Source organism: Glycomyces algeriensis (assembly GCF_027622855.1).
In the GTDB taxonomy this organism is placed as follows: Bacteria; Actinomycetota; Actinomycetes; order Mycobacteriales; family Micromonosporaceae; genus Glycomyces; species Glycomyces algeriensis.
Map to the genome: position 1 here is coordinate 66,021 of NZ_JAPZVR010000004.1, position 225,908 is coordinate 291,928.

Here is a 225,908-nt window from a genome sequence, read left to right on the forward strand (position 1 = left end):
CCCCCCCCCCGCCCCCCCCCCCCCACCCCCCCGCCCCCCCCCCCCCCCGGGGCCCGCCCCCCCCCCCCCCCCCCCCCCCCGCTCGGAACACCGCACACGCATCGCTCAGCGTCATTGCCGATGCAGCACACCAAGGAGCGATTCGGCGATACGCGTAGAACGACGGGGCCCGGACACCTGACGGCGTCCGGGCCCCTCTCGCTCGGTGGTGCTTACTGCTTCGTCACCGCTGCCTTGACGGTCGCCTCTCCGGCTTCGCCGCTGGTGGCGGTGTCGGGGAGCTCGCTGAAGGTCAGTTCGAGGGCGAGGGTCTCGGCCTGGACGAACTCGCGGTGCGTCTCGATCGCCGCCTGCACTTCGGCGGGGGCGTCGAGGACGGCCGCGATGCGGTCGCTGACGTTCAGGTCGGCGTCCTTGCGGGCCTGCTGGATGACCCGGACGACGTCGCGGGCGAGGCCCTCGGCGGCGAGTTCCGGGGTGACCTCGGTGTCGAGGACGATGACGCCGGCGTCGTTCGGCAGGGCCTCGGTGTGGTCGGCGTCGACCGCGACCATGGTCAGCTCGAACTCGCCGTCCTCCAGGACCACGCCGCCCGCGGTGACCGTGCCGTCCTCGACGGTCCAGTCGCCGGACTTGACGGCCTTGATGACCCGCTGCACGTCCTTGCCGAGCCGGGGCCCGAGCACGCGCGGGACCAGCTTCAGGTCGGACTTCGAGTAGGCGCTCACGTCGGAGTCGAACTCGACGGCCTTGACGTTCAGCTCGTCCTTGAGCAGGTCCGCGAACGGCGCGAGCCGCTCGGCGTGCCCGGTCGCGACGGTGAGCTTCGCCAGCGGCAGGCGCACGCGGAGCTTGCGGGCCTTGCGCATGAACAGGCCGACCGAGGCGATCTCGCGCACGGCGTCCATCGCCTCGACCAGGGCGTGGTCGGCGGGCAGGTCCTCGGCGGAGGGCCAGTCGGCCAGGTGCACCGAGCGGCCGCCGGTCAGGCCCCGCCAGATGTCCTCGCCGATGAGCGGCAGCAGCGGCGCCGCCACCTCGCACGCGGTCTTCAACGCCGTTGCGAGCGTGGCGAACCCGTCCTCGTCGCCCTCCCAGAACCGGTCGCGCGAGCGGCGCACGTACCAGTTGGTGAGGCTCTCCAGATAGGAGCGGAACGCGGCGGTCGCGCCCGCGAGGTCGTAGGCGTCCATCATCGCGGTCATGGACTCCACGAGCTCCCGCGTCTTCGCCAGCAGGTACCGGTCGAGCCGGTGCTCGCTCGCCAGCGCGGTCGCCCGCGCCTGCTCGGGCGTCGCCTCGTAGCCGGCCGCGCCCGCGTAGAGCGTGTAGAAGTACCACACGTTCCACAAGGGGAGGACGACCTGGCGGACGGCGTCGCGGAACCCGTTCTCGGTGACGGGCATGTCGCCGCCGCGCAGCACGGGCGAGGACATGAGGAACCAGCGCACCGCGTCGGAGCCGTAGCTTTCGAAGGACTCGCGCACATCCGGGTAGTTGTTGAGCGACTTGGACATCTTCTGCCCGTCCTCGCCCAGCAGGGTGCCGTGGACGACGGCGGTGCGGAACGCGGGCCGGTCGAACAGGGCGGTGGCGAGGACGTGGAGCGTGTAGAACCAGCCGCGGGTCTGGGCGGTGTACTCGACGATGAAGTCGCCCGGGTAGTGGTGCTCGAACCAGTCGGCGTTCTCGAACGGGTAGTGGACCTGGGCGAACGGCATGGACCCGGATTCGAACCAGCAGTCGAGGACCTCGGGGACGCGGCGCATCACGGACTTCCCGGTGGGGTCGTCCGGGTTGGGGCGCACGAGGTTGTCGATGCCGGGCCGGTGCAGGTCGGTGACGGGCACGCCGAAGTCGCGTTCGAGGTCGGCCAGGGAGCCGTAGACGTCGACGCGCGGGTAGGCGGGGTCGTCGGAGACCCATACGGGGATGGGGGCGCCCCAGTACCGGTTGCGGCTGATGTTCCAGTCGCGGGCGTTGGCGAGCCATTTGCCGAACTGGCCGTCCTGGATGTGGCCGGGGGTCCAGTCGATCTGCTGGTTGAGCTCGACCATGCGGTCGCGGAAGGTGGTGACGGCGACGAACCACGCGGAGAGGGCGCGCTGGATCAGCGGGGAGCCGCAGCGCCAGCAGTGCGGGTAGTTGTGGTTGTAGGTGTCGTGGCGCAGGAGGCGCTGGGTGTCCTTGAGGTCCTTGATGATGAGCTTGTTGGCCTCGAAGACGTGGACGCCCGCGTAGGGGGGCACTTCGTCGGTGAACTTGCCGGAGTCGTCGACGGGGACGACCGGTTCGATGCCGGCGGCGTCGGTGACGAGCTTGTCCTCTTCACCGAAGGCGGGGGCGATGTGGACGACGCCGGTGCCGTCTTCGGTGGTCACGTAGTCGGCGGTGAGCACCTGGTGGGCGTTCTCGCGGCCGGTGAAGAAGTCGAAGGGCGGGTTGTAGCGCAGGCCGACGAGGTCGGCGCCCTTGTAGCGGGCGAGGACTTCGGGGTGCTCGCCGAGTTCGCGGGCGTAGGCGGCGAGGCGGGCCTCGGCGAGGAGGTAGCGCGAGCCTTCGGATTCGACGACGGCGTAGTCGACGTCGGGGTGGACGGCGGCGGCGAGGTTGGACGGGAGGGTCCAGGGCGTGGTGGTCCAGACGAGGAGCTTCACGCCGTCGAGCGGGCCCTCGGTGGTGACGTCGAGGCCGACGGTGACGGCCGGGTCCTGGCGGTCCCGGTAGGTGTCGTCCATCTTCGTCTCGGTGGCGGCCAGGGGCGTCTCGCAGCGCCAGCAGTACCAGAGGACGCGGTAGCCCTCGTAGATGAGGCCCTTGTCGTGGAGGGTCTTGAAGGCCCACATGACGCTCTCCATGTAGGAGAGGTCGAGGGTCTTGTAGTCGTTCTCGAAGTCGACCCAGCGGGCCTGGCGGGTGACGTAGTCGACCCATTCGCCGGTGTACTGGAGCACGGAGGCCTTGGCGGCGGCGTTGAAGCGGTCGACGCCGTACGCCTCGATGTCGGCCTTCGACTTGAGGCCGAGCTCCTTCTCGGTGGTGACCTCGGCGGGCATGCCGTGGGTGTCCCAGCCGAAGCGGCGTTCGACGCGCTTGCCGCGCATGGTCTGGTAGCGGGGGACGATGTCCTTGACGTAGCCGGTGAGGAGGTGCCCGTAGTGGGGCAGGCCGTTGGCGAAGGGGGGGCCGTCGTAGAAGACGAACTCGTTCGCGCCGTTCTCGCCCGCTTCGCGGGTCTCGATGGAGGCGGCGAAGGTGTCGTCCTTGGTCCAGAAGTCGAGGACGCGGCGCTCGACCTCCGGGAGGTTCGGGCTCGCGGGTACGCCCCGTGCGGGGTCGTCGAGTGGATAGGCCATGGGACCGGTGTCTCCTCACACACACGCCTTGCGGACTTACGGTGTGCGAGGACGAGTCGGGGCTGTTGAGGGCCTGACCCGCGGTACCACCTCGCTTGGCGCCCCTGCTCCTGGTGAAGCCGGTGCGCCCGCTTGATTCGGCGGCGGTGACGGGCCGCGTCCGTCCGGTTCTACTGGGGCTCCACGGGTGCGGCTGGGTTCTTCGCTGCCGCGGTGGGGCCGGTTCTTCCGGAAGCTCGCCGGTGATGGCCGGGTCGACGCTGTTGTCGCCAAGTGTAGCGCCGCCCCCGGGGCGGTCCGCGAGTGATTTGCGGCGCGGCTCGGGCACGTCTCTGCAGCGCACCGACGGCGGTCCCACTCAGTGGGCATGTAGTATTCGGCCTGTGAGAATCCACGCCCGCAACTGGTGGTGGCGTCGCTAAGGCGGCGTCCCTGCTCTTGCGTGCAAGCAGTAAGCGACCGTCTCGAAGGCGGTCGCTTCGTCGTATCCGGGGTCGGCCGCCTCGAGTCGGGACCTGAGACCCATTGAGAGGGCCGATGACCAAGTTTCTGACACCCGCCGGCGTGACGGTCGAACGCCACGTCAGCGAGCTCGACGACCCGGACTTGACGCCGATCGTCGCGCAGGTGGAGACCCGCCGCGGCGGGGTCCTGTCGAGCGGCATGGAGTATCCGGGCCGGTACTCGCGCTACCACCTAGCCTATGTCGACCCGTCCCTCGAGGTCGTGGCGCGCGGGCGCGAGGTGACCGTGCGGCAGCTGAACGCCCGCGGGTTCCTGCTCGTCGACGTGCTCGCGGACGCGCTCACGGAGGCCGGGGTCGGCGAGGTCACCAGGTGCGACCGCGAGGTCCACGTCCAGGTGCCGATGCCGACCGAGCGGGTCCCCGAGGAGCTGCGCTCGAAGCTGCCGACGGCGTTCTCCGCGCTGCGGGTGATCCTCGAGGCGCTGCGCTGCGACGACCCGTACCTGGGGCTGTGGGGCGCGTTCGGGTACGACCTGGCCTACCAGTTCGAGCCGATCCCGTTCGCGAAGGAGCGGCCCGACGACGCCCGCGACCTGGTGCTGCACCTGGCCGACGAGATCTACGTGGTCGACCGCAAGCGCGAGACCGCGCAGGTGCGCCGCTACGACTTCTCGTTCGGCGGGCGCTCCACGAAGGGCCTCTCGCGCGAGACCGAGTCGCTGGACTACGTGCAGGCCGAGTCGGTCCCCGAGGGGCCGGTGCCCGGCGTGTACGCCGACACGGTGCGCCGCGCGCGGCAGGAGTTCAAGGCGGGCAACCTGTTCGAGGTCGTGCCGGGCCACGAGATGTACGCGGCGTGCGACTCGCCGACCGCGTTCTACGAGCGGCTGCGGACCGCGAACCCGGCGCCGTACGAGTTCCTGTTCAACCTCGGCGACCGCGAGTACCTGGTGGGGGCCTCGCCGGAGATGTTCGTGCGGGTCACGGGCGACCGGGTGGAGACGTGCCCGATCTCGGGGACGATCGCGCGCGGGGACGACCCGATGCACGACGCCTCGCAGATCGCCCTGCTCATCGGCTCCTCGAAGGAGGAGTCGGAGCTGACTATGTGCACCGACGTGGACCGCAACGACAAGGCCCGCGTGTGCGTGCCGGGTTCGGTGAAGGTGCTGGGGCGCAGGCAGATCGAGATGTACTCGCGGCTGATCCACACCGTGGACCACATCGAGGGGCGGCTGCGGCCGGAGATGGACGCGCTGGACGCGTTCCTGACCCACATGTGGGCGGTGACGGTGACGGGCGCGCCGAAGACCTGGGCGATGCGGTTCATCGAGGAGCAGGAGACGACGCCGCGGCGCTGGTACGGCGGTGCGGTCGGGTTCGTCGGGTTCGACGGTTCGATGAACACGGGCCTGACGCTGCGCACGGCGCAGATCCGCGACGGCGTCGCGTGCGTGCGCGCGGGCGCGACCCTCCTGTACGACTCCGACCCGGACGCCGAAGAGGCCGAGACGCACTTGAAGGCGCGGGCACTCCTGGAGACCGCTGCGGGCGGGATCGGCGCGGCCGCGGTGGTGCCCGAGCCGATCGAGGTCGCGGGCGGGCCGGCGGGCAACGGCCGCAAGGTGCTGCTGGTGGACCACGAGGACTCGTTCGTGAACACCCTCGGCGACTACTTCCGCCAGCACGGCTGCGAGGTCACGACGCTGCGGTTCGGGTTCGACGCCGCGGAGGTGCTGGCCGAGACCGCCCCTGACCTGGTGGTGCTCTCGCCCGGGCCGGGCCGGCCGCAGGACTTCGGCACGGCCGGGCTGCTCGACGAGCTCGAGGAGCGGGGCGTGCCGGTGTTCGGGGTCTGCCTGGGGCTGCAGGCGATGGTCGAGCACGCGGGCGGTTCGCTGTCGCTGCTGGACCAGCCGAGCCACGGCAAGCCCGGCAACGTGAAGGTGACCGGCGGGGGCCTGTTCGACGGCCTGCCGGCCGAGGTCGTCGCGGCGCGCTACCACTCGCTGTACGCCACTCCCGACCAGGTGAAGGGCGATTTCGCGGCGACCGCGGCGATCGACGAGGTCGTCATGGCGATCGAGGCGCCCGGGAAGCGCTGGTTCGGCGTGCAGTTCCACCCCGAGTCGATCCTGACTGCGGCTGGGGCGCACGGGCACCGGATCATCGGGAACGTGCTGCGGCTGACCGCTTGAGCCTGCCGAGATGACGTTGAAGGGCCGGGGGGCGCGGAGGCGCTTCCCGGCCCTTTGCGGTGCGGGCGTTCGGTTCTCGTTACGAGGTGTACTCCCAGTCTTGGACGCAGGACCAGGCGCTGTAGCCCCAGGCGCCGTTCCAGAAGACCTCCATCCAGTAGTCGCTGGTGAGGCCGCAGGCGCTGTACTGGCCGCCGGAGCCGCGTTCGCAGGAGACCGGTACCCAGGTGTCGGCCGGGATGACCTCGAGGATCGCCGAGCCGACCTCGGCGAGACGGCGGTGGTTGACGCCCTCGGTGAAGCGGGCCCGGCAGGTCCGCTGCTCCGTGGCGGTGGCCGGAACTACGGCCGTGCTCTCGATCCGCGATTTCACGGGCGTCGGCATGTCGACGGGTACGCGCGGAGCCGCGGTGGCCGATGACATGGCAGAGAACGACAGCGCGAGCGCGGCCGCAATGACGCCGATGGCAGTGAAGAACTTCTTCATTACCAGGATCACCCCTTTGGTGAACTTGTTCATGCTTACGCCTTATGACGTGATCTCAACCTAATTACGATGAAGAGCGCGTTACTGCACAAAACGGGTAATGTCAGGAAGCCGACAAAAAGTTCGCCCGCATGGTGCAGCCCTGCGGAGGCCCCGCGGGGCGGTCGTTTCGGCGACGTCTCAGGGCGGGCGCGGTCGAGCCGATCGGGCAGCGGCCGTGGTGATGCGACTTCCCGGCGTCCCGGTTCCGGCCGCGTCCGGTAGGCGGAGCGGCAGCGCGCGTGCCATGGGAGCCAACGGATTTCGGGCTGAGCGGACTGTTCGAACGGGTTCGTCGGCGCGTGTCGGTGGGACGTGATTTGCTGGCGGGATGGCGAAAACCGTGTACAACACAGCGACCAGCATCGACGGCTACCTCGCGGACCCCGAGAACTCGCTCGAGTGGCTCTTCACCGTGCCGGGAGGCCATCCCGAGGAGGCGGGCGAGGACGCGGAGACCCCGCTCGACGAGTTCGGCGAGTTCCTCGCCGGGGTCGGCGCGATCTGCATGGGGTCCACCACGTACGAGTGGATCCTCGAGCACGAGAACCTCCTCGAGAACCCGGACAAGTGGGAGTACGAGGCGCCTATGTGGGTGTTCACGAGCCGGGACCTGCCGGCGGTGCCGGGCAAGGACATCCGGTTCGTGTCCGGCGACGTCGCGGCGATCCACGCCGAGATGGTCGCGGCGGCAGGCGATAAGGACCGGTGGATCGTCGGCGGCGGCGACCTCGTCGGCCAGTTCTTCGACGCCGGCCTCCTCGACGAGGTCCGCGCCTCGCTCGCGCCGGTCTTCCTCGGCGACGGCGCACCGATCCTGCCGCGCCGGATCCTCTCCCACCACCTCGAACTGACCGAGGCCAAGAGCGTGGGCCAGTTCGCCTGCCTCACTTACAAGGTGAAGTAACGCGAGAGACCCTCGGTTCGGTTGCGAATGCGAAAGGGGGGAGGGCCCCTCCCCTCCCCCCACCCCACCCGCCCTGATGTGTCGGGCCGGAGCCGAACGGCCGGCATACGCTCAGGTCCGGTCGGTCCGGCCCGTTCTGGTCTGTGGACCCGCGGTGCGGGTCAGGCGACGGTGTTCGGCCGCGCTAGCCATCGGGGGTCGATGACGCGGTTGCGGCCGTCGCGCCGCTCTGGTGGCCGCCCGGCCCTTGCGGGCCGGGCGGGGCTCGTACTAGTCGTTGTCGTTGTCGTCCCGGTCGTCGTCGCGGTCGTCGGCGTCGTTGTCGTCGCCGTCGTCATCGGTGCCGTCGTCGTCACCGTCATCGTCGTTCGCGTCGTCGTCGGCGAACACATCGGTGACCGTGCCGTCGAGGGCGTTGACAGCTACGTCCCAGTCGGCGCCGCCGGCGTCCGTCACCTCGACCACCCAGACCGGAGCCTCGGCGGTGCCTTCGAGGTCGACGTCGTAGACCTCCCCCGGGACCTCCGCGAGCGCGGCCTCGACGGCCGCGTCCTCGCCGATGGCCTCGTCCGGCAGCACGAAGTCGTCGTCATCGGCGCCGTCGCGGTCGTCGTCGTAGCGGTCGTCCGACCCGTTCGCGTCGTCGGCCGCCTGCTCGGCGCGGTCGTCACGGTCGTCGATCTCGTCCGCCGCGAACGCGGCGGCGGTGCCGCCGCCGAGGAGCAGGACGCCTGCGGCGCCGGCGATCACGAGGGTGCGCTGGCGGCCGCGGAAGCGGCGGCGCCCGGTCGCCTCGGGCTGGTCGGGGGTCGAGGCCTGCTGGGTGTCGGTCGGAGCGTTCATGTCGTTTCCTCTCGTTGCTGTGCGGATCTGATGTCGGCAACGATGCGCGCCCGAACCTGAAGCCAAGCTGAAGTCGCCTGAAGCCGTCTTCAGGAAACTCGGGTGGAGCGGTTCGACGGGCGGTTGGTTCGGGTGTTCTGCCTGGCAGCGGCCCGTTCTGCGTGTCCGCGAGCTTCTTCAGGCTGGCTTCAGGTTCGCTGTGTCAAGCTTCGGGACATGCGATTGCTGATGGTGGAAGACGAGCAGCGGCTGGCCAAGATGGTCGCCGCCGGGCTGGCGGCCGAGGGGTACGCCGTCGACCTCGCCCATGACGGCCGGACCGGCCTGTCGATGGCCCGCATCGGCGACTACGACGCGATCATCCTCGACATCATGCTGCCGGTCATGAACGGCTACCAGGTCTGCGCGGCCCTCCGCCAGGAAGGCGTCGCCACACCGATCCTCATGCTCACCGCCAAAGACGGCGAATACGACGAGGCCGAAGGCCTCGACACCGGCGCGGACGACTACCTCACCAAACCGTTCTCCTTCGTGGTCCTCCAGGCGCGCATCCGCGCCATGATGCGCCGCGGCCGGTCCGCGTCCGCCGCTCCGACCGTGTGGCGCTTCGGCGACCTCACCGTCGACCCGGCCACCCGCACCTGCCGGCGCGGCGGCGAGCCCGTCGAACTCACCTCCAAGGAGTTCTCGGTCCTGGAGTACCTCGCGAGCCGCGCGGGCGAAGTCGTGTCCAAATCCGAGATCCTCCACCACGTGTGGGACTTCGCCTACGACGGCGACGTGAACATCGTCGAGGTGTACGTCTCCAACCTGCGCCGCAAGATCGACGCCCCCTACCGGCGCACCTCGATCGCGACCGTCCGCGGCGCTGGCTACCGACTGGCGGCCGACGGTGGATAGGCCCGAGGTGAGCAAGGCGCAGCGGGCCGAGATCCGGCGGGCCATGAAACGCGCCGAAGGCAAGAAGCCGTTCTGGCGGCCCGATTCGGTGCGGGCGCGCGCCACCGTGGGCGCGACCCTCGTCGTCGCGGTGGCCCTCGTCGCCGCCGGGCTCCTGGTCGTGACCCTGCTGCGCGACAACCTGTACGGCCGCGCGGAACTCACCGCGGAGGTCAGCGCGCGGTCCGTCGCCGGCCAGCTCGCCTCGGGCACGGCGCCTTCGGCGATCGAGCTGCCCGACGACGACGAGCTCGTGCAGATCGTGGACGCGAACGGGACCGTGGTCGCGGCCAGCGAGGACCTCGCGGGCGCGGAAGCGGTGGGCGCCTTCGCCCCCGAGCCCGATCCGACTCGGACCGAGCCGACCGAGACCGCGCAGGCGGAGACCCAGACCGACGATGACGACGATGACGGCGACGACCAGGATGACGACGCGGATGACGACGACTCCGCGACCCCTTCGAGCGACGCCCCGAGCACCACGGCCGCAGGCGGCGCCGTCGGCTCGCGGATCAACTACGAGACGGTGAACCTGCCCGGCGACGAGCCCTCCTACCGGTTCGCGGCTATCACCGCCAGGGCCCCGGACGGCACCGTGTACGCCGTGTACTCCGGTGCCTCCCTTGAGACCCAAGAAGAGGCGGTCGCCAGTGTCGGGGCCACCATGGCGTGGGCGCTGCTGCCGCTGCTGCTCGTGGTCGCCGTGGTGACCTGGCTGGTGGTCCGGCGTGCGCTGCGGCCGGTGCGGGCGATCCAGAAGGAGCTCATCGAGATCACCGGCGGCGACCTGAGCCGGCGGGTGCCCGTGCCGGCGAGCCGCGACGAGATCCACAGCCTCGCCAGAACGACGAATATGACCCTCGAAGCGCTCGACACGGCCGTCGACCAGCAGCGCCGGTTCGTCGCCGACGCATCGCACGAGCTGCGGAGCCCGCTCGCGATCCTGCGCACGCAGTTGGAGATCGCCAAGGAGCACCCGGAACTGCTCGACCTGGACGCCACGCTGGGCGATGTGACGCGGCTGCAGGACCTCGCGACCGACCTGCTGCTGCTCGCGCGCCTCGACGCCGGGGAGCGGCCGCCGCACGTGGCGGTGCCGTTCACCGAGCTGGTGCGCGAGGAGGTGGCCCGCCGGGCCGCCACCGACCGGGTGCCGGTGCGGCTGGAGGTCGAGGAGGACCTGTCGGTGTGGGGCGTGCGCGGGCATCTGGCGCGGGCGGTCGGGAACCTGCTCGCGAACGCGCAGCGCCACGCCGCCGGGCAGGTCTCGGTGCGGCTGGCCGCCGAGGACGACGACTGGCTGCGACTCGACGTCGCGGACGACGGCAACGGCGTGCCCAAAGGCCAGCGGCGGCGGATCTTCGACCGGTTCGTGCGGCTCGACGAGTCCCGCAGCCGCGACGAGGGCGGCGCGGGCTTGGGACTGGCGATCGTGCAGGACGTGGCACTGGAGCACCACGGCATGGTCTACGTGCTCGACGCGCCCGAAGGGGGCGCGTTGTTCCGTCTGGCGTTGCGCCGCACGGAGAGAGGGTTCTGAACAGCACGGAAATGGTGAGCGGCGCTGGGTCCGGCCGCAGTCCACTTCAGCCGTCAACGGGTAGGGACCTCGCGGGCAGCATGTCGATGCGGGCGGGGTTGCTCCGGCCCTGTTGGCGTATGTGTTTGGGGCGCATACGGCGCTTTGGGTCGGCCGCCGTTGTGACGGGTTCTCGGCTTCGGGTCGGCCCTGTCCGTTCGCGGCGGGCGGTCCTTACGATGGCCGCATGAAGGCTTGGATCCCCCACGAGGCCGGACTCGACCAGCTCGGTCCGGTTCCTGACGGCGTGTCCGTCGAGGTGTACGACGGCGGCGACTACCCCTCGGACCCCGGTGGCGTCGAGTTCCTGGTGCCGCCCGCGGCTCCCAAGGCGACGCTGCCGGGCATGTCGTACTCGACACCGCCGGTGCTGGCGGACATGCCGAACCTGAAGGTCGTGCAGCTGCTCAGTGCGGGTGTCGAGAACTGGGTGCCGTATGTGCCTGACGGCGTGCTGCTGTGCAACAACCGCGGGGCGCACACAGAGGTGACGGCCGAGTGGGTGATGGCCGCGACGCTCGCGTCGGTGCGTCGGCTCGACGTGTTCGCCCGCAACCAGTCCGAAGGCAAGTGGAAGCTCGCCTGGGGCACGACCCTCTCGGGGAAGCGCGCGGTGATCATCGGCGCCGGTTCGATCGGCGAGGCGGTGGCGCGCCGGTTCGAGGCCTCCGGGCTCGACGTGCGGATGGTGGCGCGGACGGCGCGGCCGGGGGTCGGGACGCTCGCGGACCTGCCCGGGCTGCTGCCCGAGGCCGATGTCGTGGTGGTCATGGTGCCGTTGACGCCGGAGACCGAGGGTCTGGTGGATGCGACGTTCCTGGCGCGGATGCGCGACGGCGCGCTGCTGGTGAACGCGGCCCGCGGGAAGATCGTCGACACTGCGGCGCTGACCGCGGAGATCGCGTCCGGGCGGCTGCGATGCGCGCTCGATGTGACGGAGCCGGAGCCGCTGCCCGCCGACCACGAGCTGTGGGGCCTGGAGGGCGCGATCGTGACGCCGCACGTGGGAGGCGCGGTCCTCGGGTTCATCGAGCGGGTGTACCCGCGGGTGGGCGAGCAGATCCGGCGCTTCGCAGCGGGTGAGCCGCTCCAGAACGTGGTGGAGAACGGCTATTAGCGGTGCGGGTCGCCGCATGCTGGAGCTTTGATGGTTCGATGGTGCGGTGATGACGCGATTCGAGGAACTGGGCTGGCGTAATTCGCCGATGGGCGAGATCAGTCTGCGGCGGCGGTACGACCCTGAGGTGCGGGCCGAGGTCTACGAGGTGAAGCTGGACGAGGACTTCCTCATGTCGAGCCTGTTCACCGTGGCCGAACGGGAGCTCTCGCACCTGGGCCTGGCCCGCGTGGCGAGCGGCGGGGACCTCGAGGTGATCGTCGGCGGTCTCGGCTTGGGGTACACGGCCCTTGCGGCCCTTGAGGATCCGCGGGTGCGGGACTTGACGGTGATCGAGTACTCGGAGGCGGTCATCGACTGGCATGAGCGGGACCTGCTGCCCGACACGGTCGGTCTCGCGGCGGACGAGCGGGTGCACTTGGCGTGCGCGGACTTCTTCGCCGCGGCGATGAGCGACGAGGGGTTCGACCCCGAGCGGCACGGCCGGGCGTTCGATGCGATCCTGCTCGACATCGACCACTCCCCCAGCCGGGTCCTGCACTCGCCGCACGCGGAGTTCTACACCGCGGCGGGCATGCGGGCCATGGCCGCGCACTTGAAGCCCGAAGGGGTGTTCGCGATCTGGTCGGACGACCCGCCGGAGCCGGAGTTCATGACCGTCCTGATGGAGGTCTTCACCGGTGTGCAGGCCAAGCGGGTCTGGTTCGACAACCCGTACACCCAGGGGCGCTCCTCGAACACCGTGTACACGGCGATCCGGGCCTAGCGTCAGGAGACGCGAGCGCCGAGCGGGACGTCCGCGTCGGGGGCCAGGAGGACCACTTCGTCGGTGCTTTCACCATCAGTGCCCTCGACGGGGACGCCGAGGACCAGCACCTCGGATTTGAAGCCGGCGATGCGGCGCGGCGGGAAGTTGGTCACGGCGACCACCATGCGCCCCACCAGTTCTTCGGCGCTGTAGCAGGCGGTGATCTGGGCGCTCGACTGCTTGACGCCGTGCTCGCCGAAGTCGATCCACAGCTTGTACGCGGGGACGTGGGCTTTGGCGTTGACCTCGGTCTTGACGACGCGTCCGGCGCGGATCTCAGTGCGGAAGAAGTCTTCGGCGGAGCTGTGCTCGGGGTTCTGGGCGGGTTCGGTCATGGCCGCAGAATAGCGCTAGGGGGCGTCGAAGCGCCGCCGCATTTCGGCGAGGGCGTCGTCGGTGAGGCGGCCGTAGAGGCGGAGCCGGGCCATGCCGCCGTCCGGATAGATGTGCAGCCGCACCGAGGTGGCGGGCCTGTCGTTGTCGAGGACGAAGCGGTGCGGGGTGTCCGGCTGGAGTTTCGTGCGCGGCAGGAGCGTGAACGCGGTTTCGCCGTCGTGCGCTTCGAGCGAGGCCCAGCCGGGGGCGTTGTGCTTGAGGTGGGTGGTGTCGAGCTCGGCGACGCGGACGGTGCCGCGGCCGGCGAGGCGCACGTCGAGCCATTCGTGGCCGGGTTCGCGACGGCGGGCGGTCTCCCAGCCGTCGGCCTGGCTGGCGGGCAGGCCGGGTGTGATCGCGCCGACCGGGTTGGAGTAGAAGGCGTTCGAGGCGCCCGTGACCGTGGCGCCGTTGGCGAGCGCGGCGAGGTCGAGGGGCAGGTCGGCGAAGCCGGACGGGTCGGGCACGGGCGTGCCGTGGACGCGAAGGCGCGCGATGCCGCCGTCCGGGTGCATGTTGAGGCGCACATGGGTGCAGCGGCCCGTGTCGCGGACCGCGTACTCGTTCACGCTGTCGCCCTTGGCTTCGGCGACAGGGACGAGAGGCCGCCAGTCGGCTTCCAGGATCTCGGTGAGGTCGGGGTGGCCGTCGAGGCGGCAGGCGTCGACGGAGATCCGGGGCGGGAAGTTGCCGGTGAAGTAGGCGGTGTCGACGACGACGCCGCTCACGGTGCCGGGGATGCCGAGGCGCACGATCGCCCAGTCGTGGCCGCTCTCGCGGCGGCGGCGGGTCTCCCAGCCGTCGTAGAGCTGTCCTTTGTGGCCGAAGGTGTGCGGCTGGTGGACGACCGGGTAGGGCCGGATCAGGCTCTCCTTCTCGGCGAAGGACTCGTCGTTGGCGGCGAGCACGGCCCCGCCGAGGGCGCGGGCGGCGAGGTCGGGCAGGGTCCGCCAGTGGCCGGGGTCCACCAGGTGGTCGCCGGGTTCGAGCGTCTGGGTCATCGGGGGCTCCTTCGCAGTTGGCGGCCGCGCGGGGCGGCGTCGGTGTCGACGGGCGTGCCGCGCAGCCAGGTCGTGGCGACCCTGCCCGTCAGTGTCTCGCGGTCGTAGGGGGTCACGGGGTGGCGGTGCAGGAGGTCTTCGGCGCGCACGGTCCATTCCCGTTCCGGGTCGAACGCGACGAGGTCGGCGTCGGCTCCGGTCGCGATGCGGCCCTTGCGGTCGAGGCCCACGAGGTCGGCGGGGCCGGTGCTCATCCACCGGGCCAGGTCGGACAGGGCGAGACCGCGGCGGCGCGCTTCCGTCCACATGACGGGGAGCCCGAGTTGCAGTGAGGCGATGCCGCCCCAGGAGGTGGCGAAGTCGCCGGTCTTCAGGCCGGGCGGGCTGGGCGAGTGGTCGGAGACGACGATGTCGATGCGGCCTTCGGCGAGCCCGTCCCAGAGCGCTTCGCGGTTGGCTTCGCCGCGGATCGGCGGGCAGCACTTGAAGGCGGTGGCGCCGTCGGGGATGCGCTCGGCCGCGAGGTGGAGGTAGTGGGGGCAGGTCTCGACGGTGATGCGGACGCCGTCCCGCCGGGCGGCGTCGAGGTCGGCGAGGGCTTCGGCTGCGGCGAGGTGGAGGAGGTGGACGCGGGCGCCGGTGGCGCGCGCGGCGGCGATGATCTCGCGGACAGCGCTGGTCTCGGCCTCGGGCGGCCGGGTGGCGAGGAATCGGTCGAAGTCGGGGGCGGAGTCGGCGTCGTGGAGGTGGGCGGGGTCTTCGGCGTGGACGAGGAGGAGCGCGTCGAGGGCGGCGACGGTGGTGCACGCGCGGTGGAGCCCGGCGGTGTCGAGCGGGGGGAACTCGTCGACTCCCGAAGGGGCCGTGAAGCATTTGAAGCCGAACACGCCGGCGTCGTGGAGGCCCTTGAGTTCGGTGTCGTTGCCGGGGATCGCGCCGCCCCAGAAACCGGTGTCGACCCAGGTCTTTCCGCGGGCGGCGGCGCGCTTGGCGGCCAGCGCGGCGGTGTCGACGGTGGGCGGGAGGCTGTTGAGCGGCATGTCGATGATCGTGGTGACGCCTCCCGCGGCGGCGGCGCGGGTGGCGGTGGCGAACCCTTCCCATTCGGTGCGGCCGGGTTCGTTGACGTGTACGTGGGTGTCGACGAGGCCGGGTAGGAGGGCGAGGTCGCGGAGGTCTTCGGTGCGGTGGGCGGGGATGGGCTCGTCGTAGTCGCCGATGACGGCGATGCGCTCGCCCGCGATGGCGACGGCGGCGGGCCGTTCGCCGTCGGGGAGGACGGTTCGGCGGGAGCGGAGCACCAGGTCGTAGATGACGGGAGCGGAAATGTCGTAGGGGTCGGTCATCATGGTGACTCCAGGTGCTCGCTTGGTTACGAGAAGGCTCGTGTTGCGGCGGGGCCGTTGACGACGACGGTGGAGGTGCGATGGACAGGCGCGACGGTTCGGGCGATCTGGTCGGGAACGCGGCCGAGGATGCTGCTGCGGCCTGGGCCGCGGCCAAGGCTGGTGCCGGTTCCGGTGCCGCAATTGGGACCGGAGCCGCGAGCGGAGCCGGGGATGGAACCACTGCGGTCACGGCGGCCGCCAGGGACGGGCCGATCGGTGCCGATGTTGCGCAGGCGCTTAGACGGCCCGCCGGCGTTCGGCTCCCAGGCCATCGCAGAGCGGCGAACGAGACCGGGACCGACGCGAAGGCCGAGCCGCGGTCGAAGTCGCAGCCAGGACCGGGACGGCCGTGGGAGCCGAGACCCGGTTCGCGACCGAGGCCGAGGCTGGTACCGCCGCGGTCACGGCCGCCACCCCGGGCAGTCCGACCGGTGCCATTGCGGCGCAGGTGCTTCGACGGTCTCGACGGTGCTTGTCCCTGTGCAGCGGCGATCGGGTCCGGTTTCTCGGAACGGAGGTGCCGCTGAAGGCTCATGGGGCCTCGGCTTTCGTGGCGCGGTAGGCGCGCCAGGAGCCGTGGGCGGTGATGTCGATGAGTTCGGGCAGGTCGGCGCAGTTGTCGCGCAGGCGCATGCCGAGCGCTTCGGAGCCGTCTGCCATGCCGACGACGCCGAGTTCGAGGTCGGCCGGTTCGGCCGGCAGGAGGGAGGTGCGCAAGACGGTGAGGTCGATGTCGTAGAGCTCGCCGTCGATGGCCGCGCCCTGCCCTTCGGGTGCGAGTTGGAGGGCCGGATGGTCGTCGCCCACGGAGTGCAGCCGGTAGATCGGCAGCGTCGTGGCAGGGCCGACGAACGGCGCGCCGCCGATGAGGTGGTGGAGGTTTCCACCTTTCATGCCGCCTCCGTTGAGGAACATGTGGACCATCCTCGGCTCCTTCGGTTCTCGGTGTTCGGTTGCTGGGCTTGCGGTTCAGTGGTAAGGCTTGGTGGTGGCTGGTGGCTGGTGGCTGGTGGCTGGTGGCTGGTGGCTGGTGGCTGGTGGCTGGTGGCTGGTGGCTGGTGGCTGGTGGCTGGTGGCTGGTGGCTGGTGGCTGGTGGCTGGTGGCTGGTGGCTGGTGGCCGGTGGCCGGTGGCTGGTGGCTGGTGGCTGGTGGCTGGTGGCCGGTGGCCGGTGGCCGGTGGCCGGTGGCCGGTGGCCGGTGGCCGGTGGCCGGTGCCGAACCTTGGTCCTTGGTCTCGCCGTTTGATGCCCTAGCCCGGCTCGAGTTCTGGGTCGGGACCGGTCGGATCGGCTGCGGCTGCGGCTGCGGCTGCGGCTGCGGCTGCGGCTGCGGCTGCGGCAGGATGTCCACATACTGCCGCTCAATGGTGGATCGGGCCCTCGGCCCCCGTGAGGAACCCTGCGCGCGCATCGTTTCTGACCGCGACGATCTCAGCGACTATCGACAGAGCGGTCTCATCCGCGGTGCGTCCGTTGAGGTCGAGGCCGATGGGTGAGCGGAGGCGGGCGAGCGCCTCCTCGCTCAGTCCGGCCTCGCGGAGCCGTTCGAGCCGGTCGCGGTGGGTGGCGCGGGATCCCAGCGCGCCGACGTACCCGGCCTCGGAGACGAGGGCGAGTTCGAGGAGCGGGAGGTCGAACTTCTCGTCGTGGGTGAGGACGACGACGGCCGTGGTCGCATCGACCTCGGCCGCGGCGAAGTGGCGGTGCGGCCAGTCCACGACGATCGCATCGGCGTCAGGGAAGCGGATCTCAGTGGCGAACACGGGCCTCGCGTCGCACACGGTCACCTTGAATCCGACGGTTCTGGCGATCCGCACGATCGGCGCGGCGAAGTCGACGGCGCCATACACGTAGAGCTCCGGCGGCGGCGAGTAGTCCTCGACGGCGAACCGGCCAACCCGGCCCGAGGCGGACGGCAGGTCGATCGCGCCGAGCTCGAGGCGGCCCGCGAACCCGTTGGCGCTGATGGCGACCGACGCACCGAGATCCGGGCCCTCGACGACGCGCACCAGCGAGGCGGACTCGCCCGCGAGCACCGCGTCAAGGGTGGCGTTGATGGCCGGATCGTCGGGCTCGACCCGCACGACCAGGACGTCCATCGTGCCGTCGCAGGTGATGCCGAGGAAGAACCGCTCCTCCTCGGTCGCGCCGTACGTGTCGACCGCGGCCGTACCGGTCTCGAGGACCTCCTGGCAGCGCCCGTACACGGCGGCCTCCACGCACCCGCCCGAGACGCCGCCCACGGCGATGCCGTCCTCGTCCACGGCGAGTGCGGTGCCGAGCGGGCGCGGCGAGGCGCCCACGATGTCGACCACGGAGGCCAGCGCGAAGGGTTTCCCCTCGTCCATCCAGGCGCGGAGTGTCGCGGCGATGTCCCTCATGGCTGCCTCCCGAAGTGGGCGGTCAGGTGTTCGGGCCTGACCGGGATCTGAGTGAGTGCGAGGCCCGTCGCGTCGCGGATGGCGGCGACGATCGCGGGTGTGGAGGAGAGCGTGGGCGGTTCGCCCGCGCCGCGGAGTCCGTAGGGCGCTTCGGGGTCGGCGTTCTCGACGATGCGCAGCCGCATCGGCGGCATGTCGAGGATGGTGGGGATGAGGTAGTCCGTGAAGGAGGCGTTCTTGACCCGCCCCTGGGCGGTGATCATCTCCTCCATGACGGCGAGGCCGAGGCCCTGCGCGGAGCCGCCGTGGATCTGGCCTTCGAGGGCGACCGGGTTCATGATCTTGCCGACGTCTTGGACGCAGGTCAGGTCGACGACCTTGACGAGTCCCAGTTCCACGTCGACGTCGACTGTGGCGCGGTGGACGCAGAGGGCGAGTTGGACGTGCGACTCGCCTTGGCCGGTGACGGGGTCCATGGGCTTGGTGGCGCGGTGGCGGAAGACCCGCGTGGCCTCGATCGGGCCGTCGGCGAGGTCGTGGCCGCGCATGAGTTCCCGGACGGCCTCGCAGGCGGCCTTGACGGCGCCGCCGGTCATGTACGACTGGCGGGAGGCGGAGGAGGATCCGGCGGAGCCGGCCTTGGTGTCGTTGGGGAGGAGTTCGACGCGGTCGGCGCCGAGCTCGGTGCGGACGATCTGCGCCTGCAGGCTCCAATGCCCTTGGCCCACTTCGGCGGCAGCGGTGCGGACGTAGGCGACGGTCTGCCCGTCGACGAGTTCGAGGCGGATCCCCGCGGTCGAGTAGTCGTCGAACCCTTCGGAGTAGCAGACGTTCTTGAGGCCGACGCCGTAGCCGACGCCGCGGCGCACGCCTTCGCCGTGGGTGGTGTTGCCGGTGCCGCCGGGCAGTTCGACGATGTCGCGGCCGGTGGGCACGGCCGGGACCGGCATGTCCTTGAAGCGGCCGAGCATGTCCGCGAGCGGTGAGAACGGCGTGCCGCCGTCCGCGCGGGCCGGATCGTAGGCGTCGACGATCTGGCCGGTGATGAGCTTGGAGCCCTGGGCGACCGCGTTGCGGCGCCGGAACTCGAGGGGGTCGAGGCCGAGCACTTCCGCGAGCGCGTCCATTTGGGACTCGTAGGCGAAGCAGGTCTGGACGCCGCCGAAGCCGCGCATCGCCCCGCACGGCGGGTTGTTGGTGCGCGCGCCCCACGCGTCGATGCTCACGTGCTCGACCTCGTAGGGCCCCACGGCCAGTGAGGCGGCGTTGCCGACCACGGCCTCGGTCGTGGAGGCGTACGCGCCGCCGTCGAGGACGATGCGGGCCTTGACGTACAGGAGCTTCCCGTCGGCGTCCGCGGCGTGCTCGTACCGCATCCGGGCCGGGTGCCGGTGCACATGACCGACGAACGATTCGGCCCGGTCGTACATCATCTTCACCGGGCGGCCGGTCGCGAGTGCGAGCATCGCCATGTGGACCTGCACGGACAGGTCCTCGCGGGCGCCGAACGCGCCGCCGATCCCGGCGATCGCCATGTGGATGCGGTCCGGTTCGAGGCCGAGGCAGGGCGCGATCTGCTCGAGGTCCGAGTGGACCCATTGAGTCGCGACGTAGAGCTCGATGCCGCCGTCGCCGGTGGGGAGGGCCGCGCCGGATTCGGGGCCGAGCGGCGCCTGGTCCTGCATGCCGACCACGTAGTCGCGGGTGACGACGGCCGCCGGGGTCTGCGCGTCGGGGTCGCCAAGGCGTACGGGCTGGCACCGGAACCAGTTGCCGGCCGCGACGGCTTCCTCTGGGTCGCAGGCGGGTTCGAGGATGTCGTAGTCGACGTCGATGAGTTCGGCGGCGCGGCGGGCGAGGTCGAGGGTCTCGGCGGCGATGATCGCGACGGGTTCGCCCTCGTAGTTGACCTGGTCGAGGGCGAGTACAGGCTGGTCGGCCTCGATGAGTCCGTAGTGGAGCTTTCCGGGGACGTCGGCGGCAGTGAGGACGGCGGCGACGCCGGGCATCGCGCGTGCGGTGGTCGTGTCGATCGCGCGGAGGCGGGCGCTGGGGTGGGGGCTGCGGAGGGTGTGGCCCCACAGCATGCCAGGGAAGTCGAGGTCGGAGGCGTAGTCGAAGGTGCCGTTGACCTTCGCTTCGGCGTCGGGACGGGTGGGGCTGGACCCGACGCCGCCGGGGAGGTGTGGGGTTCCGACCCCGCCGGCTGCCCTTGTCGGCGGGGTCGGAAACTCTGGGGCCGCATGGGATGCGGCGGGCGCGGCGGGTACCGGCCCGGCGGGCACAGCGGTTTCGAGTCCGGCGGAGGCCGCGGGCGCTACGGGTACCGGTCCGGTCGGCGCAGGCGAGGGCGACGTGCGCTCGTCGGGCGTGCGCTCGCCCGGCGTGCTCGCGGTGGTCGCGGCGCGGCCGGTCGGCTCGTTCAGTGCGTCAGGCATCGCGGGCCTCCCTGAGGTTCGCGCTGGCGGTGGCGAGGTCGCGGGCGAGCGTCGCGGTGTCGGCGGTGCGCAGTTCGCCGTCTGCGACGACCGGGTTCCCGGCGACGGTGAGGAGCCGCAGCGGCGCGGGCGGGCCGAGTACCAGGGCCGCAACGGGATCGGCGATGCCGGCGTGGCCGAGGCCGGTGAGGTCCCACAGGGCGATGTCGGCCTGCTTGCCGGGTTCGAGGGAGCCGATCTCGGTGTCACGCCCGAGGACGCGGGCGCCGCCGATCGTGCCGAGGCGCAGGGCGGTGCGCACGTCCATCGCTTGTGGACCCTTCAGTTGCCTTGCGGTGTAGAGGGCCTGGCGCAGTTCCTCGCCGAGGTGCCCGGCCTCCTGGCTGGCGGCGCCGTCGACGCCGAGGCCGACCGGGATGCCGGCGTCGAGCATGGCCGGGACGTCGGCGAGGCCGGTTCCCAAGCGGGCGTTGGAGGACGGGCAGTGGGCGACCCCGGTGCCGGCCGCGCCGAGGCGGCGCTGCGCGTTCGCGTCGAGGTGGACGGCGTGGGCGAGCCAGGCGTCGTCGTCGATCCAGCCGACCTTGTCCATGTACTCGACCGGGTCGCAGCCGTGGACGCTCTGGCAGAACTCGGCTTCGTCCAGCGTCTCGCACAGGTGGGTGTGGAGGCGGACGCGCTTGTCGCGGGCGAGCGCGGCGGACTCGCGCAGCAGCTCGGTGGAGACCGAGAACGGGGAGCAGGGCGCGACGGCGATGCGCAGCATCGAACCGGGGGCCGGGTCGTGGTGGCGGTCGATCGCGTCGGCCGTCGCGGCGAGCGCGGCGTCGATGTCCTCGACGATGTGGTCGGGCGGGAGGCCGCCGTCGCTCACGCCGCGGTCCATGGAGCCGCGGGCGAGGTGCAGGCGGACGCCGATCTTCGCGGCGGCGGCGATCTGGACGTCGACGAGGTCGGCGGCGTGGCCGTCCGGGTAGACGTAGTGGTGGTCGGCCGCGGTGGTGCAGCCGGAGAGGGCGAGCCAGGCCAGGCCGGCGGTGTTGGCGGCGGCGACGTGCGCGGGCCCGATGCGGGCCCAGACCGGGTAGAGGTCCACGAGCCACTCGAAGAGGGTGTGGTCGGTCGCGTATCCCCGTGTGGCCCACTGGTACAGGTGGTGGTGGGTGTTCACCAGGCCCGGGGTGGCGAGGCACCCGGTGCCGTCGATGTACTGCGCGCCTTCGTGGCGCGGGGCCGGACCCTCGCCGACTGCGGTGATGACGCCGTGCTCGGCGATGATGTGGCCGCGCCGGTGCTCGGTCCCGGCGGGGTCCACCACCGCGATCGCGGCGTGCTCGATCACCAGTGCGGTCATGGCGCGGCCTCCGTCGCATCGTTTGCGGCACTAGGCACCACGGGGGTCGTGATCCAGTGGGCGCGGGTGGGGGCGGGCGTCCCGTCCGACATCAGTTCGGCCGCCGCGTGCACGGCGTCGATGATCTTCTCGTACCCGGTGCACCGGCACAGGTTGCCCGCCAGCGCCTCGCGGATCTGGACGTCGTTCGGGTCGCCGTCGCGGGCCAGGAGGTCGGCCACCGAGACGAGGAGGCCGGGGGTGCAGAACCCGCATTGCACGGCGCCGCACGCGATGAACGCGTCGCGCACCGGCCGGGGCACCGCCCCCACCACCGTCTTCACTTCGCGCCCTTCGCATTGCGCGGTGGCGACGAGGCACGCGCACACCGGGTCGCCGTCCAGGAGCACGGTGCAGGACCCGCATTCGCCCTGTTCGCAGGCGTTCTTGGTGCCGTAGCGGCCGAGCCGGTCACGCAGGGTCGTGAGGAGGCTCTCCCCCGGCCGGTCGATCTCGGCGGCCGCGGGCTCGCCGTCGACGCGCATCTCCACTCTCATCGGGTGCTCTCCGTTCCGTGGGCGGCGGTCCAGACCCGCCGCAGCGCCCGCGCGGCGCACACCGCCAGTGCGTGGCGCCGGTACGCGGCGGTGCCGCGCACGTCGTCGATGGGGCGCGCGGCGGCGGCGACGCGGCGGCCGAACTCCGCCGCGAGGGCGTCGTTGAACAGGTCCGGGCGGTTCCAGGGCAGTTCGATCAGGTCCGCGTCGGGCGCGGTGAGCGGGGTTGGCCCGGCGGAGCCGATGCCGGTGCCGAGGCGGCGCGCGTCGCGGTCGAGGGCGACGGCGAGCGAGCAGACGGCGATGACCATGGCGTTGCGCGTGCCCACTTTCAGGAACTGCTGCGGTCCGGCGGCTTTCGGCACGGTGACGGCGGTGATGAGCTCGCCGGGGGCGAGGACGCTGCGTTTGGGGCCGGTGAAGAAGGCCGTGACCGGGACGGTGCGGGTGCCCGCCGTGGAGGCGATCTCGATGTCGGCGCCCGTGGCCAGGAGCGGCGGGTGGCCGTCGCCGGCCGGGGAGGCCGTGGCGAGGTTGCCGCCGAGGGTGCCGCGGTTGCGGATCTGGGGTGAGCCGACGGTGCGGGCGGCGGCGGCGAGGCCGGGCAGGACCGTGGCGAGTTCGGCGATGATCCGCGTGTAGGGGACGCCGGAGCCGATGCGGATCGCATCGCCTTCGTCGGACCATTCGCGCAGTTCGGCGAGGCGGGTGAGGTCGAGCATCGCGGCGGGCCGGGTGTGGCGGTAGTTGACGGCGACCATGAGGTCGGTGCCGCCCGCGACGGGGACGGCCTCGGGGTGCGCGGCGAGGAGCCGCAGCGCCTCGTCGAGCTCCGCGGGGCGGTGGAAGAGCGCTGCTCGGAGGGGTGCTGTCATGCCTCCTCCCTTCGGACCGTGCCCTCGATCAGCCCGTACGGCAGGTCGCCGGCCTGGAAGACCGTGCCGGGGTTGTCGAGGCCGAACCGGCCGAGGTCGAACAGGTAGTGGTGCCGGTTCGGCATCGTCAGGCGCACCTCGGCGACCTCGGGGACCGCCTTCAGTATGCGCTCGCCGACGGCGTGGAGGGTCTGTTGCAGCGAGAGCGAGTACGTGTCCGCGAACGCGGCGAGGAGCGCCCCGCGCGCCGCGGAGAAGGCCAGGTCGTAATCGGGTGCGGTCGCATAGGCCCAGGTCGCGGTCACGGCGGTCGCGAGGATGCGGTCGTCGGTCTCGGGGAGGGTCGTGTACTCGTCCGCGAGGAAGCCGTTGAACTCGGAGTCGGTGGTGTTGAGGAGCAGGAGGTCGCGGACCCCGGAGGCGGTGCGGACGGCGGTGCCGTCGTAGGCGACCTCGGTGGTGCGCAGTTCGCCGCCTTCGCCGCGGGTGAAGGAGTGGTCGCCGATGCGCGTCCACGCGTGCTCCTCGATCTGGACGCGGGCGCCGGTGATCGCGGGGGTCGCGTCGACGAAGTGGCGGGCGAGCCGCTCGGCGAAGGCCTCGACGGGGCCGATGCCGTCCCGCGCGAACGCGTACACGGTGTTCTTCTGCGTGTCGGTGGGCAGGACGCCGGTGTTGTCGCCGGTGTAGTGCGTGGCGTCGAGGTCGCCGGAGAGCGCGGTGTGGACCGTGAGGTCGCGGAGCACGTGGCGCGGCGTGTCGCGGCCGACGCGGACCAGGCGGATCCCGGACTTGCCGTAGTTGTTGGGGCCCATCGTGAACGGCATGGCTAGCTCCCCCGGTACGTGGAGTAGGCGAACGGGCTGAGCAGGAGCGGCACGTGGCTGTGGCCCGCGCCGGCGGTGAAGGCGATCTCTACCTCCGGGTAGAAGGTGGGGGTGTCGCGGAGCGCGAACCAGGCGCCGGTCTCGAAGCGGAGCCGGTGCGGGCCGGGCGCGGTGCGCCAGCCGGTGACGCGGCCGTCCGCGTCGGTGGGGGCCGAGGCGAGCGCGGTGTACCCGTCCCGGTCCTGCCTGAGGAGGGTGATGAGGAGGCCCGCGGCGGGGCGGCCCGTGACGGCGTCGAGGACGTGGGAGGACACGGTGCAGGTCTCGTTCACGGCCGCACCGCCTTCTCCAGGCGCAGGGCCACGATCTTGCGCAGTTCGGCGACCGCCTCCCGGTGCTCGGTCGCGTCGTCGTTCCCCAGCCGGCGCCGGGCTTCGGCGAGGATCTCCTCGCCGGTGAGGCCCGTGGCGCAGATGAGGAAGACCCGCCCGAAACGGCGCTCGTAAGCGGCGTTCGCCGCCGCGAGCTCGTCATGGACCGTGGCGCCCGCGGCGAGGGCACGGGACTGCTCGCCCCGCGACCACTGGTCCTCACCTGCGGGTTTCGGCTTCCCGATGGGGGCGTGCGCGGCGTGCGCCACGGCGAGTTCGGACTCTGGGAGCTCGTCGAACCCGGCCAGCGCGGCGGCCCGCAAGGCGGCCACGGTCCGGTACGGGCGGCCGGAGGCGACCTTCTCGGCCCAGGCCCGGGACGCGCAGCAGGTCGTGAGCACCGCGACCGCGTCCTCGGGATCGGCGGTGTCGAACGCTCCGAGAGTCCACATCGGCGCCTCCTGGTCCACTCTTGATAGACGGCTCGATGCCCTCACCGTCCCACGAACTCGCCGTGTGGGATAAGTGAAGCCGAAACCCGAGGCCGGGGGCACTGTGTTCGGCTATGAAACCTTGGTTTCCCCGCCGTTAAATGCTGGAGGATCGTCTAAAGACCCCAGTTCCGCGGCGCTATGGTGGAGTTGCCTACCGCGTCCCGACGCGCCTGTGAAAGGCCGGACCCCTGGGGGCCACACCATGCGACTCCGTTCTCTGCTGCAGATGCCCGAGCTGGGCTTGACCCTGGTCTCGGGCCGCCACCATCTCGACCGCGAGATCCGCTGGGTCGTGCCGACCGACATGCACGACCCGCGCCGGTACCTCTCGGGCGGCGAACTGGTCCTCACCGGGCTGATGTGGCGCCGGGCCGAGGACGACTCGGACGCGTACGTGCGCAACCTGATCGCGGCGGGTGTGACGGCCCTCGGCGCGGGCGACCACCCCGAGTTCCACTCGGTCCCGGTCGACCTGGTCGACGCGTGCGCCCGCCACGACCTGCCCCTGTTCGCCGTGGACGCGGCGGTCGCGTTCGCCGAGATCACCGAGCGGATCGTGCAGCGGCTCTCCGTGGGCCGCTCCGGGGACCTCGCCTCCCTGCTGGACCGGCACCGGCGGCTCATCGCCGCCGACGGGATCGGGCAGATCCTCGAACTCATCCGCGCCGAACTCGGCATGGAGTGCCAGGTGCTCTCCCCCACCGGGCGGGCGCTGCGCGGCGGCCTGGAGCTCGGCGAGACCGACCGGGCCGCGGTCGTGGCCCGCGCGCACGCCTCGGAGCGCCTGCCGCAGAAGGTGACCCTCGACCGGCACCGCGCCTACTCGGTGTTCGGCATCGGCTCGACCCTCCACACCGGCCGGTTCCTCGTCATCGACGACGACCACACGCACTGGGCGCCCGAGCGGCGGCTCGTCGCCGAGCAGCTCGCGGCCCTCCTCATGCTCGAACTCGACGACCCCGCCGTGCGGCCCGCCCCGCACGTCGAACTGGTCGCCGCGCTGCGGGAGGGCCGGATCGACGAGCACCTGATGCGCTCGGCGGGCCTGCCGGTCGGCGGCACGGTCACGGTCATCGCCGCCGTCGGCGAACCGGCCGCCCTGCGGGAGGTCGCGGTCGCGGAAGCGGTCGCCGGCCAGGCGGGCGATCCGCTGGAGCCGCCCGTCGCCGCCTGGGCCACGATCGGGGACGAGACGGTCGCGGTGCTCGCGGGCCCCGCCGGCTCGGCCGAAGAGCGGCCCAAGCTGTTGGACTGGTCCCGGCAGTGCGCGAAGGTCCTCTCGGGCCTGGGCGGGAACGGGGCCGTGAGCATCGGCCTCGCCGACCCCGTGCGCTCGCCCGCGGGCCTGTGCGGCGCCCTCGAGCAGGCCCGGCACACGGCCGCGCTCGCGCAGCCGCGCCCCGGCGGCGTCGACATCGCCGAACCCGACCACCTCGTCTCGCACCGGATGCTGCTGGCCGCCGTCCCGGCCGACGTCAGCAAGGCGTTCCGCACCCGCGTCCTCGACCCGCTGCTCGAATACGACGCCCGCCACCGCTCCGACCTGCTGCCGACCCTCCGGCGGTTCCTCGAATGCGACGGCTCCTGGCGCCAGTGCGCCGCGAGCCTCCACCTGCACGTCAACACCGTCCGGTACCGCATGCGGCGCGTCGAAGAGCTGACCGGCCGCGACCTGCGCAACCCCCTCGACCGGATGGACCTCGCCCTCGCGGTGAGCCTGGAGTGAACGCGGCCCCGCCCGGGGCCGCGCAAAAGGGGGGAACACATGAAGAACACCGCGGGCCTGGTGCTCGCCGCCGGCGCCGGACGGCGCTTCGGCGGACCGAAGGCCCTGGCCGAGTTCGACGGCCGCAGCCTGCTCGACCGGGCCGTCGCCACCCTGCACAACGGGGGGTGCCGCCAGGTGCTGGCCGTGCTCGGCGCGGGAGCCGAGCAGGCGCTCGCCGCCGCCACGGAGGCGTTCACTCCCGTCATGAACCGGCGCTGGGGGCAGGGGCTCTCGACCTCGCTCAAAGCGGGGCTCGCGGCCGTCCCGCAGCGCTACGACGGGGTCGTCGTGACCCTGGTCGACCAGCCGCGGATCGTCCCCGAAGCGGTCAGGCGCGTCATCGGCGCCGCCGAGGAGGGCGCCGCGGTCGCGGTCGCCGTCTACGCGGGCCGGCGCGGCCACCCGATGTACTTCGCGCGCGAGCACCTCGACGCGATCGCCGCCGGCGCCGTGGGCGACCGGGGCGCGCGGGACTTCCTCGCCGCCAACCCGCACCTGGTGCGGGAGGTCGAGTGCCCCGGCGACCCGCTCGACATCGACACGCAGGCCGACCTGGAGGCGCTGACGCGGCCCGCCGGCGGGCCCCACCTCATACCGAGCTAGACCGCCTCAAGAGCCCCGTGCCGCTGCCAGCGTCGTCAGTGGTGCGGTCACCAGGTGCTAAGCGGCGAACCAGAGGTCGATCTCGCGCTTCGCGGACTCCTCCGAGTCCGAGGCGTGGATGAGGTTCTGCTGGTTCGACACCGAGAAGTCGCCGCGGATCGTGCCCGGCTCGGCCTTGCGGCCGTCCGTCGCCCCGGCCAGCTTGCGCACCACCGGGATCGCCTCGTCGCCCGAGACCACCAGGCTCACCAGGGGCCCCGACGTCATGAACGTCTTCAGCCCGTCGTAGTACTCGCGGCCCACGTGCTCGGCGTAATGCGCGTCCGAGAGCGCCCCGTCCATCGTCCGCAGGCGCATCTGCTCGACGCGCAGCCCCTTGCGCTCCAAGCGGGACAGGACCTCGCCGATGAGCCCGCGCCGGACCGCGTCGGGTTTGATCAGGACGAGCGTGCGCTGTTCGGCCACGGGAGGACTCCTCGAAAGTGTCAGTCGGATTCTGGCTGCCATCGTAAGGGATGTTGTGTCCGTTGCCTCACCCACGTACGATTCACGTGCAACCCGGTTCTCCCAGTTGTGGATGAGGTGTCCCCGATGGCACGTGGCAGTCAACCGCCGAGGCCGGCCCCACGGCCTTCCAAGGCGCCCAGCAGGGGCGGCGCGAAAAGCGGGGCCGCACGCGGAGGCGCGAAAGGCGGCGCGAAGGGCGGCGCCCCGAAGAAGGCGCAGCCCGGCGTCCGCAAGGCCGCGCCCGGCAAGCCGATGCCCCGCACCGCACGCCAGGCGGCGGGCCGGGGCGCGACCGCCGAGCAGCTGCGCCAGCAGCGGCTCATGCTCGACCAGCAGCGCCGCTCGCGCGAAGCCCGCTGGTGGGCGATCAACCAGCACGCCCTGAAGGACCTGCACTCGCGGCAGCACCACTCGGCGGGCGGCGAGGCGATCGGCACGACCCTCAACGGCGACAGGCGGATGCGGTGGCGCACCTCCCACGCGGTCGGCGCCATCACTTTACTGATCCTCTCCTTCTTCCTGGCCTCCATGGCGGTCGGCGCGCAGAGCGTCGGCATCGCCATCACCGCGTTCGCCTGCTTCGCCGGGTGCATCGCGTTCGTCACCGTCGAGCACTCCGCGCGCCGCTTCCCGCAGCCCGTCCCGGCCCCGCCGCTCATCGGGCAGCACCGGCTCGAGGACCTCATCGTCGAGGACGACCCGCCGCGCCCCGCCGCGGTGCGGGAACCCGCCGCGAGCTCGCTCGACGACCTGTTCGAGCCGCCCGCGCGCCCTGAGCCCGCCAAGGCCGAGGCCCCGGCCGCAGCGGCGGCGGCGCCCGCGCCGGTGTACGCCACCGCGCCCGCCGTCGTGATCGTCGAACCCGCTGCGGCCGAACCGGAAGCGGTCGCGACCGCCGTCGTGCCCCCGCCGGGGCGCACGCTCATCACCGAGCCGATCGACGCCGAACTCATCGACGACGAGGACGACGAGCCCGCACCGCCGGCGCCCGTCGCCGAGTCCGCGCCCCTGCCGAACGACCCGCCGCCCGACCGCGTGCCGCCCGGGGCGTTCACGCTCCCGACCGACCAGGTCGGCGGCGACGCGCCCGGCACGCACGGGAGCGCCGCCGAGACGGCCGCACCCGCGCCGCCGGCGGACCCGCCAGGTTCGCAAGGGGCGCCGACGAAAGGGCCGATCGCCGAGGCCGTGACCAAGCTCAAGGCCCCGTCGCCGCCCCGGCAGCGGACCTCCGCCGAAGGCAGCAGCCTCGCCGACGACCTCGCCGAACTGCTCCTCTCCGAGCAGCGCCTCAACGCCACCGACGTCACGGACGTGGCCGCCACCCTCATCGTCGCGGACCTCCAGCGCTCGGTCGAGTTCTACACCGACGCACTGGGACTCCACATCGCCGACCGCACCGACGAGGCCGCGATCCTCGACGCCGGGTTCGGCAAGATCCTCCTCTGGGAGCGCCCGGACGCGCCGCCCGGCGAGACCGGCGTCATGCACCTGACCTTCGAGGTCGGCGACATCGACGCCACCTTCGCGGAGATGAACCAGGCCGGCGTCGAGTTCCTGCACCTGCCGCGCACCGCGCTGCTCGGCCAGAACTACGAGATGCGGGCCGCGGCCTTCCGCGACCCCGACGGCCACGGCCTGGCCATCACCGAGCACCGGGAGCGCGACTAGCCGAAGCCTTCCCGCCCGAGCGAACAGGAGCGAGCGCCATGCTCATCGTCGGCGAGATCCACACCGCGCTGCTGCCGCACTCGCGCCCCCTCACCCCCGAGGAGGCCCGCGCGGCGCTCTCGCTCGCGGTCGGCGAGGCGGTGGTCCAGTGGGCGCGCCCGGTCCCGCACACGGCCTCGCCCGTGCTCCTGCACGGCGTCGACTGCCGACTCCCCTTGGGGCCCAAGCCCGACAGCCACCACACCGACGAGGACGACCGCAACGGGTCCCTCCGGGCCGTCGGCTCCGTCTCCTCCCGCGCGGTCCTCACCGGCGGGCAGCTCCTCCAGGGATCCGCGTGGGCCGCGATATCCGACTCCGAGCATCCGCGGCGCCGGCCGTGGTCGCACTACCTCGCCAGGCCCGGCACCCTCGAGGCCATCGGCAGGTTCGAACCCCACCGCCTCGCCGAGGGCTACCTCATCGCCGAACGCCGCGCCGACCGCGCGAAACTCCTCGACACCGCCGCAGTCGCCCGCCACTCCATCCACGACGTCCTCGCCCGACCCATGTTCGACCAGCGCCCGCCCATCAAGACCGGCTCCACGCGGCTGCGCTGGGTCGCGATCACCGACCCCGGCAGGCCCGCCTCGGTCGCATTCCGCCTGGCGGGCAACGACAGGCGCCGCCTGCACATGGTCACCGGACCCGTCGACCCCGAGCAGGTGGCCGCCGCCGCCGAGGACCTCGCGGTCCACGACTGGCTGCTCACCGCCGTCGCCGCCCGCGTCGCGCTCGCGAAGATCGGCGAGGACTCGCGGCACACGCTGCGCACCCTCCGGCCCGTCGTCGACCACCTCCTGCACCTGTGGTCGGCCGGCGCCCGCACCGCAGCCGACCTCGAGTTCATGTGGGACGCACTGGAACGGCGACCCGGCCTGACCCGGCAGTGGACGACGATGACCGAGCGCGTGCGGTCCCAGATCGACTACGGCGCGGCCGATCTCGCCGCGCAGATCCTCGACCTGATGGAGCAGCGCCAGCGCCAGGCCGGCGGGCCCGGCGGCGTGTTCCACCGTTAGAGCGGGCCCTGGAAGATGTAGCTGAGGCGGTCCACGAGCTCGTCGGGGAGGACCAGGCCCTCCCGCTCGGCGGACTTGCGGATGATCTCGACCGCGCTCGCCTCGGGCCGCACGGACCCGCAGATGACCCGCACCGCGTGCTCGACCTCCAGGTAGTTCACCGAGAGGATCGAGACCGTGCGGTAGGCGGGGAACGGGAACGCCTCGGGCTCCAGCTGCAGGATCGGCGGCATGGCCTCCCACGTCTCGGGGAAGCGGGCGCGCGCCGGGCGGCCCGGGTCGTGGCCGTGCTCATCCGGGACGACCTCGGCCACCGATTCGGGCACGCCGATGCGCCGGCCCTGGTTGCGCAGCACGCCGAGTCGCAGCAGCTGCCAGACGGCGGCGAGCATCGGGCAGGACCAGCGCCGGCCCTGGTCGGTGTCGCTCCAGAGCTCGACGTCGAGGAACACCGAGTGGTCGCGTTTGGCGTTCTGGCTGGGCGGGCGCCACTGGTCTGGCGCGCCCATCGCGATGCCCTTGGGCCTGGGGCTGGGCACGCCGTTGCACAACCAGCCGGAGCGCGACACCGTGGGGCGGGAGCCGTTCGCGCCCGGCGGCGGCTCGAACACGATCCGGTCGGCCACGAGCCCGGCGAGCTGCAAGGGCCCCATGCGGGCGCACGCGGATTCGCGGGCGAGGTAGTCGATGCGCAGCCCGGCGTCGGCCGCGGCCTCGCTGATGACGCTGATGAGCTCCTCGGGGGCCGGCATGCCCTGCTGGCTGTAGTCGTCGACGAGGTAGCAGGTGCTCACGCGCGGGCGGCGCCCGCCGAGGCGCTTGGAGAGGGCCTCAGTGGTGCCGTGGACCCAGGCCGCGGCCGAGGCCATCTCGGCCTTGAGGGTGTCGGGCCGGGCGAGGTCGTCGGCGTAGAGGTGGCCGACCTCGATCGACAGGTGCGACATGCCGAAGCGTTCGGTCCGCTGCTTCGCGCTGGTCTCTTCGTACGTCATGGGCGTGGTCCACTCAATCGATGCCGCGGGCGATGGCCTCGAGGCCGGGCGCGAACAGCTCCTCGGCGGAGCGCACGGCCAGCTCGGAGAAGGCCTTGACGGTCTCCTGGTTGGCGATGTCGAGCGTGATGGTGTCGGCGTCGGTGATGATCTGCTCGCGCCACTGCAGGACCGGGTCGAGCGGGACCGACCCGAGGAGGTTCATGCGGCCCAGTTTGAGGCGGGCGGCCATCTGGTGGAGGTCGGCGTCGATCTTGCGCAGCCAGCGCACCTGGGTGGGTTTGAGGCCGGAGAGGTCGGCGCCGTCGGGGTCGACGACGGCCGTGCGCACGTAGCGGATGGAGGCGAGGAGCTTGCGCTGGTAGTCATCGCCGAGGCCCTTGCTGGTCTCGATGAGGCCGCGTTCGCCGTAGACGAGGGAGTGGGCGGCGATGACGTGCTGCTTGGTCCAGCGGTGGTAGACGATCCACCGCCAGGGGAGGTTGGCGAGTTCGGGGCGGGCGGTGGCGGCCATGACCATCTCGGTGGCGTGGGAGCGGCCCGCGGAGAGGTCGACGATGACGAGGTCGAATTCGCGCGAGAGCTCCTGGAGGAGCTTCACACAGCGGTCCACTGTGGTGTCGTCGCCGGGGAACTCGGAGCCGTCGGCGTCGCCGGGGCAGAGCACGAGTTCGCCCGCGCCGTCGGGCCTGGCCTGGAGTTCGGCCCGGTCGGTCGCCGACCACACGGAGTGGCGCTCGGGTTCGGAGGCGAGGTCCTGGAGGTACTCGTGGACGCCGTTGCCGGTGGTGCCGTGGTCGAGGTCGTCGATGGCGAAGATCGCGCCGGCCGTGGGCGATCCGAAGTCGAAGTCCACATAGCACACGTTGGCGCCCTGGAGGGCGCGCCGGTAGGCCAGGTTGGACGAGGACACGGAGCGTCCCGTGCCGCCCTTGTCCGAGGTCGCGAACAGCAGCATCGTCACACTCCGGTCGCGGCGTCGCGCCCGGCGGCGATGAGCCGGTCGAGGTCGATGAGCGCCTTGACGCCCAGGGCGAACGCGGTGCCGGGGCGCTCGTCGACGACCTCCTTGGCGTGGCGGATCGTCAGGCCGACCGAGCGGATCTCCTGCGCGAGCGCGGGTCCGGCGTGGCCGGAGCCGCGCAGCAGCTCCTGGTCGAAGACGTGCTCGGCCTCGACGAGGAGTTCGTGCGCCAGGTCCTCGAGGCTGCGGGAGCGGGCCGGTTCGGAGCTCGCGAACTGGGCGGCGAGCACCATGGCCTCGACTACGCGGATCGTGAAGTGCCAGGAGGGGTCCTCGAACCAGTGGCCGAGTTCGCCGTAGACCTGCTTGGGCTGGTCCCACAGGCGCGAGGCCGCGCCTTCGCGGATGCGCCTGCGCGCCAGGTGGTCCCACACGAGGTCGGCCACTTCGAGCAGTTCGGCGCGGGCCTCGATGGTCACGAGCAGGCCCGCGGCGTGGTAGAGGCGCTTGAGCAGCAGCGGCGCGAAGTCGACCATGTTCCAGACCATGGACGGGCCGTCGAGCTTCTCGATGCCGGCGAGTTCGGCCTTCACGCCGGGGAAGTGGGTCTCGACGGCGCGGTCCCCCGCGAGGGCGCGGCGGGTGATGCGGCCCCGGTTGGCGAGTTCGACGAGGACGTCGCCGAGGCGGATGAGGTCGTCGTCGCCGCCGCGGGAGGCGCCGAAGGTGTCGGTCGCGACCGCGCACACCAGGAGCGAGTAGTAGTCGTACTCCAGGCCGTCGGTGGTGCGCCAGGGGACGTCCTCGAGCGGCCACTTCGAGCCGCCGCCGAAGGACGCGACCATGGCCCAGTAGCGGCGGGTGACGTCCATGCGCAGCTGCAGGGACTGGGCGAGGCGCTGCTCCTCCTCGGAGAGGAGGTTGCGGCGCATCACCGTGGGCGAGAACAGGGCCTGGATCGCCTCGAGGGCCACCACGGTGAAGTACAGGTACGGGGCGTCCTCGGCGCGGCCGGGGCGCTGCGTCGACGTGTCCGAGAGGTCCGGGATGTCCGGGGCCTTCTCCACGACCGACCAGGACCAGCCGATCTCGAAGAGCTTCGTGGGGGCCTCGACGCCCGCCGTGCCGCCCGAGCCCACGGTGATGGTGCGCAGGGTGGCGATGATGTCGTCCGCGTTCTCCCGGAAGCGCCGCACGATCTTGCGGTCCGCCTGGCCGTCGACGTTGATGAGGGCGATGAGCTGGCGGCCGAAGTCGTCGTCGGCGTCGAACGTGGACACCGCGAACGAGCGCAGCAGGCCCGTGATCGCGCCGAGGAGGCGCCGGTGGATGGCCGTCTGCACCTGGTCGACCTCGCGGCCGAGGTCGGCGCGGCCCATGCGGTCGACCGTGGGCTGGAAGTCCTGCAGGAACGCCAGGGAGGTGAGGCACAGCGGGATCGCGAGCGCGAAGCCCTCCGTGACGTCGATGGCGCGCTGCTCGGGCTGGGCCTGCTGGGTGCGGTCCTTGCGGTGCATGTTGGAGCCGCCGGAGTAGACGGGCACGCCCTCGTCGTCGACGTGCCGCTCCATGTAGTCCCTGACCAGCCGCATGATGCGGATCGGGATCTCGACCGCGTCGCCGAGCCCCGAGAACGCCTCGAGGACGGCGTCGCTCGTGGCGTCGGGGTCGGCGTAGTTGAGCTCGGGCAGTTCCTGCGCGGGGTACAGCAGGCACAGCAGCTGCTGGGCGTCGCCCACCGCGTCGGACTGGTTGCGGCCGCCCCAGTGCCAGGCCTTCCGCTTGCCGCCCGCTTCAGGAGCGCGCCAGCTGTAGGCCACCTGGGCCCGCCAGATGTCGAGGAGCTGCTGCCGAGGCTGCATCTTCACAGGGGATCACCGCCGAGCGCTCACCGGGTCGAATCGGACAGGTCCACTATCGCACGCGCATGTGACACGAACGGACGCACAGAATGCTTTGAGTCGCTTACCCGACAGAACGGAGGCGTCCGCGACGGGGCCTGCGAGCGTCCTATGAGTAGGGTCGGCAAACCGGGCGTACCGGTACCCTTCAGGCGCAAGGAGTCGAGATGGTCGAACTGATCCTCGCGGGCGTGATCATCAGCGCCGTCTGCGCCGCGGCCGTCGTCACCGGCGTCCGCGACCGGCGGCGCACCGCCGTCCGGCCCGACGCCGACCGCGAGCCCGGCGGCGAACCGATCCCGAGCGGCTGGACCGCGCACGGCGGCGGGCAGGGCGGCGACCGCACGGACCCCGCCGCTGGCGCGGCGACAGTACGCTGAGTCTCCGAACCTCTACTCCGCAGGAGTCCCGATGGGCGCCATCGTCATCATCCTCGTCGTCATCCTCGGCACCGCCGCGGTCGTCGCCCTCCTCTCAGCGGTCTTCAGATCCGTGACGCGCGCGCACCGCGACCACGGCGGCTACGGCGGCGGCAGCTACAGCGGCGGCACACACCACTACGGGTGGACCGGCGGCTCCGACAGCGGCGGTGCCACCGGCGGCAACGACTGCGGCCCCAGCTACAGCGACAACTCGAGCGGCGGCGGCTTCTTCGGCGGCGACTCCGGCGGGGGCTTCAGCGGCGGGGGCGACTCCGGCGGAGGCGGTGGCGACGGAGGAGGCTCGAGCTGCTAAAGCCCCGCTCTGCGCTCGTAGACGCTGCAAGGGACCTCGTAGCCGGGGATCAAGGTCACGCGTTCCAACCGCATCCCCAGCTTCTCCGCCACGCGGATCGAAGCCGTGTTCTCGCTGTGGATGCACGAGACGACGCGGTCGAGGCCGAGCTCACCGAACGCGAACCCCATCGCCGCACGGGCGGCCTCGGGCGCATAGCCACGGCCCCAGCGGTCACTGCGCATCCGCCAGCCGAGCTCGGTGACCGGCAGGATCTCCGGCAGGAACGACGGGGTCGCCAGCGCCGCCCAACCCACCAGCGTGCCGGTGTCGCGTTCGACGGCGGCGAAGACGCCCCAACCGTGCGCGTCCCAGTGCGCCGCCGCTTTCGCGGTGCGGGCCTCGGTCTCCTCCAGGGAGAGCGGAACGCCGCGGCCGATGTACCGCATGACCTCTGGGTCGGCATTCATGACCTGCATCGCCGCGGCGTCGTCGGCCTGCATCGGCCGCAGCACGAGCCGCTCGGTCTTCAGTTCCAGGGTCATCGCTTCGGCGGCCTTCCCAGCGAGATCTTCACATACCAGCAGTAGGCCCATACGAGGGCGAACACGATCCCGGCCACGCCGAGCGCCCAGTGGATCGGCCAGCACGCGATCAGCGCGAGCTGCACCACCGCGCCCGCCTGCCAGACCCAGGGGCGCTTCGCCATGCCCGCCAGCACGATGCACACCACGGTGAGAATGAGGACCACGGTGATCGCGAGCGTCGGGTCGTCCAGGATCATCCGCATCGGCACGATCGCCAGCAGCAGCGCCAGCGCCTCGAAGCTCATCGCCATGGCGGCGAGGCTGCGCGCGGCCCGGGCCGGGTCGCGCAGGCCCGAGCGGCCCTCGTCGGGCTCGCTCCAGGGCTCCTCCGCCTGTTCGGGGGTCACCTGCTCGTCGTGCTCAGCCACGACGACCGACCAGGAGCTGGCGGGCGTCCGCAACGGTGAACACCGAACCGGTGACGAGGACGCCGCCGCCCGACTCGTAGATGTCGTCGGCCTCTTCGGCCAGCTCGATCCCGCGCGCGATCGCGTCCGCCATGTGCGGGAGCACCGTGACGCGCTCCTCGCCGAAGACCTCTTTGGCGATCTTCGCCAGCGTCGCCGCCGGCATCGCCCGGTCCGAAGAGGACTTCGTGATCACGATCTCGTCGAGCAGCGGCTCCAGGAGCTCGAGCATGTGGTCGGTCTCCTTGTCCCCCAGCATGCCCACGACGCCGACCAGCTTGCGGAAGTTGAACTCCTCCTCCACGGCCTGCACCATGGCCTCCATGCCCGCCGGGTTGTGCGCGGCGTCGAGGATCACCGTCGGCGCCGTCCGCACCACCTCCAGGCGGCCCGGCGAGGAGAACTCCGCGAACGCCTCGCCCACGACCTCCGCGTCGAGCGCCTTCGGCTCGCCCGCGCCGAGCAGGACCTCGACGGCCGCCAGCGCCAGCGCCGCATTGTGGGCCTGGTACTCGCCGTGGAGCGGCAGGAACAGGTCCTGGTAGCGGGCGGCCCGGGTCTCGATCGTGATGAGCTGCCCGCCCACGGCCACTTCGCGCGCGGTGACCTCGAAGCCGCGGCCCTCGGGCACGAGCTTCGCGCCCACGGCGTCGGCGCGGCGCAGCAGCGGCTCCATCGCGGAGCGCTCCTGCGTCGCGGTGACGAGCGTCGAGCCCTCGTGGACGATCCCGGCCTTCATCGTCGCGATCTCGGCGAGGGTCTCGCCGAGCCACTTGGTGTGGTCGATCCCGATGGGGGTGATGACCGCGACCTCGGCGTTCAGGACGTTCGTCGAGTCGGTCTCACCGCCCAGGCCCACCTCGATGACGCCGACGTCGATCGGGGTGTCGGCGAACGCGCCCATGGCGAGCGCCACGGTCATCTCGAAGTAGGTGAGCGCTTCGGAGGCCTCGCGGTCGACGAGCTCGGCGAGCGGCGCGATCTCGTAGTACTGGGCGGCGAGCTTGTCGGGGCTGATCGGCTCGCCGTCGATCGCGATGCGCTCGTTGACGCTGTTGAGGTGCGGCGACGTGAACATGCCGGTGCGCAGGCCGTGGCCGCGCAGGAGCCGCTCGATCATGCGCGAGGTCGAGGTCTTGCCGTTGGTGCCGGTGATGTGGATCGAACGGAAGGCCCGCTGCGGGTCGCCCATCATGTCGAGCAGCTGCTTGATGCGGTCGAGCGTGAAGTCCCAGCGGGAGAAACCGCGGGCTTCCAGGAGCGCCTCGACTTGCGCCAGTTCGGCGTTCAATGTAATTGTCCCCCACTCATGGCGACGCTTGCGAGCCATAAATTCGTGTTGTGAAGGCCGCGGGGGCCCCGGGGGGGGGCCCCGGGCCCCCGGGCGCCCGGCGGTTGCGGGGGGCCCGGGGTGGGGGGGAGGGGGCGCGGCCGCCCGCCCCCCCCCCCCCCCGGCCCCGGTTACGCCAGTCGTTCGAGCTGCGCCGTGATGCGCGCGATGTCGGCCTCGGCGGTCGCCTTGCGCGCCTTGATCTTGTCGACCACGGCATCGGGCGCCTTCGACAGGAACGCCTCGTTGCCGAGCTTGCCCAAGGTGCCCGCCAGCTCCTTCTCCGCGGCCTTCAGCGCCTTGTCGAGACGGGCCCGCTCGGCGGCGACGTCAATCGTCCCCGACGTGTCGAGCGCGACGGTGACCTGGTCGGACACCGCGAGTTCGGCGGTCGGCGCGAAGCCCTCGGACTCGGCGTCGAGCTTCACGAACGAGCGGATGAGCCACTCCTGGTCGGCCAGGCCGGCCGCGTCCAGGCCGGTGATGCGCGCGGCCACCCGCTGGCTGGGCTTCACGCCCTGGTCCGAGCGGAAGCGGCGCACCTCCACGACCACGTGCTGCATGGCCGCCACGAGCCGCTCAGCCTCCTCGTCCACACCGGACGGGACCGGCCACGCGGCCACGGTCAGCGAGTCGCCCTGCTCCTCGGTGCCGGTGAGTGTCAGCCACAGCTCCTCGGTGACGAACGGGATCACCGGGTGCAGCAGGCGCAGCAGCTGGTCGAAGACGTGCCCGAGCACCCGGCGCGTGTCGTCGGCGGCCCGGCCGCCCGCGCCCAGCACCGGCTTGGTGAGCTCGAGGTACACGTCGAACACGTCGTCCCACGCGAAGTGGTAGAGCGCGTCCATGGCCTTCGCGAACTCGTACTGCTCGAGGTGGCCGTCGACGCTCTCCACGGTCTTCGAGAGCCGCGACAGGACCCACCGGTCGATCAGCGACAGGTCCGCGGGGAGGTCGCCCTCCACCGTGGCGCCGCTCATGAGCGCGAACCGGGTGCCGTTCCACAGCTTGTTGCAGAAGTTCCGCGCGACCTCGGCGAGCTCGATCGACGCGATCGAGTCGGCGCCCGGGTTCGCGTCCCGCGCGAGCATGAACCGCAGCGCGTCCGCGCCGTACTGGTCCACCACCTCGAGCGGGTCGATGCCGTTCCCGGAGGACTTGGACATCTTCTTGCCGTCCTTGTCGCGGATGAGCCCGTGCAGGTACACCTCTTTGAAGGGCGCCTCGCCCATCGCGTAGGTGCCGAACATCATCATCCGCACCACCCAGAAGAAGATGATGTCCCAGCCGGTCACGAGCGCGGCCGTCGGATAGAACTTCGCCAGCGCGGGCGTCTCCTCCGGCCAGCCGAGCGTGGAGAACGGCCACAACCCCGAGGAGAACCACGTGTCGAGCACGTCGGAGTCCTGCACGTACCCCTCGGGCGCGGTCTCGCCCGGGCCCACGCACACCTCTTCCCCATTGGGGCCGTACCAGATCGGGATCCGGTGGCCCCACCACAGCTGACGCGAGATGCACCAGTCGAGCAGGTTGTCCACCCACGCGAAGTAGCGCTTCTCCATCTCCGGCGGGTGGATCTTCGTCTCACCGGTGCGCACCGCGTCACCGGCCATCTTCGCGAGGCGCTCCACCTTCACGAACCACTGGAGCGACAGGCGCGGCTCCACCGTGGTGTCGCAGCGCTCGCAGTGGCCGACCGCGTGCACGTACGGGCGCTTCTCGGCGATGATGCGGCCTTCGGCGCGCAGCGCCGAGGCGATCGCCGAGCGGGCCTCGAACCGGTCGAGCCCCTGGAACGGGCCGTGCGCGGTGATCACGCCGCGCTCGTCCATGATGAGGATCGAGTCCAGGTCGTGGCGCTGGCCGATCGCGAAGTCGTTCGGGTCGTGCGCCGGGGTCACCTTGACCGCGCCGGTCCCGAACTCGGGGTCGACGTGCGCGTCGGCCACGATCGGGATGCGCCGGCCCGTGAACGGGACCTCGACGGTGGTGCCGAGCAGGTGCCGGTAGCGCTCGTCGTCGGGGTGGACGGCCACGGCGGTGTCGCCGAGCATCGTCTCCAGGCGGGTCGTGGCGACCACGATCGAGTCCTCGCCGTCGCCGTAGCGCATGGACACGAGCTCGCCCGCGTCGTCCTGGTGCTCCACTTCGGCGTCGGAGAGCGCGGTCATGCAGCGCGGGCACCAGTTGATGATGCGCTCGGCGCGGTAGATCATGCCGTCGTCGTACATGCGCTTGAACATCGTCTGCACGGCGCTGGAGAGCCCGTCGTCGAGCGTGAACCGCTCGCGGTCCCAGTCGACGCCGTCGCCGATCTTCTTCATCTGCGAGGTGATGCGCTCGTGGTAGACGTCCTTCCACTCCCACACGCGCTCGATGAACCCCTCGCGGCCGAGGTCGTGGCGGGACAGGCCCTCCTTGTCGGCGAGCTGGCGCTCCACCACGTTCTGCGTCGAGATCCCGGCGTGGTCGGTGCCCGGCAGGAACAGGGCCTCCTTGCCGCGCATGCGCTCGCGGCGCACGAGGGTGTCGATGATGGTGTGGTCGAGCGCGTGCCCGAGGTGCAGCTGGCCGGTCACGTTCGGCGGCGGGATCACGATGGCGTAGGGCTCGCGGTCCGAGGCGTCGTCAGCCTTGAAGCGACCGTCGGCTACCCACTTCGCGTAGCGTCGCGCCTCTACCTCTACGGGCGCGTACGTCTTCGGGAGCTGGGTTTCCATGTCCGGTGTCTTCTTCGCTGCGTCTGTCACCAGTCAAGTGTAAGGAGCACGCATGCAGGGATGCGAAGCGGTTTACGCGGTGTCGCCCAGAACCCTTCCCACCGCCGTCGCCACGTCCGTCTCGCCGTTCGCGACCTGTTCGGCCAGCGCCTCGGGGACGGTGTAGCGGCGGCGGAGCTCGGCGTCGACGCGGGCGCGGATCTCGGCTTCGGCGCGGCGGCGGCGCTTGTCGGCGAGGTGGTCCCCGCCGGCGAGCCAGTCGCGGTGCTTGGTGATGGCCGCGACCAGGTCGTCGATGCCCTTGGCCTCGGAGGCGACGGTGGAGCAGATCGGCTGGCGCCACTCGCCGGGTTCGCGGCGGACGAGGCTCATGAGGGCCCGGAGGTCGCGCACGGTCCCGTCGGCGCCGGGCCGGTCGGCCTTGTTGACGACGTAGACGTCCGCGATCTCCACGACCCCGGCCTTGACGGCCTGGATGCCGTCGCCCATGCCGGGCGCGAGGAGGAGCAGTGTCGTGTCGGCGAGGGCCGCGATCTCGACCTCGGCCTGGCCGACGCCCACGGTCTCGACGATGACGACGTCGAAGCCGACGCCTTCGAGGAGCCGCACGGCCGCGCCGGTGGTGGCGGCGAGGCCGCCGAGGTGGCCGCGGGTGGCGACGGAGCGGATGTAGACCCCGTCGTCGAGGGCGTGGTCGGCCATGCGGACGCGGTCGCCGAGGATCGCCCCGCCGCTGAAGGGGCTGGAGGGGTCGACGGCGAGGACGCCGACGCGCAGGCCCGTCTCGCGCCAGGCGGTGATGAGCGCCGAGACGAGCGTGGACTTGCCGACGCCGGGCGAGCCGGTGACGCCGATGATGAGCGCGTCGCCGCCGGTGGCGAGGCGCGCGACGTCAGGGGCGTCGGCAGTGCTGTTCTCTACGGCGGTGATGAGACGGGCGGTGGCCCGGCGGTCTCCCGCGCGGGCCGCCGCCACCAGGTCGCTGACCTGCATCAGGCTCCCTTGAGGACGATCGCGTCGCCCTGGCCGCCGCCGCCGCACAGGCCTGCCGCACCGAGCCGGCCGGGGCCGAGCTGGCGGGCGAGGGTCTGGGCGAGGCGCGCCCCGGAGGCCCCGATCGGGTGGCCGAGCGCGATCGCGCCGCCCTCGGGGTTCACGCGTTCGAGGTCGACGCCGAGGGTCTCGGCCGAGGCCAGGACGACGGCGGCGAAGGCCTCGTTCATCTCGACCACGTCGAGGTCCGCGGCCGCGACGCCGGCCATCGCCAGGGCTTTGGCGATCGCATTGGCGGGCTGGTCGAGCAGCGAGTTGTCGGGCCCGGCCACGGTGGCGTACGCGAGGATCTCGGCGGTCCAGGTCCAGCCGTTCGCGACGGCGGTGGACTTCCTGGCCAGGACGAGCGCGGAGGCGCCGTCGGAGATCTGCGAGGCCGTGGCGGCGGTGATGGTGCCGTTCTCCATGAACGCCGGGCGCAGCTGGGCGAGGCCTTCCGCGGTGGAGTCGGGCCGGACGCCCTCGTCGGCGTCCACGAGCCCCTTGCGGGTCTCGACGGCGGTGATCTCCTCGGCGAGGTGCTCGGCGGCCTTGGCGGCGCGCTGGTGCGAGTAGGCGGCGAAGGCGTCCTGGTCCTCGCGGGTGATCGAGCGGCCCTTGAGGTGGCGCTCGGTGGACTCGCCCATGGAGATGCCGTCGTAGGCGTCGGTGAGGCCGTCGTGCGCGAGGTGGTCCAGGAGCACGGCCTCGCCGTACTTGAAGCCGCGGCGCGAGCCGGGCAGCAGGTGCGGGGCGCGGCTCATCGACTCCATGCCCCCGGCGACGATGACGTCGGCGGCGCCGCCGCGCAGGAGCTGGTCGGCCAGGCCGACGGCGGTGAGCCCCGAGAGGCAGACCTTGTTGACGGACAGGGACGGGATGCTCATGGGCAGCCCGGCCGCGACGGCGGCCTGGCGGGCGGGGTTCTGACCGCATCCGGCGGGCAGCACCTGCCCGAGGATGACCTGGTCGACGCGTTCGGGGGCGACCCCGGCGCGCTCGAGTGCGGCTCTGATCGCGGTCCCGGCCAGATCGGTGGCGGGGATGTCGCTGAGCGCGCCGTTGAAGCGCCCGATGGGTGTCCGGGCACTGGCGAGGATGACGGCGTTGTCGTCGTTCATGGAGACCTCCGTTGGTCGATACCCTCGATCGTATGACGTTCACAGAGGGAATCGGACTGCGGCGCATCGATCACGTCGGGATCGCGGTCCCGGACCTGGATGCGGCCCTGGAGTGGTATGCGGGCGCGCTCGGCGGGACCGAGGTGCACCGGGAGGTCAACGAGGCGCAGGGGGTGGTCGAGGCGATGGTCGCGTGGCCTGAGGGCGGCGCGCAGGTGCAGCTGCTCGCGCCGCTCGGTGACGCCTCGCCGATCGCGAAGTTCATCGGGTCGAAGGGGCCGGGACTGCAGCAGCTGGCGTTCACCGTCGCGGACGTCGAGGCGGCGGCGGCCGCACTGCGGGCGCGCGGGTGCCGGCTCCTTTATGAGGAGGCCCGCCAGGGCACCGCGGGCTCCAAGATCAACTTCGTGCACCCGCGGGACGCCGGGGGCGTCCTGGTCGAACTGGTCGAACCGGCATAGGGCCCTTGCAGGTCCGCTGTCGGAGGGCGACCGTAGTGCCACGCGCACTGTCGGATAGATGACGTCGTTCGGGTGACACCCGCCGGACACCGAAACTTCACTGCCGTCGACTTCCGTGTCGTTTCAAGGATTTCGACCGTTTTGCGGCTAGTGTTGCGGGTGGTTCGCCCTCCACAAACCCCTGACCTTGCTGTCGACATTCGCATTCGCGTCTGCAAGTATTGGTCCATGTCGCAGCAGCCCTCCAGCAGTACCTTTTTCGACAACGACCAATCGGTGCCGGAATTCCCCGTGCAGTTGCGGGGTTACGACCGGCACCAGGTGGATGAGTTCATCCAGAAGAACCTCGGCAAGCTGAAGCAGACCGAGTCGCAGCGGACCGAGGCCGAGCAGCGGATGACGGACGCCCAGCGTCGTCTGCGCCAGGCCGAGCAGCGCATCCAGGGTCTCGAGCAGCGCCTCGCCGAGCAGCAGAAGCAGCTCGAGGAGAACACCCGCCCGACGCTCTCCGGGCTCGGCACCCGGGTCGAGCAGATCCTGCGGCTGGCCGAGGAGCAGGCGAACGAGCACCGCGCCGAGGCCAAGCGCGAGACCGAGGGCATCCTCTCGGCCGCCCGCCTCGAGTCCCGCGAGATCACCGACGCCGCCCGCGGCGAGGCCGGCTCCCTGAAGCAGAACGCCGAGCGCGAGGCCAACACCCTCCGCACGCAGGTGGAGCGCGAGGTCGCGGAGCTGCGGACCAACGCCCGCCGCGAGTGCGAGACCCTCCGCGCCGACGCCGAGCGCGAGACCAAGCAGCTGCGCACCGCCACCGGACACGAAGTGGCCGAGCTCAAGGCCTCCGTCGAGCGCGAGGTCGCGACCCTCCGTGCCACGGCGGACCGCGAGATCACCCAGCTGCGCGCCAAGGCCGCCCGCGAGGCCGAGGAGAAGCGCGCCGAGGCCGCGAAGCTCTTCGCCGAGGCGAAGGAGAAGCGCGACAAGGACCTCCAGGCCCTCGACCTCGAACTGGCCGAGCGCAAGGAGAAGGCCGAGCGCGAGGAGTCCGACCGCCACACCCGCGCGGTCGCCGAGACCCAGAAGCTCGTGTCCGACGCCGAGAACCGCGCCCGCGACGCCGAAGAGCGCGCCAAGGCCGCGGAGACCCGCGGCGAGGAGAAGCGCTCCGAGGCCGACAACTACGCCAGCGAGACCACCGGCAAGGCCAAGAAGGACGCCCAGAAGCTCGTCGCCGACGCGAAGTCCGAGGCCGAGCGGCTGCTGGCGGACGCCAAGTCGGACGCCGAACGCGTCACGACGGACGCCGAGACCAAGGTGGCCGAGCTCACCGCGAAGCGGGACCAGGTGCAGGAGACCCTGCGCAACCTCAGCGGTCTGGTCAGCGGCGCCCTTGGTGGCGCCCTTGGGCAGCAGGGCGACGACAAGTAGAAAAACAGGACGACAAGTAAACCTGGCGAATCCGCGTTACCGTCGAAGTCTGCGACAGTGAAGAATGATCGCAGGCGTAGGTCGACGGTGGAGGAACCACAGCTTCGGCCGCGTCCCGTCACATCCGGTCCCTTGCCGGACGTGGCGGGACGCGGCTTACGTGAGGATGAGGGTATGGCGCGTGAAGACAGACTGGACGACTCGGAACTGCTGACCGGATTCAACGAGGGTGGACCCGTCGAGTACGAGTTCGAGACCGCCTTGCGCGGATACGACAAGGGACAGGTCAAGCGGTTCCTGCAGCAGATGCAGCTCCAGATGGACACCCTCGCCGGTGAACGGGCGGAAGCGGTCGCGCAGATCGACCGGCTGGTCATCCAGATCCAGCAGCTCCAGGCCCAGATCCAGGAGCTCAGGCGCCGCAGTGCCGCGGGCGACAAGGCCTCGTACCGGCACCTGGGCGTGCGGATCGAGCACATGCTCACCCTCGCGGAGGAGCAGGCCGAGGAGATCAAGGCCAACGCCCACGCGCAGACCCAGCATCTGCACCACCACGCGGACAATCGCCTCCGCGAGGCCGAGGCGCAGATCGAGCAGGCCCGCAAGGACTTCGAGACCACGCTGAAGGCGCGCCGGGCCGCCGCCGAGAAGGCCGAGGCCGACCGGCGCGCGATCATCGACGCCGAGATCAACAAGCGCGCCCGCGAAGCGCAGGCCATGGTGGACCAGGCCAAGGAGCGCGCCGCGGCACTGGTGGCCGAGGCCGAGCAGGACGCCGAGAACAAGCGCGCCGCGGCTGACGAGCAGACCCGGCAGCTGGTCGCTCACGTCGAGCGCCTCCGCGCCGAGGCCCAGCAGCTCAAGGACGACGCCGCCCTCGCGTCCGAGCAGGCCATCACCGAGGCCCGCGAGAAGGCCGACCGGATCTCCGCCGAAGCGGAGGCCGAGGCCGAGCGCAAGCGCGCCGAGCACGAGGCCGAGCTGCGGGACCTGCGCACCGAGGCCGTCGAGAACCTCGAGAAGTTCAAGCAGGAGACCGAGACGTTCGCGCAGGCCGTCCGCACCGAAGCCGAGAACGAGGCCATGCGCGTACGGGCCGAGGCCGCCGACAACGCGACCCTGAGCCGCACCGAGGCCGCCGACGAGGCCAAGCGGCTCCGCCTCGACGCCCAGCGTCGCCTGGAGGAGGCCGAGGCCGAAGCGCTGCGGCTCAACACCGAGACCGAGGAGAAGGTCGCCAAGCTCACCGCCGAGGCCGCAGAGGCCGCCCGCATGGAGCGCGAGGCCGCCGAGGCGAGCGCGCTGCGGCTGGCCGAGGAGACCGAGCGCGAGACCCAGCGCCTGCGCGAGGAGGCGGCCGACGCGTCCCGCAAGGAGCGCAAAGCCGCCGAGGTCGCGGCCCGCAAGCTCAACGAGGAGACCGCGGCCGAGACGGCCCGCCTGCGCGAGCAGGCCGCCGCCGAGGCCGAGCGGGTCACCGCCGAAGCCGCCGCGGAGGCCGCGAAGCTGCGCGAGAACGCCGACCGGGCGAGGATCGCGGCAGAGTCCGAAGTGGAGCGCGCCCGCACCCAGCTGGCCGAGATCGAGGCCGAGCGCGAGCGGCTGCTCGCCGAGGCCAGGGCTGAGGCCGAGCTCATCCTCGAAGCGGCCGGCCGGGAGGCCGAGCAGATCCGCTCCGAGCGCGACCACTACGTGACCGAGGCCGAGAAGAAGGCCGAGAACGCGAAGCGCCGCGCCGAGGAGCTCTCCAAGAGCGCCAAGCAGACCGCGCGGCGCGACTCCGAGGCGATCCTGGCCACGGCCCGCGCGCAGGCGAGGAAGCTCATCGAAGAGGCCCGCGCGGCCCGCTCCGAGGAGCCCCCGAAGGCGGCCGAGCCGGTCGTGCCGGAGGCGCCCGTCGCGGAGACCGCAGTGAACAAGCCGACCAACGGCCGCAAGCGGCCCCAGGGCGGCGGCAAGCAGACCAGCGAAGCGGCCGAGAGGGTCTCGTCCTCCTAAGCCGCTGAAGCGAACGAAAGGGCCCGGTGCGGACATCCGCACCGGGCCCTTTCGTTTACCGTCGGCTCCCGGCTCCCGGCTCCCGGCTCCCGGCTCCCGGCTCCCGGCTCCCGGCTCCCGGCTCCCGGCTCCCGGCTCCCGGCTCCCGGCTCCCGGCTCCCGGCTCCCGGCTCCCGGCTCCCGGCTCCCGGCAACGAGTATCGCTCACGTCTTGTTCGACAGCGGCATCTTGTCGGACCCGTATGGGAGGGTGTCCTTTTCACTGGTAGTGGTGAAGGTGGGACTGGGCGGGTACCCGGGGCCACCCGTACGCCCGCCGGCGGCCGAACGCGAAGGGGCCCGCGGCGCATACGCGCTGCGGGCCCCTCAGTGTCGCCTTGGAGCGGCTACGAGATGTCCTTGTCACTCGTGGTCGCGTCGAGCGTGCCGGCCTTGGTGGGCTCCTTGTCGGTGCCCTCCTTGGCCCTGCGCTTCGCGTCGCCCGAACCGCCCGCGGTGGTGCCGACGATCGGCGGCATCAGGCCGCCGCCGGTGGCGCGCTTCTTGTTCCAGACGTCGAACAGGACCGCCGCGAGGACGACCAGGCCCAGGATGATCTGGACCGTGTCGGTCGCGATGCCGAGGACCTGCATGCCCTGGCGCAGGACGCCCATCACGAGACCACCGATGACCGCACCGATGATGGTGCCGACGCCGCCGGTGACCGAGGCGCCGCCGATGAACGAGGCCGCGATGGCGTCGAGCTCGAACGCGTTGCCCGCGCCCGGCGTCGCCGCGTGCAGGCGGGCGGTCACGATGACGCCCGCGAGGCCCGCCAGCGCGCCCATGATCACGAAGACGAAGAACGTCGTCTGCTTGGTCTTGACGCCCGAGAGCATCGCGGCCTTCTCGTTCCCGCCGCCCGCGTAGACGTGGCGGCCGAACACGGTGCGGTTCGCGATGAACGTGAACAGCAGGACCAGGCCCAGCAGGATCCAGCCGATGATCGGCAGGCCCTTGTACGAGTAGAACGTGTACGCGGCGGCGAGCATGACGGCGGCGATCGCCGCGGTCTTGATCACCCAGGTCGTCGAGGAGGAGGCGGCGATGCCGGCCTTCACCTGGCGGCTGCGGCTGCGCACCGAGAAGTACACGAACAGAGCCGCGCCCACGACGCCCACCACGAGGGTCGGCACCCGGAGGTCGACGCCCATGAACTGGTAGCCGGAGGCGAGCTCGTTGAAGGTGCCGGTGGTGCCCTTGGTCTCCGCGTCCAGGGCCTTGAGGGTCAGGCCGCGGAAGATGAGCATGCCCGCGAGGGTCACGATGAACGCGGGGATGCGCACGTACGCGATCCAGAACGCCTGCCAGACGCCGATCGCGGCGCCGAGGGCCACGGCGAAGAGCACCGCGACGTACCAGGGCCAGCCCCAGTCGGAGAGCGCGATCGCCGACATGGCGCCGCAGAACGCCAGCACGGAGCCGACCGACAGGTCGATGTGGCCGTTGACGATGACCAGCATCATCCCGATCGCGAGGATCAGGATGTACGAGTTCTGCAGGATCACGTTCGTGATGTTCAGCGGCGTGATGAAGTTTTCGTTCTGCAGGGTCACGTTGAGGACCTGGAACAGGATCATGATCAGCACCAGGGCGATGATCATGCCGTAGGCGCGCAGGTTGATGTTGCGCACTGCCGAGAGGAAGCTCGGCCGGGTCTTGGTCGGGACGGTGGTCATTGGCGTTGCTCTTCTCCCCCGCTGGCGGTCTCAAGGGTCATGAGACGCATCAGCTCTTCCTGTGTGGCGTTGGCCCGGTCGACCTGACCGGTGATGTGGCCGGCGCTCATCGCATAGATGCGGTCGCACATGCCGAGCAGCTCTGGCAGTTCGGAGGAGATCATGAGAACTCCCTTGCCCTGGTCGACCAGCTTGTGGATCAGCTCGTAGATCTCGTACTTGGCGCCGACGTCGATGCCTCGCGTCGGCTCGTCGAGGATGAGCAGCTCGGGTTCGGTGAAGACCCACTTCCCGAGCACGACCTTCTGCTGGTTGCCGCCGGACAGGTTGCCGGCGAGCGAGTAGACCGACGGCGCTTTGACGCCGAACTCGACGCGCAGGCGTTCGGAGACCGCGTTGACCTTGTCCTGGTCGACGACGCCGCGCGTGGAGAGCCGGTCGAGCCCGGGGAGGGTGAAGTTCTCCCGCAGGTCGTAGTCGAGGTGCAGGCCGTAGTGCTTGCGGTCCTCGGTGGCGTAGGCCAGGCCGGCCTCGATGGCCTCGGGGACGTTGCGGGCGTGGAGCCGCTTGCCGTCCATCGTGGCCTCGCCGGTGATGTTCGAGCCCCAGCTGCGGCCGAAGACGCTCATCGCGAACTCGGTGCGGCCGGCGCCCATGAGCCCTGCCAGGCCGACGATCTCGCCGCGGGCGACGTTGAGCGACGCCTTGTTGACGATCACCCTGTCGCGCTGCTCCGGGTGGTACACCGTCCAGTCGTTGACCTCGAAGAAGACCTTGCCGATCTTCGGTTCGTGCGGCGGGTACAGGTGCTCGAGGTCGCGGCCGACCATGGACTTGATGAGCCGGTCCTCGGTGACGGCGCCGGCGTCGGTCTCCATGGTCTCGATCGACTGGCCGTCGCGCAGCACGGTGATCCGGTCGGCGACCGACAAGACCTCTCCCAGCTTGTGGGAGATGATGATGCTGGTGACGCCCTCCTCGCGGAGCTGGCGGAGCAGCTCCAGGAGGTTCTCGGAGTCGGAGTCGTTGAGCGCGGCGGTCGGCTCGTCCAGGATCAGGAGCTTGACGTCCTTGGACAGGGCCTTGGCGATCTCGACGAGCTGCTGCTTGCCCACGCCGATCTTCTCGACCAGCGTGGCCGGGTTGTCGTGGAGGCCGACCTTCTGCATGAGGCGGGCGGCCTCGGTGTTGGTGCGGTCCCAGGAGATGACGCCGCCGCGCTTGCGCTCGTTGCCGAGGAAGATGTTCTCGGCGATGGAGAGCTCCCCGACGAGGGCGAGCTCCTGGTGGATGATGACGACGCCGGCGGCTTCGGAGTCGCGGATGTTCTTGAACTGGGCGGGCTCGCCGTCGAACTCGATCTCGCCGTCGAAGTCCCCGTAGGCGTATACGCCCGACAGGATCTTCATCAGCGTCGACTTGCCGGCGCCGTTCTCGCCGACGAGTGCGTGGATCGTGGCCCGCTTGACCCCCAATGCGACCCCGGACAGTGCGAGCACGCCCGGGAACCGCTTGGTGATCCCCCGCATTCGGAGGATGTCTTCAGACATTGCTTCGTCCCATTTTGAAAGATTGGACTGCTCTGGGGAGAGGTTCAGGGACGCCCATGGCGGGCAGGGCGTCCCTGAGAGAAAGGTCTGGCGGTGACCGTTAGGCCAGCTCTTCGGCCTCGATGTAGCCGGAGTCGACGACGATCTCCTGGTAGTTGTTCACGTCCACGCTGACCGGCTCCAGCAGGTAGGCCGGGACGACCTTGTTGCCGTTGTCGTAGGTGTCGGTGTCGTTGACCTCGGGGTCCTTGCCGTCGAGGACCGCGACGACCATGTCGACCGTGGTGGCCGCGAGCTCGCGGGTGTCCTTGTAGACGGTCATCGACTGCAGGCCGTCGATGATGTACTTCACGGACTCGACCTCGGCGTCCTGGCCGGTGATGACGGGCATCGTGGTGTAGCCGTTGCCCTGGAGCGAGGCGATGATGCCGCGGCTGATGCCGTCGTAGGGCGAGAGCACCGCGTCGACCTGGGAGCCGTCGTTGTAGAAGTTGGACAGGATGTTGTCCATGCGCTCCTGCGCGACGGCGCCGTCCCAGTTCTCGGTGGCGATCTGCTCGAGCGTGGTCTGGCCGGACTTCACCACGAGCTGGCCGCCGGTGACGTAGGGCTCGAGGACCTCCCAGGCGCCGCCGAAGAAGTACTTGGTGTTGTTATCGGTCAACGCCCCAGCGAAGAGCTCGATGTTGAACGGGCCGGGCTGGTTGGCGAGGTCGAGGGCCTCGACGATGTAGGTGCCCTGCAGCGTGCCGACCTTGGTGTTGTCGAACGACGCGTAGTAGTCGACGTCCGGCGTGTCAAGGATGAGGCGGTCGTAAGCGATGACCGTGATGTCCTGGCCCTTGGCCTGGGCGAGGACGCCGCTGAGCGACTTGTTGTCGATCGCGGCGATGACGAGGACGTCCACGTTCTGGCCGACCATGGTCTCGATGGCGCTGACCTGGTCGGCGGCGACGTCGTTCGAGTACTGGAGGGTGACTTCGTAGCCCTCGTCCTCGAATGCGGCCTTCAGGTTGTCACCGTCAAGGATCCAGCGCTCGGAGGTCTTGGTCGGCATCGCGATGCCGACCTTCTTGCCGCCCGAGCCGTCGCCGCCGCCGTCTTCAGAGGCGCAGGCGGAAGCGACCATGGCGACTGCGGCCGCGCCGATGGTTCCGGTCATCAGGTGTCGTCGGTTGACGTTCATCTGCTTAGTACTCCTTCGTACCGGGCGGTGCCGGTGCACGACCGACGACGCCCTGGGGTCAAGACGGATTCGATAGTTCAACGTTTTTCCACAACCGTCAACAGCGGATGCGTCTCGTGTCCGAATCGTTGCTTTCCAGTTTCGACGAATTCCGACACTCGGCTCCCTCGCGGCACATCGAACCCGTGACGCCTCAATGAAAATGACTGTGGGTATCCTCTTGCTCACCCGATCGTCCCACATCCCTACGGCCGACTACCACTCGACCGATCGGATGGGTTAGCCTCACATTTAGTGCCAAATCACGACACCGAACAGCTGACCCCCCGGAGGAGGTGAGGATGTCGACCACCCAGACCATCGGACCCGCCGCCGTACACCGTTTACTGCACCGGGACGCGGTGTGCAGCGTCTTCAGCGGCACCGTCGCGACAGGCCCCACCGATCTGCTGTGCGTCACCGTCGCCCATGAGCGCGTCGACGGCTCCCGGCGCGAGGTGTTCCTCGAATGGGCCGCGAAACTCACCGGCCTCCCTGCCCACCCCCACCTGTCCCCCTGCACCGCCGTCGGGCTCACCGAGAACGGCCGCCCCTACCTCGCGGTCGGCACCGCCCGGCGCAGCCTCGCCGACCTCCTCGCCGAGCAGGGGCCCATGCCCGCCGGGCAGGTCCGCGCCCTCGGCGTGGCCCTGAGCGACGCCGTCGCCGTCTACCACCGCGCCGGGCTCATCCACGGTGCCATCCAGCCGTCCCACATCCTCGTCGGGACCGCCCGCCACCTCCAGCTCACCGCCTACGACGTCACCGCCCCCGTCCTGGCCGCCCCCCTCCCCCCCACCCCCTACACCGCCCCAGAGCACCTCGACGCCGCGGTCGCGGGAGAGGTGGCAGCCAGCCCCTCCGGAGACGTGTACGCCCTCGCCACGGCCCTCTACGCCGCCCTCGGCGGTCGGCTCCCGTGGGTGCGGCACGCCCGCGAGGACGCCGCCGACCCGCTGCTGCGCGCCGCCCCCGTGCCGCACATCCCCGGCGTGGACGCCGAACTCACCGACATGATCGGCGCGGCCCTCAGCCCCGACCCGCGCCGCCGCCCGACCGCCGACTCCTTCCGCGAGCAGCTCACCCGCCTTCAGCTCTCCGGGCCCAAGGCCCAGGGCCCCCGGCCCGACACCGTCGCCAACGGCCTCCTCCCCCGCCGCGGCCTGCGCCCCGTCACCGTCGCGGTCTCGACCGAACTCGCGCCCTACCGGCCCGGCCGGGAACGCGTCGGCCTGCGCCCGCGGCTGCGCTCCATCGCCACGGCCACCGCCGGCGTCGCCCTCACGGGAGCGCTCCTCGGCGGCGCCGCACTGGCCACCTACGCGGCCACCAACCCCGAGAGCACCGAGACGTTCTGCTCAGACCCGAGCCTCTTGGGCGGGCGCATCGACGAGCAGTTGGAGGACGGCCGGATCGTCGACAGCTGGTGCGCCGAGGAAGGCGACTACGTGGCCGCCACCGTGGACTACCCGGGCGGCTCCGGGGGCGACGGCGAAGGCGCGACCGAGCGCAGGGTGTGGCGCATCGAGGGCGAGAACCTCGTGGCCGTCACCGACTGCGCCGACGCGGCGCTGCCCACCGCCATCGCCGACTTCCTCGAGTGCGCCTGACCGCACGGCACCCCGGGAACCGCAGCCGGTGCGATACCGACCGGGTCGCGGTGTCCGGGCGTCGCCGCCGTCGCAGGCCTCAGGACCCGTCCGCCCATGGTTCGCGCCACCGCTTGCTTCGTCGTCATGCTGACTCCTCGTCCGAGCCGATCTGCGCCGCCTCTGCGGCTCCGGTCTGCCGTGCCGGTGCCGGTGTGCTGCGCCGGTCCTTCCGGCGTGACTCCATGATGAGAGGTCGAACCTGAAGCCACGCTGAAGCCGCCTGAAGGCGGCTTCAGGTACGAGCCTGCCGGTCAGGTCGTGCTCGGTGCGTTCGGATTGGGGCCGGTCGAGTTCGGCGCGGTCGTGTCGGCTCAGTCGCGTTCGGGCTTCGGAAGGAAGCCTCCGAAGCCGGCTTCAGGAAACCGGATGCAGACGCGGCCGAGCGGCGGGTCCTGCCCGAAGCTCAGTCGCGCTCCGGCTTCGGCAGGAATCCGCCGAAAGCGGCCACACTCTTGTTCGCGTAGGCGGAGGTGTCGCCGCGCTCCATGGGTCCCTCCCAAGTGGTCGGCAGCGGCGCGTGCTCGGGGAGGATGCGGCCCACGATGCGGTCCAGGGCCTCCTCGGCCTTGCCGACCCATAGGTGGCCGCCGCCGGCGATCTCCACGACCTCCGCCTGCGGCACGGCCGCGAAGCGCTGCTTCGCCTCCGGGTACTGGAGGTAGTCGTCCTGCTCGGGGATGAGCGCCAGCAGCGGGCGGCCGTCCTCGGCCCACCGCGCCAGATCGTCCTCTTTGGAGTACCGGAGCGGCGGCGAGAGCAGCACGGCCCCTTCGACCCCCGGCTCCAGGCCGTACTTGAGGGTGAGGTCGGTGCCGAAGGACCAGCCGACGAGCCACACCCGCGGCAGCTCGTGGAATTCCGCGTACTCGACCGCGGCGGCGACGTCGAAGCGCTCGCCCACGCCGTGGTCGAACGCGCCCTGGCTCGTGCCCTGCTGGGACTCGGTGCCGCGGGTGTTGAACCGCAGCACCGCCATGTTCGCCAGCGCGGGGAGCCGCCAGGCGGCCTTGCGGTAGATGTGCGAATCCATCATGCCGCCATGGGTGGGCAGCGGGTGGACGCAGATGATGGTCGCCTCGGGCGCGCGGTCGGCGGGCAGGGCGAGTTCGCCGACGAGTTCGAGCCCGTCGGCGGTTTGGAGCGTGAGCGCCTCGCGGTGGGCGGGGAGCATGCTCGCGGATCTGATGACAGCCACGCCGGAATTATCCCCGCTGGAAGGGGATCGGCACCACCGCGTGTGGCGCACCTGGCATGGGCGGCTCGAGCGGCGGGTGCCGGAGGCGCAGCGCGGGCAAGAGGTAGCCGTTGCCATCCCTAGCCCCCACCCGCCCGGGGACCGTACGGCCAGCTTCCCGCCCGGGTACGACAAGAACCGGGGCCCGCGGCGATCGTGTCACCCGAACGTGTCGCAAGCGTGCCGACCCGGACGTGCCGAAGGGCGGGGCCTGCGGCCCCGCCCTTCGTTGCGTTCAGTTCTGGTTCAGCGCCAGCGTCCGGGCCGGCGGCGGCTCCTGGCGTTCCAGCAGCCGGTGTGCCAGTGGCGGCGGTCGCCGCCGTCGCCGTCGTCGGCCCAGGCGACGACGTGGGGCGTGCCCGGCTGGATCTCGAGGTCGCAGCCGGGGCACCGGTAGGTCTTCTCGGCCCCGGCGCCGGGGATGCGGCGGACCCGGACGGGTCCGTCCGGGCCGTCGATCAGGCTCGGGTCCTGGGCGCCCGATGTCGGCCGCCGGGCTTCGCTCTGGCGGCGGTTCTTGCGCGGCATGGTGCGCCCTTATGCGTGCGCGGGGTCGTCTCGCCCGGCGTCGGTCGCCGAGGCGGCCTCCGCCTCGGCGGCTTCGCGCGCGACCCGCTCGTTCAGCCGGCGGACGTGCTTGTTCATCCCCCGGATGAGGAGGATCGTCACGACGACGAGGAACACGGTCACGAACAGCCCGAGCGGCCCGGCCATCGCCTGGTCGCGCTCCGGCCCGAACTCTTGCTGCGCCAGGATCTCGATCACGGGTCAACCGTATCCCGCGGGCCTCAGGACTCCTGCAGCGCCGGAAGCCGCCAGTCGACCGGCTCACCGCCCTGCTCGACGAGGAGGGCGTTGGCGCGGCTGAACGGCTTGGAGCCGAAGAAGCCGCGGCGGGCGCTCAGCGGCGACGGGTGGGCCGATTCGATGGCCGGGACCGAGCCGAGGAGGTCCTTGAGCTTGCGCGCGTCGTTGCCCCAGAGGATGGCGACGGAGGCGCCGCCGCGTTCGGCGAGGGCGCGGATGGCCTGCTCGGTGACCGATTCCCAGCCTTTGCCTCGGTGCGAGGCGGGCGTGCCGGGGGCGACGCTGAGCGAGCGGTTGAGCAGCAGGACGCCCTGCTCGGCCCAGGGGGTGAGGTCGCCGTTGGCGGGGAGGGGGAAGCCGAGGTCGTCGCGGTACTCGTTGAAGATGTTGACCAGGCTCTTGGGGATCGGGCGCACGTCGGGGGCGACGGCGAAGGAGAGGCCGATGGCGTGGCCCGGGGTGGGGTAGGGGTCCTGGCCGACGATGATGACCTTGACGTCGTCGAACGGCTGCTGGAAGGCGCGCAGGATGTGCTCGGCGGCGGGCAGGTAGCGGCGTCCGGCGGCGACTTCGGCGCGCAGGAACTCGCCCATCTTGGCGACGTCGTCGGCCACGGGGGCGAGGGCCTTGGCCCAGCCGGGCTCCATCAGTTCTTCAAGCGTTTTGTTCATGACTCAGATGCTAGGACCCTCCACCGACACGAAATACCCCGCGTCGCGCAGGGCCGCAACGATTTCAGTCGCGTGTTCGGAACCGCGGGTCTCGATCGAGAGGTCCACGGCGACTTCCCCGACGGACAGGCGCGGGTCGCTGCGCTGGTGGTAGACGTCGACGATGTTGCCGCCGTAGGCGCCCACGAGCTGCAGGATCGAGGCGAGCGCGCCGGGCCGGTCGGGGCAGCGCAGGTTGGCGCGCATGAACCGCCCGGAGGCGCCGAGACCGTGTTCGATGAGGCGCATGAGCAGGAGCGGGTCGATGTTGCCGCCGGAGATGACGGCGACGGTGGGGGCGTCGTAATCGACCGAGTAGTTGAGGAGCGCGGCGTAGGCGGTAGCGCCGGCGGGCTCGACGACGAGCTTGTTGCGTTCGAGGAGTGAGAGGAGCGCGCGGCTGATGTCCTCTTCGGTGACGGTGACTATCTCGTCCACAAGGGAGGCTACGTGGGCGAAGGGGACGTCGCCGGGGCGGCCGACTTTGATGCCGTCCGCAATGGTGTGCATCTTCTCGAGCCGCACGGGCCTGCCGACGGCGAGGGAGTGCGGGTACGCGGCGGCGCCTTCGGCCTGGACGCCGATGATGCGGATGCCGGGCTTGAGCTCCTTCGCGGCGGCCGCGATGCCGGCGATGAGCCCGCCGCCGCCGACCGAGGTGACGATGGTGCCGGTCTCGGGCAGCTGCTCGAGGATCTCGAGGGCGATGGTGCCCTGCCCGGCGACGATGTCGCGGTGGTCGAAGGGGTGGATGAGGGTGGCGCCCGTTTCGGCGGCGAACTTGTGGGCCGATTCGAGGGCGTCGTCGACGGTCAGGCCGCCGAGGATCACCTCGGCGCCGTAGCCCTTGGTGGCGGCCACTTTCGGGAGCGGGGCCGATTCGGGCATGAACACGGTGGAGCGGATACCCAGCGTGGAGGCGGCGAGGGCGACCCCTTGGGCGTGGTTGCCCGCGGAGGCCGCGACGACGCCGAGGGCGCGTTCGGCCGGGTCGAGGCGAGAGACCCGCATGTACGCGCCGCGGATCTTGAAGGATCCGGCGCGCTGCAGGTTCTCGCATTTGAGGTGGACCCCGTCGAGGACGGGGTCGCGGGAGGGTTCGAGGGGGGTGCGTCGCACGATCCCGGCGAGTTCGGCCGCCGCGGCGCGGACGTCGTTGAGTGTCACGAGTTGCGTCACGCCTCGATCGTAGTGCGCCGCCCCGGGAGACCCCGGGAACCCGCCTGAGAGCGGTTCCCGGCGAAGCCCCCCACAAGCGAGAAAGCGGTTACTGTATACCGATATGCGGACCTTGGACCCGCATGGGCGATGCATCGACCAATTGAAACCGCAGGTCGCACCTAGTGTGAACCGGTGTTCACCTCCTGCGATCGCGGGTGACCGCCGTTACCCATCGGATAAGGAAGGCTTAAGCTACTAAGCGTCAATCTTTAACCGGGAAGAAGCCTCCGAGTCACGCTTCGCCGAGCGCCCGCCCGACCGAGCGACTCACCAGGCAGATTCTCGGCTCGAAGACTTCACCGAGGCACGCGGATCACCGGCACGCGGGCTTCGCCGAGATTGGCGACAAGTCCATCCCCTTTAGAACCCCTGGAGTCAACGGTGACTGCTGTCACGCTGAAGAACGTCTCGAAGGTGTTCCCCGGCGATACCCTGGCCGTGGACTCCCTGAGCATGGAAGTCAACCACGGCGAATTCCTCGTGCTGCTCGGCCCGTCCGGTTGCGGGAAGTCCACTGTGCTCCGCATGGTCGCCGGCCTCGAGACGCCCTCGGACGGCGAGATCCTCCTCGACGGCGAGTACGCCAACGAGCTGCCGCCGCGGGACCGCAACGCGGCCATGATCTTCCAGACGTTCGCGCTCTACCCGCACATGTCGGTCGCCGACAACATCGGCTTCCCCCTCAAGCTCGGCAAGCAGAACAACGCCCAGTCCGTGCCCGACGCCGTGGGCGACATGGCCAGCGCCCTCGGCATCTCGGACCTCAAGGACCGCAAGCCGAACCAGCTGTCCGGCGGCCAGCAGCAGCGCGTCGCCATGGGCCGCGCGCTCGTGCGCCGCCCCAAGCTCTTCCTCATGGACGAGCCGCTCTCGAACCTCGACGTGGGCCTGCGCGCCGAGCTGCGCACCGAGATCTCCTCGCTGGTGCGCCGCCATGACGCGACGACGCTCTACGTCACGCACGACCAGACCGAGGCGCTCACGATGGCCGACCGGGTCGCGGTGATGCGCAAGGGGGTCCTGCAGGACGTGGGCACCCCGGACGAGGTGTACGAGCGCCCGGCGACGATGTACGTTGCCGCGTTCCTGGGCACGCCGCGCATGAACCTCCTCGAGGCGCGCGTCAATGTGTACCTCGACCGTTATGTGGCCCTTGACTTCGGCGAGCAGGAGCTGCGGCTGCCGTGGCACGACCTGCGCGGGCGGGCCGTGGCCCGCTACCACGGGGAGAACATCGTGGTCGGGATGCGGGCCGAGGCGCTGGCGCCGGTCGCCGACGGCCACCCGGGCCAGTCGATCGCGGGCCGCGTGCGCTTCTACGAGCACCACGGCCACGAGACGCTCGTGTTCCTCGACATCGGCGCGACCGCGGTGGTGCCCGACGGCATCGGCGACAAGCCGGACCTGGCGCGGGACGGCTCGAAGCCGCGCCGGCGCCTCAGCGGCCTGTTCTCCGGGTTCGGGCAGGCCCCGGTGGAGCGGCGCGAGACCGACACGGGTCCGATCCGCAAGCCCGCGGACCTGGTGTTCCGGCTCCCTCCGCACATCCCGGTCTCGGCCGGGCAGCCGATCACGGTGGCGGTGCACATGGACGCGCTGCACTACTTCGACAAGTACGGCAAGCGGATCGACGTCGGCTGGTCGGCGCGGGCTTAGGCGCGCAACACTTCCGGACAAGACGACGCCGCGGGTCCCCGTTCGGGGGCCCGCGGCGTTCGTGTCAGTGCGCTCGGCGCGCTTTAGCCGAGGAACTTCTCGGCGTCGATGATCTTCACCGAGATCTCAGTGTCCCTGGGGGTCTTGTAGGAGACGGTGTCGCCGACCTTGTGGCCGAGGATGGCCGCACCCAATGCGGAGTCGGGGCTGTACACCGTGAGGTCGGTGGTGGCCGCGATCTCGCGGGAGCCCAGGAGGAACTTCTCGGTGTCGTCGGGGTCGCCGTCGAAGGCGATGGTCACGACGGTGCCGATCTGGATCTCGTCGCTGTCCTTCGCCTCGCCCACCTTCGCGTTGCGCAGCAGGTCCTGGAGCTGGCGGATGCGGCCCTCCTGCTTGCCCTGCTCGTCGCGGGCCGCGTGGTAGCCGCCGTTCTCCTTGAGGTCGCCTTCTTCGCGGCGGGCGTTGATCTCGGCGGCCATGGCGGGACGGTTCGCGATGAGCTCGTCCAGTTCGCCCTGAAGGCGGTCGAAGGCCTCTTGTGTGAGCCAAGTGCCCTGGTTAGCGTCGGTAGCCATGTGATCCATATCCTCCGAATAGTGCGATCCGTACTGCGAGGTCCTGCCTCTGCCTGAACGTCCTCGCCACCCGGGGTGAACCCCGGATAGCGAAAGGCCCGCCGACCGAAACGCGGTGCGACGGGCCGAAAGTCAATAGTCAGTCCGTCTGCCAACACCTCAGGACCTCGCCTGTGTTGGGCACGCCCTCCACTGCGAGGGGGTACGACATCACCACATGGGTGGCATCGTCCGCCGGGATGTCGACCTCGGCGTAGCCGATCTCGGCGCCCGCGAGGTCGCGGGACCTGACGGCGCACGTGGCGCCCTCGCCGGCCGGCTTGTAAACCTCGAACTCGACGGTGACCTGTCCGGGGACGGAGTCGTCGAAGCCGCGCAGGCGCTCGGAGACCTCGTTCTGGCCGTAGACCTCCGAGAGGCGCCAGGCGGCGAAGAGGCCGGCCAGGACGACGCCCACGGTGAGGGCCGCGGTCACCGCGGGGCGGCGGCGCTTGGATTCGCGGCGGCGACCGTAGCGACCCTCGGGAAAGGTCACGTGAGCCGTTTCCGGCACGCGCCCATCCGTGGTCTGCATCTCAGTCATTGCGTCGCTTTCCTTCGCGATCAGCGGTTTCACCGCCGGAGCCGCGGTTCCTGGCAGAACCGGGAAGTAATGATTATCGAGTATCGTTGCACAGAATGCCAGAGCCGACAACCACCGCAGTGCGCGAGTCGGTTCCGTGCGCCGAGCCTTACCACTAGAAGCACCCGCCAGTGAGGTTGACCGACGTGACGAACCAGAGCAAGCTGCGCCTCATGTGCGTGCACGCCCACCCCGACGACGAGTCGAGCAAGGGCGCCGGCATGATGGCCCGCTACGTGCGCGAGGGCATCGAAGTCCTCGTCGTGACGTGCACGGGCGGTGAACGCGGCGATGTGCTCAACCCGAAGATGGACCGCCCCGAAGTGCAGGAGAACCTGCCGCGCATCCGCAACGAGGAGATGGCCCGCGCCCGCGAGATCCTCGGCGTCGAGCAGCACTGGCTGGGCTTCATCGACTCCGGGCTCCCGGAGGGCTGGCTTCCCAACTCCGGCACCGAGCTGCCCGAGGACGCCTTCTACCTGGTGCCCACCGAGGAGGCCGCCGCGCCGCTCGTGGAGATCATGCGCTCGTTCAAGCCGCACGTGGTCACCACTTACGACGAAGAGGGCGGCTACCCGCACCCCGACCATGTGAAGACCCACGAGGTCTCCGTCGCGGCTTTCGCCGCCGCGGGCGACCCCGAGCGGTACCCGGGCCTGGGCGAGCCGTGGCAGCCGCTCAAGCTCTACTACAACCACTCGTTCGGCAAGGCGCGCATCGAGGCCCTGCACTACGCGATGCTCGACGCCGGTCTCGAGTCGCCGTACAAGGACTGGATGGACGCGGGCGACTGGACGCGCGACAAGAGCGAGCGGGTCACCACGCGGGTCGAGTGCGCCGAGTACTTCGACATCCGCGACGAGGCCCTGAAGGCCCACGCGACCCAGGTCGACCCGGACGGGTTCTGGTTCGCGGTGCCGCGCGAGCTCCAGCAGAAGGCGTGGCCCACCGAGGACTACGAACTCGTCGAGTCGCGCATCGAGTCGCGGCTGCCGGAGGACGACCTCTTCTCCGGACTCCGTTAGCACCGGTTCTGCACCACTGCTTCACAACGGCCCCAGGGAACTCCCCGGGGCCGTTTTCTCCACTTTCGACTACTGCGCCACCTTCCGTTACGACCTGGACCCCGGATCGTCGGGTCCTGTGCACCCTCAGTGAGGAAACAACTGTCGGGCTCCCGACACCACGGTGTAATTCCTCGGAAAGTGCGAGAACCTTGCTGCAAGCGCGCCCCCGCGGGATACCGTGCCGGGAGACCGGGGCGAACCCGAGTCTGGGACGTATTCGCGGAGGCGGGCGCAGAACGGAGGTGGCCCCATGGTCAGTCGCGAAACAACACCGGCGCGCACCAAGTCGTTCGTCGGCAGTCTCCTCGTCGCCACACCCACGCTGCAGGACCCCAACTTCGACCGCACGGTCGTCATCGGCGTCGGGCACGAGTCCGACGGGGTGCTGGGAGTGGTGCTCAACCGGGCCACCGAGCGGAAGGTCGTCCACTACCTCGACCAGTGGGCGGACCTGGCCGGGCACCCCGCCGTCCTCTTCGAAGGCGGTCCGGTGCAGCCGGACGCGGCGATCGGGCTGGGCTGGCGGAAGGCCGACGCGCCCTTCAACGACGCGTTCCGGCCCGTGCTCGGACGGCTGGGCACGCTCGACCTGGCGCGGGACCCCGACGAGGTCGCACCGCTCCTGGAAGGCATGCGGGTCTTCACCGGCTACGCCGGCTGGGCGCCGGGGCAGCTCGAGGACGAGATCGACGCTGGCGCCTGGATGGTCTTCGACGCCCTGCCCGCAGACCCGTTCTCCACCAACCCCGAAGAGCTGTGGGCCATGGTGTGGAAGCGCCAGGGCGGCATGCTCTCCGCGGTGGCGCAGTTCCCCGCCGACCCCGTCATGAACTGACCCCCGACCGAGAAGCGCGGTTCGCAGGGTTCACTGAGATCGCCGAAGAACAAGCACCAGGCCGCACTCACGGCGAACGCTTGCGGAGCCGTGAACCAAGCTCCGGGCCGCACTCACGGCGAACGCTTGCGGAGCGGTGAATCAAGCCCCGGGCCGCCAGGCCATGAGGATCACGACCACGCTGTAGAAGACGATGTTCAGCCCCGAGAGCGCCAGCAGCCGCCCCCGATGCTGTTCCAGCAGTTCCCCGTCCATGGTGCCGTGCGCGTCCTGGAGGTCCTTGCCGATGCGCGCGAGCACGCCCGGGATCACGGCCGAGCCGTTGACCACCGCCACCGCGTAGAGCGTCGAGGCGATGATGACCCACGGGTCGGCGAACGAGTACCGCTCGCTCGTCGTCATCGTCAGGACGCCCAGCAGTGCGGCCACCAGTGTGAGCGCATTGAAGGCCATGCAGCGCCGCCCCGCGCGGTGCACCCGGTCGCCGTCCCGCTCCCGCAACGCCCGCTCCCCCAGCCACGGCGTCAGCATGGCCGGGCCGACGAACGCGACGGCCAGCAGCACGTGCAGAACCGACAACAGAGTGTGCATATTGTGATCTTACGGACAAATCACCCAACAAGACCGCCGGACCCGAGGGCGTTCGAAGCCGGGCGCGAAAAAGGGCCGGGCCCGGACGCCTTCGCGTCCGGGCCCGGCCCGTATGGCCGTGGAGCTGCAGGGAATCGAACCCTGGTCCTCCGCTGCATCTGTGAGACTTCTCCGGGTGCAGTCCGCTGTGCCTTTTATCGAGCCCCACCGATCACGCGGACGAGACGGTGTGGCGGGCTCTAATCGCCGATAATCTCGGCCTTCCGTCCCAGCGATCAAGACGTCGGCCCAGCATCCTTAAATGATGCCGCGAACCCAGAGCGGATGCGCCCCTGGAGCGGCAACTTCACAGTCGCTTAAGCAGCGAGAGCGAAGTCAGTGCGTTTTGCGTTGGCACTTATTGGTTTCCAACGTTGGTTTACGAGACAGCGTTGGCTTCCTCGACCCGCTTCCCTCACCTCAACATACGGAGTCGAAACCGATCAGCCCCGAGACTTGGTGAGTGAGTACTTCACCCTGTTCAGTTGTAGATCTTTCAGACGTGCTGTGGAATTCTAACCCAGTCCAACGGCGGACGTCGAACCGATATTCCCCGGCTCACTTCCCGCCGCGCTTGGCGGCGCGGCCCATGGCCTTCTCGATCTCCCGGTCCGACTCGCGCTTGGCGATGGCCTGGCGCTTGTCGTAGTTCTTCCGGCCCCGGGCGAGCCCGAGCTCCATTTTGGCGTAGCCGTTCAGGAAGTACACCGAGAGCGGCACGAGCGTCAGGCCCGGCTCGTCGAGCTTGTGCGCCAGCTTGGCGATCTCGCCGCGGTGCAGCAGGAGCTTGCGGATGCGCCGGGGCGGGTGGTTCGTCCACGTCCCGAAGTCGTACTCCGGGATGTGGAGGTTGTGGACGCGCGCCTCGCCGTTGTAGATCTCGGCGTACGCGTCGACGATGTTCCCCTTGCCCTGGCGCAGGGCCTTGACCTCGGTCCCCGAGAGGACCATGCCGGCCTCGTAGGTGTCCAGGATCTCGTAGTCGTGCCGGGCCTTGCGGTTGGTCGTCACGACCGAGCGCTCGGGACCCGAGTGCTTGACCTTCTCCTGCGTTTGCTTCTTGGACACGCAGCAAGCTTAACGATCGAACAGGTGTCTGTCGAAAGCTATTCGCTACCGGCATAGACAGCTGGGCAGGTAGCCCACCGGGTTGACGCGGTCGCCGTGCACGCGGACCTCGAAGTGCAGGTGCGGGCCGGTGCTGTCGCCGGTGCTGCCGACGGCGCCGATCCGCTCGTCGCGGTCGACGTACTCGCCGTCGTTCACCCAGATCTCGGACTGGTGCGCGTAGCAGGTCGACACGCCGCCGCCGTGGCTGATGCAGGTCAGCTGGCCGTAGCCGGAACTCCAGCCCGCGTAGACGACCTTCCCGGAGTCCGCGGCGTGGATGGTCGCGCCCGTGCCGGCGGCGAAGTCGGTGCCGCCGTGCAGGCGGGTGGTGCCGTAGATCGGGTGGCGCCGCCAGCCGTAATCGGAGGACTTCCAGCCGTCGACCGGCACGACGAAGCCGCCGCCGCCGCCGCCACCGGAGGATCCGCCGCCGGAGTTCCCGCGGTCGTCGTCGTCGTCCTCGTCGGCCTGGCGCAGCTGGTCGGCCAGCCGCTCGGACTCGGCCTCGAGCTCGTCGTACTCGGACTGGGCGTCGTCCCTGGCGTCCTCGGCGACCGTGAGGGCCGCCTCGTGCGCCCCGACGAGCGCCTCCACGGCGAGCCGGGCGGACTCGGCCTCGTTGAAGCGGGTCTCGGCGGCGGCGAGCGCATCGGCCGCGACCGCCTCGGCGGCCTCCGCCTCGGTCTCGGCGAGGGACGCGGCGTTCTCGGCGTTGGCGGCCTCGCGACGGGCGAGGGTGACCTCCTCGACCGCGCGGTTCTTGCCGTCCATCATGAACTCGAGGTAGGTGAGGCCGTCGACGGCGGCCTGGGGCTCGCCGGAGGCGAGCACGGCGTCCAAGGCGAGCAGTTCGGAACCGCGGGCCGTGGCGGCGAACAGGGAGGCGCGGGCCTCGCGGGCGGCCTCGACGGCCTCGCGGGCGGCCTCGTACTCGGCCTCGGCGGCCTCGAGCGCCTCGCGCGCGGCGTCGGCCTCGCGCTGCGCTTGGGCCGCTTCGGCTTCGGCGGCGGCGACGCGGCCGTGCGCGACGGCGACGGCGTGCTCGGCGACGGGCAGCTCGGCCTCGGTCTCGGCGAGCACCTGGCCGGCCTGGCGGACCTCGTCCGAGGCGTCCTCGAGCTGCGCGGCCATCTCGGCCTTCTCGCGCTCGACCCGGTCCAGCTCGGACTGCGAGACCCCGAACGCGGGACTGCTCGCGGACCCTGCCAGGAGCAGGGCCGCGAGCAGCCAGCCGATTCGCCTCATAGGGCCCGAATTTAGTCCATCTGCGACGGACATTCAGGGTATTCGGAACACTACCCTCTGTATTGGATCAGACCTTGATGTTGAAGCGCAAGGTGATCCACGCCGTGATCGCGCTGATCACCGCCGAGACGCCGACCAGGATCGGCAGCAGGACGAGGATCGCCTGCATCTTGATCTGCGGCATCAGCTTGAACAGGTCCTCGAACTGGCCGTCGATCACCAGGAACTTCGCGGCGACGAGCGTGCCGAAGGCGAAGACCGAGCCGATCACCGCGGCGAAGACCGCCTCGAGGACGAACGGCGCCTGGACGAACCAGTTCGGCGCGCCCACGAGCTTCATGATCGCGACCTCGCGGCGACGCGAGTACGCGGCCACCTGGATCGTGTTGGCCACCAGCATGAGCGCGGCCACACCCTGCACGAGCGCGATGACCAGGGTGAGGCGCTGGGCCCCGCCGAGGATGTCGAACACCTGCTGGAGGATCTCGCGCTGGTTGGTGACCTGGTAGACGCCCTCGCGCTCCTCGAACTGCTTGATGAGCTCGGGGGCGTCGGCGATGTCCTTCATCTTGACGCGGAACGCCGAGGGCAGGACGTCGGCGTCGACCGACTTCACGAGGTCCGGGGAGTCCTCGAAGGTCTCCTGGAAGCGCTCGAGCGCCTTCTCCTTGGACTCGTACACGACCTCGGCGACGAGGTCGTTGTCCTTGAGCTCGGCGTTGATCTGGTCGGTCATCGCCTGGTCGATGTCGCGCTCGAGGTAGACGACCACTTCGAGGTTCGTCTGGTAGTACTCCTCGATCACGTCGACCTGGTTGTACAGCAGCAGGCCCGCGCCGAGCATCGACAACGAGACGGCCATGGTGATGATCATGGCGACGGTCATGGAGATGTTGCGCCACAGTCCGAGGAAGACCTCGGACATCACGTACTTCGCGCGCATGTGCTCTGAATCTGCCTTCCGCTTAGCCGTAGACGCCGCGAGCCTGGTCGCGGACGATCTGGCCGTTCTCGATCTCGATGACGCGACGGCGCATCTGGTTCACGATGTTGGAGTCGTGGGTGACCATCAGGATGGTGGTGCCGGTGCGGCTGATCCGGTCGAGGAGCCGCATGATCTCGATCGAGGTGTCCGGGTCGAGGTTACCGGTGGGCTCGTCGGCCAGCAGCAGGAGCGGCCGGTTGACGAAGGCGCGGGCGACCGCGACGCGCTGCTGCTCGCCGCCGGAGAGCTCGTGCGGGTAGCGGTGCTCCTTGCCGCCGAGGCCCACCAGTTCGAGGACCTCGGGGACGACCCGGCGGGCGACCGAACGCGGCTTGCCGATGACCTCCAGCGCGAACGCCACGTTCTCGGCGGCCGTGCGGTTCGGCAGCAGCCGGAAGTCCTGGAACACGCAGCCGATGCTGCGCCGGTAGGCGGGGACCTTCCACCGGCGGAGCTTCGTCACGTCGGTGTCCCCGACGGAGATCTTGCCCTTGTCCGGAACTTCTTCGCGCAGCAGGAGCTTGATCATCGTGGACTTACCCGCACCGGTCGGACCGATGAAGAAGACGAACTCTCCCTTGTCGATGAAGACGTTCACGTCCTCGACCGAAGGGCGGTTCGACCGGGGGTAGTGCTTGGTTACACCCTCAAGCTGAATCACGAGGCGGAGTCTAACCGCCGAACCGCAGGGCCGGTCGGGCGGCTCCAGTACAAGCGTGGCATATTCCGCAGTTTCAGCCCCATATGTCACGGCCGTGCAAGGGTTACGACGCGATTTCATCCGAACGGTGGAAGCCCGCATGGTCAGGCGGCCCATGGAGGCCCGCCGGAGCGTCACCGGGCGGCCACGAAGGGCCGCGGACCGATCGTAGATCCTATTTCCTATAGGATCTACGATCGCGTGCGGCGCTACTCGGCGGCGGTCTTCTCGCCGCTCTTGCGCCAGCGGATGCCGGCCTCCAGGAAGCCGTCGATGGCGCCGTCGTAGACGCCCTTGACGTCGGCCGTCTCGAAGCCGGTGCGCAGGTCCTTGACCATCTGGTACGGGTGCTCCACGTAGGAGCGCATCTGGTCGCCCCACGAGGCCGTGGCCGAGCCGCGCAGCTCGTCGACCTTCGCCCGCTCCTCGTCGCGCTTGCGCTGGAGGAGCTTGGCCTTGAGGACGCCCATGGCGGTGGCCTTGTTCTGCAGCTGCGAGCGCTCGTTCTGGCAGGAGACGACGATGCCCGTCGGCAGGTGGGTCAGGCGCACCGCCGAGTCGGTGGTGTTGACGCCCTGGCCGCCGGGGCCCGAGGAGCGGTAGACGTCCACGCGGATCTCGTCCTCGGGGATGTCCTCGATCTCGTCGGTCTGCTCCAGGGCCGGCACGACCTCGACGGCCGCGAAGCCGGTCTGGCGGCGCCCCTGGTTGTCGTACTTGCTGATGCGCACCACGCGGTGCGTGCCCTGCTCGACCGAGAGGTGCCCATACGAGTACGGGCCCTTGACGGCGAACGTGGCGGAGCGGATGCCTGCCTCTTCGGCGTAGGAGATGTCGTAGACCTCCGTGCCGAAGTGGTGGGCCTCGGACCACCGCAGGTACATGCGCATGAGCTGCTCGGCGAAGTCGCAGGCGTCGGCGCCGCCCGCGCCGGAGCGCACGGTCACGACGGAGTCGCGCTCGTCGTACTCGCCGGAGAGGAGGGTGCGCACCTCGAGTTCGTCGACGGCCTTGCGGATCGAGTCGAGCTCGGTGGCCGCCTCGGCGGCGGCGCCCGGGTCGGACTCGTCGTCGGCCAGCTCGAACATGATGGCGACGTCGTCCATGCGCTCGTGCAGGCTCGCGAGCTTCTTGAGCTCGGCCTGCACGTAGGAGAGGCGTGAAGTGATCTTCTGGGCCTGCGTGGTGTCGTCCCACAACCCGGGGTCGGCGGCCGCGGCCTCGAGTTCGGCCAGCTCGCGCCGGAGCGCGGGGAGGTCGAGGACGGCCTCGACGCTGCTGAGCGTCGCCTTCAGTTCACGGAGATCGGCGGAAACATCGACACTGGTCACAACAGATCAGACTACGCCTGTATTCGGGCTCATACGAAACGGGACGCGAGCCCCCGGTGGGGCCGCGTCCCGTTCGTGCTTGATCGTCGTACCCCGGGTCGCTACCCGGGCGTGCTTCCTATCGCTATCGCTTCTTCAGCCAGCTGAGCGCCGAACGGTGGTAGCCGATCGCGAACTCCATCGCGATGGCCGCGTTCGGGTCCTCGTCCGAGTAGTCCTTCGCAGCGGCGCGGGCCTCTGCCAAGGCCTCCTGGTGCTGCTCGGTCGCGTCGGCGAACATCTCCTCGGCGGTGTCCTTGGAGAGGTAGTCGAGGAAGGCCGTGCGCAGCGCGACGGGGTCGCGCAGCTGGCCGATCCGGGCCGGCTCATTGAGCCAGCGGGTGAACGCCCGCTTGCCGTTGGCGCTGATCGTGTAGGGCACCGAGGCTCGGGGCCCGGGCTTCCCGACGCGGACGAGTCCGCCTTCGGCCAGCGCCGGGAGTTCGCGGTAGACCTGCGAACGCGTCATGGTCCAGTACGGACCGAGGCGACGGGTCGCCTCCGCCATGAGTTGTCCGCCGGTCATCGGTCCTTCGTGAAGCAAGCCCAGCAATGCTGCTGAGGTTGCGTTGAGTTCTTTTCCTGCCATGCCCGACAGGATGCCATGTGGATGGCGTCATGACAAGTGGACAGCTCCAATGTGTCGATAGACCGTTACCGATACTTGATTGGATGGGTTCACGGATTACGCTGCAAGCCTTGTGAAACGGTCGGAGTGGTCCGCTGGATTGCAACGCCTGTTTCGAGAATTCCAATCATGTGATCCCGATCGCCCCCTTGGGTTGCGATGACTCGGCGTTGCTCGGCGGTCACGGATCATTATCGACTGTCGTGATCGCTTTCAGTTGCGGGGCATCGGTGATCCGATGAGATCCGATCCGGGCGAGTCGTCGTCGGAACCGCCCTCTGTGGAATCATTGCCGCCGCCTTCTGATTCGGACATTTCATCCGAATTCTGGTCAGGTGACACGCTCTCGACGTCCGGCCCTTGAGGAGTGGTCGTTTCCTCACTGGGCGTGGCGCTCGCCTCGGGGCTCGGTTCCGTTGACCCGGCGGAGGAGTCGTCCTCGACGGACGCGGACTCGCTCGTGCTTTCGGACGGATCGGCCACATCGTCCTCATCCGGCAGATCCGGGCGGGTAACCACCAGAAAGGCCCAGATCACGGCGATCACGACGAAGCATCCGGCCGCCGCGAGCCCGATGAGCCAGCCGCGGCCGAGCTTCTCGGAGTCCTTGCCGTACACGGCACCCCGGCCGTCCCCGTCGGACCGGCCCCCTTCGGGCGCGGTGAGCATCGCGCCGAGCGCGCCCGCCTCGATCTCGGACGCGTGGGGCGTCACGGGCTCGTACTTGAACGTGGCGGTCGCGTCCCGCTCCTTGAGCTTCGGCGCGATCGGCGCGGTCGGCTGGTTCGACAGGCGCGGGGCGAGCCGGCGCAGGTCGGCGGCGACCGCGTCGAGGTCGCCTCGGGCGCGCGGGTCGAGCGCCAGGAGCATCTCGACGATCCGCCACAGGTCGGCGTCCACGGCGGCGGGCTTCACCGGGATCTGCGTCAGGTGGCGCTCGACCACATCGGTGATCGAGCCGCCGCGGTAGGCGCTGTGCGCGGTGAGCGCCTCGTAGAGGACCAGGCCGAGCGCGTAGTTGTCCACGCCGGGGCTGGCGGAGTCGCCCGAGGCGACCTCGGGCGCGATGTACTCGGGCGTGCCGTGGGAGGGCGCGGTCTTCGACGCGGCGGCGCGCGCGATCCCGAAGTCGATGAACTTCAGGCCCTCGGTGCCGGCCAGCATCAGGTTGCCGGGCTTGACGTCCCCGTGCCGGTACCCGGTCCGGTGGATCGACGCCAGGGTCTCGGCGGCGCCCGCGCAGCGGCGCGCGGCCTCAGCGGCCGAGAGCGGCCCGTGGAGGCGCAGGTGCTCGCGGAGGTCGAGCCCCTCGATGAACTCGAGCACGACCGCGCACACCGCGTCGGTGACGATGAAGTCCTTCACGGACACCACGCCCGGGTGGTCGAGGGTGCGCAGGATGCCGGCCTCGGCGCGGAAGCTCTCGAAGATCTCCTCCTCGCCCCGCAGCTCCGGGCGGAGGATCTTCACGGCCACGAGGTCGCCGGTGACCTGGTCCAGGCCGCGCCACACGACGCCGACCGAACCGCGCGCGATCTCGCGCTCCAGGACGTACCGGTCGGCCAGAACCGTCTGCATGGGTGCTCCTCGAGGGCTGGCAAGGCGGGCTGAATCCACTGTAAAGGTGGCGTCCTCGCAGCTCAGCACCGGAGTCGCAGGGTGGCACGAACGGGGGATACACCGCAGCGCGGGCAAGTGCGGGCGCACTGGGATCAACGGTCGCATGCAGTGAGTGGCGGGACACTACACTTGCGGCCATGTCCCTCGAACGGCCAAGCTTTGAACAGACAGCCGAATCCCGGTGCGGAATCAGTGGTGATCGCCTGTGACCGAATTGCGTTGGCGCTACGGCGCCGCGACCGACGTGGGCAAAGTCCGCGACCTGAATGAGGACTCCCACCTCGCCTCGCGCCGGCTCCTGGCGGTCGCCGACGGCGTGGGCGGCGCGGCCGCCGGCGAGGTCGCCAGCGGCGTGACCATCGCCGAGGTGACACGGCTCGCCCGCCGCTCCCCCGTCGAGGCCACCGCCGAGCTGGGCGCCGTCGTCGAGGCCGCCCGCGACCGCATCCGCGCGGCCGTCGCCGAGAACCCCGAGTCCGAGGGCATGGCGACGACCCTCACCGGGTTGTGGCTGGGCGACAGCGCGGTCGACATCGTCCATATCGGAGACTCCCGGGCCTACCAGGTGCGCGGCGAGGACTTCGTGCAGGTGACGGTGGACGACTCGTACGTCCAGCACCTCGTCGACGAAGGCGCCATCACGCCCGCCGAAGCCCAGGACCACCCGTACAAGTCGGTCGTCACCCGCGTGCTCCAGGCCAACCCCGCGCCCGCGCACTTCGAGACCCGCCCGGCGCTCGTCGGCGACCGGTACATGCTGTGCTCCGACGGGCTCAGCGACGTGGTCGGCGACGCCGTCATCGAGAACGTCCTCCGCGACTTCACCGACCCCCAGGCCGCCGCGGACGAACTCGTGCGCCTCGCCCTCGAGGGCGGCGGGCCCGACAACGTCACCGTGGTCGTCGGCGACGTCGCCGAGCACAAGCCGCCGCGACGCTGGCCGTGGGCGGTCGCCGCGATCGGCGTGGTGCTGGTGATCGCGGCGATCGTCGTGGCGCTGGCCCTGCGGGGCTAGCACCTCACGCGCGGGTGTGCGCGTACGTGCCGCCCTCGCCCGGGTATTCGAGCGTCAGCGTGTCCGCTTCGGCGTCGTACTCGAGCCCGACGGTGATCGCCTCCTCCGTCTCGGGCTCGGTGCCCGTGAAGACGTGCGGGTCTCCGTCGCTGAGGGTGACCGCGCCTTCGTAGTCCCCGTGCTGGTTCGCGAAGGACGAGAGCGTCGCGGTGCCGTCCTCCTCGATCTGGAGCGTGGAGCCGTGCGGCCCGGTCTCATCGGTGTCGGCCTCCCAGGTATCGACGAGGACCTCCAGGCGCGGGTCGATGCCGGTCGGGGTCTCCGCCGGGGCCTCTTCCTCAGGGGCGCTTGCGGTCGCGGTGGCAGTGGCGGTCGCTTCAGTCGGGTCGGCGCCCGCCTGGTTCCCGGCGTCGCACGCGGCGAGCCCCGCGAGGACGATGACGGCGGCGGCGGTGAGCAGTGAGATGCGCATGATGGCGATCCCTTCGTCTTGTAGGTGTACTTGCCTACGTAGACGAGCGGCGCGGCCGGGGTCCGTATCCCCGGATCGTGCCAGTGGTCTCAGCGGAACGGCAGGCCGATGTACGCGCCTTCGGTGCGGGCGGTGTGGTCGAAGAACAGAGAGTCGTCGGCGGTGACGTTCGCGAGGTGGCCGTGCAGCTCGTAGCCGATGATGCCGACGAGCCGGTTCCAGCAGAAGACGAGCCGCGCGACCTCGTCCGCGGAGAACCGCTCGCCCTCCAAGAGCAGCGTCATGTCCGGGTTGATCGCCTCGGGCGGGCAGACCGGACCCGTTGCGGGCGTGAGGTTCCCGTCCTTCCGGGTGTCGGCGACGATCCGCGCGAGGGTGAGCGGCATGCGGCCGGCGACCTCGATGGTGATGTGCGGGGCGATGTAGCCGGGGACGGGCGTGCCGAAGATGAGCGCGTACTCGTGGCGGTTGGCCAGGGCCCACTCCCGCACCGCGCGCCAGACGGCGAGCCAGCGCTCCTGCGGCGCGGCGCCGGGGAGGTCCGCGTTCTCGGCGGCTTCGCCGATCTCGGTGTAGGACTGCACTATCAGGGCGGTCAGGAGCTCGTCGCGGCTGGCGAAGTAGCGGTAGACGGCCGAGGAGGCCATGCCGAGCTCCCGGGCGATGGAGCGCAGGGAGAGCATCGCGGAGCCTTCCTCGGCGAGCTGACGCCTTGCCGCGGCGAGGATCTCGGCGGTCAGTTCGGCGCGGGCGCGCTCTCTGGCGGTTCTCGGCGCGTTCATCGGACCATTGTACCGACACAAGAGCACTGCTCTTGCATTGTCGACGGGCGTGTGCAATCATTGCTCTTAACAGAGAGCGGTGCTCTCTATTATGAGCACTGAACCCCCAAGGAGCAGCCATGCCCAAGCCCCCGACCGATCCCCGAGCCCGCATGGGCGCCTTGGCGTTCGCGCTCGCCGGCGTCCTCTTCCTCATCTACGAGGCCGCCGCCCCGCGCGCCGACCAGACCACCCTCGAAGGCGCCGAGTCCTGGACCAGCGCCGGCTGGTCGATCGCGCACATCGCCGCGATCGTGGGCCTCATCCTCTTCCCGCTCGGGTACGGCGCGCTGCGCGCCCACCTCGGCGGCACCCGGAACGAGCAGACCGCCATGAAGGCCGCGACGATCGGCTACATCGGCTCGGCCCTGACGATCTCGTACTACGGCGCCGAGGTCTACGGCCTCAAGGCGATCGGCCAGCGGGCCGTCGAGGACGGCGACGCGAGCATGACCGAGGTCGGCGACGCGTTCCGGTACGACCCGACCGCTATGAGCGTCTTCGCGATCGGCCTCGTACTGATCGCGGTCGCCGCGGTGCTGGCGGCGGTGGCGGTGTGGCGCTCGGGCACCCTGAACAAGTGGAGCGCGGTGCCGCTCGCGGCCCTGCTGGTCACGATGCTCCCGCAGTACTTCCTGCCGCACGCCGGCCGGATCGCCTGGGGCGCACTGGTCCTGGTGGCGGCCCTGTGGCTCGCGGCCGAGATGTGGCGGGCCCCGGCGAAGGCCCCGGAGCGGGAACTCCAGGATGCCTAAAAGCTAATATTTCCGGCCCTAGCCTTCAAATCGGACACCCTGGGTGCCCCCAAATCAATGCTCCTCCAAGGGTCCGACAACACCCGAAGGCGAGCGCGCATCACAAATCAAAGGCGGCCCCGCAGTTGCGGGGCCGCCTTCGCGTCCGGTGGCGAGGTGGCGGTGGTGAACACGCGCCGGTGTACTCGGCGAGGAGCTCGTCGCGGGTACCGTTCGCGCTCGGCCGCGATTCGGTCGCGGGTCTCGTTTCGCCTACGCCGACAGGGCGATGCCGTCGAGGATGTCGTGCTCGCTGATGAGCACCGATTCGATGCCGCTGCGCTCCATGATCGTGCGGAGCACGAGCGCGCCGCCGACGATGACGTCGGCGCGGCCCGGGTGCATCACCGGGATCGCCAGGCGCGCTTCGTGGTCCGCGGCGGCCAGGTCGGCGGTCACCTGTGCGACCTGCTCGTAGGAGAGTCGCGTCCCGTCGATCGCATCGGCGTCGTAGGCCTTGAGCCCCAAGGCGATCGCGGCGATCGTGGTCGCGGTCCCGGCCACGGCGACGAGCTCGGTCGCCTCGCGGTTCGCGTCGGCGACGGCCAGCGCGCCGTCGGCGGTGCCGGTGATGTCGGTGACGGCGCCGTCGATCTCGTCTTCGCGCGGCGGGTCGGACCGCAGGTGCCGCTCGGTCATGCGCACGCAGCCGACGTTCACGGAGATCGCCGCGGCCACAACGGATCCGGTGCCGCGTACGAACTCGGTCGAGCCGCCGCCGATGTCGATGAGGAGGCGCTGTCCTTCATGGACCGGGAGGGTCGCGACCGCACCGGTGAAGGAGAGGCGGGCCTCCTCGTCCCCAGTGATGACCTCGGGGTCCTGGCCGAGTTCGGCCGCGACCATGGCCTTGAAGTCGGCGGCGTTCGCGGCGTCGCGGCTCGCGGAGGTCGCGACCATGCGGACCGCCTCGACCCCGTGCTCGCGGATCTGGGCGGTGTAGTCGGCCAGTGCGACGCGGGTGCGTTCGAGCGCGGCGTCGGAGAGGCGGCCGGTGCGGTCGACGCCTTCGCCGAGGCGCACGACCTCCATGCGGCGCACCACGTCGTGGAGGCGCCCGGCGTCGTCGACGTCGGCGATGAGGAGTCGGATCGAGTTGGTGCCGCAGTCGATGCCGGCCACGCGGCGGGTCATTGGTCGTCCTCCTGGGTGCCGGTGGCGCAGCTGTGGTGCAGCCACCATTCGGGGAGCATCTCGAGGGCCTGGTCGCCCATGGGGCTGACGCCGGGTCCGGCGGCGAGCGCGTGGCCGACGAGGGCGTGCAGGCACTTGACGCGGTCGGGCAGCCCGCCGGCGGAGATGCCGGCGATCTCGGGCACGTCGCCGAGCCGGGCGCGTCGGGCGAGGTAGTCCTCGTGCGCGCGGCGGTGCTGGGCGGCGAGCTCGGGGTCGTCGCCCAGGGCGGCGTTCATGTCCTTCATGACCCCGCCGCCTTCGAGCCGGCCGATGGCCGAGGCGGCCTTCGGGCAGGTCAGGTAGTACGTGGTCGGGAAGGGCGTGCCGTCGGGCAGGCGCGGTTCGGTCTCGACGACGGCGGGCTGGCCGCACGGGCAGCGCCAGGCGACGGCGTGGGCGCCGCGGATCGGGCGGCCGAGCTGCTTGCGGACGGCGGCGGCGTCGGCCTCGGAGACGGGTTCGGGCTGCTGGGGCCAGTCGGCGGGCTTCACGGCGTCCCGCCGTTCGGTGCCGTCGTCACTGCGGCGTCCTTCGGTTGCACAGCCTTCACTCTGCTGGTTCCTCTGTTTCATCTGGTTCGAGCCGGTCGGCGTCTGCAAAGGTATCGGCCAGCTCGTCGTACCAGGGCTGCTCCTCGGCCGCTTCGTCGTCTGCGCCACCGGTGTGCTTCGGGTCGTCCTCGTCGATGACGATGACGAGGTCCTCACCGGGCGGGACGAGGAGGAGGCTGGAGCGGATCTGGGCCTTGACGTACTCGGGGTCGTCCCACTTGACGCGTTCGGCGGCGAGCTCCTCGATGCGCTCGGACTGGGCCGACTGCTCGGCTTCGAGCCGGTTGATCTCGATGCGCTGCTCGACGTAGGTCCGCAGGGGGTAGGCGTAGGCGAGGGCCAGCGCGGAGAGGACGAGGGCGACGATCGCGGCGCGGCGGGAGACCTTGCGGCCGGGCCGGTAGCGGACCCGCTTGACCTCGGCGCGGCCGGTCCCGGGGGCGGGGCGGCGGGCGGCACGGGTGCGGCCGGGTCCGGTGGATCGTCCTCCCGGATGGCTGGGTCGGCGGCTCGCGTTCACGGGCCCAGCCTAGTCGATCGGGGAAGCCCGAAGGCCCCCGCGCCAGCTTCGCCGTCGCTTCGTGACGCGTCGGTTCGACTGCTTCGCCGACGCTGGTGAAGCGTCGGCCCGGCGGTCTCGCCGACGCCCGCGAGGCGTCAGTTCGGTTGGGCGCGAGGGCCTTTCGGTTCGCTGCGGTGCTGTGTTACTTCCCGAACTTGGGGAAGGCGGAGGCGCCGGCGTAGCGGGCGGCGTCGCCGAGGTCCTCCTCGATGCGCAGCAGCTGGTTGTACTTGGCGACGCGGTCCGAGCGGGCCGGGGCGCCGGTCTTGATCTGGCCGCAGGACATCGCGACGGCGAGGTCGGCGATCGTGGTGTCCTCGGTCTCACCGGAGCGGTGGCTCATCATGCAGCCGAAGCCCGCGCGGTGGGCCATCTCGACGGCGTCGGTGGTCTCGGTGAGCGTGCCGATCTGGTTGACCTTGACGAGGAGGCCGTTGGCGGCCTTCTCGTCGATGCCGCGGCGGATGCGCTCGGGGTTGGTGACGAACAGGTCGTCGCCGACGATCTGCAGGCGGTCGCCGACCTTGGCGGTGAGCGCGGACCAGCCGGCCCAGTCGTCCTCGGAGAGCGGGTCCTCGATGGACACGAACGGGTAGGCGCCGATGAGCTCCTCGTAGTAGGCGCTCATCTCCTCGCCGGTCTTCTTCTGGCCCTCGAAGAGGTAGGCGCCGTCGGTGAAGAACTCGGTGGCGGCGACGTCCATCGCGAAGGCGATGTCGGTGCCCAGCTTGTAGCCGGCCTTCTCGACGGCGACCGCGATCAGGTCGAGCGCGGCGCGGTTCGAGTCGAGGTTCGGGGCGAAGCCGCCCTCGTCGCCGAGGCCGGTGGAGAGGCCGCGCTCCTTGAGGACCGACTTGAGCGCGTGGTAGGTCTCCGCGCCCCAGCGCAGGGCCTCCTTGAAGGTGGGGGCGCCGATCGGGGCGATCATGAACTCCTGCACGTCGACGTTGGAGTCCGCGTGGGATCCGCCGTTGAGGATGTTCATCATCGGCACCGGGAGCAGGTGCGCGTTCGGGCCGCCCAGGTAGCGGTAGAGCGGGAGCTCGGCGGAGTCGGCGGCGGCCTTGGCCGCGGCGAGCGAGGCGCCGAGGATGGCGTTCGCGCCGAGGTTGGACTTGTCCGGGGTGCCGTCGGCGTCGAGGAGGGCCTGGTCGACCAGGCGCTGCTCGGAGGCTTCGATGTCGATCAGGGCCTCGCGGATCGGGCCGTTGACGTTGTCGACGGCCTTCTCGACGCCCTTGCCGAGGTAGCGGCCCTTGTCGCCGTCGCGCAGCTCGATGGCTTCGAAGGCGCCGGTGGAGGCGCCGGACGGGACGGCCGCCCGCTGCAGCGTGTCGTCGTCGAGCAGGATCTCCACTTCGACGGTGGGGTTGCCGCGGGAGTCGAGGATCTCCCTTGCCCGGATGTCTTCAATTGCAGCCACTGTCACTCCTGAAATAGCCGAATCTGACGATCGGCCCCATTACCGGGCCGTGTCCGAAGGATTTCGGCCGACCCGACACTGCGTCGGCCACAGCTCCCGAGGATACGCCCTAGGCTGCTCGGCGATGCCTCCGAGCCGCTAAAAGGGCGCGTCCTGCGGCTTCCGCGCGCCGGGAATAAGTGTTGCCCGCGACGCGGGCGCTCGTGTTACATGGGGCCTGGACGCGCCGCTATATGGTGGAGTCCTACCTCAGATCGGACACCTGTGCCGGGCGTGCCCCCCGGATGTCGCCGCGCTTCGGCAATCCCCCTCGCCCCGCGCAATGGAAGTGGAGCCCCATGATCCTGCAGAAGCCCCTGCGGCGCTGCGCTGTCCTGAGCGCGGCGGCGCTCCTCGCCCTCGCCGGCTGCTCGGACAAGGCCGAAGGCGGTGAGGCGGCCACGGAGGACCAGGCCGCTCTCACCGAGCTGAGCGGCCGCCTCGTCGAGGGCGACCAGCCCGCCTACACCGCCGAGTACCTCATCGAGGGCTCGGAGGAGTCGGTCCTGGTCGCGGTGGACCCGGAGGCCGGGACCGCGGCCGTCATCGTCGGCGACAGGCCCCGCCTGTGGGCCGGCGAGGACGCGGCCGACCTCGCCGTATGGCTGGGCCAGGAGCTCGACGGCATCCTGCCCGACGAGGAGACCGTGGCCGCCTGGCTCTCCGAGACCGCCGCCGACCCGTCGGCCTCGACCGTGTTCTCCAACACCACGCTCGCCGGCGAGCTGGCCGACTGCGTCGAGGTGCAGGGCGCGGCGGATTCGCCCGTGGGCGCGTACGAGGTCTGCGTGACCACCGTGGGCGTCATCGCCAGCGTCTCCGCGAAGGTCGGCGACACCGCGTACACCGCGAAGCTCGTGAACTACCACGACGGCGTCGACGCCGCCTGGATCGACGAGATCACGGGCCAGGCCGAGACCGCCAACCAGTAGGATCGGCCGCCGCGCGGCGGCGGATCGCGTTACAGTCGCCCGGCGGGCCGGGGCCCGGCGCAACGGGGGTTCACCTGAAAAGGTGTCGGCGCCGGCCCGGCCCGCGCTCTTCGATGAAGGGCCGGGGAGGTAGGCCGCATCACATGCGGCATCCCGCTTGCGGACCCCCCGGGCATTCCATGTATAGTTGTCGTCGTTGCCGCGGCAAGCCGCGAAAACACAGGCCAAGCTCCCGTCGTCTAGGGGCCTAGGACGCTGCCCTCTCAAGGCGGAAACGGCGGTTCGAATCCGCTCGGGAGTACCAGTAGTAAATGCAGGGATCGACTTCGGTCGGTCCCTGTTTTTGCGTCCACTGGCGGACCGCCGCGTGGTTCGGGCGGTTCATCGTTTTTCTGGCACAATGGAATGTTGCCGAGTACGGTGCCGGTTTTGCCCATAGGCTGCCAGCATGTACGCCAGGCAAGTGTCCACAAGGGTTCTCGTTCTCCTGCTCGCGGTGATGCTTGCGCTGGTCTCGGGCGGTCTCGTCCTCGAGCGGCCCGCGCAGGCGCAGGCGAGCGGAGCGTGGGGCTCGTGGGGGGCCTTCGAGGGCTCCTCGGGCGACTACCACACCGGCATGTCGTTCGCGACCGGTCCAGCGCTCAGTGCCGAGGTGGAGTCGAACTCGCGCGGCGGCGGGGTCGGGGTCATGAGCGGCCAGTCGAACTGGCTGTCCGCCGGGACGCCGATCGGCGCGAAGTACGGGACGTCGAAGGACCAGCCGTACCTCAACCTGCGGCCGCAGGCGGACCGGCCCGACTCGCCCTCGTACACCGACTACGCCTTCGACGAGCCCGTGCCGCCCGGCGGCTGGGCCTTCGCGCTGGGCGACATCGACGCCGACCAGGTCAAGGTGATCGCCAAGGGGCCGGACGGATCGACCCTGACGGCCGCCGAGCTCGGGTTCCAGGGCGGATTCAACTACTGCAGCGACACCTCCCCCGGCGGCCCGGCCTGCCCCGGCGAGGACACCGACCAGCCGACCTGGGACGCCGCGACGCAGACGCTGACCGGCAACGACACGGCCGCCGACACCGACGGTGCGAGCGGCTGGTTCGAGCCGACCGCACCGGTCGCATCGCTCACCTTCGTCTTCACCCGCCGCGCCGGATTCCCGGTCTACCAGGCCTGGTTCGCCTCCCTGGGCTGCGACATCGCAGGGACGGTCACCGACTCCGGCCAGCCGTCCGCCGGGGTCGCGGTCAACGTCGTCGACGCCGACGGCCACGTGGTCGACTCGACCGAGACCGGCGACGACGGCACGTACTCGTTCCCGGACTACATGGTCGGGCCGGAGTACACCGTGGAGGTCATCGCACCCGCCGGGAAGATCGCGGACGGCGCCAACCGGCAGCAGGTCGACCTGAGCGCCTGCCCCGCGGCGCCGGCCGACTTCCAGCTGCGGGACATCGTGCCGACCTCGGTGAGCGGCACCGTCTCCACCACCGAAGGCGAGCACCTCGGCGGCGTCACGGTGACCGTGACCTTAGAGGACGGCACCACCAGGACCACCGTCACCGACTCGAACGGCGACTACCTGTTCGACGAGGTCCCCGCCGGCGACCACACCGTCACCATCGACAAACCCGAGCGGTACGACTACGACGGCGCCGATCGGCGCGACATCACGGTGTCGCCCGGACAGACCACGCCCATCACCGACCAGGACTTCATGCTGACGGCGCTGCCGAAGCTCACCGGCGCGGCCGCCGCATGCGGCGAGCCCGTCTCCGGCGTGACCGTGACGCTCACCGGACCCGGCGGCTCGACCCGGTCCACGGTGACCGACGCCGAGGGCGCCTACGCGTTCGCGGGCCTCGCCGCCGGCGACTACACCGTCGAGGTCGACGTCCCCGAAGGCCACACCGCGGCCGGCCCGACGACGCGGGACACCAGGGTGGCGGGCACCGATGTGGACGGGATCGACTTCACGTACGCCAGGCCCGCAGCGGTCGTGGGGACGGTGAGCGGGCCCGGCGGCGCACCGGTGGCCGGCGTCGAGCTCACCGTCACGCCCGAGGGCGGGGCGCCCCAGCAGGCGACCACCGGCGACGACGGCACATACAGCGTCGGCGACCTGCCGTCCGGGACCCACACGGTGACGATCACCGCCCCGGCCGGGTACGAGGTCGACGGCGACGACGAGCAGTCCGTCGCCAACACCGGCGCCTGCGGCGACGCGGTCGCCGACTTCGCGCTGGTCGAATCGGCGGTGCCCGGTCCCGGCAAGCCCGGGCCCGGCGATCCCGGTTCTGGCGATGCAGGGGACGGCGACACAGGGGACGTCCCGAGCGAGGTGCCCGGCGGGAGCCCGGACGACGCTCCGGCCGCCGCCGCGCAGGACGACGACCTGCCGCGCACCGGCGCGACCCTGTACATCGGGATCGTGGCCGCGGCCGTGTTCCTGCTCGGGGCGGGCGCGGTGATGGTCGCGGCGGCGCGGGCCAGGAACCGCGAGGAGACCGAGCCGCTGCGCTGACGGAGACGCGCGAAAGGGGAGGCCGGGCCTGCGGGTCCGGCCTCCCCTTTGCTTGCCGCTCAAGGGATCAGATGCTCGGCCACTCGTCCGAGGCGCGGCGGGCGCGGCGGATCATGAGCCAGCCGGCGACGGCCGCGGCGAGGGCGAGCGCGGCCAGCGAGCCGTAGAGCATCGCGGAGCCGCCGGTCACCGGCAGCGCCCCGTCAGTGGCATCGTCCGAAGTGGCGGGATCGGTCGGGCCTTCGGAGCCGCTCGGACTCGGGTCCGGGCTGATGCTGGGGCTCGGCGACGGGTCCGGCGGCGTGCCGGTGTTGGTGACGGTGCAGCGGATGTCGTCGCCCACTTTCACCTTCACGACCTGCGTCGTGCCGTCGCCCGAGGGCAGGGACGGGTCGTCGGCGCCGTTGTTGGTGCACGTCCAGTCCTGGGTGTACGTGGCGAGGTCCGTGCTCCCCTCGGCGGTCTCCGCGAGCGTGTAGTCGTGGCCGCCGACGGCCGCGAGGACCGTCTGGGACTCGATGGTCCCGGAGTCGCCGCCCGCAGTGGAGCCCTCGCCGACGAGGTCGCCGTCCTCGTCCTCGATCGTCATGGCGAACGAGTCGGACTCCGCGGTCTTGTCGACCACGGCCTTGTCCATCCCGACCTTCGCGGTGAGGATGCCGAACGCGACGCCCTGCACGGCGTTCGCGGTGCGGTCGAGGAAGCCGATGGTCGCGGTGGTGGGGGCGACCGAGTAGAGGACGATCTCGTCGACCGCGAGCCCGCCCGCGGTGTTGCCCTTGCAGGTCACCGAGGTCGTGCCGATCCCCGAGAGCTCCTCCCCGCACGCGGGCTGGGCGCCGGGCATGGTCGCGCGGGTCAGCTCCTCGATGGGCTTGTCCGAGGAGAAGGTCAGGCCCTCGCCGCGGTTGGTGGTCTCGGCGTCGGCCATCACGATGCCGTAGCCGTCGACGGCCGTGCCGTCCGGGCCGGTGACGACGAGGTCGTCGATCGTAAGCGTGCCGAGGTCGCCGGAGGCACCCGATCCGCCGTCGACGCCCTGGTACAGCGCGGGCTTGCCCGGGGTGTCGCGGTAGACGGTGCTCCCGATCGGGGCCTTGTTGTAGGTGGGGAACGCCGTCTCGTTGAGTACGCGGAAACCGTTCGTGCCGGGCGCGACCCTGAAGGTGAACGTCATCGTGTAGTCGGGGGTCAGCTCGATCGACATGGGCTGCCCGTCCGCCTCCATCGCCAGGGCCTGGTCGAAGCCGCTCATGTCGATCCAGCAGATCGTGCCGGCGAACTCGCCGCCCGACCCGTACCCGCATCCGGTGGTCTGCGCCGACGCGGGCGTGCCCACGAGGGCGCCGGCGGCGACCACGGCCGCAGCCGTCGCCAGTCTGGCAAAAGTCTTCACTGTGTGCATGTCCCTGCGTGATCGCTGGAGAAACTGGAGATACCGACACGAGCGAGCTTGAAAGTCGCATTTGTCCGGTCGGTCCAGTCAGCATAAGGGACGGTGACGGCCGCGGCCGTCACCTCGACGCCGCGTCGCCGCCGCGCTCCCTGCGGGGGCGCGCCCTGCTCGATCAGGTCATTCGGGGTAGCGGATGCCCTCGGCGACGGCCTTGACCGCGTCGAAGCCCTTGCGCTCGAAGGGGTCACGCACCTCGACGGCGAGGCCCGGCTCGATGAGGCGGGCGATCTCGCGCTCGCTCGCGAAGCCGTCGTCGCCGAAGGCGCTCGGGGCCCAGTCGTCGCCGCGCTCGTGGTACTCGACGAGGAAGTCCTTGAGGGCCTGGGCGTCCTTGAGCCGCGGCGCGCGCATGACCTGCACCTGGAGGTCCACGCGCCACTTCCCGGGCTCGACCTCGGTCTCCCACACGCGCTGGGTGCAGTCGACGCCCTCCCACTCGGACACGAAATCCGAAGCGGTGCCGAGGTCTTCGGGCAGGTAGGTGAGGGCCAGGCCATCGAGGCGCGATTCGGTGCCGCTGATCGTCATGCCGCGATCGTACCCATTCGTCCGCCCGCGAAACCGCACTTGCCGGCGCGTCCGCGCCGCAGGCCTGAATGTCCACATCGGGATGATTTCGTAAGTTTGCAATGTCCTGTGGGTAAAAGATTGCCTTCGCCCCTTGCGCGGCGCTGACATCCCATGATTCGATGATTCACGAGTGAACATCGCATTCGCGTGCGGCGTTCCCCCCGTCCCCCTGAATCCGCCGGTCACTCCCCCACAGGAGCCTCCATGCATGCAGTCCAACGCGTCTCGAAGCGCGCCCTCGCCCTCGCGGCGGCCGCCTCGCTCGCCGTCCTCACCGTGATCGTGCTCGACGCCGCCCCCGCCGAGGCCGTGCGGCCCCCGGGCATCCCCTCGCTCGCCACCGCGCAATCCGAGCTCAACCAGCTCACCGTCGCGAACGAGTCCAACGGCGACTCCTACGACCGCGACCTCTTCCCGCACTGGTCCTCGGTCGGCGGCGGCTGCACCGCCCGCCAGTACGTGCTCAAGCGCGACGGGTCCAACGTCCAGACCGGCTCCGACTGCCAGCCCGACTCCGGCTCCTGGCAGTCCGACTTCGACAACGTCTGGACCTCCACGGTCTCCAACGCCACCGTCGACCACGTCGTCGCGCTCTCCGAGGCCTGGGCCTCCGGCGCGAGCCAGTGGAGCACCGCCGAGCGCCAGGCCTTCGCCAACGACATCAGCTCGCCGCAGCTGTGGATCGCCACGACCTCCATCAACTCGACCAAGGGCGACAAGGACCCGGCCGAGTGGATGCCGCCGAACACCTCGGTGCGCTGCGACTACGTCAAGGCCTGGACGCACGTGAAGTACCTGTACGACCTCACCGTGAACGCCGCCGAGAAGAGCGCGATCCAGTCGCACTTCAACACCTACTGCTAGACGCGCGAAACGGCGGCCCGCTCGGATGAGCGGGCCGCCGTCTGCGTCTTCGCTTAAGCGTTCACCAGTGAGATCAGTCCGACCAGGAGCGCGAGCCCGCAGGCCACCAGGCCCAGGATCAGGCCCGTCGTGGCCAGACCCCTGCCCGAGACACCGCCCCGCGCGTTCCGGATCTGGCGCTTCGCGTACACCGCGAGGGCGACCGAGCCGATGCCGAAGAGCGCTGCGGACATGAAGAACGTGAGGCCCGCCCACGGGCTGAAGACCGCGCCGATCAGGCCGGGGACCGCACCGCCTATCCCTGCGATCCCGGCCACCAGCGAACCGATGGCCGGACCCGACGGGATCGGCTTGAGCCGCGGAAAGAAGAGGGGGAAGCCGTCGACGAGGACAGGTGCGGGGACTGCCATCGGCTGCCAGACCGGCTGCATGGGATAGGGGTACGGGTAAGGGTGCTGGTACTGCGGCTGCGCGTAGCCGTAGACCGGTGGTGCGGGCGGCGCTGGGGGCGGCGGCTGCATGTGAGGTTGGTACGGATCCTGCGCGGTCACGCCACCAGACTAGCCGCCGCGAAGGGTTCTCGCGACCTCGGTGAAGTACTCGTCCACCTCCTTGGTGTCGTACCCGCGCATGGTCAGCTGGAAGCCGAGGTTCTTGAGGGAGTCGGGGTGCGGGGGCGCGCCGGCGTCGGTGGCTTGCCTGATGCGGGCCACGGCACGGTCGACTTGGGCTCGGTCGTATCCGCGGAAACGGACAGAGAAGAAGGGGTTCTCCATACGTCACAGTCTGCCAGGTCTGCACCACTGAGTGGGATCGCCCTGCCCTTGATGAATTTTCGACGGTCATAACAACTCGTAACGGCCACAAGTTAAGTGAGGAAACGTCGCACCCAATTCACTTGATGCCGGATTGTCCGCGAAAAGGGTGCGACCAGTGCCGTCGCCGCATCCGCGTCCGCCTTCGAGACCGCACCGGGCGCGAACGCCGCGGCGTTCACCAGCCGCGGCAGCGCCCCCACATCCGCCTCCAGCGCGCCGAGCCGCACCGCGGCCTCCTCCGCGTTCGCATGGGCGGGCACCTTCACGCCCGCCCGGCCGGCCTCCGCCAGCACCTCCGCCCAGGCCCCCGCGATGCGCTCCGCAGGCGTGCCCTTCCGGAGCCGGCGCCGCCGCCGCAGCGCCCGCCTCGCCTTGAGCGCCAACGGGACGCAGGCCAGCAGCAGCGCGGCCAACGCGTACCAGACCCAGCGCGGGATCCCCGCGTCCTCGCTCCCGGCCTCCTCGTTGAAGTCGCCGTCCTGCTCCAGCGCCTCGTCGTTGAAGTCCTCGGCCTCACCGCCGCCGCCCTCGGCCTCCTCCGGGCTCGGCGTCTCCTCCTCCATCTGCTCCAGCGTGTCCTCCGGCGGGATCGGGGCGACCCCCGCGGCCGGCATCGGGTCGAACCGGACCCACCCGGGCCCGTCGAACGCGATCTCAGGCCAGGCCTGGCCCTGCGCGGCCGTCACGGTGCTCGCACCCGACGGCACGTCGAAGCCGACGACCACCCGGCTCGGCAGGCCCACCAGGCGCGCGATCACGGCGTACGCGGAGGCGAAATGCTCCGAGGTGCCGCGCTGGCCGCCGGCGGTCACGGGGCTGCCGAGGAAGAACCCGAGGGCGGGCAGGTCGTGGCCCGACGGCGCCTCGGCGTCGAAGGAGTAGTGCTGGGAGAGGAAGTCCGCGAGCCCTTGGGCCCGTTCGTAAGGCGTTTCGTAGGTGGCGGTGATGTACTCGGCGATCTGGACCATGATCTCGGGGGTCCCGGGCGTGATGGCGACTGTCGTCGCGTCCGAGAGGTCCGGGCGGGCCGACTCGGCGCCTGCCGGGTCGTTGCCCACGAGCGCGGAGTCGACGTGGAAGCTCGTGCCGGTCGCGAGGCCGTCCGGGGTGAGCAGGCACTTCGTGTAGAGGTTCACGGCGATCGGCAGATCGGTGACGCCCGCGGGGTCGGCGGGGGCGGGCACGAGCTTGCCCCCGAGCTCGATGATCTCGACGTCCGCCGAGTAGGTGGCCTCGCCCGCGCCCGGCACCACGGTGCCCGCGGTGCGGAAGTCGCCGGTGGACTGCCAGGTGGTGCCGTCGTACTCGGTGAGCACGGCGAGGCGCATCCAGGCGTCGTCGCTCGTGTCCGCCTTGAACAGCTCCTGCTCGGGGAATTTCGCCCATTCGGCGATGCGCACGAGCGGGTTGAGGTCGATGTCCGTGAGCTGCGGCGGCTCCACGTACTCGCGCGGGTCGCCGGGGCTGGTCGTGACCAGCCGGGCCGCCGCCGGGCCGAGGACCGCGACCGCCGCGACCAGCACCGTGGTCGTGACGACCGCGCCCATGAGTGCGGGGGTGCGCGACGGCGTCTCGCCGTCCACAGTGGCGTCGCGGTCGGGCCGCCGCTCGGGCGGCGCGGCCGTCACCGCCAGCGCGACGGCGGCGAGCACGCAGTAGACGATGGCGTAGAGCGGCCCGGCGTCGGCGTTCGGGCCGACGAGGTAGAGGCCCGCGCCGTACAGGAGGGTCGGCGGCAGGCAGCCCAGGAGCGTGCGGCCGTAGCGGATCGCGAACTCGCACGAGAGGGTGGCGGCGAGCCAGGTCAGGAAGACGGGCACGACCACGGTGTCCGGCATGGGCTCGACGGGGATGAGCGCGGTGAGGGTGCGGGGCACGGCGTTGACGAGCGCGTCGACCGCGGTGGCGCCGAGCGGGTCGGTGCCGTCGCTGGTGAGGGCGATGGCGCCGAGGAGGTAGGCGGCCAGGCCGGTGGCTGAGGCGCCCGGTGCGAGGAACGAGGGCTTGTTGCGGAGGGCGAAGCCGATCGCGAACGCCGCGAACGCGGCCCCGGCGACCAGCAGCAGGAGCATCCGGCCGTGGTAGACGCGGGCCGCGACGGTGCCGGCGACCAGGCACATGAGGGTGAGGCAGGCGGCGACGGCGGCGATGCGCAGGCGGTAGCGGGCGCGGCGCTGCCGCCGCTGGTCCGGGTTCGCGCCGCTCACAGCCGGGTCCCGCCGTTGTTCCAGGCCGCGGCGAACTGCTCGCCGTCGGCGGCTCGGATGGTGGGCACGCCTCCGGCGAGCGAGGCGGAGGTGGGGAGTCCGGCCGCGAGGTGGACGGCGATCACGGTGGGGTAGGCGCGCTTGAGGGTCGCGAGGCGGTCCGTGGGGGGTTCGGTGCCGGTGATCCACACGAGCGTGTCGCCGTAGCGGGCGGCGGTGAGGCGGGAGACGTAGGCGCTCAGCGAGTCCTTCGCGTCCGGGTTGAGCTCGGCGAGGAGGTCGCCGTAGGAGTCGCGGCCGGCGCCGGAGACGACCGCGCCGGAGGCGGGCACGAGCGCGGCGTGGTACTCGGCGCGGAAGCAGGCGGTGAGGACCGAGTAGGCGGCTTCGCAGGCGGCCTCGAAGGGCGCGGCCCAGGGCTGCCCGGCGGGCGCGCCTGCGGCGGCCCAGGCTTCGGCGCGGTCGTCGATCGCGATCGCGACGGTGGGCAGCGAGGTGTCGAGGTGCTCCTTGACCATGAGCTTGCCGATGCGCGCGGAGGTGCGCCAGTGGACGTGCCGCAGCTCGTCGCCGATCACGTACTCGCGCAGGGCGTGGAACGTGAGCGATCCCTGCTCGACCTTGTCGGCGGTGCCTTCGAGGGAGCGGGCGAGGCCGTCGGGGGTGCGGGCGAGCTGGTGGAGGCGCGGGTGGATCCACAGGCGCGCGGTGGGGCCGAAGTTCCCGGCGGTCGCAGCGAGACCCAGGAGGTCGCGTTTGCCGATGCCCAGCGGCCCGGCGTCGACCACGCCGCGACGCTCGGCCTGGATCGCGTAGCTCGCTCCGGCGCTGCGGCCCGGACGCAGTCGCGCGAGGGGGACGGCGACGCGGCGGGTCTCGAGGCCCGGCCCTCCGTAGGCGTCGACGGCGCGGGCGTTCACGGCGCGCCAGCGGCCGGCGTTGCGCACGTTGAGCTGGACGGTGGCGGTGTGGCCCACCGAGATCCGGTCGGGGGTGACGGACCGCTCGACTTCGAGGCGCGGCCTCGCGGCGATCACCGAACCGGCGGCGACGCAGGCGAGCGCGGCGGCGGCGCCGAGCGTCGCGAACTCCGGGTAGCCCCAGATCCAGCCGGCGAGCAGCAGTCCGGCCGCGGCGAGGGCGAGGGCGACGCCGCGTCCGGTGACCGGGACGGCGAGCGCGAGGTTCTGCAGGCGCGACACGGACCCCGGACCGGCTGCGGCGCGGCGCCCGCCCCTACCACGGGACAAAATGGACTTGTCGGCCTCGCCCGGTCCGGCTCCGGCGGCCCGACCGGTCTCGCTCATGCCGCCGAGGCCGGCAGTGGCACGGGGACCTGGTCGAAGGCGTCCGCGACGATCTGGGCACCGGTGATGCCGCGCATCGCTGCGTCGGGGGCCGTCTGGATGCGGTGCGAGAACACCGGTCCGGCGAGGGCCTTCACGTCTTCGGGAATGATGTAGGTGCGGCCCTGCGAGAGCGCGAACACGCTCGCGGCCCTGGTCAGCGCGATGAGACCGCGCGGGCTGACGCCGACGGCCACCTGCGGGTGGTTCCGGGTCGCGTTCGCGAGCTGCACGAGGTACGCGTACAGCGGCTCGGCGATGTAGACGTTCTTGGCCATGTCCGCCATCTGCGCCACGGTCTCGGTGTCGACGACCGGGGCGAGGTGCTCGGGGCTGCGCTGGTGGGTGCCGCGCAGGACCTCGATCTCGGCGGCCTCCACGGGGTAGCCGACGGAGAGCTTCACGAGGAAGCGGTCGAGCTGGGCCTCGGGGAGGCGGTAGGTGCCGTCCATCTCGACGGGGTTCTGGGTGGCGACGACGAGGAACGGCTGCGGCACCTGGTGCGGGTTGCCGTCCACGGTCACGCGGCCCTCCTCCATGACCTCCAGGAGCGCGGACTGGGTCTTCGGGCTGGCCCGGTTGATCTCGTCGGCGATCACGATGTTCGCGAAGACCGGGCCGGGGTGGAACTCGAAGGCGCCGCTGGCCTGGTTGAAGATCGTCACGCCCGACACGTCGGAGGGCAGGAGGTCCGGCGTGAACTGGATGCGCCGCCACTGCCCGGAGACCGCGGCGGCGATCGTCCGGGCGAGCGTGGTCTTGCCGGTCCCGGGCACGTCCTCGAGCAGGATGTGCCCCTGGGAGAACATCGCCGTCAGCGCCAGCCGCACGACCTCCTGCTTGCCGAGGAGGACGGTGTCGACGGCCGCGGCGAGGGCTTCGAAGGTCGCCGCGAACTGCTCGGCATGCGCGGCGCCAAGCTGGACCGGCTGCTGCAGGCGCTTAGGCACTTGCAGCGGGTGGGTCTGCGAGGTGTCGTGCATTCGTTTCTCCTGCTAGCACTGGGGAAGATCCCCGGTGGAGTTCTTACCGACTCCGTCGATGTTGAACCACACGAATGGGATGTACGCGTTGGCAGCGTAGTCGATCTTGACCCACTTGTTCGAGGCGTCTTTGCCGGGGTGGTAGTCGACGGCCTGGCCGCCCTCGGTGCCGCGCGGGCTGATGGTCGTGTCGCCCGTGGTCCAGCAGTACGCCTTGTAGCTCGTCGGCGTGTTGGTGGTCCCGAGACTGCTGCCGGATTGGCTGGCCTGCGGGTAGACGCCGACACCGTTGACGGAGTCGCAGTAGTCGGTGTTGTAGCCCTCGTCGCACCGGAAGTAGACCTTGCCCGTGACGGTCGCAGTCGATGCCGTGTAGGTGCTCGATGTCGAGTTCCCGGCGGGGTTCGAGATCCGCACCTGCATCGAGTACTCGGTCGAGGCATTGAGGTTGGTGACGGCGTAAGTGCCGGGGCAGTCCGCGGAACTCTGAGGAACGCCGTCCATGAGCAGTTCGCAGGTCGCGTTCCCGCCCCCGTCGTCGAAGGTCAGATGCAGGTTGATCTGGGTGGCCGTGGAGTCGTGGCTCGAGATCTGGATCGTCGGCGCGCTCATGGTGTTCGAGGTGGTCTCCGCCGGCGCGGATTCGCCGGCCTCGTTGACCGCGACGACCGAGACGGGCACCGTGGCGCCGTTCTCGATGCCCGAGACGCGGGCGGTGGTGGTGTTCCCGGCGACCTCGACGGTCTGCGTCCCCGCCTTGACGATGTACTTGGTGATGTCGCGGCCGTTGTTGGACGGCTGCTGCCAGGTCACGTCGATCGATCCGGCAGCGTCGCTCGCGGTCTCCGCGAGGAGGTTGCTCGGCGCGTCGGGCACGTTGAACGGCGTCACGGTGTTCGACGGCGCCGAGGGCGACGAGGCCGCCGCACCGGCGAGGGTCGTCACCTGGAACACGTACTGGTTGCCGTAGTCCAGAGTCCCTGCGGGAACGGTGAACGTGGTCGAGTCGGACTGGCCGACCACGAGCTGCGTCCCGGAAGCGATGGCCTCGACCTGGTAGCCGGTGACATCGTTGCCCTGGCCGTTGGCCTCGTCCCACTTCACGGTGACGGTGCCGTCGTTGTTGGCCGTTGCCTCGACACTGCCGACCGGGTCGGGCACGTCGGCCGAAGGCGTGATCGACGGCGAGGTGGCCGATTCGCCCTGGCCCTCGGCGTTGTGCGCGGTCACGGTGAAGGTGTACGGCGTGCCGTTGGTGAGGTCGCCGATCTCCAGGACCCGCTGGTCCGGGGCGATCTCCCAGGTCTCGCCGGCGCCTTCGATCGTGTACTTGGTGAGCGCGGAGCCGTTGTTCGGCGCGGCGTCCCAAGAGAGGTTGATGAGGCCGTCGCCGACGGTGCCGCGCAGGTTGGTGACCGCGCCGGGCGGGCCGATCTGGGGAGCGGACTCCTCGTCGCCCTCCTCGTCGCCTTCGTCGCCCGCTTCTTCCTCGTCCTCGGGCGGGGCGTTGCCGCCGAGGATGTCGTCGCGGTCCTTCTCCGCCTGACGGGCGTTGCCGTCCGAGGAGACGACCACGGCGGCATTGGTGTTCACCGCGTTGGCGAAGAGCGTGTCGCCGGTGTGGTACATCTCGACCGGGCCGCCGCCCGCGTCGATCTCGATCCGGTCCAGCTCCTTGCCGTCCAGGTCGTAGACCCACACCAGGCCGGAGGTGCCGTCGGGGACGTAGATCCGCTGGTGGAACTCGACCGACGCGCCGAGCAGGTTCGACGGGGCGGCGTCGATGGCGAAGTGCTTCGACTCCTCATCGTTCACGGTGATGACCGACGGCGGGTCCGTCACGGTCACCGAGGCGATCGTGCCCGGGCTCGTATCGGCAGTCTCGGCCGGACCGGCCAGCTCGACGTCGGTGACCGACTTGCGCCCATCGGAGCGGATCGTCGTCATCTGCTTCGCGGTCGAGTTCAGCACGGCCACACCGTCGCCCAGGACGGTGAGCGCCAGTTCCTGGCGCGGCTCGGCCACGACCTCGGTCGCGATGGTCTTCGCGCCCTCGTCCTTCGGCTCGATCTGCACGATCGTGCCCTCGCGGGGGACGCCGACCCACAGCTTGCCCCCCCGGTCGAACGCGCCGCCGGTGAGACCGGCGGGGAACTGCAGCGGGTCGCCGATCGCCGTGAGCGTGCTCGGGTCGACCTGGTTCACCAGGCCCTGCGTCTGGTCGATGATGAACGCGCCCTCATCGGCGAGCGCCAGGCGCACGCCTTCGCCGGGGGCCGTCGCGGCCTCGCCGGTCAGTTCGAGGGTGGACAGGTCAATCGCCGAGACCTTGCCCGAGGCGATCTCGCGCAGCAGGAGGTGCGAGTCGGTCTGGACGATCTGCACCTCATTACCCGCCGCGTCGGTGAGGGGGAACCGCACGTCGGTGGCGGCGGTGAGGCCGTTGACCCGGGCGATCTCGCCGGCCGGGGTCGTCCACAGCCACAGGCTCTCGTCCTCCAGCTCGCTGTCGCGGCTGAACGCGCCCGTGCCCAGCAGGGTCGCGACCAGCGCGCCCACGAGCACCACCGGCAGGCCTATCGCGATGAGCAGGCCCTTGACGTTGAGGCGTCTGGCATCGACGTTGCGAGTGGTCATAAGGGGGAAATCCTCTGCGGGGTCAGCTATGCCGGTTGTGGGGCGCGAGCGCCAGAAGGGCCCCTGGTGCCGTGGGGGCGGCACGCGAATCCGAGCCTAATTCGTCAGCGCAACTAGGACTAGGCTGCCATTGTCACGAAAAGGTATCGGTCCGGGGTGGGCCGAAGTGGCATGAGCGGGTCAGGTTACCGACACGTACCGGCAGGTATGAAAGTGTCCTGATAACACAAAGGGGCGGTGCGTTGTGCGCACCGCCTCGGTCTTCCATCTGCCTGTTCTCGCTCGGCGACGCTGTGCACGCCGCCGATGTTCGTCTTCGCATCGGGTCTTCGCTAGGCGGCCTCGCCGAGCTCGAGGACGCCTGCGCGGCGGGCGCGGGCGACGCCCGCGAGCGCCAGGATCTCCTGGGCCACGTGCGCCTCGGCGAGTTCGCCGGGAGTGTAGACCGGAGCCTCCATGCCCGCCATGGCCTCGCGGATCGCCAGGTGCGACTGGGTGAGCTTGCCGGAGGCGGCGATCACCGGGAGGCCCAGGCTCCGCAGGTGCAGCGCGCCGTAGCGGGCACCGGCGGCGTCGGCCGCGGCGAGGACGACGCCGTCGACGAGTTCGCGCACGAGCGGGTGCTCGAGGAGCGCGGAGGTCTCGGCCTGGAGGATGCCGTCGGCGATCTCCATGACCACGGCGTCGACGTCGTGCGCGGCGGCGTGGTGGTAGAGCGTCTGGGCGAGGTCGGCGAGTTCGGGCACCGGGATGCCCGCGGTGGTCGGGTAGCCGCCGTCGGTGAAGTCGGCGGCGACGACCGCGCCGGAGTCGCGGAACATCCAGGGGTCGCCCCCGGCGCCGGTCCCGGTGATCTTGATGCCGGCGACGCGGCGGCCGCCGCGCGACAGGCCGCGGATCACGCTGGCGGCGGTGGTGGACTTGCCGGCGTTCATGGAGGTGCCGACGACGCACACCACGGGCGGGTGGTCGCCGAGGCCGAACGGCGCGAGGACGTTGTAGCGCCGCAGGTCGATCGGCACGCCTTCGCGGTCGGCGAGGATGCCGAGCGGCTCCAGGCGGGTCGGCGGGCGCATGTCGCCGTGGCGCGAGAGGACCTCGCCCGCGACGCCGCCGGCGGCGACGAGGTCCACGGAGCTGCCGAGGACCTCGGGCACGCGGGACTCGTACTGGTCAGGCGCGTAGCGCTCGCCGAAGGCCAGGAGGATCTCGTCCCCCGGGTAGATGGCGGCCTTGCGGCCGTTGCCGAGCTCGAGCCAGTTGTGGTGCCCGATCGCGTCGACCCGCGCGGCCAGGATGTGGCCGGGTCGGGGCGCGCATCCGTCGACCAGGGTCAGCCCGGGTGATGTCAGGTCGACATTCCGGACCGCGTAGGCGACTTTGAGCCGCGAAGCGAGCTCAGCGGAGAACTCACGAATGCGCATGCACACTCCAAAAAGGACAGAAAGGGTCAGCGGGATCTCCCGCTTGAATGGAAGTACACCGGTGGTGCAGAACGTGACCACGGTGGTTTAGCGCAACGATCGCTGCGCTGTTGATGGACGAATATTACGGCCTGTGGTCGGCCTTGTAAAGAGTGGATCAGGTAAAACTGCGGCGGGGGGGGGGGGGGAGCGCCCCGGCCCCGCCCCACGCCCAAGGAGACGAGGGGGCACCCCGGTCGGGGCGTGTTTTAGATCCCCCCCCCCCCCCCCCCCGCCCCCCCCGCCCCCCCCCCCCCCCCCCCCCCCCCCCCAATTCCAGCTTCTACCTGCGGGAACTCACAGTTCGCGGGCCCTCCCGGCGACGTCTCCGATGACGATGACGGACGGGTGGTGCGCTTCGGTGACACCGAGGTCGGCGAGCGCGCAATTGCGGACGGTCTGGTTCTTCGTGGTCGCGTTCTCGACGATGCGCACGGGGGTCTGCGGCGAGCGCCCGCCCTCGATGAGCGCGGCGGCGATCGCGGCGCGGTTCTTGACGGCCATGAGCAACACGACCGTGCCGTTCCCGGCGCCGAGCGCGGCCCAGTTGACCTTGCTCTGGGGGCCGGGCGGGACGTGGCCGGTGGCGACGGTGAAGTCGTGCACGACGCCCCGCTCGGTCACGGGGATGCCGGCGGCGGCCGGTCCGGCGATGGAGGAGGAGAGGCCGGGGACGACCTCGACGGGCACTCCGGCTTCGAGGCAGGCGTCGAGCTCTTCGGCGCCGCGGCCGAAGACGAACCCGTCGCCGCCCTTGAGGCGCACCACGAACTTGCCTTCGAGGGCGCGTTCGACCATGACGGCGTTGATCTGCTCCTGCGTGGTGTGCCGCCCGTACGGGAGCTTCGCGGCGTCGACGATCTCGACGTCCTCGCCGAGCATGTCGAGCAGCTCCTGCGGGGCGAGCCGGTCGGAGACGACCACTTCGGCCTGGCGCAGCAGCTCGAGGCCGCGGAGGGTGATGAGGTCGGCGTCGCCGGGTCCGGCCCCCACGAGGGCCACGCCCGCCGGGCGGGCGTGGCGGCTGCGGGGCGCGTCGATGTCGCCGGTGCGCAGGCCCGCGGCGATCGCGTCGCGGACCGAGGCGGCGCGGCGGGGGTCGCCGGAGGCGGAGACCGCCACGGAGATGCCGTCGAACTCGGTCTGCGCGAGCGTCCAGGCGTCGGAGGCCGCAGCGTCGTCGGCACGCACGCACCAGGTGCGGCGGGCCTCGGCCTCGGCGGCGACGGCCGCGTTGACCTCGGGCGAGTCGGTGGCGGCGAGCACGAACCAGGCGTCGTCGCCGTCGCCCGAGCGCCACTCGCGCGCCTCCCACTGGATCTCGCCGGCGGCGGCGTAGTCGGAGAGGGTGGTGGTCGCCTCGGGGGCGACCAGCAGGACGCGGGCGCCGGCGGCCAGGAGTCGCGGCACCCGGCGGCCGGCGATGGAACCGCCGCCGACGACGAGCACCGACTTGCCCTGCAACCGCAGCCCGATCTCATAGACCGACACGTGTGCCTCCTCCAGCACTCCCCGTTAAGACTCGACAAGCGTATGCGGGTTTCGTCGCGTTCATCTATCCGGCGGATTGCGAGCCTGTTACGCGAAACCCGCGAGGCGCGAAACGGCCAGTGTTATGCGAGCTCCCATTGCGTTCAGGGCCTTTGGGAAAGCAGTGCCAGTGCTCGTGAGTTTTTTCACCTTGGCCCCCTCCATGTGCCCTAGGCTGGATATATGCGTGATCGACCCCGCCAGCACCGTGTGCCCGGACTGTCCGCACATGGGAGCGACGAACCCGGACCATCCGCCGAAGGCGTGTACGCGCTGCTGCGCACGAGCCTGCTCGCCGGGCTCGCGATCGCGGCCCTGGTGTTCCCGCTCGCCGCGATGGCCGGCTTGAGCGCGAAAGCGGGGTTCGACTCGATCGACACGCTCTCCGTGGAGGTCACCGAGACCGACCCGCCGCTGACCTCGTACGTGTACGCGGCCGACGGCGAGACGCTCGTGAGCCTGTTCTACGACGAGTTCCGCCGCCACGTCGCGCTCGACGAGGTCGCGCCCGTCATGCAGCAGGCCATGGTCTCCGCCGAGGACTCCCGGTTCTACACGCACAACGGGGTCGACTACCGGGGCATCGTGCGCGCCATGGTCGCCAACAACTCCTCCGGCGGGGTCGAGCAGGGCGCCTCCACGATCACCATGCAGTACGTGCGTGGCGCGCTCCAGCTCAACGCCGAGACGATCGACGAGGTCATCGCCGCCACCGAGCAGACCGCCACCCGCAAGCTCACTGAGGCCCGCCTCGCGATGGCCGTCGAGGAGCAGCTCACGAAGGACCAGATCCTCGAGCGCTACCTCAACCAGGCGTACTTCGGGCACAACGCGTACGGGATCTTCGCCGCCGCGCAGGTGTACTTCTCCAAGCACCCGTCCGAGCTGAACCTGCAGGAGTCGGCGACGCTCGCCGGGCTCGTGCAGGCGCCCTCGGCGTACGACCCGATCACCTCGGACCAGACGCAGGCGCTCGGGCGCCGCAACTGGGTGCTCGACCGGATGGTCGACATCGACTACCTCTCGCGCGGCGACGCCTCCGAGGTGCGCGGCCTGCCGATCGAGCTGCAGGTCTCGGACCCGCCGAACTCGTGCATCGGCATCCAGGGCACGCCCACCGAGTTCGGGTTCTTCTGCGACTACTTCCGTCGCTGGTGGCGCGAGCAGGACGCCTTCGGGGCGACCCCGGCCGAGCGCGAGCGCGAGCTGCGCCAAGGCGGGTACACGATCATCACCACGCTCGACCCCGACATCCAGAAGATGGCGAACAAGCACGTCAACGACGCCCAGAGCGAGGATTCGAGGCTCGCGCACGGCGCGGTGGTGATGGAGCCGGGCACCGGCCGGATCAAGGCGATGGGCCTGAACCGGACCTTCTCGTACGACCAGAAGCACAACGGCCCGCACTCGAACCCGTCCTTCGACCGCAAGGGCAACTACCCGAACACGGTGAACCCGGTGCTCGGCGGCGGCGCCGAAGGCGGCTACCAGGCCGGATCGACGTTCAAGGTCTTCACGATGCTCGCGGCGCTCGACGCGGGCTACCCGCTGGACTACAACATCAGCTCCCCCAACCGGGTCGCCACGAGCTTCGTCTCGGCGACCACGGCGTGCGGCGGCAGATGGTGCCCGAAGAACGGCTCGGCCGCGATGGCCGGCAACCGCGACATGTGGTCCGGGTTCGGGATGTCGGTGAACACGTACTTCGCGCAGCTCATCGACCGGGTGGGCGCGGACAAGACCGTGGAGATGGCCGAGCGGATGGGCCTGCAGTGGCGCTCCGAAGGGGACGCGTACTACGCCTCCGAGGAGCGGCGCTCGGGCTGGGGGCCGTTCACGCTGGGCGTCTCCGACGTGCAGCCGATCGAGATGACGAACGTCTTCAACACGCTCGCCGCCGAGGGCCTCTACTGCGAGCCGATACCGGCGCTGCGGATCATCGATCCCGAGGGCCAGGAGCTCGACGCGGCCACGCCGCGCTGCCACCAGGAACTGGACGAGGACGTGGCGCGGGCCGCGACGGACGCCGCCCGGTGCGTCACCGAGACCCAGCGCAAGGGCGCGCAGTGCGGGCCCTGGGGCACCTCGAAGATCGTCGGCGCGCTGGCCGGGCGGCCCGTGGCCGGCAAGTCCGGTACGACTGACGGCGACCGGGCCTCGTGGTTCCTGGGCTACACGCCGCAGCTGACGGTGGGCGCGTTCATGGCCGACCCGGACTACATCTTCAACCCGGTGGGCAAGTCGAACACGACCAAGTCGAAGGAGACGGCGGGGAAGATCTTCAGGGACGCGTTGAAGGGCGTGGAGGAGGTCAAGTTCAAACCCCCGTCGCGCGACATCATGTACGGGGATTGACCGCCTCGGACGTGGCAGCGGCCTCCGGCTCCTCGCCGGGGGCCGCTTCGCCGTTCTCGGCCGCGCCTTCGTCGTCCATGTCGCGGCGCTCGCGGCGCGCGAGGACGACCCACCCTACGGGGACCATGGCCGCGAACAGCGCCCACTGGACCGCGTACGAGTAGTTCTGCCAGTCCTTGAACGAGGGCGTCTCCAGGGCGGTGAAGCCCTCGGCCGGCTCGATGTCGGCGATCCACGCGGAGCGCAGTTCGTAGTCGAGGTGCGGGCCGAGCATGTCGATGCTCAGGCGGCGCGATTCGAGGTGGCCGTCGGCCTCGCTGACAGCGCCGCTGGACTCCTCGTACTCGTAGACGCGGCCGGTGACAGTGACCTCGCCGGCCGGCGCCGCCGGGTAGTCGGGCACGCTGCCGGTGTTCTCGGAGGCGACGAAGCCGCGGTCGACGAGGATGGCGGTGCCGTCCGCCAGGACGAGCGGCGTGACGATCTCGAAGCCGTTGAGGCTGTTGTTCGTCTGGGCGCGCAGCACGATCTCGTTCTCGGTGTCGTAGACGCCGGTGGCCTCCACGAGGGTCCAGCGCACGTCGTCGTCCAGGCCCTCCCCGGGGGGCAGGGTCGCGTCGAGCGGCGCGGCCTCGCGGCTGTGCTCGATGACGTCGTTCGCGGCCGCGCGCTCGACCGCCCGGCCCCACTGCCACTGGGAGAGCAGCACGCACACGACCATCACGACCAGGCCCGCCAGCGTCAGCAGGAGCCAGCGAGGTGCGAGGACGAATCGGTACCGCTGCATCACGCCGCAAAGTTTAGGGGGTGGGCGAGGCCCCCTGACGGCCGCTATCCGGCCCGTTGGCCCGCTCACTGCGTTGTCGGGCCTCCGCATACAACACCGGTATGCGGAGGCCCTTCCGCGGTCTCGGCGAAGCTTGCGAGCCGTCAATCGACGATGCGAGCGAACCAACGGACTCGGATACCGGCTCGCCCAGGGGCCTCGCCCACCCCCTAGACCCGCTCTACACTTGCGCCTCATGAGCGATGTAGTGAATGCGGTGCGCGCCGCCATGCCCGCGGTGCGCGCCGATCTGGAGGCCCTCGTCAAGATCCCGGCGATCGCCTTCGAAGGACTCGACCACGAGCCGGTCCGCCAGGGCGCGAACGCCGTCCAGCGCCTCCTCGAGGAGGCCGGCGCGGCCGAGGCGCGCCAGCTCTCCCACGGCGGCGGGCAGCCGAGCGTGTACGCGCACTTCCCCGCGCCCGCGGGCCAGCCGACGGTGCTGCTGTACGCCCACCAGGACGTGCAGCCGGTCGGCGACCTCGCGAAGTGGGAGCAGCCCGACCCGTTCACCGTGGTCGAGAAGGACGGGCGGCTGTACGGCCGCGGCGTCGCCGACGACAAGGCCGGGGTGATGGCGCACGTCGCCGCGCTGCGCGCCTACGGCGGGAAGCCGCCGGTGGGCGTGAAGCTCCTCATCGAGGGCGAGGAGGAGTTCGGCTCCCCCACGCTCGAGGGGCTGCTGCGCGAGCACCAGGACCTCTTGGCCGCCGACGTGGTGGTCATCGCCGACTCGCAGAACTGGCGCACGGAGGTCCCGGCCCTGACGACCACGCTGCGCGGGGTCATCAACGTGTACGTGGAGGTCGCGGTCCTCAAGGGCGCGGTGCACTCGGGGCTGTTCGGCGGGCCGGTGCCCGACGCGCTGACCGCGCTCGCGCGGCTCGTCGCGACCCTGCACGACGACGCCGGCGACGTGGCCGTCGCGGGCCTGGTCTCGGGTCGCAGCTCGGACCTCGACTACGACGAGGCGGCGCTGCGGCACGAGGCGGGGATGCTCCCGGGCGCCGAGTTCATCGGCACCGGGCGGCTGACCGAGCGGCTGTGGTCGAAGCCGACCGCGACGGTGCTGGGCATCGACGCGCCGGGCGCCGCGGAGTCGGCGAACGCGCTGCAGCCGCGGGCGCGCGCGAAGGTCTCGTTCCGGCTCGCCGCGGGCGACTCGGCCGCGAACGCGCTCAAGGCCGTCGAGGAGCACCTGCTGGCGAACGCGCCGTGGGGCGCGGAGGTCACGGTGACTCCTGAAGGCGGCCTTGGCGACCCGTGCGCGATCGACGCGACCGGGCCGTCCTACGACGCCGCGCGCGCCGCGTTCGCGGAGGCCTGGGACGGCACCGAGCCCGTGGAGATCGGCGTCGGCGGCTCGATCCCGATGATCGCGACCTTCCAGGAGCTGTTCCCGGAGGCCGCGATCCTGGTCACGGGTGTCGAGGACCAGTACTCGAACCCGCACGGCCCCAACGAGTCGCTCGACATCGCGATGTTCGAGCGGGTCTGCGTGGCCGAGGCGCTCCTGCTGGAGAAGCTCAAGCGGTAGCGACAGTGCGGAACGGGGCTCGGACAACCGTCCGGGCCCCGTTTCCTATAGGATCTATCCTATAGGATTACCGTTCGCGGACCTTGCGCAGCACCTTCGCGAGCGGGTCCTCCGAGGTCTGGAAGACCTGGCGGTAGGAGTTCGCGGCGGCCTTGGCCTCGGCGGCGATCGACGCGTCCTTGTCGTCCTCGCGCTTCGGGTAGTCGCCCGCGAGGTACTCGCGGTACTCGCCGTCGTCGATCCAGGACTTGACCGCGGCCGCGCGGGCCACGGCGAAGTCGTGGCTGCGCTGCTCGAGCAGCATGAGCTTGAGGAAGCTGTCGCGCAGGTCCCCGCCCGTCTCGAACTCCTTGGCCTGCTCCAGGAACGCCGCAGTGTCCACATCGTGCAGATCGCCGCCCCCGGCGAGCTTCGCCATGACGCGGATGGCCGCGGCCGGGTCCTGCACCGCCAGCGCCCCGGCCCGGTCGGCTGAGAGCTCGGCCTTGCGGCTCCATTCGTAGAGCGCGGCGGTGATGACCCGCAGGCCCACCACGCCGACGGGGATCCAGGCGACCGAGGTGGTCAGCCGCACCAGCACCATCAGCAGGGTCCGGTACAGCCCGTGCCCGGAGAGGGCGTGCCCCAGCTCGTGTGCGAGCAGGAACTTCAGTTCGGCGTCGTCGAGCAGTTCGACCGAGCCGGAGTTGATCACGATCACCGGCTTGTCGATGCCGATGCACATCCCGCCCAGGTCGGGGTCGCGGGTGATGTACAGCTCCGGCAGTTCCACGGCGTCGAGCACGGCGCCGACCTGCTGGTAGGCCTCGTACACGCGCGCGTACTGGTGGCGGTCGACGCGGATCGAGGAGCCCATGAGGCTCAGCCGCAGGGCCCGCTCGGAGAGCATCCCGGAGACCTTGCGGAGGACGACGTCGAAGCCGCGCAGCTCCCGCAGTGCGACGAGCGCGCCCCGGTCGGCGGGGTGCTCCCAGGCCCGGGTCGATATGCCGCGCAGGAGGACCGGCCCGCGAGCCGGGTCCCTGATCTCGACCGGACCGCCTTCGGCCGGTGTCTGGTCGTCGCTCATGCTCGCCCCTCACGGTTGGCTCTGGTGCAAGTGTGGCACGGCGGTGCCAGCGGCGGCGGCCGCGCGCGAACGGCAGGGCCCCAGGCCGATCCGCACTCCGGGCCTGGACCGGCGCCGGCCGGTGCCGGATTGCGCCCGGGGAGTCCGCAAGGGGCCCAAGTGGTCGGGACGCATAGCGGGCATTGCCGCCCACAAGGGGGCGAGATAACGAATCGGCGTCAACACGCCGTGCGGCGCTTGACACTCCGGCCCGCAGGGACTACTCATTGATGTGGGTCAGCAATTCCGGGGCGTCGTGGAGAATCGTTTGGGGTGTTCTTGCGACGCCCCGTATCCATGCCCTCTTCTGGACTCCCCGGTCCCCTCGCGAGCCGGTGCCCAGGTATTCTTGCGCTGGCGCGGCGCCCTGTGCGGCCCCGCCAGGCGCCCGTAGCTCAGCTGGATAGAGCACTGGACTTCTAATCCAATGGTCGCAGGTTCGAATCCTGCCGGGCGCGCCAAACCGGCAGGCAGACGACCCGCTAAATCAGCCGCCGACAGTGCGCTCCCCTTTTCAGGGGCATCAGTAGCACCTCCCGTAGCAGACGCCTTCTGAAGCGCCGTCTAGCCGGATCCGCCTTCGCGGTCGGTCGGGCTCGCGGTGCCGGGCTCCTCGGGCATTTCGACTCGGGCCCGCCATCCCTCGCTGCGTCCGATGATCTCCAGCGTGGCGGTGGCGTCGAGTTCGGCACCGGTGGCGGGGTCGACCACGGTGCAGGCGATCTCCAGCCCCGACTCGACGACGATGTGCTCGTCGTCCCCGCAGTCGACCTGGGTCGGTTCGCCGGACTCCGATTCGAGCACCCGGGCGACGAAGTCGGCGACCTGGTCGGCCGTGGCCGTGAGTTCGGGCTCGGGTTCGGGTTCGGCGCTGCACGCCGCGAGCGCGAGGACCGCGGCGGCCAGAGCGGTGCAGTGGTGCGGTCGCAATGTCGTGTCTCTCCTGGGGTCGCTCGGAAAGTCGGCGCCCCGGGCGGTGCACCCCGGGCCTTTGCGCCGGAGGGTAGTCCGGCCGTGCCCGCGGTGCGCCGCGCTCCGCTCAGACGATGTCCGACTGCTCCTCGTGGTACTTGACGCCTTCGATGCCGTCGATGGTCCTGAGCTTCACCGTGAGGTCGCCGACCTGGCCGCGTCCGGAGAGGACGAAGTCGGTGGTGCGCTCGTAGCCGTCGCCGTCCTCGCCCTGCATCTCGGTGACCTTGTACCCCTCTTCGGTGCATTTCTTGAGCGCTGCGGCCAGCGCGCCGGAGCTGGTGTACCGGATCTGGAGCCGGCCGGCGTGGCGCACGTGGTGGGCGAGCGCGTTCTCGACGGGGGCGAGACCGGCGACGACGGCGAGCTGCACGACGGCGACGGCGACGGCCGCCCAGTAGAGGCCGGCGCCGCAGGCGAGGGCCATGGCGGTGGTGGACCAGATCGAGGCGGCGGTGGTCATGCCGTGGACGATGTTCTTGTTGAAGAAGATGACGCCCGCGCCGAGGAAGCCGATGCCGGTGACGACCTGTGCGGCGATGCGGGCGGGGTCGACGCCGGGGGTGCCGGGCACGGTCTCGGGGAAGCCGTAGCGGCCGGCGAGGACGAACAGGCAGGTGCCGACGGCGATGAGGGCGTGCGTGCGCATACCGGCGGGTTTGCCCTGCCATTCGCGTTCGGCGCCGACCGCGAGGCCGAGCAGCAGTGCGAGTCCGAGGGGGCCGAGATATGTCAAAGGGTCCATAACCGCGCAGCGTACCCGTTTCGGGGCGCGCGGAATCCCAGGTCAGGCCAGGAGGTCGGTTTCCCAGCCGTATTCGCCCGCGCCGGGGCCCCGCTCGCCTTTGACGAGGCGGTAGTGCTCGGCGCCGAGGGCGTCGTCGCCGAGCTTGTCGCCGAGGACGTCGAGCCAGTCGCCGGGGGCGATCTGGGTGGCGTAGGCGGCCATGGCCTCGCGCTTGCGGGCGGTGTCGCCGGTGATGCAGGCGTGGATCTGGTCGTCGGGGACGCCGAAGGGGAGGTCGTCGACGGTGGCGGCGTCGGCGAAGGGGTTGTCGGTGGCGCCGGTGAAGGCCTCGAACTGGGCTTCGATGATGCTGCGGGGCATGGTGGTCCAGTAGACCTTGCGGATGTCGTGGGCGGGGCCGAGGTCGGGCCGCCAGGCGGGGTCGGCGGCGAGTCCGGCGGCGCGCATGGCGACGCGGTGAGCCTGGATGTGGTCGGGGTGGCCGTAGAAGCCGTCGGGGTCGTAGGTAACGAGGACTTCGGGGGCGCGGTCGCGGATGAGCGCCACGAGGTCGGCGGCGGCCTCGTCGACGTCAGCGCCCCAGAACGCGCGCGGGTGGCGGTTGGAGGGCAGGCCCATCATGCCGGAGTCGCGGTAGCGGGCGACGCCGCCGAGGAAGTGGGTGTCCTCGACGCCGAGTGCGGCGGTGGCCTGGCGGTACTCCCAGTAGCGGTAGCCGCCGAGCTGGTCGGCCTCACCGGCGGCGAGCCCGGCGAGGTGGGGGATGCGGACTTCGCCCTCTTCGCCGAGGGTGCAGGTGACGATGGTGACGTGCGCGTCGGGGCGGGCGGCGTAGTGGGCGACGGTGGCGCCGGTGCCCACGGTCTCGTCGTCGGGGTGGGCGTGGACGAAGAAGATGCCGCGTGCGCTCATGCGGCCAAGCCTAGCCAGCGCGGGGCGGCACTCGGTTCACTTGCGCCGCAGGAGACATGACAGGGACTCAAATGAAACTTCGCAATCTACAGTCCCAGTCGGAAGAATGCTCGCGATTGTGATGTACCCCATGGACTTACGTCACAGGTTCAGGGATATCCTGCGCTGATGACCACGACCGAAGACAGTGCCGTCTCGTCGCCCCGGGCCGCGATAGCCGCGCGGAACCTCCGGATCGACAACTGGCGGCGGGGCCCGATCCTGACGGTGCTCGGCATTACCGCCTGGGTCGCATACGCGACGTTCCGGGTCTTCTACCAAGGCGACTACTGGGTCGCGGACTACCACTACCTGACGCCGTTCTACTCCCCGTGCGTCTCCGAGGGCTGCGTCCCCGAATCCGCCCACTTCGGACGGTTCCTGCCCGACAGCCCGCTCATCCCCTACGCGGCGCTGAGCCTGCCGTTCCTGCTGGCGTTCCGGCTCACCTGCTACTACTACCGCAAGGCCTACTACCGGTCGTTCTGGCTCTCCCCGCCCGCGTGCGCCGTCCCGGACGGGCACCCGCGCTACACCGGCGAGACGCGGTTCCCGCTGCTGCTGCAGAACTTCCACCGGTACTTCTTCTACGTGGCGGTCGCGATCTCCCTGGTGAACACCTGGGACGCGGTCCTGGCCTTCCACTCCCCCGACGGCTTCGGCCTCGGCCTGGGGAACGTCATCCTGTGGGCGAACGTGGTGCTGCTGTGGTGCTACACCCTCGGCTGTCACTCCTGCCGCCACGTGATGGGCGGGCGGCTCAAGCACTTCTCGAAGCACCCGGTCCGGTACCGCCTGTGGACGTTCTCCAGCGCGCTGAACGCCCGCCATATGATGTGGGCCTGGATCACCCTGGCGTCCCTGGCGCTCACGGACTTCTACGTCATGGCCGTCGCCGCCGGCTGGATCACCGACCTCCGATTCGTCGGTTGAGGGGAACGAAGCATATGAGCGACAACGACATCAACGAGGTCGAGCACCTCTCCTGCGACGTCCTCGTGATCGGCGCGGGCGGGGCGGGCCTGCGGGCCGCCGTCGAGGCGCGGCTCGCGGGCAAGAGCGTCATCGTCATCTCCAAGTCCCTGTTCGGCAAGGCGCACACCGTCATGGCCGAGGGCGGCGCGGCCGCCGCCATGGGGAACGTGAACGCGAACGACAACTGGCAGGTCCACTTCCGCGACACGATGCGCGGCGGCAAGTTCCTCAACAACTACCGGATGGCCGAGCTGCACGCCCAGGAGGCGCCGGACCGGATCTGGGAGCTCGAGACCTACGGGGCCCTGTTCGACCGGACCGCCGACGGCAGGATCTCCCAGCGCAACTTCGGCGGCCACGAGTACCCGCGCCTGGCGCACGTGGGCGACCGCACCGGGCTCGAGCTGATCCGCACGCTCCAGCAGAAGCTCGTCTCGCTCCAGCAGGACGACGAGGCGGCGGGCGAGAGCCGCGACCGGCTCCAGGTCATCGACGAGACCACCATCACCGAGCTGTTCACCGCGGGAGGCGCCGTCAAGGGCGCCTTCGGGTACCGGCGCGGCACGGGCCGGTTCATGGCCATCGCGGCCCCCGCGATCGTGCTCGCCACGGGCGGGATCGGGCGGTCCTTCAAGGTCACGTCGAACTCGTGGGAGTACACCGGCGACGGCCACGCGCTGGCCCTGCGGGCCGGGGCGAAGCTGATCAACATGGAGTTCATCCAGTTCCACCCGACCGGGATGGTCTGGCCCCCTTCGGTTCGCGGCATCCTCGTCACCGAGTCGGTGCGCGGCGACGGCGGGGTCCTGAAGAACTCCGACGGCGAGCGGTTCATGTTCGGCTACATCCCCGAGGTGTTCAAGGCGCAGTACGCCGACAACCCGGACGAGGCCGACCGCTGGTACACCGACCCCGACCACAACCGCCGTCCCCCTGAGCTGCTGCCGCGCGACGAGGTCGCGCGGGCGATCAACGCGGAGGTGAAGGCGGGCAGGGGGACCGAGCACGGCGGCGTGTACCTGGACATCGCGTCCCGGCGCAGCGCCGAGTACATCCGGGAGCGGCTCCCGTCGATGCACCACCAGTTCAAGGAACTGGCCGATGTGGACATCACGGCGGCGCCGATGGAGGTGGGTCCGACCTGCCACTACATCATGGGCGGCATCGAGGTCGACGCCGACACGACCGCGTCGGCGGTGGCGGGCCTGTTCGCGGCCGGGGAGGTCTCGGGCGGCATGCACGGCTCGAACCGGCTCGGCGGGAACTCCCTCTCGGACCTTTTGGTGTTCGGCAAGCGCGCGGGCGAGTACGCCGCCGCGCACGCCTCGGCGGCCGAATCGCCGAAGCTCAGTGAGGCCGAGATCGCGGCGGCCGTAGAGGACGCCTTGCGGCCCTTCGGGAACGACGGCGAGAACCCGTACGCACTGCAGGACGCGATGCAGCAGATCAATGGCCGCCTCGTGGGGATCATCCGCCGCGCGGGCGAGCTGGAGGAGGCGCTGACGGAACTGGCGGCCCTGGAGGAGCGCATCGCGAACGTCACCGCGATCGGCGGCCGGGCCTACAACCCCGGCTGGCACCTGGCGCTGGACCTGCGGAACATGTACGTCTGCTCGGTCGCGACCGCGATGGCCGCGCTGGAGCGCGACGAGTCGCGCGGCGGGCACACCCGCGAGGACGCGCCGGGCATGGACCCGCAGTGGCGCAAGGTGAACCTGGTGGCCTCGCTCGAGGACGGCGCGGTGCGCCTGGAGCGCAAGGCGGTGCCGGCGATGACGCCGGAGCTGCTGGGCCTGTTCGAGCAGACGGAGCTCTCGAAGTACATGACCCCCGAGGAGTACCAGTCCTCGCCGACAGAGGAGGAAAGCCGATGAGCGAGAGGACCTTCCGGGTGTGGCGGGGCGACGCCGACGGCGGCGAGTTCGCCGAGTTCGACGTCGCGGTCAACGAGGGTGAGGTGATCCTTGACGTGGTGCACCGCATCCAGGCCGAGCAGGCGCCCGACCTCGCGGTGCGGTGGAACTGCAAGGCCGGCAAGTGCGGCTCGTGCTCGGCCGAGGTGAACGGCATGCCGCGGCTGATGTGCATGACCCGCATGAACCTCTTCGAGGAGGGCCAGACGGTGACCATCACGCCGCTGCGGACCTTCCCGGTGGTGCGCGACCTCGTCACGGACGTGTCGTTCAACTACGAGAAGGCCAGGAGCATGCCGGCGTTCGCGCCGCCGGAGGGCCTGCAGCCGGGCGAGTACCGGATGCAGCAGGTCGACGTGGAGCGCAGCCAGGAGTTCCGCAAGTGCATCGAGTGCTTCCTGTGCCAGAACACCTGCCATGTGGTGCGCGACCACGAGGAGAACAAGCCGCCGTTCTCGGGCCCGCGCCTGTTCATCCGCGCCGCCGAGCTCGACATGCACCCGCTGGACGCGCGCGCCGACCGCCGCGAGCAGGCGCAGGACGACCAGGGCCTGGGCCTGTGCAACATCACGAAGTGCTGCACCGAGGTGTGCCCCGAGCACATCAAGATCACCGACAACGCGATCATCCCGATGAAGGAGCGCGTCGCCGGGGACCGCTACGACCCGCTGGTGTGGCTGGGCCGCAAGATCTTCAGGAAGGACAAGGCGGCGAAGGCCGAATAGGCGCGACCTTGTTCACCGGCCCCCGTGTCAGGGTCGTCGTCGGGGGCGCTGCGACTGTCCGTTCTGAAGGCGAGCGCCGGGCTCACCCGCGTTCACGACTGCGGGGCTGGCCGGGGATGGAGACCTCGAGGATGGCGTTCAGGCCGAAGCCGTCGCCGCCGTCCAGCTTGCCGATGCCGACGCTGGCCTGGACCTCGGACGCGCCGAGGTCGACCTTCGCCGTGCGGGCGATGCTCTGGAGCGCGCTGTGGAAGCAGGCCGCGTACCCCGCGGCGAACAGCAGCTCGGGGTTGGGGGCGCCGCCGGGGCCGCCGAGCTCGGGCGGCATGCGGACGTCGAAGTCGATGAGCCCGTCGCCGCCGGCGACGTGGCCGTTGCGGCCTTCGCCGGTCGAAACGGCATGGGCAGTGTAGAGCGCCTTCATGGTGTCTCCTTCTCAGTCGTTGGTCTCGCGGGTGCGGATGGACTCGGTGAACTCGGTGAGCTTGTCGCGCAAGGCGACCAGGTCCTCGTAAGACATCCCGGAGGCGCCGCCGACCACCTGGGTGACCTCGCAGCCGCGGCTCTCGAGCGCGGCCCCGGCCTCGGTGAGGTGGACGGTCACGCGGCGCTCGTCCCCGGAGCCGTCCCCGCGGCGGCGCTCGACGAACCCGGCGGCCTCGAGCCGCTTGAGCAGCGGGGAGACGGTGCCGGAGTCGAGCTGGAGCGTGTCGCCGAGGGCGGTCACGGTGAGGCCGTCGGTCTCCCACAGCGCCATGAGGACCAGGAACTGCGGGTAGGTCAGCCCGAGCTTGTCGAGCATCGGCCGGTACAGGCCGATGACCGCCCGCGAGGCGGTGTACAGCGCGAAGCAGGCCTGCTCCCGGAGCCGGGGTGTCTTGTCCATGAGCACGACGATAGTGCACAACTTAGTTGTGCGCAATCAAGTTGTGTGTGATCTATTCCGGCTTGCCGAAGCGGACGCGCTTGGCGATCTCGCGCAGTGCGCCTTCGGGGTCCGCGACGACCGCGGGCGGGAAGTTGCCGCCCATGAGCAGGCCCGCGAAGCCGTGCACGAGCGACCAGGCGCCGAGCGCCTCGGGGTTGAACTCGGCGTCGGCCCGCTGCTCCCCCGCCCCGCGCACCAGCGCCGCGTTCGAGCGCGCCTCGGCGCGCTGCAGGTCGGGGTCGTCCTCGTGGAGCAGCTCAGGCCGGAACATCGTCTCGAAGTACGCCTTGTTGTCGATGGCGAAGCGCACGTAGGCGATGCCGACCTCGACGAAGTCGCCGGTCGCCTTCCACGCGCGTTCCAGTGCGTCCGCGAACCGGTCGTACCCCTCGGCCGCGACGGCGGTCAGGAGCCCGGCCTTGTCGCCGAAGTGGTGGGCCGGAGCCGCGTGCGAGACGCCGGCGAGCTTGGCGACGGCGCGCAGGCTCAGGGCGCTCGGCCCGGATTCGGCGATGGACGCGACGGCGGCGTCGATGAGGGCCCGGCGCAGGTCGCCGTGGTGGTAGCGATCGGTCACGAGAGCCACTGTAGCGCGGATCTTGACAGTGTCAAACACCACTGCGGCCGCCTAGGCCGCTAACTTGACACTGTCAAGACCGGGGCGTACGTTGGGTTCCACCACCACTCACGATTGGAAGCCCCGATGTTCGAGTCCACTCTCGCCCTCAGCGACGCCTCCCGCATCATCGCCGGGATCGGCCTGCTCACCATCGTCACCATCGAGTTCGGCGGCATGTTCCTGCTCAAGATCGCCGCAGGCAAGGTCCCGCTCACCGAGTTCCAGAAGTCCTTCTCCCGCGCCGGGCACGCCCACGCCGGCGTCCTCGTCATCCTCAGCCTCGTCGCCCTGATCCTCGCCGACGCGACCGGCCTCGACGGCTTCTGGGGCTGGACCGCCCGCGTCGCGATCCCCGCGGCGGCCGTCCTCATGTCAGGCGGGTTCTTCGCCGCCATGGCCGGGGCGGGCCGCACCGCGCCGAACAAGGCCGTCGCCGTGATCGTCGTCGGCGCCGCGAGCCTCGCACTCGGCGTCGTGACCCTCGGCATCGGCCTGCTGGTCGCCTGACCGAGCCGGGTCCCGCGCCTCGGCGAAGCCGAACCAGCCGCCCGGCCCCCGGCCGGGGCGTGGGCCCCCACTCCATCCTCGCGCGCGCCGTGCAGCGGCGGCACGGGCCCGCCTAGACTTGATCCTCGTGAAACTCAGCATCGGTATCGTCGGCCTGCCCAACGTCGGCAAGAGCACGCTGTTCAACGCGCTGACCCGCTCGGAGATCCTCGCGGCGAACTACCCGTTCGCGACCATCGAGCCGAACGTCGGCGTCGTCGCCGTCCCGGACGCCCGGCTCCCGAAGCTGGCCGAGGTCTACGACTCGGAGAAGATCCTCCCGGCCACGGTCACGTTCGTCGACATCGCGGGCCTGGTCAAGGGCGCGTCCGAAGGCGCGGGCAAGGGCAACAAGTTCCTGTCCAACATCCGCGAATGCTCGGCCATCGCGCAGGTCGTGCGGGTCTTCGAGGACGGCAACGTGACCCACGTCGACGGCCGCGTCTCGCCGATCGACGACATCGAGACCATCAACACCGAGCTGATCCTCGCGGACCTCCAGACCATCGAGAACGTCCTGCCGCGCCTCGAGAAGGAAGCGCGCATGGACAAGACCAAGGCCCCGAAGGTGGCCGCGGTCAAACAGGCCCAGGAGGTCCTCGACGGCGGCAAGACCGTGTTCGCCGCCGGCCTCGACACCGAGCACCTCTACGACCTGCACCTCCTGACGGCCAAGCCGTTCATCTACGTGTTCAACGTCGACGAGGGCCAGGTCGGCGACGAGGCGCTGGCCGCCAAGCTGCGCGCCCTGGTCGCGCCCGCCGACGCGGTGCTCCTGGACGCCAAGTTCGAGTCCGAACTGGTCGACCTGGAGCCCGACGAGGCGCGCGAGATGCTGGAGTCCACCGGCCAGAGCGAGCCGGGCCTGGACCGCCTCGCGAGCGTCGGCTTCCACACGCTGGGCCTCCAGACCTACCTGACCGCGGGCCCGAAGGAGACCCGGGCGTGGACGATCCCGCGCGGCGCGACCGCCCCCGAGGCCGCCGGCGAGATCCACACCGACTTCCAGCGCGGCTTCATCAAGGCCGAGATCGTCTCCTACGACGACCTCATGGAAGCCGGCACCATGCAGGCCGCCAAGGCCGCCGGCAAGGTCCGCATGGAGGGCAAGGACTACGTCATGGCCGACGGCGACGTGGTCGAGTTCCGCTTCAACGTCTGAGCACCGCAGCGGCGATCATCGCCTTCTGTAAACTCTCGGTTGACAGAATCACCCGTAAATGTTAGGTTTACAGCCGTGGAGATAAGGCAGTCAGCCCGCAAGCACCACATCGCTGACCACTCGATCATCCACGCATGGGAGAACGCGCTTCGCACCGTCGAGTACGAGTACGACGGTGAGGAGCGGTTGCTCGTCATCGGCGCAGACGAGTCGGGAAACCTGCTCGAACTGGTCGCTGTTCCCGCCGACGAGCCCACGCGCATCATCCATGCCGACCGACTCCGTCCGAAATTCTACGACTATCTCCGCTGAGGAGGGTGATCCAAATGACTACCAAGCACCGCGTCGATTCGACGGGCCTCGACCAGCTCGACCCCGCCGTATCGCCCGCTCGGGACGCGACCCACTTCCGCAACATCATCGCTGCGCGCAAGCGGATCGCCGCCGCTGAGGCCGAGCTGCGCGAAGCCGTCCAGGCCGCCCGTGACGCCGGCGACTCCTGGACGGTGATCGGTGCCGCGCTCGACACCACGAGACAGAACGCTTACCAGCGCTTCGGCAAGAGCTTAGGCGACGTAAGGGTTTAAACACGCCTTTCCTTGAGCACTAAGGAATCTGACGCCGCGACGTTCGGTCGCGGCGTCTTCGATCCTGGAGGTGGGCCATGCAGCGTGAGCCGAGGCAGCGGGAAGTCGCGGTCGTGACCGGCGGCGGGCAGGGCATCGGCAGGGCGATCGTCGAACGACTCCTCGGCGACGACCGCGCGGTCGTCGTCGTGGAACTACGCGACGAAGCCCTTGAGTGGCTCGACGAGGCGATCAGCGAGAGCCGGGCCTGGGTGGTCGTGGGCGACGCGGGCGAGGACGCCGTCGCCGCGCGTGCCGTCGCCGCGGCCGAGTCGCTCGGCATGCTCACCGGCTGGGTCAACAACGCCGCGGTGTTCCGCGACGCCTGGCTCCACGAGGCGGGCGGCGCGGCCGTCGCGGAGCTGGTCCGGCGCAACCTCCAGCCGTGCCTGGCGGGGTCGGCCGCCGCAGTGGCCGCGTTCCGCGTCCAGGGCGTCGCCGGGAGCATCGTCAACGTCTCGTCCCATCAGGCGCAGCGGGCCGTGCGCGGCGCGCTGCCCTATGCGACCGCCAAGGCCGCGATCGAGGGCCTCACGCGGGCGCTGGCGGTCGATTACGGCCCGTGGGGCGTGCGGGTGAACGCGCTCGCCCTCGGGTCGATAGCGACCGAGCGGCTGCGCGCCCTGGAGGACTCCGGGGCGGCCGTGTACGCGCAGGTCGAGGCGGCCATGCAGGAGCTGCATCCGCTCGGCCGGGCGGGCGAGGCGGCCGAGGTCGCCGACGCGGTCGCGTTCCTGCTCTCGGAGCAGTCGTCCTTCATCAGCGGCGCGGTGCTGCCGGTCGACGGCGGCCGCTCGGCCCAGGGCCACGACCCGGAGGCCGTGACGCCCTCCTGAGGGGCCGAAAAGCCATGGCGCGGCCGCGCTCGAGAGCGTGCCGCGCCATTTGCGTCAGTGGAGTGCCCGGACACGGAAGCGGCGGACCGGCGGGGAGGTGGGGTCCCCGGCGATCCGCCGTGCGGTTCGGGTCATTCGCCGCGTCTGAGCCAGCGGAAGCGGCCCTTGGAGCTCGGGTCCTGCTGGGCGGCGAGCTCTCCGGCGATGGTGATGTAGGCGGTCTCGACGCGGCCGGCGAAGGTCACGTCGGTGAGACTGAATCCGCCTTCGCTGGCGAGCACGATGAGCGTGGCTTCATCCGTGCGCGACACGTCGGGCCTGACCCCGAGCGTGTCGGCGAAGATCTTGATGTGTTCGGCGAGCTCCGCGTGCTGGGAATCGTCGAGCGGCAGCGACCGCGACAAGCGGCCGTCGTCATCCGCTACCCAACCATTGAGCTCCCGCAGTGCATCCAGCAGCACGTTGTCGTCTTGCTCCGTTCTCCCCATATGGCACCGTCGCCATTTCGTCCTGGCCGCGACCGGCAAAAGCCGTGCCCTGCCTGGGCAGGGCGGCGACCGATCAGTAAGGTGGTCTGATTCGGCTCCGACGGACACGGGGGCTTCGTGTCTGAATTGTCGCCGGATCTTTATCGTTTCTGAACCGAGTCTTGCGCGTCTCCCAGTTTCTGTCCAGACCGGCAAATGGGATTAATCGGTAATTGCGGTCTCCGCGGGACAGTTCTTGTCTGGTTTTGTGCTGGTGGACACGATTCCTGACCGTAGGGTCGACGCCACATCAACCGAACGTATGAACAACAGGTTGCTCACTAGTGATCACAGTTCGTTATCTGACGCGTGAACGATAACGAAACGCCCTCAAACCGGCAACAGCCGCGAAGCCTGGCCGACACGCCGCCGCCGATAAGCTCTTGCGGTGAACGAACCGCGTCAGGAGTCCCCGAAGATCGTCGTGGGCGCCGCGATCCGCGCCGGGCACCGCATCCTCGCCGCCGCCCGCGCCTACCCGCCCGAACTCGCCGGGCTCTGGGAGTTCCCCGGCGGCAAGGTCGAACCCGGCGAGACCGAGGCCGAGGCGCTGGTGCGCGAATGCCGCGAGGAGCTCGGCGTCGAGATCGAGGTCGGCGACCGTGTCGGCGGCGACCTCCTGACCGGCAACGGCAGCTACCTGCTGCGGGTCTACTTCGCGGACCTCGCCGAGGGCGAACCGCGCGCCGAGGAGCATGCCGAACTGCGCTGGCTCGCCCCCGCCGAACTCGACTCCGTGCCGTGGCTCCCGGGCAACCGCCCGGCGGTCGACGCCCTCCGGGAGCTGCTCTGCTGAGCCGACCTAGCAGCCGCGCTTAGAAGAAGGTGTGCACCGCGTCGACCACCAGGCCGGTCTCGTCGTCGACGACCGGGATGAGGCGCCACTTGTCGAATGCCGTGCAGGGGTGGGAGAGGCCGAGCTCGACCACGTCGCCGACGGCCAGTCCCGCAGCGCCGGTGAGGAACAGGTGCTGGTCGCTGATCTCTGGGCACTGCGCCGCGGCCGCATCCCAATCCCCTTTTCCATTGTGGCCCAAGGGTATCGGGAGGTCCTGGTCGAACGGGAGGTCGCGGCGGCCGGCGTCGAGGATCGCCAGGTCGGGCTCCGGTCGGGAGAGGACGGTCGCCCGCCCTCGCAGCGCGGGGAGCAGTTCCGGCCCGTCGCCGCCGCGGGCCGCGGGGGTCGTGCGGGCGTAGCAGCCGTGGTCGTGGACGAGGTAGGAGCCCGAGCGCAGGAGCACCTCGGCCCTGGGGGCGAGCGGGCCGAGCACGACGGCGACGCGGTCGAAGTAGGCGCTGCCGCCGGCGCTGACCACGGGCCGGTCGGTCTCGAAGTCCAAGGCCCCGAACAGGGTCGCGAGGTCGCCGAGGTAGTCGTCGACGGCCGCCAGGTCGGCCGCGCCGGTCGCCGAGGCCACCGCGCCCTCGTATCCGGCGACACCCGCGAGCCGCAGATTCGGGGCGGCCTCGAGGCCGGCCGCGACCTTGAGCGCGGCCTCGATGCTCCGCGCCCCGGCCCGCCCGCCCACGGCGCCGAGCTCCACGAGTACGTCGATGGTCGTAGACGCGGCTTCCGAAACCCTGACTTTCGGCACCTCGGAATCGGAAAAAAGACACATGCGGGCCCCTTCCTCGGCCCATACGCTTAGTTGGACGGCCGCGGCAGGATCGGCGATCTGGTTGGCGATGAGGATGCGGGGCACGCCGAACCGGTGAGCCACACCCGCCTGGAAGGGGTTGGCGACAGTGATAGCGGCAGCGCCGGCATCGAGCTGGCGCCGCCACAGCTGCGGGGCCATCGTGGCCTTGCCGTGAGGGGCGAGCGCAAGGCCCCGCTCAGCGCACCAGGCGGCCATGGCGCGCAGGTTGTGCTCGAGCGCCTGCGCCGAGAGCGTGACAACGGGGGTGGGGAGGGTGGGGGCGGGGGGCCCCGAAGCGATCCACTCGCGGATCGTCAGGCCGTGAGCCGAGGCCGGAATGCCCTTGTGGCGCCAGTCGAGGACGTCGTCGTGGAGGCCGCGCAGCCGGGTCTCGTCCATGGTTCACCGCCCTTAATAGGAATGTATCTTTACTATATGACCGAGAAGATCGCGATCCGCACCGCCGCCGCCCCGGCCCCCGCCCACGCCTTCCCGCAGGGCGTCCGCAAGGGCCCGCTGCTCACCGTCTCCGGCCAGGGCCCCGTCGATCCGGCCACCGGCGCGTACCTCCACCCCGGCGACGTACGGGCCCAGACCCGCCGCACCCTGGAGAACGTCGCCGCGATCCTCGAAGCCGGCGGCGCCACCATCGGCGACGTCATGACCCTCCGCGTGTACCTCGCCGACCGCGCCGACTTCGCCGCGATGAACGAGGTCTACGAGGCGTTCCTCACCGAGAAGACCCCCGCGGGCGTGCCGTTCCCGACCCGGACCACCGTCGTCTGCACCCTCCCGAGGGCCGAGATGCTGGTGGAGATCGACGCCCTGGCCTGCATAGACTGACGCTTCGTGCCGAACGAGGGAGGGCGCCGAGTGGCCGCAATGGACATCGTGATCCGGGGAGCCGAAGTCGCCGACGGCACCGGTTCGCCCCGGTTCCGCACTGAAGTCGGCATCAAGGACGGCCGCATCGCGGCCATCGGCACCGCCCGAATCGACGGCGCCCGCGTCATCGACGCCGGCGGCCTCGTCCTCGCCCCCGGGTTCATCGACATGCACGCCCACTCCGAGCTCGCCGTCCTCACCGACCACGACCACCTCGCCAAACTCGGCCAAGGCTGCACCCTCGAAGTCCTCGGCCAGGACGGCCTCTCCTACGCGCCGGTCGACGACGAGACCGCCCCGCAGATGTGGGAGGCCATCGCCGCATGGAACGGCCGCCTCGACGTCGACTACGACTGGCGCACCGTCGGCGACTACCTCGACCGCCTCGACCGAGACGGCATCCCCGCTAACGCCGCCTACCTCGTCCCCCACGGAACAGTGCGCATGCTCGCCATGGGCTGGGAGAACCGCGAGCCCACGCCCGCCGAACTCGAAGTCATGAAAGCCCATGTCGCCCAAGGCATGGAAGAGGGCGCGTTCGGCCTCTCGGCCGGCCTCAGCTACGCGCCCGGCATGTACGCCAAGACCGATGAGCTGGTCGAATTGTGCAAAGTGGTCGCCGGGTACGGCGGCTACTTCGGCCCCCACCAGCGCAGTTACGGCGCGGGCGCGATGGAGGGCTACGCCGAGATGATCGAAATCGGCCGCGGCGCGGCCTGCGCCCTGCACCTCGCCCACGCCACCCTGAACTACGGCGTCAACGAGGGCCGGGCCGCCGAGCTCCTCAAACTCGTCGACGAAGGGCTCGACGAGGGCCTGCCGATCAGCCTCGACACGTACCCGTACCTGCCGGGCATGACCATGCTCGCGGCCCTGCTGCCGAGCTGGTCGGTCGCCGGGGGCTACGGGGCGCTGGCCGAGCGGCTCCGCAGCGACGAGCTGCGGGCGCGGATCGTCCGCGAGCTCGACGTCGAGGGCACCGACGGCGCCAACGGCGTCCCGGTCGACTGGTCGAAGATCGAGATCGCCGGGGTCGCGGACCCCGAACTGCGCGACCTGGTCGGCCTCCGGGTGAGCGAGGCCGCCGGGGACCGGCCCGCTTCGGCGTTCTTCCTCGACCTCATCGAGCGCGACGAGTTCGGGACCGCCTGCCTCATGCACGTGGGCAACGAGGAGAACGTCCGCGCGATCATGCGCCACGGCGTCCACACCGGATCGACCGACGGCGTGCTCGCGGGCGACAAGATCCACCCGCGCGCCTGGGGCTCGTTCGCCCGCTACCTCGGCCACTACACGCGCGAGCTCGGCCTGTTCTCCGTCGAGGAATGCGTGGCGCACCTGAGCGGCCGCCCCGCGGCAGTCTTGGGCCTGACCGACCGGGGCCTGGTCAAAGAAGGCCACGCGGCCGACCTGGTCCTCTTCGATCCAGAGACGGTGGACGCGAAGGCGACCTTCGACGACCCCCGCCGGCAGGCCGCCGGCATCCCCTGGGTGCTGGTGAACGGACAGGTCGCGATCGAGGGCGGCAACCGGACCGGAGCCCGCGCCGGCCGCGCCCTCCGACGCGGCGGCGCCCGGCACTGAACTTGTGGTCGTCGGTTATCTTCAGTTCGCGAACTGTTCCCTCGAAGTACACCGGAGAGCCGCATGGCCGACGACTCAGACATCACCAATGACGAAATGCCGGGCGACACCACTGCGGAGAAGGTCGGCAACTCCATCCCCGGGGTCAAGCAGTTCCTGAACAGCAAGAAGGTCATCGAGGACGCGATCGAGTCCGACGAGGTGACCTTCAGCAACGCGGCCGCCACCGTCGGCGCGGACATCGCGAGCCTCGGCCTCGAGGCCTTCGGCGCGTTCAAGAACCCCCTCGGCATGCTCGTCAACGTCGGCCTCGACTTCGTCCTGAACCTCTTCGAACCCGCGAACAAGCTCCTCACCTGGCTTTCCGGCGACCCCGACGCGATGGGCGACCTCCAGGAGCGGTGGCGCCAGTGCAAGGACGCCCTCGTCGTCCTGCGCGAAGAGGTCGACACGGCGTGGGAGTCCGCGCTCGCGACCTCTGTGTCGCCGACCACCGACGCCGCCAAGGACAAGGTCAGCGGCATGGCCGCCGCGATCGCCGGCGTCGCCTCGGCGATCTCGCAGGTCGAATCGCACATCGGCATGGCCCAGATGCTGGCCAAGGCCATCTACGAGCTCATCAAGGCCCTGCTCTCCGCGCTCGTCGAGCAGTGCATCATCTACGGCCTCATCGCGCTCGCGTCCTCGTGGGCGTCCGCAGGCGGCTCCATCATGACGTTCCTGATGTGGGCCACCCGCCAGACCGCCGTCGACACCGCCGCCATGTGCCTGCGCGTGTCGATCGCCCAGTTCACCGGCAGCCAGCTCGCGCACATCGGCGGCGAGGTGCTCCGCTCGACGTTCCTCCAGTCCTCGGCCGAAATGCTCCAGTGGGCCGGCGGCGTGGTCTCGAACTGGGCCGGCGGCATCCAGGGCACCGGCGTCCCCGGCAAGGGCCTCCCCGGCCCCGCCTCGAAGAACCCCTCCGCGGGCATGGCGGCGTACATCGACGTGGACCCCGAGGAGTTCAAGGTCGGCGCGACCGAGCTGAGCCGCCTGAAGACCAACGCTGACTCGCTGTCCGCCGCCGTCAACAACGACACCGAGACCGACTTCATGACCTGGGGCCTCGCCTGCCAGGGCTGGGTCGAAGGCTACAACGAGCAGCGGGTCCAGCTCTCCGAGGACGTCGCCCTCATCTCGCCCGCCCTCGAGGGCAACGCGCAGCGGTTCAACGAGGTCGCGGCGGCCTACGAGGACGCGGACATCCAGGCCTCCGAGGACATCAAAGTGGCCGGGGGCAAGTAGTGCCCGGCTTCGACCGCAAGGCGATCCCGAAGGACCTCGCGCTCTCCTACCGGCGCAGCGCGGGCAATTACAAGGACCTTCGGGGTCGGCTCCTGCGGTCGAAGCCCCTGCTCCACCGCGACGGCGCGATCGAAGCGGTGGCCTCGCGGTTCCCGGCGTCCCTGACCGAACCGGTCGTCCTCGACGACGACGCGGGCGTGCTCCGGCTGACCCTGGACGCGGCCGCGACCATGCCGGTCGCCGCCGTGGACGGGGAGCCCGTGGCGATCGGCGACGGCACCGTCTTCGTGGTCCTCCCGACCGGACGGCACGTCGTGGACGTGCAGGGAGGGGCCGCCGCCAGCCCGGTCGTCGTCGAGATCACCGGACGCCGGACGTCCACACTGGTGTGGCGGGAGGAGGCCGACCGGGCCACCGTCCGATTCGGACCGGAGGTCGTGGACGCGATGCCGCCCGCGTCGCCGGTGCACCTGTACCAGTGGGCGGTGGCCGTCTTCATCCTGTGCGGCCTGCCGCTGGCGACGGTGAACCTCTTCAGCTGGGGCGAGACCGCCAGCCGGGCCACCGTGATCGCGGTCGCGGTCATCGGCGCGGCCCTGGTCCCGTTCGTGCCGTGGCGCCGGCGCGAACGCGCCCGGATCACGGCGGTCATGGCCGAGCGGGAGCGGCCCGGACAGCCGCCCGTCGCCCACTACCCGTGGGACGGACCGGCACTCGCCGACCGGCCCGCGCTCCTCGGCGAACGCCCCGAAGCGCTCCCCGAGTTCGCGCCCGGCCAGGGCGCTCTGCTGCTCCGCACCAGGGCTCACCGCCACTTGTGGAAGGACGGCGACGGGGTGACCGGGCGTGACACCGAACTCGCGAGCCTGCGGGTCGACGCCCCGCGCGTCCGCATCGACGGGCACGAGCAGCCCGCCACCTGGGGCAACTGGTGGTACCCGCTGCAGCCCGGTCCGCATACGGTCGAGATCGCGGTCGCCGGCCCGACGGGCGGCACCGCCCGGGTGAGCGAGCGGATCGCGATCGAGGTCCGCGCCGGCGAGGCGACGGCGGCCCGCGCCCGGGCGCACGTCTTCACCCATCGGGGCGAGGACGGCCGCATCGCGGCGGAGGAGAGCCTCCTCTACTTCGAACCCGAAGCGTTCCAAGGCGAATGGATGGGCGACCCCGCCAAGCGCCTTGAGTACTGGGGCTGAGCGGTGACCCGCCGCGGAGGCCCACGCACAACGGAAGGAGCGTCGTCCAATGCAAGGCGACATGCACCACAGGATCGCTGAAGTCCAGCGAATGGCGGCCGAGTTGACGGCCGAAGCGGTGTCCCCGGACGGCGCCGTGCGCGTCGTCGCCGGCCCCGCCGGCGAAGTCAAGCAGATCGACCTGCGGCTCAGCGCGTTCGAGCTCAGCGGCGTCGAACTCGGCGAGGTCACCGCCGCCGCGGTCAAGACCGCCACGTCGGCCGCCGACCGCGAGCTCGCCGCGCGCGTCCGCGGCCTCATGAGCGACGTCTTCGAGGCCGAACGGGAGGCGAACCGATGAGCGACAACGCCAGGCGGCCCACACCGCAGGAGATCATGGCCGAGTTCGAGCAGCTGAAGGCGCAGGCGGAGGCCACCGTCCGACGGTTCCAGGACATGGACGCCGAGCTCGGCGGCGGCGTCGAGGTCCACTCCGAGGACGGCCTCCTCCGCGTCAAGCTGGACGCGAACGGCATTGTGGACGAGATCGGCATCAACGAGGCGGCCATGCGCGGCCGCCAGACGCTCGGGTACGCCATGGTGGCCTTGATCGCCCAGGCCCGCATGGAGCACACGCAGCGGCAGGCCGAGATGGCCCGCCGGATGATCGGCGACAAGTTCGACATCGACGCGATCATGGCGCAGTACGCGCCGAAGGGCGGCGGACCGAGGTCCTGACCCCGGCTCCCGGTCCGGCGAACCACCGGGCGGGGCCGGGGACCGTGGCCGCAGGGGCTGATGCAGGCCTGAAGTCGAGCAGCACTGCACGAAGCACCGCCGGCGCGACACTATCGTCGACGACACCCTCGAGAACGACGAGGGCGAGGAGGAGCCGGCGAAGAAGACCGCGGTCGTCGACGACGCGTACTTCATGTCGGTGACGCGGCCGAGCGGCATCGAGACTCGGCGGTTGAACGACGGCTGCTTCGCAGCGTGGCGAGCAGCGGCATGGCGAGGGGCTGAGCGGCGACGCCCACGATAGCCGGGTCCGGCCATGCCGGGCGCCCGATCGGATCACCGCGCGAATGGTCTTGGAACGCAAGCGAAGGGGCTCCCGTCGTTCGACGGGAGCCCCCCTTGCCGCTCACTCGGGTCAGGCGTCGGCCTCCAGCTCGAAGTCGGCGGCGACCACGGCGTCGGCCTCCACTTCGGTCTCGGCGGTGCCGGTGACCCAACCGTCAAGGCCCGCTTCGAGGCTCGCCGGTCCGGCGTCGGTGAAGAGGACGTACGCGCCGTCCGCGCCGGTCGTGGCGGCCCTGCCGGTGGCGGGGTCGGTGATGACCGCGCCCTCGATCGGGTCGCCTGTGGCCGCGTCGGTCACGGTGCCGCGCACGAGGCCGCCCTCGAGTTCGCCGCAGCCGATGCGGACGTTGTCGAGCATCCACCAGTAGGCCCACGTGTCGTTGTCGTTGAAGTGGAACTTCAGCTGCACGGCGGTCTGGTCGGCCCAGGCCGCGAGGTCGACCGATTCGACCGTGGCCTCCAGGTCCTCATTGGAGTACCAGACCTGCTCCCAGGTCGCTCCGCCGTCGACCGAGAGGAGCACCTCCGCTTCGGAGCCGATCAGGCCGTCCACGAAGAAGCTCGCGAACGACAGGGTCGGGTCCTCGGCCGCGCTCAGGTCGAACGCCGGGGTGATCAGGTCGGTGTCGACCTGGTGGTCCGGGTCGGCCGCATCGGAGTTCGCCTCCGCGAAGCCGCCCGAGCCCGGCGTCTGGTTGCCGTACTCGAACGGGTCGTCGAAGACCCACCCGGCGGTCTCGCCGCGGTCCACGACCTCCCAGCCGGCGGGCAGCGCCCTCGACTCGAAGCCCTCGTCGAGCACGTCGGAACCGTAGCCGGGCGCCAGGCATCCGGGCAGGACCGGCACTTCGACCAGGGCCGCGTCGGCCGGATCGACTTGGACCACTTCATAACCGGGGTAGGCGGACTCGACGGTGAGGGGCCATTCGCCCTCGGCCGGGACCTCCAGGCTGAACGCGCCGGTGAACGGGTCGGTCTGCGCGACCGCCTCGTCGCCCGCGGTCGACACGGTCGCGTCGAGCGCCCACCCGTGTCCGCCGCCGTCGACCACGGTGCCCTCGACGACCTCCGTCGCCTCCTTCTCGAGCTCGGCGTCGAAGACGGCCTCGCCGTTGTTCTTGATCCGCACGGACCCGGTGACGGTGCCGTACAGGAACTTCGAGGCCGTCACGTGGTAGCGCCCGGCCGGGATGCGCGTGAACTCGTAAGCGCCGTCGGCGTTCGTGGTGGCCTCGCGGACCACCGCGCCCTCGAACACGAGCCGGACGCCCGCGACGGGTTCGCCGTCCTGGTCGGTGACCTGGCCCGAGAGCGCCCCGAACTTGCCCGTGGGCGCTTCGTCGACGGCGTCCTCGACGTTGACGCGGCCGTGCCCGTAGACGTTGTTGGCCTCCTTGTCGCCCGTGCACTGGCTGTCGGCGGTGTCGACGGCAGTGCCCGTGAGGGTCTCGTAGACCGCCTCGTAATCGCCTTCCAGCGTCGGCGAGGCCGACATGAGCAGTGCGATCGTGCCCACCACATGCGGTGTGGCCATTGAGGTCCCGTCGCCGAGGCCGTACTCGTCGCCCGGGAGGGAGGAGCGGATGTTCACGCCCGGGGCCGAGAGGTCCGGTTTCAGGACCCCGTTCAGGCCGTGTCCGCGCGAGGAGAAGTCGGCGATCTCGTGGGCCTCGTCGTAGGCGCCCACGGCGATCACGTTCTCGTACACGCCCGGGGTGCTCATCGTCAGGCACGCCGGGCCGTTGTTGCCCGCCGCGAACACCGGGATGATGCCCGAGGCGTGCCACAGGTCCACGACCTCGGCGTAGATCGGGTCGTAGCCCGGGATGGTCGAGCCCCACGAGTTGTTGACCACGTGCGGGGCCTTCAGCGGGTCGGGGTTGCGACCCTCCGAGTCGGTGGGGGCGGCGAGCCACTGCCCGGCCAGGATCAGCGTCTCGATGCTGGGGCAGCAGCCGTTGACGGCGATCCACTCCGCGCCGGGCGCGACGCCGATCCCCTCGGAGCCGACCATGGTGCCCATCGTGTGGGTGCCGTGGCCGTCGTCGTCGCAGGGCGCGTCGCCCGGGCAGACGTCCTGGATGTCGTAGAAGTTGTAGTCGTGCGTGAAGGACCCGTCGCCGTTGTTGCCGCGGTACTTGTCCACGAGCGCCGGGTGGTCGTACTGCACGCCGGAGTCGATGCTGGCCACGACGATGCCCTCGCCGGTGAAGCCCTGCTCCCACACGTCGGGCGCGCCCACGTCCTCGACACCCCACTCCACGGCCGCCTCTTTGACGGCGTCCCAGGTCTGGAAGTCGTTCTCGGGCTTGTCGTCGGGGGCGATCGGCTCGATCATCGAGTAGTCGGGGGCGGCCACGACCGCCTCGACCTCGTCGAACGCGACCAGCTCGGCGAGCAGGTCGGCGTCGCCGACCACCTTCACCGTGGAAGCGCCCCAATAGGACTCGTAGTCGGCGCCGGCCTCGTCGAGTGCGGCGATCACGCCCGCCTGCGAGGTCTCGGCGTACTCCTTGGCGGCCTCGACGGCAGCGGTGCCCTTGGCCTCCTTGGTGTCCGCGGCGAGCGCGGTGCTGTAGTCGGGCGAGCCGGCGAAGAGGAGCCACAGCTCCGCGTCGCCCTGGTCGTCGATCTCCTCGAGCAGTTCGGGGGCGACCTTCTCCTCGATGAGGACCTCGGTCTCCGATTCCTGGGCGGCGGCGCCGGTGGCGACCGCGGCCGGGACGAGCGCGCCGGCGAAGGCGGCGGCGAGGATGCGGCGTGAACGCCGCTGTGCAACTGTCACGGACTCTCCTTGCTGGGGGTGGCCCCGCGGTGCCGGCCGCGAGACCGGGGGTGGTCTCCGAGAGGCGGGAAATTGGTGACTATGGACAGATTCGCTGGGGTAGCTCCACATTGGCGACCCCAAAATCGGTACGCCCCGAAGGACCGGGACGGTTGCATCCGTCACGTTTTAGGCACAGGAAAATATTCGCCGAGCCTGTTGCAGGGCACGAAAAAGCCCCGGACCGCACAGCGGTCCGGGGCCGGTAAAGCCTGGTCAGGAGGTGCTAGAACCCGCCGAAATCGCCACCGCCGCCGAAGTCCCCGCCACCGAAATCGCCGCCGCCGCCGGCGTCGCCGCCCGCGTCCCCGCCGCCGTCCGAACCGGCATCGCCGCCGTCGCCACCAGAATCGCCGCCGGAGCCGCTGTCGGCGCCCTCGACCGCGCCCATCGCGTAAGCGGGGGCGATCATCGCGTCGAACACCATCATGCCGACGAACACGCCCGCCGCACCCGCCAGCGCGGGCTGCCACCACGGCGTGTTGTACCAGCCCGCGGGCACGGGACGGCCGTCGACGCGGCCGCCCGGGTAGTAGTGGCGGTTCTCGTCGCTGGGGTCCGGCGAGCCGGTGTAGGTGCGGCCCTCGACTTCGGCGCTGACCGGTTCGGTGAGCGCGCCGGTGCGGCGCTTGCCGACCAGCGAGGGGACCTCGGGGCCGGGGTCGATGTCCATCGCGGTGCGGGCGGCCCGCACGTAGAGCAGGCCTTCGATGGAGGTCTCGGCGACGAGCCGGTACTGGTTGATCGTGCGCGCCGATTCGAGTTGGGAGCCCGCGGCGGTGTAGCGCTCGCCGGCGTCGGCGAGGGCCTGGCCTGCGGGGAGGTTGTCGCCGGGGGCGACGAGGTTCATGGTCTGGCCGCCGAGGCGCTCGTAGAGGCGCCGGGCCTCGGCTTCGGCGTCGGCGAGTTCTGCCTGCGCCCGCTTCTTATTGGATTGCACCACGAAGAAGATGACGAGTACCGCGACCACCAGCAGGGTCAACCACAGCTCCATGTACCGACTGTACCCGTGGTCACCCTTCTAGACTGGCCCGTATGACGTGGGTCCTATTGGCGGTGGTGTGCCTGGCGGCGGGCGGTTTCGGCGGCTGGTTCGCGGGGCGGTCGCGCCAGAGCGCGGAGTTGGCGGCGGCGACGGCGCGGCTGGAGGCCGCGGCGGACAACGAGCGGCGGCTCGAGTCGACGTTGAAGGCGGTCGCGTACGAGGCGACGGACCATTCGCGGCAGGCGGTGGGGCAGGTGCTCGCGCCGATCGCGGAGACGTTGGCGCGGTATGAGACGCGGCTCGGGGATGTGGAGCGGGCGCGGGTGGACGCGTACGCGCAGTTGCGGATTCAGCTGTCGGGGGTCGCGGAGACCTCGGAGGATCTGCGGGAGCAGACGGGGCGGCTGCTGGGGGCGCTGCGGTCGCCGCAGGTGCGCGGGCAGTGGGGCGAGGTGCAGTTGCGGCGGATCGTGGAGGCCGCGGGGATGGTCGAGCACTGCGATTTCTCCGAGCAGCATTCCGGTCTGGTGGACGGGCGCGGGGTGCGGCCTGACCTGGTGGTGCGGTTGTCTGGCGGGCGGACGCTCGTGGTGGACGCGAAGGCGCCGCTGCAGTCGTATCTGCAGGCGCTGGAGTCGGAGGACGAGGCAGGGCGGGAGCAGTTGCTGCGGATGCACGCGAAGCATCTGCGGCGGCATGTGGAGTCGTTGGCGGGCAAGGAATACTGGCGGGCGTTCGAGGACACGCCGGAGATGGTGGTGCTGTTCGTGCCGGCGGACGCGTTCTTGGATGCGGCGCTGCGGGGGGATCCGGCGCTGCTGGAGGACTCGTTCGGGCGGGGTGTGGTGATCGCGTCGCCGGCGACGCTGATGGCGCTGCTGCGGACGGTGGCGCACACGTGGCGGCAGGAGGCGCTGGCGCAGCATGCGAAGGAGGTGCACAAGCTGGGGCGGGAGCTGCATGAGCGGCTCGGTGCGGTGGCGGGGCATTTCTCGCGGCTGGGGTCGTCGCTGGAGGCGGCGGTCGGGTCGTACAACGCGGCGGTCGCGAGTGTGGAGTCGCGGCTGCTGGTGACGGCGCGGCGGTTCACCGAGCTGGAGGTCGCGGGCGAGGCGCCGGAGTCCCCGGCGCCGGTGATCACGCCGACGCGCAGGCCAACCTGGGACGCGGCCGAGGATTTGCGGCCTTAGCCCCAGCTCACGGCTCCGGGCAGTCCCCCGCCCTCCCAGGGGGGCGTCCCCGGTTCAAGTCTCCTGCCCGGGTCCGACAAGAAACGGCCGTTCTTACCGTCGTAAACGAATTTGTCACTCGAAAGAGGGAACCGGGGCAAAGATCGGGTCTCAGGCGCGGCCGGCGGCCTTGAGGTCCTTGGCGAGTTCGCGCGGGAGGGAGAACGAGATCTTCTCCGTCACCGGCTCGAACTCCTCCACGTTCGTGAATCCGCGTTCGGCCAGGTGCGCGAGCACGTCCTGCACCAGGTTGTCGGGCACCGAGGCCCCCGAAGACAGGCCCACAGTGGACGCTCCCTCCAGCCAGGCCTCGTCGATCTCGTGCGCGAAGTCGATGAGGTGCCCGGCCCTGGCGCCGTGCTGCACCGCGACCTCGACCAGCCGCACCGAGTTCGAGGAGTTCTTCGAGCCGACCACGAGCATCACGTCGCACTCGTCCGCGATGTCCTTGACCACCTGCTGGCGGTTCTGCGTCGCGTAACAGATGTCGTCGCTCGGCGGGCTCTGGAGCATCGGCAGGCGCTTCTTGAGCCGGTCCACGGTCTCCATGGTCTCGTCGACCGAGAGCGTCGTCTGCGAGAGCCACACGACCTTCGCGGGGTCGCGCACCACGACCTGGTCGACCGAGTCGGGGCCGTCCACGAGCTGGATGTGCTCGGGCGCCTCGCCGGAGGTCCCGATGACCTCCTCGTGGCCCTCGTGGCCGATGAGCAGGATGTCGAAGTCCTCCTCGGCGTACCGCACGGCCTCCTTGTGCACCTTCGTCACCAGGGGGCACGTCGCGTCGATCGCCTTCAGGCCGCGCTCGGCCGCCTGGTCGTGGACCTCGGGCGCCACGCCGTGCGCCGAGAAGACCACCACCGAACCCGGCGGCACCTCCTCGTTCTCCTCGACAAACACCGCGCCCTTGCCGGCGAGGGTCTCCACCACATGCCGGTTGTGCACGATCTCCTTGCGCACGTACACGGGAGCGCCGTACAGCTCCAGCGCCTTCTCGACGGTCACCACGGCCCGGTCCACGCCCGCGCAGTACCCGCGCGGCTTGGCCAACAACACTCGCTTCGGGTCTGCCACGCCTCGATGGTATCCGGCCGCCCGGTTTCGTCACACCCTGCAGTTAGTCTGGCCACGTGACCGACGCAGCGAGCAGCGCCACCGACAGCACCTCGGAACGTCCCGGCACCCCGGAGCAGCCGGGCGCCTCGGACCGGTCCGGCCCCGCCGCGGGGCAGGGCGCGGCGAAACCGGGCGCCACCGGGCCGGGCGTGCCGATGAGCGCCGAGAACCCGTGGCCGCTGCGGGTCGTCTCGAAGAAGATCGGCGACTGGCTCGCCCGCCTCGGCGAGGTGTGGACCGAAGGCCAGATCACCGAGATCAGCCACCGCGGCCGCACCGTCTACCTGACGCTCCGCGACCCGTCCGCCGAGGTCTCGATGCGGGTCGTCGACTTCACCGGCGCCGTCGCCGCCTGCGACCCGCCGCTGCGCGACGGCGCGCAGGTCGTCATCCGCGCCCAGGCCCAGTGGTGGGACAAGAACGGCTCCCTCTCGCTGCATGTGCGCGAGATCCGCCAGGTCGGCCTCGGCGAGCTCCTCGCCCGCCTCGAACGCCTCAAGAAGCTGCTCGCCGCAGAAGGCCTGTTCGCGGCCGAGCGCAAGAAGCCGCTTCCCTTCCTGCCCTACCGGATCGGGCTCATCACCGGCCGCGCCTCCGATGCGATGCGCGACGTCCTGAAGAATGCCAAGGCCCGCCTGCCGTCCGCCGACTTCGAGGTCCGCGAGGTCGCCGTCCAGGGGCCGCGCGCGGTCACTGAGGTGTGCGCGGCGCTGGCCGAGCTCGACCGGGACCCTGACGTGGAGGTCATCGTGATCGCCCGCGGCGGCGGCTCGATGGAGGACCTGCTGCCGTTCTCGGACGAGACCCTGTGCCGTGCGGTCGCCGAGGCGGTGACGCCCGTGGTCTCCGCGATCGGGCACGAACCGGACACGCCGATCCTCGACTACGTGGCCGACTGGCGCGCTTCGACCCCCACCGAGGCCGGCAAGAAAGTGGTCCCCGACCTCGCCGAGGAGCAGCGCGGCCTGAACATCAGCCGCACCCGGCTGCGCCAGGCGCTCAATGCGATGCTGACCCGCGAGACGGACGGGCTCGCGGCGATGCGCGCCCGCCCGGTGCTGGCGCGGCCGGAGACGATGCTGGAGGCGCGCGGCGAAGTGGTCGCGAACCTGACCCACCGCATGCGCGCCCGCGTCGACTCGCGGCTCGAGCGGTCGACGGACGAGCTGGAGCATCTGCGGGCGCGCCTGCGGTCGTTGTCGCCGCAGTCGACGCTCGACCGCGGCTACGCGATCGTCACCGACACCGAGACCGGTGCGGTGCTGCGGGAAGCGGCCGATGCGGGCGAAGCGATCGAAGTGCGGCTGGCGGCGGGATCGCTGCGGGCCGCTGTCGTGCACACGAGGGAGGACGAGCAGTGAGCGACAAGTTGAGTTACGAAGAGGCCCGGGCGGAACTGGTGGCCACGGTCGAACGGCTTGAGGCCGGCGGCGCCACCCTGGAGGAGTCGCTCGCGCTGTGGGAGCGAGGCGAGAAGCTCGCCGACCTGTGCCAGTCGCACCTCGAGGGCGCACGGGAGCGGCTGAAGGCCCGCACGGAGCCGGAAGCCGACGAGGACTGAGCCGAACGGGGCGCCGCGCCGAAGGCCGCGGGAATCGGCCTCGGGTCCCTCGCGGACGGCGTACGCCGGGGCGCCGCAATGCCCCGCCGTTAACGCCGCATTTTCGGCATCAGCCTTCAAAACGGACACGCTGGGGTCCCCCGATTCCATGCTGGCTCGGGGGTACGACACCGTCGCGGGTAACGCTTCGCTAAGCGCCCGCGGCCTCGGCCACGCCTTCCGCCAGTTCGGGGAGGTCGCCGACGCCGTCGGGTTCGGCGCTGAGGACGACGGTCTCGCCGCCGATCTCGGCCACCCAGGTCTCGCCGTTGTCCGACTCGTATGCGGCCCATTGGATCCCGGCCGACTCGACCGAGCTGCCAGCGCCGGAGAGGTTCTCGTTCACGTCGAGGGCCGTGCCGTTGGTCTCCGAGAGCTGCAGGCCGTTGCCCTCCGGCGAGTAGTAGCCGGTGCGGAGCGTGACGGTCTCGCCCTCGACCGCGAGGTCGGTCGAGATCGCCTTCCACTCGCCGCCGAGCTCCGGCTCGATCACCGCGAGGCCGAGGCTCGCCGCCGTGGAGTAGTTCGCGCTCGTGTCGACCACGCTGACCTGCCGGTCCGCGGCGAGCCACTGCCAGCCGACGTAGAACAGGCCGATCGGCACCAGCAGCACCGCCATCGACATCGCCATGTCGCGCATCCGCCGCTGCTTCGGGCGCGCGGACTTGGCCGCGGTGGCGTTCGCGACGGCCTCGTTCTCGACCTCGTCGCGCTCGACACCCGGAGCCGGTGCCTCGGCAGTGCCTTCAGCGGAACCGCCCTCAGCAGTGCCGCTTTCAACAGTGCCGCCTTCAACAGCACTGCCGTCGACAGCGCCGCCCGCGACCCCGGCTTCGACCTTGACCTCTTCGGTGGACATGACTCCATCCTGAACGACCGCCCTGCCGCCCGCCGCACCGCCCCGTCCCGGCGTGGCCCACGAATCCCACACCCCAATCCGGCGCGACGAGACCTCCAAGCCCTCGCAACCCGGACGCGCCCGCCCACCCCGACGCGAATCCGACTTCCAGGCCGTCGGCGCCCTGCAATACCCTCTCCGCAGCGGCACCCGCGCGCCCGACGGAAGGAGCCACCATTGATCCTCGTGGCAGGCGAGAACATCATCGACCTCGTCCCAGCTCCCGGCGGCCAGCTCCGCCCGACCTGCGGCGGCGGACCCGCCAACACCGCCGTCTCGCTCGCCCGGCGCGGGATCCCGACCGCGCTCGTCGGCGCCGTCGGCGGCGACCACTTCGGCCGCCAGGCCTGGCGTCGCCACATCGCGGCGGGCGTGCGCCGCGACTGGCTGCTCCGCACCGACCTGCCCTCCACCCTCGGCCTCGCGATCGTCCACGAGGACGGCAGCGCCGACTACGACTACTGGACGACCGGCACCGCCGACTTCGCCTGGGACGGCCGCCCCCTCCCCAAACCGGACCCGGCCCGCGTCGACCTCATCCACTTCGGCTCCCTCGCCGCCTACCTCGAGCCCTCCGCCCGCGCCATCGAGCACTGGGTGAACCGCGCGCGGCGCGCCGTCCCGATTTCCTTCGATCCGAACATCCGCCTCAGCGCCATGGGCGAGCACGCCAAAGTCCTCGAACGCACCGAGCGCCTGGTCGGCCTCGCGACCCTAGTGCGCGTCTCGGAACGCGACCTCGCCCAGCTCTACCCGGGCACCGCCGTCGAGGAGATCGCCCGCAAATGGCTCGGGGAGGGCCCCGAACTCGTGGTCGTGACACTCGGCGACGCCGGCTCAGTGGCGTTCCACCGCAACCACACCACCGAGATGACGGCCCCGCCGGTCGACGTCGTGGACTCGATCGGCGCGGGCGACGCGTTCACCTCCGGGCTCATCGGCTGGCTCACCTCGGCGGGCTGGATGCGCCGTGACCGGCTCCCCGCCTGGGGCAACCAGGCCGTGGTCGCCGCGGCCCTGCGCTACGCGAGCCAGGTCGCCGCTCAGGCGTGCACTGTCCCCGGCGCGCCGTGACGCCCTGCGTTCACTGAGGCGAAACACGCCTCCAGTCGACATAAGATCGTGGTGTGCCCGCACCCGAACTGCGCATCTGCCTCGACGTGTCCGACCTCGACGCGTCGCTGCAGAGCGACGTCCGGCGGGGCCTCACCGCGCACCCCAAGCACCTGCCCATGCGCCTGCACTACGACGGCCGCGGTTCGACGCTCTTCGGCGAGCTCACCCGCCAGCCCGAGTACTACCAGACGCGCAGCGAGCGGGCGGTCCTCCACGACCGGGCCGCGGAGATCGCGGACGCGCTCGGCCCCGAACCGGTCTCCGTGATCGAGCTCGGCGCGGGCCGGGCCGAGAAGATCCGGCCGCTCCTCGGCGCGCTCGCGTCGGCCGGCCGCCTCGACGCGTTCTGGCCGTTCGACGTGGCCGAGGGCGAGGTCCGGGACGTGCTCCTCGAACTGGCCACCGCCTACCCGAACGCGCACCTCGGCGGCATCATCGGCGACTTCACCCGCCACCTCGCGCACCTGCCCGACCACCACGACATGCGGCTCGTCGCGTTCCTCGGCGGCACCTTCGGGAACTTCACCGCCATGGAGCGCAGCGAGTTCCTGGGCGACCTGCGCGAGTCCCTGCGCCCCGGCGACTGGTTCCTGCTCGGCGCGGACCTCGTCAAGGACCCCGAGGTGATCCTCGCGGCCTACAACGACGCCGCGGGTGTCACCGCCGAGTTCAACCGGCACGTCCTGTACGTCCTCAACCACCGCCTCGACGCCGATTTCGAACCCGACAACTTCGAGCACATCGCCCTGTGGGACAACGACACCGCGACCATCGACATGCGCCTGCGCGCCATGAAGCCGATGAAAGTGGACGTCGCGGCGCTCGCGATCGACATCGCGTTCAGCGTCGGCGAGGAGATCCACACCGGCATCTCCACCAAGTTCCAGCCCGGCGAGCTCCAGAACCAGCTCCAGGCCAGCGGATTCGAGACGACCCGCTGCTGGACCGACGAGCACGGCTACATGGGCGTGTTCCTCGCCCGCGCGATCTAGGGGTCTTCGGGGCCGGGCCGGATTAAGGTGGTCGGCATGGGAGAGATCGTGCTCATCCGCCACGGCGAGACCACCTGGTCCGCGTCGGGCCAGCATACGTCCGTCACCGACCTCGACCTCACCGAGAACGGTGTGGCCCAAGCGAAAGCACTCGCACCGCTGCTCGCCGGACGCGAGTTCACCGCGGTCTGGTCGAGCCCGCGCAAACGGGCGCTCGTCACCGCCGACCTGGCGGGCCTCGCGGTCACCGCCGTCATCCCCGACCTCGCCGAATGGGGCTACGGCGACTACGAGGGGCGCACCAGCGAGGACATCCAGGCCGAGAACCCCGACTGGTCGCTCTGGACCGACGGCGGCAAGGGCTCCGGCGGCGAGACGGCCGAGGAGGTCTCCGCCCGCCTCGACCGCGCCCTCGCCGAAGCGGAAGCGCTCCTCGAGCACGGCGACGTCGCGTTCATCGCCCACGGCCACAGCCTCCGCGTCGCCGCGGCCCGCTGGCTCGGCAGGCCGGCCCGCGACGGCCGCGAGTTCAAGATCGACACCGCCTCGATCGCCGCGCTCGGCTACGAGCACGGGCACCACGCGATCACACTGTGGAACCTCACGCCGGCGGCCGCGACCGGCGAGTGGTGACACCGCCTAAATGACGCTGTCCCCCAAGGGGTTCGGTCAAACGGCTCGCAGCTCCCCGCCTGGGTGAGCCGGATGCGCGAATCGCCGGTACCCAAGGAGTGCGGCCGCGGTGAAGTTCACCCGGAACGCCGGCGCCCGCCTGGTCGCGTCCCGCGCCGACGCCGGCTTTCGGGTGAGCGCGTCAGGGTTCGAGGTGACGACCGCAGTCGGTCAGGGCCGCCAGATGACGACGCCGGTGGACACTTCGCGCTCGGAGAACCGGCCGTCGGGCGCGGCGTCGTCCAGGAGGGCCCGCAGCTCGGTCTCGAAGGCGGGCAGGCGCTCCCCGAACAGGTGCGGGGCCGAACTCGACAGTGAGAACACCGCCGAGACCACCGCGTCGACACTGCGGTCGAAGACCCGGCCGTCGTCGACCTGGATGCGGGTGACCTTGGTGTACCCGGCTCCCCGCATGACCTCCTCTTCGCCGCCCGCGGTGCCGCCCGGCAGGTAGCCCTGTCCGGCGCGGCGGACCGGCCCGAGGTAGGCGGCGACCAGTTCGCCGATGCGGTCCCAGGGCGGTGCCGGGTGGGGCAGCGAATCGACCTCGGCGCCGCGGTGCGTGGTGGCGCCGACGTGGATCCAGAACCCGTCGGGTTCGAGCAGGTCGCGGACGCGGCGGGCCACGAGGGGACGGTCCATCCAGTGGAAGGACTGCGCGAAGGCGACGACCTTGAAGGCGCCCAGGTCATCTGGCAGTGCTTCGGCGCGCAGCCGCCGCCATTCGACGTCGGCGAGCCCGGCTTCCTCGGCCCGCCTGGCGGCTTCGGCGAGCATGCCCGCGTCCGGGTCGACGCCCACAGTGGAGGCGAAAAGCGGGGCGAGCAGCAGCGTCAGCGAGCCCGGGCCGCAGCCGACGTCGAGCAGCCGGCCGGTGCCGTCGAGCCCCAGCGCATCGCGCACGGCGGCGGCGAGGCCGGACGGATACGGCATCCGACCGACGCTGTAGTGGGCGGCGCTGCCGGCGAAGAGGGTCTCGTCCCATTCCCAGGCGTCAGCGGTCATCGGAACGGCTCCTGTTTCTCATCGGCGCAGCATCGCCGATCGGCCCCGAGAGCGCCAGCGCTTTTCCGGCGATCCGCGTTCCGGCGGTGCCCGACAGGTCGCCAGCGAGCGAAGGTGCAGTGGTCGAGTTGCGGGGCGCCAGTGGTCTCCCGGCGATCCGTTTCCGCGCCCGGAGCCGAGGGCTCGCGGCCGGTTCGCGACGTTCCGTAGCCGGTTCTCGGTCCGAGGTAAGTGCAGCTTCGCGAGCACGGCGCCGGCGCTTTTCCGGCGATCCGTGATCGATTCGCAGCGCGCCGACGCGTGCAGACAGGGCCTCGACCGACCCCCGGCGGGCGGGCGTTCTGATAAGCTCCGGCACCCATGAACCCTCCCCTCCTGTTGATCCGCTCGCTCCTGGTGCGCTTCCCGGCGCGCTTCTGGTTGTGGGCCTTCGCGGTCGCCATCGCGGTGGATCTCGCCGCGATCAGCCTCGCCGGTGTCGGTTTCGACCTCGGCGCGCTCCGCTGGGCGTCCAAGCCCGCGCTGGCGCTCCTGCTGCTCGCCCACCTCATCGTCTCGACCCCGCCCGGCATGCGCCCGGCCCGCCTGTTCGGCCTCGGCCTGCTCCTGGCGTGCGCTGCCGACATCGCGCTGCTGGTGGAGGGCGAGCCGGCGTTCCTGGTCGGCATGGGCCTGTTCGGGCTCATGCAGATCACGTACTTCGCGGTGTTCGTGCGTCTGGCGGCGCTGCCGCTGCGGCGGCGCTTCCTCGCGCCCGCCTGCTATCTCGCGGTCTGGTTGGGTGCCAACATCGTTCTGTGGCCGCGGCTCGGGGATCTCGCGATTCCGGTCGCGGTGTACAGCCTGCTGCTGGTGGCGATGGCGGCGGAAGCGGCCGGGCTGAACCGCAAGGCCGCGCTCGGCGGCGCGCTGTTCGTGGTCTCGGACCTGATCCTCGGCCTGGGCGTGGCCGGTGTGGACTTCCCGCTGCAGTCGCAAGCGGTGATGGCGACGTACGCTGCGGCGCAACTGCTCCTGGTCCTCGGCACCATCAAGGCCCTCCCCCGTAACGCCGCCGCATGAGCTCGCTGGTCAACATCGCCGCGATCCTCGTGTTCGCGTTCCTGGTCTTCGGCGGCGTGATGGTGGCGCTGCGTTTCCTGATCCCCGCTGAGCCGTACCGGCCCGAGCGCCCGAACCGGTCGCGCACTCGGCGCCGGATGCTCGTCGACCTCGTCGGCGTGCTGGCCGTCATCGCCCTGGTGCAGTTGGCGGTCGAGGTCCGGCTCGCGTACGGCGCCCCGTTCGGCGAGCGCGCCTATCCCGTGGTGGAGGTGGTCGGGGTCGGCGACTGCGAGCGCGGCCCGCTCGGTTTCGGTGTCGTCCGCTCATGCGAGGTGACCGAGTACCAATACACCGCATGGGAACAGGGCCCCGCGCCGTGGTCGGAGGCGATCGAGGTCGTCACGGGCGAGGCCGTCGAACCCGGGGATCGGATCGCCCATTACTCGTCCTCCGGATGGACCGACTTCGCGCTCCTCGGCTCCGGCGGCTCCCGCTGGCAGCCGGTGTCCGCTGAGGACCGCCCGAACCTGGTGTGGCTGCCGACGGCGACGCTCATTGCTGCGACCGCGCTGTCCGCGGCGCTGCTCAAGCGGTACCCGCGCCGGGTGTCGGGCGGCACTACAGTCGGGTCATGAAACGCGTCTTGTGGCTGCTGGCCTTCGTGATCGGCGGCTTCTTCATCGTCCGGGCCGTGCTCGAGCCGTTCGTGATCGACTTCGGCGACCCGTCGAGCTACGAGGACGACTGGGGCGGCCCGAGCCTCTTCGGCGTCCTGCTGGTCCACATGGGACCGGGGATCCTCGTGGCCGCCCTCTTCGTGTACGCCCTCAGGAGGTCCGACCGGCGGCGCGGCCGGAGCACTCCCGAGGGCTGACCGTTCAGGCCAGGTCGATCCTGGTGAGGCGCTGCGTGGCCCGGGTGAGGACCACGTAGGCGACGCCCGCGCCGTGCGCCTTGGCGACGGCTTCGAGGTCCACGGCGATGACCGCGTCCCATTCGAGGCCCTTGGACTCCAAGGGCCCCACCAGGGTCACGCGGCCGTCGTGGACGATGTCGGCCAGTTCGGCGTGGCGGCGGTACGGGGCGATGATGCCGACGGTGCCTTCGACGGCGCCGAGGGCCTGGACGACCGCGCCGGCGACCTCCGGGAGGAGGGCATCGGCGGCGACCGTCTTCTCGACGACGGAAACGCCGGTCTCGCGCACGGCCTCGGGGAGGTCGATGTTGCGCAGGCGCGGCTTCGCCCAGTCGGCGGCGTACTCGAAGACCTCTTTGGAGTTCCGGTAGTTCTTGGTCAGGTGGAACTCGTGGAGGCGGCCGCTGGGGACGGCGCGGCGGCGGGCGTCGGCGCTCTCCCTCGGGCGCGGCCAACTGGACTGGGCCTCGTCGCCGACGATGGTCCACCCGGCGCCGCGACCGCGGCGGCCGAGCATGCGCCACTGCATGGGCGAGAGGTCCTGGGCCTCGTCGACGATGACGTGCGCGTAGTCCTCGTAGAACGCGTCGCGCGCCTGCCGTTCGGGCCGGTCGTAGTAGCGGTCCTGGACGGTGGAGACCTCCTGGATGCCGTCCCACGAGCGGATGCGGTCGCGGCCCCGCGGCTGGGGCTTGACGCCGAGGAGGATGCGCAGCTCGTCGAGGAGCGCCACGTCGGGGATGGAGAAGTCGGTCTCGCGCAGCGAGGCGGCGACGTTCTCGATCGCCTCCTTCTTCATGTGCCCTTCGGCGGCGGAGGCGAGGCGGCGCACGTCGCCGCCCCAGGCGAGCACGTCGGACGGGTCGAGGTCGGGCCACCAGTGGTCGAGGAAGGTGAGGAACTCGCCGCGCGAGCCGACGTCGCGGGAGAACTTCGCGGGCTCGGCCTCTTCGACGACCGGTTTGATCTTGCGCCACAAGGCGACCAGGAGCGCGCGTCCGGCCTCGGTCTTGGCGAGGTTGGGGCGCGGCTCCTTCTCGAAGACGCGGGCGCGGGCGGCCGCGAGCTCGGCGGCGTCGAGCTTGAACACGTCGCCGCGGTAGACGATCCGCAGCTCGTCCGGGGCGCCGGGGGGCGTCTGGCGGACGAGGCGGCGCAGGATCGGGAGCATCACGGTGCCGCCCTTGACGGCCGCGACCTCGGGCCGGTCCTGGCGGACGGCCTCGACGCCGGCGTACAGCTCGCCGAGGGAGTACAGGGCGGCGGTCTCCTCGCCGAGGCTGGGGAGGACCCGCCCGATGTACTTCATGAACACGGCCGAGGGGCCGACGACGAGGATGCCGGCGGCCTCGTAGCGGCTGCGGTCCTGGTAGAGCAGGAACGCGGCGCGGTGCAGGGCCACGACGGTCTTGCCGGTGCCGGGCCCGCCGGTGATGATGGTGGCGCCGCGGCCGGGCGCGCGGATGGCGGCGTCCTGCTCGGCCTGGATCGTGGCGACGATGTCGCGCATGCGCCCGGTCCGCTTGCGGCCCAAGGCGGCCATGAGCGCGCCGTCGCCGATCACGGGGAGGCGTTCGGCGGCGTCCTCATTGAGCAGGTCGTCGCTGATCTCCTCGACGGTGCGGCCGAAGGAGCGGATGACGCGGCGGCGCGCGACGTCCTGCCGTTCGAGGGCGGTGGCGCGGTAGAACGGGGCGGCGGCGGGGGCGCGCCAGTCGACCAGGAGGGTGCGGTACTCCTCGTCGCGGACGCCGAGGCGGCCGACGTGGCGGACCTTGCCGTCGTCGAAGTCGAGGCGCCCGAACACGAGTCCCTCGTGCTGGGAGTCGAGGTCGGCGATGCGGCGGGCGGCTTGGAAGACGAACACGTCGCGTTCGTACCGCGCACCGGGCACAGTGGCGGCGAGGTGGGCGTAGCCGGAGTCGCGGTTGCCCTCGGCTTCGCCGCGGAGCACGTCGACGCGCGCGTACACGCGGTCGACGAAGCCCTGCTCGATCGCGATCTCCTGCTCGGGGGTGCTGGCCGGATCGGGGACGGGGACGGCATGCGTCGTGTCGACGTCCTGGTCGTGCTGGGCGTCGGCGGGGCCTGGTTCCTGGGACACTGCGCTCCTCGCTCGAATTCGGGAACGCACCAGCCTAGCGCGTCGCGGCGAGACCCGTCCGCCGATCATGGACGAGGGAGTGCTTGCGCACGCTGGACGGGGACGGCGGGTCCCCCGCGCTCCTCCCCTACGGCTGCGCCGGCCGCACGCGGTACATCCAGGAGAAGTCGTCGTCGATCTCCTCGAACCCGAACTGGCGGTAGAGGCCCTGCGCGTCGGCGGTCGCCAGGAGGACCCGTTTCAGGCCCATCCGCTCGGCCTCGTCAAGGATGTGCGCGACGAGCCGCTTGCTCAATCCCTTGCCGCGCGCCTCGCGGTCGACGTACACGTCGCTGAGCCATCCGAAGTAGGCGTGGTCGGTGACCAGCCGCGCGAACGCGAGCTGGCGGCCGTCCGCGTCGTAGAGCCCGAACGGGAGCGAGTGGTCGATGGCGAGGTCGCTGCGTTCGCGGGTGCGCCCTGTCGCCCAGTACGTGTCGGTGGAGATGACCTGGTGGATCCACGCGCGGTCGAGGCGGTCGGGGTCGGAGGAGATCGTGTACGCGTCGCTCATCGCTCCAACCTATGCCCGCCGATCAGGGCGCGCCAGCGGAAATCCGGCGGTTCGCCTTGCGGCGCAGGTAGATCTCGATGAACAGCAGGTTGAGGACGATCGAGCCGACGATCGCGCCCGTGTAGGCGACGCTGAAGAGCGCCTCGAAGTCGCCGTCGTAGAACCCCTCGAGCAGCGGCAGCTGCACGGCGATGAACAGGCCCAGGTAGACCCGCAGCATGACGGCGGCGAACGTCGCGGCCATGGAGCGCAGCATCCACCGCTCGTGCGCGGCGAAGTCGCGCGACCGCACGGCCCGGTAGGCGCGCCAGGCGGAGTAGAGCCAGAACACGTCGAGGAGCACGAACGAGACGAGCGCGATCGGCCCGGCCGTGGTCAGCACGGCGACGACGATGCCGGTGAGCGCGCCCGGGAGGATGCCGCCGAGCAGGTAGACCCGGCCGAGAGTGCGGTGGACCTTCGGGTGGTTGCGGCGGATCGAGCCGAAGAACTGGAACGGGCCCACCAGGAGCGCGATGCCGCCGGCGGCGGCGTGCGCGATGAGGAGCGGCAGGTGGACCGGCACGTTCTCGCGGATGTCGACGCGCGGCTCCACCCCCGCGAGGTAGGGCGGCACGGCGCTGAGGACGATCGCGACGCTGGCGATCGCGACCACGACGACCGCGATCCGGCCGCGTCTGGGCGGTGTCTGCTTCGGGACGGTGAGAGTGGCGCTCATGAGGGGGTGCTCCTAAGTCGTGAGCTAAACTATCGATAGTAACGCTATCACTAAATCGGACGGGTCACCACCGCCGTTCGGGTATGAAGGACGCATGCGAATCGGTGAGCTCAGCGCCAGGACCGGGGTCCCGGTGGCCACGATCAAGTACTACGTGCGCGAAGGCCTCGTCTCCGGCGGCGAGCGGACCGGCCACAACCAGGTCCGCTACGGCGAGGAGCACGTGCGTCGACTGCGGCTGGTGCGCTCCATGGTCGAGACCGGCGCGCTCCCGATCGCCAAGGTCCGCGAGGTCCTCGCCGAGGTCGAGGACCCGCGCCGCGACCTCGACAGCGCCCTCGGCGTCGCCAGCCGGGCCCTCTCGAGCCACCGCGCGCCCGCCGAGGAGCCCGACCAGGCCGACCTCGAGACGGCCCGCGGGATCGTGCGCCGCCGCGGCTGGCACCGGATCCCCCTCGACCACGAGTACCTGAAGGCCCTCGCCGACGTCATCGGGCGCCTGCGCCTCCTGGGCCTCGCCGACCTGGTCGAGCAGGAGGACCGGTACGCGCTTGCAGCCGAGCAGGTGGCCGAGGCCGACATCCGGCTCCTCATGCAGCGCGAGGACCGCGACGAAATTCTTGAGACGATGATCGTGGGGACGGTGCTCGGCGACGCGCTCTTCACGACCCTCCGCCGCATCGCCCAGGTCGAGATATCCGGGCGCGACATCAAAGGGCCCGATGCGAACCGGACCGAACACGAGGATTGCTTATCCACAAGGGACGCTGATGCCGGGCCGTCCGCGCCGGTGGGGTCATGCGTCCATGCGCAAATAGCAATGTCTGCACTTGTCGGGTTTCGGACTGTGCAAGTCGAATGGGCGGTTCTACGCTGAATCCACGCACCTGATGGCGCGGCGGCAGAGGCCAAGCCTGCTCGACAAGAGACTTTGCCGCCATCACCAGGAGGCCGTCCGACGAAGTGGGGTAGTCGAGACGGCCGGCGGCGGGGGGCCCACGACCCGGCCAGGGGCCCCCCCCCCCCACTGACGCCCGCCGCCACGGTGGGGGTTGCGTCCGACTTGTGAGGAGTGCGATTCCCTTGGCCCTCAACTCGAACATGGTGCCGCTCGGCACGCCCGCTCCCGATTTCTCGCTGCCGGACCTCGAGGGCGAAGTGCGCTCGCTCGCGGGGTTCGACTCGCCGATGCTGCTCGTGGCGTTCCTGTGCAACCACTGCCCTTATGTGCGCCACATCGAGCAGGCCTTCGGGTCCTTCGCCGCCGGTCAGGCGGACCTGGACGTGGTGGCGGTCTGCTCCAACGACGCCGAGAACTACCCCGACGACGCGCCCGCGGGCCTCGCCGACCAGGTGGCGCGTGCGAACTGGACGTTCCCGTACCTGGTCGACGAGTCGCAGGAGACCGCGCGCGCCTACAGCGCGGTCTGCACCCCGGACTTCTTCCTCTACGGCCCCGACCGCGCGCTCGCCTACCGGGGCGCGTTCGACGGCTCGACCCCCGGCAACGGCGTGCCCGTCACCGGGGAGTACCTGGCGGGCGCGATCGAGCTGGTCCGCCGGGGCGAGCCGGTCCCCGAGCCGCACTACCCGTCGACGGGCTGCGGCATCAAGTGGCGGTCGTAGCCGGTCGGCGGTTCAGACGAGCGCGCCGTCGCGGGCGACCACGTTGCCGTTCTTGAGGACGAGCTTGCGCGTGCGGTGCTCGAGCACGGCCTCGGACGGGTTGCGACCGGCGACGGCGACGAGGTCGGCGTTGTCGCCGACGGCGAGGCCGTAGCCGTCGAGCTTGAGCAGGCGCGCGCCGCCGTAAGTGGAGGCCTCCAGGGCCAGTTCGATGTCGGCGTCCTTGCTGAAGCCGGCGTTGCGGGCGAACCACTGGGTGCGCTGCAGGTTGTCGCCGGTGCCGTACGGGCTCCACAGGTCGCGCACGCCGTCGTTGCCGATGCCCATGGTGACGCCGGCTTCGTCGAGTTCGCGCAGCGGCAGGATCTTCTTGGGCGCCACGGAGGTCAGGCCGATCTTGAGCTCGGCGAGGTCGGCGATGAGGCGGGCGCGGGTGGCGTCGTCGGCGTCGCAGAGGGCGAACGCGTGGCTGATGACGACCTTGCCGGCGTAGCCGAGGGCGCGGGTCCGCTCGATGATCATGTCGAACTCGCGGACGCCGAGGTCGCCGCCGTCGTGGAGGTGGATGTCGATCTCGGCGCCGTGCTTCTCGGCGAGGGCGAAGACGAGGTCGAGGTGCTGCGCGGCGTCGCCGTCGAAGCCCTCGGGGTCGATGCCGCCGATCGACTTGACGCCGGCCTTGAGGGCCTCGTCCATCAGCTCGGCCGTACCGGGGCTGGCGAGGATGCCGGTCTGCGGGAAGGCGACGAGCTCGACGTCGATGCGCCCGGCGAGGCGTGCGACGGCCTCGCGCACCGCGTGGACGGCCCCGATGCCGATGCCCGGGTCGATGTCCACGTGCGAGCGGGCGTGGGTGGTGCCGGAGACGACCATGTTGGTGAGGAGCGCGGTGATGAAGTCGGGGTTGGGGACGCCGAACTCGGCGCGGCGCCCGGCGCCGTACGCGATCGCGGCGGCGAGGCCCGGTCCGGCGGTCCGGGGCACCCAGGGGCCGCCCCACAGGGTCTTGTCGACGTGGGCGTGCGCATCGACGAGGCCGGGGATGACGACGGCGCCGCCCAGGTCCTCGACGACCGCGCCGTCACCGTTCAACGAGTCCTCGACGGCGGCGATCCTGCCGTCGCGGATCAGGAGGTCCGTGCGCCCCTCGCGGCCCCAGAGCCTGACGTTGCGCAGTAGCAGGTCGGTCATGTGCAGATCCTCTCGCCTCAGTTCCCGCCCATAGCGGTATACCACTAGCCGCGACCGTATACCGTTGACCCGACCCCCGGCCACCGGCCGGTCCAGCGGAGAGAGAAGCGTCATGACCCGAGCCGAACAGGTCTACCAGGCCCTGCGCGAGCGCATCGTCACCGTCGCCCTCGAGCCCGGCGCGCGACTCATCGAACGCGACCTCGCCGCCGAGTTCGAGGTCTCCCGCATCCCACTGCGCGAAGCACTCCAGCGCCTCGCCGCCGACGGCCTCGTCACCACCGTCCCCGGCCAGGGCAGCATCGTCACCGTGCCCACCCCCAAGGACATCGAAGACCTCCTCGACGTGCGCGCCGGCCTCGAACCGCTCGCCGCCCGCCTCGCCGCCGCCGGAGCCGGACCCGAAGCCCTCGCCCGCCTCCGCGCCTGCGTCCGCCCCCAAGACGACCCCGAGGCCCTCACCGAGGCCAACGCGGCCTTCCACCGCGAGATCACCGCCGCCGCGAACAACCCGCTCCTCGCCCAGATCATGGAGCCCCTCGAAGCGCGAATGCGCTGGCTCTTCCACCTCTCCGTGGAACGCGACCCCGACCGCCAGCGCCTCGAACACGCCGAGCTCCTCGAAGCGCTCGAAGCGGCCGACCCCGACCGGGCCGCCGCGATCGCCTTGGCGCACATCGAGGACGGGCGCGGCCCGACCCTGGAGGCGACCCGGCGCTGGCGGCTCGAAGCAGTGGACGCCAACGAGGCGACGAAGACGCGCCGACGGCGCATCAGCGCTTCAGAACGACATGCTTGAGAACGCTGTGCCTCATCGACGACAGCGCCCGACGGGCCCCGCCCCGGTTCGGATCGCCGGACGGCGCGACCGGCCACAGCAGCCTTGAACTGCGAATACGCTGAATTGTCGGACCCGTGTGGGAGTGTGGTCCTTTTCGGTTGGTCGGAGGCGGATGCGGGTGGGAAGGGGCATGCCCTACGCGCCGCGAAGCGCGCCGGCGCTCGCGGCCTCGCCGCTCATCGCTTACCGTTCACGCCTCCGCCTACCGCCACAGACTGTGCAGCGCGATCTCCAGCTCACCCAACATGTTGCGCAGCAGCGGCATCGAGAGGCCGATGACCGTGCCCGGGTCGCCGTCGATGCGGTCGATGAACGCCGATCCGTAGCCGTCGAGCGTGAACGAGCCGGCCACGTGCAGCGGCTCACCCGTCGCTACATACGCCGCGATCTCCTCGTCGGAGACCTCTGCGAAGTGCACGACGGTGCCCGCCGAGCGCACGATCTGCCGGTCCGCGGCCACGTCGATCAGGCAGTGCCCCGTGTAGAGCGTGCCCGAGTTCCCGCGCATCCGCTTCCACCGCGACGTCGCCTCTTCAGGCCCGCCGGGCTTGCCGAGGATCTCGTGCCCGAAGTGCAGCACCGAATCGCACCCCAGCACCAGCGAGTCCGGGCCCACCAGGTTGAGGACCGCGTTCGCCTTCATCTCCGCGAGCGTCGCCGCCAGCTCGGCCGGGTCGTGGCCCATCACCTGGCTCTCGTCGACGCCGGAGACGATCACCTGCGGCTCGATCCCGGCCGCCTTCAGCAGTTCGCGCCGCGCGGGCGATTGCGAGGCGAGGACGAACGGCCGCGCCGCTTCGTGCCCTGAAGCGCTGTCGAAGGGTCGGCTCAACGGTCCATGCCCCTGCGGGCCGGCACGGAGGTGTCGCGCCAGGCCCGGCGCACCCGCAGCTTCAGGCCGGGGTTCGACCAGGCGGCCCGGCGGCTCGGGGCCTCGGACTCCTCGACCGGGCGCGGCAGGGCCGTGATCAGCCCGACCAGCGCGGCGAGCTCTTCATCTGTGGGGTTGCCACGGACGACCTTGAGTTCCAGACTCATCGAGAACTACTCCTCGTCGATATCGAATTCGCGGTGCACCCGCTCCCAGAAGCCGTCGCGGACCCAGATCCGCGCTTCCGGGTGGTCGCGTAGAGAGTATCCGAGTTCCTTCTCGGCTTCCACCAGCAGCTCCTTGTCGATGACCGTCGGCAGCTGGGGGCCGGGGAGCAGATCCGCTATGTTGTCCGCGCCCCTGGTCAGGAGCCACTTGTGGCCCACGTACTCCCCGATCTGGCGCACCGTCTCGGGGTCGAGCTTCTCGCCGGTCTGCGTGGTGCGCACGAACTTCGGCCGCGCCGACTCGGCTTGCGCCAGCGCCTCGGCGGCATTCATGGTCACGGCCACGGACTGGCGCTGGCCGAAGACCGCGGCCGGGCTGGGGACGCGCGGTTCGGGCTGCGCCAGGGGGGCGCCGACCATGCTGTACGTGGCGGCGGCGGCGGTGCCGCTCTTGGTGAAGTAGGCCCGCAGGTCCTCGGCCTCGATGGTGGCGACGGTGTCGGACTCCCACACCAGGCGCTCGGCCTGGTTGGTGCCGTAGGGCGGTTCGACGCCCCAGAGGTGGACGCGCACGCCGTAGGCCTGGGCGACCTCGACGGCGGGGACCATGTCCTCGTCGCCGGCGAGGAGGATCGCCTCATGGACGGCGTGGTGGCGGGCGAGCAGTTCCAGGTCGGAGCGGATCTGGGCGTCGACGCCCTTCTGTTGGCCGCGCGAGTTGAGGTTCCCGAGGCGGACTTTGACGAACTCCATGTTGGCGATGACCCGCTGGTCGACCGTGGGCACGCGGTCGCGGGCGGCGTCGAACCAGTAGAGGCGCAGCAGTTCGCCGTCGGAGAGGTGGTGGGCGGCGCGTTCAATGAGGGATTTGATGAGCTTCTCGGCGTCGACGCGGTAGTCGCGGCGGGAGGTGGCGTCGAGCAGGAGCTCGGCCGCCGCCGCGTAGAGGTAGCCGACGTCGATCAATATGGCGTACCGCCGGGACGGCAGCCCTGGCAGCATCCCTCCGAAAGGTGTCATGGCCCACTCCCAATCGTCGGGCGGGACGAATTGTCCCGCTTCCCCCAGCTGTATAAGACGGTACCCGGATCGGGCTCCAGGGATGGGAGTGGTGCGCGACGCTTCTCGTGGCAAAGCGGTTTCGCCCGGTAGTGGGCGCGGTCGGCGCGGCGGACGCGTGGGGGTCTCACCGGATCGGGTGAGAGGAAACGACAAAGGGCGGCGAGGCAGGTGCCTCGCCGCCCTCCTGGTTGTCCGCTACAGCGGGATGTTGCCGTGCTTCTTGGCGGGCAGCTCGTCGCGCTTGGAGGCGTTCATGCGCAGGCCGCGCACGAGCATCGCGCGGGTCTCGCGCGGCTGGATGACCGCGTCGATGTAGCCGAGCTCGGCCGCGACGTACGGGTTGTTCAGCTTCTCCTCGTACTCGGACATGAGCTCGGCGCGCTTGGCCTGCTCGTCGTCGGCCTTGGCGAGTTCGCGCCGGTAGAGGATGTTGACCGCGCCCTGGGAGCCCATGACCGCGATCTCGGCGGTCGGCCAGGCCAGGTTGAGGTCGGCGCCGACGCCCTTGGAGCCCATGACGCAGTACGCGCCGCCGTAGTCCTTGCGGGTGACGACGGTGAGCTTGGGGACGGTGGCCTCGGCGTACGCGTAGATGAGCTTCGCGCCGCGGCGGATGATGCCGTCGTGCTCCTGCGAGGTGCCCGGCAGGAAGCCCGGGACGTCCACGAAGGAGATGATCGGGATGTTGAAGGCGTCGCAGAAGCGGATGAACCGCGCGGCCTTCTCCGAGGCGTCGATGTCGAGGCAGCCCGCGAAGTGCATGGGCTGGTTGGCGACGACGCCGACGGGCTTGCCGTCGAGGCGGCCGAACCCGGTGATGATGTTCTTCGCGAAGAGCGCCTGGGTCTCCAGGAACTCGCCGTCGTCGAGCACCGATTCGAGGACCTTGTGCATGTCGTACGGCTGGTTCGCCGAGTCGGGGATGACGGTGTCGAGTTCGAGGTCCGTGGCGGTGAGGTCGAGCTCGACGTCCTTGGACTCGTACGCGGGCGGCTCGTCGAGGTTGTTCGACGGCAGGTACGAGAGGAGGTGCTTGACGTACTCGAGCGCGTCCGTCTCGTCCGAGGCCAGGTAGTGGGCGTTGCCCGCGACCGCATTGTGGGTGCGGGCGCCGCCGAGCTCCTCCATGCCGACGTCCTCGCCGGTCACCGCGCGGACCACGTCGGGACCGGTGATGAACATGTGGCTGGTCTGGTCGACCATCACGGTGAAGTCGGTGATCGCCGGGGAGTAGACGGCGCCGCCCGCGCAGGGGCCCATGATGAGCGAGATCTGCGGGATGACGCCGGAGGCGCGCACGTTGCGGAAGAAGATCTCGGAGTAGCCGCCGAGGGAGGCCACGCCCTCCTGGATGCGGGCGCCGCCGGAGTCGGAGATGCCGATGATCGGGCGGCCGGTGCGCAGCGCGAGATCCTGGATCTTGGTGATCTTCTCGCCCGAGACCTGCCCGAGCGAGCCGCCGAGGACGGTGAAGTCCTGCGCGAACACGCAGACCTCGCGGCCTTCGATGGTGCCGTAGCCGGTGACGACGCCGTCGCCGTACGGCCGGTTGGCCTCCATGCCGAAGCTGGTGGAGTGGTGCTTGCGCAGGGAGTCCAGTTCGACGAACGACCCTTCGTCGAGCAGCTGCTCGAGGCGTTCGCGGGCAGTGCGCTTGCCCTTCTCGTGCTGCTTCTCGATCGCCCGGGGGTTCCCGGTGGCCGCTTCGGAGAGGCGCTCGGCCAGGTCGGTGAGCCGCCCGGCGGTCGTGTGGAAGTCGATGTCGGTCACGACTCGGATCGTATCGGCCTTCCCTGTGGCTACGCTATGTGCGTGAGCACACCGACGAGAAAGCCACTGGACCGTCACCAGCTCTGGTCGCTGTTGTCGGAGAAGTCCGACTTCTGGGCCGAGCTGGATGTGGTGCAAGTCACCGGATCGACGAATGCGGACCTGGCGGAGGCCGCCAAGCACGGCGCACCGCAAGGGAAGGTCCTCATCGCGGAGGAGCAGTCGAGCGGCCGCGGCCGCCTCGACCGGCAGTGGGTGAGCCCGGCCCGCGCCGGACTGACCATGTCGTTCCTCCTGCGGCCCACCGTGCCGCGCGAGCAGTGGGGCACGCTGAGCCTCCTCACGGCCGTCGCCCTCGAGGAGTCGCTCAAGGCCGTGTGCGGCGTCAGCGCGAAGCTCAAGTGGCCCAACGACGTCCTCATCGACGGCCGCAAGGTCTGCGGGATCCTCGCCCAGGTCGAGGGGAACGCCGTGATCGTCGGCGCCGGGCTCAACGTCTCCCTCACCGAGGAGGAGCTGCCGGTCCCCGAGGCCACCTCGCTGCACATCGCCGGGGCCTCCACGCTCGACCGCACCGAGATCGCGGCGGGCTTCCTCGCCCACGCCGCGGCCGTCTATCAAACCTGGAACGAGCGCGGGCCCGCGTCCGTGATCGAGCGGTGGCGCCGCAATTCGGCGACCCTCGGACGCCACGTCGCGGTATCGTTCCCCAACGGCCGCAAGCTCACCGGCCGCGCCGCTGGCATCGACGACGACGGCTGCCTGCGGATCGCCGCCCCCGACGGCACCGTGGAGACCATCGCCGCCGGCGACATCGTCCACCTGCGGCCCCAGGGTTAGGGCCCGGGGAACCCAGGCGGCGCGGCGCCGCGAAGCACAGCAGCGAAGGAGAGGCGATTGGCCGGCCAGGCGCACGGCGACGAACCCTCCGAGGCCCCGCAGCCTCCGGGGCCGACCGGCCTCGACCCCGAGGCCGAAGGGCTCTACCGGCTCCTGCTGTCCAAGTCGGACGGTTCGGTCTCGCAGCTCGCGGCCGACGCGGGCCTCGCGCCCGGCCGCACCAGGGACGTCCTCATGCGCCTCGTCGACGACGGCTTCGCCACCATGGTCGCCGACTCCCGCTTCCGCGCCGTCGGACCCGACACCGTCCTCGGCGGACGCATCGCCTCGCAGCTCGGCGACGTCCTCGACGAGTACGAGGCCCTGCGCGAACTGCTCGAGATCCACCGCGCCGGACCCGGCCCGGGCGGCCGCGAGCAGGGCAGCTGGGAGGTCGTGAGCGGCCCCGTCGCGATCCGCTCCCGCCTGCGGCAGCTCAAGGCCGGCGCCGAGAAGCGGCTGCGCACGTTCGTGCGCCCGCCGATGGTCCTGCCCGTGCCCGAATCCGCGCTGCACGAGGACCTGCAGGCCCGCGGGGTCTGCCACCGCATCCTCTTCGACCGGGCCGTGCTCGACATCGACCCGTACTCGGACTACCTGCGCCACGCGCTCGCCTCGGGCGACGAGGTGCGGTTCGCGAAGCGGCTGCCGCTCAAGCTCCTCATTGTGGACGACAAGACGACCCTCATGGAGGAGGGCGGCGGGCGCCCGAAGGCGATCGTCACGAGCAACCGCTCCATCGTGGAGCTCGCGGGCGCCCTGTTCGACCAGTTGTGGTCGGCGGGCATCCCGGCGACGACGGAGGCGAGCAGCGCGCAGCGCCTCGACGAGGACGACGCGGTCCTGCTGGGGCTCTTGATCGCCGGGCTCACCGACCAGTCGATCGCGTCCAAGCTCGGCATCGGCCTGCGGACCGTGCAGCGGCGCGTGCGCGAGCTCATGGATCTGGCCGACGTGGACACCCGGATCCAACTGGGCTGGCACGCCGCGAAGAACGGTTGGGTGCCTTAGCGAAAGCGAGCGACCCGCGGATTCAGGGACTTCGCCTGAATCGGGGGACGAACCGCAATGCCTGGGTGTTGTACTGTGCTTTTGGTATTTGTACCCATGGCACGACTTGCGAGCCGCGGACTGGCAGCCTCGGTGAACTGCGGGCCGTGAATGCGTCCTGCCCCCGCCCGTTCTCACTCCTGGAGGTCCGCAGTGGGATATCCCGACGATCAACTCGCCCGCGGTGAAGTGGTCAAGCTGCACACCCGCCCGCACTGGAAGGAAGGTGTCGGCCCCGTCCTGTGGTTCGTGGTCTTCCTCGCCATCGGGGCCATCGCGATCACGTACACCGCGAAGATCGACGAGAGCTGGTCCTTGTGGCTGATCCTCGCCGAAGTCGTGCTCTTCCTGGCGCTGCTCATCTGGCTCTCGGTGCTGCCGTGGATCCGCTGGCGCTCCACCCACTACGTCATCACCGACCAGCGCATCATGTGGCGCGAAGGCCTCGTGACCCGCGAGAGCCGCCATATCCCGCTGGCGCGCGTGAACACCGTGTCGTACACCCAGAACGTCTGGGAGCGGATCTTCGGGTTCGGCGACATGAACATCGACTCGGCCTCCGACGACGGCGAGATCAACCTGATCGACGTCCCGAAGGTCGACAAGACCAAGGCGCTGCTGTACCAGCTGGCCGAGGACGACCGCTCGCGTCGTGCCGGCGCGGCCGACGGCACCTGAGTTCCTAAGGCGTGACAAGAGGCCCGTGCCGTTGCGGCGCGGGCCTTCTGCGTTGAGCGGCGCCTTCGGGGATACGAGTCAGCCGCTGCTCGGCCTTCTCGGCGGCGCGCGTTACTTCGCCGAGGCCTCGGCGAGTTCGGGGCTGTGCGGGAAGACCCAGGTGCGGTAGGCGATGAACCGGAAGATCGAGCCGAGGCCGACGCCGACGACGTTGGCGGCGATGTTCACCGCGAGGTCGGTGTCGAAGTACTGCGGCCAGATCTGGGCCAGGCCGGAGTTGGCCCACAGGCAGGCGAGCGCGATGAGCAGGCCGATGCCGTTGAAGAAGAAGTAGAGGGCGTACTGGCGGTGGGCGGCGGCGCTGCCGCGGCGCTCGCGCCAGGTCCACTGGCGGTTCCCGAAGAAGGCCACGGTCATCGCGATGACGGCCGAGATGATCTTGGCGTACAGCTCGGACCAGTCCAGGCCGAGGAACATCAGGTTGAACAGCCCGATGTCGACCACGTAGGCGACACCGCCGACGCCGGCGAAGCGGAGCAGCTCGGCCGCGTGGCGTCTCAACAGGCCGATCGCGCGCGTGAACAGACCCGCGAGACCGCGACGAGCGGCCGGGGGCGGCGGAGTCTCAATGGAGGTCGACATCAATGCACAGCCTACCCGGGCACGCGCGGGAGCGGTACCGCCGAGATCCGGGCAAAGCCGTGAACTGCGAGAACGCTGAAATGTCGGACCCACGTGGGAGTGTGGTCTTTTTCGGTTGGTCGGAGGCGGATGCGGGTGGGAAGGGGCATGCCCTATGCTGCGATGCGGCCGCGGCCGCATGGCGCCCGCCCGAGCTTTCCTCGGCTCACCCCCGCAGTCCCCCAGCACCACAGGCCCACAGGCCCGCAGGCCCGCAGGCCCGCAGCGGGCCTTACTCCATCGCCCCACCGCGCGGCCTTACTCCGCCGCGTCGTCGCCCGTCGGCGCTGCCACTGCCACCACTCCCACGATGAACGGGTCGTCGCCGCGCTCGAAGCGGATCACCGCCTCCTCGCCCGTGGCGACCCGGTACACGTTCACGTCGACGCCGAACGCGTACCAGTCCGGGTTCTCCACGGCCCCGTGCGCGCGGCAGGTCGCGGGCTCGCCGAGCCCCTGCCCGCCCGCGCTCAGGCTGTCGCCGCGGCGGTAGCCCGAGCCGCCCCACAGCGTCGCCGCGACCTGGACCTCGCCGCCGTCCTCGACCTCGATCTCGGTGTCCGCCGCGCGCGGCCCGTCGTAGACCGCGACCTCCGTGACGGGCGCCCCCGGCTCCGTGTAGACCACGGTCAGCGACCAGCCGGCCCAGCGCCGCTCGACGCACTCGGCACCGAGGTCGATCGGCCAGTGGTCGCATTCGGTGGCCGGCAGCTGGTGGTTGTCGGTCGCGACCCAGTACTCGCCGCCGCCCGGCACGAGGTCCGTGACCTCGACGAACGCCTGCCGCCCGGGGTCCGTGTCCCGCACCGCCTCCGCACTGAGGTCGGTCCAGGACCCGCCCGGCCCCGCGAGCGAGACCGCCGTCGGCAGGCCTTCCTCGACGCCGGCCCAGTACAGGCCCGCCCACTCGACCTCGGCGCCGTCCGGCACTTCGAGCACCGCCCCGGAGACGGCCTCGCCTTCGCGCCCCGCGGGCGCGGTCGTGTCCTTGTACGGCTTCATCGGCCACTGCTCGCCGCCGCCGACGCGCACGAGCTCCTTGCAGCCGGGGACCGAGCAGGTCAGCCAGGTGTTCCCGGCCGCGGTGACGCCCGTGGCGTCCACGCTCGCGAACCCGACCTCGCTCCCGGCGGGCGCGATCGGCACCTGCAGCGAAGTCGTGCCGCTGATCCCCGGGCCCTCGACCGAGACCCCGAACGTCTGGTAGCCGCTCACGTCCTCGCCGATGAGGATGCGCACGTTGGCTTCGGCCGGGTCGGGCATCCTCGCGATCGTGCAGTGGACGACCGAGCCGTCTTCGGCGCACGTCCAACCGGGATCGGCGGTCTCGGAGGCGAGCGTGATGCCCGCAGGCATCGTGATGTCGAGCCTGATGCCGTCCGAAGCGGCCTGCCCTTGCCGCTGAACCGGCGCCGCTTCGCTGTCGCTGCTGCGCATGAACGGAACCGCTGCACTGCGCTCGAGCAGAGCCGCTTGGCCGTCTCCGCTGCGCTCGGCCAGAACCGTCTCGTCGTCTTCGCTGCGCTCGGCCAGCACTTCGTCGTCTACGCTTCGCTCGACGGGGGCCGCATAGCCGCCGCCGCGTCGCTCCTCACCATCCGTGTCCGCTTGCGCGCCAGCCGCTTCGGCCAAGCGCTCGTCCGGGCCGGACCCGTCCTGGGACCGCTCGGTCACCGGCGCGTAGCCGCCGCCGCTGCCGCCGGGCGGGGCGAGTCGGATCGGGAGGATCGCTTCGCCGCCGGCCACGAGGCCGCTCGAGCCGAGGCCGTGCGCGATCCCGTACGCGGCCGGTTCGGCCGCGGGAGGCTCCGACTCGTCCTCGGGTGCGGGCGGATCGGCCGGGTCCTCCGGGTCGGGTTCGGGCACGTCGTCGGGCGAGGGCGGAGCGGGCGGCGCGGGCTCGTCCTCCGGGTCGTCCGCCTGGACGACCGGCTCCTCGGGGGCGGCCTGCGGCGGCTGCTCCTCCTCGCCGCCGAGCGCGACGATCGCCACGACGGCGACCACCGCAGCGGCGGTGCCGGTGGCGACGGTGCCTTTGGTGCCGAGCTGCTGCACGATCCGGCGGATCCAGTTCGCGACCGCCTTGAACGGCATGAACAGGTACGCGAGCGCCCCGCCGAACGCGATCCCCGCGGCCGAGACCGCGCCCGCCGCCAGGTACGGCGAAGCCGCGCCGCCAAGAAAGATCACGGCGATGACGCCGCGCAGGCCCGAGTTCAACTCGGTGAGCTCGGCGAACAGCAGGTTGCAGGTGACGCACGAGTCCAAATGGTCGTCCACTTTGGAGGCTTCGCGCTCGCCGAGCTTGCCGCGCACGCGCGCGCCGATCCGGTCGACGGTCCAGCGGCACTCCTCGCGCGGGGAGTCGGCCGCGTGCTCGCTCAAGTAGTTCTGGCGCAGCTTCTCGCGCGCGCGGTACGCGAGCGCGGAGACCCCGTTCGGGGTCATGCCGAGCATGGTGGCGATCTTGGCCGGGGAGTCCTCCTCGACCTCGGTGTGCCACAAGACCATCCGCCAGCGCTCGGGGAGCTTGCCGAAGGCGAGCGCGGCGTAGCGGCGCTCCTGGCCCTCGACGGCGGGGTCGACGTAGATCTCGCCGGAGTCGTGCTCGGTGAGGTCGTCGGTGAACTCGACCTTCTTGTCGCGGCGGACCCGGTCGTAGAAGGTGTTGCGGAGGGTCTGGAGCATGTAGGGCCGGAAGGCGAGGTCGGGGCCGCCGCCTTCGCGGAAGGTGTGGAGGAGCTTCGCGAAAGCCTCGGAGACGAGGTCGTCGGCGCCGGCGGGGTCGCGGGAGAGGATGCGGGCGAGGCGGCGCGCGGAGTGGACGTGGCGCTCGTAGAGCACGGCGTAGGCCGTGGTGTCGCCGCCGCGGGTGGCGGCGATGAGTTCGGGGTCGGAGCGGGTCTCGGGGGTTTCGCCGGGGTCCGGGTCCAGGTGGCGGGAATCGCCGGCGGGGACGGTCTCGGGCATCGTCGCCGGTGCTCCTTCCAGGTTGCGCCGAGCTCGTACGATCGGGGGGCTCGGGTGTTCGCTCGCGGGCGGGGACGGCGCTGCCGGGCAGCGGTGCTGCCCCCTTTACGAGCCTTCCTTGACTTAACGATCGAGCACGTCGCGAGTTGCGCCCGTTCAGCCGTTCGGGCAGGCTTCCGGCGAACTGGACATTGCAGAGAGTTTAGGGCAAAAACCCGGCATAACCATGTTTTGTGATGTGATTGTGACCAGGCGTGATCGTATTGGGACTTCCCATCCTGGTTCCAGGTAACTGTCGGAATTACGTCAGGCCATTGCGTACAGTTTGCTAACGCATTCCCGGCCGACTTCGACGCAAGGGAGGTGAACGATGCCCGCATCGGTCCTACTCGCACTCCTCGCCGCCACCGCCCTCCTGGCCCTGACTCCTGCGCTGGTGCGCCGCTACGACCCCGACGAGCGGATGATCGCCGACCGGGCCTCGTCCGACGCCCGCGTCCTCGACCGCGAAGGCCACCGGCCCGCCCGGCCGACTTCCCACGACACCGCAGAGCTCGCGCTGGAGCGCTCCGGCGACGCGCCTGAGCAGGACGACTCCCTCGACGAGCTCCTCGACGGGCAAGGCCTTCCGGCGCAATCGAACTCACGCGGGTGGGAGCGGCGCGGCACGCGCCGCGGCGACTCGGTACGGTTGAAGGCCGACGAGTCGTACCCCGGCGAGGACCCCGAGATGCACGAGCAGGCCAGGCTTCGGCGGATGCGCGCCGAATGGTGGCGGCGGCGCCACCGCCGCATCCTCTACGTGCTCATCGTGCTCACGCTGCTCGAACTCGCCGGCGTCGCCATCGCCGGACCGGGCTTCTGGATCGGCGCGGGCCTCTCCGCGGCCGCCCTCGGCGGCTACGTCTACTTCCTGCGCGAGCGCGCCAAGCGCCAGCGCCGCGCGGGCCGCCGGCCCAAGGCCATGATCGCCGCCGAGCCCGAGCACGAGGAGGTCGGCCCGCCGACCTACGTGCCCGAGCAGCCCGACGGCGACGAGGACGACGAGGACCTCGGCCCCCGCGAGTCGTTCCTGTTCGAGAACGGCTCGCTCGGCGAGGAGGCCGCGCCGGCGCCGCGTCCGGACCCGCGCCGTCCCGACGGCCCCGCGGGCGTGCGCGGCCGCTCCTACGAGGCGCCGGCGAAGCTCGAGCGCTGACGCCGCGCCGCTCATGAAGCAGCGCACACCGGGGTCCCGGCTAAACTGGCGCGGTTATGCCTGATGAGGAACCGCAGCACCGCCACATCCTGACGTTCAACTTCCGTCAAGGACGCAACAAGCCCCGCCACGACGAGGCCTTCGCGCGCCTGTGGCCGCGCTACGGCCTGGACTGGGAGCCCGACGAGGGCCGCATCGACTTCGCGAAGCTCTTCGGCCGCACCGCGCCCGTGATCCTGGAGATCGGCTCGGGCAACGGCGAGGCCGCCGCCGCGATGGGCGACGCCGACCGGGACCGCGACCTCCTCGCCGTCGAGGTCTACCCGCAGGGCATCGCCGACCTCATGGACCGCGCCGAGGCGCGCGGCCTCACGAACCTGCGGATCTACCAGGGCGACGCCCTGCCGCTGCTGTGGAAGGGCATCGCGCCCGGCTCGCTCGACGAGATCCGGGTGTACTTCCCCGACCCGTGGCCGAAGAAGCGCCACCACAAGCGCCGCATCATCCAAGCCGAGCACGTCACGACCATGGCCGGACTCCTGCGCCCGGGCGGGGTCCTCCACTGCGCCACGGACATCGCGGACTACGCCGAGCAGATGCTCGAGGTCCTCACCGCCGACGCGGCGTACGAGAACACTGCGGAGGGCTACGCCCCGCGGCCCGACCACCGCCCGGTCACGAAGTTCGAGCGCCGCGGCGTGAAGGCCGACCGCGAGATCTTCGACCTGATCTTCACCAAGCGCTGAACCGGGAACGACGAAGCGGCGCGGGTCCACCGCGCCGCCGATCGAATGGGGATCTAGTGCTCGACTACTCCGTTTTGGGGCCGAACCATTCGAGCGGTTGGCCGGTCACGGCGGCAACGCATTCGAAGTCATGATCCCGGTGAATCAAAGTGAGGTCGTGGAGTTCCGCTGCCGCGGCGATGAGCAGATCTGCCGCACCGGCGCTCCGATGTTCGCCGCGACGAGTCAATTCCCGCTGGACTTCGTGCGCTCGGCGGAACATTCGATCATCGGTCGACACCCAACCGAACATCCCGTTGAAGACGGCCATGATCGAGTTCCGGTCGTCCCAGGACCGGGCGCCCCATAGATATTCCAGCTCCACGGTGTCGCAGAGCGCGATGAGCCCCGCCTCGGCCGCCCTGTCCCAGCCATGCTTATCGCCGTTGCCGCGAAGCAGCTTTGCGAGCGCGCTCGTGTCGATGAGGTATCGAGCTGGACTCATCTCCGGTAGTTCTTCTTGTCTTCGAAGAGCTCCGAGTCGATGGCACCGTCTTCCACCATCGCGCGGAGCCGGGTCAGCGCCATTGCACGGCGACGAGTCTCCAATACCTCGCGCATAGCGGAATTGACGGTTTCCTTCTTGGTCTTGGTGCCGAGCGCCTTGCTCACTTCGGCGACCAGTTCGTCATCGAGATCGATCATGGTGCGCGTCATGACGGCACCTCCCTTTGTATAAGCCATGCCTCGGAATGTACATACCAGGGTAGCCGTCGGCTGGGAGGACACGCCAGGACGAACAATTTTTCTCGCGGTCAGGCCGTAAGGCGCTGGTGCCAGGCTGCTGCTGAGGCGTCGGTGAGGGAGGCGACCTGGTCGATGGCGACGCGGAGTTTCGCGGCGTCGTCGGCGGCGCGGGTCCAGAGTTCGGCGAACATCGGCTCCATGGCGTCCGCGCCGCGGTCGCAGAGCAGGGCCACGAGGTCCTGGAGGATCTCGCGCTGGCGGGTGTACCAGGCCTCGTCGCTGCGGGGCTGCATCACGTAGCACCAGGCGATGCCTTTGAGCAGGGCGCATTGGACGCGCTCGTGTTCGGGGACGACGAGGTCGGCGTCGTAGCGCTCGAGGCGCCCGTCGCCGAACTGCGCGGTGGTGCCCTTCGCGGCGGCGTTCACGAAGCGGCCCACCATGGTCGAGGTGAAGTTCTTGACCCCCACCATCGCGTCGAACGAGCCGTCGTAGTCGTGGATGCCGGCCAGGACCGGGTCCGCCAGGAGCTCGCGGAGCGCCTCGCCGAGGGCCGCCGGGGACTCGTCCGAGTAGCGGCCCGTGACGGCCTCGCAGACCCGGGCCTGCTCGTCGGCGTCGTGCATGAGCTTCGCGAGGTTGATGTAGCCGCCGTGGAGGCCGTCCTCGACGTCGTGCACGGAGTACGCGACGTCGTCGGACCAGTCCATGACCTGGGCCTCAAGGCATTTGACGCCTTCGGGCGCGCCGCCGCGGAGCCATTCGAAGACGCGCCGGTCGTCCTCGTAGACGCCGAACTTCCGCACGCCCTCGCGGGCCGTCCACGGGTACTTGCAGGTCGCGTCGAGCGAGGCGCGGGTGAGGTTGAGGCCGACCGAGCGGCCGTCGCCGTCGAGCACCTTCGCCTCGAGCCGGGCGAGGACGCGGAGGGTCTGGGCGTTGCCCTCGAAACCGCCGCAGGGCCCGGCAACCTCGTGGAGGGCGTCTTCGCCGTTGTGGCCGAAGGGCGGGTGGCCGAGGTCGTGGGCGAGCCCGGCGACGTCGACGACGTCGGGGTCGCAGCCGAGGGCCTGGCCCATCTCGCGGGAGATCTGGGCGACCTCGAGGGAGTGGGTGAGCCGGGTGCGCAGGAAGTCGTCCGTGCCGGCGGTGTGGACCTGCGTCTTGTCGGCGAGCCGCCGGAACCCGGCAGAGTGGAGGATGCGGGCGCGGTCGCGCTGGAACGGGGTGCGGGCCGAGTCCGGCTCCGCGACCAGCCGCTCCTCGGCGGGCCAGCGCGCCTGGAGGGTACGGAGAACGGGATCGGTCACGCCATCGAGCGTAGCGCGGCCGATCCCGTCCAACAGGTGCTAATCCTTCAGGTAGAGGCGCATGACGCCGGTGCCGTCGCCGTCTTCGGCGCCGTGGGCCCAGGCGAAGGCCGAGAGCGGTTCGAGCCCGTCGAACTCGTCGGGGAACTCCTCGGCGGCGCGGGACAGGTCGACCCAGGCGACGACGGAGCACTGGCCGGGCGTGTTGGCGGCGAAGCTCGAGAAGCGGTCGTCGTCGGCGAGGGTGCCGTCGGCGGTGGCGGGTCCGGTGTAGCTGAGCTCGGAACCGTCCACTTCGATGCCTTCGGGGAGGGGCTCGCCCTCGCTCCAGGTCTCGATGTAGTCCTGGAGCTCCTGGGCGCGGTCCTCGGCGAGGTTCGCGGCGAAGTGGAGCGAGTCGGGGTCGAACTCGTCGCCGCCGAAGCTGCCGCCGCCGGTGAGGGTGGCGCCGGCGAGGAGGCCGGTGAGGTCGTTCACGGTGGACTCGACCTCGCCGAAGTCGGGGCCGTAGGTCTCCTCGACCCAGGGGTCCTCCTCGGTGCCGGCGGACCAGTAGCGGGAGTCGAGCTCCCAGTAGCGCGCCTCGTCCTCGGGGGCGAGGGTGTCGGACCAGTACTGGGTGTCGAGCTCGGTGTACTCGGCGTACTCCTCGGCGGTGAGCGGGGCTTCGACCGGTTCGGACTCGGCGGCGTCGACGCCGTAGAACTCCTCGAAGAAGCCGAGCCAGCCCTGGGTGACCTCGTCGATGTTCTCGGGGACGTAGGCGGCGAGGGCGACGTCGGACGCGGGCAGGGCGCCCGCGGACTCGACGAGGCCGTCAGTGCCGGTCCACAGGTGGTCGGCGTCGCCGAACATCCGGTAGGTCAGCTGGAAGCCGTCGTCGAAGGCGGAGAAGCCGTAGATGAGGTGTCCGGAGTAGAGGTCCTTGACGGCGTCGCCCTCGGCGCCGGTGGTCATCTCGGCGATGTCGCCGACGGCCTCCATGTCGACCCAGTGGACGAGGAGCTGGTCCTCGTCGAGCCAGGCGCGGGCCTCGCTGTATTGGTCGGATTCGGCGAGGGGCTGGTCGGCGGCCTCGGTCTCGGCCGCGGCGAGCGCGTCGGCTGCGCCCTCTTCGCCGATGACGACGAGGACGTGGTCGTCCTCGACGGTGTAGGCGAGCTGCTCCTCTTCGGCGCCGGCGGCGCTGCGGATCTGGGCCATGCCGTCCTCGGCGGCGCCCGCGTCGGTGCTGGCGAGGCTCAGGACGGCGAAGGTCTGGCCGTCGTGCTCCCAGGTGGCGAGGCCGTGGCGGCGCCCGAGCCAGGAGTTGATGTCCTCGTCGGCGTCGACGCCGTCGATGCCGGACTCCTCGATGAAGCCGTCGATGAGCTCGTTCGTGTCGTCGTAGTCCTCGAGGTCCTCGAACTTCTGGAGGTGGTCGAGGAGCTTCGGGGTCTGGTCGAACGAGGGGTCGAGGTTGAGCTCGACGTACATGCTCGCGGTCGCGGGGAAGCTCTCGGCGGGGTCGGGGCCCTGGTTCAGGACGAACTTGAAGAGGACGACGGCGCCCACGGCGGCGAGGAGCACGACGGAGAGGATCGCGGCGACGGCGACCTTGGGCCCGCGGCCCTTCCGGGGCGCCTGCATGGGAACCGGGCTGTACGCGCCGGGCGGGACGTAGGCCCCGGCGGGCTGCTGCGGCACGCCCTGCTCCACATAGGGCTGGGGCTGCGGCTGGTAAGCGCCCGGCTGGGCCTGGTAGGCCCCCGGCGGCGGCTGGTACGCGCCCGGCGGCGGCCCGTAGCCGCCCGGAGGCGGCTGGTTGGGGTCGCCGGGGTACGGCTGGGGGCTGGGATCGCTCGACATCCTTCGACGCTACGGCCCTTGTGCAACAACCGAATCCCGGGAACGTGCCAAATGCGCCGCGGCGGGCGGTCAGAACTCGTAGACCTGGCCAGGGCGGACGACCTCGACGGGTCCGGTGTAGGCGGCGCGGGCCTCGGCGAGGGTCTGGGCCTTGGAGTTCCAGGGCTCGACGAGGTGCGTCAGGAGCAGGCGGGCGGCCCCCGACTTGGTGGCGTACTCCCCCGCCTCCTTGCCGGTGAGGTGCACGTCCTTCGGGTTGTCGCGGCCCTCCAGGTAGGAGGCTTCGGCGAGGAGCACGTCGCAATGGGTCGCGAGCGCCTCGAGCGCCTGACACGGCCCGGAGTCCGAGGTGTACGCCAGGGAGGACCCGGCGTGCTCGACGCGCAGGCCGTAGGTCTCGACCGGGTGCGCGACGCGGTCGACGGTGACGGTGAGCGGGCCGAGGTCGAACGTGCCGGACTGGAGCTCGCGGAAGTCGTAGACGTCGCGCATGTTCGGGCTGCACAGCTCGCCCTGGCCGCCGTACGCGGCGACGATGCGGTCGGCGACGCCGGTGGGGCCGTAGAGCGGCAGCGGGTGCTTCGGCGCGTTCGAGGCGTAGCGGCGCATCACGGCGTACGCGCAGGCGTCGAAGAAGTGGTCGGCGTGCAGGTGGGTGACGATGACCGCGTCGATCAGGTGCGGGTCGAGGTGCTTCTGCAGCTCACCGAGTGAACCGGTGCCGAAGTCGATGAGCAGCCGGTAGCCGCCCGCTTCGACCAGGTAGGCCGAGCAGGGCGTGTCGGGTGCCGGGAACGAGCCGGCGCATCCGATGACCGTCAGTTTCATGGCAGATCACACCTTGTCCATTACGGCCGCCGCCGCGTTCGGGAACAGGTTTCCCAGGAACCGCCGCGCGGTCCTGGTGAAGGCCTCCGGGTCGCCGGTCGCGAGGAACCGGTGCTCGGGGGTGTCGGTGCGGGCGGCCAGCAGGTCGTGGTCGGTGAGCACGCGGTAGAGTTCGCGCGCGCTCTCGCTCGCGGAGTTCACCAGTGTCACGTCCTCTCCCATCACCAGTCCTATGAGTCCCGACAGCAGCGGATAGTGGGTGCAGCCCAACACGACCGTGTCGACGTCCGACTGCTGTAGCGGCTCAAGGTACCCCTGGGCGAGGCCCAGGAGCTGTCGGCCGGTTGTCACACCGCGTTCCACGAAATCCACGAACGCCGGGCAGGCCACAGCGGTCGCCTTGACGTCCGGGACGGCGTTGAACGCGTCCAGGTACGCACCCGATGAGATCGTCGAGACCGTCCCGATGACCCCGACCCGGCCGGTGCGCGTCGTGGCGACGGCGCGGCGGACGGCGGGCCTGATGACCTCGACGACGGGAATGTCGTAGCGGTCGCGGATGTCGGCCAGGCTCGCGGCCGAAGCGGAGTTGCAGGCGATCACGAGCGCCTTGACCTCCTGTTCGACCAGGTGGTCGCAGACGTCGAGCGAAAGCTTGCGGACCTCGGCGATGGGCCTGGGACCGTACGGGACGTGGGCGGTGTCGCCGACGTAGACCAGTTGCTCGGCGGGCAGCAGTTCGCTGATCGATCGGGCGACGGTCAGGCCTCCGACACCGGAGTCGAAGATCCCGATGGGCGCGTCGTTCATGGGCTCCGAGCGTACGTCCAAACCGGCCTGGAACGCCCCTGCTCGTCACGGGAATGTCGCCAAAATGACAGGGTGGCGATCACCACAAGACCCGTGTTCGAACGCGTAACGGGCCGCCGGGTGCTAGGGGTTCTCGGTCGATTCGGGGAGGCGCTAGGCGCGCAGCATCACGAACGCGGCGAAGAGGGTGATCGTGGCGGCGGCCATGAACATCCACGGCACGCCCTTGAAGCGCAGCGTCGCGAAGGCCATCATCGTCAGGAGCATCCCGATCACGCCGCAGGTGATGAATGCGGGCGTGAACCAGGCGGGGCTCTCGCCGAAGACGCGGAAGAGGCCCACGACCGCGGTCGCGACCCCCGCGAGGACCAGCACGAGCGCCCACGAGGCGACGCCGGCGAGGCGGCGCAGACGCACTGCGGGCTTCTCGGGGCGCAGCGGCGCGGGGTCCTTCGCGGCCGTGATGCCGCCTTGGATGCTGCCGAGCGCGGACGCCTGCACGCGCGGCACCGGGGTGCTCCCCCAGGCGTTGTCCGGAGCGGCGGCCGCGCTTTCCGGGGCCGTACCCTCCGGGGCCGTGCCCTGCCGCGGCGGACCGCTCGGCTTGCGGAGCGAGACGGAACGCAGCTTGAGCTTGCCGGCGGGACTCATACGGCCAGGCTAGCAAAGCCACTGAGGACGCCTCAGGATCGCACCGCGGCAGTGCGGCGCAGACCTCGCAAAACGGAAACCGTGCCGGACCGGTAGGTCCCGCGCCCCGGTGCTCCCCGGATCCGAGGAGCGGCCGGAGCCGCAATGTCCTGGCCGCAGGGAAACGGTGCCGGACCGGTCGACCCCGCGCCCGGCGGGCCCGATGCTCCCGGAATCCGGGGATCGGCCGGGGCCGCAATGTCCTGGCCGCAGGGAAACGGTGCCGGACCGGTCGACCCCACGCTCGGCGGGCCTGGTGATCCCGGAATCCGGGGAGCGGCCAAAGCCGAAATGTCGTACCCGCACGAGACCCTTGTGCTTGGGGGCGTTCGCACTCGACACACCCGACCCCGGGGGCCGGACCGGCGCGAACAAAGGGCCGGGCCCGCGCTTCCGCGCGGGCCCGGACCCTGGTACTTCGTCCGCTAGGCCCAGACCTGGCCGTCGAGCGCGTTCGCCGCGTCGTCCAGCCCGTCCGAGTACGCGCCGGTCGACAGGTACTTCCAGCCGCCGTCGGCCACGAGCATCGCGATGTCCGCGGTCCGCCCCGCCTTCGCGGCCTCGCGCGCCAGCGCGAGCCCCGCGTGCAGGACCGCGCCCGTCGAGAGCCCCACGAACAGGCCCTCTTCGCTCAGGATCTCGCGGGTCCGGCGCAGCGCGTCCTCGGTGCCGACCGACAGCCGCCGGTCGAGCACCTTCTCGTCGTACAGCTCCGGCACGAACCCCTCGTCGAGGTTCCGCAGGCCGTACACGAGCTCGCCGTACCGCGGCTCGGCCGCCACGATCTGCGTGCCCGGCGCCTGCTCGCGCAGGTACCGGCCGACGCCCATGAGCGTCGCCGTCGTGCCCAGCCCGGCCACGAAGTGCGTGATCTCGGGCAGGTCGCGCAGCAGCTCGGGCCCGGTGCCCTCGTAGTGCGCGGCCGCGTTCGCCGGGTTCGCGTACTGGTTGAGCATCACCAGGTCAGGGCGTTCGGCCGCCATCTGCCGGGCCTTCGCGACGGCCGCGTTCGAGCCGCCCGCGGCCGGCGAGAACACGATCTCCGCGCCGAACGCGGTCAGCAGCTGCCGCCGCTCCAGCGAGGTGTTCTCGGGCATGACGGCGATCAGCTTGTAGCCCTTGCGCCGCGCCAGCATCGCCACGGCGATGCCGGTGTTGCCCGAGGTCGGTTCGAGGATCGTCGCGCCCGGTTTCAAGAGGCCGTCGTCTTCGGCCGCCTCGATCATCTTGGCGGCCACCCGGTCCTTGACCGAGCCTGTCGGGTTCGCGCCCTCGAGCTTCACCCACAGCCGGATGTCCGGCGAGGGCGAGAGCCGCGGGAGTCCGACGAGCGGCGTGTCGCCGAGCGTCGCGGTGATGTCCGTGAAGCGTGCCACGGCCGGTCCCTTCCCGAACTACATGCCGCCCGCGACGGCGGGGAGGATGGTCACCTGGTCGCCGTCGGCGAGCGCCGCGTCGAGGCCGCCGATGAACCGCACGTCCTCGTCGTTGATGTAGACGTTCACGAAGCGGTGCAGGGTGCCCTCGTCGGTCACGATGCGGCCCTTGAGGCCGGCGTGCTCGGAGTCGAGGCTGTCGAACAGCTTCGCGAGGGTGTCGCCCTCGCCGGAGACGAGCTTCTTGCCGCCGGTGTGGGTGCGGAGGATGGTGGGGACGCGGACTTCAACGGACATGATGGATTTTCCTTCGATTCTCTGAACAGCCCGGCAGGGGCCGTCGGTGTGTCTGACGCGCAGCGGGTACTGCATGGCGAACGCCGGTCGAGCCCGGCGGGAACTCAGGAACAGTCGTAGACCGTCGAGTCGGGGGTGTGGGCGAACTTGTAGCTCTGCACCGCCTCCGGCGCACCGGTGACCTCGATGGGCTCCTCGGTGATCACCTCGTCGGCGATGCGGAACGAGCGGACCTCGGCGATGTCCGGGTCCTTCGTCGTCACCAGCACGTAGTGCGCGCCCGGCAGTCCCAGCTGCGAGGCGATCCCCGCGTCGGAGCGCGAAGGGTAGGCCTCGGTGTGGGTGTGGGAGTGGTAGGCCACGACGACTTCCTCGTCGTTGTCCCACATCTGGTCGTAGACCTGCTTCCACTCTTCTGAGTCGAACTCGTAGAAGGTGGCGGAGCGGGCAGCGTTGATCATCGGGATGTGCCTCTTCGGCGCTCCCGTGCCCTCGGGGCCCGCGATGAGACCGCACGCCTCGTCGGGGTGGTCAGCCCGGGCGTGCGCGACCATCGCCTCGACCAGTTCATGCGCGATCCGCAACACGCAAGCAAGCGTACACGCGGCGCGACGGGGCCAGAAGCCCTCGCTCAGAGCGTGAGACAAGCCTCGCGACCTGCGAGGGGAGGGAATAAACGGGCTGGTGTGAACACCGCTCGCTCACGGGGCCCGCACGTTCCACAGGTGCATTACGCTCACCACTATGTCCGTCACGCTGCCGCGCACGCCCCTGTACACCGACCACTACGAGTACACGATGCTCGAAGCGGCCCTCCGCGACGGCACCGCCGAGCTGCCGTGCGTCTTCGAGGTCTTCGGCCGCCGCCTGCCCACCGGCCGCCGCTACGGCGTGGTCGCCGGGATCGGCCGCCTCTCCGAGGCCATCGAGCGCTTCCGCTTCGAGGACAGCGACCTCGAGGACCTCACCTCCCGCGGCGTCGTCAAGCAGTCCACGGCCGAATGGCTCGCCGACTACCGCTTCAAGGGCGACATCGACATCTACGCCGAGGGCGAGCTCTACTTCCCCGGCTCCCCCATCGTCACCCTCACCGGGACGTTCGCCGAGTGCGTGCTCCTGGAGACCCTGACTCTCTCGATCCTCAACCACGACAGCGCGATCGCCAGCGCCGCCGCCCGCATGGTCACGGCCGCGCGCGGCCGGCCGATCCTGGAGATGGGCTCGCGGCGCACGCACGAGGCGGCGGCGATCGCGGCCTCGCGCGCGGCGTACCTCTCCGGGTTCGTGGCCACGTCGAACCTGGAGGCCGGGCGGCGGTACGACGTGCCGACGTCGGGCACCAGCGCCCACGCGTTCACGCTCCTGCACAAGTCCGAGGTGGAGGCGTTCCAGGCGCAGATCGACGCGTTCGGCACTGACACGACGCTGCTGGTGGACACGTACGACATCACGCAGGGCATCCGCAACGCGATCGCGGTGGCCGGGCCGCGCCTGCGCGCGATCCGCATCGACTCGGGCGACCTCGACGTGATGGCCACGGGCGCGCGGGAGCTCCTCGACGAGCTCGGCGCGCACGACACGAAGATCGTGGTCTCCGGCGACCTGGACGAGTTCTCGATCGCGGCGCTCGCGGCGGCCCCTGTGGACATCTACGGGGCGGGCACGGCGGTCGTGGTCGGCTCGGGCGCGCCCACGGCGCAACTGGTCTACAAACTGGTCGAAGTGGAGGGTCGTCCGGTCGCGAAGCGCTCGGAGCACAAGGGCACCAACGGAGGTCGCAAAGTGGCGGTGCGCCGGCACAAGCCGACGGGCACCGCTACGGAGGAAGTGATCGTCTCGCAAGGGGTGCCGGAGTCGATGCCGGGCGACAAGTTGCTGCAGACGCCTTTGTTCCGCGGGGGCGAACTCGTGCAGCAGGCGTCGCTTGAGGAATCGCGCGAACTGCTGCGCCAGCGGCTCATCTCGATCCCTTGGGAGGGGCTGAAACTCTCCCCCGGCGATCCGGCGATTCCCGTGGTCCAGCTGCATGGGGGCGAATAGCGGCGGCACTTTCGGGATACGATCGACGCGCCCCTGTCCGCGTTCCACCCCCTGTGCCTTCGTAGTACCTGCGATCCTCCCCGAAAGGAACCGCCCCAATGGTGTTCAGCAAGCTCAAGGCCATTCTCGGTAGTGGCATCCAAGTCGACACGCTCCTGCATGAGAAGCACGTCGTCCCCGGCGGTGTCCTCAAGGGCGAGGTGCGGATCTCCGGTGCGGAGGTCGACGCCGCGGTGGAGAGCGTCGAGATCGAGTTCACGGCCCTGGTCGAGGACGACAGCAAGGGCGAGGACGCGGCCGGCGTCGTGCACGACTACTTCCGGGCCGAGATCTCGGGCAAGTTCGACCTCGCGAAGGGCACTGCCCACCCGATCGCGTTCGAGGTGCAGGTGCCTTGGGAGACGCCGTTCAACAACGTGGCGGAGCGCCCGCTCGTGGGCGGCATGAAGCTGGGCGTCTCGACGCACCTGTCGCTGGACCAGGCCCTGGACAAGGGCGACCTGGACTGGCTGACGGTGGAGGCGCTGCCGGTGCACCGGGCGGTCTGGGAGGCGCTGGAGGCCTTGGGCTTCGCGTTCCAGGAGACCGACCTGGAGTTGGGCACGATCCAGGGTTCGACGGTGCCGTTCTACCAGGAGGTCGAGTTCTGGGCGACCGAGGGCGAGTTCCACGGGCGGGTGCGCGAGCTGGAGGTCGTGTTCGTTTCCGGCGAGGCGAGCACGGATGTGGTGTTCGCTGCGGACAACTCGGCGGAGCTGCTGGCGCCGGACCTGAACTCGACGATCCGGTTCTCGCTGCCGACGGCCGAGCCGGGCGATGTGACGGAGACCGTGAAGGCGCAGCTGACGCAGCTGCTGGCGCAGAAGGGCGCATAAGCCCAGCTAGACGCTTTGGAGGGCGGTTCCGCGGGTCATCGCGGGGCCGCCCTTCTGCGACTGTGCACATTTACGGCTCCGCAAGCGGTCGCCGTGGTGCCGAGAAAACCAGGGACCGGACTTGCGCATGTTCTACGTATACGTATAGTCTCTACGTATACGAAGGACAGCCCCTAGAAGGAGGTTAAGATGCCGTCATGCCCAACAAGACGATCTACGTCGCCGACAAGGACCTGCCGCTCTACACCCGAGCGCAGGAACTCGCGGGAGGCAACCTCTCCAAGGCGATCTCGACGGCGCTCAAGCGCTACGTCGACGCCGAGGAGGGCCGCCTCGAGGGCTACGAGGAGATCACCGTCCCGGTCGGCCCGGGCTCCGGCCGCAAGCGCCAGCGCCAACGGTTCACCGGGGTCAAGCTCGGCGAGTGGGTCCGCTCGGACAACAACAAGGCCGAGATCTACCGGGTCTACCGCTCGCGCTCGGGCAAGTTCGTAATCCACACCGAGAAGACGCCCGACTTCGTGCACGAGACCAACGAGACGGGCTGGCGCAAGCTCCTCGGCTTCGGCGAGCAGAGCTACGCCATGAACTACGGGGACGCCACGCTCGAAGTGGTCGAGACCCTCGACGACCTCAAGGCGAAGATCCCTGCCGAGCTGTACCAGATGGTCGCCGCCACGGCCGAGGCTCCGCCCGTGCAGGACCTCGACATCTAGAGCGGCTCGCGCCCAAGCGCACTGACACCCGTCGTCCCGGTCCCGTCCCGGTGGCCGGCCGCGCCTTTCGACCCATGGCCGACCCGGGGCGGAGCCCTGCCCGCCGACAGTCCACATTGCACTGTCATGGTGCCTGAACATCGAGGTGAAACCGTGTTCGACCTTGGAATGGTGCTCACGCTCTACCCGCCGCCGCAGCGGCTTTCACCGGACCTGACGCCATGTCAGGTCGATGTCAGCGCCGTGTCAGCGGCCCCGGCCAAAGTACTCACATGCCCGGCGAGGAACACCGAACCGGCCGATCCTCTGAACGACGCAGAACAAGAAGACCCCCGAAAGCAGGAATCATGACCACCAAGCCGAACGCCATCGAAGCCCGCAACCTCACCAAGTCCTACGGCGAGAAGTCCGTCCTCGGCGGCGTCGACATCTCGGTCCCCGAAGGCACCATCTTCTCCCTGCTCGGTCCCAACGGCGCCGGCAAGACCACGACGGTCAACATCCTCACCACCTTGATCCCCGCCAGCGGCGGCGAGGCGTTCATCAACGGCAACAACGTCGTGGGCGACGCCGACGCGGTGCGCAAGAGCATCGGCGTCACCGGCCAGTTCGCGGCCGTCGACGGCCTGCTCACCGGCCGCGAGAACCTCCACCTCATGGGCCGCCTGCACCACCTGGGCAAGGCGGAGACCAAGCGCCGCACCGAGGACCTGCTGGAGCGGTTCGACCTCCTGGACGCCGCGAAGCGCGCCCCGGCCACCTACTCCGGCGGCATGAAGCGCCGCCTCGACATCGCGATGTGCCTCATGGGCGACCCGAAGGTGATCTTCCTGGACGAGCCGACCACCGGCCTCGACCCGGCCGGCCGCCGCGTCGTCTGGTCGATCATCCGCGAACTCGTCAAGGGCGGCACCACGATCTTCCTGACCACGCAGTACCTCGAGGAGGCCGACGAGCTGGCCGACAAGATCGCGGTCCTCAACGGCGGCAAGATCGTCGCGGAAGGCACCCCCGAGGAGCTCAAGCGGCTCGTCCCCGGCGGCCACGTCAAGCTCCGCCTGCACCGCGCCGACCAGGTCCAGAAGGCCGTCCAGATCCTCGCCGCCACCGTCTCCGACACGGACCCGCTCGGCGTCCAGGTCGCCGCTGACGGCTCGGTCGAATCGCTGCGCAAGATCCTCGACACCATCGACCGCGAGGGCATCGAGGTCGACGAGCTCACCGTGCACACGCCGGACCTCGACGACGTCTTCCTGACCCTCACCGGCCACACCACGAACATCGAAGCCGCGGTCTCCGCGTAACCCGCCCCCCCTGAACCTTTCACCAACGCCCACAAGGAGCATTCCGATGAGCACCCTCGCCTACACCGTTTCCGACACCTCCACGATGCTGCGCCGCCAGTTCAAGCACATGCTGCGATACCCGTCGCTGACCCTCATGCTCGTCGGCATGCCGGTGGTCTTCCTCCTCCTGTTCGTCTACGTCTTCGGCGGGACGATCGGCGACGGCCTCGGCGGCCCGACCGGCGGCCGCGAGGCGTACCTGACCTACCTGACGCCAGGCATGCTCCTGATGGCGATCGTCGCCGCCGTGCAGGGCACCGCGATCGCCGTCGCCATGGACATGACCGAAGGCATCATCGACCGCTTCCGCACCATGTCGATCGCCCGGGTCTCCGTCCTCACCGGACACGTGATCGCCTCGGTCATCCAGTCGTTCCTCTGCATCGCCGTCACGCTCGGCGTCGCCATCGCGATCGGCTTCCGCCCCGAGACGGACGCGCTCGGCTGGGTCGGCCTCGCCGGTGTCCTGCTGCTGATCTCCTTCGGCCTGACCTGGCTCACCGTCGGACTCGGCATGGCCGCCAAGACCGTCGAAGAAGCGTCGAACACCCCGATGCCGCTGATGCTCCTGCCCTTCTTCGGCTCGGCCTTCGTCCCCACCGACTCGATGCCCACCGTGGTCCAGTACTTCGCCGAGTACCAGCCCTTCACCCCGTTCATCGAGGTCGTCCGGGCGCTCCTGTTCGGCAACGCGGTCGACGGCCTGGACCTGGGCCTGACCATCGCCTGGTCGCTCGCCTTCGCACTGCTGGGCTACACCATCTCGAAGAAGAAGTTCAACAAGCGCTAAGCGCCGCAAGCCAACTCAAAACACCCGAGCCCGGCCCCGCACCACGCGGGGCCGGGCTGTTTCCATGCCCGCGGACGTCCGGCCCGCCCGCGTGACGGCCGACACGAACGGTCCCGGTGCGATGAATCCGCGCCGGGACCCTCGTCTGCATGGGTGTACCGACCACACCTGGAGGATTCGCATGACCGCGCCGAAGCCCAATGGCCCGCACTCGTACTTCCCCTCGATCGAGCAGAAGTACGGCCGCCCGATCGCCGACTGGCTCGCCGACATCGCCGCGAGCGACCTTGACGGCCACAAGGCCCTCGTCGACTGGCTCAAGACCGAGCACGGCATGGGCCACGGCCACGCGAACGCACTGGTCACCTACCAGCGCAACCCCGGCAAGTGGCCGGTCTACACCCCCGAGTGAGGCAGCGGGCCCGATGCATGAGGCCGGGACGGCCGATCGCCGCTGCGTAGAGTCGCCGATATGAGCGAGGACTGGCGGCAGGACCGCATCGGCAGCGCACTGCGAGGCGAGAACCCCATGGTGCTCCGGAGGCTGGGAGCCGGATTCGCGGTGATCGGGGACGTCCAGTTCCTGCCGGGATACTCGGTGCTTCTCGTGGATGATCCTGCGGTGCAACGACTTTCGGACCTCTCAGCAGCTAGGCGCATGGAGTTCCTGTCTGGTATGGACAAATTGGGCGAGGCGGTGGAGCGCGCCTGCCGGCGGCTCGACCCCGCCTTCCGACGGGTCAACCTGGAGATCCTGGGGAACACCGATCCCTACCTTCACGCGCACGTGTGGCCGCGATACGACTGGGAGCCGGCCGAGCTCGTCGGCAGGCCGGTGTGGTTGTACCCGAGGGAGCACTGGAGCGATGAGCGGTACGCGCTCGGCCCGCAGCACAGTGCACTGCGCGGGGCGATCAGCGAGGAGCTGGGCCGACTCACGTCCTGACGTGCCAGAACCCTGACCACGGTACGGCGCGCTCACCGGATCCTCGGGCGGTCTTCACTGGTTCCGCGGCTGCGATGTTCGCCTGGTGCGGGTGTGGTGTACCCATGGGGCATGGTTCTTCCTGCTGAAGTGGTCGCGCCCGTGATGGTCGAAGTCGGTCGAGGGCACCGCCTGGCGGTGCGTCGACGCGGGGACGGCGGAGTGCCGCTGCTGCTCGTCCACGGGTTCCCGTGCACCGGCCGGATCTGGTCGCACAATCTCATTCCCTTGGCCGAAGCGGGATTCGACGTCGTCGCCGCGGACCTGCGCGGCTACGGCGACTCCGATTTCGCGCCCGACGGCTTCTACGACTTCAACGCGTTCAACACCGACCTGACCGGGCTGCTCGACGCCCTCGGGTGGGACAAGGCCGTCGTGGCCGGACACGACCTCGGCGCGATGATCGCCATCGACATGGCGACCCGCCACCCCGACCGGGTCGAACGCCTGGTCATCCTCGACGACTCCATGCCCGAACTCGACGAGGCGTTCACCGCCGCCGGCATCCCGGCCGGACGGCCCAAGCCCGCTGTGTACGACTACCAACGCCGCCAAGGACTCCACGCCGATGCCTTGGTCGCCGAGCTGGACACGCCCGAGCGCCGTCGCCGGTACATCGGCGAGTTCTTCGGCCACCGCATGTGGTGCCCACCCGACGCGTTCGGCGAGGACGACCTGGCCTATCTGACCGAGCCCTATGGCGACGCGGCCCGGCTGCGCGCGTCCTTCGCCGACTACGAGGTCGTCATGGGCGCCAGGAAACTCTCCGCGCCGGAGATGACCGACCGCCCTGTCCCGCACCGGACGCTGGTCCTCGTCGGCGCCGACCAAGTGACCCTCGGCGAGCACATCGAGGAGAAGTGCGCCATCGCCTTCCCCGCCGCGGTCGGCCCGTTCTGGGTCAAGGGCGCCGGGCACTTCATGCCATGGGAGCGGCCCGAGATCGTCAACCGCGCCATCGCATCCTTCTGCGGCGACCTCCTGGCCGCCTGAGACGCAACGAATCACTCGATCGCGCTGCCGCAGTGCCGGTCCCGCCGGTCTGCCGCCTCGTAAGCAAGCCTGAGCCCGGCCGCGACACATCGCGGCCGGGCTCTTTGCTTGTAGCCCTTGCCCTTAGCGGTTGTGGCTCAGGAGGCTCATCAGGTCGCTGGCCGAGAGGTCGAAGACCGGGGAGGCGTCGCCGAGCTTGGAGTCGCGAACGTGGAAGCCGTCGCCTTCGGGGCAGGCAGCCAGTTCGACGCAATCAGAGTTGTTGTCAACGCCACTGCGAGTGCTCTTGCGCCAAGTCCGCCGAAGTTCCACGCAGTTCGAGTCGTTGCCTGGCCCGCTTCGGCTGCTCTTGCGCCAGGCGGTCACGTCATTCATTCAGGAACTCCCTCAACGGTATCGATTTGCCCCACAGAAGCTGCCAGAGTTCATCGTAACGCGCGATCCTGTCCTTCTCCTCGATGCACCAACTGGCATCCCACACCTCTGCATAGACGAAGGGCGGGCTGCCGAACTCGGCCCCATCCGGCTTGTAGACCGAAAAGGCGTGCGCACCCTCCGGGTACATCGTGTCGAGGATCCGGATCTCCCAGTTCGGGAGCGCCTCGAGTTCTACCAGCCTATCGATCTGCTCTTCACGGGCTTCTTCGCTGAGGTGCCGGAGGCTTTCGGTCGCGGTTGCCGAGATGAGCAGCTTGACCTGCGGGTTATCGGTGCGCCTCAAGAGCGCCTGCTGCCGCTCCTTATTGAAGGCCCAGCCTCGGTTGGCCTGCTCATCGGTGCCGTTTGAGCCGACCTTCACGAAGTCGAAATGGTAGGCACGAGTTTGGGCGATGCCCGGGATGAAGTAGGTCTCCCACTTCAGGATGAGGCCGTTCGACCGCTCAGCCATGCTGAGGCACAGGGCGTTGAACCTGCGGTCGGCCTGGAAGTTCTCCTCGTGCTCATTCCGAGCGATCTGGATCATGTACGCGCGGAGCTCATCGTCCATGCCGAGGTATTCGGCGAGTGGCCACATCTGACCGAGATCAGGGCACTTCTCGCCACGTTCCCACTTGGCGACGGTCTGGTCGCTTCGCTTAACGAACCTTCCAACAGCTGACTGGCTGAGCTTCCTTTCAAGTCGGCGGATTCGGATTTCCCTGCCCGGGAGCCACTTTGCGAGCTTCGATGATGGCACGGTGGGTTGCCTCCTGCCTCAGCGGAATTCGTGCTGGCCTCCAATGATGACATTGCGTTGCGACAAGGTGGACACCTGTCACAGACAGCACTCCTTAAGCACGCCATCCAAATACACCTATAGAAAACAGGCCCTGATTGCAAGGGGTCGAAGGCTAAGTACTCTCGACTCACGATATGAATTGCCTGTTCAGTGGCTTGCGCGCTCCGTAGGTTGAAGAGGTCCCGCCTCGGCAGTACGCGTGGGACCTGTCGGATATCCGACAACATCCGAAGTGGAGTGAGTGCAATGAAGATCGCTGAACCTTCCGATCCGCTGCTGCGCGGACGATTCACCGATGGCCGCAACGAGTTCTGCGTCCGCGCCTCGAGTATCGACGCGCCCGACTCGTTCCAGGTCTTTGTGCCGGGCGAACGCGTGGACATCGTCATGATCGTCTCCGGCATCAACACCGGCTACCTGCACGCGACCTGGGGCGAAGTCTGGCGCACCTACTCCCCCGAGTGGAAGGTCTGGCTCGAGGACACGGCGTTCAAGGTCTTCTACAAGGTCACCACGCGCCCGTGGGACAGCCGGTACTGCGACGGATGAGCGTCGCTCCAGGGTCCTCGAGGCTCATACGAACTCAAGACTTAATTCTCCCGGCAGGGCCGGTCGATCTGGTGGGGATCGGCCGGCCCATCTTTGAAAGTTGGCATGCCGTGCAACGACACGCGTGGTTGTGATCACATCGTCGCGCCTCCATACTGACTAGACCCCCTTCCGGAAGGAGCTCCGGTGTCGAGTATCGAAGAAGCTTCTGGCTCAGTCGCCACGAACGCCGACAGCGCGCGCGAACTCGCCGGAAGCATCACGTCCTCGAAAGACCTCCTCGACTCATTGGCGGCGCGACTCGACGCCATCGGAGTGGAGACCACAGCGCGGCAGACGCAAGTCGCCGGAGACCGGGCCGAAGAACTCGCCGGCCATGCCAATGCGTTGGCCGATGCCCTCGATTCCCTTCGGCAGCAAGTCGATGCGCTCAAGGGTTTACTTGCGGGCGCCCTCCGAAGCGGCGCCGGAAATGCGAATCGGGGTCGCGCATCGCGTCCGGCTTCAGCGTCGGGAAGCGGCGCCGGTCAAGAGCCGCTGCCACTCAAAGGACCGGTCGCCTCGGTCACCCCAACCGGCATCAGCAAGCGGCACTTCCTCGGGAAGCTCCAGATGAAGAGCCCGGCCAAAGAGCGGAACACGGTCGTGCTGCCCGGCGTCGACACCGATGCCGACATCGCCGCGATCAAGACCGGCCGGGCCGCGTACGTGCGCGACAACCTCTACAAGGTCAACGATCGGACCTACGGCGTCAAGCCCACGGGGACCGTGTATCCCGTGCGCGGCAACGGCTTCGTGGAGCTGGACAAGCTCGAGTACACCGCACTCAAGGGCCTGAAGGTCTACAAGGGCGACCGGGCGGCGGCCGAACGCGACCCGCAAATCGCCCGGTTCAGCCGCCACATGACGGATAAAACATGGGAAACTGCCCGAAACGTGTTCAATCAGGGACAGGAGCGGGCCTGATGCGCGACTACACGATCGTGTTCATAGAGCCGGTGGACCTCGGCCTCCTTGCGGCCGAAGCCGCCGATGCCTTCGCGATTCCCCGCGAGCAGATCGAGGTCTGGGACGGCAAGGCCTTCGCCGCTCCCGTGGCCGATCCGGTCATCGCCCAGGTCGCCGCCGGTTCGGGGCCGGGCGCGTACGCGGAGTTCGTCGGCTTCGACGCGTTCGCTTCGCATGCGGGCGATCCCGAACTCCTCGATGTGGCCGTTGAACTCGCCACGAGGCTGAAGCACCGGGTGGTCTTCGGACCGGAGAGCGCCGAGGACTACCGCTGGACCCTCGTCGCCGCCGACGGCAGCCACGGCAGGGTCCTCCTTGACGACGACCAGCTCGACGACGGCGCGATCACGATCCTCGGCACGGTCGAACCCATAAGCGGCGCATCGGAACTGCCGCAGCTGCCAGAGGTGCACTGAGAGTTCCCGCGCAAGTCACGCGTGACACTGGGTGATGCGGGAGCGTTCGGAGTGGTGGGCAACCGGCACCGATTCCATCGACCGCGAAGGCCCGGCCCGCCGTCATGCATGCAACAGCTGCCGGTCATCCGCCGGTGTTCCGCCTCGCTTTCCCCTCCCTCCGCCGAAAGAATGGCTTCAAGGCCTGGTCGCGTCCGGGTTTCCAACTCGGCGGCCACGGTCCCAGTCACGGCTTTCGACCCTTGTCCATCGGACAGGTCGCCGCCGAGACGACTCCCCTCCGAGAGACTGGACGGAACATGACGAAGACACGTGCGCTCATCGCGCTCGCATCATCCGCACTCCTCCTCGCCCCCGCAGCGGCCGCGAATGCCGAAGCGCCCGAAGCAGGTCCCTACCTCCAGACCGCCGACGAAGCCCTCGCCCAAGACCTCACCCTCATCGCCGCGGCCCAAGGCTGGACCTACGCCGAAGCACTCGCCCAGCACAAGGCGGCCGAAGCGATCGGGGACCTGGCAGTCGAGGTCGCGGCGGCGTACCCTGACGCTTTCGTCGGGTCCGCACTGTCCACAGAGCCCGGTGGAACCCCCACGCTCTACATCAAGGGCACCGCCGCCCCGGCGATCAATGCACTCGCCGCGTCGGCCGAGGTCGCCGTCCGCATCGCCGACGACCAGCCGTATTCGTTCGTCGAACTGGAAGCGCGCAGTGCCAAGCTGCACGCCGAGCTCATCGGCATGGGCTACGACACCCTCATGACGGCCGTCGACATCACCAGCGGCACCGTCGAAGCCGAGATCGAGACCACGACGGAGCTCTCGTCCAGCAGGACGAGCGTTCGAGCCGCCCTGTCCGAGGAGTTCGACGAGGGCGTCGAACTGAACTTCATCGACTCGCTGGACGCCGGGCTCGAATACGCCTTCGGGGGCGCCAGGGTCAACGGCGACGGATCGTGCACCAGCGGCTGGACCGTCATCACTCCAAGGGGTGCCCAAGGCGTGACCACCGCCGGCCACTGCGATGGCATGACCCGCATCTACGAAGACGGCACCGGCTGGCACGCGATGGACTACCGGGCGCAGCATCGCGGCCAGTGGGGCGACGTCGAATGGCACAGCGTGCCCGGCCAGTCCACTCCTGCCCGGTTCTACGCCAATGCGAGCACGCGTCGCACCACGTCCTCCATCGAACCGGCCTCCGGACTCACCACCGGCGAATCGATCTGCGTCTACGGCCGGAGCACCAATGAGCGTGACTGCTCGGCGCTGTTGTTGCGCCCCAGCATCAGATGCACGATCGACGGCGTCAGCACCGACCGTCTGGTCCAGATGAACAAGCACGTCACCACCGACGGCGACTCCGGTGGCGGCTGGTCCCACGGCAACCGGGCATACGGAGGCCATGTGGGCCACTGCTCCGGAGACAGTGTCTTCACGCCGGTCGCCTACTTCCCCAACGCACTCGGCGTCTCGGTCAGGACCGCCTGACTCGGATCGAGAGCGCGGACGATCGCCGAACTGCTCCACTTGCGGTTCGGCGATCGTCCGCGTGAGCCGTTCGGTCAGCGGCGTCCGCTCAGCGCGTTGGATTCGGGTGGCCCTCGAGTCCCTCACTGCTCGGTGCGGCGAGCAGGCGGACCCAGGTGCCCGGTTCGGGGACGGCCGCTACTTCCCGGCGAGGTAGTCCTGCGCGTTGGCGAGGTACTCCTCGATCTCCTGCTCCCAGGCGTAGACCTCGGATTCGCGGTCGATGACCCTCTCGACGCTCATGCGGGCCCAGGCCTCGTCCGAGCCCTCGCGCAGACCGCTCTCCTCAGCGCATTCGGCGAAGTCGAGGGCCATCGCGAGCTCGAACGCCACCGGGTCAGCGTCCTCGGCGTCATCGGGGAGCGGCGGCAGCTCCTCGCCTTGGTCGTCGACGCCACTGCCCTCGACCTGGCCGAGGTACTGCCAGGTGGGCAGCCACCCCAGGTCGTCGAAGTCCCATTCGCCGTAACCGCGATCCTCGACGCAGATCAGGAAGTCCTCCTCCTGGTCGGCATAGTCGTTCGAGAGCTCGGCGTAAAGCTCACCGTCGCCGATCCAGGTGAGCGGGCTCTCCAGGTCCGGCCGGCTCCAGTAGTCCTCGCCGTCGATCTCCCGGTGGAGCACTTCGCCGTAGACGGTCTCGATGGTCTTCAGTTCGCAGCCACCGAAGGGCGGCTGCGGGCCCAGCGCCTCGGTGTCGACCGCCTCGACCTCCTCCGGGGTGTCGGCCCCTTCGTAGGCCTCTGACATGGCCTTCTCGTACGCGGCTCGCTCCGGGCCGACGAACGCCACGGTCCAGGCATCCTTGTACTCCTCGTCCGTCGCGTCCCACTCCGCGTACGCGGCGTTCTCGGCGGGATCGCTCCAACCCTGCTCCTCGGCGGTGAAGGCGAGGAAGTCCAGGTCTTCGCGCATGGCAAGGGCCTCTTCGGATTCGGAGGCCCAAACCCAGATGCCGAAACCGAACTCCTGCGCCTGCTCGACCGTGGGGATGCGCGAGTACGGGGCGTCGAAGCCCTCGAAGCGGTTGGGGTACGTGTTGCCGTGCAGCGCGCTCGAATTGTGGACGGTGAAACCCTCGTCCTGCATGCATATGCTCGCGACGCGGGCCTCGGCCTGGCTGAGTTCCCAGGCCAGCGCGGAGCCGTTCACGATGCTGGCCTCGATGGCGGTGATGTCCTCGGCGGTGACCTCGGTTTTCGGATCTGAGCATCCGGCGACGGCGAAGGCTCCGGCGAGCAGGGTGATCGCGGCACGGCGCATCTCGGCGACCGCCTTCCAGGGGGTTCAGGCAGGGGCGGGACTGTCGCGCCACTGTAGCGAATCGTTCGAAAGGTGTACGACCGAAGTCGCGCGTCCGGTTGCACCTTTGGTCGGGAGCGCTTGGGGCGCAGTTCATCCGCTGACACGAGGTGCGGGCTCGCGGGGGTGGTGAGACTGGTGGTGTCAGTCCCTTCGACCTCAAGGAGTCCGCATGACCGCGACACGCCGCCGCAGCCTGTTGGCCGCCGGCGCATTGGGCACCCTTACCGTGGGTGCCATGGCTTTCAAACAGCGTCCGGCGGGTGCCGAGGAGACAGGGGGTTCGGGCCGCCCTGTGCGGTTCCGTCCGGGCGGGTGCACGCCCGACCTGGAGGTGGACTGGCACGCGGGCTGGCCGTCGCCGAAGCACGATCCGGCGCCGGAGATCCAGTCGCACGCCGCCGACGAGCACACTGTCATCATGCGGCAGAACAAGTCCGTGCACTATGAGGCGCCGTTCATGTTCCTGCTGTTCGGCAATGACGCGGCGCTGCTGATCGACACCGGCGCGACGCCGGAGCCGGCGTACTTCCCGCTGCGCGAGGTCGTGGATGCGCACATCGAGGCGTGGCTGCGCCGCCACCGGCGCGAGGAGTACCGGCTGATCGTCGTGCACACGCACGGCCACGGCGACCACAAGGCCGCTGACGCGCAGTTCGCGGACCGGCCGGACACCACTGTGGTCGGTCCGGGTCTCGATGCGGTGCGGGCGTTCTACGGGTTCGAGGACTGGCCGCAGACGCCGCGCGAGCTCGACCTGGGCGGCCGGATCGTCGACGTCGTGCCGGGGCCGGGGCACCACGCGTCGGCGACGGTGTTCTACGACCGGTGGACGAGCCTGCTGCTCACCGGCGACACGTTCTACCCGGGCCGGCTGTACGTGCAGGACTGGAACGCATTTGAGGCCACTGTGGACCGAATGGTGGCGTGGTGCGATGAGCATCCGGTGTCGCACCTGCTGGGCTGCCACGTCGAGATGTCAGTGGCTCCGGGCCTCGACTACCCGCGCGGCACGACGTACCAGCCGGACGAGGCCGCGCTGCCGATGCGAGTGGCACAGCTTCGGGCGCTGCAGGCGGCCGTGCGGGAGATCGGCGGCGCTCCTGGCGTGCACAAGTACGACGACTTCCACATCTGGTACGAGGTCTGACCCCTGGAGGCGGCGTCGTAGGGTGGCCGGATGAGCGAGACCCCTGACGAACCGCTGGCGATCCGCGGCTACGACGACCGGAACCGGACGTTCGCGCACCTCAGCGCGGACGCGCTCGGCGAGCGTGTGCGCGGGCTCGATGACGGGTCCCTGGAGTGGATCGTCGTGCAGCGGGTCCCGGACCTGCCGTACGACACGATCCAGGCCGGGGGCGGGTCCGGTTCCGGGCGCGTCGACGTGTCGTACCGGGTCGGCGACGAGCCGTGGCTTGAGGCGTCGCTTCCGGTGGAGGCGGCGGCCGCGGTCTTCGTGGCCTGGGCGCGCAACGAACCCGGTTGGGAGGGAGCGCATCCGTGGGAGCCGGCGGAGTGGTGGGACGAGGAGCCGGTGCCCGCGCCCTCCCCCGAGGCGGCCGCGGAGACCACGGTCCTGGCCGCCAAGTATCTCGAGATGGGGTACCTGTCGTTCGACCGAATGGTGCAGGACCTCGAGGAGATGTCCGAGGCGGACCCGCCGATCACGCGGGCCCAGGCGCGCGAGATCCTCGCCCCGATGTGGCGCGAGCGGGTCGCGGAGCAGGCGGGCTGGGGCGTCACGGACTGCGACCGGCTGACCGAGGCGTTCGCGGAGCTCGACCGGGGCGGGATCGTCGCGCGGGAGCACTTCGCGTGCTGCCAGCGGTGCGGCACCACCGAGATCTGGGACGAGGCCGACCCCGAGCACCGCGGGTACGTGTTCTTCCATATGCAGGACACCGAGTCCGCGCATGACGGCGTGCTGTACCTCGCCTACGGATCGCGGTCGGACCTGGTGGAGGAGACCCTCGCGGTGGGGCACGACGTGGTCAAGACCCTGCAGGCGCACGGGTTCCAGACCGCTTGGGACGGTTCGGAGCGCACCCGGATCAGGATCACGGACCTGGAGTGGCGCAAACGCCTGCAGTAGGTCCTATAGGAAATAGGATCTACGATCCCGACTCGGGAGACCGGATCCTATAGGATAGATCCTATAGGATTTGGACCGTAGCCACCGGCGCCAGGCCCTGCGGTAACGGAATCGCGGTCTGAGCGAGGCCCAGCGGTAACGGGATCGCGGTCTGAGCGCCCTTGCAGGACATGACAAAGGGCGGTACCGCGCGGTCCCGCCCTTCGCTTCGCCTCAGACGTGGTCGCGCCAGGTGTGCTTCGGGTCGAAGCCGAGGATCCGGCGGGCCTTGTCGATCGACAGGAGCGTCTCGTGGCCGGCGACGGGCCGCTCGAGCTCGAGGTCCGGGTAGTAGGCGGCGACGAGTTCCGGTGTGGGCGTGGACATCACGGTGTCAGGCGAGGCGATCACGAAGACCTCCTTGCCGGTGCCTTCGCGTTCGAGCCCGAGGCGGATCGCGAGCGCGCCGTCGCGGGCGTCGATGTAGGACCAGAGGTTCCAGTCGCGGAGCTTCGGGTCCGCTTCGAAGGCGGGGAAGGCGGCGTAGTCCTCGACGTACATGACGTTCGAGAAGCGCAGGCCGGTGGCCTTGAGGGCGGGGTTCCAGCGGCAGAGCTGGCCGACCATGGCCTCTTCGAGGGTCTTGACGAGCGAGTAGGTGGACTCGGGCCGGGGCTCGTACTCCTCGTCGACCGGCAGGTACGGGGGCGGGGTCTCGAAGGGGAGGCCGAGCACGGTCTCGCTCGAGGCCCAGACGACGTTGTCGATGCCGGCGGTCTTGGCGGCGGCGAAGACGTTGTAGGTGCTGAGCATGTTGTTGTGGAAGACCGCCGAATTGGGGCGCAGCCCCGGGGCGGGGATCGCGGCGAGGTGCACGACGGCGTCGAGGCGGTCGTACCGGTCGTCGACGCCGGTGAGCGCGGAGACGACCTGGCCGAAATCGGTGAGGTCGATCTGCAGGAACGGCGCGAGGCCGTCCGGCGAGGGGGCGCGGTCGAGGTTGACGACCTCGTACCCGTGCTCCACCAGGTCGCGGACGCAGGCTCGTCCGAGTTTGCCGCTGCCGCCGGTCACCGCCACGCGTGCCATGCTTTTCCCCCATGTGTTGATCGGTACATCAGCCCGCAGCCTACGACCTGGAGCGCACTCCAACCCAAACGGCCTGCTTATTGGGGTGCTTGCGCTTAGCGACCATCCCTAGCCCCACCCACCCAGGGGAGGCCGGCGGCTCAGTAGAGCACCCCGGTCCAGGTGTAGGAGGGGTCGTTGGCCCAGGACGCCTCGCAGTCGGAGCTCGAATACCCGTCGTACTCGCATTCCTCCACGTACAGCTCGTACTGGGTCAGCGGCTCCTCCTCGCTCTCGGTGAACAGCTCCCCCGTCCAGGTGTAGGAGGGGTCGTTGTACCAGGAGGTCTCGCATTCGGATGTGGAGTAGCCGTCGTACTCGCATTCGGCGAGGTAGGCCTCGCGCTCCTCCGAAGTGTCGTCCTCGTCGTCCGTGAACAGCTCCCCGGTCCAGGTGTAGGAGGGGTCGTCGGCCCAGGACGCCTCGCAGTCGGAGGTCGAGTGCCCGTCGTACTCGCAGTCCGCGATGTACACCTCGCGGGAGCCCGCGGTCTCGGCCGCGGCCGTCTCCTCGTAGTAGGTCGACTCGTCGGTCACGTCGTCGGAGTACAGCTCCCCCGTCCACGTGTAGCCGGTGTCGTTCGTCCATGACTCCTCGCACTCCGATTCGGAGTACCCGTCGCTCTCGCAGTCCTCGACGTAGTCCACACGGTCGCTGGAGGGGGTGTAGGAGTCGTCGCCATCGCCGTAGACGCGCCAGAGGACGACGGCGAGGAACACGACGATGAGGAGCGCGAGGAACACGCCCATGACGGTGTTGCCCTGCGACGGTGCGGCGGCGGGCGGGACCGGCGGCGGGGAGGCGGTGACGTGGACGGGCGGCGGGACCGGCCGGTAGGGCGAGGGCTGCGGCTTGGAGCGCTGCGGCCCGGGAGGCGAGGGCTGCGGCTCGGAGGACTGCGGCCCGGGAGGCGACGGCTCCAGCTCGTAGTGCTGCGGCCGGCCGACCCAGGTGGGGCGGTTCGGGTCGGTGATCAGGGTGGGGCCGTTGTCGACGAGGGTGGCGTCCTCGCCCGCGTTGCCGAGGAGGCGCACGAGTTCGCGGTGCTGCTCCTCGGCCAGAGCCGAGACGGCGTCGGGCCAGGGTCGGGTGGCCGGCGGGACGGTGCCGATGAGCGCGAGCAGGCTCGCCGGGTCGGGCCGGTCGGCCGGGTCGGCGGCGAGGCACCGCGCGGCGATCTCGCGCAGGCGCCCTGGTACGGGGCCGAGGTCGGGTTCGGCGCGGACCACGTTGTTCATCACGTCGAAGGTGGAGGCGGCCGCGAACGGGCTGGATCCGGTGCAGGCCATGACGAGCACCGAGCCGAGCGAGAAGACGTCCGACGCGGGGGTGAGCGGCTGCGACCGGGCCTGTTCGGGCGACATGAAGCCGGGGGTGCCCACCACGGCGCCGGTCCGGGTGAGGTCGGCGCCCTCGACGGTGCGGGCGATGCCGAAGTCGATCACCCGGGGGCCGCTCGCCTCCAGGATGACGTTGCTCGGCTTGAGGTCGCGGTGGATCACGCCGGCCTCGTGGATGGACTCCAGGGCCGAGGCGAGTCCGGCCGCCAAGCGGAGCACCACCGCTTCGGGGAGGGGCCCGGCCGCCTCGACCGCTTCGCCCAGGGTGGGGCCGCGCAGGTAGTCGGTGGCGAGCCACGGGATCGGATCGTCCGGGCCGGCCTTGACGACGGCGGCCGTGTAGTGACCGGAGACCTGGCGCGACTTCTGGACCTCCTCGCGAAACCGGGCCCGGAACTCCTCGTCCTCGACCAGCCATTCGCGGATCATCTTGACGGCCACCAGTCGCCCGTCGAGTCCGGCGCCCAGCAACACCCGCCCCATCGCGCCTCGTCCGAGTTCCGCGAGGATCCGGTAGGGGCCGATCCGTTCGATGTCGTTGGGGGGCAGGGGTTGCATGGGTCCTCCGATGGTGCGAGATCCAGTCGCGGCGCTCCGGGGCGAGCCGAGTCAAGGCTACTGAAGCACGCCTCATCACGGATCCGTCCCGACGATCGACCGAACGGGCGCGGCCGGGTCCGGACTCGGCGGGCGGGCCGGGGCCGGACGTGGCAGGATCGCGGCCATGCCGCTCCACACACCACGCCTCCGCGTCGGGTCGACCGAGATCATCGCCCTCGCCGATGGCGTGGGGCCCTTCCCTTTCACGTCCCGCGAAGCCGCCTTCCCGGAGGCCACCGCCGAGCAGTGGGCGGCCGTCGACAGGTTCGACCCCGGCGCGGTCGATGCGAAGGGCCGCTGGTCCCTCAACTTCCGGGCGTTCGCGATCCGCGGCCCCGAAGGCGTCACCGTGGTGGACGCCGGGATCGGCCCGGCCGACGCCGCCGCGACCTGGGCGCCCCTCCCCGGCAAGCTCCCGGAGTCGCTGGCGGCGGCGGGCATCAGTCCGTCTGAAGTAGACACCGTGGTGCTCACGCACCTCCACACCGACCACATCGGCTGGGCCGTCGTGGCCGAGGAGGCCGCGACCACGAGCGGGGACGGGCCGAGCACCGGCCTCGGCGCCTTCTTCCCCAACGCCGCCTATCTGATCCAGCGGGCCGAGTTCGACGCCGTCGACACCCTCAACCCGCAGCTGCGCGCGTCGCTGATCGACCCGCTCCAGGCGTCCGACCAGCTCCGGCTGCTCGACGGGGACGCCCCGCTGCGCGACGCGGGCCGGGTCGTCGCGACGCCGGGGCACACCCCCGGGCACCAGAGCGTGCTCGTCGCCGACGGCCGCGAGTCGGTGCTCATCACCGGCGACCTGCTCGTCCACGCGATCCAGGCGCTCTATCCGGAACTCGCCTACATGTTCGAGATCGACCCCGAAGAGGCAAGGCGCTCAAGGGAACGACTGCTGGCGACTGAGCCGGGGGCGACCCGGTACCTCGCCACCTCGCACCTGACCGCACCGTTCACCGCCGTGCCGCCCACTGCAACGCCGTTCACGGAGGCCTGAGCGCTCAGCCCGCGAGGCGCCGGAGGCGCTCATACTTCTCGGCGGTCTCGTCGTCGGCCCGGCTGAACACGGTCAGGCGTACGCCCCAGCCGGTGCGCACCGCGTGGATCATTGCAGTGCAAGCGTTCTCGGTACTGGTGAACCGGGGGTCGCGTGTGCGAGCGCTACGACGAGACGCAGCCACGCCTCCGGGAGGGCGTAGCGGGTCCGCGACCGGGCCCGTCTCGGCCTACGCGTCAGGCCGGCCGATGCCCAAGGCCTCGAAGTCGATCACGAGATCGGCGCGATGCCTGGAGGCGCGGATGCGTTCGGCGTTGCGCTCGTCGACGTCGGCGACCCAGGAGCGGGCGCGTTCGGGCGACTTCCCGAACCGCTCATGGCGGGCCACGAGCCGCGCCAGCCGCAGCGGCTCGGGCGTCTCGCAGTACCAGACCTCGGTGAGGGCGGCCCGCACACGGGGCCAGGGGCCGTCCTCGTCGAGGAGGTAGTTCCCTTCGGTGACCACGATGCCGGCCTCGGGCGGGACGGCGATCGAGCCGGCGACGGGTTCGCCGACGCGGCGGTCGAACTCGGGGGCGTAGATCGTCGCTTCCCGTTCGGCCGCAACGCGTTCGAGCAGGGCCCGGTAGCCGTGGCCGTCGAAGGTGTCGATCGCGCCCTTGCGTTCGCGGCGGCCGAGGCGCACGAGTTCGGCGTTCGCCAGGTGGAACCCGTCCATCGGGACCTGCACGGCCCGGCGGCCGTCCTGTTCGAGCGCGTGCGCGAGCCATGCGGCGGCGGTCGATTTGCCCGCGCCGGGGCAGCCGGCGATGCCGATGAGCACGCGGCCCGGCGCGGTGAGGGCCTTCGCGCGGTCCAACAGCGCCTGGGGGTCGTCTGCGATGTCCACGCGCCGAACCTAGCCGACGGCCCGCCCGCGCGGGTCCCCGGCGGTCCGGATTCGGGCCTCCCGCGGCCCGCCCCGGGTTACGGTGACCGGGTCAACCGGGCCTGCCAGCAGCGGTTTCGCGGCGGGTCGGCCGTTCACGCAAGATCCGGAGGAGTCCATGAGAGCCCTGCAGTACCGCGAGATCGGCGCGGCCCCGGAGGTCGTCGAAGTCCCCACGCCCGAGCCCGGGCCCGGGGAGGTGCTCCTGGAGGTCACGGCCGCCGGGGTGTGCCACTCCGACATCGCCGTCATGTCCTGGCCCGCCGAGGGGTTCCCGTACGCGCTGCCGCTGACGCTCGGCCACGAGGGCGCGGGGACCGTGGCGGCGGTCGGCGACGGCGTGCACGGTCTCGAGGTCGGCGAGTCCGTGGCCGTCTACGGCCCGTGGGGCTGCGGGCGCTGCGTGAAGTGCGCCGCGGGCAAGGAGAACTACTGCCAGCGCGCCGCCGAGCTGGGGATCAACCCGCCCGGTCTCGGCGCGCCCGGCGCGATCGCCGAGTTCATGATCGTGGACGACGCGCGGCATCTCGTGCCGCTCGGCGACCTGGACCCGGTGCAGACCGTGCCGCTCACCGACGCGGGGCTCACGCCGTACCACGCGATCAAGGGTGCACTGCCGAAGCTGATGCCCGGTTCGACGGCCGTGGTCATCGGCACGGGCGGGCTCGGGCATGTGGCGGTGCAGCTGCTGCGGGCGCTCACGACCGCGCGGGTCATCGCGCTCGACGTCTCGGAGGAGAAGCTGGCGCTCGCGCGCCGGGTGGGGGCGCACGAGACGGTGCTCTCGGATGCGGAGGCGGCCGGGAAGGTGAAGGAGCTGACCGGCGGGATCGGGGCGCAGGCGGTGTTCGACTTCGTGGGCGTGGCGCCGACCGTGGCGACGGCGGGCGCGTGCGCGGCGGTGGAGGCTGACGTGGTGATCGTGGGGATCGGCGGCGGGACGCTGCCGGTGGGGTTCGGGGCGCTGCCGTTCGAGGTGTCGGTGAAGGCCCCGTACTGGGGTTCGCGCGATGAGCTGGTCGAGGTGTTCGACCTGGCCCGCGAGGGTTTGGTGGACGTGCACGTGGAGCGGTTCTCGCTCGACGAGGCGCCGGAGGCGTACGAGCGGCTGCACGCCGGGACGATCGACGGGCGCGCGGTGATCGTGCCGAACGGCTGACCGGTACACAGGGGGCCGGGCGTGTGCCCGGCCCTTCGTCGTGTCCTGACCTGGTGTCTTGCGGAACTCGTACCCTAGCGCTACGATGCATAGAACCTCAAGGCATAGAACTACTAGGGTTAGGAGGCACCCTCTCATGCACATCGCCAAAGACCTCGTCGCCGCCTCGGCGACACCCCTGGTCCTCGGCATCCTCGCCGAAGAGGAGAGCTACGGCTACGCGATCCTCAAGGAGATCAGCGAACGCTCCGGCGGCCGCCTCGAATGGACCGAAGGCCTGCTCTACCCCCTGCTCCACCGCCTCGAGCGGCTCGGCCACGTCGAGGCCCACTGGCGCACCCCCGACGGCGGGCGGCGCCGCAAGTACTACGCCATCACCCCCTCGGGCCTCAAGGAACTGGCCGAGCAGCGCAAGCAGTGGGACGCCGTCTCCGAAGCGCTGCAAGACATCTGGAAAGCCACGCGGTCGATCGTCCCGGCCCCTGGCCCGGTACTGGAGGGCTGAGATGAGACCCGAGAACGACACCGAGCTCGAAACGCAGATCGCCGAATGGCGCTCCTACATGCTGCGCCGCCGCGCCGTCGCCAGCGCCGACGTCGACGAGCTCGAGGACCACCTCCGCGAGCGGGTCGCCGACCTCACCGAGACGGGCCTGCGCCCCGACGAGGCGTTCCTCATCGCGGTGAAGCGCATGGGCCGCATGGACGAGCTCTCCCGCGAGTTCGCCCGCGAGCACTCCGACCGGCTGTGGAAGCAGCTCGTGCTCACCGACGAGGACGCGCCCGCCGAGGCCGAGCGGCGCCGCGGCCTGCTCGTCATGGTCGTCTGCGCGGCCCTCGGCGTGCTGGCGGTGAAGCTCCCGGCGCTGTTCGGCTTCGGGTTCGACGACAGCGCCGAGTTCTACGGGCGCAACATGGGCCTGCTCATCCTCGCGCCGCTCACGGTGTACTTCGCGTGGCGCCGCAGGGTCTCCCGCAACACCGTGCTCGCACTGGCCGGCCTGTTCGCGCTCGGTGCCTTGGGTGCCAACGTGTACCCGGTGGCGGACGATTCGCAGTCCATAGTGCTCAGTGCGATCCATCTGCCGCTGGCGCTGTGGCTGGTCGTCGGCGTCGCGTACGCCGAAGGCGACTGGCGCTCGGGGCAGCGGCGCATGGACTTCATCCGCTTCAGCGGCGAGTGGTTCATCTACCTCGTGCTCATCGGCCTCGGCGGCGGCGTGCTCACCGGGATCACCATCGGCACGTTCAGCGCCATCGGGATCGACGCCGAGACGTTCATCAGCGAATGGCTCATCCCCTGCGGCGGCGCGGCCGCCGTGGTCGTCGCGGCCTGGCTCGTGGAGGCGAAGCAGAGCGTCATCGAGAACATGGCGCCGGTGCTCACCCGCGTGTTCACGCCGCTGTTCGCGGTGACGCTGGTGGCCGTGCTCGTGGCGATCGCGGTGACCACCAACGCGATCGACGTCGAGCGGGACATGCTCATCCTCTTCGACCTGCTGCTGGTGGTCGTGCTCGCCCTGGTCCTGTACTCGATCTCGGCGCGCGACCCGGGCGCTCCCCCGGGGGTCTTCGACTGGATGCAGCTCGCGCTCGTGGTGAGCGCCCTGCTCATCGACGTGCTCGTGCTCATCGCGATCCTGGGCCGGATCACCGAGTTCGGGTTCACGCCGAACAAGAGCGCGGCGCTCGGCGAGAACCTGATCCTGTTCGTGAACCTCGCCTGGACGGCGTGGCTGTACTGGGGGATCGTGAAGGGCCGCAAGCGGTTCGCACTGCTGGAGCGGTGGCAGACGGACTACGTGCCGGTGTACGCGGCGTGGGCGTGGATCGTGGTGCTGGCCTTCCCGCCGCTGTTCGCGTTCGCCTAGGGGCGAGACGACCCCGGGCCGCTCGCGCGGCCCGGGGTCTCATCCTTTGCGGATCGGTCTAGTCGGAGCTGAACGCGGCGTCGAAGGAGGCCGTCGGCTTGTCGAAGTTCAGGTTCCGCACGTACTCGAGGGCTTCGGGGGCGCCGCGGAGGCGGTCCATGCCGGCGTCCTCCCACTCGATGGAGATCGGGCCCGCGTAGCCGATGGCGTTGAGCACCCTGAAGCAGTCCTCCCAGGGCACGTCGCCGTGGCCGGTGGACACGAAGTCCCAGCCGCGCCGCGGGTCGCCCCAGGCCAGGTGCGAGCCGAGGCGGCCGTTGCGGCCGTCGAGGCGCTTGCGGGTGTCCTTGCAGTCCACGTGGTAGATCCGCTCGCGGAAGTCCCACAGGAACGCGGCCGGGTCGATGTCCTGCCACACCATGTGGCTCGGGTCCCAGTTGAGCCCGAACGCGGTCCGGTGGCCGACCGCCTCGAGCGCGCGGTGGGTCGACCAGTAGTCGTAGGCGATCTCGGAGGGGTGCACCTCGTGCGCGAAGCGGACGCCCACTTCGTCGAAGACGTCGAGGATCGGGTTCCAGCGGTCCGCGAAGTCGTCGTAGCCGGCCTCGATCACCGCTTCGGAGACGGGCGGGAACATCGCCACGTACTTCCAGACCGCGGAGCCGGTGAAGCCAACGACCGTGTCGACGCCGAGCTTCGCGGCGGCCTTCGCGGTCGCCTTCATCTCCTCGGCGGCGCGCTTGCGCACCCCTTCGGGCTCGCCGTCGCCCCACACGCGGGAGGGGAGGATCGCCTGGTGGCGGTCGTCGATCGGGTCGTCGCAGACCGCTTGGCCCACAAGATGGTTGGAGATCGTCCACAGCCCCAGGCCGTGGGACTCCAGGATCCCCTTGCGCTCGGCCACGTAGTCGTCGTCCTCGGCGGCCCGCACCACGTCGAGGTGGTCGCCCCAGCAGGCCACCTCCAGCCCGTCGTAGCCCCAGCCCGCGGCGAGCCGGCACACCTCCTCGAACGGCAGGTCGGCCCACTGGCCAGTGAACAGGGTGATCGGTCTAGGCATCGGTGAGACTCCTCAGATAGGTCAGTCCGTCGACGGCGAGGGCGTCTTGGGTCGGCGCGAGCGCCCGCCAGATGGAGGCGGCCGTCGCGATAGTGGCATTGTGCGCGGTGAACGACTCGATGACAAGTGGTCCGGTGTACCCGGCCAGGTCGAGCGCGTGCAGGATCCCAGCCCATGGGAGGTGGTCGCGGCCGGGCGAGCCCCGGTCGTTCGCGCTCACCTGGACGTGTCCGATGCGGTCCCCCGCGCGCACGATCGCCGCCGGGATGTCGGTCTCCTCGATGTTCATGTGGTAGACGTCGAGGGCCAGTGCGGTGCCGGGCAGACCATCAAGTGATTCCAGTGCCTGGTCGACGGTGTTGACCAGGCTGGTCTCGTAGCGGTTCAACGGTTCTACGGCGATGTGGACGCCGCACTCGGCCGCGTAGTCGGCGACGGGGGCGAGGTGCTCGCGCAGTTCGCGGTAGGCCGCGGGCCGGTCCGCGATGCGCCAGGTGCGGCCGACCGAGGCGTACGCCGGGCCGGCGATCACCTTGGAGCCCACCGCGACCGCCGCGTCGACGACGCGGCGGAGGTAGGCCTGGGTCTCGGCGACCACGGCCCGCGGGGCGTCCACGAGTTCGCGGCCCGGGCCCATCACGAGCACCACGGTGGCGTCGAGGCCGAGTCCTTTGAGGAGCTCATTGGCGCGCTGCGGGTCCCAGTCGCCGGGCGACTCGACCGGGAGCTCGATCGTGTCGAACCCCCAGTCGCGCACGCGCACGGCGAGCCGGGCCAGGGCCTCGTCATCGAGCGGCGAGGCCCAGACCCAGGTGTTGACGCCGATCTTTCGGGTCAACGGTCGCGCCAGGCGTCGGGGAAGCCCGGCAGGTCCTCGCCGCCGAACTTCGCGTAGTGCAGTGAGGGCATCTCGGCGTTCCGTTCCAGGTACTCGTCGCGGTCGGCTTCGGTGATCGGCTCCTGCGGGAGCACCCACTCGGCCGGCACCTGCTCGCCGTTCAGGATCATCGTGGCAGCGAGCACCGGGGTGCGCCACTGGAAGTTCGAGTACACCGGGGCGATCGCGGTCATCCCGGTCTCCTCCCACTTGCGCATGAAGGAGAGCTCGTCCTCGCCGGCCATGACCGGGTAGGGCTTCCCGGCGTCCTCGAACGCCTCGATCGCGGCCACCGCGCCGTCGCCGGCGTCCATCCAGATGCCGTCCACGTCGCCGCGCTGCAGGTACTGGGTGACGATGTTCTTGATCTCGGCGGCGTCGCCGCCGGTGAACTCGTTGCCGAGCACTTCGAGCTCGGAGTCGCCGAAGATCTGCTGCGCCGCGGCCCAGCGGTGCTCGAGCACGTCCACACCCGGGAGGATGCGCAGCGCCAGCACCTTCGAGCCCGGCTCGAGGTTCTCGACCAGGAACTCGGCGGCGTCCGCGCCGTAGGCGTAGCCGCCGATCGGGTGGATGAACGTGGTCGCGCAGTCGGTGTTCACGCCGCGGTCGAACACGATCACCGGAATGCCTGAGGCGCAAGCGGTCTCGACCGCGGGCGTGAGGGTCGCGGTGGTCGAGGGCGAGATGATGAGCGCGTCGCACTCGCCGGAGTCGACGAACGCCTGGATGTCGGAGATCTGCTGGTCGTCGTCGTCACCGGCGTCCGAGGTGCGGAACTCGCCGATCTCGCCCGCCTCCTGGAGGACCTTCACCTGCTCCTGCATGGTGATCCAGCCGGTCACGCGCCACGGGTTGGAGACCGAGGCGTTCGAGAAGCACACGGTGGCGTCGCCGCCTTCGCGGGTGAACGCGCTCGTGTCGACCCATTCGGGCTCGATCGCCTGCAGCCAGGGCGTGTTCGGGTCGCCTTCGGGTTCGATGTCGCGCTGGGCGAGCTGCTCGTCGTACTCGGCCTGGACGAACCACTCGCCGGAGTCGGCCGCGGGGGCGGACTCGTCGGTGGCGGCGTCGTCGGCGGGGGCGTCGGTGGTGCAGCCTGTCGCGAGGAGCAGCCCGAGGGCGGCCGCCGCGGCGAAGGCTAGGCGTGTCGTCTGCATGATGCGGACCTTCTTTTCATGAGGGACTGGCAGTGGTTTGCAAGGCGGGTCGGGTGCGCCGCCGGGCGGCGTAGGCCACGGCGGCGATGATGATGGCGCCCTGCACCGCGGGCCGGAGCGTCGCGGGCAGCGCCATCTGGTTGAAGAGGGTGAACAGGGCCTCGATGGCGAGCGCCCCGGCCATGGCCGCGAGGGCCGTGCCGCGGCCGCCGCCGAGCGCGACGCCGCCGAGGACCACCGCGGTGATCACGGTGAACTCCAGGCCCTCGCCGACCTGGGCGCTCACGCCCGCGAACCCGCCGATGAGGATGCCGGCCACGGTCGCGGAGACCCCGGAGAGGACGAACGCGGCCGTGCGGGCCGCGTCGACGCGGGCGCCGGAGAGCTTCGCGGCGAGCTCGTTGTCGCCCGAGGCCATGAGGATGCGCCCGAACCTGGTGCGCATCAAGAGGATCGCGCCGGCGCCGAGGGCGAGCATGATGAGCAGCGCCCACGGGATCTGGCCCACCAGCGGCACATCGGTGATGCCGAGCCGCCCCGGCGTGCGGAACGCCTCCGAGAGGCTGCCCGTGGGGGCGCCGCCGGTCCAGAGCCGGATCGCGCCGTACAGGACCAGGAGCATCCCGAGCGTCGTGATGAACGACTGGACCTTGAGGACGGTGGTGATGAGCCCGTTCACCAGGCCCACACCGATGCCGAACGCCAGCATCACGAGCATGACGGGGACCGTGCGGGACTCCTCGCCGTCGATGAGCCTTGCGGCGATCACCACCTGCGCGCCCACGAGCGCGCCCACGGAGAGGTCGAAGTTCCCCGAGACGATCACGAAGTACTGCCCGGCCGCCAGGATCACCAGCGGCGCGGCCTGCTTCAGGAACGCCATGAGTGAAGGGCCCTCGAAGAACCCCGGGTTGAGCGCGAGGATGCCGGCGAAGATCAGCACGAGCAGGAGGAACACCGTGCCGGTGCCGCCGCCCAGGAGCGCGGCGCCGAGCCTGCGGGCGCGGGTCATGACTGCCTCCCTTGCGTCGCGGCGAAGCGGGGTCTGCGGGCGGTGCGGTCGAGCTGGCGGCGGGCGTACAGGGCGACGGCCGTGATGATCACGGCGCCGCGCAGCACGTCCTTCGCGAACGGGTCGATCTGCATCACGTTGAACACGGTGTCGAGCACGGCCAGGATCGCCACGCCCGCAACGGTTCCCGCCACGCCGCCCTTGCCGCCGAGGAGGAGGGTGCCGCCGAGCACGACCGCGGCGATCGCGTCCAGCTCGTACAGGTTCGTGTAGGCCTCGGCCGAGCCGGTGCCGAACCGGGCCGCGAGCAGCAGCCCGGCGATCCCCGCACACATCCCGCACAGGACGTGGGCGGTGAGCAGCACGCGGGTGGTGCGGATGCCGGACATGCGGGCGACCTCGACGTCCCCGCCCACCGCGTACATGTGGTGGCCGGTGCGCGTCGACCTGAGGTACCAGACCGCCGCGGCGGCTACCGCGAGCATCACCAGCGCCGAGACCGGGACGAACCCGATCCGCGTGTACCCGAACTGCTGGAACACGGACGGCACGTCGCCGGCCGGGCCCTTGTACTGGGTGTCCAAGTAGCCCTTGAGGATCAGGCCGGTGCCGAGCGTCGCGATGAACGGGTTCACCTTGAGGAACGCGATGATCGCGCCGTTCGCGGAGCCGATGAGGCCGGAGACGAGGAGCACCAGGGCCACCGCGAGCGGAACGTTCGCGGCCTGTCCGTCCATGGTGGTCGCCGCCACGAGGCTCGAGAGCGCCGCCGTGTACCCGACCGAGAGGTCCAGGGAGCGGCACAGGATCACCAGGGTCATGCCGATGGCGAGGAACCCGGTGAGGCTGGTGCGGGTGAGCATGTCGACGAGGTTCGCGGTCGCGAAGAGGTTCCCGCCGTCCATCGCCACGGCGGCGGCGCCGAGCACGAGGACGCCCGCGAGGGCCAGGTAGATGAGGGCGGTGGTGCCCAGGCGGGGGCGAGGGGTCTGGGCGGTCATTCCGGTTCGCTCCCTTCGGCATCGGACGGGCCGGAGCGGCGGCCGGTGGCGTAGGCCATGACCTCCTGCTCGGTCGAGCCGCCGGGCAGCTCCCCGGCGATGCGGCCGTCGTGGAGGACCGCGATCCTGTCGGCGAGGCCGATGACCTCGATGAGCTCGGAGGCGATGAGCAGCACCGCGAGGCCTTCGGCCGCGAGGGAGCGGATCACGGAGTACAGCTTGTGCTTGGCGCCCACGTCGATCCCGCGCGTCGGCTCGTCGAGCACGATCACGCCGGGCTCGGCCGCGAGCCACTTGGCGACCACCACTTTCTGCTGGTTGCCGCCCGAGAGGAACTGGACCTCCTGGTCGTCGCCGCGGGCGACGAGGTCGAGGCTGGAGAGAAGCCCTTCGATGCGGCCCAGTCGCTGGCGGGAGTGGACGCGGGCGTTCGCGTCGAGCACCATGCGGGCGTTGGCCTTCACCGACTGGTGGAGCGCGAGCCCCTGGGCCTTGCGGTCCTCGGTGACGAGCGCGATCCCGGCGGCGATGGCCTTGCGGGGGCGGGAGAGCCGCACCGGCCGGCCGTCGACCGCGACCGTGCCGCGCGTGAACGGGGTGATCCCGAAGACCGCCTCGGCGATCTCGGTGCGGCCCGAGCCCTGGAGCCCGGCCAGGCCCACGATCTCGCCCGCGCGCACCTCCAGGTCGATACCGTCCACATAGTCGTTGCCACCGCCCTCGATCCTGAGCCGGACATCGCCGGTCTCCGTGCCCGGCAGGCGGGGCGGGAACTGGGCCTCGATGCGGCGCCCGACCATGCGGGTGACGAGCTCGTCCGGCGTGATGTCGGCCGTGGCGACGCTGTCGACGAGCCGGCCGTCCTTGAGGATCGTGATTCGGTCGCACAGGTCGAAGATCTCCCGGAGCCGGTGGGAGACATAGAGGACCGCGACACCGCGCTCGCGCAGGCGCACCACGAGCCGGTACAGCAGCGCGACCTCCGCGTCCGCCAGGGCGGCGGTCGGCTCGTCCATGCAGATGAGGTCCGCGCCCTGGGAGAGGGCCTTCGCGATCTCGGTGATCTGCTGGTGGGCTACGGAGAGCGTGCCGACCTTCGCGGTCGGGGCGAGGTCGTCGACCCCGAGATCGGCGAGCGCCGCGGCCGTGGCCTCGTTCATGGCCTTGCGGTCGATGCCGCCGCGGCGGCGCGGCTCGTGTCCGAGGTGGACGTTCTCGGCGACGGTGAGCTCGGGCAGGAGGTTGAACTCCTGGAAGACCGAGGCGACCCCGGCCTTCTGGGCGGCGGCGGGGTGGGTGAAGGCGACGGCGCGGCCGTCCAGCTCGACAGTGCCGGCGTCAGCGGTGTGGACGCCCGCGAGGATCTTCATCAGCGTGGACTTGCCGGCGCCGTTCTCCCCCACCAGGGCGTGGACCTCGCCCCTGCTCACGGTGAGGTTCACCGCGGAGAGCACCTGGACGCCGAGGAACGCTTTGCCGATGCCGCGCATGGCCAGGAGCGCGCTCATCGCGGCACCTCCGCCCAGTCGCGGCTGCGGCCCGAGGCGAACACGGCTTCGGCGATGCGCGCGGCGCGCAGGCCGTCGGCGAAGGTGGGCAGCCCGTCCGGGGCGTCGCCTTCGATGGCGGCGCGGGTGTCGGTCACGAAGGCGTCGAAGCAGTCCTGGTAGCCCTGCGCGTGACCCGCTGGGACGCGGGTCAGGCGGGCGGCGTCGGGGCTGAGGTGCTCGGGGTCGCGCATGAGGATCGCGTTCTGGTCGCGCCCGCCGAGCCAGAGCGTCTCGGGCTGCTCCTGGTCGAACGCGATGGTCGACTCGGTGCCGGAGATCTCCAGGAGCAGCCGGTTCTTGCGCCCGGCGGAGACCTGGCTGATCACCGTGGAGCCGACCATGCCCCCGGCGGTGGCGAACTGCAGCGTCACGATGTCCTCTGTGGAGACGTCGCGGCCGGAGCGCTGGCGGTTGGCGGTGGCGAGCTGGGCGTTGACGGCGGTGATGCGGTCGCCCGAGACGAACTCGAGGAGGTCGCACCAGTGGGACCCGATGTCGCCGAAGGCGCGCAGCGCGCCGCCTTTGTCGGCGTCCACCCGCCAGTTGTCGTCGCCGGGGCGGAGGAGCCAGTCCTGGAGGTAGGAGCCGTGCGCGAGGGTGAGGCGCCCGATCCGTCCACTTGCGACTCTGGCGCGGGCCTCGCGGACCATCGGGTGGAATCGGTAGACGAACGGCACGGTGGCGACCACGCCCGCGTCCCGCGCGGCCTCGGTCATCGCGCGGGCGGTCTCGGCGTCGGTCGCGAGGGGCTTCTCGCAGACGACGTGCTTCCCGGCCGCGATGGCGGCCAAGGCGATCGGGGCATGGAGGTGGTTGGGGACGCAGACGTGCACGACGTTCGCGGCGTCCAGCGCCGCGTCGAGGTCGTCGAACACCGTCTCGGCGCGGAGGTCCGCGGCGGCCTCGCGGGCCCGCTCCGGAGTGGACCCCGCGATCCCGGCGAGCGAACCGCCGGCCACGGCGATGGCGCGGGCGTGGACGCGCCCCATGAAGCCGGTGCCGATGACCGCTGCCCGGTAGTCCTGCCGGGTGATCGTGACGTGAACCATATGACGACCGTAGGGCAGACTTATGACAGCGCACAAGCAAAAGTTGTCGGCGTTATGAAACAGTTACGTCATGCCTCCGTCCAAACCCGTGTGGTTCACTAGTCGTGTGACAGATGGTTCGACGGCGCCCGGCTCAGCCGTGCCCGCTTCAACCGCGCCCCGCCGTGGCACCCCCGGCGCCTCGGTCGGCGCCGGAGCGCTGCTCCAGCTCCTGCGCGACGGCACCCCGCGAACCCGCTCCGAACTCTCCGCGCTCACCGGCCTCGCCCGCTCCACCGTCACCGGCCGCATCGACGCCCTCCTCGCCGCCGGGCTCATCGCCCCCACCGGCGAGACCGCCTCCACCGGCGGCCGGCCCCCCGCCACCTTCGCGTTCAACCCCGCCGCGCGCATCGTCCTCGGCGCCGACCTCGGCGCCACCCACGCCCGCCTCGCCGTCACCGACCTCGCCGGGAACGTCCTCGCCGTCACCACCGCCGACCTCGACATCGCCCAGGGCCCCAAAGCGGTCCTCGACTGGACCGTCGAACATGGCCTCGCCCTCCTCACCGAGGTCGACCGCCCCGCCTCAGATCTCCTCGGCATCGGCATCGGCCTCCCCGGCCCCGTCGAACACGACACCGGCCGCGCCGTCAACCCGCCGATCATGCCCGGCTGGGACGGCTTCGACGTCCCCGCCTACGTGCGCGAACGCATCCCCGTGCCCGTCATGGTCGACAACGACGTGAACATCATGGCCCTCGGCGAGCACTTCACCGCCTGGCCCGAATACGAGCACCTGCTCTTCATCAAGGCCGCCACCGGCATCGGCTGCGGCATCATCGCCGCCGGCCAGGTCTACCGCGGCGCGCAAGGCGCCGCCGGCGACATGGGGCACATCCGCGTCGCCGGCGCCGACGACGTCCACTGCCGCTGCGGCAACACCGGCTGCCTCGAAGCCGTCGCCAGCGGCGCCGCCATCGCCCGGAACCTCACCGCGCAAGGAGTCGACGCGGGCGGCTCGCTCGACGTCGTCGAACTCGCCCGCTCCGGCTCCGTCCCGGCCCTGCGCCTCGTCCGCCAGGCCGGCAGGGACATCGGCGAGGTACTCGCCGGGGCCGTCAACTTCTTCAACCCGTCGATCATCGTCATCGGCGGCTCCCTCGCGCTGGCCGGCGACCACCTCATCGCGGGCGTCCGCGAAGTGATCTACCAGCGCTCGCTTCCGCTGGCCACCAGGCACCTGCGCATCGCGGCCGCCCGCACCGGCGAGAGCAGCGGCGCGATCGGCGCGGGGGTCATGGTCATCGAGCACGCGCTCGACCCCGCCCGGCTCGACGCAAGCACTGAAATCAAGACGAACGGATGAACATGCAGCGCAACACCCTCGGCCGAACGGGCCTCGAAGTCACCCCGCTGTGCATCGGCACCAGCACGCTCGCCGGTTTCGACTCGGTGTACGGGTACGAAGTGGACGACGAGCGGGCGGTCCAGACGATCCTCGCGGTCTTCGACAGCGAGGTCAACTACCTCGACACCGGCAACAACTACGGCAAGGACGGCTTGTCGGAGCGGCGCATCGGCGAGGCCATCCGCCGCCGCGGCGGCCTGCCCGAGGGGTTCGTCCTGCAGACCAAAGTGGACGCCGACCCGGAGACGGGCGACTACTCGGGCGACCGGGTGCGGCGCTCGCTCGAGGAGAGCCTGGAGCGCTTGGGGGTCGACCACCTGCCGATCCTCGCGCTCCACGACCCCGAGTTCATGAAGCAGGACGGCTTCGCCCCCGGCGGCGCCCTCGAGGCGCTCGTGGAGATCCGCGAGTCCGGGGTGGCCGACCACCTCGCGGTCGCTTCGGGCGACGTGCAGCTGAGCCAGCGGTACCTGGACACCGGCGAGTTCGACATCGTGCTCAACCACAACCGGTACACGCTGCTCAACCGCGAGGCCGAGGAGCTGTTCACGAAGGCCCGCGCCGGCGGTCTCGGCGTCCTCAACGCCGCCCCGTACGGCGGCGGCATGCTCGCCAAGGGCCCTGCGCAGCAGCCGAAGTACTGCTACGGCGAACGCGACGAGGCGATCGCCGCGGCGGCCTTCGCGATGGCCGAGGCCTGCGAGCGGGCCGGCGTGCCGCTCATCGCGGCGGCCCTGCAGTTCTCAACCCGTTCCCCGCTGGTCGACTCCACAGTGGTCGGCATCTCCCGCCCCGAGCGCGCCGCCGAGACGATCGCGCTCCTCGACGTCGAGATCCCCGAATCCCTGTGGCAGGAACTGGAAGCGCTCGCCCCCGACGCGCGAATCTAAGCCCCGCCGCCCGGATCCTATAGGATATATAGTATAGGATCCGGGCGGAACGCGCCTTCGGGCGGAACGCGCCTTCGGGCGGAACGCGCCTTCGGGCGGAACACGCCTTCGGGCGGAACACGCCTTCGGGCGGAACACGCCCCCGGGCGGAACACGCCCCCGGGCGGAACACGCCCCCGGGCGGAACACGCCCCCGGGCGGAACACGCCCCCGGGCGGAACACGCCCCCGGGGAAGGCCCTTCCGGGCGCGCCCTTACGCGGACCTGATCAGCTTCGCGATCACGTTGATAGCCTCCGAGATCGCGACCGGGTCGACGTTGGCGCCCTCGGGGATCGAGAGCTCCACTATCTCCAAGGTCTGCTCCTCGGCGTTGTCGTACCCGTAGCCGGGGTGCACGCCGGGCTTCGAGTCGAGGTACAGGTAGCCGCCGCCCGCGAACTCGAGGTACAGGCCGTAGCCGCCGCGCCCGGGCGGGCCGCCGTACTTCCAACCGCGCTTGATCAGGCCGATGAGCGGCCCGCCGCCGGCCTTCGCACCCATGAACCGCTTGAGGACCCCGGTCGAGCGCTCCTCTTCGGTCAGCGCGAACGCGGGCCGGGCGAGCTGGTCGAACGGCTGCAGGATCTCGTAGTCGGCGAACACCGAGGCCCACACCTCGACCTCATCGCCCAAAGTCAGCGGGTGCGCCAAGCGCACCACCGCGTCCTCGGGCAGCTCGAACGGCTCGTCCTCGGCGTCGGCCAAGGTCCGGTCCTCGGCGAGCCGGAACGCAACGTCGCCCGCCTGCCACACCAGGCGGCTCGAGAGCTGCCACATGAGCGGGTGGTCGATCAGGAACTCCTGGAACTCGGCGGCGGTCCAGGTGCGGCCGGTGCCCATCGCCCCTTCAAGGCGCTTGACCTGCTCGGCCGCAGTGGCCTTGAGCTCCTTGCGAAGCGCTGCGAACCGTTCGTACGCGGGCCCGGCGAGCTCCGGGTCGTCCTTCGCGTTCGGCTTCGGCGCGCTCGCCTTCCGCTTCCCCTGGTCGTCGATCACGTACGGCTTCAGCGCCTCGTCGAACTTGATCGTGAAAGAGCGCGGCCCGTAGTCGAGCACCAGCGACTCCTCGGCCAGCCCGAAGTCCGGCACGAGCCGGTCCCCCAATTGATCGAGCGTGAGCTCGAGCCGCTCGGCGATCACCTCGATCTGCTCGGTCGCGGTCTTCTTGAGCGCCTTGAACTTCGCCTTCTGCGCAATGCCGTGCACGGCGCGCAGCGCCGCCTCCGACCCCACCCCGCCCAGCACCTCGAGGCCGCGCACGGCCTTGCGGTTCTGGCTCTGGCCCGGCCATTCGCGGATGCGCTCGGTCAGGTGGCGCACCGCGTAGTCGTCGGCGAACCGCTGCAGCTGGTCCATCGCCCACGCGTCCTTCGACGGCGAACCCGACGAGAGCCACAGCTCGAACAGGCCCCACGAGAACGCCGCGAGCGACTCCGGCTCGCACTCGGCGGCCAGCGCGTCGACGCCCGGGTACGGGCGCTCGGTCTGGTCCATCGCCAGCGCGGTCATCAGGGTGCGGACGGCCGCATCCGGCAGGGCCGCAGAGCGGTCCGCGAGCAGTACCTGCGGGAGGGCGCCCGGGTCGGCCCACGCGCCGGGCTTGGGGATGCGCGGCAGCTGGGGGTCGAACGGGTCGGCGTCCAGCAGGGCGGCGACGGCCTCGGCGGCCTCTTCGCCGTAGGCCGCGGCGCGTTCGTCCACAACGGACCGGTCGAGGTGCCGCAGTGCGTCCATGGCGGCCTTGCGGAGCTTCGCGTCCTTGCCCACGGCGTCCGGGATCAGGAACGCGGCGGCGTCGTCCGGGTACTGGTCGAGCCACGCCCTGGCGGCGGCGCGCTCGTTGCGGGAACGGGAGAGCCAGCCCGCGGCGAGCCGTGCGGCGTCGAGGTTCACGAAGGGCTGCAGGGCCTCCCGGAACGAGGTCTTGCGCTTGAGCAGCGCCATCACGTGCGCTTTGACCTCGTCCCCGTAGCGGGCGAGGATCGGTTTGAGCGTCGCCGTGGTGAGGGATTCCGAGGTGCCGTCCCATTTCGCGAGCAGGGGCCGGGTGCGGTCGTCGGGGGCGTAGGCGATGAGGTGGTTGAACGCCCAGTCCTTCGGGTCCTGGGCGTCCCTGGTGTGGCTCCAGCGGGCGGGGTCCGCCCAGTAGCCGGCCGCGTAGCCGGAGAGTTCGCGCCACTTGTCCTGCTGCCCTGGGGCCCAGCGGAGTTCGTCGAGGTCCGGGGGTGTGAGCGCGAGGGCGGCCCGCTTGGAGGCGGGCTTCGTGTAGGGGGTCCAAGGGGGCGTGGTGAAGACCTCGGGAACGGTCTCGGCGACGGGGTGGCGCCGGGTCACCAGCTCGGCGAGGCGGTCGCGGTCGGCGTCGTTCAGGGCCTCGGCGACGTCGAGCAGGCCGTTCGCGCGGGCGAAGCCGGCGAGGCGGATCTTCGTGGCGGCGTGGGCGTTCGCGGCGATCGTGAGGACCGCGCGCAGGGTCCGGACGGGGAAGCGGCGGGCGGCCTGGACGGCGGCGGCCATGGCGTGCGGGTTGGTGAGGTCGCCGAGGAGGTAGGCGAGGGCCGCGTCGGTGGGCAGGCGGCCGATGGCGTCGAAGAGGAGGTCGCGCACTTCGGTGCTCGGCCGGTCCTCGCCTTCGATGGTGTTCACGAGGATCGGGAGCGCGTCGGTGCCGAGGGCGTCGACGACCAGGGCGATCCGCTCGGGCACGTCGCCGTAGACGCCGATCGCGGTGGCGCCCGCGCGCTCGGCGTGCTCGGGCGTCGAGACGATGGTCCAGACCAGCTCCTGGCCGCCGTACCGCCGCCGCTTTGATCCCTTGTGGAGGTCGAGGGCTTCGCGGACCCAGTCCTCCTGGTCGGGCATGAGCATCGCCGCGCCGAACTTCTTCGCGTCGGTGGTGCGGTGCGCCGCGATCGCGTCGCGGACGGCCAGGTACTCGTCTTCGGGGAGAGCGGCGAGGAGGGAGCGCAGCCGGGCGATCCGGTGGAGGTGCGCGTTGAGGAGCGCGACCCGGTGGGCGTCGGGCTCCACGACGCTCACGCGCCCGTATGCGCCGCCGCTGCGGTTCCAGTAGTAGACCTCGTATCCGAGCATCTCGACCGCGGCGCGGCACGCGAAGGCGAAGCCGTGCGTGACGATCCAGGCGTCCCTGCCGAGGTCCTCGAAGTCCTGATGGGAGCCGGGGGCCACCTGGGCGAACATCAAAAGGGCGAGGGCTGCGCCCTGCGGGTCCGCCTCGCCGGCGATCCCGGCCCGGATCGTCGGCGCGTAGGCGGGGACGTCGAGCCCGTCGATGAGCTTGTCGAGGCGCTCGGCGCGCTCGGCGAAGAGCGCCTTCATCCGCTGCGGCGCATCGGGTTCGATGGTGACGGCGCGGGGGGTGCCGCGCCCGCGCCGGTCGAGGATGAACTCGTGCCACTCGTCGGGGAAGTCCACTCGGTCTTCGTCGACGGGCACCGGGATTGAGGGATCAGTTTCAGTCACGCCCATGAGCATAGGAAACCGGTACGACACCGGCTCCGCGCTCAGGCGAGGGCGGCGTCGAGCAGCACCTCGGCGGCGGCGCGGGCCTGTGCGGCGGCATCGGGGGTGCCCGCGATCGCGGCGGTCGTCTGCGCGCCTTCGGCGAGGATCGCGATCTGCGCGGCAAGGATTTCGGGGCCGCCGGCTTCGCGCACGAGGTCGGCGATGTACCGCTGGAAGGCGTCCTTCTGTTCGCGCACGGTGCGGGCGACGGCGGGGCTGCCGCCGTGCAGTTCGCCGTAGGCGTTGATGAAGGCGCAGCCGTTGAAGCCGGGTTCGCGGAACCAGCCGTCGAGGAAGTCGAAGACGGCGAGGATCTTGCCGCGCGCGGTGTCGGCGCCCGCGGTTCCGGCGGCGATCCCGGCGTTCCACTGGGCGCGGCGGTGTTCGAGCACGGCCGCGACGAGCGCGTCCTTGGAGGGGAAGAGGGCGTAGATGCGCTTGAGTGAGACGCCGGCGGCCGCGCGGACCGCGTCCATGCCCACCGCCTGCACGCCTTGGGCGTAGAACAGCCGGTCGGCGGCTTCCACCACCTGGTTCCTGGCGACTGTGGCGTCGATCATAGAAACTCCCCTTGCCTTGAGAACGACCGTTCTCTATCATAGTCTACATCAGCGGAGAACGACCGTTCTCCTTTACGAAAGGACTGCTGCCATGGGCACCATCACCGTAGGCACCGAGAACAGCACCCCCGTCGAGCTCTACTACGAGGACCAAGGCTCCGGCCGGCCCGTCGTGCTCATCCACGGCTACCCGCTCAACGGCCACAGCTGGGAGCGCCAGACCCGCGAGCTCCTCGCCGCCGGGTACCGCGTCATCACCTACGACCGCAGGGGCTTCGGCCAGTCGAGCAAGGTCGGCGCCGGATACGACTACGACACCTTCGCCGCGGACCTGAACCAGGTCCTCGAGACCCTCGACCTGCGCGACGTCATCCTCGTCGGCTTCTCCATGGGCACCGGCGAACTCGCCCGCTACGTCAAGAACCACGGGCACGAGCGGGTCGCCAAGCTCGCCTTCCTCGCTTCGCTCGAGCCGTTCCTGGTCCAGCGCGACGACAACCCCGAGGGCGTCCCGCAGTCCGTCTTCGACGGAATCGCCGAGGCCGCCAAGGGCGACCGGTACGCCTGGTTCACCCAGTTCTACCAGGACTTCTACAACCTGGACGAGAACCTGGGCAGCCGTATCAGCCAGGAGGTCGTCACCGCGAACTGGAACACCGCCACCACCTCGGCGCCCGTCGCCGCGTACGCCGTGGTGCCCGCCTGGATCGAGGACTTCCGCGACGACGTGACCGCCGTCCGCGCCGCGGGCAAGCCCTCCCTGATCCTCCACGGGGACAAGGACAACATCCTGCCGATCGACGCCACGGGCCGCCGCTTCCACGCCGCGTTCCCCGAGGCCGAGTACGTGGAGGTCGCGGGCGCGCCGCACGGTCTGCTGTGGACGCACGCCGAGGAAGTGAACGAGGCGCTCCTCAAGTTCGTCCGCTCCTAAGCGGCGCAAGCACTTTCGGCCCTCTCCGATTCCGGAGGGGGCCGCTGCGCCGTTCAGCAGGAGTCGCCGCCGACATAGACGTACTGCAGCGTGACCGTCGCATCGGCCGCGGCCTGCGAACCGCCGCTCGGCGTCTGGGCGGTGACCTCGCAGTCGTCATGCTCAGGGGTCCCGGTGTCGCGGCGGCCGCCTTGGGCCGCAACATTGGTGAACCCGGCCTCGGCGAGCATCCGCTTCGCGTCGGTGAGGCTCGCACCGACCACATCGGGCACGGCGACCGTCTCCGCCTGTGCGGAGGAGGGCGGCGCGAACGGGGTCGGACTCGCGCTCGACGCAGCGGCCGAAGGCGACGCGGTCGTCCCGCCCGCCGAAGGAGCAACCTCCCCTGTGGACTCGTCCTGCTCGGTCGCGACCGGCTCGGCGGAGCCCTCCGCATCCGAAGGGGCGGGCTCGGTCTCGGCGACCGTGGTCTCCCCGGCCACCCCCAGCGTGGGCGCGAGGCCGGGGTCGCCGTCGATCTCGTCGACGTCGGGACCGCCGCCGCGGTTGAGGAGCGCGACGCCGGCGAACGAGGCGACGGCGATGACAATGACCATCACGGTCACCAGCACGTCAGGGCTCGTGCGCAGCCGGGCGAACCCCGCGGGCGCATCGGCCGGTTCGCCGCCCTCGCTGCGGATCCGGGCGAGCCCCGCGAGCGCCGCGCCCTCCGCGATCACCAGGTCAGGCAGGTCGGGGCGCACCGGCTCGACGCCGAGGTGATGGCCGAGGACCGCGGCGACCAGCGGCATCCGGCTCACCCCGCCGACCAGCAGCACGCCCGCGAGCTGGTCCGCCTCGACGCCCGAGTCCCGCATCGCCTCCTCGACCAGGTCGACCGTGCGCAGGAGCGCGGGGGTCAGGCAAAGCTCGGCGTCCTCGCGGGTCAAGCGCAGGTCGCGGGCGAGGCCCGGCAGCGAGACCGCGACAGAAGGATGGTCGGTCAGGTGCTCGCGGGCGCGCCTGACCTCGTCGAGCACCTCGGCGCGCAGCGCAGTCTCGGCCGGGTCCCCCGCGCGCGCCCAGAACTCGGGGTCGGCTTGGCGGTGGCGGCTCGCCAGGTGCTCGAGCAGCAGCCGGTCGAACTCGCGCCCGCCGATGTCGTCGGCGCTCTTCGCGGCCTCGACGGTGTAGTGGTCGCTCTCGCGACTCACCACGCCGACGTGGCACGAGCCCGCGCCGATGTTGCAGACCACGATCGGCGCCTGCGAAGCCGCTTCGTCCCCTCGGACCTCCGCGTACTGGCGGGCGGCGGCCTCGGGCTCGGACACGAGGAAGGACGGGTCGAACCCGGCGTTCGCGGCCGCCTCGGCGTGCGCCCGGCGGCGGGTCGACGTCCAGGTCGCGGGGACGGCCAGCACGACGACCGAGGGGTCGTCCCCCGAGAACTCGGCCAATGCCGGATCGTCCGCCCGCACGGTCCCGAAGCGGGTCGTGGCCGGCGACTCCTCCGATCGGGCCTCCCCGCCCTCGGCCCGGTGATCGAGGCGGCGGGTCGACACGGTCGTGGACGAGGACCCGAGGTCGACCCCCACGGCGACTGCTCGGGGTGAGGGTTGCATGCGGATGAGTCTATTGGGTGGAATCGAACCCGTTCAATGGGTGCGGTCGGTCACAGTTTCGCATCCTCTTGCGGCCCTGCGGTTCCCTCAATCCCCGATCTCGGCCTCCATGCGCCGCAGCGCCTCCTCCACCTCGGCGGTCCTCGCGGGCGTCCACTCGACCTCGGGGTCCGGCTCCAAGAACGCGGGATCGCCTACGCCGTCGGGGTCCTCCTCCTCGCCCTCACCGCCTGGCTCGCCACCCGGACCGTCCGCCGCCACCGCACCGCCGCCTGAGCACCTGCGGCCCCGCCGCAGGGCGGGGCCGCAGGGTGGCCCTGGTGGACCCAGGAAAAGCGGACTCTGGTGCGCCCCCGCGTTCCGGGCCAGGCTTACCGGCATGAAAGCACTGATCGTCGCCGCGCACCCCGACGCCAACTCCCTGACCGCCGCGTTGAAGGACCTCGCCGTCCGCACCCTGGAGGCGGGCGGCCACGAGGTCGTCGTCTCCGACCTGTACGCCATGAAGTGGCAGTCGGCGGCCGACTTCACGGACTTCGACGGCATCACCGGGACCGACTTCATGCACGCGTCCGGCACCGCCTACGAGACCGGTCGGCTCGCCCCGGAGATCCGGGCCGAGCAGCAGAAACTGCTCGACGCCGACCTCGTCGTCCTGCTCTTCCCGCTCTGGTGGTTCACCGTTCCCGCCATCCTCAAAGGATGGATCGACCGGGTCTTCACCTACAACTTCGCGTACGGCGCCGCGATCCCCCGCTACGGCGACGGCCCCCTCGCCGGCAAGCGCGCCATGCTCGCCACCCTCACCGGCGGCCGCGCCGGCCACTACACCCCGCGCGGCGTCAACGGCCCCATCGAGGACCTCCTCTTCCCCCTCAACCACGGCCTCCTCCACTTCACCGGCTTCGACGTCCTCCCGCCCTTCGTCGCCCACAGCGCCGTCCACCTCGCCCCCGAGGCCTACGCCGACATCGCCGCACAGTTCCGGCAGCGCCTCACCACGGCCTTCACCACCGACCCGCTCCCCTACCGATCCGAGAGCGGCGGCGACTACACCGCCCTCACCCAGCCAGGCGGCTCCGAACTCGCCCCCGGCCTCGAAACGCCTGGCACCAGCGGGTTCGGCCTGCACCTCGCCGGGTGAGACCGGCAGCGGCTCAGCGGAGCACGGCCGCCAGCACATCGGCCCCCAGCGCCGTCAGATCGGGCAGGTTGAGGCTGTAGCGGACGTACCGGCCGTGCCGCCGGGAGCTCAGCAGCCCCGCCCGGCGCAGGACGGCGAGATGGCGGGAGACCTCCGGGGACGAGAGCTCCCAGGCGTGGGCGAGTTCCCCGGTGGTGTGCGGGCCGCGCGCCAAGGTGCGCAGGAGCCGCAGCCGCACCGGGTGCGCGAGCGCTTCCAGGCGGAGGGTGACGGTTTCCAGAGGGACCGGCGCCGACGGGTGCTCCTCGGCGACGGGGTACTGGACGACCGGCTGCCACCCGGTCACGGTGATCACCACCAGGTGCGGGCGGCCGAAGACGCTGGGGAGGAAGGTGACTCCAGTGCCCTGGGCGGAGACCGCCTTGTCCTGCAGCTTGTCCACGATGATGTGGCCGCCGTCCGCCGACAGCGCGACGGCGCTGGAGATCGAGGCGAGTGCCGCCCCGATGCCTTGGCGCTGCAGCAGGTTGTGCTTCAGGCGCAGGTCGGTGGCGAGGGGCACGGCCGCGTTGGCCCAGGCGTCGTCGAAGAACGCCTCCGCGCACAGCTCGAGGGTGCGCCGCACCCGCGCCCGCACGGCGGCGGGGTCGGCGAGGAGCCGTTCGGCGAAGGCCTCCTGAAGGGCGCCGCGGGCCTGGGCGAGGTCCAAGGCCCGGTCGCGGGCCGCCTCGTCCACGAGGGGCGACGGCGCGCCGAACCGCACCCGGTTGTTGCCGCATGTGGTGATGAGCGCGGCGGTCACGTACGACTCGTCGTCGATCCGGTCCACGTCGTCCAGCTCTTCGGCGAGGGTCAGCCGCGGCCGGGCGGGGACCAGGAATCCGGCCCGTGAAGAGCGCCAGAGGAACTCGGCCTCCCGCAGCCGCTCGGCCAACTCCGGCGGGAGCCCCGCCCAGACGTCCGCGGCCCAGCCGGCGAACTGCGGGTGGTGCGCGGGCTCGGCGAGCACGTGCAGCATCGCGGTCAGTTCGGCCAACGGCGAGGCGGCGAACCGCAGCTGCCCGGGCGCCAGCCCGCCGATGTCGATCTTCAACGTCACGCCCCCATCATCACGGACCGTCCGCGCCGCGGCCGCGGGGGGGGGGGGGGGGCCGGCCCCCCCCCCCCCCCGCCCCCCCCCCCACCCCCCCCGCCCGCCCGGCGCCGCGGCCGCGTCGGTCCCCCACCCCCCCCCCCCCCCACGACCGAACCCGCGGCCGAACGCACCGTTGTCGCCATGGCGACCACCAAACTGCAGCCGCTCGTCCGCGCTTCCGGCGGCCCCCGCTACGCCCTCGCGCTCGCCGTGGACGCGATCGGCACCGGCTTGCTGCGACCTTTCCTGCTGCTTTACGGGATGCTGGTCCTGGAGCTGTCCGCGCCGGTCACCGGCGTCGCGATGACCGCGGGCATCGTCGCTGGCCTGGCGTGCATGCCCTTGGTGGGGCGCTGGCTGGACCGCGGCGCGCGGAGCACCGTGGTGGCGGCGTCGATGCTCATCCGGGTGCTGGGCGTGGCGCTGCTGCTGGCCGCCCCGGCGGGGCACGTCGAGCTGTTCGCGGCGGCGGCGCTCTTCCTCGGCATCGGCAACCAGGCCTGGCCCGCCGCGCACGCGGCCCTGGTGGCCACGGTCGCCCACGGCCGCGAACGCGACACCGCCCTCGCGGCGGGCCGCGCACTGCGCAACGCCGGCATGGGAGCGGGCGGCCTCCTCGCCGCGGCCTGCCTGGCGGGCGGCGCCACCGCGCTCCAAATGCTCGCGGCCGCAACCGGACTCGCCTACCTCACCGCCGCAGCACTCGCCTGGTCGGTCAAGATTCGAACCGACCAGACCGCGGCCCCATCCGAGACCAGCGCCACCGGACCGGTTCCACGTATGCGAACACTCCTGATCGCCAACGTGGTCTACGTCTTCTGCCTCAACATCCCCGAGATCGCGCTCCCGCTGATCCTGGTGACCCATGTGGACGCGTCCCCGATGTGGTCGGCGGCGATCTTCGTGGCCAACACGGTCCTCGTGGTCACCCTTCAGGTGCCGGTCACCATCCTGATGTCCCGCTACTCCCGACGCGCCGCACTGGTACTCGCCGGCGTCGTCCTGGCCGCGTCCTACCTCGGCTTCCTCGCCGCAACCCTCCTGGGCCACAGCTGGGCCGCCCCGGCCATCGCCCTCATCTCCATCGCCTGCACCCTCGGCGAAATCCTCTACGCCGGCAGCGCCACCCCACTCATCACCGCCCTCGCCCCGACCCACCTCCTCGGCCGCGCCCTCTCCCGCTTCCAGATCTCCACCGGCTTCGGCCTCGCCATCTCCCCCGCAGTCATCACCACCCTCGCCGCCCACGGCCCCACCGCCCTATGGGCCTCCCTCACCACAGCAACCCTCCTCGCCACCACCGCAGTCGCCACAGAACAACCCGCCACCCCCCGCACGCGCAAGTCTCAGCTCACCCACGGCACACCCAGCCTCATCGGGCCCGAAAGGTAGGGTCTTCGGCATGCGTTTGTTGGTGGCACGGTGCCAGGTTGATTACACGGGGCGGCTTTCGGCCCATTTGCCCATGGCCACCCGTCTGCTCATATGGAAGGCGGACGGGAGCGTGCTGGTGCACGCCGATGGGGGGTCGTACAAGCCGCTCAACTGGATGACGCCGCCGTGCACGGTCGTCGAGGGCGCCACCGAGTGGACGGTGACCTCGAAGAAGACCGGTGACCAGCTGAAGATCACGATCGAAGAGGTCTTCCACGACTCGAGCCATGAGCTCGGCGTCGACCCGGGGCTGCAGAAGGACGGCGTCGAGGCGCACCTCCAGGAGCTGCTGGCCGCCGACACCGGGCCGCTCGGGAAGGGCTGGTCGCTCATCAGGCGCGAGTACCCGACCGCGATCGGGCCGGTGGACCTCATGTGCCGCGACTCGGACGGGAAGCACGTCGCCGTCGAGATCAAACGGCAAGGTGGCATTGACGGGGTCGAGCAGTTGACCCGGTACCTCGAGCTGCTCAACCGCGACCCGCTCCTCGCCCCGGTCGACGGCGTCTTCGCCGCCCAGACCATCAAGCCCCAGGCGCGGGTCCTGGCCGAGGACCGGGGCATCCGCTGCGTGGTCCTCGACTACGACGACTTGCGTGGCGCCATCGACGAGAGCCAGCCCAGGCTGTTCTAGGCGAACGACGAAGGGCCGCAGCGATACCGCTGCGGCCCTTTCATGTTCTTGGGGGGACTACCCGCCGTAGACGGAGTCCTCGGCGTCGTCCCAGATCTGCTGGCACTCTTCCTGGGTGCCGGCGCCGGAGTCGACGCAGTCCTGGACGGTCTCCTGCTCGATCGTGTCGGCTTCCTCTTCGAAGAAGTTGACGATCCAAACGTTGACCGCGATCGCGACGACGATGGCGAGCAGGCCCGTCACCAGGCCCGTGCCGCCGGTGCCCTTGCCCTTGCCACCGCGGCTGCCGGCCTTGGCCAGCGCGACGATGCCGAAGATGACGGCGAGGATGGCGATCGGGAGGGCGGTGAAGAGGTTCACGCCCGGGATCCACGAGAAGATGATCAGGCCGACGAGGCCGAGCACGAGAGCGGTCACGCCGAAGCCGTTGCCCTGCTTGACGGGGGTGGGCTGCTGCATGGGGGCCGGGGCGGGCGGGTAAGCCACGGGATTTCTCCTAGCGATTTGGAATGATCGGAGGTTCGGGCGGAACAGCGTGGAGTCTAGGGCAGCGACGCAAGTCGCATAACGGTGGCCAACGGGTAAATAGCCGGAATACTGCCCACTTTCACCATTCGGACCAGCGCAATCACTCAGCGTGGTTATTACCGAACGAGATCGATGTTCCACTCTGCGCGACATCGGGATAGCCGCATCGAAATGGGTCTCGTTCGAGAACTGTGGCCGCTCGAACACGCTTAGTGTCTCGCTAGTGGAGTCAATCCGGTTCTCGTCCGGTCGGCGCGGATCCGCCGCGGTCCTTCAGGCCGCTCCAGCGCCCGCGGCCGGCCCCGAATTCGTGGACTCGTCCGCGCGAGAGCGAGGGTCCGCGTGGAAACCGTTGTCATTCCCCGGCGTGCGTCCGAGTTGCCCCGATCTTCACGCCGCCGCAACCGCCGCGTCACCCGGAAGGGCCCGCCGCAGGTGGTGAACGGGCATGTGGGAGCGGCGTGCAAGACTATTGGCATGCTTCACGCGGTGGTCCCCGCGGGCGGTTCCGGAACTCGGCTCTGGCCCCTGTCTCGCGCGCAACGACCCAAGTTCCTGCTCCCACTCACGGGCACGGACTCGTCGTTGCTGCAATCGACCGTCGAGCGGGCACGGCTGCTGTCCGACCCCGACCACGTCTACGTAGTCACGGGGGCGGCCCACGCCGTCGACGTGGCCCGCCAGCTGCCCGAGGTCCCCGGCGACAACATCCTCGTCGAGCCCTCGCCGCGCGACTCGGCCGCCGCGATCAGCCTCGCCGCCGCCGTCATCGCCGAACGCGACCCGACCGCGATCATGGGCGCGTTCGCCGCCGACCACCTCGTGCTCGACGGCGAGGCCTTCGCCAAAACCGTCGCCAAGGCCATGGAGCTCGCCTCCACGGGCCTCCTCATGACCATCGGCATCACCCCCACCGGCCCCGACACCGGCTTCGGCTACCTGCGCCTCGGCCCGCCCGTCGGCCCCGGCTACCAGCTCGGGGCGTACGTCGAGAAGCCCGACCAGGTCTCGGCGGTCGAGTACGTCTCGGCCGGGAACTACCTGTGGAACGCCGGCATGTTCGTGTGGCGGGTGGACGTCTACCTCGCCGAGCTCAAGCGGCACCGTCCCGCGCTGCACGACGCGGTGCGCACCCTCGCCGCCGCCTGGGACTCCAACCGCCGCGAGGCCCTGTTCGCGCAGCTGTGGCCGACCCTCGAGAAGATCTCGATCGACTACGCCGTCATGGAGCCCGCGGCCGCCGCGGGCAAGGTCGGCGTCGTCCCCGGCGACTTCGAATGGCACGACGTGGGCGACTACAACACCCTCGGCCAGGTGCTCAAGGCCAACGACAAGGTCGGCAACGTCATCGTCGAGCCCCGCGGCTCCGGCCAGACGCTCCTGACCGAGTCGAAGCGGAACGTGGTCGTCCCGGCCGCCGGGCGGCTCATCGCCACCGTCGGCGTGGACGACCTCATCATCGTCGACACGCCGGACGCACTCCTGGTGTGTCCCAGGGACAGGGCGCAGGAGGTCAAAGGCCTGGTCGAGGAACTCAAGCAGGCCAACCGAACCGATCTGGTGTAATGACCCGCATGAAGCTCGGGTCACGCCAACGGTCGGTCCTCGCCGGCCTGCTCCTCGCCCTCGCGATCGTCGTCATCGCGGTCGCCCTGTCGCAGTGGCTGTTCGGGGTCGGCCTCGACCCGCGCGACGACACCCTCCGCCGCGCCGCCGGAATCGGCTACAACGACGCGGCCCGCAGCACGCTCTTCTCGATCCTCCCGGTCGCCCTTCCCGCGCTCGCGGCGTTCGTCGCCCCCGACACGCGACCCGGACGGGTGACAGTCCGCCTTACCCGTCTCGTTTATGTCGCCTACCTCGTTATCGGTGTACTGCTGGCACTGTCGGCAGCCCGGTACGGATTCGACGATGCCAGGCAGCTGATTGAGGAAGGACAGGTCTTCATCGACACCCGCGCCGCCGTGGAGCGCCTACTGCTCGACACGGTGTGGCTGACGCTGGCCGTCATCGGCCTCGTCGCAGTGCGATGGAAGGGAACTCGCGAGCGATCCTCCACTCCTGGACCTGTCAAGACAAGTCCCCCACAAGCGTGAGTCTGAGGGGTCCTTCCATCATTCAGTTCACTGTGCGCTATCGTCTGATATCGAACCGTGACCGAAAAGCGATGAGCACTCATCGTCCATAGCGACGAGTAATGGCGGTGCGGCCCCATCTACAGGCCGCCCGCGGGCACCGGGCTTCACCAAGAAGCACAACCAATGCAGGACAGGCACCAGCGGACGACCGGCTCGTCCGCAGTAGGGCCGTACGCGTTTCAGGGGAGGGGACGCGTCCAGCCCGCCATCCGCATCCCGGTGCAGCGCAAGTGATTGCAAGGGGGGAGCACCGGTTCTGCCGGTGCGCGAACGAGGAGGCGGACGCATATGGACGGCCGTGACTACTTGGCCGACCTGTTGGGTAACGTTCCGGAGTGGCAGGCTCGCGCATTGTGCGCGCAGACCGATCCGGAGGCGTTCTTCCCCGAAAAAGGGGGGTCCACGCGGGATGCGAAACGCATCTGCGCGCGGTGCGAGGTCAAAGAGAACTGTCTGCAGTACGCACTCGACCACGATGAGCGCTTCGGCATCTGGGGCGGGCTCTCCGAACGGGAGCGCCGCAAGATCAAGCGCCAGGCGCGCGAAGCGGCACGGCGGCGCACCGAGCGCCTGCCGGTGGTGGTGTGTTTCCCGAGCCCGATGATCAACCCCGCGCTGGCGTCGGAGGTCGTCTTCGCGGCCGAGCAGCGCCATGCCGAACCCGTCCTGGTCGGCGGCGGCATCGGCGCCCAGGTGGGCCTGCTGGAGGAGCTGGTCGGCGCCCGCATGCCCGCGCCGGTAGGCGAACTCGCGGAGGAACCGGTCGTGCAGGAGCGCATTCCGGTCGCCGCATAAGCACATCCCTACGAGCGAGCGGTGGGGGCGGGACGTCGATGTCCCGCCCCTGCGCCGCCGCTCAGGCCGGCAGCGGCGAAACATGAAACAGGATATTCCCGATTTGTCCCCTTAGGGGACCCCTGATCTAACACTACGTCCCGGGTACGACACGATCTGCTTCGAACAAGAAGCGAGCCCACCTCAGAACTCCAGGTCCTCGGGCGGCAGGTTCAGCAGGGACGCGAGCTGCTCGGCGAGCACCGACCGCACCAGCCCCTCCATCTCGGCCTTGCCCTCGGCCCGCAGCTCGATCGGCCTGCGGTACAGCACGATCCGCGGCGAGGCCGCCACCGTGCCGGGCTGCGCCGGGTACAGCTTCGAGAGCGGCACCCCGCGGTCCTCCACGATGTCCGCGTCGTAGTTCTGGGACTCCGGCGGCACCTCGTCCACGGCGAACTCGATGTGCCGCAGGTCGGTGAACTTCGAACCCAGGGACTCCGCCAGACGGCGCTCGATCTCGACCACCGAATCCATCACCAGCGCGTCGAACTGCTCGACGTGCGTGCGACGCAGCGGCAGGGCGCGGGGCGCCAGCGGCCCCCGCATCCCCCGTCCGTGTCGATCTCTGCGCATGGGGAAACCATAGCGTTCGCGCCCGACGAATTCGGGCCCCGCGATCGCGATCCGGACAATTCCGCATCGGACCACAGTTCAGCGCCGCTGACTTCGCCACCGCGAGTGGTAGTTTCGTGGGGTGAGGTCGGATCGGCGTTGCTCCCGGAACGGCTGCCGCCAGCCTGCGGTGGCCACTTTGACATATATCTACTCGGATTCGACGGCTGTGGTCGGCCCGCTCTCCACGACGCGGGAACCCCACAGCTATGACCTGTGTGATGCGCACGCCCGGCGCCTCACCGTGCCCCATGGTTGGGAACTGGTCCGCCATCAAGGCGATTACACGGTGCCCATGCCCACCGACGACGACCTGGTCGCCCTGGCCAACGCCGTGCGGGAAGCCGCCGTGGGCGACAGGCACGAACTCGAGCCGCCCGAAGCGGCCCCCATGGCAGGGGGCCGGTACAACGAGGCCGATGCGTCTACGCGCCAAGGGCTCCGCCCCGCCGCGCCCCAGATCGGTGCCCGGCGTCACCTCCGGGTGGTGTCCGGCGACGAGGACCTACAGCGCTAGTCTCGTCACGGGGCGGCCTCCTGCGACGGTGCCAATGCACGGCTCGCAAGCAGCCTTGGCGAAGCTCGTTCATGGCTCGCAAGCAGGCTCGGCGAAGCTTGCGAGCCGTAGATGAGCATCGCCGAGAGTGCCGGGCGTCTCCCCACCGGACCCGCAACACCGGAAAGGCGGCAACTGAGTGGCACCCAGACTCAGCGATTTCGTGAAGGCCTACGACGTGCGCGGACTCGTCGGTTCGCAGCTCACACCCGAGGTCATGGAAGCGATCGGAGCGGCCGCCGTGGCCGTCACCGGTGAGAAGACCTGGGCCGTCGGGCACGACATGCGCGACTCCGGCCCCGGCTTCGCCGCGGCCTTCGCGCGCGGCGCGACCCGCGCCGGCGCCGACGTCATCGAGGCCGGGCTCTGCTCGACCGACATGCTCTACTTCATCGCCGGCCAGCGCAACGTCGCCGGCGGGATGCTCACCGCCAGCCACAACCCCGCCGAGTACAACGGCCTGAAGCTGTGCCTCCCGGGCGCGCGCCCGATCGGCCTCGACACCGGTCTGGCCGACATCCGCGACAAGGCCCAGGCGATCCTCGACGGCGAACCGGCCCCCGAAGCGGCAACCCCCGGAACCGCCACGAGCGAGGACTTCCTCGCCGCTTACGCCGAGCACCTGCGCGGGCTCGTGGACCTCTCGAAGATCCGCCCGCTCAAGATCGTCGTGGACGCCGGCAACGGCATGGGCGGGTACACCGTTCCCGCCGTTCTCGGCGACCAGCTCCTGGCCGGGCTCCCGCTCGAGATCGACGAGCTCTACTTCGACCTCGACGGCTCCTTCCCCAACCACGAGGCGAACCCGCTCGAGCCGGCGAACATCGTCGACCTGCAGGCCCGTGTCCGCGAGGCCGGCGCCGACCTCGGCCTGGCCTTCGACGGCGACGCCGACCGCTGCTTCGTCGTGGACGCCGACGGCGAGCCCGTCACGCCATCGGCGATCACCGCGCTCATCGCCACCCGCGAGCTCGTGAAGCACCCCGGCTCCGCCGTGTGCCACAACCTGATCACCTCCAAGGCCGTCCCCGAGATCATCAGTGAGCACGGCGGCCGCCCGCTGCGCACCCGCGTCGGCCACTCCTACATCAAGGCCGTCATGGCCGAGGAGAACGCCGTCTTCGGCGGCGAGCACTCCGCGCACTACTACTTCCGCGACTTCTGGTTCGCCGACACCGGCATGCTCGCCGCGATGCACGTCCTCGCCGCCGTCGGCGAAGGCGACCGCAGCGCCGCGGACCTCGGCAACGAGTTCGTGCGCTACGCGCCCTCGGGCGAGATCAACTCGAAGGTCGCCGACCCGCACGCGAAGATCGAAGAGGTCGCCGCGCAGTACGCTGCACGCGAAGGGGTCTCGACCGACCGCCTGGACGGCCTCACCGTCACGCTCGACGACGGCTCGTGGGCCAACCTGCGCCCGTCCAACACCGAACCGCTGCTGCGCCTCAACGCCGAGGGCCCCGACCAGGCGTCAATGGAGCGGCTGCGGGACGACATCCTCCGCACCGTAAGGAACTAGCCCATGCCCGCCACCGCGCCCAAGCCAGTGCTCCTCGAACTGCTGCGCTGCCCTGAGCCCCACCACGCCCCGCTCTCGTACGACCGCGAGGCGAACGCGCTCACCTGCTCCGAGTGCGCCAAGGTCTTCCGGGTCGAGGACGGCATCCCCGTGATGCTCCTCGACGGCCCGGAGTAGCCCGCCCCGCTCGGCTCCCGGACCGAGGAATGCAGGCGGCGGCGAGGACCGCAGGCGGCGCCTGCGGGCCGCCTCCGCGAGGCTCGCGGCCCGGCGAGCGCCTGCTCGGCGAAGCCCGTGAACGTGAATCTGTACCGCCCGGCAATGAAGTGAACCGTCGAGGCCGCACCGGCCAAGGAGGAGTACACCATGGGTCTTGAGGACGACGGCCTCGCCGGGATCACCGGCGACCGGCTCCCCGACGAGCGTCGCATCGAAGGCGACCTCAGCGAGTCCATCCGGCCCGGCGGCGCCCTCTGGGCGCTCGCCTCGGCCGGACCGCAGCTGCGCGAATCGGCCGCGCTCGCCGCCGACGCCGGCCTCACCGCGCTCGCCGAGGAGGGCCGCCCCCGGGCGGTCGTCGTCGCGGGCGTCGGCACCGCCGCGCGCACCGGCGACATCCTCGCCACCGTCGCGGGCCCCCGCTGCCCCGTGCCGATCCTCGGTCACCGGTCCGCCGGCGTCCCCGGCTGGGTCGGCGCGGCCGACGTGGTCATCGCCGTCTCCGCTTCGGGACGCAGCCCGGAGGCGCTCGCCGCCGCCGAGGCCGCCGCCCGCCGCGGCGCGCGCCTGGTCGCCATCGGCGCCCCCGACTCGGAGCTGCAAGCCCTCGCCGAGCGCGCCCGCGCCTCGTTCGTGGCCGTCCCGCGCCGCGCCCCGGCGCGCCTGAGCCTGTGGGCGCTCACCGTCCCGGTGCTCATGGCCGCCAGGGAACTCGGGCTCGTGAACCTCGTGGAGGCCGACATCGCCGAGACCGCGCGGCGGCTCGACGAGGACGCCGAGCGCTGCCGCCCCGACGCCGACGCGTACGTCAACCCGGCGAAGGAGCTCGCGATGAACCTCGCCGGTTCGATCCCGGTCGTGTGGGGTTCGAGCCCGCTCGCGGGCGTCGCGGCCCGCCGCTTCGGCGACATGCTCGCCGCGAACTCCCGCTACCCGGTGGTCTCCGGTGAGCTCGGCGAGGTCGGCCGCGGCCGCGTGGGCCTCCTCGACGGCGTGTTCGGCTCGCTCGCCGAAGGCCAGACGGACATCTTCGCCGATCCCGAGGACGACGAGCTCACCCGCCTGCGGATCGTGCTCATGCGCGACGACGGCCTCGACGGCGACGACACCGGCCCCATGCCGGACGTGCGCCGAGCCGAAGCCGTCGCCGACCTGGCCTCGCGCCGCGGCGTCCGCTGCGACGTGCTCCCCGCCGAGGGCGGCTGCTCGCTCGAGCGGCTCGCCTCCCTCATCGCCGTCCCCGACTTCGCGTCGGTGTACCTGGCGCTCGCCCACGGCCTCGACCCCATGCGGGTGCCGGCCGTCTCCGAGATGAAGGACGCCACCCTCGGGTCGGATTAGCGGGTCAGCAAGGGCCGCAACGCTTGCAGGGCCGCGGACGGCGATGCCGTCCGCGGCCTTCCGCGTACGGCGCTCGGACGGGCCGGGGTGGCGGGCCGCGCGGGCCGAACCGTTAGAGTTGAGGCCTTCAACCCGAACAGTGAGGAGCGGCGGTGCAGGGGCTCTACGGTGTCATCCGCAACTACGCGTGGGGATCGCAAGTCGACATCGCCCAGCTGCAAGGCCGGGAGGTGCCCGCCGACCTCCCCGAAGCCGAGGAATGGCTCGGCGCCCACCACAGCGCCCCCTCGACCCTCCACGACGGCCGCCCGCTGGACGACGCCATCGCGTCCGCGCCCGCCGAGATGCTCGGCCGGCGCGCGCTCGACCGCTTCGGCCCCAAGCTGCCGTTCCTGCTGAAGCTGCTCGCGGCCGGCAAGCCCCTGTCGCTCCAGGCGCACCCGAACCTCCGCCAGGCCAACTCGGGCCACCAGCGCGAGATGCGCATCGGCATCGACGCGGCCTACCGCAACTACGTGGACGACAACCACAAGCCCGAACTCCTGGTGGCGCTCACCGAGTTCCGCGCGATGTGCGGCTTCCGCGACCCGCTCGCGGCCGCCGCCGACATCGAGGCGCTCGGCGTCCCCGAGCTCGCGGCGCTGTGCGCGACCCTGCGCGACCCGAAGGCCGGCCTGCGCCGCGCCGTCCCGGACCTGCTCGGGCTCGGCCGCGAGGAGTGCCGGGGCATCATCGACGCCGCCGCGAAGGCCGCCGCCGAGCTGGAGACCGCCGACGCGGCGGACCTGGTGAACCTGGCCCGCTCCTACCCCGACGACCCGGGCGTCCTGGTGAGCCTCCTGCTCAACCACATCACGCTCCAGCCCGGCGAGGGCGTGTACATGCCCGCGGGGAACCTGCACGCGTACCTCAAGGGGTTCGGCGTGGAGATCATGGCCGCGAGCGACAACGTGCTGCGCGGCGGCCTCACGAACAAGCGCGTGGACGTGCCGGAGCTGCTGCGGGTCCTCGACTTCAACGCGATCGACGAACCGCGCGCGCTCGTCGAGGACGCCGGGCCGGTGCGCTCGTGGCCGGTCCCGATCGCGGACTTCGCGCTGCGGCGCGTCGAGCTCACGGGCGAGCCGGTCCGCATCGACGTCGACGGCCCCCGGATCTGCCTGAGCACGGGCGGGAGCGTCACCGTCGCGGACGACCAGGGCGAGGTCGCCCTCTCCCCCGGCCGCGCGGCCTTCTCGCCGGGCACGGCCGGTCCGGTCGTGGCCAGCGGCGAAGGCGAGCTGTTCATCGCGAGCGCCTAGGCGCCCAAGACGAAAGATCGGCCCCGGCACTCTTGGCGTAGCTTGCGAGCCATAAATGAGCACTCTTGGCGAAGCTTGCGAGCCATAAATGAGCACTCTTGGCGAAGCTTGCGAGCCATGAATGAGCAGAGAGTGCCGGGGCCGTTTCCCTTGTGCAACGCGGGAATCTCGCGTACTAGAGCTTCTTCTGGACGTCCAGGTCGCGGCACAGGGCCCGGTAGCCCATGGCCTCGTTGATCGCGATCATGTGGTCGTTGACCTCGGCGTTCCACGTGTGGATGTAGCGGATCTGCGGGCGGTACCTGCGCAGCAGGCGCTGGTTGGCGATCTTGAGGATCACGCCGAGGCGGTGGCCGCGGTGCTTCTCCTCGACGATCGTGTCCTCCTGCCAGGCGTGCAGCTCCTCGCCGGGGACGGTGCCGAGGCCTGACATGCCGGCGACCTCGCCGGACTCGACGTGGACCACCGCGGTGATGAACCGGGCCTGGCCGCGCTCGGCGGTCGTCCACTCGAGGTTGCGGATGCGCGCGGCGTCGTACACCGCGGGCCGGATGTCGAGCTCTTCGCCCATGGGCGGGTCGGTGTACATGCGCTCATTGAGCGCGGCGTAGCCGTCGATGACCTCGTCGGGGCAGCGGTCGGTCCACTGCACCAGCTCGTATCCGGCGGCCTTCCGCCACGCGTCGGCGTAGAGCTTCCCGAGTTCGTCGTCGCCGACGACGGTGAGGTCGTTGCGGCGGTGGATCTCCTGGTCGACGGTCTTGTAGCCGCGGGCCTTCGCGAAATGCTGGCCGGCATGGTCGAACTGCGGCCCGCCGTCGAGGGAGTCGACGGCGAAGGCGAGGATCGTGTCACGGCCGAGTTCGGCGGCCCGCTGCTCGGTGAACTCGATGAGGGCGGTGCCGATGCCCTCGCGGCGGCGGTCAGGCCGGACGTCGAGCTCCAGCTCCAGGAGGTGCTGGTTGTCCTGGTTCGGCATCGAGTACTGGATCGAGCCGAGGACTTCGCCGTCCTGGACGGCTACATAGCGCTCGACGTCGAGCGAGTCGGGCCACAGCAGGAGCCGCAGGCGCTGGAAGGCGGGGCTCGGCAGGGGCTCGCCGGGCTGGTCGTGCTCGACGGCGGCGCGCTGGGCGCGGATCCAGCCGTTGACCAGGTCGCGGTTCAACGGGTCGATCGGGACGATGCGAAGGTCAGGGTTGCTCACGCACTGACTTTCCCGCAGATCGGGAAGGCTCGCAATCGAATTTCATGACACCGCTTGCCATTCGAGACAAAAATGTGCCGGGCGGCCACCCCAGACCGCCCGGCACTCCCCCCGGTTTGGTATTCCCCGGCGCCTCGGTGAAGGTTCTGGACCCTGTGGGCCCTCCCGCATCTCCGTGACGCTGTGTATCTGCAATATTACCCACAGCCTCGGCAGTGTCAAGCAGAAACACGCGTTGCTGGAAAATTTTTTTCCGCGGCGCCTGACGCAGTGCTCCAGACGACAGCTCCTTCGGCCGGTGAGCCCGCGAACTGCAGTGCTCCACGCAGCCCCTGCAGTGGCGTTCTTCAGGTCTTCCGGGCGCGGCGCGTAGCATTTCTGCCATGACGAACACGCTGCGTGCCGACGACTACAAGGTTGCCGACCTCAAGCTGGCCGACTTCGGCCGGCACGAGATCCGCCTGGCCGAACACGAGATGCCCGGCCTGATGGCCCTGCGCGAGCGTTACGGCGCGTCCCGCCCGCTGGAGGGTGCCCGCATCACCGGGTCCCTACACATGACGATCCAGACCGCCGTGCTCATCGAGACGCTCACGGCGCTCGGCGCCGAGGTCCGCTGGGCCTCGTGCAACATCTTCTCCACTCAGGACCACGCCGCCGCCGCGATCGCGGTCGGCCCGGAGGGCACCGTCGAAGCGCCGCAGGGCGTTCCGGTGTTCGCGTGGAAGGGCGAGACGCTCGAGGAGTACTGGTGGTGCACCGAGCGCGCCCTCGACTGGGGCACTGAGGAGCCGAACCTGATCCTCGACGACGGCGGCGACGCCACGATGCTCGTGGTCAACGGCGCCCGGTACGAGACCGACGGGGTCGTGCCCGACCTGTCGACCGCCGAGAGCGAAGAGGAGGGCGTCGTGCTGGCGCTGCTCGCCCGCTCCATCAAGGAGGACCCGCAGCGCTACTCGCGGAAGTCCGCCGCGGTCAAGGGCGTCACCGAGGAGACCACGACCGGCGTGCACCGCCTCTACGAGCTGGAGCGAGACGGCCGCCTCCCGTTCCCAGCGATCAACGTGAACGACTCGGTGACCAAGTCGAAGTTCGACAACAAGTACGGCGTGCGCCACTCGCTGATCGACGGCATCAACCGCGCGACCGACGTGCTCATCGGCGGCAAGGTCGCCCTGGTCTGCGGCTACGGCGACGTGGGCAAGGGCTCGGCGGAGTCGCTGCGCGGGCAGGGCGCGCGCGTCCTCGTCACCGAGGTCGACCCGATCTGCGCGCTGCAGGCGGCGATGGACGGGTACGAGGTGCTGACCATCGAGGACGCGGTCGAGTACGCCGACCTCTTCATCACCACCACCGGCAACCGCGACATCATCACGATCGACCACATGCGCCGCATGAAGCACCAGGCGATCGTCGGCAACATCGGCCACTTCGACAACGAGATCGACATGGCCGGCCTCGCCGCCGAACCGGGCGTGAAGAAGCTCGAGGTCAAGCCGCAGGTCCACGAGTGGCAGTTCGCGGACGGGCACTCGATCATCGTGCTCAGCGAGGGCCGGCTCCTCAACCTGGGCAACGCGACCGGCCACCCCAGCTTCGTGATGAGCAACAGCTTCACGAACCAGGTGCTCGCCCAGATCGAGCTGCACACCCGCCTCGCCGAGTACCCGGTCGGCGTCTACACGCTGCCCAAGCACCTCGACGAGGAAGTGGCCCGCCTGCACCTCGACGCGCTCGGCGTCAAGCTCACGACCCTGTCGAAGAAGCAGGCCGACTACATCGGCGTGCCGGTCGAAGGGCCTTACAAGCCGGACCACTACCGCTACTAGCAAAACCCTATAGGATATATCCTATACGATTTTAGGTGAGCGGCCCGGGCTGAGTGCGCGGGCCGCTTCGCTCTGCCTAGAGCACGGCCTTGTTGATGACCGTGCGGGTGATCTTGGCGATCTCCTTGACGATGGCGACGCCCTTGGTGTGGTCGGGGGCCTTGCTGGTCAGGATCGCCATGCGAATCGCGGTCTGGTTCGGCACGTTGATGACCCCGCAGGAGTTCACGACCCACAGGCCGCCCAGCGAGGAGCGCGAGTCCCAGCCGTTCTTGATCCAGACCTTCTCACCCGTCTTCGCCGCGGCGCTGATGCCCCACGCCTGCGAGGAGGCGACGCCGCCCATGAGCCAGCGCGCGTGGTCGACCTCGGCCTGCGTCAACCGTCCCTTGTAGAGCAGGTGGTTGATGATCTTCAGCTGGTCGGTGGCGTTGGTCGTGGTCAGTCCCCAGCGGCAGTCCGAGGCGGACTTCGTGTACTGCAGGCCGTAGCGGGTGTGGGCCGCGGAGAGGGCGCTGCAGCCGCCGAGGTGGTTGTACACCTTGGTGGTCGAGTCGTTGTTGGACCAGATGATCATCTGCCGCGCGTGCTCCTTGATGGAGGTGGGGATCGCGGCGATGCCGTTGTACTTCTCCAAGAGCATCAGGAGGATCTCCATCTTCACGATGGAGGCGGTGTCGTGGATCTTGGCCTTGTTGGCGGTCACGAGCCGGGAGCCGCGCGAGACCGCCACGGAGGCTTCGGTTTTGGTGCCGGTGGTGGCCAGGTACGTCTTGATGCGGGTGGCGAGTTCGGCCGAGAGCTCGGTGTCGGTGGGTCCGGCGGCGGAGGCGGTGGCCGCGCCGAAGAGGGCGGACCCGCCGGCGATGGCGACGGCGGCGGGGATGCCGGCGCGGAGGAACGTGCGCCGGGAGGGGATGAAGGGGTGTCGTTCGGGGGCTCGCGTCATTGCGCAAGATTACGAAACGGTCTCGCGACCAGTGTCGGCCGGTGCCACTTTTTCGTGTCTGGGGCGGGGAGCCGGCCGGAATCGGCCGGTTCTTTTCGTGTCCGGCGCGAGGAGCCGGCCGGTGTCGGCCGGTGCCGCCTTTCCGAACGTACGGTGGCGAGCCGACCGGAGTCAGTCGGCCACCGCCCTCTGCTGCTTCTGGGGAATCAGGAACGCACCACGGGCGCCCGGCCTCGGCCGGGCGCCCGTTGGTTCCGCTTGGGCGGCAGTGCTTCCGATGGTGCCGGGTCAGACGCTCTCAATGACGTCGCGGGCGATCTTGGCGATCTCCTCGACGACCGGGATGCCTTCGACGTCGTCGACGGCGCCACTGGTGAGGACTGCGATCTTCACTGGTTCGTCGCCGTCGCCACCGAGGACGCCGATGGAGTTGACGACCCAGAGGCCGTCGAGCTGCGATTCGACGTCCCAGCCGTTCTTGAGCCAGACGGTCTCGCCTTCCTTGGCGGCGGCCGAGATCCCCCAGGCCTGCTCCTCGATCACGGCGCCCATGAGTTCGCGGCCGAGGTCGACCTGCTCCTCGTTGAGGACGCCGGAGTCGGCGAAGAGGTTGAGGTCGGTGATCCTGAGCTGGTCGGGGGCGCTGGACCAGCCGACGCCCCAGCGGCCCTGAGAGTCCACAGTGGTGTCCTGGAGGCCGTAGCGCTCGTGCGCGGCCTCGAGGGCCGCGGCGCCGCCGAGGTAGTTGTAGAGGGTGGTCGCCGAGTCGTTGTCGGACTCGGTGATCATGAGCTGCAGCGCTTCGCGCTGGTCGGCGGGGATGGCGTCGACCGAGCCCCAGTACTGCTGGACCATCGCGAGGATCTCGACCTTGACGATGGAGGCGGTGATGTGGGTCTGCTCGGCGTTGTAGTCGAGGCGCAGCTCGCCGCGTTCGACGGCGACGGAGGCCTCGACGGCGGTGCCGGTGCCCGCCAGGTATTCGTCGATCCGGGTCGTGAGGTCGGCTTCGAGGTCCTCGCGGGACGGGCCGAAGATGCCGGTCCCGTCCTCCGTTGCGTTCGCGGCGGCCGTGGCGACGGCGCCGCCGCCCACCAGGACGGCCGCGGCGGGCACCCCGATCCGCAGCAGGTTGCGGCGGGTGGGGGTGAGGCGACGGGAGAATGGTTCGCTTTGGCGGATCATCCTTGCGAGGGTACGGAACCGGTCAAGCGAGAGTCAATGCCCTACATCGGAATTCGCTGAGCGGCAGGGGTTCGATATCTCATACCAGGCCGAGGCAACCAAACGGCGCGGTGGCGGGCACGGGAAAGGGCGTGCGGCCAGTGGCCGCACGCCCTTCGATCCTGTCGCTTCGCCTGCGTCCCTTAGTAGGTGGGCAGGCTCGGGTCGACCTGGTTGATCCAGCTGAGCACGCCGCCCTGGACGTGGACGGCGTTCTTCAGGCCGGCGGCCTTGGCCGCGGCCAGCGCCTCAGCGGAGCGGACGCCCGCCTTGCAGTAGAACACCGCCTGGCGCTCGGTCGGCAGATCGGCGAGCGCGGCACCGGAGATGATGTCGCCCTTGGGGATCAGCCGGGAGCCGGGGATGCGCACGATCTCGTACTCGGCGGGCTCGCGGACGTCGATGAGGTCGATGTCGCGGCCTTCCTTGATCCAGGTCTCGAGCTCGCGCGCGGTGATGGTGGAACCGATGACTGCCTCCGCTGCTTCGTCGGTCACGGAACCGCAGAAGTCTTCGTAGTCGATGAGCTCGGTGACCGTGGCGTTCGGGCCGCAGACCGCGCAGTTCGGGTCCTTGCGGACCTTGATCTTGCGGTAGGTCATCTCGAGCGCGTCGTAGACCATGAGCGAGCCGACGAGCGGGTCGCCGATGCCGGTGAGGAGCTTGATGGCCTCGGTGACCTGGATCGAGCCGATCGAGGCGCAGAGGACGCCGAGCACGCCGCCCTCGGCGCAGCTCGGGACCATGCCGGGCGGCGGGGGCTCGGGGTAGAGGCAGCGGTAGCACGGGCCCTGGTCGGCCCAGAAGACCGACGCCTGGCCGTCGAAGCGGTAGATCGAGCCCCACACGTAGGGCTTGCCGAGCAGCACGGCCGCGTCGTTCACCATGTAGCGGGTGGCGAAGTTGTCCGTGCCGTCGATGATGAGGTCGTACTGCCCGAAGATCTCGAACACGTTGTCGTTGTCGAGCACCGTGTTGTGGATGACGACGTTGACGTACGGGTTGATCTCGCGGATCGAGGCGGCGGCCGACTCGGACTTGGGGCGGCCGATGTCGGACTGGCCGTGGATGATCTGGCGCTGCAGGTTCGACTCGTCGACGGTGTCGAACTCGGCGATGCCGATCGTGCCGACTCCGGCCGCGGCCAGGTACATCAGGGCGGGGGACCCGAGGCCGCCCGCGCCCACACAGAGCACCTTGGCGTTCTTGAGTCGTTTCTGACCGTCCATGGCGACGTCGGGGATGATGAGGTGGCGCGAATAGCGGCGCACCTCGTCGACCGACAGCTCTGAGGCTGGTTCGACCAGCGGCGGCAAACTCATATGGTCAATAATGCATGTCCACGGGCTGGATATTCCACTGGGAAGCCCGGTGTGCGGTTCTTCACGCGCGTGGGACGCATGGTCCCGCATGTTGGAACGCGATCGCGCCAGGGGTCGACGGTCCTACTGGTCGACGAAGTCGTCCGGCGGGAGGTCGGGGCCGTTGTAGTCGCCCACGGGCCCGGAGACGTAGGTCGTGCCGTCGGGGAAGGGCCAGGCGTTGCCGACGCAGCCCGCGAGCTGGTAGGTCTGCTGGGCCATCACCGGTGAGGTCTCGCCGTCGGCGGGGCAGACCTCGTGGCCGTGGCCGAGCCGGTGTCCCACTTCGTGGTTCACGGCGTACTGGCGGTAGGTGTCGAGGGTGCCGTCCCAGTGGTCGACGCCGGTGATCCAGCGGGCCGAGTTGATGACGACGTTGTCGCCGTTGCGGCAGGAGACCGTCGTGTTCTGGGAGCCGCACAGGTACGCGCGCTGCTCGGGGCTGGCGAGGTAGACCGTGAAGTCGGCGCCCGCGCCCTCGGCGACCTGCTGGAAGCGCCAGGCGCCGCCGGCGGTCCAGGAGCGGTCGTCGGCGAGGGTCGCGTTGACGAACGCGCCGAACTCGGCCGCGTCGAGCTCCAGGCCGTTCTCGACGGCCACGTCGTACTGAAGGAGGGTCCCGGCGTCGCCGACCACCGCGTCGTTCACGGGCTCGGCGTAGCTCCAGGTGCCGGTGCCGGAGAAGTACAGCGGCGGCGTGACCGCGACTTCCGTTTCAGGCGAAGGCGAAGCGGCTCCGGGCGAGGGCGAGGCGGGGTCGGCGACCGTGGTCGGCGCGATCCGCTCCTCCTCGTCGAGGGCCTGCGGCTTCTCGGAGTCGGTGGCGCCGAGGGCGAAGTACAGCCCCGCGCCCGCCGTGAGGACGAGGATGGCGAGGAAGACGAAACGTCGCCGCCTGCGGAGCCTGCGGATGCGTTTGAGCCGTGCCAGCCGTCCCTCAGTCACCCGCCGAGTCTAAGGCAGACGGAGCCGCGCGGGGCCGACACCTGAGGTTCCTGTGGCCCGGTTCCTGTTCACAATACGGACAAAGCATTATCGTTCGGGTCCAATGCCTGTCGGGCCTCGTCGAACATCGCGGCCATCGCGCGGGCCACCGCCTGCGGGCGCTCCATCATCGCGACGTGCCCCGTCCGGTCGAGGATGAGCAGCCGCGAGTCCGGGATCGCCAGCGCGGCGGGCGGCGCCTGGCGCACGTCGATCACCCGGTCCTGCTTGCCCCAGACGACCAGGGTCGGGCACTCGATCGTGCGGGCGAGCCGCCACAGCGAGTGCGTTCCTGGCACGAAGGCCTGGAAGAACGAGGCCATGAGGCCCCGGTACGTCTGGATGTACGCGCGCGAGTTCCACGGCGTGGCGAGGCGGCGGCGGGCCTCGGCGAGGGCCTCGCGGCGGCGCTGCGGGTGGACCGTGGACGGGTCGGCCCAGGTGCCGAGGAATATGTCGTCCACGACCTGCTCGGGCGTGCGCGCCTTCATGGCGCGGTCGGCGAACCAGGCCATGCGCGGAAGGACGAGCATCGGCACGAACCGCGACTGGTGCGAGCGGCGCGGGTTCGCGAACGGCATCGCGGGCGAGATCAGCGTCAGCGTGCGCACGAGGTTCGGGCGGGTCGCGGCCAGGTAGACCGAGACGGCCCCGCCGAGCGAATGGCCCGCGAGGTGCACCGGGGCGCGGCCGGACTCGACGATCCACGCCGCCACGTCCTGCGCCAGGAGCGGCACCGTGACCCGCGGGGCCGGGGCCGAGTGCCCGAAACCGGGCAGGTCGATCGCGTCGACCGCCAGGTGGTCCGAGAGCGCGTCCGCGAGGTCCGTCCAGTTCTGGGCGGACCCGCCGAGGCCGTGCACGAACACGGCCGGCTCGGCGTTCGGACCGGTCGGCGGCGTGTGTCTGATGAACAGGCGACGGCGGCTGAGCTGGTGTTCCACCCCAGGGAACGGCGGGTGGGGGCGGGTCGGATTGCGAACCCCGCCCGCCTCGGCCAGCCGTGCCCGTTTCATGGGACCTAGTGTGTCACTTCACCGGCCAGCGCGCCCAAGGTAGCCGAAACCACCGCGCGGGAGCGTTCGGCGGTGACCACCGAGGCGCCCGAGAGGCGGCGGACGGAGCGGCCGTCCAACCAGAGGATGACCACGACGGCGGTCTTCACCGGTCCAGTGGGGACGATCGAGGCGTGCTCGACCTCGACGCGCACGTCGTTCGCGCCCAGGCGCGGACGCAGGGCCTCGACCGTGGCCGCCGCGGCCGCGTGCTGGATGTGCCAGTCGATCGGCGGCACCGCGACCTTCCCGGTCGACTCGGCGTCGCCCAGCGCGAGCGTCACGCTGACCTCGGCTTCGAGACCGGCGGACTCGATCTCGACGCGGCGCAGCTCGACCGGGCCGACCTTCGCGATCTCGACCTCGGCGGACGGGGACTCGACCTGGTCGTGGACCTCGGGCTCGTCGGCCGTCTGCGGGCCGGGCTCGACGGCGCGCTGCTCGGCGACCACGGCCGAGACGACCGCGTGGACCTCGTCGGGGTCGACGCCGTCCTCGAGCTCGAGGCGGAGACTGGAGTTGCCGTCGGGGGCCGTCACATGGAAGGCGTCGCGGACGCCGGGGACCTGGCGCACGGCGTCGACGAGGCGCGCGGATTCGGGGTCGTTCACGTCTTTCTCTACTGTCGCGGGGGGTGTGGGCTCGGCGAACGGCGGGCGGTTCGCCGGCAGCGAGCGCAGCGGGGCCTGCTCGGTGACGGGCGGGCTCGGGACCGCCGCGGGCGAGACCTCGGTGACCGGCGGCTGGGGCTGCACGATCGGGAACTGCTCGGTCTGCTGCTCCGCGTTGGAGATCGGACGCGGGATCGGGCCCGGCGCGCTCGGCGTCTGCGGCACGGCCTGGTGCGGGACCTCGATCGGGCCGGTGTGCTGCTGCGGCCCGGGCGGCTGGAGCGGCGGGGGCGCGGTCTGGTCCTGCGGCGTTTCGTGCGCCTCGGGGCGCTGCGGGGTGGCCGGCTGCGGGCTGTACTCCTGGGCCGGGGCCGAACCGTTCGCGCTCGGCGTCGCGCCGTACTCGCGGTTCGCGCCCGGCACGTACTCCTGGTTCATGCCCGGAGGGGCCGCGAACTCCTGGTTCTGCCGCTGCGGGCCGCTGTACTCCTGCTGGTGCTGGTGCTGCGCGTTGAAGTCCTGGTTCGCGGGCGGGCCGAACTGGGGGTTCGCGGGCGGCGCGCTCGGCATGGCCTGGCGCGGGGCGCTGTAGAACTGCTGCGCCTGGGCGTTCTGGTCCTGCACGGCGCCGTACTCCTGCTGGTTGGCGGGGGCGGAGCCGTTCGCGCTGGGCGGCGGGAACTCCTGGTTCGCGCCGTACTCCTGGTTCGCACCGGGCGGGGCGAACTCCTGGTTCGGCTGCGGCGGGCCCTGGTTCGGGTGCTGCTGCTGGGCCGCGTAGTCGCCGGACATCGGCGGGGCGCTGTAGCCGGGGTGCTGCTGCGGAGCGCCGTGGTCCTGACCGGGCGGGCTGTACTCCTGGTTCTGGCCCGGCGCACTGTATTCCTGGGCGCCACCGGACTGCGGGCCGTACTCCTGGTTCACGCCGGGAGGTGCACCGTATTCCTGGTTCGCACCGGGCGGCGGCGCGCTGTACTCCTGGTTCATTCCTGGCGGCGCATTGAGCTCATGGTTCGCGCCTGGTGGCGCACTGTGCTCATGGTTCGCGCCTGGCGGCGCGAACGGCGACTGCTGCTGCTCGCCTTGGAAGTTCTGGGGAGGTTGGGAATGCTGCGGGGCCGGCGGGATCGGCTCGAACTGCTCGCCGGGCGAGGGGCGGCGGGTGGCCGGGACCATCGGGCCGGTCTCGGCGATCTCGACCGGCACGTTCGGCACCTGACCGGTGGGGTCCTCGCTGTAGCGGTGGCGGCGCCCGCGGTCCGGATCGAACCGGTACTGCTCAGGCGACTGGCCCAACCCCTGCCGCGCCTCCTCGGCGGGCTCGGGAGCCTCCTCGGCGGGCGGTCCCCAAGACCTGCCGATGCGCCTGCGGGCGGGTCGTTCCTCCCCGCTCGGACGCTGCGGCTCATCCGGTCGGTTCTGGTCATACACCACTAGACAACTCCTTCATATTCCCGCCCTCAAGGTACCGTGGCGTGCCCAGTGACTCGAACCCGCGTTTGTCGCCCCCGTACGCTGGGAGACTGTATTCAGGTTTCCGTAAACTTCATTCAGGTCGCAAGAGCGGGCCACTGACGGATGACCGACATGTGCCGAGGAGAGGTGCCCTGGTGAACAGCGCAGGTGAGGGCCGGGTCCGACTGCCCAGAAGCGAACGCCGGGCGCAGCTGCTGCGAGCCGCCCAGGACGTCTTCGTGTCCAAGGGGTACCACAGCACCTCCATGGACGACATCGCCGAGAACGCCGGCGTTTCCAAACCCGTGCTGTACCAGCACTTCACCTCGAAGCTGGAGCTGTACCTGGCGCTGCTCGACGGGCGCGCGGCCGAGCTCGTCGGCCAGGTCCGCCATGCCCTCGATTCCACTGAGGACAACAAGGAGCGGGTCAACCGCGCGATGCGGGCCTACTTCGAGTTCGTGGACGCGCAGGGCGAGGCGTTCCGGCTCGTCTTCGAGTCCGACCAGCGCAACGACCCCGAGGTCTCCGAGCGGGTGCTGAAGATGGAGGCCGACTGCGTCGCCGCCATGGCCGAGACCATCATGGGCGACACGCACGTCGACAAGGCCCGCGCCGAACTCCTCGCGACCGGCCTCCTCGGCATCGCCGAGATCTCGGCCCGCAAATGGATCGCCTCCGGCCGCGCCATCCCCAAGGACGAGGCCGTGCAGCTCATGAGCACCCTGGCCTGGCGGGGCATTTCACACTTCCCGCGCGAAGGCGAAGCCGAGCAAGGGTAGAAGGCAGCACAGCCCGCGCGAAGGCGAAGCCGAGCAAGGGTAGAAAGCGGCACAGCCCGCGCGAAGGCGAAGCCGAGCAAGGGTGGAAAGCGGCCCAGCCCGCGCGAGGGCAAGGCCGGGCGCAGGCAGCCGGAAGGATTTCGCAGAGTTTTCGGAGTGTTCTTCGTGAACCCGGCCACTTCCCCCGCGCGATTTCGTTCGCTCTCGGCGCACTGCGCCGCGGCCGTCACGGGCGGGGCCCGCTAGTAGTCTTGCAACCGTAGAGACGTCGCAGTATTTCGATTGAGGAGGGCCCGTGGAGGTCAAGATCGGTGTCCAATACGCCCCGCGCGAAGTGGTGTTGGAGAGCAAACTGTCGCCGAAGGACCTGTCCGAGACGATCGAGCAGGCCGTGACGAACGGCGGCGTCCTCCGTCTCGAAGACGAAAAGGGCCGGCAGGTGTACATCCCCGCAGAGAAGATCGCTTACGTCGAGGTCGCCGCGACCAACGTGCGGTCGGTCGGCTTCACGCACGACGCCTGAGCTCGCGAAGGCTCGGGCCGTGAACGAAAAGCACAGCACGCACGACGCCTGAGCCCAGCACGGTCGATGCCTGAGCAAGAAGCCCAGCGCGGTTGACGCGTAGTCGGACTGCAAAGGCCCGGAGCTTTCGCTCCGGGCCTTTCGCGTTGCTTCGGTACGCCGTTACAGGATCGACAGCACCGTGAACGGGGCCGTGCCGCCGACCGGCTGGTCGCCGTTCCTGATCTCGTCCG

Annotated in this window: 212 protein-coding genes, 2 tRNA genes, 1 other RNA gene and 3 pseudogenes (1 of these 218 only partly in view); 95 read left to right on the forward strand and 123 right to left on the reverse strand. The window is 70.5% G+C overall.

Annotated elements, in window-relative coordinates; genetic code table 11:
• Positions 1-212: 212 nt before the first annotated feature.
• Positions 213-3,356, reverse strand: coding sequence for an isoleucine--tRNA ligase (gene ileS / locus O2L52_RS08905; RefSeq protein WP_270115014.1), 3,144 nt, complete (start codon positions 3,354-3,356; stop codon positions 213-215).
• 537 nt (positions 3,357-3,893) lie between these two features.
• Here ileS and O2L52_RS08910 point away from each other — a divergent pair.
• Positions 3,894-6,020 carry an anthranilate synthase component I gene (locus tag O2L52_RS08910; protein ID WP_270115015.1) on the forward strand — a complete coding sequence of 709 codons (2,127 nt, stop codon included), beginning with the start codon at positions 3,894-3,896 and terminating at the stop codon, positions 6,018-6,020.
• A 79-nt stretch (positions 6,021-6,099) separates the two neighbouring features.
• Here O2L52_RS08910 and O2L52_RS08915 read toward each other — a convergent pair whose 3' ends face one another.
• On the reverse strand, positions 6,100-6,540 hold the full coding sequence (locus tag O2L52_RS08915; RefSeq protein WP_270115016.1) for a hypothetical protein: 441 nt from the start codon (positions 6,538-6,540) through the stop codon (positions 6,100-6,102).
• A 337-nt stretch (positions 6,541-6,877) separates the two neighbouring features.
• On the opposite strand from O2L52_RS08915, the gene O2L52_RS08920 reads away from it, so the two are divergent.
• Positions 6,878-7,453, forward strand: a complete 576-nt coding sequence (locus O2L52_RS08920; protein WP_270115017.1) for a dihydrofolate reductase family protein — start codon at positions 6,878-6,880, stop codon at positions 7,451-7,453.
• Between the two features lie 270 nt (positions 7,454-7,723).
• On the opposite strand, the gene O2L52_RS08925 is transcribed toward O2L52_RS08920, so the two are convergent.
• Positions 7,724-8,296, reverse strand: coding sequence for a PepSY domain-containing protein (locus O2L52_RS08925; RefSeq protein WP_270115018.1), 573 nt, complete (start codon positions 8,294-8,296; stop codon positions 7,724-7,726).
• 216 nt (positions 8,297-8,512) lie between these two features.
• Between O2L52_RS08925 and O2L52_RS08930 the strand changes: the two genes are divergently transcribed.
• The 4 genes from O2L52_RS08930 to O2L52_RS08945 all read left to right on the forward strand — a co-directional run bounded on the left by O2L52_RS08930 (position 8,513) and on the right by O2L52_RS08945 (position 12,697).
• Positions 8,513-9,196, forward strand: coding sequence for a response regulator transcription factor (locus O2L52_RS08930; protein WP_270115019.1), 684 nt, complete (start codon positions 8,513-8,515; stop codon positions 9,194-9,196).
• Between the two features lie 43 nt (positions 9,197-9,239).
• Entirely contained in the window at positions 9,240-10,775 is a 1,536-nt protein-coding gene (locus tag O2L52_RS08935) for a sensor histidine kinase (protein ID WP_344472017.1), read from the forward strand.
• 226 nt (positions 10,776-11,001) lie between these two features.
• Positions 11,002-11,931 carry a 2-hydroxyacid dehydrogenase gene (locus O2L52_RS08940; protein ID WP_270115021.1) on the forward strand — a complete coding sequence of 310 codons (930 nt, stop codon included), beginning with the start codon at positions 11,002-11,004 and terminating at the stop codon, positions 11,929-11,931.
• A gap of 46 nt (positions 11,932-11,977) precedes the next feature.
• The gene (locus O2L52_RS08945; RefSeq protein WP_344471951.1) at positions 11,978-12,697 is read left to right on the forward strand and encodes a polyamine aminopropyltransferase; all 720 of its coding nucleotides are present in this window, start codon (positions 11,978-11,980) and stop codon (positions 12,695-12,697) included.
• A 2-nt stretch (positions 12,698-12,699) separates the two neighbouring features.
• On the opposite strand, the gene O2L52_RS08950 is transcribed toward O2L52_RS08945, so the two are convergent.
• The 12 genes from O2L52_RS08950 to uraD all read right to left on the reverse strand — a co-directional run bounded on the left by O2L52_RS08950 (position 12,700) and on the right by uraD (position 24,737).
• Positions 12,700-13,074, reverse strand: a complete 375-nt coding sequence (locus O2L52_RS08950) for a tRNA-binding protein (protein WP_270115023.1) — start codon at positions 13,072-13,074, stop codon at positions 12,700-12,702.
• Positions 13,075-13,089: 15 nt separating this feature from the next.
• Positions 13,090-14,115 (reverse strand): allantoicase, encoded by a 1,026-nt coding sequence (gene alc, locus O2L52_RS08955; RefSeq protein WP_270115024.1) that lies wholly within the window; start codon positions 14,113-14,115, stop codon positions 13,090-13,092.
• On the reverse strand, positions 14,112-15,464 hold the full coding sequence (allB, locus tag O2L52_RS08960) for an allantoinase AllB (protein WP_373897013.1): 1,353 nt from the start codon (positions 15,462-15,464) through the stop codon (positions 14,112-14,114). The genes alc and allB overlap by 4 nt, the downstream gene beginning before the upstream one ends.
• 570 nt (positions 15,465-16,034) lie before the next feature.
• The gene (locus O2L52_RS08965) at positions 16,035-16,427 is read right to left on the reverse strand and encodes an allophanate hydrolase-related protein (protein WP_270115026.1); all 393 of its coding nucleotides are present in this window, start codon (positions 16,425-16,427) and stop codon (positions 16,035-16,037) included.
• A 437-nt stretch (positions 16,428-16,864) separates the two neighbouring features.
• Positions 16,865-17,884, reverse strand: a complete 1,020-nt coding sequence (locus O2L52_RS08970) for an XdhC family protein (RefSeq protein WP_270115027.1) — start codon at positions 17,882-17,884, stop codon at positions 16,865-16,867.
• Positions 17,881-20,322, reverse strand: coding sequence for a molybdopterin cofactor-binding domain-containing protein (locus tag O2L52_RS08975; RefSeq protein ID WP_270115029.1), 2,442 nt, complete (start codon positions 20,320-20,322; stop codon positions 17,881-17,883). Before O2L52_RS08975 ends, O2L52_RS08970 begins: the two co-directional genes overlap by 4 nt.
• Positions 20,315-21,676, reverse strand: a complete 1,362-nt coding sequence (locus O2L52_RS08980; RefSeq protein ID WP_270115030.1) for an 8-oxoguanine deaminase — start codon at positions 21,674-21,676, stop codon at positions 20,315-20,317. Before O2L52_RS08980 ends, O2L52_RS08975 begins: the two co-directional genes overlap by 8 nt.
• Positions 21,673-22,212 carry a (2Fe-2S)-binding protein gene (locus O2L52_RS08985; protein WP_270115032.1) on the reverse strand — a complete coding sequence of 180 codons (540 nt, stop codon included), beginning with the start codon at positions 22,210-22,212 and terminating at the stop codon, positions 21,673-21,675. Before O2L52_RS08985 ends, O2L52_RS08980 begins: the two co-directional genes overlap by 4 nt.
• Positions 22,209-23,087, reverse strand: coding sequence for an FAD binding domain-containing protein (locus O2L52_RS08990; protein ID WP_270115033.1), 879 nt, complete (start codon positions 23,085-23,087; stop codon positions 22,209-22,211). The genes O2L52_RS08985 and O2L52_RS08990 overlap by 4 nt, the downstream gene beginning before the upstream one ends.
• Positions 23,084-23,914, reverse strand: a complete 831-nt coding sequence (gene pucL / locus O2L52_RS08995) for a factor-independent urate hydroxylase (protein ID WP_270115034.1) — start codon at positions 23,912-23,914, stop codon at positions 23,084-23,086. Before pucL ends, O2L52_RS08990 begins: the two co-directional genes overlap by 4 nt.
• A 2-nt stretch (positions 23,915-23,916) precedes the next feature.
• A complete protein-coding gene (gene uraH / locus O2L52_RS09000; protein WP_270115035.1) occupies positions 23,917-24,246 on the reverse strand; it encodes a hydroxyisourate hydrolase in 330 nt (109 codons plus the stop codon).
• Positions 24,243-24,737, reverse strand: coding sequence for a 2-oxo-4-hydroxy-4-carboxy-5-ureidoimidazoline decarboxylase (gene uraD, locus O2L52_RS09005; protein ID WP_270115036.1), 495 nt, complete (start codon positions 24,735-24,737; stop codon positions 24,243-24,245). The genes uraH and uraD overlap by 4 nt, the downstream gene beginning before the upstream one ends.
• A gap of 244 nt (positions 24,738-24,981) precedes the next feature.
• Between uraD and O2L52_RS09010 the strand changes: the two genes are divergently transcribed.
• Complete coding sequence (locus tag O2L52_RS09010; protein WP_270115037.1) at positions 24,982-26,505, forward strand: PucR family transcriptional regulator; 1,524 nt, start codon at positions 24,982-24,984, stop codon at positions 26,503-26,505.
• A 39-nt stretch (positions 26,506-26,544) separates the two neighbouring features.
• A complete protein-coding gene (locus tag O2L52_RS09015; protein ID WP_270115038.1) occupies positions 26,545-27,150 on the forward strand; it encodes a nucleotidyltransferase family protein in 606 nt (201 codons plus the stop codon).
• A 57-nt stretch (positions 27,151-27,207) separates the two neighbouring features.
• Here the strand turns inward: O2L52_RS09015 and ndk are convergent, their stop codons facing one another.
• The gene (ndk, locus tag O2L52_RS09020; RefSeq protein ID WP_344471939.1) at positions 27,208-27,657 is read right to left on the reverse strand and encodes a nucleoside-diphosphate kinase; all 450 of its coding nucleotides are present in this window, start codon (positions 27,655-27,657) and stop codon (positions 27,208-27,210) included.
• A gap of 252 nt (positions 27,658-27,909) precedes the next feature.
• Between ndk and O2L52_RS09025 the strand changes: the two genes are divergently transcribed.
• Together O2L52_RS09025 and O2L52_RS09030 are read left to right on the forward strand one after the other, a co-directional pair.
• Complete coding sequence (locus O2L52_RS09025; RefSeq protein WP_270115040.1) at positions 27,910-29,328, forward strand: VOC family protein; 1,419 nt, start codon at positions 27,910-27,912, stop codon at positions 29,326-29,328.
• Between the two features lie 38 nt (positions 29,329-29,366).
• The gene (locus O2L52_RS09030) at positions 29,367-30,389 is read left to right on the forward strand and encodes an SCO2521 family protein (protein WP_270115041.1); all 1,023 of its coding nucleotides are present in this window, start codon (positions 29,367-29,369) and stop codon (positions 30,387-30,389) included.
• Here O2L52_RS09030 and O2L52_RS09035 read toward each other — a convergent pair.
• Genes O2L52_RS09035 through O2L52_RS09045 form a run of 3 tightly spaced genes read right to left on the reverse strand, consistent with a single transcriptional unit; the run spans position 30,386 to position 34,207 of the window.
• Entirely contained in the window at positions 30,386-31,381 is a 996-nt protein-coding gene (locus O2L52_RS09035) for an SCO2522 family protein (RefSeq protein ID WP_270115042.1), read from the reverse strand. The two genes, O2L52_RS09030 and O2L52_RS09035, sit on opposite strands and share 4 nt — an antisense overlap.
• A 13-nt stretch (positions 31,382-31,394) precedes the next feature.
• Entirely contained in the window at positions 31,395-32,339 is a 945-nt protein-coding gene (locus O2L52_RS09040; RefSeq protein ID WP_270115043.1) for an SCO2523 family variant P-loop protein, read from the reverse strand.
• A gap of 2 nt (positions 32,340-32,341) precedes the next feature.
• On the reverse strand, positions 32,342-34,207 hold the full coding sequence (locus O2L52_RS09045; RefSeq protein WP_270115044.1) for an SCO2524 family protein: 1,866 nt from the start codon (positions 34,205-34,207) through the stop codon (positions 32,342-32,344).
• A gap of 206 nt (positions 34,208-34,413) precedes the next feature.
• On the opposite strand from O2L52_RS09045, the gene O2L52_RS09050 reads away from it, so the two are divergent.
• Both O2L52_RS09050 and O2L52_RS09055 read left to right on the forward strand, forming a co-directional pair.
• On the forward strand, positions 34,414-34,626 hold the full coding sequence (locus O2L52_RS09050; RefSeq protein ID WP_270115045.1) for a hypothetical protein: 213 nt from the start codon (positions 34,414-34,416) through the stop codon (positions 34,624-34,626).
• Positions 34,627-34,657: 31 nt separating this feature from the next.
• Positions 34,658-34,981 carry a hypothetical protein gene (locus O2L52_RS09055; protein WP_270115046.1) on the forward strand — a complete coding sequence of 108 codons (324 nt, stop codon included), beginning with the start codon at positions 34,658-34,660 and terminating at the stop codon, positions 34,979-34,981.
• Here O2L52_RS09055 and O2L52_RS09060 read toward each other — a convergent pair.
• The 6 genes from O2L52_RS09060 to O2L52_RS09085 form a co-directional block, all read right to left on the reverse strand.
• Positions 34,978-35,505, reverse strand: a complete 528-nt coding sequence (locus tag O2L52_RS09060) for a GNAT family N-acetyltransferase (RefSeq protein ID WP_270115047.1) — start codon at positions 35,503-35,505, stop codon at positions 34,978-34,980. The genes O2L52_RS09055 and O2L52_RS09060 overlap by 4 nt on opposite strands.
• Positions 35,502-35,915 (reverse strand): DUF4233 domain-containing protein, encoded by a 414-nt coding sequence (locus O2L52_RS09065; RefSeq protein ID WP_270115048.1) that lies wholly within the window; start codon positions 35,913-35,915, stop codon positions 35,502-35,504. The genes O2L52_RS09060 and O2L52_RS09065 overlap by 4 nt, the downstream gene beginning before the upstream one ends.
• The gene (locus tag O2L52_RS09070) at positions 35,908-37,251 is read right to left on the reverse strand and encodes a bifunctional folylpolyglutamate synthase/dihydrofolate synthase (protein WP_344472014.1); all 1,344 of its coding nucleotides are present in this window, start codon (positions 37,249-37,251) and stop codon (positions 35,908-35,910) included. The genes O2L52_RS09065 and O2L52_RS09070 overlap by 8 nt, the downstream gene beginning before the upstream one ends.
• A 164-nt stretch (positions 37,252-37,415) precedes the next feature.
• Positions 37,416-40,037, reverse strand: coding sequence for a valine--tRNA ligase (locus tag O2L52_RS09075; RefSeq protein ID WP_344472011.1), 2,622 nt, complete (start codon positions 40,035-40,037; stop codon positions 37,416-37,418).
• 39 nt (positions 40,038-40,076) lie between these two features.
• Positions 40,077-40,997 (reverse strand): methylmalonyl Co-A mutase-associated GTPase MeaB, encoded by a 921-nt coding sequence (gene meaB / locus O2L52_RS09080; RefSeq protein WP_270115051.1) that lies wholly within the window; start codon positions 40,995-40,997, stop codon positions 40,077-40,079.
• Complete coding sequence (locus O2L52_RS09085; RefSeq protein ID WP_270115052.1) at positions 40,997-42,157, reverse strand: acetyl-CoA C-acyltransferase; 1,161 nt, start codon at positions 42,155-42,157, stop codon at positions 40,997-40,999. Before O2L52_RS09085 ends, meaB begins: the two co-directional genes overlap by 1 nt.
• 32 nt (positions 42,158-42,189) lie before the next feature.
• On the opposite strand from O2L52_RS09085, the gene mce reads away from it, so the two are divergent.
• The 3 genes from mce to O2L52_RS09100 all read left to right on the forward strand — a co-directional run bounded on the left by mce (position 42,190) and on the right by O2L52_RS09100 (position 46,044).
• Positions 42,190-42,618: a methylmalonyl-CoA epimerase gene (gene mce / locus O2L52_RS09090; RefSeq protein ID WP_270115053.1), complete on the forward strand. Its 429-nt coding sequence runs from the start codon at positions 42,190-42,192 to the stop codon at positions 42,616-42,618.
• A 228-nt stretch (positions 42,619-42,846) separates the two neighbouring features.
• Positions 42,847-44,046, forward strand: coding sequence for a cell division protein DivIVA (locus tag O2L52_RS09095; protein ID WP_270115054.1), 1,200 nt, complete (start codon positions 42,847-42,849; stop codon positions 44,044-44,046).
• Between the two features lie 174 nt (positions 44,047-44,220).
• Positions 44,221-46,044 (forward strand): DivIVA domain-containing protein, encoded by a 1,824-nt coding sequence (locus tag O2L52_RS09100; RefSeq protein ID WP_270115055.1) that lies wholly within the window; start codon positions 44,221-44,223, stop codon positions 46,042-46,044.
• Positions 46,045-46,430: 386 nt separating this feature from the next.
• Here the strand turns inward: O2L52_RS09100 and mmsB are convergent, their stop codons facing one another.
• From mmsB to chvE, 3 genes are all read right to left on the reverse strand, one after another.
• Complete coding sequence (gene mmsB / locus O2L52_RS09105; RefSeq protein ID WP_270115056.1) at positions 46,431-47,762, reverse strand: multiple monosaccharide ABC transporter permease; 1,332 nt, start codon at positions 47,760-47,762, stop codon at positions 46,431-46,433.
• Positions 47,759-49,312 (reverse strand): multiple monosaccharide ABC transporter ATP-binding protein, encoded by a 1,554-nt coding sequence (gene mmsA, locus O2L52_RS09110; protein ID WP_270115057.1) that lies wholly within the window; start codon positions 49,310-49,312, stop codon positions 47,759-47,761. Before mmsA ends, mmsB begins: the two co-directional genes overlap by 4 nt.
• Before the next feature lie 100 nt (positions 49,313-49,412).
• Positions 49,413-50,498 (reverse strand): multiple monosaccharide ABC transporter substrate-binding protein, encoded by a 1,086-nt coding sequence (chvE, locus tag O2L52_RS09115; RefSeq protein ID WP_270115058.1) that lies wholly within the window; start codon positions 50,496-50,498, stop codon positions 49,413-49,415.
• Positions 50,499-50,839: 341 nt separating this feature from the next.
• Between chvE and O2L52_RS09120 the strand changes: the two genes are divergently transcribed.
• Positions 50,840-52,147 carry a protein kinase domain-containing protein gene (locus O2L52_RS09120; protein ID WP_270115059.1) on the forward strand — a complete coding sequence of 436 codons (1,308 nt, stop codon included), beginning with the start codon at positions 50,840-50,842 and terminating at the stop codon, positions 52,145-52,147.
• Positions 52,148-52,592: 445 nt separating this feature from the next.
• Here O2L52_RS09120 and O2L52_RS09125 read toward each other — a convergent pair whose 3' ends face one another.
• From O2L52_RS09125 to ilvA, 5 genes are all read right to left on the reverse strand, one after another.
• Positions 52,593-53,360 (reverse strand): alpha/beta hydrolase, encoded by a 768-nt coding sequence (locus tag O2L52_RS09125; protein WP_344472005.1) that lies wholly within the window; start codon positions 53,358-53,360, stop codon positions 52,593-52,595.
• A 309-nt stretch (positions 53,361-53,669) separates the two neighbouring features.
• Positions 53,670-53,951 (reverse strand): hypothetical protein, encoded by a 282-nt coding sequence (locus O2L52_RS09130; RefSeq protein ID WP_270115061.1) that lies wholly within the window; start codon positions 53,949-53,951, stop codon positions 53,670-53,672.
• 9 nt (positions 53,952-53,960) lie between these two features.
• Entirely contained in the window at positions 53,961-54,188 is a 228-nt protein-coding gene (locus O2L52_RS09135) for a hypothetical protein (RefSeq protein ID WP_270115062.1), read from the reverse strand.
• Positions 54,189-54,211: 23 nt separating this feature from the next.
• Positions 54,212-54,901: a uracil-DNA glycosylase gene (locus O2L52_RS09140; protein WP_270115063.1), complete on the reverse strand. Its 690-nt coding sequence runs from the start codon at positions 54,899-54,901 to the stop codon at positions 54,212-54,214.
• A gap of 3 nt (positions 54,902-54,904) precedes the next feature.
• The gene (gene ilvA / locus O2L52_RS09145; protein WP_270115064.1) at positions 54,905-56,119 is read right to left on the reverse strand and encodes a threonine ammonia-lyase; all 1,215 of its coding nucleotides are present in this window, start codon (positions 56,117-56,119) and stop codon (positions 54,905-54,907) included.
• Between the two features lie 423 nt (positions 56,120-56,542).
• Between ilvA and O2L52_RS09150 the strand changes: the two genes are divergently transcribed.
• Positions 56,543-57,817 carry an ABC transporter ATP-binding protein gene (locus tag O2L52_RS09150; RefSeq protein WP_270115065.1) on the forward strand — a complete coding sequence of 425 codons (1,275 nt, stop codon included), beginning with the start codon at positions 56,543-56,545 and terminating at the stop codon, positions 57,815-57,817.
• Positions 57,818-57,900: 83 nt separating this feature from the next.
• On the opposite strand, the gene greA is transcribed toward O2L52_RS09150, so the two are convergent.
• Positions 57,901-58,395, reverse strand: coding sequence for a transcription elongation factor GreA (gene greA, locus O2L52_RS09155; RefSeq protein WP_270115066.1), 495 nt, complete (start codon positions 58,393-58,395; stop codon positions 57,901-57,903).
• Positions 58,396-58,534: 139 nt separating this feature from the next.
• Entirely contained in the window at positions 58,535-58,978 is a 444-nt protein-coding gene (locus tag O2L52_RS09160) for a DUF4307 domain-containing protein (protein ID WP_270115067.1), read from the reverse strand.
• A gap of 212 nt (positions 58,979-59,190) precedes the next feature.
• On the opposite strand from O2L52_RS09160, the gene mca reads away from it, so the two are divergent.
• A complete protein-coding gene (gene mca / locus O2L52_RS09165; RefSeq protein WP_344472002.1) occupies positions 59,191-60,042 on the forward strand; it encodes a mycothiol conjugate amidase Mca in 852 nt (283 codons plus the stop codon).
• Between the two features lie 292 nt (positions 60,043-60,334).
• The gene (locus tag O2L52_RS09170) at positions 60,335-60,919 is read left to right on the forward strand and encodes a YqgE/AlgH family protein (protein WP_270115069.1); all 585 of its coding nucleotides are present in this window, start codon (positions 60,335-60,337) and stop codon (positions 60,917-60,919) included.
• 141 nt (positions 60,920-61,060) lie between these two features.
• Here the strand turns inward: O2L52_RS09170 and O2L52_RS09175 are convergent, their stop codons facing one another.
• From O2L52_RS09175 to O2L52_RS09215, 9 genes are all read right to left on the reverse strand, one after another.
• On the reverse strand, positions 61,061-61,510 hold the full coding sequence (locus O2L52_RS09175; protein ID WP_270115070.1) for a DUF2269 family protein: 450 nt from the start codon (positions 61,508-61,510) through the stop codon (positions 61,061-61,063).
• A 116-nt stretch (positions 61,511-61,626) separates the two neighbouring features.
• Positions 61,627-62,000: a transfer-messenger RNA gene (ssrA, locus tag O2L52_RS09180) on the reverse strand.
• A gap of 107 nt (positions 62,001-62,107) precedes the next feature.
• The gene (gene smpB / locus O2L52_RS09185; RefSeq protein WP_270115071.1) at positions 62,108-62,617 is read right to left on the reverse strand and encodes an SsrA-binding protein SmpB; all 510 of its coding nucleotides are present in this window, start codon (positions 62,615-62,617) and stop codon (positions 62,108-62,110) included.
• 45 nt (positions 62,618-62,662) lie between these two features.
• Positions 62,663-63,904, reverse strand: coding sequence for a M23 family metallopeptidase (locus tag O2L52_RS09190; protein ID WP_270115072.1), 1,242 nt, complete (start codon positions 63,902-63,904; stop codon positions 62,663-62,665).
• A 67-nt stretch (positions 63,905-63,971) separates the two neighbouring features.
• Complete coding sequence (gene ftsX, locus O2L52_RS09195; protein WP_270115073.1) at positions 63,972-64,847, reverse strand: permease-like cell division protein FtsX; 876 nt, start codon at positions 64,845-64,847, stop codon at positions 63,972-63,974.
• A 22-nt stretch (positions 64,848-64,869) separates the two neighbouring features.
• Entirely contained in the window at positions 64,870-65,550 is a 681-nt protein-coding gene (gene ftsE / locus O2L52_RS09200; RefSeq protein ID WP_270115074.1) for a cell division ATP-binding protein FtsE, read from the reverse strand.
• A gap of 248 nt (positions 65,551-65,798) precedes the next feature.
• Positions 65,799-66,920 carry a peptide chain release factor 2 gene (prfB, locus tag O2L52_RS09205; RefSeq protein WP_270115075.1) on the reverse strand — a complete coding sequence of 374 codons (1,122 nt, stop codon included), beginning with the start codon at positions 66,918-66,920 and terminating at the stop codon, positions 65,799-65,801.
• Positions 66,921-67,044: 124 nt separating this feature from the next.
• Positions 67,045-67,548, reverse strand: a complete 504-nt coding sequence (locus O2L52_RS09210; RefSeq protein WP_270115076.1) for a PadR family transcriptional regulator — start codon at positions 67,546-67,548, stop codon at positions 67,045-67,047.
• Positions 67,549-67,800: 252 nt separating this feature from the next.
• Positions 67,801-69,165, reverse strand: coding sequence for a serine/threonine protein kinase (locus tag O2L52_RS09215; protein WP_270115077.1), 1,365 nt, complete (start codon positions 69,163-69,165; stop codon positions 67,801-67,803).
• Positions 69,166-69,412: 247 nt separating this feature from the next.
• Here O2L52_RS09215 and O2L52_RS09220 point away from each other — a divergent pair, with 247 nt between their 5' ends.
• A complete protein-coding gene (locus tag O2L52_RS09220; protein ID WP_270115078.1) occupies positions 69,413-70,222 on the forward strand; it encodes a PP2C family protein-serine/threonine phosphatase in 810 nt (269 codons plus the stop codon).
• Between the two features lie 4 nt (positions 70,223-70,226).
• Here the strand turns inward: O2L52_RS09220 and O2L52_RS09225 are convergent, their stop codons facing one another.
• Positions 70,227-70,694: a hypothetical protein gene (locus O2L52_RS09225; protein WP_270115079.1), complete on the reverse strand. Its 468-nt coding sequence runs from the start codon at positions 70,692-70,694 to the stop codon at positions 70,227-70,229.
• 89 nt (positions 70,695-70,783) lie between these two features.
• Positions 70,784-71,476: a TetR/AcrR family transcriptional regulator gene (locus O2L52_RS09230; RefSeq protein WP_270115080.1), complete on the reverse strand. Its 693-nt coding sequence runs from the start codon at positions 71,474-71,476 to the stop codon at positions 70,784-70,786.
• A 119-nt stretch (positions 71,477-71,595) separates the two neighbouring features.
• Here O2L52_RS09230 and O2L52_RS09235 point away from each other — a divergent pair, with 119 nt between their 5' ends.
• Positions 71,596-72,270 (forward strand): hypothetical protein, encoded by a 675-nt coding sequence (locus O2L52_RS09235; RefSeq protein ID WP_270115081.1) that lies wholly within the window; start codon positions 71,596-71,598, stop codon positions 72,268-72,270.
• A 252-nt stretch (positions 72,271-72,522) separates the two neighbouring features.
• Here the strand turns inward: O2L52_RS09235 and O2L52_RS09240 are convergent, their stop codons facing one another.
• The 4 genes from O2L52_RS09240 to eno all read right to left on the reverse strand — a co-directional run bounded on the left by O2L52_RS09240 (position 72,523) and on the right by eno (position 76,021).
• Complete coding sequence (locus O2L52_RS09240) at positions 72,523-73,443, reverse strand: Ppx/GppA phosphatase family protein (RefSeq protein ID WP_270115082.1); 921 nt, start codon at positions 73,441-73,443, stop codon at positions 72,523-72,525.
• Positions 73,440-73,976, reverse strand: coding sequence for a DUF501 domain-containing protein (locus O2L52_RS09245; protein WP_270115083.1), 537 nt, complete (start codon positions 73,974-73,976; stop codon positions 73,440-73,442). Before O2L52_RS09245 ends, O2L52_RS09240 begins: the two co-directional genes overlap by 4 nt.
• Before the next feature lie 55 nt (positions 73,977-74,031).
• Positions 74,032-74,556 carry an FtsB family cell division protein gene (locus O2L52_RS09250; protein ID WP_270115084.1) on the reverse strand — a complete coding sequence of 175 codons (525 nt, stop codon included), beginning with the start codon at positions 74,554-74,556 and terminating at the stop codon, positions 74,032-74,034.
• Positions 74,557-74,740: 184 nt separating this feature from the next.
• The gene (gene eno / locus O2L52_RS09255) at positions 74,741-76,021 is read right to left on the reverse strand and encodes a phosphopyruvate hydratase (RefSeq protein WP_270115085.1); all 1,281 of its coding nucleotides are present in this window, start codon (positions 76,019-76,021) and stop codon (positions 74,741-74,743) included.
• 338 nt (positions 76,022-76,359) lie between these two features.
• Here eno and O2L52_RS09260 point away from each other — a divergent pair, with 338 nt between their 5' ends.
• The 3 genes from O2L52_RS09260 (at position 76,360) to O2L52_RS09270 (ending at position 79,510) form a co-directional block, all read left to right on the forward strand.
• The gene (locus O2L52_RS09260; RefSeq protein ID WP_270115086.1) at positions 76,360-76,992 is read left to right on the forward strand and encodes a hypothetical protein; all 633 of its coding nucleotides are present in this window, start codon (positions 76,360-76,362) and stop codon (positions 76,990-76,992) included.
• Between the two features lie 228 nt (positions 76,993-77,220).
• A tRNA-Glu gene (locus tag O2L52_RS09265) sits at positions 77,221-77,296 on the forward strand.
• A 144-nt stretch (positions 77,297-77,440) separates the two neighbouring features.
• Positions 77,441-79,510: an MSCRAMM family protein gene (locus tag O2L52_RS09270; protein ID WP_270115088.1), complete on the forward strand. Its 2,070-nt coding sequence runs from the start codon at positions 77,441-77,443 to the stop codon at positions 79,508-79,510.
• A gap of 67 nt (positions 79,511-79,577) precedes the next feature.
• On the opposite strand, the gene O2L52_RS09275 is transcribed toward O2L52_RS09270, so the two are convergent.
• Both O2L52_RS09275 and O2L52_RS09280 read right to left on the reverse strand, forming a co-directional pair.
• Positions 79,578-80,906, reverse strand: coding sequence for a CshA/CshB family fibrillar adhesin-related protein (locus tag O2L52_RS09275; protein ID WP_270115089.1), 1,329 nt, complete (start codon positions 80,904-80,906; stop codon positions 79,578-79,580).
• Positions 80,907-81,083: 177 nt separating this feature from the next.
• Positions 81,084-81,494: a hypothetical protein gene (locus tag O2L52_RS09280; protein WP_270115090.1), complete on the reverse strand. Its 411-nt coding sequence runs from the start codon at positions 81,492-81,494 to the stop codon at positions 81,084-81,086.
• A gap of 246 nt (positions 81,495-81,740) precedes the next feature.
• Here O2L52_RS09280 and O2L52_RS09285 point away from each other — a divergent pair, with 246 nt between their 5' ends.
• Positions 81,741-82,400: an HNH endonuclease family protein gene (locus O2L52_RS09285; RefSeq protein WP_270115091.1), complete on the forward strand. Its 660-nt coding sequence runs from the start codon at positions 81,741-81,743 to the stop codon at positions 82,398-82,400.
• Positions 82,401-82,453: 53 nt separating this feature from the next.
• On the opposite strand, the gene O2L52_RS09290 is transcribed toward O2L52_RS09285, so the two are convergent.
• From O2L52_RS09290 to cobA, 8 genes are all read right to left on the reverse strand, one after another.
• Positions 82,454-82,951 carry a hypothetical protein gene (locus O2L52_RS09290; RefSeq protein ID WP_270115092.1) on the reverse strand — a complete coding sequence of 166 codons (498 nt, stop codon included), beginning with the start codon at positions 82,949-82,951 and terminating at the stop codon, positions 82,454-82,456.
• Between the two features lie 9 nt (positions 82,952-82,960).
• Positions 82,961-83,176, reverse strand: coding sequence for a DivIVA domain-containing protein (locus tag O2L52_RS09295; RefSeq protein ID WP_270115093.1), 216 nt, complete (start codon positions 83,174-83,176; stop codon positions 82,961-82,963).
• Between the two features lie 92 nt (positions 83,177-83,268).
• Complete coding sequence (locus O2L52_RS09300; RefSeq protein ID WP_270115094.1) at positions 83,269-85,425, reverse strand: transglutaminase TgpA family protein; 2,157 nt, start codon at positions 85,423-85,425, stop codon at positions 83,269-83,271.
• On the reverse strand, positions 85,422-86,732 hold the full coding sequence (locus tag O2L52_RS09305) for a DUF58 domain-containing protein (protein ID WP_270115095.1): 1,311 nt from the start codon (positions 86,730-86,732) through the stop codon (positions 85,422-85,424). The genes O2L52_RS09300 and O2L52_RS09305 overlap by 4 nt, the downstream gene beginning before the upstream one ends.
• Positions 86,729-87,754: an AAA family ATPase gene (locus O2L52_RS09310; protein ID WP_270115096.1), complete on the reverse strand. Its 1,026-nt coding sequence runs from the start codon at positions 87,752-87,754 to the stop codon at positions 86,729-86,731. The genes O2L52_RS09305 and O2L52_RS09310 overlap by 4 nt, the downstream gene beginning before the upstream one ends.
• 12 nt (positions 87,755-87,766) lie before the next feature.
• On the reverse strand, positions 87,767-90,391 hold the full coding sequence (locus O2L52_RS09315; protein ID WP_270115097.1) for a fibronectin type III domain-containing protein: 2,625 nt from the start codon (positions 90,389-90,391) through the stop codon (positions 87,767-87,769).
• 332 nt (positions 90,392-90,723) lie between these two features.
• Entirely contained in the window at positions 90,724-91,815 is a 1,092-nt protein-coding gene (locus tag O2L52_RS09320) for a P-loop NTPase family protein (protein WP_270115098.1), read from the reverse strand.
• Between the two features lie 336 nt (positions 91,816-92,151).
• On the reverse strand, positions 92,152-93,345 hold the full coding sequence (gene cobA, locus O2L52_RS09325) for a uroporphyrinogen-III C-methyltransferase (RefSeq protein WP_270115099.1): 1,194 nt from the start codon (positions 93,343-93,345) through the stop codon (positions 92,152-92,154).
• Positions 93,346-93,567: 222 nt separating this feature from the next.
• On the opposite strand from cobA, the gene O2L52_RS09330 reads away from it, so the two are divergent.
• Positions 93,568-95,739, forward strand: coding sequence for a transglycosylase domain-containing protein (locus O2L52_RS09330; protein ID WP_270115100.1), 2,172 nt, complete (start codon positions 93,568-93,570; stop codon positions 95,737-95,739).
• Here O2L52_RS09330 and O2L52_RS09335 read toward each other — a convergent pair.
• The gene (locus O2L52_RS09335) at positions 95,723-96,526 is read right to left on the reverse strand and encodes an SURF1 family cytochrome oxidase biogenesis protein (RefSeq protein WP_270115395.1); all 804 of its coding nucleotides are present in this window, start codon (positions 96,524-96,526) and stop codon (positions 95,723-95,725) included. The genes O2L52_RS09330 and O2L52_RS09335 overlap by 17 nt on opposite strands.
• A 235-nt stretch (positions 96,527-96,761) precedes the next feature.
• Between O2L52_RS09335 and O2L52_RS09340 the strand changes: the two genes are divergently transcribed.
• Positions 96,762-98,102, forward strand: coding sequence for a dipeptidase (locus tag O2L52_RS09340; RefSeq protein WP_270115101.1), 1,341 nt, complete (start codon positions 96,762-96,764; stop codon positions 98,100-98,102).
• Between the two features lie 67 nt (positions 98,103-98,169).
• Here the strand turns inward: O2L52_RS09340 and O2L52_RS09345 are convergent, their stop codons facing one another.
• Positions 98,170-99,171 (reverse strand): M48 family metallopeptidase, encoded by a 1,002-nt coding sequence (locus tag O2L52_RS09345; protein WP_270115102.1) that lies wholly within the window; start codon positions 99,169-99,171, stop codon positions 98,170-98,172.
• Positions 99,172-99,594: 423 nt separating this feature from the next.
• On the opposite strand from O2L52_RS09345, the gene O2L52_RS09350 reads away from it, so the two are divergent.
• A tRNA-Arg gene (locus tag O2L52_RS09350) sits at positions 99,595-99,671 on the forward strand.
• 103 nt (positions 99,672-99,774) lie between these two features.
• Here O2L52_RS09350 and O2L52_RS09355 read toward each other — a convergent pair.
• The 3 genes from O2L52_RS09355 to mshB all read right to left on the reverse strand — a co-directional run bounded on the left by O2L52_RS09355 (position 99,775) and on the right by mshB (position 101,860).
• Positions 99,775-100,140 (reverse strand): hypothetical protein, encoded by a 366-nt coding sequence (locus tag O2L52_RS09355; RefSeq protein WP_270115103.1) that lies wholly within the window; start codon positions 100,138-100,140, stop codon positions 99,775-99,777.
• Between the two features lie 109 nt (positions 100,141-100,249).
• The gene (locus O2L52_RS09360) at positions 100,250-100,927 is read right to left on the reverse strand and encodes an MgtC/SapB family protein (RefSeq protein WP_270115104.1); all 678 of its coding nucleotides are present in this window, start codon (positions 100,925-100,927) and stop codon (positions 100,250-100,252) included.
• A gap of 42 nt (positions 100,928-100,969) precedes the next feature.
• Entirely contained in the window at positions 100,970-101,860 is an 891-nt protein-coding gene (gene mshB, locus O2L52_RS09365) for an N-acetyl-1-D-myo-inositol-2-amino-2-deoxy-alpha-D-glucopyranoside deacetylase (protein WP_373897045.1), read from the reverse strand.
• A gap of 150 nt (positions 101,861-102,010) precedes the next feature.
• On the opposite strand from mshB, the gene O2L52_RS09370 reads away from it, so the two are divergent.
• From O2L52_RS09370 to O2L52_RS09380, 3 genes and pseudogenes are all read left to right on the forward strand, one after another.
• A complete protein-coding gene (locus O2L52_RS09370) occupies positions 102,011-102,814 on the forward strand; it encodes a hypothetical protein (RefSeq protein ID WP_270115106.1) in 804 nt (267 codons plus the stop codon).
• Positions 102,815-102,828: 14 nt separating this feature from the next.
• Positions 102,829-104,730: a fumarate reductase/succinate dehydrogenase flavoprotein subunit gene (locus O2L52_RS09375; RefSeq protein WP_270115107.1), complete on the forward strand. Its 1,902-nt coding sequence runs from the start codon at positions 102,829-102,831 to the stop codon at positions 104,728-104,730.
• Positions 104,727-105,470, forward strand: a pseudogene (locus O2L52_RS09380) (succinate dehydrogenase/fumarate reductase iron-sulfur subunit); the annotation flags it as partial. The gene O2L52_RS09375 and the pseudogene O2L52_RS09380, both read left to right, overlap by 4 nt.
• Before the next feature lie 121 nt (positions 105,471-105,591).
• On the opposite strand, the pseudogene O2L52_RS09385 reads toward O2L52_RS09380, so the two are convergent.
• From O2L52_RS09385 to O2L52_RS09395, 3 genes and pseudogenes are all read right to left on the reverse strand, one after another.
• Positions 105,592-105,918: pseudogene (locus O2L52_RS09385) on the reverse strand (Ohr family peroxiredoxin); the annotation flags it as partial.
• 12 nt (positions 105,919-105,930) lie between these two features.
• Positions 105,931-106,380: a MarR family winged helix-turn-helix transcriptional regulator gene (locus tag O2L52_RS09390; RefSeq protein ID WP_270115110.1), complete on the reverse strand. Its 450-nt coding sequence runs from the start codon at positions 106,378-106,380 to the stop codon at positions 105,931-105,933.
• A 52-nt stretch (positions 106,381-106,432) separates the two neighbouring features.
• A complete protein-coding gene (locus tag O2L52_RS09395) occupies positions 106,433-106,999 on the reverse strand; it encodes a TetR/AcrR family transcriptional regulator (protein WP_270115111.1) in 567 nt (188 codons plus the stop codon).
• Positions 107,000-107,125: 126 nt separating this feature from the next.
• Between O2L52_RS09395 and O2L52_RS09400 the strand changes: the two genes are divergently transcribed.
• The 5 genes from O2L52_RS09400 to O2L52_RS09420 all read left to right on the forward strand — a co-directional run bounded on the left by O2L52_RS09400 (position 107,126) and on the right by O2L52_RS09420 (position 110,211).
• On the forward strand, positions 107,126-107,548 hold the full coding sequence (locus O2L52_RS09400) for a hypothetical protein (RefSeq protein ID WP_270115112.1): 423 nt from the start codon (positions 107,126-107,128) through the stop codon (positions 107,546-107,548).
• A 127-nt stretch (positions 107,549-107,675) separates the two neighbouring features.
• Positions 107,676-108,749, forward strand: a complete 1,074-nt coding sequence (gene ychF / locus O2L52_RS09405) for a redox-regulated ATPase YchF (protein ID WP_270115113.1) — start codon at positions 107,676-107,678, stop codon at positions 108,747-108,749.
• A gap of 75 nt (positions 108,750-108,824) precedes the next feature.
• Positions 108,825-109,061 (forward strand): hypothetical protein, encoded by a 237-nt coding sequence (locus O2L52_RS09410; RefSeq protein WP_270115114.1) that lies wholly within the window; start codon positions 108,825-108,827, stop codon positions 109,059-109,061.
• Positions 109,062-109,075: 14 nt separating this feature from the next.
• Positions 109,076-109,336, forward strand: a complete 261-nt coding sequence (locus O2L52_RS09415) for a hypothetical protein (protein WP_270115115.1) — start codon at positions 109,076-109,078, stop codon at positions 109,334-109,336.
• Positions 109,337-109,413: 77 nt separating this feature from the next.
• Positions 109,414-110,211, forward strand: coding sequence for an SDR family NAD(P)-dependent oxidoreductase (locus tag O2L52_RS09420; protein WP_270115116.1), 798 nt, complete (start codon positions 109,414-109,416; stop codon positions 110,209-110,211).
• A 131-nt stretch (positions 110,212-110,342) separates the two neighbouring features.
• Here the strand turns inward: O2L52_RS09420 and O2L52_RS09425 are convergent, their stop codons facing one another.
• Positions 110,343-110,699: a hypothetical protein gene (locus tag O2L52_RS09425; RefSeq protein WP_270115118.1), complete on the reverse strand. Its 357-nt coding sequence runs from the start codon at positions 110,697-110,699 to the stop codon at positions 110,343-110,345.
• 427 nt (positions 110,700-111,126) lie between these two features.
• Between O2L52_RS09425 and O2L52_RS09430 the strand changes: the two genes are divergently transcribed.
• Complete coding sequence (locus tag O2L52_RS09430) at positions 111,127-111,534, forward strand: (deoxy)nucleoside triphosphate pyrophosphohydrolase (RefSeq protein WP_270115119.1); 408 nt, start codon at positions 111,127-111,129, stop codon at positions 111,532-111,534.
• Between the two features lie 19 nt (positions 111,535-111,553).
• On the opposite strand, the gene O2L52_RS09435 is transcribed toward O2L52_RS09430, so the two are convergent.
• Positions 111,554-112,777: a type III PLP-dependent enzyme domain-containing protein gene (locus tag O2L52_RS09435; RefSeq protein ID WP_270115121.1), complete on the reverse strand. Its 1,224-nt coding sequence runs from the start codon at positions 112,775-112,777 to the stop codon at positions 111,554-111,556.
• Between the two features lie 36 nt (positions 112,778-112,813).
• On the opposite strand from O2L52_RS09435, the gene O2L52_RS09440 reads away from it, so the two are divergent.
• The 6 genes from O2L52_RS09440 (at position 112,814) to O2L52_RS09465 (ending at position 118,047) form a co-directional block, all read left to right on the forward strand.
• The gene (locus tag O2L52_RS09440; RefSeq protein ID WP_270115122.1) at positions 112,814-113,221 is read left to right on the forward strand and encodes a RidA family protein; all 408 of its coding nucleotides are present in this window, start codon (positions 112,814-112,816) and stop codon (positions 113,219-113,221) included.
• A 39-nt stretch (positions 113,222-113,260) separates the two neighbouring features.
• Complete coding sequence (locus O2L52_RS09445; RefSeq protein WP_270115396.1) at positions 113,261-114,847, forward strand: N-acyl-D-amino-acid deacylase family protein; 1,587 nt, start codon at positions 113,261-113,263, stop codon at positions 114,845-114,847.
• 63 nt (positions 114,848-114,910) lie between these two features.
• Positions 114,911-116,134: a hypothetical protein gene (locus O2L52_RS09450; RefSeq protein ID WP_270115123.1), complete on the forward strand. Its 1,224-nt coding sequence runs from the start codon at positions 114,911-114,913 to the stop codon at positions 116,132-116,134.
• Positions 116,134-117,330 (forward strand): hypothetical protein, encoded by a 1,197-nt coding sequence (locus tag O2L52_RS09455; RefSeq protein WP_270115124.1) that lies wholly within the window; start codon positions 116,134-116,136, stop codon positions 117,328-117,330. The genes O2L52_RS09450 and O2L52_RS09455 overlap by 1 nt, the downstream gene beginning before the upstream one ends.
• A gap of 61 nt (positions 117,331-117,391) precedes the next feature.
• Positions 117,392-117,670 carry a YbaB/EbfC family nucleoid-associated protein gene (locus tag O2L52_RS09460; RefSeq protein ID WP_270115125.1) on the forward strand — a complete coding sequence of 93 codons (279 nt, stop codon included), beginning with the start codon at positions 117,392-117,394 and terminating at the stop codon, positions 117,668-117,670.
• Positions 117,667-118,047 carry a hypothetical protein gene (locus tag O2L52_RS09465; RefSeq protein WP_270115126.1) on the forward strand — a complete coding sequence of 127 codons (381 nt, stop codon included), beginning with the start codon at positions 117,667-117,669 and terminating at the stop codon, positions 118,045-118,047. The genes O2L52_RS09460 and O2L52_RS09465 overlap by 4 nt, the downstream gene beginning before the upstream one ends.
• 415 nt (positions 118,048-118,462) lie before the next feature.
• Here O2L52_RS09465 and O2L52_RS09470 read toward each other — a convergent pair whose 3' ends face one another.
• Positions 118,463-121,177 carry a S8 family serine peptidase gene (locus O2L52_RS09470; protein WP_270115127.1) on the reverse strand — a complete coding sequence of 905 codons (2,715 nt, stop codon included), beginning with the start codon at positions 121,175-121,177 and terminating at the stop codon, positions 118,463-118,465.
• A gap of 265 nt (positions 121,178-121,442) precedes the next feature.
• Positions 121,443-122,210 (reverse strand): hypothetical protein, encoded by a 768-nt coding sequence (locus O2L52_RS09475; RefSeq protein ID WP_270115129.1) that lies wholly within the window; start codon positions 122,208-122,210, stop codon positions 121,443-121,445.
• A 41-nt stretch (positions 122,211-122,251) separates the two neighbouring features.
• Here O2L52_RS09475 and O2L52_RS09480 point away from each other — a divergent pair, with 41 nt between their 5' ends.
• Positions 122,252-123,391 carry a DNA recombination protein RmuC gene (locus O2L52_RS09480; protein WP_270115130.1) on the forward strand — a complete coding sequence of 380 codons (1,140 nt, stop codon included), beginning with the start codon at positions 122,252-122,254 and terminating at the stop codon, positions 123,389-123,391.
• Positions 123,392-123,541: 150 nt separating this feature from the next.
• Here O2L52_RS09480 and O2L52_RS09485 read toward each other — a convergent pair whose 3' ends face one another.
• Positions 123,542-124,504: a 4-hydroxy-3-methylbut-2-enyl diphosphate reductase gene (locus tag O2L52_RS09485; RefSeq protein WP_270115131.1), complete on the reverse strand. Its 963-nt coding sequence runs from the start codon at positions 124,502-124,504 to the stop codon at positions 123,542-123,544.
• A gap of 197 nt (positions 124,505-124,701) precedes the next feature.
• Here O2L52_RS09485 and xseA point away from each other — a divergent pair, with 197 nt between their 5' ends.
• Together xseA and O2L52_RS09495 are read left to right on the forward strand one after the other, a co-directional pair.
• Positions 124,702-125,907: an exodeoxyribonuclease VII large subunit gene (gene xseA / locus O2L52_RS09490; RefSeq protein ID WP_373897044.1), complete on the forward strand. Its 1,206-nt coding sequence runs from the start codon at positions 124,702-124,704 to the stop codon at positions 125,905-125,907.
• Positions 125,904-126,107, forward strand: a complete 204-nt coding sequence (locus O2L52_RS09495; protein ID WP_270115133.1) for an exodeoxyribonuclease VII small subunit — start codon at positions 125,904-125,906, stop codon at positions 126,105-126,107. The genes xseA and O2L52_RS09495 overlap by 4 nt, the downstream gene beginning before the upstream one ends.
• 190 nt (positions 126,108-126,297) lie before the next feature.
• Here the strand turns inward: O2L52_RS09495 and O2L52_RS09500 are convergent, their stop codons facing one another.
• Complete coding sequence (locus tag O2L52_RS09500; RefSeq protein WP_270115134.1) at positions 126,298-127,005, reverse strand: DUF4245 family protein; 708 nt, start codon at positions 127,003-127,005, stop codon at positions 126,298-126,300.
• Between the two features lie 225 nt (positions 127,006-127,230).
• On the opposite strand from O2L52_RS09500, the gene O2L52_RS09505 reads away from it, so the two are divergent.
• Genes O2L52_RS09505 through O2L52_RS09515 form a run of 3 tightly spaced genes read left to right on the forward strand, consistent with a single transcriptional unit; the run spans position 127,231 to position 129,785 of the window.
• Positions 127,231-128,118, forward strand: a complete 888-nt coding sequence (locus O2L52_RS09505; RefSeq protein ID WP_270115397.1) for a carbohydrate kinase family protein — start codon at positions 127,231-127,233, stop codon at positions 128,116-128,118.
• A 53-nt stretch (positions 128,119-128,171) separates the two neighbouring features.
• Positions 128,172-129,152, forward strand: coding sequence for an L-histidine N(alpha)-methyltransferase (gene egtD / locus O2L52_RS09510; RefSeq protein ID WP_270115135.1), 981 nt, complete (start codon positions 128,172-128,174; stop codon positions 129,150-129,152).
• Positions 129,153-129,188: 36 nt separating this feature from the next.
• Positions 129,189-129,785 carry a histidine phosphatase family protein gene (locus tag O2L52_RS09515; protein ID WP_270115136.1) on the forward strand — a complete coding sequence of 199 codons (597 nt, stop codon included), beginning with the start codon at positions 129,189-129,191 and terminating at the stop codon, positions 129,783-129,785.
• Between the two features lie 210 nt (positions 129,786-129,995).
• Here O2L52_RS09515 and O2L52_RS09520 read toward each other — a convergent pair whose 3' ends face one another.
• Positions 129,996-130,829 (reverse strand): class I SAM-dependent methyltransferase, encoded by an 834-nt coding sequence (locus O2L52_RS09520; protein WP_270115137.1) that lies wholly within the window; start codon positions 130,827-130,829, stop codon positions 129,996-129,998.
• A gap of 360 nt (positions 130,830-131,189) precedes the next feature.
• On the opposite strand from O2L52_RS09520, the gene O2L52_RS09525 reads away from it, so the two are divergent.
• The 3 genes from O2L52_RS09525 to O2L52_RS09535 are packed head-to-tail and all read left to right on the forward strand — an operon-like array spanning position 131,190 to position 132,747.
• Complete coding sequence (locus tag O2L52_RS09525) at positions 131,190-131,891, forward strand: lysoplasmalogenase (protein ID WP_270115138.1); 702 nt, start codon at positions 131,190-131,192, stop codon at positions 131,889-131,891.
• A complete protein-coding gene (locus O2L52_RS09530) occupies positions 131,888-132,508 on the forward strand; it encodes a hypothetical protein (protein ID WP_270115140.1) in 621 nt (206 codons plus the stop codon). Before O2L52_RS09525 ends, O2L52_RS09530 begins: the two co-directional genes overlap by 4 nt.
• Positions 132,505-132,747, forward strand: coding sequence for a hypothetical protein (locus O2L52_RS09535; protein ID WP_270115141.1), 243 nt, complete (start codon positions 132,505-132,507; stop codon positions 132,745-132,747). Before O2L52_RS09530 ends, O2L52_RS09535 begins: the two co-directional genes overlap by 4 nt.
• A gap of 4 nt (positions 132,748-132,751) precedes the next feature.
• Here the strand turns inward: O2L52_RS09535 and O2L52_RS09540 are convergent, their stop codons facing one another.
• The 3 genes from O2L52_RS09540 to O2L52_RS09550 all read right to left on the reverse strand — a co-directional run bounded on the left by O2L52_RS09540 (position 132,752) and on the right by O2L52_RS09550 (position 136,164).
• Positions 132,752-134,893 (reverse strand): HelD family protein, encoded by a 2,142-nt coding sequence (locus O2L52_RS09540; protein WP_270115142.1) that lies wholly within the window; start codon positions 134,891-134,893, stop codon positions 132,752-132,754.
• Positions 134,894-135,020: 127 nt separating this feature from the next.
• Entirely contained in the window at positions 135,021-135,446 is a 426-nt protein-coding gene (locus O2L52_RS09545) for a GNAT family N-acetyltransferase (protein WP_270115143.1), read from the reverse strand.
• Positions 135,447-135,468: 22 nt separating this feature from the next.
• Complete coding sequence (locus O2L52_RS09550) at positions 135,469-136,164, reverse strand: DUF2306 domain-containing protein (protein WP_270115144.1); 696 nt, start codon at positions 136,162-136,164, stop codon at positions 135,469-135,471.
• A 94-nt stretch (positions 136,165-136,258) separates the two neighbouring features.
• On the opposite strand from O2L52_RS09550, the gene O2L52_RS09555 reads away from it, so the two are divergent.
• Together O2L52_RS09555 and O2L52_RS09560 are read left to right on the forward strand one after the other, a co-directional pair.
• Positions 136,259-137,041 carry a MerR family transcriptional regulator gene (locus O2L52_RS09555; protein ID WP_270115146.1) on the forward strand — a complete coding sequence of 261 codons (783 nt, stop codon included), beginning with the start codon at positions 136,259-136,261 and terminating at the stop codon, positions 137,039-137,041.
• A gap of 206 nt (positions 137,042-137,247) precedes the next feature.
• On the forward strand, positions 137,248-137,790 hold the full coding sequence (locus O2L52_RS09560; RefSeq protein ID WP_270115147.1) for a thioredoxin family protein: 543 nt from the start codon (positions 137,248-137,250) through the stop codon (positions 137,788-137,790).
• A gap of 12 nt (positions 137,791-137,802) precedes the next feature.
• Here the strand turns inward: O2L52_RS09560 and O2L52_RS09565 are convergent, their stop codons facing one another.
• Positions 137,803-138,981: an amidohydrolase gene (locus O2L52_RS09565; RefSeq protein WP_270115148.1), complete on the reverse strand. Its 1,179-nt coding sequence runs from the start codon at positions 138,979-138,981 to the stop codon at positions 137,803-137,805.
• A gap of 112 nt (positions 138,982-139,093) precedes the next feature.
• On the opposite strand from O2L52_RS09565, the gene O2L52_RS09570 reads away from it, so the two are divergent.
• Positions 139,094-139,780, forward strand: coding sequence for a GntR family transcriptional regulator (locus O2L52_RS09570; RefSeq protein ID WP_270115149.1), 687 nt, complete (start codon positions 139,094-139,096; stop codon positions 139,778-139,780).
• 244 nt (positions 139,781-140,024) lie between these two features.
• Here the strand turns inward: O2L52_RS09570 and O2L52_RS09575 are convergent, their stop codons facing one another.
• From O2L52_RS09575 to O2L52_RS09590, 4 genes are all read right to left on the reverse strand, one after another.
• Positions 140,025-140,654: a Maf family protein gene (locus tag O2L52_RS09575; RefSeq protein ID WP_270115150.1), complete on the reverse strand. Its 630-nt coding sequence runs from the start codon at positions 140,652-140,654 to the stop codon at positions 140,025-140,027.
• Positions 140,651-140,860 carry an acyl-CoA carboxylase subunit epsilon gene (locus O2L52_RS09580; protein ID WP_270115151.1) on the reverse strand — a complete coding sequence of 70 codons (210 nt, stop codon included), beginning with the start codon at positions 140,858-140,860 and terminating at the stop codon, positions 140,651-140,653. The genes O2L52_RS09575 and O2L52_RS09580 overlap by 4 nt, the downstream gene beginning before the upstream one ends.
• 6 nt (positions 140,861-140,866) lie before the next feature.
• On the reverse strand, positions 140,867-141,880 hold the full coding sequence (locus tag O2L52_RS09585) for an NYN domain-containing protein (protein WP_270115152.1): 1,014 nt from the start codon (positions 141,878-141,880) through the stop codon (positions 140,867-140,869).
• A gap of 237 nt (positions 141,881-142,117) precedes the next feature.
• Positions 142,118-143,701, reverse strand: coding sequence for an acyl-CoA carboxylase subunit beta (locus O2L52_RS09590; RefSeq protein ID WP_344471998.1), 1,584 nt, complete (start codon positions 143,699-143,701; stop codon positions 142,118-142,120).
• Between the two features lie 33 nt (positions 143,702-143,734).
• On the opposite strand from O2L52_RS09590, the gene O2L52_RS09595 reads away from it, so the two are divergent.
• The 3 genes from O2L52_RS09595 (at position 143,735) to O2L52_RS09605 (ending at position 146,299) form a co-directional block, all read left to right on the forward strand.
• The gene (locus O2L52_RS09595; protein ID WP_270115154.1) at positions 143,735-144,532 is read left to right on the forward strand and encodes a biotin--[acetyl-CoA-carboxylase] ligase; all 798 of its coding nucleotides are present in this window, start codon (positions 143,735-143,737) and stop codon (positions 144,530-144,532) included.
• Between the two features lie 57 nt (positions 144,533-144,589).
• The gene (locus O2L52_RS09600) at positions 144,590-145,582 is read left to right on the forward strand and encodes a hypothetical protein (RefSeq protein ID WP_270115155.1); all 993 of its coding nucleotides are present in this window, start codon (positions 144,590-144,592) and stop codon (positions 145,580-145,582) included.
• A gap of 192 nt (positions 145,583-145,774) precedes the next feature.
• Positions 145,775-146,299, forward strand: coding sequence for a PH domain-containing protein (locus O2L52_RS09605; RefSeq protein ID WP_270115156.1), 525 nt, complete (start codon positions 145,775-145,777; stop codon positions 146,297-146,299).
• Positions 146,300-146,410: 111 nt separating this feature from the next.
• On the opposite strand, the gene O2L52_RS09610 is transcribed toward O2L52_RS09605, so the two are convergent.
• Together O2L52_RS09610 and O2L52_RS09615 are read right to left on the reverse strand one after the other, a co-directional pair.
• On the reverse strand, positions 146,411-146,941 hold the full coding sequence (locus O2L52_RS09610) for a GtrA family protein (protein ID WP_270115157.1): 531 nt from the start codon (positions 146,939-146,941) through the stop codon (positions 146,411-146,413).
• A 297-nt stretch (positions 146,942-147,238) separates the two neighbouring features.
• On the reverse strand, positions 147,239-149,950 hold the full coding sequence (locus O2L52_RS09615) for a sigma-70 family RNA polymerase sigma factor (RefSeq protein ID WP_270115158.1): 2,712 nt from the start codon (positions 149,948-149,950) through the stop codon (positions 147,239-147,241).
• Positions 149,951-150,320: 370 nt separating this feature from the next.
• On the opposite strand from O2L52_RS09615, the gene O2L52_RS09620 reads away from it, so the two are divergent.
• A complete protein-coding gene (locus O2L52_RS09620; protein ID WP_270115159.1) occupies positions 150,321-151,148 on the forward strand; it encodes a hypothetical protein in 828 nt (275 codons plus the stop codon).
• Between the two features lie 56 nt (positions 151,149-151,204).
• Positions 151,205-151,894: a tRNA (guanosine(46)-N7)-methyltransferase TrmB gene (trmB, locus tag O2L52_RS09625; protein ID WP_270115160.1), complete on the forward strand. Its 690-nt coding sequence runs from the start codon at positions 151,205-151,207 to the stop codon at positions 151,892-151,894.
• 64 nt (positions 151,895-151,958) lie between these two features.
• On the opposite strand, the gene O2L52_RS09630 is transcribed toward trmB, so the two are convergent.
• The 10 genes from O2L52_RS09630 to O2L52_RS09675 form a co-directional block, all read right to left on the reverse strand.
• Complete coding sequence (locus O2L52_RS09630; protein WP_270115161.1) at positions 151,959-152,378, reverse strand: PIN domain-containing protein; 420 nt, start codon at positions 152,376-152,378, stop codon at positions 151,959-151,961.
• Positions 152,375-152,590 (reverse strand): type II toxin-antitoxin system VapB family antitoxin, encoded by a 216-nt coding sequence (locus tag O2L52_RS09635; protein WP_270115162.1) that lies wholly within the window; start codon positions 152,588-152,590, stop codon positions 152,375-152,377. The genes O2L52_RS09630 and O2L52_RS09635 overlap by 4 nt, the downstream gene beginning before the upstream one ends.
• Before the next feature lie 98 nt (positions 152,591-152,688).
• Positions 152,689-153,930 (reverse strand): deoxyguanosinetriphosphate triphosphohydrolase, encoded by a 1,242-nt coding sequence (locus O2L52_RS09640; protein WP_270115163.1) that lies wholly within the window; start codon positions 153,928-153,930, stop codon positions 152,689-152,691.
• Between the two features lie 39 nt (positions 153,931-153,969).
• Positions 153,970-155,778, reverse strand: coding sequence for a hypothetical protein (locus O2L52_RS09645; RefSeq protein WP_270115164.1), 1,809 nt, complete (start codon positions 155,776-155,778; stop codon positions 153,970-153,972).
• A 69-nt stretch (positions 155,779-155,847) separates the two neighbouring features.
• On the reverse strand, positions 155,848-156,606 hold the full coding sequence (locus O2L52_RS09650) for an MBL fold metallo-hydrolase (RefSeq protein WP_270115165.1): 759 nt from the start codon (positions 156,604-156,606) through the stop codon (positions 155,848-155,850).
• Positions 156,607-156,612: 6 nt separating this feature from the next.
• Positions 156,613-157,416 carry a glutamate racemase gene (gene murI / locus O2L52_RS09655; RefSeq protein ID WP_270115166.1) on the reverse strand — a complete coding sequence of 268 codons (804 nt, stop codon included), beginning with the start codon at positions 157,414-157,416 and terminating at the stop codon, positions 156,613-156,615.
• Between the two features lie 153 nt (positions 157,417-157,569).
• Entirely contained in the window at positions 157,570-158,067 is a 498-nt protein-coding gene (locus O2L52_RS09660; protein ID WP_270115167.1) for a hypothetical protein, read from the reverse strand.
• Positions 158,068-158,531: 464 nt separating this feature from the next.
• On the reverse strand, positions 158,532-159,482 hold the full coding sequence (locus O2L52_RS09665; protein WP_270115168.1) for a PLP-dependent cysteine synthase family protein: 951 nt from the start codon (positions 159,480-159,482) through the stop codon (positions 158,532-158,534).
• Positions 159,483-159,500: 18 nt separating this feature from the next.
• Positions 159,501-159,779 carry a MoaD/ThiS family protein gene (locus tag O2L52_RS09670; protein WP_270115169.1) on the reverse strand — a complete coding sequence of 93 codons (279 nt, stop codon included), beginning with the start codon at positions 159,777-159,779 and terminating at the stop codon, positions 159,501-159,503.
• 104 nt (positions 159,780-159,883) lie between these two features.
• The gene (locus O2L52_RS09675; RefSeq protein ID WP_270115170.1) at positions 159,884-160,366 is read right to left on the reverse strand and encodes a M67 family metallopeptidase; all 483 of its coding nucleotides are present in this window, start codon (positions 160,364-160,366) and stop codon (positions 159,884-159,886) included.
• A 157-nt stretch (positions 160,367-160,523) separates the two neighbouring features.
• Between O2L52_RS09675 and O2L52_RS09680 the strand changes: the two genes are divergently transcribed.
• The 8 genes from O2L52_RS09680 (at position 160,524) to O2L52_RS09715 (ending at position 167,524) form a co-directional block, all read left to right on the forward strand.
• On the forward strand, positions 160,524-161,819 hold the full coding sequence (locus O2L52_RS09680; RefSeq protein ID WP_270115171.1) for a nicotinate phosphoribosyltransferase: 1,296 nt from the start codon (positions 160,524-160,526) through the stop codon (positions 161,817-161,819).
• 98 nt (positions 161,820-161,917) lie between these two features.
• Entirely contained in the window at positions 161,918-162,694 is a 777-nt protein-coding gene (locus O2L52_RS09685; RefSeq protein WP_270115172.1) for a sporulation protein, read from the forward strand.
• Between the two features lie 197 nt (positions 162,695-162,891).
• On the forward strand, positions 162,892-163,410 hold the full coding sequence (locus O2L52_RS09690; protein WP_270115173.1) for an EXLDI protein: 519 nt from the start codon (positions 162,892-162,894) through the stop codon (positions 163,408-163,410).
• A 347-nt stretch (positions 163,411-163,757) separates the two neighbouring features.
• Positions 163,758-164,714 (forward strand): ATP-binding cassette domain-containing protein, encoded by a 957-nt coding sequence (locus O2L52_RS09695; protein ID WP_270115174.1) that lies wholly within the window; start codon positions 163,758-163,760, stop codon positions 164,712-164,714.
• A 46-nt stretch (positions 164,715-164,760) separates the two neighbouring features.
• The gene (locus O2L52_RS09700; protein WP_270115175.1) at positions 164,761-165,546 is read left to right on the forward strand and encodes an ABC transporter permease; all 786 of its coding nucleotides are present in this window, start codon (positions 164,761-164,763) and stop codon (positions 165,544-165,546) included.
• A 181-nt stretch (positions 165,547-165,727) separates the two neighbouring features.
• Positions 165,728-165,958, forward strand: a complete 231-nt coding sequence (locus tag O2L52_RS09705; protein WP_270115176.1) for a DUF4287 domain-containing protein — start codon at positions 165,728-165,730, stop codon at positions 165,956-165,958.
• Between the two features lie 60 nt (positions 165,959-166,018).
• On the forward strand, positions 166,019-166,492 hold the full coding sequence (locus tag O2L52_RS09710) for an HIT family protein (RefSeq protein ID WP_270115177.1): 474 nt from the start codon (positions 166,019-166,021) through the stop codon (positions 166,490-166,492).
• Between the two features lie 111 nt (positions 166,493-166,603).
• A complete protein-coding gene (locus tag O2L52_RS09715; protein ID WP_270115178.1) occupies positions 166,604-167,524 on the forward strand; it encodes an alpha/beta fold hydrolase in 921 nt (306 codons plus the stop codon).
• Positions 167,525-167,647: 123 nt separating this feature from the next.
• On the opposite strand, the gene O2L52_RS09720 is transcribed toward O2L52_RS09715, so the two are convergent.
• Both O2L52_RS09720 and O2L52_RS09725 read right to left on the reverse strand, forming a co-directional pair.
• A complete protein-coding gene (locus O2L52_RS09720) occupies positions 167,648-167,899 on the reverse strand; it encodes a DUF397 domain-containing protein (RefSeq protein ID WP_270115179.1) in 252 nt (83 codons plus the stop codon).
• Positions 167,892-168,701: a Scr1 family TA system antitoxin-like transcriptional regulator gene (locus O2L52_RS09725; protein WP_270115181.1), complete on the reverse strand. Its 810-nt coding sequence runs from the start codon at positions 168,699-168,701 to the stop codon at positions 167,892-167,894. The genes O2L52_RS09720 and O2L52_RS09725 overlap by 8 nt, the downstream gene beginning before the upstream one ends.
• Positions 168,702-168,989: 288 nt before the next feature.
• Here O2L52_RS09725 and O2L52_RS09730 point away from each other — a divergent pair, with 288 nt between their 5' ends.
• From O2L52_RS09730 to O2L52_RS09745, 4 genes are all read left to right on the forward strand, one after another.
• A complete protein-coding gene (locus O2L52_RS09730; RefSeq protein WP_270115182.1) occupies positions 168,990-169,292 on the forward strand; it encodes a hypothetical protein in 303 nt (100 codons plus the stop codon).
• 186 nt (positions 169,293-169,478) lie between these two features.
• Positions 169,479-170,258, forward strand: coding sequence for a hypothetical protein (locus tag O2L52_RS09735; RefSeq protein WP_270115183.1), 780 nt, complete (start codon positions 169,479-169,481; stop codon positions 170,256-170,258).
• On the forward strand, positions 170,258-170,716 hold the full coding sequence (locus O2L52_RS09740) for a hypothetical protein (RefSeq protein ID WP_270115184.1): 459 nt from the start codon (positions 170,258-170,260) through the stop codon (positions 170,714-170,716). Before O2L52_RS09735 ends, O2L52_RS09740 begins: the two co-directional genes overlap by 1 nt.
• 299 nt (positions 170,717-171,015) lie before the next feature.
• Complete coding sequence (locus tag O2L52_RS09745; RefSeq protein ID WP_270115185.1) at positions 171,016-172,203, forward strand: chymotrypsin family serine protease; 1,188 nt, start codon at positions 171,016-171,018, stop codon at positions 172,201-172,203.
• A gap of 177 nt (positions 172,204-172,380) precedes the next feature.
• Here O2L52_RS09745 and O2L52_RS09750 read toward each other — a convergent pair whose 3' ends face one another.
• Complete coding sequence (locus O2L52_RS09750; protein WP_270115186.1) at positions 172,381-173,505, reverse strand: hypothetical protein; 1,125 nt, start codon at positions 173,503-173,505, stop codon at positions 172,381-172,383.
• A gap of 211 nt (positions 173,506-173,716) precedes the next feature.
• Between O2L52_RS09750 and O2L52_RS09755 the strand changes: the two genes are divergently transcribed.
• On the forward strand, positions 173,717-174,694 hold the full coding sequence (locus O2L52_RS09755) for an MBL fold metallo-hydrolase (protein WP_270115188.1): 978 nt from the start codon (positions 173,717-173,719) through the stop codon (positions 174,692-174,694).
• A gap of 30 nt (positions 174,695-174,724) precedes the next feature.
• Positions 174,725-175,639, forward strand: coding sequence for a DUF6891 domain-containing protein (locus O2L52_RS09760; RefSeq protein WP_270115189.1), 915 nt, complete (start codon positions 174,725-174,727; stop codon positions 175,637-175,639).
• Positions 175,640-175,852: 213 nt separating this feature from the next.
• Here O2L52_RS09760 and O2L52_RS09765 read toward each other — a convergent pair whose 3' ends face one another.
• Positions 175,853-176,707: an NAD-dependent epimerase/dehydratase family protein gene (locus O2L52_RS09765; RefSeq protein ID WP_270115190.1), complete on the reverse strand. Its 855-nt coding sequence runs from the start codon at positions 176,705-176,707 to the stop codon at positions 175,853-175,855.
• 140 nt (positions 176,708-176,847) lie between these two features.
• Complete coding sequence (locus O2L52_RS09770) at positions 176,848-178,644, reverse strand: serine/threonine-protein kinase (RefSeq protein ID WP_270115191.1); 1,797 nt, start codon at positions 178,642-178,644, stop codon at positions 176,848-176,850.
• A 166-nt stretch (positions 178,645-178,810) separates the two neighbouring features.
• Between O2L52_RS09770 and O2L52_RS09775 the strand changes: the two genes are divergently transcribed.
• Entirely contained in the window at positions 178,811-179,686 is an 876-nt protein-coding gene (locus O2L52_RS09775) for an MBL fold metallo-hydrolase (protein WP_270115192.1), read from the forward strand.
• Positions 179,687-179,915: 229 nt separating this feature from the next.
• Here O2L52_RS09775 and O2L52_RS09780 read toward each other — a convergent pair whose 3' ends face one another.
• Positions 179,916-180,575 (reverse strand): nucleoside/nucleotide kinase family protein, encoded by a 660-nt coding sequence (locus O2L52_RS09780; RefSeq protein ID WP_270115193.1) that lies wholly within the window; start codon positions 180,573-180,575, stop codon positions 179,916-179,918.
• Positions 180,576-180,732: 157 nt separating this feature from the next.
• Here O2L52_RS09780 and O2L52_RS09785 point away from each other — a divergent pair, with 157 nt between their 5' ends.
• From O2L52_RS09785 to O2L52_RS09795, 3 genes are all read left to right on the forward strand, one after another.
• Complete coding sequence (locus O2L52_RS09785) at positions 180,733-181,773, forward strand: NAD(P)-dependent alcohol dehydrogenase (RefSeq protein ID WP_270115194.1); 1,041 nt, start codon at positions 180,733-180,735, stop codon at positions 181,771-181,773.
• A gap of 136 nt (positions 181,774-181,909) precedes the next feature.
• On the forward strand, positions 181,910-182,278 hold the full coding sequence (locus O2L52_RS09790; protein WP_270115195.1) for a PadR family transcriptional regulator: 369 nt from the start codon (positions 181,910-181,912) through the stop codon (positions 182,276-182,278).
• Position 182,279: 1 nt separating this feature from the next.
• Complete coding sequence (locus O2L52_RS09795; protein ID WP_270115196.1) at positions 182,280-183,644, forward strand: permease prefix domain 1-containing protein; 1,365 nt, start codon at positions 182,280-182,282, stop codon at positions 183,642-183,644.
• Positions 183,645-183,702: 58 nt separating this feature from the next.
• On the opposite strand, the gene O2L52_RS09800 is transcribed toward O2L52_RS09795, so the two are convergent.
• Genes O2L52_RS09800 through O2L52_RS09830 form a run of 7 tightly spaced genes read right to left on the reverse strand, consistent with a single transcriptional unit; the run spans position 183,703 to position 191,353 of the window.
• The gene (locus O2L52_RS09800; protein ID WP_270115197.1) at positions 183,703-184,704 is read right to left on the reverse strand and encodes a sugar phosphate isomerase/epimerase family protein; all 1,002 of its coding nucleotides are present in this window, start codon (positions 184,702-184,704) and stop codon (positions 183,703-183,705) included.
• Positions 184,697-185,542 carry a sugar phosphate isomerase/epimerase family protein gene (locus tag O2L52_RS09805; RefSeq protein WP_270115198.1) on the reverse strand — a complete coding sequence of 282 codons (846 nt, stop codon included), beginning with the start codon at positions 185,540-185,542 and terminating at the stop codon, positions 184,697-184,699. The genes O2L52_RS09800 and O2L52_RS09805 overlap by 8 nt, the downstream gene beginning before the upstream one ends.
• Positions 185,539-186,741 carry a substrate-binding domain-containing protein gene (locus tag O2L52_RS09810; protein WP_270115199.1) on the reverse strand — a complete coding sequence of 401 codons (1,203 nt, stop codon included), beginning with the start codon at positions 186,739-186,741 and terminating at the stop codon, positions 185,539-185,541. The genes O2L52_RS09805 and O2L52_RS09810 overlap by 4 nt, the downstream gene beginning before the upstream one ends.
• Positions 186,742-186,757: 16 nt before the next feature.
• Positions 186,758-187,753: an ABC transporter permease gene (locus tag O2L52_RS09815; protein ID WP_270115200.1), complete on the reverse strand. Its 996-nt coding sequence runs from the start codon at positions 187,751-187,753 to the stop codon at positions 186,758-186,760.
• Positions 187,750-188,754, reverse strand: coding sequence for an ABC transporter permease (locus O2L52_RS09820; RefSeq protein ID WP_270115201.1), 1,005 nt, complete (start codon positions 188,752-188,754; stop codon positions 187,750-187,752). Before O2L52_RS09820 ends, O2L52_RS09815 begins: the two co-directional genes overlap by 4 nt.
• Positions 188,751-190,262 (reverse strand): sugar ABC transporter ATP-binding protein, encoded by a 1,512-nt coding sequence (locus O2L52_RS09825; protein WP_270115202.1) that lies wholly within the window; start codon positions 190,260-190,262, stop codon positions 188,751-188,753. Before O2L52_RS09825 ends, O2L52_RS09820 begins: the two co-directional genes overlap by 4 nt.
• Positions 190,259-191,353 (reverse strand): Gfo/Idh/MocA family protein, encoded by a 1,095-nt coding sequence (locus O2L52_RS09830; RefSeq protein WP_270115203.1) that lies wholly within the window; start codon positions 191,351-191,353, stop codon positions 190,259-190,261. The genes O2L52_RS09825 and O2L52_RS09830 overlap by 4 nt, the downstream gene beginning before the upstream one ends.
• 70 nt (positions 191,354-191,423) lie before the next feature.
• Between O2L52_RS09830 and O2L52_RS09835 the strand changes: the two genes are divergently transcribed.
• Positions 191,424-192,701: an ROK family transcriptional regulator gene (locus O2L52_RS09835; RefSeq protein ID WP_373897012.1), complete on the forward strand. Its 1,278-nt coding sequence runs from the start codon at positions 191,424-191,426 to the stop codon at positions 192,699-192,701.
• Between the two features lie 2 nt (positions 192,702-192,703).
• Positions 192,704-193,633: an aldo/keto reductase gene (locus O2L52_RS09840; RefSeq protein WP_270115205.1), complete on the forward strand. Its 930-nt coding sequence runs from the start codon at positions 192,704-192,706 to the stop codon at positions 193,631-193,633.
• A gap of 254 nt (positions 193,634-193,887) precedes the next feature.
• Here the strand turns inward: O2L52_RS09840 and O2L52_RS09845 are convergent, their stop codons facing one another.
• Positions 193,888-197,157 (reverse strand): DUF4132 domain-containing protein, encoded by a 3,270-nt coding sequence (locus O2L52_RS09845; protein ID WP_270115207.1) that lies wholly within the window; start codon positions 197,155-197,157, stop codon positions 193,888-193,890.
• 41 nt (positions 197,158-197,198) lie between these two features.
• Positions 197,199-197,759 (reverse strand): TetR/AcrR family transcriptional regulator, encoded by a 561-nt coding sequence (locus tag O2L52_RS09850; RefSeq protein ID WP_270115208.1) that lies wholly within the window; start codon positions 197,757-197,759, stop codon positions 197,199-197,201.
• A 91-nt stretch (positions 197,760-197,850) separates the two neighbouring features.
• Between O2L52_RS09850 and O2L52_RS09855 the strand changes: the two genes are divergently transcribed.
• Positions 197,851-198,693 carry an alpha/beta fold hydrolase gene (locus tag O2L52_RS09855; RefSeq protein ID WP_270115209.1) on the forward strand — a complete coding sequence of 281 codons (843 nt, stop codon included), beginning with the start codon at positions 197,851-197,853 and terminating at the stop codon, positions 198,691-198,693.
• A gap of 53 nt (positions 198,694-198,746) precedes the next feature.
• On the opposite strand, the gene O2L52_RS09860 is transcribed toward O2L52_RS09855, so the two are convergent.
• Both O2L52_RS09860 and O2L52_RS09865 read right to left on the reverse strand, forming a co-directional pair.
• Positions 198,747-200,294: an Hsp70 family protein gene (locus tag O2L52_RS09860; protein ID WP_270115211.1), complete on the reverse strand. Its 1,548-nt coding sequence runs from the start codon at positions 200,292-200,294 to the stop codon at positions 198,747-198,749.
• A gap of 87 nt (positions 200,295-200,381) precedes the next feature.
• A complete protein-coding gene (locus O2L52_RS09865) occupies positions 200,382-200,555 on the reverse strand; it encodes a hypothetical protein (protein ID WP_270115212.1) in 174 nt (57 codons plus the stop codon).
• Between the two features lie 118 nt (positions 200,556-200,673).
• Between O2L52_RS09865 and O2L52_RS09870 the strand changes: the two genes are divergently transcribed.
• Positions 200,674-201,438, forward strand: coding sequence for an NAD(P)H-dependent oxidoreductase (locus O2L52_RS09870; RefSeq protein WP_270115213.1), 765 nt, complete (start codon positions 200,674-200,676; stop codon positions 201,436-201,438).
• A 13-nt stretch (positions 201,439-201,451) separates the two neighbouring features.
• Here the strand turns inward: O2L52_RS09870 and O2L52_RS09875 are convergent, their stop codons facing one another.
• Entirely contained in the window at positions 201,452-202,537 is a 1,086-nt protein-coding gene (locus tag O2L52_RS09875; RefSeq protein WP_270115214.1) for a DUF5937 family protein, read from the reverse strand.
• A 177-nt stretch (positions 202,538-202,714) separates the two neighbouring features.
• Between O2L52_RS09875 and O2L52_RS09880 the strand changes: the two genes are divergently transcribed.
• Complete coding sequence (locus O2L52_RS09880) at positions 202,715-203,965, forward strand: MFS transporter (RefSeq protein WP_270115215.1); 1,251 nt, start codon at positions 202,715-202,717, stop codon at positions 203,963-203,965.
• Positions 203,966-203,975: 10 nt separating this feature from the next.
• Positions 203,976-204,641, forward strand: a complete 666-nt coding sequence (gene nucS / locus O2L52_RS09885) for an endonuclease NucS (RefSeq protein WP_270115216.1) — start codon at positions 203,976-203,978, stop codon at positions 204,639-204,641.
• 57 nt (positions 204,642-204,698) lie between these two features.
• On the opposite strand, the gene O2L52_RS09890 is transcribed toward nucS, so the two are convergent.
• Complete coding sequence (locus tag O2L52_RS09890; RefSeq protein WP_270115217.1) at positions 204,699-205,127, reverse strand: hypothetical protein; 429 nt, start codon at positions 205,125-205,127, stop codon at positions 204,699-204,701.
• A gap of 519 nt (positions 205,128-205,646) precedes the next feature.
• On the opposite strand from O2L52_RS09890, the gene O2L52_RS09895 reads away from it, so the two are divergent.
• The 3 genes and pseudogenes from O2L52_RS09895 to O2L52_RS25310 all read left to right on the forward strand — a co-directional run.
• The gene (locus O2L52_RS09895) at positions 205,647-206,735 is read left to right on the forward strand and encodes a mannose-1-phosphate guanylyltransferase (protein ID WP_270115218.1); all 1,089 of its coding nucleotides are present in this window, start codon (positions 205,647-205,649) and stop codon (positions 206,733-206,735) included.
• A gap of 8 nt (positions 206,736-206,743) precedes the next feature.
• On the forward strand, positions 206,744-207,265 hold the full coding sequence (locus O2L52_RS09900; protein WP_270115219.1) for a hypothetical protein: 522 nt from the start codon (positions 206,744-206,746) through the stop codon (positions 207,263-207,265).
• Positions 207,266-207,595: 330 nt separating this feature from the next.
• Positions 207,596-207,847: pseudogene (locus O2L52_RS25310) on the forward strand (WhiB family transcriptional regulator); the annotation flags it as partial.
• A 438-nt stretch (positions 207,848-208,285) separates the two neighbouring features.
• Here the strand turns inward: O2L52_RS25310 and O2L52_RS09910 are convergent.
• The gene (locus tag O2L52_RS09910; RefSeq protein ID WP_373897043.1) at positions 208,286-208,762 is read right to left on the reverse strand and encodes a metallopeptidase family protein; all 477 of its coding nucleotides are present in this window, start codon (positions 208,760-208,762) and stop codon (positions 208,286-208,288) included.
• Between the two features lie 76 nt (positions 208,763-208,838).
• On the opposite strand from O2L52_RS09910, the gene O2L52_RS09915 reads away from it, so the two are divergent.
• The 5 genes from O2L52_RS09915 to manA all read left to right on the forward strand — a co-directional run bounded on the left by O2L52_RS09915 (position 208,839) and on the right by manA (position 213,692).
• Positions 208,839-209,273, forward strand: coding sequence for a DUF3499 domain-containing protein (locus O2L52_RS09915; RefSeq protein WP_270115222.1), 435 nt, complete (start codon positions 208,839-208,841; stop codon positions 209,271-209,273).
• 178 nt (positions 209,274-209,451) lie between these two features.
• Complete coding sequence (locus tag O2L52_RS09920; RefSeq protein ID WP_270115223.1) at positions 209,452-210,831, forward strand: phosphomannomutase/phosphoglucomutase; 1,380 nt, start codon at positions 209,452-209,454, stop codon at positions 210,829-210,831.
• 3 nt (positions 210,832-210,834) lie between these two features.
• A complete protein-coding gene (locus O2L52_RS09925) occupies positions 210,835-211,008 on the forward strand; it encodes a Trm112 family protein (protein ID WP_205326859.1) in 174 nt (57 codons plus the stop codon).
• 189 nt (positions 211,009-211,197) lie between these two features.
• Entirely contained in the window at positions 211,198-212,391 is a 1,194-nt protein-coding gene (locus tag O2L52_RS09930) for an SIS domain-containing protein (protein WP_270115224.1), read from the forward strand.
• 152 nt (positions 212,392-212,543) lie between these two features.
• Positions 212,544-213,692, forward strand: a complete 1,149-nt coding sequence (gene manA / locus O2L52_RS09935; protein ID WP_270115225.1) for a mannose-6-phosphate isomerase, class I — start codon at positions 212,544-212,546, stop codon at positions 213,690-213,692.
• 175 nt (positions 213,693-213,867) lie between these two features.
• Here manA and O2L52_RS09940 read toward each other — a convergent pair whose 3' ends face one another.
• Entirely contained in the window at positions 213,868-214,899 is a 1,032-nt protein-coding gene (locus O2L52_RS09940) for a GNAT family N-acetyltransferase (RefSeq protein WP_270115226.1), read from the reverse strand.
• 383 nt (positions 214,900-215,282) lie between these two features.
• On the opposite strand from O2L52_RS09940, the gene ahcY reads away from it, so the two are divergent.
• A complete protein-coding gene (gene ahcY, locus O2L52_RS09945) occupies positions 215,283-216,731 on the forward strand; it encodes an adenosylhomocysteinase (RefSeq protein WP_270115227.1) in 1,449 nt (482 codons plus the stop codon).
• A gap of 76 nt (positions 216,732-216,807) precedes the next feature.
• On the opposite strand, the gene O2L52_RS09950 is transcribed toward ahcY, so the two are convergent.
• The 6 genes from O2L52_RS09950 to O2L52_RS09975 form a co-directional block, all read right to left on the reverse strand.
• On the reverse strand, positions 216,808-217,680 hold the full coding sequence (locus O2L52_RS09950; protein ID WP_270115228.1) for a hypothetical protein: 873 nt from the start codon (positions 217,678-217,680) through the stop codon (positions 216,808-216,810).
• A gap of 288 nt (positions 217,681-217,968) precedes the next feature.
• A complete protein-coding gene (locus O2L52_RS09955; protein WP_270115229.1) occupies positions 217,969-218,865 on the reverse strand; it encodes a serine hydrolase in 897 nt (298 codons plus the stop codon).
• Between the two features lie 182 nt (positions 218,866-219,047).
• A complete protein-coding gene (moeZ, locus tag O2L52_RS09960; RefSeq protein WP_270115230.1) occupies positions 219,048-220,226 on the reverse strand; it encodes an adenylyltransferase/sulfurtransferase MoeZ in 1,179 nt (392 codons plus the stop codon).
• A gap of 123 nt (positions 220,227-220,349) precedes the next feature.
• Positions 220,350-221,210: a DUF3152 domain-containing protein gene (locus tag O2L52_RS09965; protein WP_270115231.1), complete on the reverse strand. Its 861-nt coding sequence runs from the start codon at positions 221,208-221,210 to the stop codon at positions 220,350-220,352.
• Positions 221,211-221,278: 68 nt separating this feature from the next.
• The gene (locus tag O2L52_RS09970) at positions 221,279-222,265 is read right to left on the reverse strand and encodes an alpha/beta fold hydrolase (RefSeq protein ID WP_270115232.1); all 987 of its coding nucleotides are present in this window, start codon (positions 222,263-222,265) and stop codon (positions 221,279-221,281) included.
• Positions 222,266-222,270: 5 nt separating this feature from the next.
• Positions 222,271-224,349 carry a hypothetical protein gene (locus O2L52_RS09975; RefSeq protein WP_270115233.1) on the reverse strand — a complete coding sequence of 693 codons (2,079 nt, stop codon included), beginning with the start codon at positions 224,347-224,349 and terminating at the stop codon, positions 222,271-222,273.
• Positions 224,350-224,525: 176 nt separating this feature from the next.
• Here O2L52_RS09975 and O2L52_RS09980 point away from each other — a divergent pair, with 176 nt between their 5' ends.
• Together O2L52_RS09980 and O2L52_RS09985 are read left to right on the forward strand one after the other, a co-directional pair.
• A complete protein-coding gene (locus O2L52_RS09980) occupies positions 224,526-225,152 on the forward strand; it encodes a TetR/AcrR family transcriptional regulator (protein ID WP_270115234.1) in 627 nt (208 codons plus the stop codon).
• A gap of 295 nt (positions 225,153-225,447) precedes the next feature.
• Positions 225,448-225,675, forward strand: a complete 228-nt coding sequence (locus tag O2L52_RS09985; RefSeq protein WP_270115235.1) for a DUF3107 domain-containing protein — start codon at positions 225,448-225,450, stop codon at positions 225,673-225,675.
• A gap of 162 nt (positions 225,676-225,837) precedes the next feature.
• Here the strand turns inward: O2L52_RS09985 and O2L52_RS09990 are convergent, their stop codons facing one another.
• On the reverse strand, positions 225,838-225,908 hold the end of the coding sequence (locus O2L52_RS09990; protein ID WP_270115236.1) for an LpqB family beta-propeller domain-containing protein. Its footprint extends 1,657 nt past the window's final position; 71 of the gene's 1,728 nt are visible here — the last part of the coding sequence; the start codon falls outside the window, past its right edge; it ends in the stop codon at positions 225,838-225,840.

Coding starts and splice junctions, on each gene's coding strand:
- O2L52_RS09235 (WP_270115081.1), top strand. CDS start 71,596: ATGCCCAAGCCCCCGACCGATCCCCGAGCCCGCATGGGCGCCTTGGCG.
- O2L52_RS09360 (WP_270115104.1), bottom strand. CDS start 100,927: ATGGACCCTTTGACATATCTCGGCCCCCTCGGACTCGCACTGCTGCTC.
- trmB (WP_270115160.1), top strand. CDS start 151,205: ATGCCTGATGAGGAACCGCAGCACCGCCACATCCTGACGTTCAACTTC.
- O2L52_RS09700 (WP_270115175.1), top strand. CDS start 164,761: ATGAGCACCCTCGCCTACACCGTTTCCGACACCTCCACGATGCTGCGC.
- mmsB (WP_270115056.1), bottom strand. CDS start 47,762: ATGACCACCGTCCCGACCAAGACCCGGCCGAGCTTCCTCTCGGCAGTG.
- O2L52_RS09695 (WP_270115174.1), top strand. CDS start 163,758: ATGACCACCAAGCCGAACGCCATCGAAGCCCGCAACCTCACCAAGTCC.
- O2L52_RS09375 (WP_270115107.1), top strand. CDS start 102,829: ATGAGCGACAACGACATCAACGAGGTCGAGCACCTCTCCTGCGACGTC.
- O2L52_RS09415 (WP_270115115.1), top strand. CDS start 109,076: ATGACTACCAAGCACCGCGTCGATTCGACGGGCCTCGACCAGCTCGAC.
- O2L52_RS08935 (WP_344472017.1), top strand. CDS start 9,240: ATGAAACGCGCCGAAGGCAAGAAGCCGTTCTGGCGGCCCGATTCGGTG.
- O2L52_RS09175 (WP_270115070.1), bottom strand. CDS start 61,510: ATGCACACTCTGTTGTCGGTTCTGCACGTGCTGCTGGCCGTCGCGTTC.
- O2L52_RS09870 (WP_270115213.1), top strand. CDS start 200,674: ATGAAAGCACTGATCGTCGCCGCGCACCCCGACGCCAACTCCCTGACC.
- O2L52_RS09860 (WP_270115211.1), bottom strand. CDS start 200,294: ATGCAACCCTCACCCCGAGCAGTCGCCGTGGGGGTCGACCTCGGGTCC.
- mca (WP_344472002.1), top strand. CDS start 59,191: ATGTGCGTGCACGCCCACCCCGACGACGAGTCGAGCAAGGGCGCCGGC.
- O2L52_RS09730 (WP_270115182.1), top strand. CDS start 168,990: ATGAAGATCGCTGAACCTTCCGATCCGCTGCTGCGCGGACGATTCACC.
- O2L52_RS09620 (WP_270115159.1), top strand. CDS start 150,321: ATGCCCGCATCGGTCCTACTCGCACTCCTCGCCGCCACCGCCCTCCTG.
- O2L52_RS09465 (WP_270115126.1), top strand. CDS start 117,667: ATGAGCGACAACGCCAGGCGGCCCACACCGCAGGAGATCATGGCCGAG.
- O2L52_RS09215 (WP_270115077.1), bottom strand. CDS start 69,165: ATGCAGACGGTTCTGGCCGACCGGTACGTCCTGGAGCGCGAGATCGCG.
- O2L52_RS09040 (WP_270115043.1), bottom strand. CDS start 32,339: ATGCTGCTGTTCGCGACCTCGGACAAGGGCGGCACGGGACGCTCCGTG.
- mce (WP_270115053.1), top strand. CDS start 42,190: ATGACGTTCACAGAGGGAATCGGACTGCGGCGCATCGATCACGTCGGG.
- O2L52_RS09425 (WP_270115118.1), bottom strand. CDS start 110,699: ATGGGGAGAACGGAGCAAGACGACAACGTGCTGCTGGATGCACTGCGG.
- O2L52_RS09690 (WP_270115173.1), top strand. CDS start 162,892: ATGCCCAACAAGACGATCTACGTCGCCGACAAGGACCTGCCGCTCTAC.
- O2L52_RS09900 (WP_270115219.1), top strand. CDS start 206,744: ATGAAGCTCGGGTCACGCCAACGGTCGGTCCTCGCCGGCCTGCTCCTC.
- O2L52_RS09855 (WP_270115209.1), top strand. CDS start 197,851: ATGGGCACCATCACCGTAGGCACCGAGAACAGCACCCCCGTCGAGCTC.
- xseA (WP_373897044.1), top strand. CDS start 124,702: ATGAGCGCCGAGAACCCGTGGCCGCTGCGGGTCGTCTCGAAGAAGATC.
- O2L52_RS09480 (WP_270115130.1), top strand. CDS start 122,252: ATGACGTGGGTCCTATTGGCGGTGGTGTGCCTGGCGGCGGGCGGTTTC.
- O2L52_RS09745 (WP_270115185.1), top strand. CDS start 171,016: ATGACGAAGACACGTGCGCTCATCGCGCTCGCATCATCCGCACTCCTC.
- O2L52_RS09680 (WP_270115171.1), top strand. CDS start 160,524: ATGTCCGTCACGCTGCCGCGCACGCCCCTGTACACCGACCACTACGAG.
- O2L52_RS09120 (WP_270115059.1), top strand. CDS start 50,840: ATGTCGACCACCCAGACCATCGGACCCGCCGCCGTACACCGTTTACTG.
- O2L52_RS09045 (WP_270115044.1), bottom strand. CDS start 34,207: ATGCAGCCTCGGCAGCAGCTCCTCGACATCTGGCGGGCCCAGGTGGCC.
- O2L52_RS09390 (WP_270115110.1), bottom strand. CDS start 106,380: ATGGACAAGACACCCCGGCTCCGGGAGCAGGCCTGCTTCGCGCTGTAC.
- O2L52_RS09930 (WP_270115224.1), top strand. CDS start 211,198: ATGGGTCTTGAGGACGACGGCCTCGCCGGGATCACCGGCGACCGGCTC.
- ndk (WP_344471939.1), bottom strand. CDS start 27,657: ATGGCAGCCAGAATCCGACTGACACTTTCGAGGAGTCCTCCCGTGGCC.
- O2L52_RS09435 (WP_270115121.1), bottom strand. CDS start 112,777: ATGGACGAGACCCGGCTGCGCGGCCTCCACGACGACGTCCTCGACTGG.
- O2L52_RS09525 (WP_270115138.1), top strand. CDS start 131,190: ATGAACCCTCCCCTCCTGTTGATCCGCTCGCTCCTGGTGCGCTTCCCG.
- O2L52_RS09565 (WP_270115148.1), bottom strand. CDS start 138,981: ATGACCGACCTGCTACTGCGCAACGTCAGGCTCTGGGGCCGCGAGGGG.
- O2L52_RS09270 (WP_270115088.1), top strand. CDS start 77,441: ATGTACGCCAGGCAAGTGTCCACAAGGGTTCTCGTTCTCCTGCTCGCG.
- O2L52_RS09925 (WP_205326859.1), top strand. CDS start 210,835: ATGCCCGCCACCGCGCCCAAGCCAGTGCTCCTCGAACTGCTGCGCTGC.
- O2L52_RS09550 (WP_270115144.1), bottom strand. CDS start 136,164: ATGAGCGCCACTCTCACCGTCCCGAAGCAGACACCGCCCAGACGCGGC.
- O2L52_RS09815 (WP_270115200.1), bottom strand. CDS start 187,753: ATGACCCGCGCCCGCAGGCTCGGCGCCGCGCTCCTGGGCGGCGGCACC.
- O2L52_RS08975 (WP_270115029.1), bottom strand. CDS start 20,322: ATGCCTGACGCACTGAACGAGCCGACCGGCCGCGCCGCGACCACCGCG.
- O2L52_RS09800 (WP_270115197.1), bottom strand. CDS start 184,704: ATGCCTAGACCGATCACCCTGTTCACTGGCCAGTGGGCCGACCTGCCG.
- O2L52_RS09630 (WP_270115161.1), bottom strand. CDS start 152,378: ATGAGTCCAGCTCGATACCTCATCGACACGAGCGCGCTCGCAAAGCTG.
- O2L52_RS08970 (WP_270115027.1), bottom strand. CDS start 17,884: ATGAGGGACATCGCCGCGACACTCCGCGCCTGGATGGACGAGGGGAAA.
- O2L52_RS09545 (WP_270115143.1), bottom strand. CDS start 135,446: ATGAGCGACGCGTACACGATCTCCTCCGACCCCGACCGCCTCGACCGC.
- O2L52_RS09755 (WP_270115188.1), top strand. CDS start 173,717: ATGACCGCGACACGCCGCCGCAGCCTGTTGGCCGCCGGCGCATTGGGC.
- uraD (WP_270115036.1), bottom strand. CDS start 24,737: ATGTGGACTCTCGGAGCGTTCGACACCGCCGATCCCGAGGACGCGGTC.
- O2L52_RS09440 (WP_270115122.1), top strand. CDS start 112,814: ATGACCGAGAAGATCGCGATCCGCACCGCCGCCGCCCCGGCCCCCGCC.
- pucL (WP_270115034.1), bottom strand. CDS start 23,914: ATGCCGTTCACGATGGGCCCCAACAACTACGGCAAGTCCGGGATCCGC.
- O2L52_RS09230 (WP_270115080.1), bottom strand. CDS start 71,476: ATGAACGCGCCGAGAACCGCCAGAGAGCGCGCCCGCGCCGAACTGACC.
- O2L52_RS09210 (WP_270115076.1), bottom strand. CDS start 67,548: ATGGCAGGAAAAGAACTCAACGCAACCTCAGCAGCATTGCTGGGCTTG.
- O2L52_RS09055 (WP_270115046.1), top strand. CDS start 34,658: ATGGGCGCCATCGTCATCATCCTCGTCGTCATCCTCGGCACCGCCGCG.
- nucS (WP_270115216.1), top strand. CDS start 203,976: ATGCGTTTGTTGGTGGCACGGTGCCAGGTTGATTACACGGGGCGGCTT.
- O2L52_RS08980 (WP_270115030.1), bottom strand. CDS start 21,676: ATGACCGCACTGGTGATCGAGCACGCCGCGATCGCGGTGGTGGACCCC.
- O2L52_RS09970 (WP_270115232.1), bottom strand. CDS start 222,265: ATGAAACGGGCACGGCTGGCCGAGGCGGGCGGGGTTCGCAATCCGACC.
- O2L52_RS09025 (WP_270115040.1), top strand. CDS start 27,910: ATGCCCCGCACCGCACGCCAGGCGGCGGGCCGGGGCGCGACCGCCGAG.
- O2L52_RS09760 (WP_270115189.1), top strand. CDS start 174,725: ATGAGCGAGACCCCTGACGAACCGCTGGCGATCCGCGGCTACGACGAC.
- O2L52_RS09240 (WP_270115082.1), bottom strand. CDS start 73,443: ATGACCCGCCGCGTGGCCGGCATCGACTGCGGCACCAACTCGATCCGA.
- O2L52_RS09030 (WP_270115041.1), top strand. CDS start 29,367: ATGCTCATCGTCGGCGAGATCCACACCGCGCTGCTGCCGCACTCGCGC.
- O2L52_RS09660 (WP_270115167.1), bottom strand. CDS start 158,067: ATGAGTCCCGCCGGCAAGCTCAAGCTGCGTTCCGTCTCGCTCCGCAAG.
- O2L52_RS09345 (WP_270115102.1), bottom strand. CDS start 99,171: ATGAGCGACGACCAGACACCGGCCGAAGGCGGTCCGGTCGAGATCAGG.
- O2L52_RS09500 (WP_270115134.1), bottom strand. CDS start 127,005: ATGTCCACCGAAGAGGTCAAGGTCGAAGCCGGGGTCGCGGGCGGCGCT.
- O2L52_RS09370 (WP_270115106.1), top strand. CDS start 102,011: ATGACCACGACCGAAGACAGTGCCGTCTCGTCGCCCCGGGCCGCGATA.
- O2L52_RS09535 (WP_270115141.1), top strand. CDS start 132,505: ATGAAACGCGTCTTGTGGCTGCTGGCCTTCGTGATCGGCGGCTTCTTC.
- O2L52_RS09820 (WP_270115201.1), bottom strand. CDS start 188,754: ATGACCGCCCAGACCCCTCGCCCCCGCCTGGGCACCACCGCCCTCATC.
- O2L52_RS08950 (WP_270115023.1), bottom strand. CDS start 13,074: ATGACCGAACCCGCCCAGAACCCCGAGCACAGCTCCGCCGAAGACTTC.
- O2L52_RS08985 (WP_270115032.1), bottom strand. CDS start 22,212: ATGAGAGTGGAGATGCGCGTCGACGGCGAGCCCGCGGCCGCCGAGATC.
- O2L52_RS09170 (WP_270115069.1), top strand. CDS start 60,335: ATGGTCAGTCGCGAAACAACACCGGCGCGCACCAAGTCGTTCGTCGGC.
- O2L52_RS09810 (WP_270115199.1), bottom strand. CDS start 186,741: ATGCAGACGACACGCCTAGCCTTCGCCGCGGCGGCCGCCCTCGGGCTG.
- O2L52_RS09950 (WP_270115228.1), bottom strand. CDS start 217,680: ATGACGCGAGCCCCCGAACGACACCCCTTCATCCCCTCCCGGCGCACG.
- O2L52_RS09100 (WP_270115055.1), top strand. CDS start 44,221: ATGGCGCGTGAAGACAGACTGGACGACTCGGAACTGCTGACCGGATTC.
- O2L52_RS09720 (WP_270115179.1), bottom strand. CDS start 167,899: ATGAATGACGTGACCGCCTGGCGCAAGAGCAGCCGAAGCGGGCCAGGC.
- O2L52_RS08965 (WP_270115026.1), bottom strand. CDS start 16,427: ATGGTCCACATGTTCCTCAACGGAGGCGGCATGAAAGGTGGAAACCTC.
- O2L52_RS09515 (WP_270115136.1), top strand. CDS start 129,189: ATGGGAGAGATCGTGCTCATCCGCCACGGCGAGACCACCTGGTCCGCG.
- O2L52_RS09190 (WP_270115072.1), bottom strand. CDS start 63,904: ATGAGGCGAATCGGCTGGCTGCTCGCGGCCCTGCTCCTGGCAGGGTCC.
- O2L52_RS09955 (WP_270115229.1), bottom strand. CDS start 218,865: ATGATCCGCCAAAGCGAACCATTCTCCCGTCGCCTCACCCCCACCCGC.
- O2L52_RS08915 (WP_270115016.1), bottom strand. CDS start 6,540: ATGAACAAGTTCACCAAAGGGGTGATCCTGGTAATGAAGAAGTTCTTC.
- O2L52_RS09010 (WP_270115037.1), top strand. CDS start 24,982: ATGCGACTCCGTTCTCTGCTGCAGATGCCCGAGCTGGGCTTGACCCTG.
- O2L52_RS09420 (WP_270115116.1), top strand. CDS start 109,414: ATGCAGCGTGAGCCGAGGCAGCGGGAAGTCGCGGTCGTGACCGGCGGC.
- O2L52_RS09305 (WP_270115095.1), bottom strand. CDS start 86,732: ATGAGCGAGACCGGTCGGGCCGCCGGAGCCGGACCGGGCGAGGCCGAC.
- O2L52_RS09635 (WP_270115162.1), bottom strand. CDS start 152,590: ATGACGCGCACCATGATCGATCTCGATGACGAACTGGTCGCCGAAGTG.
- O2L52_RS09125 (WP_344472005.1), bottom strand. CDS start 53,360: ATGCTCCCCGCCCACCGCGAGGCGCTCACGCTCCAAACCGCCGACGGG.
- O2L52_RS09895 (WP_270115218.1), top strand. CDS start 205,647: ATGCTTCACGCGGTGGTCCCCGCGGGCGGTTCCGGAACTCGGCTCTGG.
- O2L52_RS09685 (WP_270115172.1), top strand. CDS start 161,918: ATGGTGTTCAGCAAGCTCAAGGCCATTCTCGGTAGTGGCATCCAAGTC.
- O2L52_RS09450 (WP_270115123.1), top strand. CDS start 114,911: ATGGCCGACGACTCAGACATCACCAATGACGAAATGCCGGGCGACACC.
- O2L52_RS09315 (WP_270115097.1), bottom strand. CDS start 90,391: ATGACCACTCGCAACGTCGATGCCAGACGCCTCAACGTCAAGGGCCTG.
- O2L52_RS09445 (WP_270115396.1), top strand. CDS start 113,261: ATGGACATCGTGATCCGGGGAGCCGAAGTCGCCGACGGCACCGGTTCG.
- O2L52_RS09060 (WP_270115047.1), bottom strand. CDS start 35,505: ATGACCCTGGAACTGAAGACCGAGCGGCTCGTGCTGCGGCCGATGCAG.
- O2L52_RS09610 (WP_270115157.1), bottom strand. CDS start 146,941: ATGTCGACCTCCATTGAGACTCCGCCGCCCCCGGCCGCTCGTCGCGGT.
- O2L52_RS09475 (WP_270115129.1), bottom strand. CDS start 122,210: ATGGAGCTGTGGTTGACCCTGCTGGTGGTCGCGGTACTCGTCATCTTC.
- chvE (WP_270115058.1), bottom strand. CDS start 50,498: ATGAACGTCAACCGACGACACCTGATGACCGGAACCATCGGCGCGGCC.
- O2L52_RS09650 (WP_270115165.1), bottom strand. CDS start 156,606: ATGAAACTGACGGTCATCGGATGCGCCGGCTCGTTCCCGGCACCCGAC.
- O2L52_RS09295 (WP_270115093.1), bottom strand. CDS start 83,176: ATGGAGAACCCCTTCTTCTCTGTCCGTTTCCGCGGATACGACCGAGCC.
- greA (WP_270115066.1), bottom strand. CDS start 58,395: ATGGCTACCGACGCTAACCAGGGCACTTGGCTCACACAAGAGGCCTTC.
- O2L52_RS09520 (WP_270115137.1), bottom strand. CDS start 130,829: ATGACCGCTGACGCCTGGGAATGGGACGAGACCCTCTTCGCCGGCAGC.
- O2L52_RS09580 (WP_270115151.1), bottom strand. CDS start 140,860: ATGAGTCTGGAACTCAAGGTCGTCCGTGGCAACCCCACAGATGAAGAG.
- O2L52_RS09285 (WP_270115091.1), top strand. CDS start 81,741: ATGCATGCAGTCCAACGCGTCTCGAAGCGCGCCCTCGCCCTCGCGGCG.
- O2L52_RS09530 (WP_270115140.1), top strand. CDS start 131,888: ATGAGCTCGCTGGTCAACATCGCCGCGATCCTCGTGTTCGCGTTCCTG.
- O2L52_RS09140 (WP_270115063.1), bottom strand. CDS start 54,901: ATGAACAAAACGCTTGAAGAACTGATGGAGCCCGGCTGGGCCAAGGCC.
- O2L52_RS09880 (WP_270115215.1), top strand. CDS start 202,715: ATGGCGACCACCAAACTGCAGCCGCTCGTCCGCGCTTCCGGCGGCCCC.
- ahcY (WP_270115227.1), top strand. CDS start 215,283: ATGACGAACACGCTGCGTGCCGACGACTACAAGGTTGCCGACCTCAAG.
- mmsA (WP_270115057.1), bottom strand. CDS start 49,312: ATGTCTGAAGACATCCTCCGAATGCGGGGGATCACCAAGCGGTTCCCG.
- O2L52_RS09015 (WP_270115038.1), top strand. CDS start 26,545: ATGAAGAACACCGCGGGCCTGGTGCTCGCCGCCGGCGCCGGACGGCGC.
- O2L52_RS09615 (WP_270115158.1), bottom strand. CDS start 149,950: ATGCCCGAGACCGTCCCCGCCGGCGATTCCCGCCACCTGGACCCGGAC.
- O2L52_RS08910 (WP_270115015.1), top strand. CDS start 3,894: ATGACCAAGTTTCTGACACCCGCCGGCGTGACGGTCGAACGCCACGTC.
- O2L52_RS08990 (WP_270115033.1), bottom strand. CDS start 23,087: ATGACAGCACCCCTCCGAGCAGCGCTCTTCCACCGCCCCGCGGAGCTC.
- O2L52_RS09160 (WP_270115067.1), bottom strand. CDS start 58,978: ATGACTGAGATGCAGACCACGGATGGGCGCGTGCCGGAAACGGCTCAC.
- O2L52_RS08925 (WP_270115018.1), bottom strand. CDS start 8,296: ATGAACGCTCCGACCGACACCCAGCAGGCCTCGACCCCCGACCAGCCC.
- O2L52_RS09710 (WP_270115177.1), top strand. CDS start 166,019: ATGAGCGAGGACTGGCGGCAGGACCGCATCGGCAGCGCACTGCGAGGC.
- O2L52_RS09705 (WP_270115176.1), top strand. CDS start 165,728: ATGACCGCGCCGAAGCCCAATGGCCCGCACTCGTACTTCCCCTCGATC.
- O2L52_RS09335 (WP_270115395.1), bottom strand. CDS start 96,526: ATGCAGCGGTACCGATTCGTCCTCGCACCTCGCTGGCTCCTGCTGACG.
- moeZ (WP_270115230.1), bottom strand. CDS start 220,226: ATGAGTTTGCCGCCGCTGGTCGAACCAGCCTCAGAGCTGTCGGTCGAC.
- O2L52_RS09785 (WP_270115194.1), top strand. CDS start 180,733: ATGAGAGCCCTGCAGTACCGCGAGATCGGCGCGGCCCCGGAGGTCGTC.
- O2L52_RS09225 (WP_270115079.1), bottom strand. CDS start 70,694: ATGCGCATCTCACTGCTCACCGCCGCCGCCGTCATCGTCCTCGCGGGG.
- O2L52_RS09280 (WP_270115090.1), bottom strand. CDS start 81,494: ATGACGATCAGCGGCACCGAATCGCGCCTCGATGGCCTGGCCCTCACC.
- O2L52_RS09670 (WP_270115169.1), bottom strand. CDS start 159,779: ATGTCCGTTGAAGTCCGCGTCCCCACCATCCTCCGCACCCACACCGGC.
- O2L52_RS09035 (WP_270115042.1), bottom strand. CDS start 31,381: ATGACGTACGAAGAGACCAGCGCGAAGCAGCGGACCGAACGCTTCGGC.
- O2L52_RS08940 (WP_270115021.1), top strand. CDS start 11,002: ATGAAGGCTTGGATCCCCCACGAGGCCGGACTCGACCAGCTCGGTCCG.
- O2L52_RS09765 (WP_270115190.1), bottom strand. CDS start 176,707: ATGGCACGCGTGGCGGTGACCGGCGGCAGCGGCAAACTCGGACGAGCC.
- O2L52_RS09130 (WP_270115061.1), bottom strand. CDS start 53,951: ATGCCGCGCAAGAACCGCCGCCAGAGCGAAGCCCGGCGGCCGACATCG.
- O2L52_RS09770 (WP_270115191.1), bottom strand. CDS start 178,644: ATGCAACCCCTGCCCCCCAACGACATCGAACGGATCGGCCCCTACCGG.
- ftsX (WP_270115073.1), bottom strand. CDS start 64,847: ATGCGCGCGAAGTACGTGATGTCCGAGGTCTTCCTCGGACTGTGGCGC.
- O2L52_RS09400 (WP_270115112.1), top strand. CDS start 107,126: ATGTTCGAGTCCACTCTCGCCCTCAGCGACGCCTCCCGCATCATCGCC.
- murI (WP_270115166.1), bottom strand. CDS start 157,416: ATGAACGACGCGCCCATCGGGATCTTCGACTCCGGTGTCGGAGGCCTG.
- meaB (WP_270115051.1), bottom strand. CDS start 40,997: ATGCAGGTCAGCGACCTGGTGGCGGCGGCCCGCGCGGGAGACCGCCGG.
- O2L52_RS09460 (WP_270115125.1), top strand. CDS start 117,392: ATGCACCACAGGATCGCTGAAGTCCAGCGAATGGCGGCCGAGTTGACG.
- O2L52_RS08920 (WP_270115017.1), top strand. CDS start 6,878: ATGGCGAAAACCGTGTACAACACAGCGACCAGCATCGACGGCTACCTC.
- O2L52_RS09715 (WP_270115178.1), top strand. CDS start 166,604: ATGGTTCTTCCTGCTGAAGTGGTCGCGCCCGTGATGGTCGAAGTCGGT.
- O2L52_RS09340 (WP_270115101.1), top strand. CDS start 96,762: ATGAGCGATGTAGTGAATGCGGTGCGCGCCGCCATGCCCGCGGTGCGC.
- O2L52_RS09850 (WP_270115208.1), bottom strand. CDS start 197,759: ATGATCGACGCCACAGTCGCCAGGAACCAGGTGGTGGAAGCCGCCGAC.
- ileS (WP_270115014.1), bottom strand. CDS start 3,356: ATGGCCTATCCACTCGACGACCCCGCACGGGGCGTACCCGCGAGCCCG.
- O2L52_RS09570 (WP_270115149.1), top strand. CDS start 139,094: ATGACCCGAGCCGAACAGGTCTACCAGGCCCTGCGCGAGCGCATCGTC.
- O2L52_RS09585 (WP_270115152.1), bottom strand. CDS start 141,880: ATGACACCTTTCGGAGGGATGCTGCCAGGGCTGCCGTCCCGGCGGTAC.
- O2L52_RS09330 (WP_270115100.1), top strand. CDS start 93,568: ATGCGTGATCGACCCCGCCAGCACCGTGTGCCCGGACTGTCCGCACAT.
- O2L52_RS09830 (WP_270115203.1), bottom strand. CDS start 191,353: ATGGTTCACGTCACGATCACCCGGCAGGACTACCGGGCAGCGGTCATC.
- O2L52_RS09085 (WP_270115052.1), bottom strand. CDS start 42,157: ATGAACGACGACAACGCCGTCATCCTCGCCAGTGCCCGGACACCCATC.
- O2L52_RS09050 (WP_270115045.1), top strand. CDS start 34,414: ATGGTCGAACTGATCCTCGCGGGCGTGATCATCAGCGCCGTCTGCGCC.
- O2L52_RS09555 (WP_270115146.1), top strand. CDS start 136,259: ATGCGAATCGGTGAGCTCAGCGCCAGGACCGGGGTCCCGGTGGCCACG.
- O2L52_RS09790 (WP_270115195.1), top strand. CDS start 181,910: ATGCACATCGCCAAAGACCTCGTCGCCGCCTCGGCGACACCCCTGGTC.
- O2L52_RS09825 (WP_270115202.1), bottom strand. CDS start 190,262: ATGAGCGCGCTCCTGGCCATGCGCGGCATCGGCAAAGCGTTCCTCGGC.
- O2L52_RS08930 (WP_270115019.1), top strand. CDS start 8,513: ATGCGATTGCTGATGGTGGAAGACGAGCAGCGGCTGGCCAAGATGGTC.
- O2L52_RS09795 (WP_270115196.1), top strand. CDS start 182,280: ATGAGACCCGAGAACGACACCGAGCTCGAAACGCAGATCGCCGAATGG.
- O2L52_RS09095 (WP_270115054.1), top strand. CDS start 42,847: ATGTCGCAGCAGCCCTCCAGCAGTACCTTTTTCGACAACGACCAATCG.
- O2L52_RS09310 (WP_270115096.1), bottom strand. CDS start 87,754: ATGCACGACACCTCGCAGACCCACCCGCTGCAAGTGCCTAAGCGCCTG.
- allB (WP_373897013.1), bottom strand. CDS start 15,464: ATGATGACCGACCCCTACGACATTTCCGCTCCCGTCATCTACGACCTG.
- O2L52_RS09740 (WP_270115184.1), top strand. CDS start 170,258: ATGCGCGACTACACGATCGTGTTCATAGAGCCGGTGGACCTCGGCCTC.
- O2L52_RS09775 (WP_270115192.1), top strand. CDS start 178,811: ATGCCGCTCCACACACCACGCCTCCGCGTCGGGTCGACCGAGATCATC.
- O2L52_RS09835 (WP_373897012.1), top strand. CDS start 191,424: ATGCCTCCGTCCAAACCCGTGTGGTTCACTAGTCGTGTGACAGATGGT.
- alc (WP_270115024.1), bottom strand. CDS start 14,115: ATGACCCAGACGCTCGAACCCGGCGACCACCTGGTGGACCCCGGCCAC.
- O2L52_RS09320 (WP_270115098.1), bottom strand. CDS start 91,815: ATGCGCATTCGTGAGTTCTCCGCTGAGCTCGCTTCGCGGCTCAAAGTC.
- O2L52_RS09645 (WP_270115164.1), bottom strand. CDS start 155,778: ATGTCGAGCGATCCCAGCCCCCAGCCGTACCCCGGCGACCCCAACCAG.
- O2L52_RS09840 (WP_270115205.1), top strand. CDS start 192,704: ATGCAGCGCAACACCCTCGGCCGAACGGGCCTCGAAGTCACCCCGCTG.
- O2L52_RS09750 (WP_270115186.1), bottom strand. CDS start 173,505: ATGCGCCGTGCCGCGATCACCCTGCTCGCCGGAGCCTTCGCCGTCGCC.
- O2L52_RS09260 (WP_270115086.1), top strand. CDS start 76,360: ATGATCCTGCAGAAGCCCCTGCGGCGCTGCGCTGTCCTGAGCGCGGCG.